The sequence below is a fragment of the Poritiphilus flavus genome, from assembly GCF_009901585.1.
GTDB lineage: Bacteria > Bacteroidota > Bacteroidia > Flavobacteriales > Flavobacteriaceae > Poritiphilus > Poritiphilus flavus.
The window spans coordinates 115344-346029 of sequence record NZ_WXYO01000002.1; the positions used below are offsets into that span (position 1 = coordinate 115344).

The following is a 230686-nucleotide window of genomic DNA, read 5'->3' on the forward strand; positions in this document are numbered from 1 at the left end:
ATTAATTTCCTTTGAAAAATGGACCAGTCAACGATGTTGAATTCTAGCAAATACGAGAGATTTATCCTATTATTCGCGATTTACATTTTAAGCCATGCTTGTAGCAAGGATAACACGCCCGCGCAGATAAGTGACCCCGACCCAATTGATCCCGACTTGGAATTGGTACAGCTACCTATAGTGGTTCATGTAATTCACAATGGAGAGGAAATTGGGGCCGGGCCTAATCTTTCAACCGAACGCATCCTAAGGCAAATAGCAATTATAAATGAGGACTTTCGTCGTAAAGAAGGTACCAAAGGGTACAATGAGCATCCGGATGGTGCGGACTCAAGGGTGGAATTTGTGCTTGCCAAAAAAAATCCGGATTCGGAGTCTTTTAATGGAATTAATAGGATAGATGCTTCTACAATAGATGTAGAAGATCTGGGTTATAGTCCCAATCATTATTCGCAATACGCGTATTGGGATCCCAACCAATATATAAACGTTTGGACTACCCCTTTACCGGCCGAAACATCCTGTGTGGTCCTTGGATTGGCTACCGGGCCACTTACCGATCTTCCGGGGACTGAATTACTTGCCATTCCGCAGGAAGGAGATGCAGAAGGCATTTTAATCAACTGGTCACATTTTGGTGAATCAGTAATAAATTGTCATGCGCGATACGGGCGAACCCTAACCCATGAGATGGGCCACTATTTGGGACTCTTACATCCCTGGGGTGGAAACGACTGTGAATCCAATGACTTCTGTGATGATACCCCTCCAGTGGACAAAGCGGTTTTTGGACGAACTGCCTTTGAGGGCTGTTCGGGAGAATCTATTATGATAGCTAACTATATGAACTATAGCGATGATGAGGTAATGAATATTTTTACGAAGGATCAGGTTGATAGAATTCGTTACGTCCTCAAAAACCACCCCGGCAGGAACAATTTGATAACTAGTCCGGCGCTGCAGTAAAATGAAACCTGAGAACTTAATTATTCTGACTTGCCCGGATTGGGAAAGCGTACCAATTTCACTTTTGTTGTTAGCAGATCCTGATGAGAAAAGGCTTGAAGCCTATATAAAAACGGGAAGTTGTTATATTGCCAAAATAGAGGACACCATAATTGGAGTATTGGTGTTAAAAGAAATCAATCCAACTACTCTGGAAATTAAGAACATTGCCATAGATGAACCTTTTCAGGGCTACGGCTTTGGTAGTCATCTACTGAATTTTGCATCGGAAGTTGCCAGAGATCAGGGGTATAAGTCGCTGATAATCGCAACGGGGAATTCCAGCATAGGACAGCTAAAACTATATCAGCGAATCGGTTTTGAAATATTTGATATCGAGATGAACTACTTTACTCTCGAATACCAAGCGCCGATTTATGAAAACGGAATTCAGTGCAAGCACAAGATTTTTCTACGGAAAGATTTGAACAACAACTAAAGTAAGCTCCTATACGATCTGCCCCCTTATCATTTTTTTGACTGCAGTCTTTTTCTGAATTCCGTCGGGTTCATATTGAATTTACGTTTGAAAGCAATTGAAAAATTATTAGAATGCTTGTAGCCTACTTTTTCGGCAATAGAGGCGATAGACTCCTCAGGGTCTGTTAATAGGCGGGAGGCATTGGAAAGTCTTATATCAGTCAGAAAATGAATAACCGGCGTCTCAAAAAGCTCTGAGAAAGCGGTTTTGATCTTGTACTGGTTTATTCCAAAAGACCTTGCTAAAGAGCTGATAGTTATCTCTTCAGGATAATTGGTTTCAAGGAAATCACGAATCTGGTATATCTTAAAGAGATCTTCTACGCGTAATTCCTCTAACTTTGAATTTACTGTGGCTCTTTCACCGGTTACAAACGTTTGTATGGCCAGTAACTCTTTTTTATACTCGCCAAACCAAACAAGGTGATCATTCCCGCTGCTTAGTATTAATTGAGAGTTCGGAATTTTATCATGTATATATTGGCTATGTTGAGATTCTATTAATCTATCCCCTTCTCTATGGATAATTAAAGTAGGAGCTTGAACCTTTCTTAATATAGAAGTCACATCTATTTCAATGTTCATCTCATACAACTTTCTGGCAGTGGTTGGGCTTGCACTGCGGCGCAGAAATTGAGACCATTGTTTTTGAACACCTTTCTTGTGTTGTACACTTGGAGCGAAGTATTTAAGCCCTACAGGTTCTCCCCAATGCTCAAATATATAATCTATAGATTTTAAATGTTGCCTCTTTGTTAAGCCGTATGGATAGCTATCGGACTTTAACCACTTTGCAAAGCTACCAATTAAGATGAGTTTGGAGACCATACCAGGGTGTTGCACAGCAAAGCGTAACGCCAGGGCACCTCCTTCGGAAAGGCCTATAAAATTTGCCTTTTTGACACCTATCTGCGACAAAATAATTTCAAGATCGTTTGCACGTTCTTGAATGCCAGGGGGTTCATTCTCATTAATGTTATCAGACAGGCCCGTTCCTCTTTTATCAAAAATGACCAGTTTAGAAAAGGATGCAATATACCTTAACCATGCTGCTGCCTCAGGAATATCCCAAACCGCTTCAATGTTAGAAATCCATCCGGGGATCAATATCAAAAAATCACCTTTGTCGCCAATAATTTGATATGCGAGATTACCCTCTTTTGATCGGGCATATAAAGTGTTGGGAATATTCATTAATGGCAAGTTAAAGAAAGACAACCTTCTTTGCGCATAGATTAAAATACTTTTAAGATATCCTGTCTCCATGCTTATGCCGGTACATTTGGGCAAAAAACATGTGCTCAAATAACAATTTCTCATTGAGACTTATCAATTCAAGAATATTCCGTGCATTAAACGGATATATGCATTATAAATACAAGAATAGAAAAACAGCGCTTTTTTCGGATCTGCCGGAACGCTTACTTGAAATTGGCCCTGGTGCAGGGGCTAACATGCGCTACTATAAACCGGGCACTGAGGTAATAGCTGTTGAACCGAACCCACATATGCATAGATCATTAATTGATCAATCTGAAAGATACGGACTGCAACTTCGAATCGTCAAGGGTTCTGCTGAGGTTCTAAACCTTATGGACAATAGCATTGACGCTGTTGTCAGCACCTTAACACTGTGCACTATACCAGACGAAAGGCAGGCGCTTTCCGAGATTAAACGTGTATTGAAACCTGGAGGTAAGTTCTACTTTTTAGAGCACGTTGCAGCCAATAAAGGATCCCTGTTAAGAAGAATTCAAATAGTGATCCACCGTCCCTGGAAGTGGTTTTTTGATGGCTGCCATACACATAAGAACTTAAGGAGACGGATTTGCGAGACTGGCTTTTCAAATGTTCAAATAGAAAATTTTAAGCTTTATTCTCCCTTTATTCCAATCACTCCACAGATTTCTGGTATTGCACGCAAATAGATCTGAGGAAACAAACTGGTATGATATCGCAATTCAAAAATTCACATAATGTATTATATAAAAACTATAATCTTCCTGATGCTAAGCTTATTTTGGTATAGTTCTTTCGCTCAAAGAAACAATTGCTCCATAATAGATCAAGAAGAATGTTTCATCTACCCGGACCAGTTCAAGCCCGGCTTCGGGGAAGCTCCCGAGAGCCTAATTAAAGCAGACCGTAAATGGTCAGTATTGTCCAACCGTATTTCATTTATCAGTCAAAATGGAGTCAAACTCAATTATTTAGAAATTGAAGATAAAATGATTGCACCGGAAATCTTGTTATTATATAAGAATCATGGAGGTGGTCTGTCATTTAAGCAAGTTGTAAGTGAAATGCAGAGACTGAACAAAGAAACCAAAATAATAGCTGTAAATCTTGATGAAACCAATTCAAAGGAATCTCAGATTGAAGCTAAAACCCAAGTAAGTACAGCATCAACAATCGAGTTGGTCAAGGCAATTGTTGAGTTAATCTTACATAAAAACATTGTGAACTGCCTTATAGTGCCCTATGCTGATGCCAAAGTGGTTGCTGCTGAAATTGAGCGTCGGCGCAAGACAGGTGGGAAAGAATGGTTTATGAATACCGATTCTTACCTTCACTAGGCCAACTTAAGCTATGTGATCTAAAAGTTAATCGAAACCAAGATTTAAATGCATAAAACCAAAACCCTGTATGAGAATACAGGGTTTACGCTTTAAGTGACCTCCACAGGCTTGCCTGCCATAGCCTTAGCGACGACAGGATTGTTACCTTACCCTTCAAACCCAATTGCTATTGCAATGGGAAAGCTGTAAACTGCTGATTTTTTGCAGTGAGAAGCTTTAAATTATGTTTAGGGAGGGGAGTAGAACTCCCCGATTTTCTGCTTTAAGTGACCTCCACAGGCTTGCCTGCCATAGCCTTGGCGACGGCAGGATTGTTACCTTACCCTTCAAACCCAATTGCTATTGCAATGGGAAAGCTGTAAACTGCTGGTTTTTTGCAGTGAGAAGCTTTAAATTATGTTTAGGGAGGGGAGTAGAACTCCCCAATTTTTCTGCTTGATGTGACCTCCACAGGCTTGCCTGCCATAGCCTTGGCGACGGCAGGATTACTCGCCGAACCTACCTTGAGTGGTGGTCGAAAGGCTCGTGATCCTTTGAACCCACTCTTGTAAATGCAATCAGCGGCCATATTTACAAAACCTTGGTTTGAGAATATCATTACTGGGACATTAGGGTATTAGGGATTGCAAACGACCGAACTAGCTGATCTGCGTCTTTAATGCGGCACAGTGTGAGTGGGTCCTTTCCCTGCTGGTATATCTTGGTCGATCTTGGTTGGATGCCCATTTTCTCTACACCTGTGAAGGCAAACAAGAACAGTCCAATCATCTGCATCTACGAAAATGTCAAATCTATCCCGACCTTATTTACTTTTGCATTCCAGCGGCTTGATACCATTTTGAATTGGCCTCGACGTCTTCCACAGCAATGATTGGATAGGTTTTGGTCATACTAAATTGTTTTATGATTTAGTCGGTAATCAGCTGTTCTATTTTAATAAAGCCAGCTCTTGCCGCATCTGCGTGTACTTGCATTGCTTTTTCGTCGTAAAGATTTTCGTGCGTGTATGTTAGTTCAGTTTTTCCATTGACTTCCTTAAACTCGACCGTTAGGATTGTCTCGTTCGCCCAGTTTTCGATCTTCTCATTCTTGGCCCATTGGAACGTCCCAACGAGTTTATATGGTGGATCAACCTCGGTATACATTCCTGAGAGTGGATACTTGATTCCATCATCACCGAGCATCGTGAGTCGATAGGTGCCACCTTTAGAAACATTCAATTCATGAATTTCTGCACCGTCTTTGCTGGATCCAAACCATTTTGCCATTTTTGCTGGATCGGTCCAGGTTGCATAAACCTTTTCTGGTGATGCATTAAATGTGTGTTTTAAAATAAGTGTTGTATTCATATTCCATGTATTAGTTTTGAAACATCAGGTTCAAGTGTCGGCACCTAGAAACTACACTCACATCCCTTTTAGCTTTAGTAAAACAGACCGGATTCAAAACATTTAAGAAATAAATATTTGCCTTAATATTGCTTTCTCCAGCTCATTCGAAGAGAAAAACAGAGGTGTGGTCTTGCCAAAGATCTAGTGCATAATGTGTATCTGACATATATTCCGGATACTCATTGGATGGCTCATATAACCAAGTTATGAGATCAATTCCATCATAATAGAATCAAATAATTCACTCATTGCCTGGCCGAAGGAACTCTTAATATCGAGATGAAAATTTCGTCAAATGAAACTTAACCTCCGTATTGATTTTTCTGCCGGTCCCTGCCGTCCGCTTTGAGCCGAAAACAGACTATAAATCTTAATTTAAAAAAACAATGACATTAGTCACGTAAACGGCCATTTTACAAGACATGAATTCAAAAACAAACTTTCTTTTGTATAGGTTTCCTAGCTCTGGTCTTTTTTAGTGATTTTGTTAATTAACCTTTTATCGCAGACTCTACTTGCATTTGTAATTCGGTTAACGCTGTTGACTAATAAAAAGTGACCCTGCCTATGCCGGCAGGCTCTACAGATTTCCTTACTTTGTTCGGTTTTCCTTCGAACTCCTTCCTAAAAATAAAATCCCTGCTTGGAATTTGGAGTTTGTGATTTGAATTTCAAGGATTATATGCGGTGATCCTAAATAAGTTCCGTAGTCTAAATGCAAAGCTGCAAATCGCGGATTTACCTGCTTTCAGGGAGCTTTTCATTCTTAAGTGACCTCCACAGGCTTGCCTGCCATAGCCTTGGCGACGGCAGGATTGTTACTTTACCCTTCAAACCCAATTGCTATTGCAATGGGAAAGCTGTAAACTGCTGGTTTTTTGGAGTGAGAAGCTTTAAATTATATTTAGGGAGGGGAGTAAAACTCCCCGATTTTCTGCTTGATGTGACCTCCACAGAATTATTCCATGATCCTGAATAAAATCGCTGCTGCAAATAGAAAGTCCAATTACTTGCGTAATTATTTTTCATTTTACTCCGAACCTCTGAAGCATAGCTCCAGGTTCTTCGTAAAACAAAAAATCCACCACGGTGGTGATGGACTTTCTGCTTGATGTGACCTCCACAGGATTACCTCTCTTCGTTTGGTTTTCCTTTGTGTTCCATGTTGAGAATCAAAAAATCAATGCTTCGCATTGCAAAATCCTCTCTTACAAAACAAAAAAGCGAGCTTTATGTTTTGCTCGCTTCGGTTTGTTGAATCATTTTTTGATTCATCTGTGACCTCCACAGGATTCAAACCTGTAACCTCTTGAGCCGTAATCAAGTGCTCTATTCAGTTGAGCTAGGAGGCCTTTGTTATTAATGTTCTTAACGTACCCTTTTATGCCTTTGCTAAGGGAGGGCAAATATATTTCTTTTTGTACTTAAGGCAAAATAACCACGCACCAAATATTGGTAGCCATGCCATAGCCGAAGTGAATGCCTCGAACTAATTTCCGAGGGATTTGGTCGTTACGTAATAGCGCCAGCCGATGATGGCCAACTGAAATTTTGAGGCCTTAGACAAATCCAAACCCCGCTTTGAATAGGAGGGCAAAAAGAGCCTGTTGGCCCTGGCTAAAAAAGTAAATAAAGCCTTTTTCATCGGTCTGCTTATGTGGTAAAGGTAAGCAATGTCCCGGAATAGGCATTTCCCTAACCAAAGCGATACCTTCCCTCAATGCTCTTGTACTCTGGCTAACCACCCATTTCAGATACGGCCAATTCGCCCTAGTTTAAGATCAAATTCAAAAGATATGTCATTATGAAAACAAAACTTCATTTACTTCTTATTCCGGCTGTGATCTTACTTGGAGGAGCCCTGCGCTTCTTCCCGGGTTCTCCGGAAAAGGCAAGAACAATAAAGCCTGAAAAAGGTTGTGTCTTCATGACCGTTATGGGGGAGCAGTCTTCCCTGGGCTTTGAACGCTACAAATCTGATGAAAATATGGAACTGTCAGTCAGAGATGGACTTCAATGGTTGTCAAAAGCCCAGCTTCCCAACGGTGGTTACGGGGCAGGCAGCCACAGCGCCCAGCATATTAGGGACCCCCACGCGGTAAAAGCAGATCCAGCAACAACCGCCATGGTGGGTATGGCTTTCCTGAGAAGTGGTACTACACTTCAAAAAGGGATACACGCCAACCACCTGAAAAAAGCATTGAATTACCTGCTCGAAACCATAGAAAGCGCCGAGGCTGGATACCCCTATATCACCAAAGTCAGAAATACCCAGATACAGACAAAACTAGGTGAGAATATAGACGCGGTGCTGGCTTCTCAATTCCTTTCCAGTATTTTGGACAGAGATCTGGAAGGTATTGATAGAAAACGAGTTTCGCGATGTTTAGACATTTGTATCTCCAGGATCGAAGCAGGGACTGATGAGTCCGGTAAACAGAGAGGCGCAGGCTGGGCAGGAGTATTGCAAAGTGGCCTTGCCAGTAGTGCCCTGGAAGCCGCGCAGGCTGTCGGAGCTACGGTAGACGAGGTAATTGTAGAGCGGTCTAAATCCTATCAGAAAAGCAATTATGATGAGAAAAACACCTCGGTTAAAACAACAGACGGCGCCGGGATAGTACTATATGCCGTAAGCGGAAGTGTAAGGGCTAGCGCCAAAGAAGCAAGAAAGGTCAAAAGTGATATGAAAAAAGCCCGTAAAGAAGGTAGAATTCCAACTGCGGCGGAAGTTAGCGTAGAGGTTCTGGAAGATATTGGCTATTCCAAAGAGGACGCTATGAAATACAATACCTCTTACGAAATTTACGAGTCTGCCAAGCTTATGGCCCAGGATGAAAAGGTTATGGACGGATTTGGAAACAATGGCGGAGAAGAATTCCTGAGCTATCTTCAAACAGGCGAGTCCTTGCTCGTTAGCAAAGACGAAAGCTGGAAGAAATGGTATGACGACATGAGCGGAAGGATTCTGAAGATCCAGAATTCAGACGGTAGCTGGAGCGGGCATCATTGTATCACTAGTCCCGTTTTCTGTACAGCCACCAGCCTCATGTTACTTACGGTTGAGGAAGACATTGATTTTTTACAGAAGATAGGAGAAGAAGGTTAGTTGGCAGTCCTCCTTCGCTAAAGCTTCGGAGGATGAAATCAGTTGGCAGTAAACAGTTATAACTTTTAACACTTAAAACCTTTTAAACTTCAACTTAAACAGTCATCAAATTAAGCGCCCACCTCTATTAGGTGGGCGCTTTACTGATGGTCCATTAGCATCAATAGTATTGGTAGTAGGGCATGGCTGTTTGATTATTTGGATTTGGTTTTAGTCTCCATCATCTTTTTGGCCAGTTCAGCTCCTATCAGGGACTGCAGCAGATTGCCGTCATTAGAGCTGGTTTTTCCGCCTTCTATATAGATGTCTGGCAATTTAAGCTCCTTGAGTTCCCTGGCTACACCGACCGAGGTTTTATATTCCCATTCAGCGCGCTCCTGGGGTGTAAGACCAGCAGTTACCAATTTGGCATTCTGATAAGCTTCCGCATCCGCTGCAACCTTTTTGCTCTGAGCCTTGAACTTCTCCACCTCAAACTGCTTCTTCTCCTTTACCAGGTTAAATTCAGCAACTTTGGCTTCGGTCTCAGCCGCGATGGTTTTTTGGATCTGCTCCTTTTCCAGTCGGGCACGCTCGGCGGCTTTTTCAGCCTCACCACGAGCCTTTTCTTTCTGAGCGCGATAAAACTCTCTTTCGGCCTGCTGCTTTTCAAGTTGAGTTTGTGCAACTTCCTCTTTTTGCAACTGTAGCCGCTTGTCAAAAGTCTCTTCCCAATCAATTTCGGTAACCACTGCCTGAACTACGGTTAGTCCGTACGCTCTAAGGGAATTTCCCTCTTCGCGAATTGGCATGCCGTTCTCCCTTTTGATACGGAAGCGCTTCTGCTTGGTTTCTTTGTTGATCACGGTGCGGACAGTGGCGCTATCGCCAATGATATCCTTGCGCTCGTTCTCAACATACTCCTCGAGTACGTACATTCCGTTTTCGAGCTGATCTTTAAAATACCTGTCAAAATCTGAGGCCTGGCCAGAGATATAATCCTGGGCGTCCATAAGTTTACAGGTGTTCTTTATAGACTGATCAATGTTGGGAATGATACGTGAACGAATCATATTTTGCTCTGTTTTGTTTCGATCTGCCACGGAAAGAAATTGTGCTTCGTCTTCCGTATTGATGCTGATCACTACAGAAGTAGCGATTCTGGCTTTTACAGCGTCACTGAATGCCCAGTACTTGGCTGCATCCACGTTGGCGTATTCGCTCTGCTCTCCCAACTCGCCATCCCTGCCGGGTATGACATACTTAATGGGTAGTTCAAATTGAATGGGTATAAGCCTTCCCCACATCTTGGTGTTGATCCCCTGCCGGAAAACAGCTTTCTGGCCACCCCAGGGGTACTGGACCGCATAAGCGGTTCCGGGCTCTGCATAAAATAGTAGTCCGGTAAAAATACTCATTAGGATACCTAAGAGGATGATCTGAAGGCTCCTTCTCTGGTTAAACCAATTGAGCAGACTAATATTCTTAAATATAGGTTTGGCGATAAGGGTGATTACGCCAATAATTATGATAAATATTCCTAAGAAAGTTAACATAGTGAAAAGTTTAGAGGTTAGAAGATAGGATAATGATAAGCAGACTCACGAGGAGTTTGGCTAAAGTGATCATAGTGGGTGGAATTAGCGGTTAATAATTAGTTGTTGATACTTGTGATGCATAATCGATTATCCAATCAATATATATCAGAAAGAACCATATTTGCTAACGAATTTGAAAGAATTAATGGATTTGAATATAGATATGTAAGCAAATAAATGATCAGACTTACAATATTTAGAAGTGGGTCTTGGACAAAGTTTTAATTAATAAGTAGAAAACTATCCCATAGCTCGGAAGTATAAGAATTGAAGGGGCTTTTTTGGGCGAATTTGATTTTGCAAGGCGAATTTTTTCTAAAAAATAACGGTTTTCGGTCATTTCATCTTTGAAAAATAAAAAAACCGATAGTATTACCATCGGTTTTCCAAACTACTTAAATACTCCTTCAGATGCGCTTGGAGATCTTCAAGATCACGATTTGGTTGTGATTTCCACAACACCGTATTTTGCCCTTTCACCGTATTTTTTGAGGGCCCCTTCTCCCTTACTCACATCTATGGACTCGATGTCGTCCGGTGAAAGGGATTTGAAGGTCTTTTCATCGACTTCCTCCCCGTCCAGAATGTATAGCGGAGGGTTACCACCGGTATGATCCGAAAAGAAAAAATTAGGCCCATCTGAACTGATGACCTCTACGTCGTGCTCATCGTCCGAGTCTCTCAATATCATTACATTACTGGAGGAGTTCCTTCCAATGCGTTCTACCTTGATTTTACTGTTATGAAATTCTCCGTCCTCTTTGAGCTTTTCATACTCCTCTCGGCTGACTTCCTCTCCGTCTATTAAAATGCGTTCCTCTCCGTCTTCTTCCAGGATCTCTATAACCTTTCCATCATGCTTCCCACTATGGACCCAAACGGATTGACCTCCCCTTTGGTGAAGCATCTCTGGATGTGAGGGCTCGCCCCCCATGGAGAATACCTGATTCTCCGGATCGTAGTAAATGGTAATAGGATCTATAGGCTCTCCGTCATTATCGTATTTGGACGAAGCGGAAAACTGCTTTCCTTCTTTTTCTATCCCACCCATATGAATGGATATATTGGTGATTTCACGGTCGTTATTCCGAATGACATCGTATGAGAAGTCCACACCTTTTTTGGCAAGGTCCTTCTTCATTTTCTGAAGTTCATTTTCGGAAGTCTTCTTGTCTATAGTGATCTCTATGATCTTTTGCCCGGTCAGGGTCATGGCAAAAGGCTGCTGTAGCTGCCCGTCCGGAACATAGATCTCTGCCGTGTTGAAACTAAACAAAAAGATGGCTAAAGCCGGTAAGACCAGCATGGCCCTCAGAACCCTGGTTTTACTTGATCTGGATCTTTGTAACATAACTATTCGTTTTTTGATTAATGAATTGAAAAAATGGTTCGTAATAGCCGTGCAAAAGGGGTTTCCGGATACCTTTAGCATGGTGTATTGATAGGCTTTAACGGAAGATTCTTCCTTAATGGCGCTGGCATCTGCCAGGAACTCCAGGTTTTGCTGTATGGTCTTCCTATACAACCAGCTTACCGGGTTTAACCAGAATACTACGGTCAGTAAATTTGCCAACAAAACATCCACCGTATGCACCTGTTTACAATGTACTTTTTCATGCCTTAGGATGGCTTGCAGTTCCGTGGCTTTGTAGCTGGATGGATTGTATACGATATAATTAAAAAATGAAAAAGGCGCCAGGGTTTGTTCTGTTTCTACAAACACATATTTGCCCTCTCTGCGTTTTGGGTTGATACCGAGGATACGCCTGAGTGAAAATAGCTGCACCCCCAGCCTGATCAGCAGGATCAGCACTCCGCTTAAGTATATCAATGCAAGTGGTAACCACCAATTGAATGCCGCTGATTCTTCAATTGCAATTCCCTGAGAAAAGCTGTCTTCTGTAACCGTAACAGGAAGCGGTGCTACCTCTACATATCGGACCAGCGTGATCAATGGAAACAGTATGGAAAACAATATTCCGGCCACTAAAAAGTGCCTGTTCAGGGAGAAGAAGGTCTCGTTTCTTAGGAGTAACTGATAGATCCCATAGAATAAAAGCAGTATAAACGACGACTTTAGAAAATAGATAAAAAAGGCTTCCATTACTTGGTTTTTTCGATGAGATCTATGATTTCCTTTAATTCTTTTACCGAGATCTTTTCTTCCTTGGCAAAATGTGAGACCAGATTCTTGAAAGAATTGTCATAATAGTCCGCTATAGTAGCGTTGATGTAGCGCTTGCGGTAAGCCTCTTTAGAAACCAGCGGGTAGTACCGGTGAGTGTTTCCAAAGGCCTCGTAAGACACATACTTTTTGTCTTCCAGGTTACGAACAATGGTGGACAGCGTATTGTAGTGCGGCTTGTCTTTCTTAAATTCCGCCCGGATCTCCTTAACAAAGGCCTTTTTAAGCCTCCAAAGGATCTTCATCACTTCTTCTTCCTTATTGGTTAACTTTTGCATATTCCTGCTGTTTTCTATTGAGGTTGTATTTTGTTTATCACGATGCCAGCTATCTCACTGGCTATGCTCTCACTAATATCCCCGGATTTGTTGGACGAAACGATTATGGTGATCTCTTCGCTCAGGTATCTCCAGAAATCGGCAAAGAAAATGCCGTTCCCACCATTGTGGGCCACAAGATAAGTATCCCGGGGAGTAGGGAAGAGGGCCCATCCATAGCCGTAGTAAGACCTTCCTTCAGGGTCTTCCTTAATATGCCTGTAGTAGTACTTCTCTTTGGCCTCCTGGGATAGCACAGTATCCCCCAGTAATGCCAAATGCCATTTATAAAGATCCTCTACGGTAGATAAGATACCGCCATTTCCCTTTAGATGTAAATAGGGACCATCCTTGGCCCATTTCTTTTCCGTAGGCTTACCCCAGCGGTTTTTTCCACGATAGCCTACAGCGATATCCGCGGTGTTCCATTCTCCCAGCAAATAGCCCGTATGATGCATATCTGCGGGTAAGAAAAGAAATTCTCTAAGAAAGGCCTCATAGCTCATCCCGCTTACCTTTTCGATGATAATAGCCAATAGACTATATCCGACGTTGGAGTAATGGTAGGTTTTCCCAACGCGTTTGGCATTGACACTTTTAAACGCTTTTGAAATAAACTCATTTTCGGAAATGGAGTTGTAATCACCGCCAATGGCCCCGGGCATCCCGGCAGAATGGGTGAGGAGATGGTGCAGGCTAATTTCCTGCAGTTTCGCCGGTACCCCATCCAGGTATGCGGATATCTTATCTTGGGTGGATAGTTTTCCCTGCATTTCCAGCTTCAGTATGGCAGCCGCCGTAAATTGCTTGGTAACCGAACCGATATCGAAGACCGTTTCCGGATCGTTCTGCAACTTATTGTCAAAATCGGCATACCCATATCCTCCCGACCAGATCTTCCGGCCGTTCAGTCCTAACAATACCGTTCCTGAAAAGCCTTCGCTTTCAGCATCGCTCATAAAAGTTTCAATCTCTTTAGTTAGCTCTTTTTCCTTGGGATCCTGACAGAATAGATGCTGGCAACTCAAAACCGAAAAGAGTATGAAAACGAATAACTTTTGCATATTGATTTTTGAATTAACAATCCAAACATATTACTAATTTTTTAGTTGAACAACTATTTTTATAGTTATTTAACTAAATTTTTAGGAATGGTAAATTGGGCCTCTAAGCTTAATGCTTTGAAAATTGAAATCTTAGGTTATATTTACCAAAACTCTATGCATGCTGGACCTGCTTTTTATTCTATTGGGACTCTTCCTATTAATACTCGGCGGGCATTGGCTGCTAAAATCTGCTGTCGCTTTTTCTTTGCGTCTAAGCATCCCAAAAATTGTGATAGGAATGACGGTGGTATCCTTTGCCACTTCTGCTCCGGAACTTATTGTGAGCATTAAAGCCGCCCTGGATGGATTTCCGGACTTGGCCTTGGGCAATGTGGTAGGGTCTAACATAGCGAATTTGGGTTTGGTATTGGCAGTTACCATCATTCTGGGGAGTATAGAAGTCAGGCGCAGTTTCTATACCACGGATTGGCCGGTGATGATGTTGGCCTCATTGCTCTTTTTCGGATTTATTTTCTTCGATGGTTTACTTGAACAGTATGAAGGAGCGATCATGTTCATCTTTTTGTTCATTTTCCTGGTGTACCTGCTGAGATTTCAGAAGCAGGCCGTAGTGGACGAACTCCCGGAAGACGATGTGCTCATGCCCTTGTACAAATCCGTACTTTTTCTGGGACTTGGAGGTACCGCGCTTTGGGGAGGTTCGGAATTGCTTATTTCAGGTGCCGTAGGAATGGCCAGCAGCTTAGGTGTTAGTGAACGGGTCATAGGAATAACCGTAGTCTCCGTGGGTACCAGTATTCCGGAATTGGCTGCTTCGGTCTTTGCCATATTAAAGAAGGAAAAAGCGATCTCTGTTGGGAACCTGATCGGATCAAATATCTTTAACCTGCTGGCTGTTTTAGGTATTACCTCCATGATCGCACCAATAACCGTCATGGACGAAACCTTATTGACCAATGATATTTTCTGGATGCTGGGGATCTCCTTCCTGATCCTTCCCCTGGTGTTTTTCCCAAAAGGACTGCGATTGGGTTGGCGGGATGGTCTGGTTCTTATTGCCGTCTACACCCTCTTTATCTTCCTTACACTAAATTGAAAAAATAAGTATTCCTGGTTTATCCTGGAAGTTTGATCTTCGATCCAAAGACCTGTACTGTTTGTAGTTTTAATTGCGAGTAGTTATCAGTTCTATACGGCTTGATGCAATAAAAAAACCCGTGAGCCATCTCACGAGTTTTTCCTTATTTATCTATTCAACAATTAATTTGCAGCGGCAGTTACTTCTGCACCTTTCACAGTCTTAACGATCCTACCTGCAATTTTGTATGGGTCTCCGTTAGAAGCAGGTCTTCTGTCTTCTAACCAACCTTTCCAACCTCTTTCTACAGTGGCAATAGGGATCCTGATGGAAGCTCCTCTATCCGATACACCGTAGCTGAAATCGTTGATTGATGCGGTTTCGTGCAATCCTGTCAGACGTTGGTCATTGAACTCGCCGTAAACTGCGATGTGCTCCTTGGCCACTGGTCTGAAGGCCTCACAGATCTGCTCATAAACTTCTTTAGAACCGGCGTTACGCAGGGTTGAGTTAGAGAAGTTGGCATGCATACCAGATCCGTTCCAGTCACCTTTAATTGGTTTCGGGTGATACTCTATATAGTAACCGTATTGCTCAGTAAGACGATCTAACAGATAACGCGCAACCCAAACCTGGTCACCAGCGGTTTTTGCTCCTTTGGCAAAGATCTGAAACTCCCACTGTCCACTGGCCACTTCCTGGTTGATCCCCTCAAAGTTGATCCCAGCTTCCAGACAAAGGTCTGCGTGTTCCTCCACAAAATCCCTTCCGTGAGTGTTTTTCCCCCCAACAGAGCAGTAGTAAAGCCCTTGAGGTCCTGGATACCCGCCAACAGGAAATCCTAGTGGCAATTGGGTGTCTTTATCCATGATAAAGTACTCCTGCTCAAAACCAAACCAAAAATCGTTGTCGTCATCGTCAATTCTCGCCCTGTGATTGCTCTCATGTGGCGTTCCGTCCGCATTGAGAACTTCTGTCATTACCAGATAACCGTTTTTTCTGGCCGGGTCTGGAAAAATTGCAACAGGTTTTAGTAAACAGTCCGAAGAATTACCCTCAGCCTGCAAGGTAGAACTTCCGTCAAATGACCAAATCGGACAGTCTTCAAGTTTTCCACTAAAGTTATCCTCAATTTTCGTTTTGCTTCTCATATTTTGGGTAGGTGTATACCCATCTAACCATATGTACTCTAATTTAGATTTACTCATAATACCAAAGGATTAGTTTAATTTAAATGACCGTCAAAAATATACCTTTTCTTAGTACCTCCACAATAAAATTAGGGGTAAATATCAAAAATTTGGATATAATTATTAACACCCCCTTTTTTCTAAGGGTATTTTATAAAAAATGTATTATTTAAGGCCAATTCTTTTAAATGTTTAATTTTGCGATTCAACCGAAACCAAAAAAAGAAACATGTCCATACCGAGATTCGAAGCCATTACGGAAAGCAACAGCAGGAAACCACTTACAACAGAGGAAAAAGGGAGGCGTTCCGAATATTTTGGAACCCATGTTTTCAACGAGGAACGCATGTTGCAGTACCTTACCAGGGATGCCTATAACAGCGTTAAAGACGCTATCTTTTCCGGTTCTAAAATAGACCGTAAGATCGCGGACCAGGTTGCAGAAGCAATGAAGGTTTGGGCCATTTCCATGGGGGCAACCCATTATACCCACTGGTTTCAACCTTTAACAGGGGCAACAGCGGAAAAACACGATGCCTTCCTGGATCTGAAACAAGACGGGAGAGCGGTGGAGAAATTCGGCGGAAGTCAGTTGGTACAGCAGGAACCGGATGCTTCAAGTTTCCCGAGCGGAGGTATTCGCAACACCTTTGAAGCCAGGGGTTACACCGCCTGGGACCCCACCTCGCCAGCGTTCATTTACGGCAGTACCCTTTGTATTCCCACCATATTTGTTTCCTATACCGGGGAGGCCCTGGATAATAAGGCGCCCTTGCTTAGGGCCCTTCACGCCGTAGATGAAGCGGCTACCGGTGTGGCCAGGTATTTTGACAAGAATGTCACCAAGGTTAATGCGACCCTGGGTTGGGAGCAGGAGTACTTCCTTCTCGATAAAGCCCTGGCTGCTTCAAGACCGGATCTGGTGCTTGCAGGCAGGACCTTGGTAGGCCATTACGCCGCCAAAGGGCAGCAATTAGACGATCATTACTTTGGGGTAATACCTGTCAGGGCCATCAATTTTATGCGAGACCTGGAGATGGAATGCAATAAACTGGGCATTCCAGTCAAAACCAGGCATAATGAGGTAGCACCAAACCAGTTTGAGCTGGCCCCCGTATTCGAGGAAGCCAACCTTGCTGTAGACCATAACCTGTTGCTTATGGATGTCATGGAAAAAGTGGCGGATAAGCACGATCTGAAAGTCTTATTTCACGAAAAGCCTTTCGCTGGTATCAATGGCTCCGGGAAGCACAACAACTGGTCTTTGGCGACTGATACCGGGGTAAACCTCCTCAGCCCGGGGACCACACCGATGAAAAACCTGCAGTTCCTGACCTTTTTTGTCAATACCATCAAAGCCGTAGACACTTACGAAGAGCTTTTACGGTCTTCCATAGCTTCTGCCAGCAATGACCATCGCCTGGGTGCTAACGAAGCCCCGCCAGCCATTATTTCCATCTTTATCGGCAAGCAACTCAGTGATGTACTGGATGAACTGGAGGGTGTCTCTCAGGGAAAGCTGTCCCCGGAAGAAAAAACTGAACTCAAACTCAACGTAGTAGGTAAGATCCCGGAAATACTATTGGACAATACAGATAGAAACCGGACCTCACCTTTCGCCTTTACCGGAAATAAGTTTGAGATCCGCGGTGTAGGGGCCAAGACCAATTGTGCCAAACCTATGACCATCCTCAATGCCATCGTGGCCTGGCAACTTAACGCCTTCAAGAAGGAGGTAGACAGTCTTATCGACAAAAAGAAACTAAAAAAAGACGAGGCCATATTCAATGTTTTGAGGGAGTACATCAAGTCTTCCAAGCGCATTCGTTTTGATGGTGATGGTTACAGCCAGGAATGGGAGCTGGAGGCGAAAAGGCGCAAACTCAGCAACAATAAGAACACACCGGAGGCCCTGCAGGTTATGACTTCCAGCGAAGCTTTGGCGCTTTTTAAGTCAATGGAAGTGATGAGCGAAATTGAAGTCCGGGCCAGACAGGAAGTGGAACAGGAAACCTATATACTACAAACTCAAATAGAGGGTAGGGTCTTTAACGAGTTGGTTTATAATTATATTATTCCGGCTTCACTGAGTTATCAGAATGAACTCATTACAAATGTATTAGGGTTGAAGGAAATCTATGGGGCTGCCCATAAAAAGCTGTCGGACGGTCAGCATGCCATAATTGAGCAGATCGCGGAGCATGTGGCCACTATTAAAAAGAAAACAGACCAAATGACCGAGGCAAGAAAAAGGGCCAATAAGCTAAAGGATATACCAAAAAAGGCCCAGGCATACTGTAATAGCGTAAGGCCTTATTTTGATGAGATCCGTTATCACAGTGATAAACTGGAGCAGTTGGTTGCCAATAGTTCATGGCCTTTGGCAAAGTACCGGGAATTGCTGTTTATCAAATAGAGCGGTTAGCAAAGCCTCATGAAAGTATAAAGCGTACATTATGTGCGCTTTTTTTTATTATTCGGCTATTTTTGTCACAAATTTAGAATTATGGGTTCGTCTGCTGATGAAAGGTATTCGCAAAGAGGTGTCTCCGCATCCAAGGAGGATGTTCACAATGCCATAAAAAACATTGATAAAGGGTTGTTTCCCAAGGCCTTTTGCAAAATTGTCCCGGATTATCTTACCGGAGACCAAGACTACTGCCTTGTGATGCATGCGGATGGAGCCGGAACCAAGTCTTCCCTGGCCTATATGTACTGGAAAGAAACCGGAGACCTCTCGGTCTGGAAAGGGATTGCCCAGGATGCGCTGGTGATGAATATAGACGATCTTATCTGTGTCGGGGCGGTAGAGGATATCATGTTGTCTTCAACCATCGGTAGAAATAAAAATCGCATTCCCGGAGAAGTGATCGCTGCCCTGATCAACGGAACAGAGGAACTGATTGATGAGCTGCGGCAATACGGGGTAAACATCCATTCTACCGGTGGAGAAACCGCAGATGTAGGGGATCTTGTGCGAACTATTATCGTGGATTCCACGGTAACCGCAAGAATGAAAAGAAATAAGGTCATTGACAACGCGAATATCCGGGCAGGTGATGTCATTGTGGGGCTTGCTTCATACGGACAGGCCTCCTATGAAAAGGAATATAACGGTGGTATGGGCAGTAATGGACTTACATCGGCCCGTCACGACGTCTTTTCGGGATATCTGGCCGATAAGTACCCGGAAAGTTTCGATCCTGAGGTACCTGAAGAGCTCGTTTATTCAGGCAATACAAAGTTAACGGACCCGGTAGCGGGAAGTCCCCTGGATGCAGGTAAGTTGGTACTTTCTCCAACGAGGACTTACGCGCCTATCATCAAAAAGATACTCGAGGACCACGATTCCGAAAATATCCATGGGATGGTACATTGCAGTGGAGGAGCGCAGACCAAAATCCTCCATTTTGTCGAAGACCTGCATATTGTTAAGGACAACCTATTCGATCTCCCACCGCTTTTCAGGCTTATACAAGAGCAATCTGGTACGGATTGGCGCGAAATGTACCAGGTTTTCAACTGTGGGCACCGCATGGAACTTTATGTAGATGAGCGAATGGCGGACGAGATAATGCGCATATCTCAGGATTTTGGCGTCGATGCCCGCATTATAGGGCGTGTGGAGGAAAGTTCCGCCAAAAAACTCACAATAAGCAGCCAATATGGCACCTTTGTATATTAAGGTATACGAATCCGTCGTTTAAGGCGTTTTGAATATAATAAAACCCCCGGCTTTCCTATAAGGGAATGGCTTACTGGTTTTATCCCCAATTCCGGTATATTTCGCGGAGTTCGAAAGGGTTTTGCGAAGAAACCATTGATCTTAAAATTTGTGTTATGGAAAGAAAAGAGTTTTTGAGAAGCCTGGGAGCAGGTGCGGCCTTTGCACTTACCTTCCCATGTATTCACGGTTGTTCCAGCGATGGCGAAGACCTGGACATGAAACCGGTACCCACAGGAGTGGATTTCACCATAGATCTTGACTCCGCCGAGGGTGAGGGTCTCCAAAATAACGGTGATTTCATACTTAAGAATGATGTGGTAGTGGTTAAGAACCTTGAAGGTAATTTTGTTGCTGCCAGTCAGATTTGCAGTCATCAACAAACAGACCAGGTGCGTTTCCTGGAAGAAGACGGTGGAATTTTTCGCTGCTTTACCCATGGTTCAGAGTTCGATCAGAACGGCACCCCATTGAACAATATCACAAGCAATCCGCTTAAAATCTTCAATACGGAATTAAACGGTTCCATACTACGGGTTTTTGAATAGGCCTGTGAAAAGCAAAATCAAACCAAACAACAAACCCCGGCCGGTCCAATCTCTGTGCAGAACAGACTGGTTAACCTTTAAACCACAAAAACGACCTAAGGAGCATTTAAATAGCAACACGTGAGAATCTGGGCAGCCCTATTTTTTAGCCTCTTTGTTTTGGCCGCCCTACGGTCTCAGGAGAGTATTGACGTAACCGTAAAACGCTCTCTGCGTTTAATGGGCAGTACTTTTGAGATCACAGTAGTTGCTGCCAACGAGGAAATAGGCTATATCAATATAGAAGAAGCTATTGCCGAGGTTGAGCGTATTGAAGCCCTGATATCTTCATGGAAGGAGGATTCCGAGACTTCCAGGATCAACCGCAATGCCGGAATAAGGCCTGTAAAGGTTAGTCTGGAATTGTATAAATTGATAGAGCGTGCCGTACAGATCTCTGAGATCACTGACGGTGCTTTTGATATAACCTATGCCGCCCTGGATGAGATCTGGAAGTTTGACGGCTCCATGCAATATCCGCCAACTGCCGGTGAGATCGGTGAAGTCCTGGATAAAGTGGATTATAATAAAGTTGTACTAAACAGTACCGAGCGCACCGTTTTTCTCAAGGAGAAAGGTATGAAGATAGGGTTTGGAGCGATCGGAAAAGGATATGCTTCCGATAAGGTAAAGGAATTAATGGTTTCCAAACAGGTGAAAGCTGGTATGATAAACGCTGGAGGAGATATCACCGCCTGGGGAACAAAAGCCACGGGAGAACGCTGGCTCATCGGGATTGTCAATCCGCAAAGCCGTACCAAGATATTTTCCTGGCTTCCGTTGGTGGAATCTTCCGTAGCCATAACGGGAAGCGAAAATGCATTTGTAAGCTTTAACGGCAAAAAATACACACATATCATTGACCCCAAGAACGGCTATCCCTCCATAGGGATCAGCAAAGTGACAGTTTTAGGAAAGAGTGCCGAACTGTGCGACGCCTTGGCCACAGCGGTTTTTGTAATGGGTAAGGAAAGAGGGCTTGCACTTATCAACCAACTTGGTGGTACAGAGGCTATCATTGTGGATAACCTGGATATCGTACATCAAAGCCAGGGTATTATGCTGGATAAGTAAGTCCCTTGGTTGGGTCTAGCATCCAGGTTCAATCTGAGTGATTTCCAGGATTCTCGGCCACCAAAAAAGTTGTAAATTCGCAGTTTAAGGGCAGACAGATTATGATAGACAAATTAAATGTGGTAAAACAGCGTTTTGATGAGGTTTCGGACCTTATCATACAACCTGATATTATCGCTGACCAAAAGAAGTATATACAGCTGAACAGGGAATACAAGGACCTTAAGATTCTTATGGATAAGCGAGATTCCTATGTTGAGCTCATGAATAATATCTCAGAAGCCGAAGAGATCATTTCGGATGGTAGCGATACCGAAATGCTGGAAATGGCCCGAATGCAGTTGGATGAGGCCAAAGAGGCCTTACCCGCGCTGGAGGAAGAGATCAAATTGCTCCTGATCCCCAAAGATCCGGAAGACGCCAAGAACGTTGTTATGGAGATCCGGGCTGGTACAGGTGGAGATGAAGCCAGTATTTTTGCGGGTGACCTGTATAGAATGTATGCCAAATACTGTGAGTCTAAGGGATGGAGGACTAACGTGATCGACCTGAGTGAAGGAACCAGCGGAGGATATAAGGAGATCCACTTCGAAGTAACAGGAGAGGATGTGTATGGCACGCTGAAATTCGAAGCAGGAGTACATAGGGTACAAAGGGTACCACAAACCGAGACCCAGGGAAGAGTGCATACCAGTGCCGCAACGGTAATGGTGTTGCCAGAGGCAGAGGAATTTGACGTGCAGATAGACCCAAAGGATGTACGTATTGACTTTTTCTGCTCTTCAGGGCCGGGAGGTCAATCTGTGAACACCACCTATTCCGCGGTGAGGCTGACCCATATCCCTACAGGAATTGTGGCCCAGTGTCAGGATGAGAAATCCCAGCACAAGAACAAGGATAAAGCGTTTAAGGTTTTGAGATCCCGGCTTTACGATATGGAACTTGCCAAAAAGCAGGAAGAAGATGCGGCGAAAAGGAACTCTCAGGTAAGTAGTGGCGACCGATCAGCAAAGATCAGAACCTACAACTATCCACAAGGCAGGGTTACAGATCATCGAATAGGCCTTACGCTGTATGATCTGCAAAACATAATCAACGGGGATATTCAGAAGATCATTGACGAGTTAATGCTGGTAGAGAACACTGAGAAGCTTAAAGAAGCTTCAGAAATATTCTGATATAGCGTTAAAAGAACGCCCTAAATAAACTCGTAAACATCTGAAAGATCCGACAAAATAAACATATCCTCAAATACTGAAAATTTGAGCGTTCTATATGACCACCGAAGAACTCGTTAACCAAATTCAACTTAAAAAGTCTTTCCTCTGCATCGGACTGGATACCGATTTAGATAAAATACCTCCTCATTTGTTGGAGGGTGAAGATCCGATATTCGAATTCAACAAAGCTATTATAGATGCGACACAGCATCTATGCGTGGCGTATAAGCTAAATATTGCCTTCTATGAAGCTTATGGATTAAAGGGTTGGCAAGCTCTGGAAAAGACTATGCAATACCTGAATAGCAACTTCCCGGAAATCTTTACGATCGCGGACGCCAAAAGGGGGGATATTGGCAATACCTCTACACGTTATGCCAGGGCTTTCTTTGAGGAATTGGATTTTGACTCCATTACCGTGGCCCCGTATATGGGCAGGGATTCTATAGAACCATTTCTGGCCTTTGAATCCAGGCATACTATTCTGCTGGCGCTGACCTCAAACCCGGGTGCTTTCGATTTCCAAACCAAACAGGCAGAAGGCCGGGAATTATACAAAAGTGTACTGGAGATTTCTCAGACCTATAAGAATGCACACAATCTGATGTACGTTGTTGGGGCAACTAAGGCCGAATACTTAAAGGAAATTAGGGAACTGGTGCCCGATAGCTTTTTGCTGGTACCAGGAGTAGGTGCTCAGGGGGGAAGTCTGGACGAAGTATGCCGTTACGGGCTAAACAAAAATATAGGTTTATTGGTAAACTCTTCCAGAGGCATAATATATGCCTCTAATGGGGTGGATTTCGCCTCGGCAGCTGCCGAAAAGGCCGCAGAACTGCAAGGCCAGATGGCACTACAGTTTTAATGTTTGAATTAATATTTGAGGGGAGAGTATACTATACCAGGTTTTCCAATACTTTCTGGATCTTCTTAGCTTTTTGCTCGAAGAATTCTTTCAACTTGGTATCGGCGTAAGTGATGTCCGCAGCTTTCTGCATGAAGATCTGATATTGGTACTCCAATACGGTTACCGCATGACTTCCACTGGTGATTGGGGTTATTGCTCCAACTCTGCAATACTGATTTTCCATAGTCATTTTCTTTGTTCTTACAAATATACGGCCTAAAGCAGCTTTTGGATGTCTGTCAGGATGGGCATACAACTAAAAATCAGGCGATTTATCTATTTTTTAACGAAATCCTTCCTTAGAGAGCCCGTTTGTTGCATATTCTTAACAGATTCCGGCTATTCTTTGAGCCATTATTTCAGTTTGATCTTCCTGCCCCCAATTGATTTTCGTACTTTAGGATAAGACTAAATTTTGATATGATGAGAACACTCTTTACCAGCATTTTTCTGCTTGCCAGCGTTAATTTGATGCTTGCTCAGCAGGAGAATTGCGGATGTTGTACCGAAGATCATACGGCATTTGATTTCTGGGTTGGCAGTTGGACCGTCACGAATGCGGATGGTACAGCCGCCGGGCAAAACACTATAGAAAAAATTGAGAATGGCTGTGTATTAAAAGAAAGCTGGAAAAGTGCCAAAGGCCAGTTCACCGGAAGCAGCATGAACTTCTTCAATAAACAGTCCGGTTCCTGGGAGCAACTCTGGATTGATAACCAAGGCTCACATCTTAAGCTCAAAGGAAACCGGAAGGGCAATCAAATGATCCTTAGCTCTGATGAATTTACCCATACCGATGGAAAAACCTATGTAAACCGCATTACCTGGACCATGAACGAAGACGGAACGGTCCGTCAGCTTTGGGAGGTATTGCATCAGGGAGAAGTGGCCAATGTGGCCTTTGACGGCCTTTATAAAAGAGCCAAATAGATTATTACAGACTTCAAGAAAAAACCATGATGGGACCCCATCATGGTTCTTTAAAAATTCAGGACTAACTAAACAAGGCCTGCTCTCAAATGGAGAACAGGCCTGATGCAATGCATTAGTTTATACAGGGAGCCGGATTAGGCCCAAATGGACCCCTGACATCCCCGTCCGGTGTTTGTACCGTATACACATGTTCCTCTTCAAAGGCACCGCTGGTATAGGCAATAACCAAACTGGTTGTGCCCTCTGGGACTTCGATGATGTGCGTGGCTGCGTCACCTTGCCCGGCGGTTATGGTATAATCAGTACCCACCCCGTCTATTTCGAAGGTCAGGAAGGCTCCATCCCAACCATCTCCATATAGATCTTCCATTTCTACGATCCAGGTACCCGGGACGGTCGCGTCGGAGATCGGAGAGCATTTTATAAGTACAATGAAATTAAATGCCTGTCGTTGTTCCGGTTGCCCGGTAATACTTGCGGTAAAATTGTCAAAGGTGAATACAGAACCGTCCGTACCCGTTGCTGTTCCCAGGAATCGAATAAAGTCTCCACCTAAAATATCATCCGTAGAGATCCCCAGTGCGGCAGCAACGTCTGTATAGGGTATAGAGATCTCACTTGGAAAACTGGTTATAGTGGTAAGCGAGACCGTATCACTTGCCACTCCACCGGATTCACGGCTAACACTTAGTTCCCAGGAAGCTACGTTGTTGTTCAGCGCACTTACGGTGGCATTCAGGGAGCTGCTCGCAATATCTCCCTGAGCCACTATAGGCTCTTCAACAATGATCCGTACATACGGTGCTTTCGTCTCATCACCCCCTAACAGATTCAGTGGTTTTTTGTCTTCGTCATCGCAGCTCATAAAGGCAATGGCCCCGATAAGCAGTACGATAATGGATTTTATTGTGATTTTCATTTTTCTTAAATTTTTATATGGTTGAATCAATCTACAAAACCTTCCGGATTGGTATCCCAGAATACCGGTGTAACCGGACCTGGTTTTTGGGTGATGTTCGTATTGTTGTCCGAAGCCACCTGGGGATACCAGTGTGAGCGTATAAAGGTACCCGGATCTGACAAGAAAAATGCAGGTGTCAGATTATCTGGTTGACCGGTTCTTCTATAAGTATTGTAGGCCTCGATTCCGTTGCCCCATAAGGCGATCATGTATTGTTCTACAATAATACGCAGTTTGTCGGTATCTGAACCTGCGTCATAAGCGCTGAGTATATCGTCTACATGATCGTCTATATCCGTCTGTGTAGGGATTAAGCTACTGCCAGCGGCCAGAGTTGCCCCAAAAGCCATTACTGTACCGATAGATTCCCTTACCCCGTTTTCCAGGTAGGTTCTGGCATTTCCTGTTGTCCCTAAGGTCAAAGCGGCTTCAGCAAGCATGAAATTGGTATAGGAAGACATCAAAATTGGTGAGATCCCTGCTCCGATCAGGCCTTCGTTAACTGCGGAGGAACCTGATACATTCCTAAAAGAATCGTCATCAAAAGGACCACCTACCGGATATACCCCAAATTGGGTCCTGAAGGCATCGTCTGGAGGGATACCGTCATTGTCCAGGAAGTTCCTGCCCCAAAGACCGTCAAAGCCATTGATATTTGGTACCAGGCAATAGGGCTCATCAGCGGCCCACCATGAAGGTCTTGAAATTTCGGTAACACATTCTTTGGTCACCACATCCGCACCGGAGTAGTCCCCTACCTGACGGTAGAAATAATAGCGGGTACGCGGATCGGCATCGCCGTATTGGTTAACCAGCAAATTCATATAATAGTTGCACATATAGAAATCCGCATCCGGCCCGGCACCGTCAAAATTCTGTGCAAAATACGGGTGTCTGCTGTCTGGTGCCGCGAGGCTGGTAGCCCACTGAAACTTCAGATCATCGCCTGAATCCAGGATGAGCTGGTTGCCGGCGATCAACTCGTTGATCACTGTTGTGGATTTAGCAGCACCGAATCCTTCTTCATTAGCAAGCCGGGATTGCAAATACAGCTTTAATCTCAGTGTATTGGCTGCTTTTACCCATTTACTTTTATCTCCGCCGTAATACAGATCATTTGTGGGCAGGGCGAATTCCTGTCTGCCCAGGTTGGAGATAGCGTCGAGCAATAGAAGATCCAAAGCAGCATATATGGAAGCGCCGGAATCTACTACCGGATTCAGTATGCCTTCTCCACCGCTTACCGCTTCTGTATAAGGTACGTCCCCAAAAAAGTCGACCATGGTCATCATTACATAGGCCTCCAGGATCTGGCCAATGGCGATATGGGTATAGAATTCGCCTTCCAGCGCAAGCGGATTCATGGTGCGGATGTCTATAAGGGCGCGGGCATAAACATTGTCCCACAACCTGTCATAGTCTACCGGGTCATTAATCTCCCTGTAGGTAGGGCCGTTAGCCCCGTTAAGCATCCGTACGGGTTCCATACCAAACTGGCTCAGACCGTATTCTTCCTGATCTTCTTCTCCGGAATGAATTTCAGCCACCTGAATTTGTATCTGGTTCAGGAAGAAATCAACGCTTGCCTGTTCAGGGCTTAATTCATTCGGACTGGGTACTACCCCCAAATCTGTGGTATCGCAGCCCAGCAAGCAGAAGGTAGCCGTGGTGATAAGCGCAATACTTAATTTATTATATATTTTTTTCATAATACTTTTATTTTTTCCTGACAATTAGAAAGAAGCTCTTATGGTTAATCCGTACCTTCTTGTGGAAGGACCTGTTATAAAGTCAATACCCTGTCCGTTACCTACACCGGTACTTGAAGCATTGGTGTCATAGCGAAGATTTTTCTCAAAATTGATCGCCTTATACCATAGGTTGAATCCGGATAGTGTGAAAGACAGGCTTCCAAAGGGTGTGTTTTCCAGCATCTGCCTGGATAAGGAGTATCCTAAGGAAGCTTCCTGTACCCTTATAGTGGTACCATCAAAAACACTTAGTTCATTGATATCTCCTCCGAAGAAGGTATTAAACCCGAACTCGGTAGAGCTAATTGCTATATTATTAGGTGTTCCATCCTGAAGAACCCCCGGAAGAACGTATTGCGCTTCCCGGTCTATTGGGTCGTCAGCGTCTACGGTTCCTCTACCGATCAGTGCCGCGGATGTAACTGAATAGATATCTCCGCCGTGTCGGTACTGAATATTTGCTGACAAGCTGAAACCTTTATAGGTAAATGTCGGGATTATGGCAGTGGTCCAGTCCGGGTTAGGATCACCTATCTCGGAAATGTTGTTATCCACCAGGTAAAGGCCGTTATTCCCAACTATTCTGTTGCCATTTGCGTCCTTGAGGAAAGTAGTACCCAGGAAAACACCGAAAGGCCTGCCTTCAACGGCGTAGTTGGCTGCTTCTCCGGCGATGGCATCGGTCAATAAAATATTGTTGGTTCCTTCTGCCAGATCGGTTACTGTAGTTTCAATGGTGGTAAAGTTACCCGCGAGGTTAAAACCAAATTTATCCTCTCCACCTCTTAGTACAACAAGATCGTAATCAACCTCTACTCCCTGAGATTTGATCTCTCCAATATTTACAAAAGTACTCAGGAAACCTGTTGAGCTGTCCAACGTCCGGTCTGTGATAAGGTCAGTAGTAGTCTTGTCAAACAAACTGACATTCAGGTTCAGACGGTTGAACAACCTGGTATCGATCCCTATTTCCAGTTCTTCAACCCGCTCGGGCTTCAGATCCTGGTTTCCGAGGGCATCGTTAACCGTATTCCCGGAAATTACCGTTCCGTTTAGGTCTACCAGTGTTCTCGCACCAAGGGTAAGAACATCCCGGGTGTTAAATGGAGTTGGGAACCCTGCAGAAGATCCGTAACCGAATCGCAGTTTCATATAATTGAGCACATCACCCTGCATGTTTTCAAAAGCGGAAGTAGGGACAAACGAAACACTCGCTCCCGGATAGAATAGAGAGTTGTTTTCCCTTTCCAATGTAGAAGACCAGTCATTCCTTCCTACAACATTCAGGTAAAGGAAATCTTTATAACCAAGTGTTGCGTCCAGGTAGACACCTACCAGATTTTCTTCGAAATCCTGATTCATAGCGGTTCCGGAAAATGAATTTGTGGACGAAGGTGTTGTAAAGTTGAAATGCTCCAACACACCAAATACCAATTGTCCCTGACTTTCCAAACCGTCTTGCTGGAAGATATCCCGCCTACTGTTAAGACCCAGAGTGACGTTTAAATTGAGGTCTTCATTGATGTCCTTATTAGCGGTGAGGATCACATCGTGGTTCCAGATAGTGTTCCGAACGGCGGAAGTTCTCAATATCCCGAGTACAGGACCATCAACCCCACCGCGATTCTGTCCGTAGGAGTTCAATTCTGTATAGGTGTCAAGACCCAATCTATAGGTCAGTCCCAGCCAATCGTTCATCTGATAGGTTGCGGACATATTCCCCAGGAATCGATCCGTATCCTGGGTAGTCTTGGAATTGGCCACGGTCCAGTAAGGATTCTGAATATCGTTTCCGGAACGATAGTATACACTTCTACCGTCGGCAGCCTGGAATGGAAGGTTGGTAAGATCAACACTTCTCGGGGTATACAAAAGATCCCCGAAGATGGCTCCACCGAGGAAGGCGGCTCCACTTCCCGTACTCACGGCGTTTGGGGGAGATTTATATCCGGTTCGTATAAAATTAAATACTCCTGAAACGGTAAAGTTGTTCGACAGCTGAGCGCTTCCTCCCAAACTAAAGTTGTTTCGGAGTACTTCATTACCCGGGGTTACCCCAATGTCGTTGGTACGTCCGTAATTCGCATTAAAATTTATCTTTTCAGAACCTCCTCTGACATTCAGCGAGGTACTGCTTACAAATCCTGTTCTGAAAAACTCCTCAACCCCATTGTATGGTTGATAGGGGTAGGGGTCGTCCAGCAGGTCTTCAAAACCCGCGATCAGGGTTGGGTCTGCAATAAAGTTATGAGGGTGTCTCAACAGCGCTACACCACCGGGACCATCAGAGAGGAATTGTGCTGCATTTGCGATACCATCGTCATCAGTTCTGTCGAAACGAGGCCCCCAGTTACTGAAGAAATACCCAAAGCCCTGGTGAAAACCACCTCCGTAATTATTTTGATACCGCGGAACAATTGCTTTGGAAGCAAAGATGGATTGTGTTACCGAGATCTCATTCTTTGAAGCGGTTTCTCCGGAAACCGAATTTTTTGTGGTAATGAGGATTACCCCGTTTCTTCCTCGGTTACCGTATAGCACCGTCGCACTTAACCCCTTAAGTACACTGACACTCTCTATGGTGTTCGGGTCAATATCGAGAAACCTGCTCGATTCCGTGTTCCCGTCCAGAAAGTCCGTTTGTGTATTAGTGCCGGAGTCGAATGGAACCCCGTCTACAATAAATAAGGGTTGGTTAGACTGTGTGGCCGAGGAATAACCCCTGATGATGATGTTGGTACCTGAACCTGAAAGTCCGTTGTTAGAGGTTATGTTTACCCCTGCAACCTTTCCATTAAGGACCCTGGCGATATCAGCTTCTGGCCTGGACTCTACCAGTTCAGATTCCACGGTGGTTACTGCGTAACCCAGCGACCTTTTTTCCCGAACGATACCCTGGGCCGTCACTACGACCTCTTCGAGCGCCTGGGTGTCTTCCTCCATTTGGACGTTCATGGTGTTGGAACTGCCTACGAGCAATTCCACGGTTTGTTGTCCTAGATAAGAAAAGACCAGTGTCTGGCCCTCGCTCACCTGGATGAGGTAGTTACCGTCAAAATCAGATTGTACACCGGTAGTTGTTCCTTTAATAACAATGTTTACTCCTGGTAAGGGAACGCCAAAGCTGTCTGTAATGGTTCCCGAGACCGTTTTTTCTTGTGCATATGCCCAGGAGGTCCCCAATAGGAATAGCATAAGCAACCGAATCCATGTTTTTCTCATGTTTTATAATGTTTAAGTTAGCGTGCAAAAATGCGGCTCAGGGTGTTGGCTGATTAATTCAAAAACCGCTATGGCTAAAGAATTCGATTGTGAGGTAAGTGTTTAGGAGCTGCATTATTGACATTAGCTAGTTTTCATGCCTAATGTAAGTTGGTGTATGAGTAAATGGGGAAATACTGATAAACGTTTACTTATCCGATGAATGCTTACGGATGTTTTACCTTTTCTAACATTTTGTAGCCCTTCTGTGATATTGTTATTGGCGAAAAGCGGGTTTTTTGGTTGTTTTTCGCCGGTTTTACCGATTTAACAGGAAAAGTGCCATAGATTGTACCTAATCTGGCTTTAAATGGAAATAGATAATTCTGATACTGAAGTCCTGCTGATGAAGAGGAAATGTAAATTGCAGCCCTGAATAATTTTGATAGCTAATTCAAATAATTACAGTCTAAAAAATGAGACAGAAGTTTTTTTAGAAGTAAGTGATCAGGGCTGCTTTACATTTAACAGGTTGTTTATTCAAAGAAAGGATGTCTGCTCCTAATTACAGGAAAGACTTATAAACGTTTACTATTCCGATGAATGTTTACGCCTGTTTTACTGAGAATAACGCCAGATTTCATTATAAGTTATAATAATAACTTAAAATAGTGACCATATCATTTTTCTCATTCAACTTTAGACCTTCCTTTTTTATCTTTTTATCAATGGTTTTACCTTTATCGCCGAATGTCTTAATAAGTGTTTTCTTCTTTTTAGGCAATAAGACCAGTTTTTGTCCCTCAGAATCTTGCTCAATGAGGTAAAAGCTGTTTTTATTTTTTACGAATTTGGCAGGTATTGGCTGATCGTAACTGCTTTTCGCCGGTTTGGCCTCAACGTAACGTATATTTTCTTTCATATAGAGCATGAACTTATCATTGGAAAAGACCTTTTCGAGAAAGACTTTTTCCTGTTTGCCATTTTCAGTTTCTACAGGATGGATCTCGAAAATACGCTCGGAGCCGTCCCTTAGTTTTACACTATAAGCTTTAGACATGGTAAGTCCCAGAATATTTTCTCCCTGTTTGACTTCAATAACGTTTTCCACGGCATTAAAGCGCACCATCTTAGTTTCCTTGATATTGTTGATTTGGGCGGGCAGAAAATCTTCATACAAATATGGACTTCCTTCAGTTTCATCGTATTTGATGGTATTGGTACCAACAAAGAATAACAGTTCATTAAAGGAGTCATTACGCGGCCGGTTTATTTGAGCATTAAGACAGGGGGCCAGAGCAAGAGCAAAAACAACAGTTATCAGTACGGAATTTTTCATAGTTCTTTTAAGCAAAAAACCACCAGGTTCAGGGAAACTCTGGTGGTTTTATTATTTATTTAATGGTCTGAAAAAGTATTCTAGAAGTTCCCTGGGTTCTGAGTAATGTTAGGATTGTTGGTAAATTCATCTTCAACAATCGGGAAGATTACCTTGTCAGCTCCAGGGGCAGATTCCGGTCCACCGCCTGGTCTCAGGTTTTGGTTATTTCTGAGCAGGTCCATTCTTCGATGTCCTTCAAAGCAGAATTCCTTTCTTCTTTCCAATAGGATAGCATCCAAATCAACGGCACCCAATGCTGGAAGTCCGGCTCTTGCACGAATGGCATTTACATCGTTTAGCGGGGTGTCACCTATAGAAGTACCTCCTCTTAAATTAGCCTCCGCTCTGGTCAGATACATTTCCGCCATACGCAGTATCATACCGTCTGAGGCGTTATTAACAACATCTGGATACTTGGTGGTAAAAAAGGTGTTGTTACCCCCCGCGTCCGTTGCCGCCTGTGAAAGCTCATCAAATCTTCTGTCACCAGGTTCAGCCGCGAAAGTATCGATAAGGTCCTGGCTAAAGGGTGCATCACCTCTTCCACCTGGTGCCGGGTTATAGAAATTTACATAGACTTCATCACTGATCGTTGGCTCCTGAGGTCCGTCCGTCGGAGTGTTTAAAGCAACAAATAAGTTCTCCGGAGAACTGGGATTGCTGTCGTAAAAATCGTAATTAGGAGTAAGGGAGAAAACTCCCGATGAAATCACCTGATCTGCGAGATCCGCTGCCTGGCTCCACTGTTCGCGATATAGATATAATCTGGACAAAAGTGCTCTTGCCGCCCCTGCGGTAGCACGACCATCAGTTCCGAAGGGCGCTATATTAGTGGGGTTTTCAGGCAAACTTGCAATAGCGTCCAAAAGATCCTGCTCTATCAAGCCGTGTACTTCATTTACTGTAGAGCGTTCCAATTGGAAATCAGACAGCTCACTTTCTGCAAGGAAAGGCTGTAGTTGAAGGGGCACTCCTAAGTTGGAACCCTGAGCGAACTGGTACGGCTGTGCGAACAGATTTACCAATTGAAAATAGGTCAATGCCCGGAGGAATTTAGCTTCTCCTATAAACTTCGCTTTTTCGGTAGCCGAAAGATCCGGAAGATCTACATCCGGAAGGTTTTGAACAATATTGTTTGCTGCTCCAATAAGCTCGTATCCATCCAGCCAGATGTTATCGATAGAGGTATTGGTAGCCAAAGTCTCATATTGATCTACTTCCTGAAGTGAAGGGAAACTCCCTACGAAATTTACATTGTCCGACATGAAATCAGACATCAGTTGGGCCATCCCGTTAAGGTCACCACTCTGATTTTTACTATAGATACCTACCACAGCTCCATTGATAGAACCTCTGGTATTGAACACCGTAGCAGCTTCAACACTGTCTTCCGGAACAACATCCAGTCGGTCTTCACATGAAAAAGTGATGAGTAGTCCGAATAATATTGCGATTAATTTTATTGTCTTCATTGCTTAATTTTTTTTGAATTAAAACTGTATTCTGGCTCCTAATGAATAGGTTTTTGCCTGAGGTGCGGTGAAGAAAGACTCACCCTGGAATAGTGGATCGATATCATCCGTTACTTCCGGGTCAATTCCTTCCATTTCACTTCGCTTAATAGTAAAGAGGTTGGTGGCAGTTCCGTAGAAACGGACACCTGAAAATATACCTCCTAGTCGATCAAGCACCTTCTGTGGCAAACTGTAGCCTAAAGTTACGTTTTTAAGTCGCAGATAAGAAGCATCCAATTGTTGTTGTGTAGAACGCTGGTTAAACAGATTAAAGGTAGAACTTGTCGGACTGGGTAGGAAAGCATTGTCTCCAGGTTGTCTCCAGTAGTTCAGGTTCTGCCTTCTGATATTTACAATACCCCCGATAGCGTCATTACCGTCCGCAAATCGCAAACCATCGATAACCACATCGTTTCCGTAAGAGTAGTTCATCAGCACAGAAAGGTCAAAATCCCCCCATCGGATGGTATTCGTGATACCACCGGAAAAATCAGGTAGCGGGCTTCCTGTTACCACCCTGTCCGCAGACCCCGGATTGGTTGTAATATTACCGTTTACATCCAGCCATTCTGCATCTCCCGTTTGCGGGTTAACGCCTACATATCGGATCAGGAAGAAGTTATTCAACGATTCTCCTTCGATTGCCCTCTGTATAGGACCATCAATAATCCTTCTGCCTTGCGCATCTGTAGCAGCATCTTCATTGAGTTTAAGAACCTCATTATCTATGGTAGTAAGGTTGAAATTTAAACGCCAGTTGAAGTTTTCTGTCTGCGCGATCACACCGCTAAGGTCAAACTCCCATCCTGAGTTTTCCATCTCACCGATATTCCGACTAATGGTTGCAAATCCGGTTTGTGGAGGAAGCACCTGGTTAAGTAGCAGGTCGCTGGTCGTTTTCTTAAAGTAAGAAACATTGAAATTCAGTCTTCCACTAAACATGGTAGACTTGAATCCGATATCCAAAGTCTCACTTTCCTCCCATTTCAGGTCCGGATTGGCAGGTTGCCCTGGAATAATCCCGGACTGACCGGTGTAATCCGCAATCGCTCCAGCACTGTAAAGTGCCAAAGATGGGAAGGTCCCTAAACGGTCATTACCTACAGTACCGATACTTGCTCTCAAAGACAAATAATCAAAGAAGTTAAGGTCTTTGATGAATGTTTCCTCGGAAAGGATCCAACCTGCAGCTGCAGACCAGAAATAACCGAATCTATTATTTGCCCCGAATCGAGAAGAACCGTCACGTCTTATAGATCCTTCTACTAGGTACTTTCCTTTATAGTCATAGGAGACCCTGCTAAAAAGACCAAAAAGCCTTGATGGGAAACGATCTCCGTTTAATACTGTTGGTGTAGAACCGGAACCAAGATTTCTAAGGTCGTCTGTAAGGAAACCTGTAGAGAATACATTCAGACGGGTTCTCATGGTCTCTTCGTAGTTAAGACCTAATAATACGTTTAAATTATGATCATCTCCAAAGGTGTTCGTATAATTTAGCGTTTGGTTGGTCAACCATCGCTCTTCACGTACACTTACCTGCTGACCAAGTCCACCAGGACTGTTGAATTCCGCTTCTCTAGTAGTTTCTTCAGTGTCCAGACGGTCCATACCGAATTCCGAACGCCAGGTAAGGCCAGGTAGCGGAGTAACTTCTGTAAAGGCGTTTCCGATGACCCTGAATGTTTTTAACTCCCTGTCGTCTAATGCTACACGGGCGAAGATATTAGGGATAAAGGAACCGGATTGTACAAAGTTGCCCTCGTCGTCAAAAGCCCTTACTACCGGACTTTGCAGGAAAGCAGTTGTAAACGGCGCATCGATCTCATTCTCAATAAAAACCCTTGCCAGTCTGTTATTGGTAACCCCAAGGTTCATGCCGGCCTTTAACCAATCTGTCACATCTGTGTCAATATTAATCCGAGCGGCAGCTCGCTGCTGGTCGTTACCTATGATAAATCCTTCCCGGTCCGAATAGTCAAGTCCGAAGAAGAATGAGCTTTTTTCTCCACCTCCTCGTACTCCGAGATTGTAGTTCTGAGAAATTCCTGTACGCTGTACTCCTCCAAGCCAGTCAGTACCAGGATCTCCGATGGATCCAAGTCCCAGGTCTTCCGGAGAAACCGGGGTTCCCTGTTGCAGCGTAGCTACTTCGGATTTGAATTGTCTGAATTCATCGGCCGTCAGTATTTCCGGTACATCGGTAGATTCTGAAAACTGAGTGTTTACATCCAGGGTAACGGTAGTTTTGGAATTTCTTCTACCTTTTTTAGTGGTGATCAGAATAACCCCGTTTGCACCCCTTGACCCGTAAATAGAAGTTGCCCCTGCATCCTTAAGTACAGTAAGCGACTCTATATCATTAGGGTTTACATAAGAGAGGGGGTTGATATCTGTATTACCACCCCTGTTTAATGTATTTCCTTCAGTATCTGTGATAGGAACCCCGTCGATCACGATAAGGGGCTGACTACCGGAGTTAATGGAGTTTACACCTCGCACCCTGATCACAGCCGCAGAACCGATAACCCCAGAGGCATTTACGATCTGGGTACCGGCGGATTGTCCCTGAAGCAGCTGATCCGCAGATACTACCTGCAGATTCTCTATGGCTTCTTCCTTAACAATACCTACGTTCTGGATGATCTTTCGTTCTTCCTGGTTACCATAACCGATGACTACTACTTCTTCCAGTGCCTGAGCGTCCTCCTCCATTTGTACATTTAAGGTGCTGGAAGCTCCCACAGTCCGTTCCGTGGTACGTTGACCTAAATAGGAAAAGACCAATACATCGCCCTCGCTCGCGCTAATGGCATAATTCCCGTCAAAATCCGATTGAGTCCCGGTTGTCGTACCCTTGATCACAATGTTGACCCCGGGTAGGGGAATGTTGTTTTGGTCTGTGACCAGACCTGTAATTGTTTTTTCTTGTGCAAAAGAAAGTGTCATCCCCATGAGGAATAACAAGCACAGCCAGTTACATTTTTTTTTCATACGAATTAAAGTTTGAGTTATAATGTAAGTGGCAGCCCTGAAAGGTATTGATGACTAATTCAAATAAATACCCAAAAAAATGAGACCAAAGTAGTGTCTTTAAGGATACTTTTTCAGAGCTGCATTATTTACATTAGCTAGTTATGGCGTCAAAGTAACGGGCTGTACCAGAAATTGGAGGAAAGTCTTATAAACGTTTACTTAGCCGATGAAAGTTTACGCTTCTTTTACGTTTTACGACCTGACGTAGATCTTTTGGTACTCACTGGGAGTCAGTTGAGTATCTTTTTTGAAGGCTTTATTAAAAGTTACTTTATTGTTGTAACCGACTTCATAAGCAATATCTATGATATTTAAATTCTTCTTGCGATCACTATCCAGGATTTTCTTGGCTTCTTCAATCCTGTACTTGTTGATAAGTTCATGGAAACTCATCTCAAAGTGTTCGTTGATCACCTGTGAAGCGTTGTGTCTTGTAGTGTTTAATCTGGAGGCCAATAATTCCAAGCTGATATCGCTCTCTTTGTAGATCTTTTCCATTTCGAAAAGGGCTATGAGCTGATCCTTCAGTTCTATGGATAAACTGCTGGTGAGGCCGGACTTTTTGTACTTAAAGAATAGAGGATTCTTATAGGCGAAGGTTCCGCTGAAAACATTTGGTTGCACATTGGCGGAATAGCCGATATACAAAACCATAAGTGCCATACTGATTACCTGCATGTGGTAGAAGAATCCCGAATTGATATGATTGGTTATTAAAGTTCCGTATACGGCATAGGTAATAATGTAGAATACATGAATAAAATAGATATTGCGCTGCCAGATCCTGTTCTCCGTCGGTAACTCCTGTTCCTGCTTGCTCTTCAAATAGAGCTTGCGGATAAAGAACGCGTAAATGCCTAAAGACAGTAGCTTTAGGGAGACAAGGATGACCAGGTAGGAGGAGTCTCCAGGATTGTAACCGGCAATGGTACGTTCCAGCATCAACTGTAGTTTATCGTCTGCCGGCAAGGCGTAAATAGGCAGTATATAAAAAAGGAACAACACTGTGGGCAACAGATGTAGTAGGTCTATTTTCTTGAATTTATGCTGCTGCGTGATTCGCTTAAAATAAAAGTATAGCAGTGGGCCATACAGAAATATAAATACCGTCGACATCAAATAAGAATGTGGGAACTCATACTGATAATTCGTGATCAGCAGGCAGATATGAAAAATGAAGAAGGAGTGAATGAAAACAAACAGGCTGATCAGTATCCGGGCTACGAAGTCGATCTTTCGGTTAAAGTTGATCACCACGGCAATGTAAAAGCCGACAAACGCAACGTATAAATACACTAAGGCCCAGCCGTTTATCTTTGGGGTATATTTCCTGATCACCTCTTTGAATTCAGGGGCCTTTTGAATTGTGGTAAAGCCTTCACTATAGAGGAAACTCGTGTTGAATTCCTTTAAAAAGTAGCGTTCTATATGATCTGCCGCCTCGCTTGCTTTTCCCAGGCTTGCAGCGCTAAGCGCCATGTTTCTGTAGATCTTGGCACTGTCTCCTGATGCGCCTGGAAGTGCGGCTTTGAGGGATGGTACGGGTTTTTTGTTTACAACAGGGGGTTGAATAAGATCGGCCTCAGCCAGGCTTTGAATATTATTTTGAAAACTTTCGCCAAAATAATCTGCATTTCCTATCGGGGCTATAGGATAACCATATCCGACATAGAAAAGAAACAATAAAACAAGGCGAACCCGTCCCATTTAGTGATTGATGAATTAGCGTTTGCATGAAATTAGTTAATATATGTGCCCAGAAATCTTAAATTTCTCTTAAAAAAGGTAAGCCCCGATAATAATTTACCTTTTAGAAGTGGCCGGAATCCCCTTGTAACCAGCTAAATAGGATAATTATCAATAATATGGAAGAATACAGAGAATATGTTAACAAAAAACCCCGACCGGCAGGTCGGGGTTTAAAACTAACTAACTCAAAAAATACTAACTCAAATAATTCGGTATTGAAACTGTAAAGCCTTTTCCAGTCGGGAAAAAATTTTAACAGTTATATTTTAAACGGGGAAATCCCAGGTATATTGTGGTGATTATTAGGAATTTTCGCCCTTTAATCCTGCAAGGCAAAAACCCTTTGAAGTAAGGTGGTCGTCCTTGAAGAAACCTGATCGCGAATCGCTTTTTCCTCTACCGCTATCATCGTAAAAACCCCCTTGAGCGCTTCGGTGGTTACATAGTCTGTAAGATCTGGATTTACAGGTTTTACCAGAGGGATTGTGTTGTACCTGGTAATCAGTTTGCTCCAGACCTGATCCGCACCAACTTTCTTAAATGAGCTCTGGATCACCGGATTGAACCTGGCATAGAGCGGGTCCCTGGTTTTACCGGATAGATACTGTGTAGCCGCGTCCTGAGTACCCAGTAATATATTCCTGGCATCATTGAACGTAATACCCTTTACTGCATCCACAAAAATGGGCGTGGCTTCTCCTACGGCTTTTTCTGCTGCCCGATTGAGCAGCAGCAGCCCTTCGTCCGCAAGTTTACCGAGTCCGATATCCCTAAGAGTCTTATCCACTTTCTGAAGTTCCTCGGGTAAGAGGATCTTCACCAACTGGTTTTTATAGAAGCCATCAACTGCGGTGAGTTTGCTCACCTGCTTGTCAATACCCATCTGCAGCGCCTCCCTGAGGCCGTTAGCAATTTCGGCATTTGTAATCGGGGCACCTCCGCCGGGAAGCTGATTTACAACCTGTTGTAATTCGCCACAGGCCGTGGCGGTCAATACCAATAGAATGAGGAATAGCTTTTTCATAGACATAGAACGTCTGTATATGAGGAATTGTTTTGTGAAGGACTTAATTCTTAGTATAGCCGGAGTAGAACTAGGAAAAAATGACCGTTTTATTGTTGTATACCATGGTCTTGCGATCAATATGTAAGTGCACTGCTCTGGCCAGCACTATCTTTTCCAGGTCCCTTCCCTTGGCAATGAAGTCCTTAACAGTATGCGCGTGTGAAACCGGTGTAACATCCTGTTCAATGATAGGGCCGGCATCTAACTCCTCCGTAACGTAATGGCTGGTAGCGCCTATGATCTTGACACCACGCTCAAAAGCCGCATGATAAGGTTTTGCTCCTGCAAAAGCGGGAAGAAAAGAGTGGTGAATATTAATTATTCTATACGGGAACTCACTGATGATCTTTGAGGTCACGATCTGCATATAACGAGCTAGCACGATGAAGTCAATCTTATATTCCTTCAGCAATTCCAGCTGCCGGTCTTCCGCCTTAGCTTTGGTATCACGGGTCACGGGAATATGGTAAAAAGGAATGTCAAATTGCTTTGCAATATATTCCAGATCCAGATGGTTGCTCAAAATAAAAGGGATCTCAACCACCTTTTCTCCGGAACTGAACCTGCTTAGAAGATCGTAAAGGCAGTGATCGTACCTGGAAACAAACAAGGCCATTCTGGGTCTTAAGTGATCCAGATTCAGATTCCATTCCATATTGTAAGGCCCGGCCAGCTGCTCAGAAAAGCTCTTCTCAAAATCCCAAGGCAGCGACTGCCCTTCGAATTCGCACTCCAACCGCATAAAAAATACACCAACTTCTTTGTCAACATGTTGGTCCAGGTAGGTGATATTCCCGCCCTGGGCATGGATAAAGCCGGTAACCGCGCTGATAATACCTGCCTGATCCGGACAGTGAATGAGTATGGTTGCTTTCAAAATCGTACTTTTAGGGTGTAAAATTATAGCATAAAGAATCTACGGTAGTCAAAGGCAAATATTTTTATAAAATTCTGATAATAAGGTTATTTTTTTTGCATTTTCCGTAAATTGCACCCTCTAAATTGACCATTTATTGTTAATGAAGCAAGAAAAGCCGTATAAGCCAAAAAATAAGATTAGAATTGTTACCGCAGCCTCCTTGTTCGACGGGCACGATGCCGCAATAAACATCATGCGACGGATTATACAGGCTACCGGAGTGGAGGTCATCCACCTGGGACACGACAGAAGCGTCGCTGAGGTAGTAGATTGCGCGATCCAGGAAGATGTCAATGCCATTGCCATGACCTCTTACCAGGGTGGGCATAATGAATATTTCAAATATATGTACGACCTGCTCCAGGAACGAGGGGCCGGGCATATCAAGATCTTTGGAGGTGGCGGAGGGGTGATACTTCCCAAAGAGATAGAAGCACTAATGAAGTATGGTATCACCCGAATCTATTCCCCGGATGACGGCAGGAAGATGGGACTTCAGGGTATGATAAACGACCTGGTGATCCAAAGTGATACCGAGGTGCCGGAACTCTGTCTGCCAAAAGCGAAGAAGTTGAAGCAATGTCTGGAAGAAAAACAAGCGGGTGTGCTGGCTCGTTTGATCAGCCTGGCTGAGAACAGACCGGAAGAATTCGAAAAACACTTCAATTCCCTCGAAAATAGTCCAAAAGAACCTCCTGTACTGGGTATTACCGGCACAGGTGGAGCTGGTAAGTCGAGCCTTGTAGACGAGTTAGTGCGCCGATTTTTGATGGATTTTCCCGATAAGCATATCGGGATTATTTCTGTTGACCCGTCCAAGCGGAAAACCGGCGGGGCTTTGCTGGGAGACCGGATACGGATGAATGCCATTAATAACGAGCGGGTTTATATGCGCTCACTGGCCACTAGGCAATCCAACCTGGCCCTTTCTAAATATGTGAGTGAAGCCGTCAGGGTTCTAAAAGCCGCTGCCTTCGACCTTATTATTCTGGAGACCTCAGGTATAGGCCAATCGGATACGGAGATCATAGAACACAGCGACGTTTCTCTATACGTTATGACCCCGGAGTTCGGTGCGGCCACACAACTGGAAAAAATAGACATGCTTGATTTTGCCGACCTGGTGGCGATAAACAAGTTTGATAAGCGCGGAGCATTGGACGCCCTCAGGGATGTCCGCAAGCAATACGTACGCAATCATGGACTATGGGAAGAGGAAGACGAATCTCTGCCCGTATATGGTACTATAGCCTCGCAGTTCAACGACCCGGGCATGAATCTTTTGTATACCCGGCTTATGGAAAAGCTGGATGCAAAAACCAATGCCGGACTGCAAAGTAAATTGGAATTGAGCGATGAAATGTCGGAAAAAAGGTATGTGATCCCACCTGCAAGAACGCGCTACCTTTCCGAAATATCCGAAAACAACCGAGCCTATGACGACAAATCAAAACAGCAAAGTCTGGTAGCACAGCGTCTATACGGCATCTACCAAACGGTTATGTCTGTTAGCCATATCGGGAATGAGCGGGATGATAATGAGAGCCCTTCCTTTTTGGACGCCAACGGACTTCAACAGAAGAAGATCATAGCTGCGGCCCCGAAGGATATCAATACCGCATTGTTAGGGGAGCTTTTCAAGGAATTCGAAAGGATCAAGCTGGACCTTGACCCATACAACTGGGAAACCATCTTAAACTGGAGCGAACAGCAAAACCGCTATGCTCAGGATCAGTTTGATTTCAAGGTCCGTGGCAAGAACATTAAGATGGACACCACTACCGAGTCATTGTCCCATTCGCGAATACCAAAGGTTGCCTTGCCAAAATACAGGGCATGGGGAGACTTGCTTTTATGGAGTCTTCAGGAAAATGTGCCCGGCTCTTTTCCATTTACTTCAGGTTTATACCCATTTAAGCGAACCGGGGAAGATCCTACGCGTATGTTTGCAGGAGAAGGAGGACCGGAACGGACGAATAGAAGGTTTCATTACGTAAGCCTGGATATGCCCGCCAAAAGATTGTCCACGGCATTTGACTCGGTTACCCTTTACGGGAACGATCCCGGGCACAGGCCGGATATCTACGGAAAGATCGGGAATGCCGGGGTCTCTATCTGTTGCCTGGATGATGCAAAAAAGCTGTATTCCGGTTTTGATCTCAGCAACCCAATGACCTCGGTGAGTATGACCATCAATGGGCCGGCCCCTATGCTATTGGGCTTCTTCCTAAACGCCGCTATCGATCAGAACTGCGAAAAATATATTAGGGAAAACGGCCTTGAGCAGGAGGTTGAGGCCAAAATAGAGAAGCTTTTCAAAGAAAAAAAGGCCAAAAGGCCTGTTTACCACGGAGAGCTTCCTGAAGGAAATGATGGTTTGGGACTGATGTTACTCGGGTTGACCGGAGATATGGTGCTCCCGGCTAAGACTTACGAGGAAATAAAGGCACAAACCCTAAGGCAGGTAAGGGGTACTGTTCAGGCAGATATCCTTAAGGAAGACCAGGCTCAGAATACCTGTATTTTCTCAACGGAATTCGCTCTGAGATTGATGGGCGATGTTCAGGAGTATTTTATAGACCAGAGCGTCAGGAACTTTTATTCGGTTTCCATCTCTGGTTATCATATCGCTGAAGCCGGAGCGAATCCCATAACGCAATTGGCCTTTACGCTATCCAACGGATTTACCTATGTAGAGTATTTCCTGAGCCGGGGGATGGACATTGACAAATTCGGTCCTAACTTGTCCTTTTTCTTTTCTAATGGCGTGGATCCGGAGTACGCGGTAATCGGGAGGGTTGCCAGAAGGATTTGGTCTAAGGCCCTGAAAGAGAAATACGGAGCTTCCGCCAGGGCGCAGATGCTAAAATACCATATCCAGACCTCGGGTAGAAGTTTGCACGCTCAGGAAATTGATTTTAACGACATAAGAACCACACTTCAGGCCTTATACGCTATTTACGATAATTGTAATTCCCTGCACACCAACGCTTACGACGAAGCGATCACTACACCTACCGAAGAATCTGTGCGCAGGGCCATGGCTATTCAGCTGATCATCAACAAGGAGTTGGGCCTGGCAAAGAACGAAAATCCGCTTCAGGGGTCCTTTATCATTGAAGAATTAACGGACCTGGTAGAAGAAGCAGTATTGCTCGAATTCGACAGAATCACTGAAAGAGGTGGGGTTCTAGGAGCCATGGAGACCATGTATCAGCGATCCAAGATCCAGGAAGAAAGTTTGCACTACGAAACTTTGAAGCATACCGGAGCATATCCAATTATCGGGGTAAATACTTTTTTGAGTTCCAAAGGCTCGCCTACCGTCTTACCCGCTGAGGTCATCCGTGCCACGGAAGACGAGAAAAAACAACAAATACAAACCCTGGAGAGCCTGCATCTGAGAAATAAGGATGAAGCCAAAGATCAACTTGCTTTGCTTCAGGAAACCGCTATAGCGCATAAAAATCTGTTTGAACAGCTCATGGAAGCCACAAAAGTTTGCTCTTTGGGGCAAATCACCAAAGCGCTTTTCGAAGTTGGTGGGCAGTATCGCAGGAATATGTAGGGTCAGGAGCTGATCCTTTACAAAAAATCGTTAAACCCCCAATGGAGCTTATCGTTACCATTGCCAAGGGATTTTCTCCAGGCCTTGAAGGACTTTCTGAAGGTGCGGATCTCTTCTCTTAGCAGGCTGAGGTATTCTTTCTCTTTTACCCCCTGTTTTTCTAATCCCGTACAATACGAATTGATATTCCGTATCATTACATTGATGAAATTCGCACTTTTTATCCTTACGGTATGGGATTTAGAAGTTTCAGCCTTGGCAATCTGTTGGGATATCAGAATGGTGTCTGTTAAGAGACTATCCGCTATATGGTCCTTCAAACTATTTGATTGATAGAGCTTTAGTAAGTTTTGATTGTAACTTACATAGGACGCGATCTCCCGGCTCATGACGCAGAGATCGAGTGCTTTTCGGTAAACAGGTATCGTTCTTAAATTATCGTAGGGCATTTTCTTTCTTAGCAAATTCGTCTTATAAAATTACGACCAAATCCAAAAATGGCACTTTTTAATCGATAGCTTTTTTGTAGATTTACTTTAAAAACACAAATTATTGGTGGATAAAACATCGAATTTAAAGATAGATGAGCTCAATTGGGCCATTTTGCAATTATTACAGGAAAATTCCAGGGAATCTTTTGCCAGTATAGGGCGTAAAGTGGGCCTGACCCCTCCGGCAGTGGCTGAGCGTGTTAAGAAAATGGAGGACCTCGGGATATTGACCGGCTATGCGGCCAATGTTTCCTATAACAAATCCGGCTACCAGTTGAAAGCTATCATTACGCTAAAGGCGTTCATGGGTAAATTGAAGCCTTTCCTCGAGATGGTAAAATCCCTTTCCGAAGTTACCAATTGCTATCGTATCACCGGAGAAGTAAACATAGTGATGGAGGTAGTGCTCAAAGACCAGGCGCACCTGGAAACCTTTATTGACAAACTGATCCAATACGGGGAAACTACCACTCATATCATTCTGTCAGAAGTCGTGTCTAATGGCCCCATACGTCCGGTATGATAGGCTTAGGCAGGGGCCAGACCCATCAGAAAGATCATTTTAGCTATATTTAAAGATATAAGTCAGCCGCAATGTTCGCGACCCTTGAAGATACCGTAACAGCAATCGTATGCCTGATCACTGCAGTAGTCATACATCGGATCTATGTCAAGGAAAAAAAGGCCAGAGTGCAACCCCAGGACGTAAAGGGTATTATGTGGTTTGGCCTGGCAATTTTTATTTGGGGTCTGGGAGCCCTGATCGAATTGTTTGCTGTTCTGGCTATGGGTTGGCCCCCAAACCATAAACTTCTGATATTTCTCGGGGTGTTGGTTTCCCTTTTAAATTCCATGTTCATTTTATTATCCCTTCCATCCATTGAGCATTCTTCGGACCGGAATATTGTTATCCGAATTGTGGAGCGTTTTTCGGAAAGGGAATTCTATTTTATTTTTGGAGGGATCATGCTGATGCTTGCATTTGTATTCCTCGCCACTTCATTTGGTGTAAGTGGTATGAGTAACTCCCTGATATGGCTCATAGACATCCCTATCTCCCTGGTGGTAGCTTTTGCGCTGCTTAACGAGTTGAACAAGGCCTTTGCTAACCGCAAAATGAAATTCATGTATCTGCCAAGCTTCGGACTTTTTGTGCTTATCGTTATTGCCGTAACACACCGTATTATCCCGGAGGAATTGATACCGCAAGCGATTCCAATGTCTTCCTGGGCACTGCTTGGAACGGTAACGGCCATTTCCTTTAAGTTTTTGTTCATTCTGCTGTTTTCCATTTTGTTGTACAGCTGGAAATTCCTCTCGGAGAAAGAAGCCCAGCAAAGTGTGCTAAGCAGGATATCAAAGCGGAACGAAACCCTGGAGCTTAGTAACAGCAAGCTTCAACTTGCCAACGACAGCCATTTGGATACCATTTCCAGGCTCAAGGAAGAGGTCACGGAATTACGCGCTGCCACCCAGGCAAATTTGTCGGATAGACAAAAGGAAGTGCTTGCGAACCTGGGCGTCTGTGGAGAAGCCAAGTCGTATACGGAGATAGCGCAAGCCATGCATATCAGTCTTGACGGCTTTCAGGCGCACATCCATCAGATCAAAAAAGTGCTTCATATCCAGGGGACTGAAGGCAAAACCCGGCTTATTCAGTATGCCAGAGACAATGATCTGCTACGTTTTGCTACTATTGAGAATGAGAAATAAAGTGCATTGTTTGACATTGACAACAGCTGCAAAGATTCATTCAAAGTCCTCGTTATTTCAATAGTCTTAGCCTGTACTTACGTATGTGTTTAAACATTACTCCCTGAAATTTTGAACACTGTTTAACCTTTTAGTCCAACGGATAAAAGCCCAAATTCGCTCCAATTCAAATTTTTAGCGATGCGAAAGAAGAGCGTACTGTGGGCATATCTCTTATTACCCGTAACAACCAATGCTCAGCAAGGCCTTGATGAGCAGATCAACCAGAATTTTCAGAAGGCAACCGGATGGTTTGTCGATGCCGTTTTTGCGGAGATACCAATAACGGACTCGGTAGGTTTGCCCTGGGTGCTTATCGTCCTTATTTTTGGCGCAAGTTTTTTTACGGCCTACTTCCGTGGAATAAATTTTACTGGTTTCGCAACTTCTGTGCGAATTATTCGCGGTAATTATGACGGACTGGAAACTGAGGACAAAACAGTGGATGATTCGGCAAAACCCCAGGCTGAAGAACAAGGTGAGGTGAGTCATTTTCAGGCGCTTACTGCCGCGCTTTCCGCAACCGTAGGCCTTGGAAATATTGCTGGGGTAGCTATTGCCCTGTCTGTGGGCGGTCCCGGGGCTACATTTTGGATGATACTGGTAGGTTTTCTGGGAATGGCCTCCAAATTTGTAGAGTGCACTCTTGGGGTGAAATACCGGGAAATTGATGAGAACGGAAAGGTCTATGGCGGTCCCATGTATTATCTCAGGAAAGGACTTCAGGACAAAGGACTGGGAAGATTGGGTAAGATCCTCGCAGTGGTTTTTTCGATCATGTGCATAGGCGGGTCCTTTGGAGGAGGAAATATGTTTCAGGTAAATCAGGCCTTTCAATTATTCCAATACGTAACAGGTGGTGAAGCGAGTTTTGTGCAGGGATACGGTTGGGTCTTTGGTTTGTTGATGGCAATTTTGGTTGCTATTGTGATCATAGGAGGAATAAAGAAGATCGCCAAGGTTACCGACAAGATCGTGCCGGCCATGGTAGTCCTTTACGTGGTTGCTGTATTAAGTGTTATCGGTATTAATTACAGCGCGATCCCAGACGCCTTCTCGGCCATATTTAAGGGAGCTTTCACCGGAGAAGGTGTGGCCGGTGGTTTTATCGGGGTGTTGATACAGGGTTTTAGAAGAGCTGCTTTTTCCAACGAGGCCGGGATCGGTTCTGCCTCTATTGCCCACTCTGCGGTCCGGACAAGATTTGCTGCCAGTGAAGGACTGGTCGCCCTTTTGGAGCCTTTTATAGATACGGTCGTGGTCTGTACAATGACTGCCCTGGCTCTGATTATAACAGGACAGGTAGTTATAGGTGTGGAACTTTCAGACTCTCAAGGGGTAGTACTTACCGCTAATGCCCTGGAAAGCGCGGTTTCCTGGTTTCCTTTCCTCCTTTCATTTGCTGTGATCCTCTTTGCTTTTTCCTCCATGATCTCATGGTCTTATTACGGCTATCAGGCATGGTCTTACCTCTTTGGAAGAAGTAAAAATGCCGAGTATATTTACAAAACTGTATTTTGTCTTTTTGTGATCGTTGGTGCGGCTGCAGGTCTTGAAGCTGTAACTGATTTTTCGGACGCTATGATCTTTTCCATGTTAGTGCCGAATATGATCGGTCTGTTCATATTAGTACCCCAGGTTAGACAAGAATTGAACCGCTATTACAAGGCCATCAAAAGGGTAGCATAAAAGGGTTTTATTTTTGGGGTTCAGAGATTTAATTAGTTATTTTATCTCGTGGACATGGATAAACTTAACGAGTATTTTCAGATAGCCCTGGACAAGGTCGTTTTCTTCCTGCCCAAAATAATTGCCGCGGCTCTCATCCTCTGGATCGGATTCAAGATCGTAAAGAAACTGGTGAACTGGGTAGGGAAATTGCTGCAGAAAGCCGGTTTTTCGGAATCGCTCAGACCTTTTTTAACCTCTACCGTCAGTGTACTTTTAAAAGGTACCGTCTTATTCATTATCGCCACAATTATAGGTGCAGACCTCACCGGCCTGATTGCCATCCTGGCAGCGGCTGGGTTCGCGATAGGAATGGCGTTGCAGGGTAGTCTTGGGAATTTTGCTTCAGGAATACTTATACTGACTCTAAAGCCCTACAAGGTTGGTGACTGGATACAGTTGGAGGATAAGTTCGGTAGGGTACAGGAGATAGGGATCTTCAGCACTGATGTGCTTACTCCGGGTAATAAGATCCTGATCATTCCTAATTCCATGGTCACGGATTCAGTGGTAACCAATTATTCTGAAAAAGGCATGATCCGGTTGGAACTGACGGTTACCATGCCTTATGAAGAGAGTTTTCCGAAGGTTAGGGAGATTATACTTGAAGCGCTTTCAGATATCCCCAGGATCCTTAGGGATCCTGCTCCGGAAATTGGCATTTTGAATTTTGAGTCCCACAACATAGAACTTATTGTACGTCCGTTTGTAATTCCGGACGACTTTTGGGAAGTTACCTTTGCCGCTAACAAAGCGATAAAGAATGCTTTCAATCAATACCAGGTTAAAGTTGCGTATTCCGAGGGGGTGGAGATGGGCCTTATCGGAGAGTAATGCAAGGTGTTTATTTTGGCCGGATTTTTGATGTATCGAATGCTATGAAGAAACTTTTACCCTTCTTTTTCCTCTTGAGTGCCGCAATTGGCGGGGATTTGAGTGCCCAGCAACTCACCCTAAAAAAAGGGGTCATTATGAACGCTATACCGGTAAATGATTCAATTCCAGAGAGTTATTCATTATATCTTCCCACAAGTTTTGACAATACCGGGCGTTGGCCAATAGTGTTCGTTTTTGAGATGGAGGGTAAGTCCAAACAGGCGCTTCATATGTTTACGGAGGCTGCTGAGGAACACGGTTATATTCTGGCCAGTTCTAACAGTGTTAGTGATAGTTTATCACTTTCCAAAAACGTATTGATCGCCAGCCGTATGTTCGGGGCTGTATCCAAGATCTTGCCCATTAACAATCGGCGGGCCTATACTGCCGGCTTCTCCTTCGGAGCAAAATTCGCTTCGGCCATACCTACTTTTGTCAAGCAGATTGAAGGGGTTATTTCCGTTGGTTCCCCTGTTCCGAATACGGAACTATTAAGTAACAAAAGACCCTTTCATTTTGTAGGGATAGTCGGTAAAGAAGATTTTAATTACAGCACCATGAGGAATGCCGCCAAGGTGCTGAACCGGCTCAAATTCCCGAATCAGTTGCTCACTTTTGAAGGAGGACATGAGTGGCCTCCTAAAGGTCATATCTCAAGAGCCATGGAGATCCTTAAGCTCGCAGCCATGGCAAAAGGCAACACTGAAAAAGATGATCAACAGGTATTGCAAAGTTACCAGAAGCGCTATCAGACATATACGCGACTCCGTTCGGCACAAAAAATGCTTCAGGCACACGACCTGATTCAGGAGATGGTATCTGTCTACAGACCTTTTTACGAACTGGATTCCCTGGCGGCAATTAGAAAAGCAATTCGAAGGGATAAGGTATACCGGAGTCAAAAACGAAATGAAAACAACATTCTGTTTCGTGAAGGTCTTATCAAGGAAGACTACCTCTATTATCTGGAAGAGGATTTGCTGACCTATAATTTCAATAATTTGGGATGGTGGAATTACCAAATGGGGAAGCTGGCCCAGTACAAGAAGAGCAATAATTCCGAAGAAAAGATGATGGGTGAAAGGCTTTCAGGTTTTATAAATGCCCTGATTGAAGATAATATCGATTTGCTCAATGAAGAAAAATTGAAAGATGAAGAAGGGCTTCTTTTTCTATGGATGTTAAAGACGATTACCGCTCCAAAAGAATACGAACACTACCTGAGTATTATTTCTTTAAGTTCTAAGTACGAAGATTACGGAACATCAATTTTCTACCTGGAAGAGCTGCTTAAAAATGGGTACAAGGACAAGGCGGCCCTTTACGAATTAGAACATACGGCCCTATTCCGGATTAGCCCGGAATTCAATGAGATTGTCAATAAATACCTTAAAGACGCCCGCTACGATGTCATTGAGGAATGAGATGGGGAACAGCATCTAAATCCCAGTCTATGACCAGGCCTTTGGCCAAAGATCTCGCAATCTCTTTTCCGTACAAAAATTCACATAGATAAAGCGCTGCATCAAAACTTCTGGCTCCACCTGCTGAGGTGATGTATTTCCCATCATGCACGAAAAGCACGCTGTCTGCGACTTTGAGATTGGGAAACATGGTCTTATACGCCTCTATATCGCTGGGGAAGGTGGTGGAAACCACACTGTCCAGCAGTCCGGCCTTGGCCAACACAAAGGAGCCGTCACAATGAGAAGTAACAAATTTTGCAGTTTGCCCGACCTGCTTTACAAAATTGAGCATTACCTCGTCTTCCAGATCCGAATCAAGATGGTGTTCCGCGCTGGGAACTACCAGAATATCAATAGGTGGCAGGCTATCCCGGGTATAGTCAAAATCTGGTAAGATCCGCACTCCTTCAAAGGAGATTACAGCATCCCTGGAGTTGGCTACCGTAAATGTATTCATGGCTTTTATTCCCTCACGGTATTGGGTGTGCTGGAATATGTCAAAAGGGGCTGTGAATTCCGTGTTATAGGTTCCATCCATAATGAGGAATGCCACATTATAACGGTTGGATTCCAGTTTTGGACTATAGGCTTCTTCCCGGGCCGGGGAGTTCGTTTTTTCCCTGCTTTCCGAACAGGAGAGCAGCACTACGGCAAAGGCAAGTGGGAATATGTATTTCATTTTCTTCGGATCAGCTTTTTAAGTGCTAAAAGTAGTAAAATCCCCAATAGCCCAACTAATGCAGCTGCATACCAGGTAATTTCATATCCGTATTGGGATATAGACAGCATGCCTGAATTATGGGCAAAGACATGTGATATGGAAAATGCTATACTGTACAACGCCATATACTCCCCCTGATTGCCACGTTTGGCACGGTCCATCGCAAAGGCGTTGGAAAATGGAAATATTATCATTTCTCCAAGGGTCATGAGCAACATTCCTATAACTACTATGCCGCCCCAGGACGAAAGGTTAAGAACAAAGAAACTCATTAAAACCAGGAATAAACCGGCTATAATATTCCCGATTTTAGACCATGGCCTGCTTTCCATGAATTTGATCAGCGGCATCTCAAAAGTGAAGATCAAAAGCCCGTTCATACCAAGGAGTAAGCCTATCTCGTATTCACTAAGTAATCGCTCTTCTTTGTAGTAAAGTGGCATAGTCGAAAAATACTGAACAAAAATAAATCCATAGAGGACCATAGACCCGATAAAGAGCCCATATGGTAAATCCCTGTAGGCGGATTTTGGAGCGCTATTTTTAACCTGATCAAGGACCTTGGCTTTCCTGGGATTCAGAAGGGACCACAACAATATTCCCGCTGCGATACAGGTTCCCCCATCCACCCAAAATAAACCTCCGTATCCTAAAGTGGCAATGATAAGACCACCTACTGCGGGCCCGGCGGAAAACCCCAGATTTATGGCCAGGCGTATGAGTGTTACAGAACGGGTCTTGTTCTCCGGTTTACTATAGGCACTTAATGCGACCAGGGAAGCGGGCCGGAAGGCATCTGCAACGATCATCAGTATAAAGATACCTCCACTCAATACCCAAAAATCCGACAGGAACTGTATGCTGATAAATAGTATGCCGGTAAGGACAAGACTTATCAGCATTACCCTGTAGTAACCAAAGAGATCCGTCAGTTTTCCACCCAGCCAGGAGCCAACCAGGGAACCCAGCCCAAAGGAGGTCATGATTATGCCCACATTTTCCAGGCTCAACCCGAGATCATTGGTCAGGTAAAGTGAGAGGAAGGGAATAACCATGGTGCCGGCACGGTTGATCAGCGTTATTAATGCCAACCACCATACTTCACTGGATAAGCCTTTAAAGGAATTTATATAGTTTAAATAGAGCGTTTTCACCGTATAAAACCCATTAAAAAAGCCCTGACGGAATCGCCAGGGCTTATATTATTAATAATCACGTTCGATTTTCAACATAGACAGCTCCTGACCCTAGTTCCTGGATCTGTATAGACAGTCTTAAAAATCGAAAGTGCTTGCATTTTTCTAAAATGAAGCTCAAAGCTACATAAAAAAATGCTATGTTGTATTTTTACCTTCAAAACTAAATTCTGTGAAGCGCGCAATACTCACTTTTACGCTTTTGACACTGGTCTTTTTGGTCTCCTGTAATCAAGGCAAGAAATACCATGATCAGGCAGCCAAGATGGAGGTGGTGAATGGCTCTGAAATGGTGCAGGAGATATTGGATTTTCAGCGGAATCTGGATGCGGAATTCAAAGACCCGGATAGCTCCCCATTGGCAGACCGTCATCGGAAGGATTTCGAAGGACTGGATTTTTTTAAACCGGATACCAGCTATAGGGTAGTGGCCTCGCTGAAAAGAACGCCGGATGCCGTTCCCTTTTTGATGCCCACAAATACAGACAGGAAGTCGGAGGAGGTGGTTTATGGAATTGCACTTTTTTACCTCAAAGGAGAATGGCATGAGTTAGAGATCTATCAAACCAGGGAACTTATGCAGGAAGAAGGTTACGAAGACTATCTTTTCTTACCCTTTCTGGACCTGACCAACGGAAAAGAGACTTATGCCGGTGGGCGTTATCTCGATCTGAGAATTCCGCAGGGTGATAGCCTCATCATTGATTTCAACAGGGCTTATAATCCCTATTGTGCCTACAATCCGAAATATTCCTGTCCTATAGTCCCGCGGGTGAACGCCTTGAATATTCCGGTAACTGCGGGGGTAAAGGCTTTTCCGGAAACGGCCAAAAAGTAAAGCCCCGATCCTTGGACCGGGGCCTCAGCCTGAGTGAACTAAACAAAACCAAACTAATCGATTCTTTTCTAAAACCCGTAGACTGCTGCGAGTACAAATGATGCCAGGCTTCCGTTGACTTCGAGATCGTTATTCACGAAAACATCTTCAGAAGAGCTGTCCAGACGAATTTCCGGAATGATGGTCAGATCTCCTACCTTGGCGTTTCCGGTAAGCGTCACTGTAAATACACTACCATCGCCATCGGCATCTGATCCAATACCTGCAATATCACCAAAGAACTCGCTGGTGGCAAAGTACTCACCTCTAAGTCCGATTGTAAAGGTCTCGGAAGTTTTTAACTGAGGATATAAGGCGGCTCCGTAAAAACCGGCTCCATCGGTGTCCTGATAAGTCGCGTTGATTCCGAGGAAGAAATCATCTGACACATCAAAACCTCCAGTATAGTCTATTTGAAAGAGGGACTTAACATCAGTATCTACAAGGGCTCCCGTACCGTCTAGCACTTCATTGAATCCCTGCTTACCGAAAAGAACATTGATATACTGACCGGAATACCCTAGTTGCGCTCCAAAAGAAAGCTCACCGAATGGGTTGATATCCGTAAAATCTGTGGGGTTCAATACCGCAAGCATGGCAGACCAGTCATTTCCAAGATCAAAGTCGGCCTTAAGACCAGCATGAGAGAATGGTCCGTAAGAGAACATATAGGATGTACTGTAGTTAAAGTTTGCCGTAGGGGAGATCACCTCATAACCCAGGAAGGTATTGAAGTTACCAAAGGTAAGTGTGGTACTTTCGCTGACATTCCAATAGACGTAAAGCTGGTTTACGATGTTGGGTGATCCGAAAGGCGAACCAAATACTGCATCTTCTCCTCGTGGACCAAAAACAAGGTCGGCAACAAAACCTACCTTATCACCTTCGTAACCCGCGATCAGATTTACCATACCCAACGCGAATCCAGGGTCGTTAGCAAAAGAGGATCCCGGAGCGGTGGCAGGGATAACCCCTATCTGGTCTCCAGCCGTGTCAAGTACAGGCACCTCCTTATTCAGGCCATTGAAGTTAGCGCGGTAGTAGGCATCAACGGATCCGCTGAAGCTAAATTTTGACCCTTCTTCCTCTTCATCGTCCTGTGCAAAAGAGGCTGTTCCGACAAGCATGATGGCCAAAAGAATAATATTTTTTATGTAATTTGTGTGAATGATCGTTTTCATATCTTAATGATTTGTATCCTGCATAAAACCAGGATGTTAACTAGTTAATTGAGCTTTAGTTATAAGTAATATGGAAATGGTTTTGAACGGAGCGTTTGGCAGAACGCTCCGTTCTTTTTCTTTTTAATGCTGGTTCATTCTGAAGTCGGCATATGCATCCATACCGTGTTCGTGAAGATCCAATCCTTCCAGTTCTTCCTCTTTAGATACCCGTATTCCCACGGTTTTCTTAAGTGCGAAGATTATCAGGAATGCTGTCAGCGAACAGAAGGTCGCGGCGGCTCCAACTCCGGCCAATTGGTAAAGGAATTGATCCATTCCTGCCATGGAACCGAAGATCCCTACCGCGAGTGTACCCCAGATACCGCATATAAGGTGAACTGTAACCGCACCTACGGGATCGTCTAGTTTCAATCTGTCTATGAGTGCAACACCCAGTACGATAATCGCTCCAGCGATCAGCCCGATAACAACTGATTCGGTAGGTGACATCAGGTCTGCTCCTGCAGTGATGCCTACCAGTCCGCCCAGAATTCCGTTAAGGAACATGGTAAGATCGTAGTTTTTGTATAGTAGGGTAGAAAGGATAAATGATCCTACACCTCCCGCGGCGGCTGCAAGACAGGTTGTTACGAGTACCAGTGAGGTAGTGGCCGGGTCTGCCGAAAGTACAGAACCTCCGTTAAAACCGAACCAGCCTAGCCAAAGGATTAGTACCCCGGCTGTTGCCATTGGGATGCTGTGACCTGGAATAGCCTTAGGTTTTCCATCCTCCCCGAACTTGCCAATACGGGCACCGAGCAGGTATATAGCGATAAGGGCTCCCCATCCTCCAACAGAGTGAACCAGGGTAGAACCTGCAAAATCGTAGAATCCTCCGTCTTCTCCACCAAGGGTAGAAAGGAATCCACCTCCCCATTGCCATGACCCAACTATAGGGTATACAAGGCCTACATATAGGATAGTGAATATCATAAAAGGTCCTATTTTGATACGTTCGGCAACCGCACCGGAAACGATGGTAGCGGCTGTGGCGGCGAACATCCCCTGGAACAGGAAATCTGTCCACCAGGTGTAACCACCATCGGCATAATCCGGAGTCATCCCGTTTTCAGGAGCTCCAATACCAAATCCTGCAAAGTCGAGAATACCTGAAGAACCTTCCTCAAATCCGGGATACATCAGGTTAAAACCACCAATGTAGTACATTAATAGTCCGACAGTGATAATGAAAATATTCTTAAATAATATGTTAATTGTATTTTTCTGTCTGGTTAATCCGATTTCTAAAAATGCAAAACCCATGTGCATAAAAAACACCAGGGCGGTGCAAACCATCATCCAAACATTATTAGCTGTAAATAATCCTGCGTCCATTTCTTATAAGTATTAGTTAGTTAGTTTTTAGTTGATTCCGGCATGGCCGTCTTCTCCTGTTCTTATTCGATAGGCATTCATGACGTCCGACACAAACACCTTTCCATCCCCTACGTTACCGGTACGAGCCGATTCCATAATGGTACTTAAGGTTTTGTCTAGAAATTCATCGGAAATCACGATCACCAAATAACGCCTTTGGATGTCTGATGTACTGTAGGAAATGCCTCGATAAACATGTCCTTGCTTCTCGTTGCCAACTCCAGTTACATCCCAGTAACTGAAGAAGTTTACCTCAATCTGATGCAGTGCCTTTTTGACCTCATCAAATTTCGATTTTCGAATAATTGCCTCGATTTTTTTCATTTGTAAAGTTTATTGTTGACGGGCCAAATATATATCTAAAAAAATTACCCCCATCAAAAAGTGGGGGTATTGGTCTAATTTTTGTTTTTATTTCAAAATGACCCCCATAATTTTATGGGTATTTCTTTTTCAAATTGAAAAAATTGCATTATTAATGATGAATAGTCAAAAAAGGGCAGTCAATCTTAAAAGATTGTACGTATTTCACTACATTCTCCGCTGATTTGTTTAAAAATGTGATAAAATTTAGAAGATTATTGAAAATTAAATAAAAAGGGAGGTAAATGTGATAATCAAAACAATCTGGCCAGCCAAAGGCCTAATGCAATGGCCAAAATCCCTGTTAGAATACTGCTAATGAGATAGATACTGAAGTGTAGTAATTCTCCCGAACTTAATAGGGAATGCTTCTCAAATGCAAAGGTTGAAAAGGTGGTAAATCCGCCGCAAAAGCCTGCTGTTAGTAAGAGAACCTGACTTTCACTGAGCAGATTCCCCTTTGCGGAAAGACCGAGGATGACGCCAATAATCAAACTACCTATAATGTTCACCATAAAGGTGCCCAGGTAAAAATGTTCAAAGTGATCGTTAAAACTTCTTGAGATGAGAAAGCGGAGACAGCTACCGAGGCCTCCACCTAAAAAAACAAGCAACAACTGTTGTTTCATACCCTAAAGGTATAAAACTAAATCGCTTTTTTGTATTTGGAGGAAATGAAATCCAAAGGAAGGATTTTTGCCGGAGTCTGTCCGGGAACACCCTTTTTCAGATCTGCAACTTTTTTGTCTCTGCTACCCAGGATACTGGAGATCAGTAGGGCGGCATTTATGAGGACAAGAACAGCAAAAATCGCAAAAAAGGTTACCATTTATCGGATTTGATTAACATTACAACGCAAAATTAAGCCTTTTGGTATATTATACGAATAATTCGGAAAGAATGTTGTGAATATCTTAATTTTTGTGGTATGCATACTTTTCCTACCTATTTATTGAGCATATGCTTAATCAGAAATAGTATGATTACAAATACCGTAAAGCCCAGCCCTACCCATCCGAAACCTTTGTAATTCTTTTTGTGGATGGTCTTGTCTTTTCTGTAGGTAACGATTAGGACAACAGTGAAAGCAAGGATAAAAAAGAGTGCAAAAATGAGTTGCCCGGTGCTGAACATATTGTGTATTTTTGGCAAAATTAAACCAAAAAGACTTAAACATGAAGAGAAAGATCAGAGCGGTTCAACAATTTCACACCGCCTTCGGACTAGGAGTGGCGGATACACCTATTGCTAACCTCGGAAAGACCAAAAACAGGCTGCGCTTTGATCTTATGGACGAAGAGAACAAGGAGTATTTTGAGGCGGCCCAAAACGGCGACCTGGTAGAAGTGGCGGACGCTCTTGGGGATATGCTTTACATCCTATGCGGAACCATACTGGAACACGGTATGCAGTATAAGATAGAAGAGGTTTTTGAAGAGATCCAGCGCAGTAATATGAGTAAGCTGGGTGCCGATGGGAAGCCCATTTACCGCGAAGACGGAAAAGTGCTAAAGGGCCCGGATTATTTCAAACCGGATATTAAAGGAGTTCTGGATAAATAAAAAAAGGAGGGTGTAAAAGCCCTCCTTCTTATTTATATGAATTTTGGATCACAATACGCTGTACCGCCAGCCAAATTTGTCTTCGGCCCGGTTGTACTGAATATCGGTGATCATTTTCTTCAGTTTATGTGCGTAGCTATCCTCCAATTCCGGAAGCTCGTAATCTTTCCCCTTATAACCGAATGATGCTATCGGAGAGATCACTGCCGCCGTGCCAGCACCAAAGAGTTCTTTTAAACTTCCCTCCTTTGCCGCCTCGACAAGCTCATGCACGGAGATCTTCCGGACTTCTGTCGGAATCCCAAGATCTTCTGCCAGAGTTAGTATGCTTTTCCTTGTCACGCCATCCAAAATACGGTCGCTAACAGGGCTGGTGATAAGTGTGTCGCCAATGCGCACAAATACATTCATCGCACCGGCTTCCTCTATATATTCGTGGCTTACATCATCAGTCCAAATTACTTGTTGGTAGCCCTTGTCTACTGCCAACTGAGTTGGGTAAAACTGTCCGGCGTAGTTACCACCGGCTTTGGCGTAACCTACTCCGCCATTTGCGGCACGGGAATATTTCTCCTCGATGAGGACACTAACTTTACCAGAAAAATATGCACCCGAAGGAGCACAGGCAATGATAAAGGTGTAGGAGTCTGCTGGAGAGGCATGGAAACCTGTTCCGGAGGCAAACATAAATGGCCTGACGTATAGCGAACTTCCTGCGGCCTGAGGAATCCATTTCTCATCCAGTTGAAGTAGCGTTCTCAACCCATCCATAAAAACTTCCTCCGGCAACTCCGGCATAGCCAGACGTTTGGCAGAGATATTCAATCGTTTTTGATTTTCCTGTGGTCTAAAAAGCCAAACACCTCCCTCGCTGTCCTTGTAAGCCTTCATACCTTCAAATATGGCCTGGCCGTAGTGAAAAACTTTGGCTGACGGCTCCAGGCTCAGAGGCTGGTAAGGAACAATTTTTGGCGATTGCCATGCTCCATCGACGTATTCGCAGATCAACATATGGTCTGCAAATACACTGCCAAAAGAGAGATTGTCAAAGTCAATCTCGCTAAGCCTTGAAGTTTTTACCTTTTCAATCGAAAGGTTTTTAACCGATGTCTCCATGAAAATTGCGTTTTACAAGAATAAAATTAATCATTTATACAGAGTTCGCCCTTCTTTTTTAGGGCAAAATTTCTGAGTTTTGCAGATGTCTCACAAATATTATTAATAATGAAAGGTTTTAACATTTTACTTGTGGTTTTGGTATTGTTTAGCGCCTGTAAGCAGCAGGAGAAGTCGGCTAAGAATGTGGATGAAATGCAAAAAAACACGGCATACGAATCCTATGGAGAAAAATTATCTACTTCGGGAATTGAAAAACCTGAAAAAGTTTTGGCTTCTTATAGGGCCCTTGGAGCATCAGATACTTTAAAGACCAAATTTTCTGCAAGGGTAAAAGAGGTTTGCCAGGTAAAGGGCTGCTGGATGAAATTGGAGTTACCCGATGGAGCAGAGACCATGGTGAAATTTAAGGACTACGGTTTTTTTGTACCCACGGACATAGTCGGTAAAGAGGTAGTTGTAAATGGCAACGCATTTCTGGAAGTGGTAAGTGTGGACGATCAAAAACACTACGCTCAGGATGCAGGCAAATCCGAGAAAGAAATTGCTGCCATTACCGAAGAGATCAGAAACTACGGCTTTGAAGCGGATGGGGTACTGCTAAAGCAATAGACTTGAAACGGAAAGTGATCAAAACGGCGGATGGTTCAACGACCATTCAGATCGAGGAATGGGGTGAACAGTATCATTCACTTCACGGAGCGCTTCAGGAAGCATATCACGTGTTCATTTCTCATGGATTGGATCAGATCCGCAAGCGGGAAATAAGCATACTGGAGGTAGGTTTTGGGACCGGTTTAAACGCCCTGATATCGCTAATTGAGGCCCGAAAAAAGGGTATTGCCATAAGATATACCGGAGTGGAAAAATTCCCGGTAGCTCCGGAGGAGATCAGCCAACTGAATTACCTTGAAATGCTCGGTGCAGAGAAAGATGCAAAATCCTTTGAACGCATGCACAAGGCTACATGGGAAGAAGCCAATCCAATAGAAAGCGGTTTTGTTCTGGAGAAGCAACAAAAGGATTTCAGGGAGATCGAGGATATAGATATGTACGAGCTTGTTTATTTTGACGCTTTCGGAGCAAGAGTACAGCCAGAGCTTTGGACTGAAGCGATTTTTGTCAAAATGTTTAAGGCGCTAAAAGCGGAAGGTATTCTGGTTACTTATGCTGCGAAAGGTAGTGTAAGGAGGGCTATGGAATCCGCCGGATTCAGGGTTGAAAGACTACCTGGACCTCCGGGTAAACGCGAAATGCTAAGGGCTATAAAACCATAGGTAATAGTCACATCTTTAGTTGCTTAAAAGTTAAACAGTTGTGTTAAAGCTTAACTAAACCCTTAGTTAGCCCTGCATAAAACCGGTACATTTGCAAAAAGGGGAGTATGAAGATCTTGATCACAGGAGCCACTGGTTTGGTTGGGACAGAACTAACAAGGTTGTGCGAGCAACAGGGTATTGAGGTAAACTACCTGACTACCAGTAAACAGAAGCTCATAAAGCGGGAGGGCTATAACGGTTACTTATGGAATCCGGATAAGGGTGAGATAGATCTCGAGGCTTTTAAGGGAGTTGAATCAATAATAAATCTGGCCGGGGCCACGGTTTCCAAAAGATGGACCCCTTCATACAAGAAAAAAATACGCTCCAGCCGCTTAGACACCCTAAACACTTTACGTACAGGACTTAGCCAGGCGGATACTTCCGGAATTACTTCCCTGGTTTCTGCCTCAGCCATAGGCATATACAAAAATTCGCTTACCAATTTCTACACTGAAGATTCCACAGAAATCTCGGACGACTTTCTGGGCGATGTGGTTCAGGACTGGGAGAAAGCGGTGGATCAGATAGATGGACTGGGCTTTAAAACGGCTAAAGTAAGGATAGGTCTCGTTTTGTCTATGGAAGGAGGTGCTCTTTCGGAAATGGTCAGGCCCATAAATTACTATGCCGGAGCTGCATTTGGCAGCGGTCAGCAATGGCAATCATGGATCCACATTCAGGATTTGGCCCGATTGCTGTTCTTTGTGGCGACCGAGGGGCTTGAGGGAACATTTAATGCTGTAGCTCCCAACCCGGTTACCAATACCAAGCTCACCAGGGAGATTGCCAGAGTCCTCAGAAAGCCATTGATCCTTCCCAATATACCTCGCTTTGCAATGCGACTGTTGCTCGGAGAAATGTCTGAGTTGCTCTTTGCAAGTCAACGTGTGAGCAGTAAGAAAATAGAACAATCCGGTTTTGTTTTTGAGTACCCGAACATTGGGAGGGCCCTGGAAAAGCTTTTGGCAAAGGGTACTGAAGAGGATTCCCGAAAGGGTCAGTTCACCGAAGAATACGTCTGATTTTTACTGATCTTAGCTTCGCAAACACGCATTCGCCGCCGGCGGATGTTTTTTTTGTGACATTTTGACATTTTTAAAGAATTGGCAGTACTTTTGCCATCCCATTTTCGGGTATTTTAAATATATACTACATGAGTAAGAAAAATAAGGCGGAAGAGCTGGAAGACGTAATATCAGAAGAAACGGCAAACGAGGGTCAGGACCAGATGATCGAGGAAGAACAAAGTGCTGAGGAAGTATCTAAACCTTCGGAAACCGAGTTGCTTCAGGAAGCCCTTGCGCAGGAAAAAGATAAATTCCTAAGACTTTTTGCTGAATTCGAGAATTATAAAAAGCGCACCTCCAGGGAGCGGATGGATCTGTTTAAGACGGCAGGTCAGGAAATTATGGTTTCCCTTCTTCCGGTAATGGACGATTTTGATCGCGCTCTAAAAGAGATCGCAAAATCCGAGGATAAGGAATTGTTCAAAGGAGTAGAACTCATCAGCAATAAATTCAGAGAGACGCTCAAAGCCAAAGGTCTGGAGGAGATCGTCATAAAACAGGGAGATGTTTTCGATGCTGAGGTGCACGATGCTATCACACAGATTCCGGCACCAAATAAAAAGCTGAAAGGAAAGATCATAGACGTTGTTGAGAAAGGTTTTACCCTAGGGGATAAAATAATCCGACACCCTAAAGTGGTTGTCGGAACTTAAATAGAATTGATGAAGCAGGATTATTACGAAATATTGGGGGTCGACAAGAATGCGAGCGCTGCTGAGATAAAGAAAGCCTATCGCAAAAAGGCTATTGAATATCATCCTGATAAAAATCCGGGAGATGCCAAGGCAGAGGAAATGTTCAAAAGCGCTGCCGAAGCATATGAAGTGTTAAGTGATCCTGATAAGAAGGCCCGATATGACCAGTTCGGCCATGCCGCATTTGAAGGCGGTGGTGGTTTTGGCGGAGGTATGAATATGGAGGATATCTTCAGTCAGTTCGGAGACATCTTTGGAAGTGCCTTTGGGGGCGGCTTTGGTGGATTTGGCGGTTTCGGCGGTGGTGGACAGCGCAGGATCAAGGGCAGTAATATGAGGATTCGCGTAAAGCTCTCGCTGGAAGAAGTAGCCCATGGAGTTGAGAAAAAGGTCAAGGTGAGACGTAAAGTGCAGGCGGCCGGAGTAACCTACAAGACTTGTACTACCTGTAACGGTACAGGACAGGTTACAAAGATCACCAACACCATTCTTGGCCGGATGCAGACCGCGACAACCTGTTCAACCTGTAAAGGCTCAGGCCAGATCATAGACAAAAGGCCTTCCGATGCAGACGCTCAGGGCCTGAAAGTGGTTGAGGAGACCGTCTCTATTAAGATTCCTGCTGGTGTGGAAGAAGGAATGCAACTAAAAGTATCCGGAAAAGGTAATGAAGCCCCGGGTAATGGTATTCCGGGAGACCTACTTGTCGCCATAGAGACCAAGGAACATCCAACCTTAAAACGCGAAGGAGACAATTTACATTACGATCTGTATATCAGCATTTCTGACGCCGTTCTTGGTACTTCAAAAGAAATAGATACCGTTAGCGGAAAAGTTCGAATTAAACTTGAACCGGGCATTCAATCCGGTAAGATCTTACGTCTTAGAGGAAAGGGAATCAACAGTATTAATGGGTATGGAAGCGGTGATCTGCTGGTCCACGTAAATGTCTGGACTCCCAAGGAGCTTAATAAAGAACAACGGGAATTCTTCGAAAAGATGCAGCAGGACGATAATTTTGAACCAAAACCTGAAAAGACTGATAAATCTTTCTTCGAAAAAGTTAAGGATATGTTCTCTTAACGATTTTAAGTTTTGGTTTTAAATAAAAAACGTATATTTGATTTAATATTGGGCGACCAATATTAATTTTCTTTTTCATAGCAATTTTTTTCCCATCCTTATTCCTTTAAGGATGGGTTTTGTTTTTATAGGAAGCGATACAAAAAAAACCTTATCATTCCGGTCTTTCTAAGCATTTCTATATCTTTGGCAAAATTGCTTACATGGACAGTATTCTGGTCGCGGAGTCGGTCTCCAAACAGTTTGGCGATCACGTGGCACTAAATAAGGTATCCCTGCAAATCCCCCAAAACAGCATATACGGCCTTCTTGGCCCCAATGGAGCAGGTAAAACCACACTTTTAAGGATAATTAACCAGATAACCTACCCGGATGCGGGAGAGGTCTATTTTGAAGGGGAGGCTCTAAAACCGCATCATATAGCATTGATCGGTTACCTGCCCGAAGAAAGAGGCCTGTATAAGAGCATGAAAGTAGGAGAACAGGCACTTTATCTTGCACAGTTAAAGGGTCTCGACAAGGCTGAGGCCAAAAAACGCCTGAAATACTGGTTTGAAAAGCTGGAGATTGGCGATTGGTGGAACAAGAAGATCCAGGAACTTTCCAAGGGAATGGCGCAGAAAATTCAGTTTATCGTAACTGTTTTGCACGAACCCAAATTGTTGATCTTTGATGAGCCCTTTAGCGGTTTTGACCCTATCAACGCCAATATCATAAAGGATGAGATACTGGAGTTAAAATCCCAGGGCACTGCGATAATCTTCTCCACGCATCGCATGGAATCCGTTGAGGAACTGTGCGAATATATCGCTCTGATCCACAATTCTGAAAAAATATTGGACGGAAAGCTTTCTGAGATCAAAAAAGCCTATAAAAACAATTTGTTCAAGGTAGGGGTGGAAACCCCTGCGGAATCACCTTTATTGGGGGAACTAAAGGATAAATTTGAAATTTCGTCTACAGCATACCATCCGGATGAGGGGCTGTTGGATTTTTCGGTAAAGCTGCAAGCGGGAGAAGCCAAAGGTTTTCTTGCTTTTTTGTCTGAAAAGGCAGATATCGCAAGCTTTGTGGAAATGGTGCCAACAGCAAATGATATCTTCATTCAAACCGTTCAAAACCGGGATATTCATGAGTAAATTATTGCTGATCATCAAAAGAGAGTACCTGGCCAAGGTAAGGAACAAGTCCTTTGTCATCATGACCTTTCTCAGCCCCATACTTATGGTGGGTATGATCGTACTGATCGCATATCTCACCAAAGTAAATGACAGTGAAAAGCGAATTATCGCGGTGCTCAATGAAAGCGATTATTTTTCAACGGATTTCACCACTACGGAAAGCACCTCCTTCATCTACTTTAAGGGGCTCGACCTGGAATCTGCCAAAGATTCAGTTTTGAATACAGGCTACTACGGTTTGCTGTTTATTCCGGATAGAGGAGACCTGGAAATCGTGGCGGAGGACTCCTATTTTTATACCAAAGAGGCCCCTGCAACAACGGTATTGGACAGGTTGGAAGACATCTTCCAGGACCGGCTCCGGCAGCGAAGGCTTAAAGATCTTGGCGTTTCGGCTGCGGAGTACGCACAAATGCGGGATAAATTCGAAATTAACACCGCTACCTTCGCAGGAGAGCAGAATTTAAAAGGCATAAACGAGATCAAAGCTATTATTGGCGGAGGATTTGGCTATCTGATCATGATGTTCATTATCATTTATGGAGGTTTTGTGATGCGTAGCGTTATCGAAGAGAAGACCAGCCGTATCATTGAGGTCATAATTTCCTCGGTAAAGCCCTTTCAGCTTATGCTTGGTAAGATCATTGGAACATCCCTTGCCGGGATCACTCAGTTTGCTATTTGGATAGTTTCAGCTTCTCTTTTGCTCATGGTGGTTCTCTTACTTTTCGATATAGACCCCTCTGGTTTGAGCAGGAACCCCGGCTTATCAGCAAATACTGTTAATGCTATGACTGCGGTACCTTCGGAGATGGACACCATGCAACTGTATGCGGCCGAAATATACCAGTTTCCATGGGCTCTCCTCATTTTCTCATTTATTTTGTATTTCATTTTAGGCTATCTGATCTATAGCTCCATCTACGCTGCAATAGGGGCTGCAGTGGATAATGAAACGGATACCCAACAATTTATTTTTCCTATCATATTGCCCCTTATGCTTGCAATTTATGTGGGCTTCTTTTCGGTGTTCAGCAATCCCCATGGGCCTATTGCCGTCGGGTTTTCACTTTTCCCGCTTACATCACCCATAGTTATGTTGATGAGGCTTCCGGGAGGGATAGGAGAAGGAGGCGTACCACTTTGGCAGTTGCTCTGTTCCATTGCGCTTCTGATCATTACATTTATTGGCATAGTCTGGCTGGCCGCCAAGATCTACAGAGTGGGAATTCTGATGTACGGTAAAAAGCCTACCTACAAAGAACTGTTTAAATGGTTGAGATACTGAGATGGAGAAGATTCAGAATATGCTTTCCGGATTTAAGGAGTTCCTCCAGTATAAAATATACGATAGTGAGGCTATTCACATCACCGTAGGCACCCTGCTTACCATCATATTGGCCATAATTGTGGTCACTTTTGCCTTAAAGCTGATCAATCGTCTGATCACGGCGAAACTTCCTGAGGAGGACAGGAACAAATTCGAGAGCATTTTTGGCTTCCTCAAATACCTTTTCTACATCCTGGTGGTGATCACTATTCTTCATTCATCAGGAGTAAATCTAACGGTGCTGCTAACAGCTTCCGCCGCTTTATTTGTAGGGCTTGGTTTTGCTTTGCAATACCTTTTTCAGGATATTATTTCAGGTATTCTGATCATTCTCGATCAATCCTTGCACGTAGGGGATATTATTGAGGTTGAAGGAAAGGTTGGCCGGGTATTTGAGATTAGACTCCGGACTACCAGGGCCCTTACCCGTGATGATAAGGTTATTGTGATTCCCAATCATAAATTCTTAACGGATAGCATTTATAACTATACCCAAAATCATAAAACTACCAGGGAGGACGTTAGGGTAGGAGTGGCCTATGGAAGCGATGTGGAACTGGTAACCCGGGTGTTACTGGAATGTGTAGAGTCTAAAAAGGAAGTTTTAAGAAATCCGAAACCTTTTGTGCTGTTTGAGGACTTTGGGGATTCCGCACTGCTTTTTTCGGTCAACTTTTACATTAATGACAGTTTTACCGATCCAAAAATTAAAAGTGACCTACGTTATCTTATAGATGCGAAATTCAGGGCAAACAATATTACGATTCCGTTTCCGCAAAGGGATGTACACCTGTTCACACGCGATTTGGAAAAGCGCGGCAGCCAGCTTCCCAAAACTCAAACCGACAATAGCTAATATGATAAAGCACATTGGGATTTGGTGTTGCTTTTTGTGCTTTTCAGGGGTTGCTCTTGCTCAGAGTACGGACATCATTCGCTTAGAGTATACCCAGATTCCAGAGAACAGCAATGGTATCAAGACGACCAGATACAGAGTATTGGGAAATTTTCCGATCGCGCTGGGTCCCGAGAAATACGTGATCACCGGGTTAGAGTATAATTTTCTGGATATTGATGTAAGTCGGACCTTCCCTTTTGATTTTAGTGAACTGGAGCAATTGCATATTATAGATTTTAATTTGGGATACATCACCCGATGGAATGAGAATTGGCGTTTTATAGGAATTGTAACGCCCCGCCTGGCTTCTAACTTTGTAAACGGTATTGAAAGCAATGATTTCCTACTGAATGCTACCGCCGTTTTCCTCAAAACTAAAAATGACACGGACAAACCCTTCAGGCTTTTCGCCGGAATAACTTTCAACAGCGCTTCGGGTTTACCAATCCCACTTCCTCTGATAAGCTACCGAAGACGTTTTCACCGGAATTGGTCTTTTAATATCGGGGTGCCGAGGATGAACCTCGAATATCACCTTAATGATCAGCATAGTTTTGAAATAGGAGCCCTTCTGGATGGGTATTTTGTAAATGCCCAAAACGATATTTTGCTACCCGATGGAGCTATTGGTGCAAATATTTCGCTTTCGGCGGTACTGGGAAATATAGGGTATCGATACCGGGTTACGGAAGAGATCTCCTTTTACGGCTTCTTTGGTCATACTATCATACAAAGCGGCTTACTTCGGGACGACAAAAGAAAGAACGTTTTTGTACTGAATGAAGATCAAAATATATATTTTAGGGTGGGATTTAGAGTAGGAATATTTTAACAAAAAAGACATGTCAAAAATTCTGGTAATTGAAGATGAAGCGGCGATTCGAAGGGTCTTGGTAAAGATCCTTAGCGAGGAAAGTGATGCCTACAAGGTGGAGGAGGCCGAAGATGGTGTAAAAGGTTTGGATTTGATCAAAAAGAACGACTATGATCTCGCTCTGTGCGACATAAAAATGCCAAAGATGGATGGTGTTGAGGTATTGGAAGCAGCCAGGAAACTCAAACCGGAAATCCCTTTTATCATGATCTCAGGTCACGGGGATCTGGATACCGCGGTAAACACTATGAGGCTTGGTGCTTTCGATTATATTTCAAAACCACCGGACCTTAACCGTCTTCTTACCACTGTACGCAACGCCCTGGACAGAAAAGAACTGGTCGTTGAGAATAAGATCCTCAAAAAGAAAGTAAGCAAGAATTACGAAATGGTCGGGGAAAGCAAAGCTATCCAGGCCATTAAGGATATGATTGACAAGGTGGCTCCTACGGATGCAAGGGTACTGATCACAGGCTCTAACGGTACCGGGAAGGAACTGGTTGCACATTGGATCCATCAGAAGAGTGAACGCAGCGGAGCCCCTTTTATTGAGGTGAATTGCGCAGCTATCCCGTCAGAACTCATAGAGAGTGAGTTATTTGGTCATGTTAAGGGAGCCTTTACCTCTGCGGTAAGAGACCGTGCAGGTAAGTTCGAAGCCGCAAATAAAGGAACTATTTTTCTGGATGAGATTGGAGATATGAGCCTATCAGCTCAGGCCAAAGTGCTTAGGGCTCTTCAGGAAAACAAGATATCCCGCGTGGGGACGGATAAGGACATTAAAGTGGATGTTCGGGTAGTAGCGGCTACCAATAAGGATCTGCAGAAGGAGATAGCCGATGGAAAATTTCGGGAAGATCTATATCACCGTCTGGCGGTTATACTGATTCAGGTCCCTGCCTTGAACGACCGGCGTGAAGATATTCCATTGCTAATTGAACACTTTGCGAAGAAAATCGCCTCTGAACAGGGGGCCGCGCCTAAGGAATTCTCCAAAAAAGCCATTGAAATGCTAAAAGGCTATGACTGGACCGGTAATATCCGCGAACTTAGGAATGTTGTGGAAAGACTGATTATTCTCGGGGGCGAAGAAGTTGGTGAGGAAGACGTAAAACTATTTGCCAGTAAATAGGAAAACTAAGGGTTAAAGTACGAAGTAAGCGGTAAAAACCAGGAACGGAGAAGAACTCCTTATTTACAGGCTTCCAACTTTACCAATGCAGCTTCCGCGATTTCCTTGGTACGGAGGTTGTAGTATTTTTTGGCTTCGCTTAGGTCTTGCTTGAGTAATTGTAACTCACAGTGTTTATAAATTCGGTTTGTAAAGACATAGGCCTCTTTGCAGTCTACTGAATTTACTACGTTTTCCAATGATGCTTCAAAGTTTTTCAAAGACTCATCTATTTTGTCCTCCAGCTTTTTACCGTTTAATTCCACAAAAGCATTTTTCTTCTTTTCGGATTCCACTGTGTTCATGGCAAGTAGTTGCGAATCATAAGGGCTATCGTGCAATTCGTCATGCTCTTCCAGGGCTTCCAAACTGGTCAGGGCATTATCCAGAGCTCGGGTTAACAGTAATTTGGTGCCATTTAACGAAGAGACCCTGGTGGCCTTTTTTAGGTTATCCAGGCTTTCGTAAATACTATTTATCATTTGTTTGCAACCACATTCCTCAAATTGCTTTTTAGACTTTTCAATGGCGTTCAAAGCCTTGTATGCGTAGAATCGGGAAGTATTGATATCCTTGGCTTCAAGGGCCTTTTCAGTCTGTGATCGAACATAGCCAATATTGGAACCGGCGTAATCACAGGCTTTATTAAAACTGAAGGAAGAAAGTGTTAAAAACACCGTAGCGTACCATATGTAGTACCTTCTTTTCATAGCATAAGGCATTGATTCAGTAAAATTTAGGCTTAGTAAAGATAGGAGGAGATGAGCCCGTTTCCCTATTTTTTTCGATTAACTGTAAGTCGACACCGTTCTTATAGACCAACGGTAAGGTTTAGAGGACAAACCGTGGTATTTTTTACACACACGGCTGTGGAACCCCGACAAAATGCTTTATATTCATCCTATGAATAAAATACAGAGTGGTAATTATTTAGCCTCATCCAGTGTAAAACTTTCAGAAACAGATACTTATGAAGATTTTGGTCGATCCGAAAAGGAGTTGAAAACCGAGTTGGAAGAGGTACGTGTAAAACTCGGGAAATTTCAGGATACACTATATGCACATGGGAAATACGCCGTGTTGATATGCATTCAGGGAATGGATACAGCAGGAAAAGACAGCCTGATCCGGGAGGTTTTCAAGGATTTTAACGCCAGGGGAGTGGTAGTACACAGTTTTAAGGTTCCTACGGAGCTTGAACTAAAGCACGATTATATCTGGAGACATTATATCGCATTACCGGCTAAAGGAAAATTTGGGGTTTTTAACCGGACGCATTATGAAAATGTACTGGTGACCCGCGTTCACCCTGAGTATATCCTGAGTGAAGATATCCCTGGGATACATCGTGTGGAAGACATAAATCACGAATTCTGGGAAAAACGCTTTGAACAGATCAACAATTTTGAAAGGCATATCGCCGATAACGGTACGCTGGTGTTTAAGTTTTTTCTACATCTTTCAAAAGAAGAACAGCGGCAACGCCTGCTTCGCAGATTACGCCTAAAGGAGAAGCATTGGAAGTTCTCACCTGGCGATCTAAAAGAAAGAAAATTGTGGGACAAGTATCAAAAATGTTATGAAGAGGCTATTCGGAAGACTTCCAAGCCGCATGCCCCCTGGTATGTTATCCCGGCAGATAGTAAAAGGGCTGCAAGATTGATCGTTGCTTCGATTTTGCTGCAGGAATTAAAAAAATATAAAGATATAAAGGAGCCGGAATTAGAAGATGAGGTAAAAGCCAATTTAGACCTATACAAGGCTGCTTTGGAAAGTGAAAAAGAATGAAAAAGATATTAGTGATTTTTTTCCTGAGCACTGCGGTGCTATTTGCTCAGACAGAAGATGAAAAAGCCATCAGGTCTTTTTACGATGCGGCCCTTACTCAGGGAAAAGCCTATGATTGGCTAAATCATTTATCCAACCAGATCGGCGGGCGACTTTCAGGTTCTGTCCAGGCGGAACAGGCTGTTAGGTATACCCGCATACAGTTAGATTCACTGGGTTTGGACCGTGTATGGCTACAATCCGTAATGGTACCGAAATGGGTTAGGGGCACCCCTGAATTCGCTTATATAGAAACCAGGCCGGGGATTACCAGTAACGTTCCTATCACAGCACTTGGAGGCTCTGTATCTACCCCAGTTGGCGGTATTAAAGCCAAGGTAATAGAAGTACAGGGCATAGAGGATCTGGCTGTCAAGGGAAGAGATCAGATCGAAGGCAAGATCGTATTTTACAATCGCCCAATGGATCCTACGCTGATCAGTACCTTCCAATCCTATTCAGGTTGTGTGGACCAGCGCTACTCTGGGGCCGCAGAGGCGGCAAAATTTGGTGCTGTGGGTGTTATTGTCCGATCGATGAATCTGCGGCTGGATGATTATCCGCACACTGGTTCCATGAGCTATGGAGAAACCCCGGTTAACGAGCGAATCCCTGCGGCGGCCATAAGTACCAATGGTGCGGAACTGCTGAGTACCACCCTGAAGTTAAATCCCGAGATAAACTTTTATTTTAAGCAAAACTGCAAGCAGTTAGATGATGTAGAGTCGTTCAATGTCGTCGGCGAGATCCGTGGCAGTACCTATCCGGGTGAGATCATTCTTGTAGGCGGGCATTTGGATTCCTGGGACCTTGGAGATGGCTCACACGACGATGGAGCAGGTTGTGTGCAAAGTATGGAGGTGCTAAGGTTGTTTAAGGTTACTGGGTATAAGCCGAAAAGAACCATAAGGGTTGTGCTCTTTATGAATGAGGAAAATGGCCTAAGGGGTGGGAATGCCTATGCTGATGCGGCCAAACGTAAAAGGGAGCAACACGTTTTTGCGCTGGAAAGCGATGCCGGAGGTTTTACCCCACGTGGTTTTTCATTTGATTGTGATCAGGCCAATTTTCAGCAGGTACAATCCTGGAAACCCCTTTTTGAACCTTATTTGATCCACCAGTTTATCCAGGGCGGTAGCGGAGCGGATATCGGACCTTTAAAAACGGATGAGCTGGTCCTGGCTGGATTACGGCCGGACTCCCAGCGGTATTTTGATCATCACCATGCGGAGAACGATACCTTTGAGCATGTAAACAAGCGCGAATTGGAGTTAGGTGCAGCAACCATGACCAGCCTGGTATACCTTTTTGATAAGTACGGTACGGTTAAACCTGAAAAGATCAAGGGGAGATAGTTTGCAGTTTGCAGTGAATAGTAAACAGTGAACAGTGAACAGTTTGCTATCTAATGGTCTAATCGTCTAATCCGTCCAAACGTCCAATTATCCAGCCATCGAACTCTCTTAATCTAATTAGCCACATTTCCAAATGAATACTTGGTCTCTCCGCTTTGAAAATGCAGTGCCTAGGATTAACTTGAGTTTGGGGTGGGGTTGGAAGCCCCGTGAGAATTGGCGAGCCAATTTTCAGTATGCAGTTAGCAGTCCTCCTTCGCAAAGGCTATCGAGGATGAGATCGGTGAACAGTAAACAGTGTTCTTATTAAAAAACATTTAACTGGCATGAACATCACAACGTACACGAACCTGATCCATCCAACCGTCTAACCATCTAGCAATCCACCCATCCAACCGTCCAAGAATCCAACTATCTAACCGTCTAACCACTCAGCCATCCACCAATCTAATTGTCTAACAGTCCAACAGTCTAGCCATCTAACCATCTAACCGTCCAACCATCTAATCGTCTAGCCATCCAACCATCCAACCGTCTAGCCATCCAACCATCCAACCCTCTAATCCATCCAACCTCCCAACAGTCCGAAATCTCGGTTCGTCAAGTAAATTTCGCTACCTTTGGCGCTCATTTAAAAAGAGAACTATGCAAGACGGGATTTACGCCAAATTCAATACCTCAAAAGGCGAAATTTTAGTAAAACTTACTCACGATAAAACGCCGGGAACTGTTGGTAACTTTGTCGGACTGGCAGAAGGCAAATTAGGTAATACCGCCAAACCGGAAGGTACTCCTTATTACAACGGACTTACCTTCCATAGGGTAATACCAGATTTTATGATCCAGGGTGGATGTCCTCAAGGAACAGGTACCGGAGATCCGGGATACAAATTTGATGACGAATTTCATCAGGAGCTTACCCATTCAGGCCCGGGAGTGCTTTCTATGGCTAACGCCGGACCAGGTACTAACGGAAGCCAGTTCTTTATTACCCATGTGGCTACTCCATGGTTAGACAATAAACATACAGTATTCGGGCACGTGGAACACGGTCAGGAAGTAGTCGATGCCATTGCCCAGGGAGACCTGATTGAGTCCCTGGAAATTGTACGCCAGGGTAATGAGGCAACCAATTGGGACGCTGTTGAAGCTTTCAGGACCTTTGAGAAGGTAAAAGAGGAACGGGAGGCCGAACAGAAAAAAAAGGCCGAGGCAGAATTGGAAAAACTTTCTGCTGGTTTCGAAAAGACTGAAAGTGGTCTAAGATTTAAGATCCTGAAACAAGGCAATGGTGAAAAGGCCGCCAAAGGCAATATGGTCTCCGTGCATTACGAAGGTAGCCTTGCTAATGGACAGGTTTTTGATTCTTCCTATAGCCGAAATCAACCTATTGATTTTCAGTTAGGTGTCGGACAAGTGATTCCGGGTTGGGACGAAGGGATTGGTCTGTTGTCTGTAGGAGATAAGGCCCGATTTGTTATTCCTTCATACCTGGCATATGGTGCGGCAGGAGCAGGCGGAGGTATTATTCCACCGAACGCCACGCTTATTTTTGAAGTAGAACTGATGGGAGTAAAGTAGGCTTATTTTGCCTGGCTTAGCAGCCATTCGATATAACGGATTACTTTTTGCTATTCCTTAAGGAAGGGATCAGTAGCAGCAGGTTTATGGCGATAATGCCCAGAACAATTCCAAGGAAAAGCGACATAATTTTAAAACTTTGGCTGGAGTCTGAGACTACCAGGCGGGTTCTGTTCTAATAACAACTCGAACCTTACAAACCCTACCCAAAGAACCTGAATTTCTTAGATCAGGATTTATTGGTCTTTTTTCCGCTCAAAAACAACAATAGGATATTTACAAATAGCAGTAAGAAAAGAATGACCAAAAAAGTAATCATAGCTGTGGTTGTTAAGCCGGGGAATTTGTCGAATGTTTAACCTTTAGACGGGAAAGTTCTAAATGGTTGCGCCAAAGTTAAACAAAATTTCAGCTGGTTTTATAATAAAATTCTTACACATTTTTTTAGAGAATGAAGACTGTTAATTCAGGCTGTGTAAGATTCAAAACTTGTCGAGAAACTTTTGCTAATGTTTAGTCCTCAACGGTTTTCGGGAAGGCAGGGAAACAAACAAGTTGAAAATAGATTGCTCCAGGCAAGTCCTAAAAAAAGCCTCCCGAAAAGGAGGCTTTTACTTTTCTAGACCGTAGGATCCGGTGTCAAGCGGAGATAGGGTTTGATCTCTTCAACTCCTTTACTGAAAATTTCTTTTGCCTCATCAGTTGGAATAGAAGGGCTAACCACTACATCCTGCCCGTGTTCCCAATTTGCCGGTGTGGCCACTTTGTGATAGGCCGTAAGTTGCAATGAATCGATCACCCTCAACAGTTCGTGGAAATTACGTCCTGTAGATGCCGGATATGTAATGATTAACTTCACTGTCTTATCCGGTGCAATAATATACACGGACCGGACCGTAAGCGTATCATCGGCGTTAGGGTGGATCATGTCGTAAAGATCGGATACCTTGCGATCTTCATCTGCTATTATGGGAAAGTTTACCGTGGTGTGCTGTGTTTCATTGATGTCCTTAATCCACTCATTGTGGGATTCTTTACCATCCACACTTAGCGCCACCATTTTCACATTGCGCTTGTCAAATTCCGCTTTGAATTTTGCCGCGGTTCCCAATTCTGTAGTACAGACCGGGGTAAAGTCCGCAGGATGTGAAAACAGTATTCCCCATCCGTCTCCAAGATATTCGTAGAAGTTAAATTGTCCTTCTGAACTGTCTGCTGTAAAGTCGGGGGCCATGTCGCCTAATCTAATTGTTGCCATTTTATTTGCTTTAAGGTTGTATTATCAAATACCGTAAAATTAGGCGGAATACTGGGGAAATTACACCTGGGTCTGGTTAAAAATGTATTAAAGTTTTAGAAATGAAGCACATTTCAAATTCGGCGATTAATTCAGACATAGGTATCCCAATATTTCTAAATCTTGCACTACTTTTATAACATGACAGAGAAAGAACTACAAGAACTTCGATATCCCATCGGATATTTTAGTCGCCCTGATATTATAACCGATGAGATCCTGGCTGAATGGATCGCTCAACTGGAGTCTTATCCGGACAGATTACAGTCCTTGGTCAGTGCACTTTCGGAGGAGCAATTAGCCTGTCCGTATAGGCCGGATGGCTGGACAGTGCGTCAGGTAATACATCATGTGGCAGACAGCCACCACAATAGCTATGTACGCTTTAAATGGGGCCTTACCGAAGACCGCCCGACGATCAAAGCCTACGAGGAGAAGCATTGGGCTGAACTCTTTGATACCAAAACAGGGCCCATAGCATTGTCTTTGGCTCACCTAAGGGCGGTACATGCTAAACTGGTCTTTCTTTTGAAAGGCCTTAGCAGGGAACAACTCAGGCGGACATTCATTCACCCTGACGATGGCAGCGAAACTTCCCTTGAAGAGAATATTGGGAGATATGTGTGGCATGGAAATCATCACTTTGCCCATATCAGGAACCTGCTGGAAAGGAAAGGATGGCTCAACGAACCCTAGGGTTTTTCGCCTCCTTCCGGGCCGTAGAAAAACACCCAGGTTACAAAGTCATCACTAAAGTTTTCAAATCGGTGGACTACCCCTGCCGGAACGAATAGAAAATCACCTGGAGCAAAAGCAGTCCTTTCGGTGTCCATTAAAAACTCCCCAGTTCCTGAAATTACAACGTAAATTTCGTCCCGGGTATGGGGTTGCTGCAGATCAACCTTCTCTGGTTTATATACCTCAACGTAAAGGGAACCATGTTTGAAGATCTCCTGGAACAATTTACCGCTGTCTGCGAGTCTTGACAGCGCTTCTGCTTTACTAACTTTCATATCAGCTTTCCCGCCACTTAATGTTACAGCCAATACTGGGTTTTTGCTCCTGGCTAATGTCCTGACCGCTCAAAAGCGCGTCCAGGGCATTTCTCAGATCTGAACCACTTACCGGGATACCGTTTCCTGGCCTGGAGTCGTCTAGCTGTCCGCGATATACCAGCCTGTGTTGAGTATCGAACAGGTAAAAGTCGGGTGTGCAGGCGGCAGCATAGGCTCTGGCCACTTCCTGGGTTTCATCGAACAAATATGGGAAAGTGTAACCCTCTTCTTTAGCGGTCTCCTTCATTAAGTGTGGTGCATCCTGCGGATAATTAACAATGTCGTTGCTGGAAATGGCTATAAAACCAATACCTTTCTCCTGGTAGTCTTTGGCAAGGGACACCACACCGGCATTCACATGTTTGACAAACGGGCAGTGATTGCAAATAAACATTACAACCGTACCTTGTTCCCCACTGAGCTCGGAAAGGCCAAGGGATTTATCCGATACGGTATCCAGGAGTTCAAAATTGGGAGCCTGAGTCCCTAAGGGTATCATATTACTGGGTGTTCTGGCCATTTTTTCTACTTCATTTGGTTATCCTAAAGTTAACATGAAAATTGGTACGACCCTATATTTTAACGCAAAGCGCTAGGGTGACTGTTATCCTGCGAAATCAGATCTACTGCACTTACATAATCGGACCAAAGAATATGGCATTCATCAGTAATTTGTTCGTGCCGTACCAGAAGGCCCTGAAGTTGGTGTTGTCTGTAAACAAAATAACCCTGCCTTTGCCCGATCGCACTGCTTTGAATGGTACGCTACCTTTAATCAATTCCAGGTTTTCCTCAGATATGTAACCGCTTAAAAGCGGGTTTGAGGTATACTGAATGGGATTGTTATAGCTCTGCTTGTCCGCTTCAAGATAGATGTTGGTGTTTCGGAAGAGCGGGAGTTTATCGTTCTTGTAACCAAAATTGATAGGGTGAGACCTGTCCAGCTTTGCCTCGAAAATGGCCCCTCCTGTAACCTGAGCTCCTTTGAAGTCAGCTTTTTCTTCAAAGGAAACATCCTTTGCCACAATACTGTCCTTTTTAAACTCAGGTTTCATCAATTCATTGTTTTTAAACCATTTGGCAGCGCTTCGGTACCCGATAAGCGTACCACCAGACTTAACCCATGGCTTTAGCTTTTTGGCTACTGCACTGTCCAGGTTTAGGCTTCCCCAGGAACCCGGGACAATAATATCGGTATACTTGCTGATATCCGCCGAATCGAAATAGCCCACGTCTAACTTGGTGATCTTCATGTCGTAGCGTGTATCGAACAAATGCCACATCTCTCCGGCATCATAAGAACGTATTCCCTCGCCCACCAATACGGCTACTTTTTGCTTCTTTATCGGATCGAATTGATTGCTACCCAGATCTATCCCCTGTGTCAGGCCCGTAGACACGCCATTTATTTGCAGATTGCATTCTGCCGCCACACCGCTGAGGAATTTGTGTAATTCGTCAGCCTGGAGCGCCTGACCCTGCACTGGGATCATTATGGTACCATAGTCATATCTTGTACCATTCAAACTAAATGGCGACTTTGCCACCTTGGCTCTTAAACCCTTATTAAGGATCTTGTTGAGAGCCTTAGGGCTGTAGTATTCGTGCCATTCAAACAAATAGGCATACTGGCTTTTTCCGTTTACCGACCCCTCTAAAGGCTTGAGTTCAGTCACTTCAGGTCCTGCATTTGAAAGGGAAGTAGTCTCGGTATAATCCAGGTTAAATGCCAACGGAAAGGTCCAGGCAGACACATCGTAAAACAAGCTGTCAGTAAAGGAGGTCCTTTTTTCGAAGATAGCTTTGATCAGTCTGTGGTTTTTCTGGTTCATAGGCACTACATAGCTCTTTTCTTTGACGAAGGAATTGCCGTTGAGCGATGCATCATTGGCCAACTCGTTGAATTTAATCTGATGCCTTTTAAGGATTTCGGCCAGGTGCCAGGCTTTGGCCCCGTCTTTACTATCTCCGAATATCACGGCTTTGGTTCTGCTGCGCTGTGCCTCATCCCTCGCGGATTTGAAAAAGTCTCGTTGATAGGACAATATCTTTGTACGCATGTTCTTCGCCGCTTCTATGGTGGATAAGGCCGTGGTAAACTGATTGCGAATCGTAAATGGAAAAGTAAGTATTCCGTTTTCGCTTTCTTGTATATGACCCCTTGAACTCCCCTGTTCGAACAAAATTCCTATACCACCGTTAACATCCGGAAAAGTGGAGCCCTTACCGTAGTAATAATCGTCAAAATTCTCTTCTGTGTAATATAGTGAACCCAATTCGTCCAGGGCTTTGGCGTGATATGTGCCGATCTCTGCCGTTAGCTCCTGGTTGATTTTAGGGGTGAGCGGGTGAACCCTTGAAGGCACTCCGGGCTGAAAGAAGAAGGTGGAATTGGTTCCCATCTCGTGGTGGTCCGTCAGTATGTTTGGCAGCCACTTATGAAAAGTCTTAATTCTTACCCGGCTTTCAGGAAGTTGTACCGGAAGCCAGTCCCTGTTCATATCAAACCAGTAGTGGTTTGTGCGCCCACCTGGCCATACTTCGTGATATTCACGCTCGTTCTTGTCCGGATTCAGTTGAATGCTCTTGTGAACATTCGCCCAATAGGCGAAACGCTGTAGGCCATCCGGGTTGAAGGAAGGATCGAGTAGTATGATCATTTTGTCCAAAAGGGATTCTATTTCCGCACCCTGAGCGGCTGCCAGATAATAGGCATAAGCCAATGTGGCATTAGATCCGCTGGGTTCATTGCCGTGAATGGAAAAACCCTGGTACACCACTATGGGCATATTTTCCACATCTAAGGTGGAACCTTCCGTTTCTGTAAGCGTAAGGTGTTCTTTGCGAATTTGCTCTAGATTGTTGAGGTTCTCCGGAGTGCTGATGGTAAGCAGCAATAATGGTCTGCCTTCAAAAGTAGTACCACGTGTTTCTATTTGAATGCGATCACTTGCCGCGGCAAGAGTTTGCATGTAAAACCAAAGCTTATCATGGGTTACATGCCATTCGCCTACCTCGTGGCCAATAACATCCGCTGGTTTTGGGATTTTTTCGTTATACGTTACGTCCTGGGGGAGGTAATAGTTAAGATCTGGTACGTTTTGTGCGATCCCGGTTTGCATTATGGCGTAGAATACCAACACACACAATTGTTTCATAAGCCTTGTTTTAGATTTTGAATTAGTCTGCCGTTAAAGGTAACTAATAGCAAGGCATAGGACAAGTTCTTGCGGTTTAAAACCTGAAGTCAAGTAGGTGTTAAAAATACCGCATAAAAAAACCCCGGAACTCCGGGGCTATTTACTTTTATATATGACTTTTAGATATCGTCAAAACTGACATCCGTAAAGCTTTCGGAAGACTTTACTTCTCCATTACTGCTGGTATCTTCTTTTTTAAAGTCTTTTTGATGCCTTTCGGAAATCACTTCCAATCCTTTTTCATCAATGATGTAATCCATCATTTCCTCCAGGGTTTCACGGAACGATTGAAAATCCTCTTTGTAGAGGTAGATTTTGTGTTTCTTGTAGTGAAAAGAACCGTCATCATGGGTGAATTTCTTGCTTTCGGTGATCGTAAGGTAATAATCCCCTGCTTTTGTACTCCTAACGTCGAAGAAATAAGTTCTTCTTCCTGCTCTCATCACCTTTGAGAAAATCTCTTCCTGATCTATGGTATCTTTATCGCTCATGGCCTTAGTTCTAGTTAGTATATTTTCTTAAATGCCATCAAAAATGTGAAAAAAAAGCTAATTCAGCAACATTTTTCTAGTTTTCTTTCTCCGATAGCTGGTTGATATAAAGGTCTTTGTAGTATCCTTCCTGCGCCACTAATTGGTTGTGTGTTCCCTGCTGCAGAATTTTACCTCCCTCTAATACGATGATCTTATCCGCATTTTTTGCAGAGGATACCCTATGGCTTACGATAAGGGTGGTCCTGTTCTCGGAAGCCCTTTTGAGGTTGTTGAGGATCTCCTCTTCTGTTTCTGTGTCCACCGCAGAAAGACAATCATCAAAAAGATAGATCTGAGGGTCTTTTAGCAATGCCCTTGCAATGGAGACCCTTTGTTTCTGTCCTCCACTAAGGGTTATACCCCGTTCACCCAGTATGGTGTCATAACCATTTGTGAACCCTACGATATTGTCATGTACCACGGACATTCGGGCCACTTCTTCGATCTCTTCCTCTGTGGCCTCCTCTTTTCCGAATTTAATGTTATTTCGAATGGTATCTGAAAACAGAAATGCATCCTGAGGCACTGCACCTATCATGGATCTCAGGCTTTCCAGGTTGATCTCCTTGATAGGCACATCGTCAATAAGGATAGTTCCGGAAGAGGTGTCATACAGACGGGCGATCAGCTCCAGGATCGTAGATTTTCCTGAACCGGTTTTTCCCAGAATGGCAACAGTTTCTCCTTGTTCAACCGTAAAGGAAATACCATGAAGGGCCGTAATCTCCGTATCTTCATAAGTAAAAGTTACGTCCCTGAACTCAATTTTGCCGGAAATCTGAGTTTTCTGGGCCACTTCACTTTTGATGGACGGCTCTTCTTTAAGAAATTCGTTTATCCGCTTCTGTGAGGCCTCCGCCCTTTGTACTATGGAGGTAAGCCAACCCACGATGGCTACCGGCCAGGTAAGCATATTGACATAAAGAATAAACTCGGCAATAGTACCCACAGATTCGATCTGACCATCCAGATACTGCTTTCCACCTACATAGATCACAAAAATATTGCTGATACCTATCAGTAGTATCATCAAAGGAAAGAACCATGCATTGACCTTGGCAAGGTCCATGCTTTTGTCCTTACCTTCCAGAGCCAGTGCTCTAACCTCAGAATTTATCTGTGGTTCAAGGGTATAAGCCTTAATGACTGAAACCCCAGAAAAGGATTCCTGCGCAAAGGTAGAAAGGGTAGACAGGTATTCCTGCACCTTTGTACTCCTTTTGTGTATGATACGGCTGATCTGATAGATCAAAATAGACAGTACAGGAAGGGGTAATAAGGAATAAAAAGCGATGGTTGGCGCTTTTATAAACATCAGCGGGATCAGACAAACAAAAAGGGTCAATGTCTGCATACCGTACATTATCGCGGGCCCTGCATACAGCCTGACCTGGCTCACATCTTCGCTTATTCTGTTCATCAGGTCTCCCGTACGGTTCTTCTTGTAGAAATTGAGGCTAAGTAACTGATAATGGTCAAAAACCTCGTTCTTTAGATCATATTCTATATATCGAGACACGTTTATGATCGTTTGCCGCATTAGAAAGGTAAAGAAACCGGAAAGCAAGGCCGCACCTACGATGATCAGTATGTATTCTAAAAGTAGATCCCTGGCGGCAGACTCTTCGAGTTGATTACTGACATAATTCTCAACGACTTCAATAGAATTCTTTACGTATGAAGGCATTACCAGCTGAAATACCCTGGCGATGATAGTAATAATGATCCCCAGAAGTAGTTTTAACCAGTATTTTTTGAAGTATTTGTTGAGATGTCTGAGTTCCTTCATTCGGTTGGCAGGCTAAGGGTGTGGTTTTATTATAACGGCCCAAAGATAGCGGATTGGTAGATATCTAAATGTTATAAAACTTATAAGATAAAGTGCGAACCAATACGGCCTGTTTTCAAAATAGATTGCTATTTTTGCTCCGTTGCTGTTTATCAATCAAAAATAAGGTTCTTTATACATGCTAACAAGACGGCATATTAGGGTAAAAGTAATGCAATGCATATACGCCCTGACCCAATCCAAAGGTGATTCTCTTGAAAAACAGGAGAAGTTCTTGAAAGCGAGCATTGAAAACACCTACTCCTTATATCTTTTGAACCTGGCATTGTTTCGGGAACTCTTCCTGCTAGCGGAAAAGCACGTCTTGCACGCATCCAAAAAATACGTAGCAAATACCTCGGATCAATATCCCGATCAACAAAAATTTGTAAACAATCGATTGCTGTCTCAGATCGCTAACAACGAGCGCCTGCAAAAAGAGTTGGAAAAGCGAAAATTAAAGCACTGGTATCTTCATGAGGAGTATGTAAAGATTATCTATAAGGAGGTTATTGCGAGTGAGTTTTACCGGCGCTATATGGAAAAGGAGGGAAGCGCTTATGAAGAAGACCGGGCTTTGCTCATTGAATTGTTTCGGGAGGTGATCGCCCCTAACGAAAAGATCTATGAATATTTTGAAGATGACAAGCTCACCTGGGTAGACGATATTCCGCTAGTGAATACTTTCATTCTAAAACGCCTAAAAAAGGCGGGCCCTGGTCAACCAGAGGCCTTCTTTCTTCCGAAATTACTCAAGGATATTGACGATCTTGATTTTGCAAAAAAACTACTTTCAAAAACCCTGTTGAAAGATGCGGAGCTCATGCAGGAAATCGAGGGCAAAACGCCGAATTGGGATAAGGACAGGATCGCGGATATCGACGCCATATTGTTGAAAATGGCCATATGTGAATTGCTCAATTTCTCATCCATTCCTGAAAGAGTCACTATTAATGAATATCTAGAGATTGCAAAAGAGTATTCTACTCCCAAAAGCAGCATCTTTATTAACGGGATTTTAGACAAATTGGTGAAGGAATATAAAACCAAAGGAAAACTTAAAAAAAGCGGACGCGGATTGTTGTAAACAAATATTCCTTAATTTTGCTCGGAAACACAGGCCTGAAAGATAAAAATTTCAACCTTCTGCCTTTCTCAGGAAACGGACATAAAAGTGGCTAAAGCGGCCGCCAATCTTCTGAAAAGGGATAAATTAAGTTTAAATAAAAACAAAAAAATGAAAAGGACCGTAATCACTTTGAGTTTAGTTTCTGTACTAGCATTTATGTCTTGTAAGGAAAACGCTTCCAGCAAGATCAATGCTTCAAATGTGGAGGTAGCGGCGCAGCGCGATGAAGCAGCCAAAAACCTTCCTGTAATGACCTTCGATAAATCGGAACACGATTTCGGCACAATTGAGCAGGGAACTCCGCAAGAGACTACTTTCAGTTTTACAAATACCGGTAATGCACCTCTGATTATTACAAATGCGACAAGTTCATGTGGCTGTACAGTTCCTCAATATCCTAAGAATACGCCAATTGCTCCCGGAGAAACCGGAGAACTACTGGTGAAATTCAATGGTTCCGGTCAGAATCAGGTAACCAAAACCGTAACCGTATCGGCCAATACAGAAAAAGGCTCAGAACTATTGCGCATCAAAGCTTTCGTAACTCCAAAGAATGCAGCCTCTACTGCTGCTGTTGGACCCGTAAAGCAGTAATTTTATAAAGCACATAAATGGGTGATATAGGATCATTACTTCCAATGCTGCTGATATTTGCGGTAGCGTACTTCTTTATGATACGACCGCAGATCAAGCGTCAGAAAGACGAGAAAAAATTTGCACAGGCATTGAAGAAAGGGGATAAGATTATTACAAAAAGTGGATTACACGGAAAGGTGGTGGATCTGAATGACAAGGATTTTTCCTGCATCATTGAAACCATGGCCGGAAGGCTTAAGTTCGACCGTTCTGCTATTTCCATGGAAATGAGCAAAAAGCTCAATGCACCTAAGGAAAAATAACTCCTTCCCTCAAAAAATAAAACACTGGCATATTGCCGGTGTTTTTTTTACCCTCATGTTCGCCAAAGCCGCTTATTTAGTATCTTCATGCAACTAAATATCATTTGTCATGAATTCGAACAGACGCCACTTTCTAAAACAAGGCTCCCTGGCATTTTTGGGTAGCGGAGCTGCATTTTTATTCCCGTTAGAACTTCTTGCAAGCATTCGGAAATCAGTAAGTCCCAATGATAAGATAGGCGTTGGACTAATAGGCTGCAAAGGGATGGGCTTTTCAAATCTTAGCTCCATGCTAAAGATCAGTGAAATTGAACTTGTGGCGCTTTGCGATGTTGATGAGAATGTCCTGGAACAGCGCATTGCCGAACTTGAGAAGGCAGGCATTAAAAAACCCAAAAAATACAAGGACTACCGGAAACTTTTAGAAAATAAGAATATCGATGTCGTGATCATTGGGACACCGGACCATTGGCACTGCCTTCAGCTTACAGATGCCATTGACGCTGGGAAAGACGTCTATTGTGAAAAGCCTATTGCCAATTCCATTGAGGAGTGCAACCTGATGCTGAATGCCGTAAATGCCAGCGATAGAATAGTACAAATAGGACAGTGGCAAAGGAGTCAGCCTCACTTTGTGGATGCCATAAACTATGTGCATTCCGGGAAACTGGGAGAGATCCGCTTGTCTAAGGCCTGGGCCTACCAGGGTTGGATGAAACCCGTTAATCCCCAACCAGATTCACCAGCTCCGGAAGGGGTAGATTATGACATGTGGCTTGGACCTGCACCGAAGCGGGCTTTTAATGCCAATAGATTCCATTTCAATTTCAGATGGTTCTGGGATTATGCCGGCGGATTGATGACGGATTGGGGTGTGCACCTGATAGATTATGCGCTATATGGTATGAAAGCGGGAACCCCTCGTTCCGTGATGGCCCTGGGTGGAAAATTTGCTTATCCGAATGATGCCTCTGAAACTCCTGACACCCTTCAGACCGTTTTTGAATTTGACGGTTTTTCCATACTCTGGGAACACGCGACAGGAATTGACGGTGGCAATTATGGAAGAAATCACGGTATCGCCTTTATTGGTAACAACGGGACGCTGGTCCTGGATCGAGGTGGATGGGAAGTTATCCCGGAAAACGAATTCCAGGGTTGGGGAAAGGACGGAATACCAAAACTGGAACGGCTGCCCCTACAGCAAAATCAGGGAAGTGGCCTGGACCTGCATACGGTGAACTTTATAGAAGCCGTGAAAAGCAGGGATAGTTCGTCCCTAAATGCTCCTTTAAAAGTCGGTTATGACGCGGCCCTGGTTTCACACATGGGTAATGTGGCCTATAAAACAGGAAAGAGATTGTACTGGGATGCTGAACAGGGCCAGTTTACAGACAATGAGGCCAATGAAATAACCAAAGCGGCCTATCACAACGGATGGAAATTGCCGGGATAGTTCAGATCAGCTACTTCTGTATTTGTCATTAAGTGAAATACCCTGGGCTATCATAGGAAGGATCTTTTCCAGTCTGGATTGTTTGGTCTTTTCCTGTTTGGCCTCACTGATGTATTCACAAAACTCCCGCTGTTTGTAGGGCGTGAGTTTACCGAACCTCACCTTAAGTTCGTTGTCTTTGTCCAGAGCGTTAGATAGCGCTTCCGGTACGACGGTTTCCTTTTTGGGTCCCGGGCTAAGTGCAATACCCTTCCGTTGGTTGTCCAGAGCCTCCTGCATATAGGCCAAAACTCCGGCTTTATCAATCTCGTTCTCCGACAGGAACTTCCAATGCCTCATGGCTTTGGTTTTACCTTCCTGTGCATTTTCCAGGACACCTTTAGGGTCACTTAGAAATACGCCGTTAAAGAACCACACCCCAAAATGACTCTTGAAGGCACAGATTCCTAATACATTTTTGCCATCGTAGGTATAAACAGGGAAATTCCATTTATAGCTCTCCTCCAGTTCTGTTTTTAGGGCCAGTTCTCTCAATACCGCGATTCCCTTTTTATATTGGTGTTCCCTGGCGTAAAAGGCTTCGATCTTTTCAGTTGCGCTCATGAGGTTGTAATTTTTTGTTCCTTGTAATTTCGCAAATTTTTACAATAACATCAACAGCCTTCATCATACTTTGCACTGGCAGGTACTCGTACTTACCGTGAAAATTATGACCTCCTGCAAAAATATTCGGGCAGGGAAGGCCCATATAGCTGAGTTGGGAGCCGTCCGTACCCCCTCTTATGGGTTTTATGATAGGAGTGACACCTACTGATTCCATGGCTTCTTTGGCGATCTCTACGATATGAAAAACCGGGGTGATCTTCTCTTTCATATTGAAATATTGATCTTTAACTTCAATGGAAAAACAAGCTTCGTTTTCAAGGTTCAGAGAAGCCACCAGCTCTTTTAGAAGGGCTTTTCTTTTTTCAAAGCTTTCAAGGTCGTGGTCGCGGATAATCATCTCTAACTCTGCCTGCTCTATACTTCCGCTCAGTTTGTGAATGTGAAAGAAGCCTTCTCTTCCTTCAGTATGCTCAGGAACCTCTTTTTCTGGCAATTGTGCGATAAGTCTATTGATCAGGCTTATGGCATTCACCATCTTTCCCTTGGCGTAACCTGGATGCACACTTTTGCCTGAAGCGGTTATATGGGCGCTCGCCGCATTAAAGTTCTCGTATTCCAGTTCTCCGATCTGACTGCCGTCTACGGTATAGGCCCAATCCGCTCCAAATTTTTCTACATCGAAATGATGAGCTCCCCTCCCGATTTCCTCATCAGGAGTAAAACCCACCCGGATCTTCCCGTGCTTGATCTCGGGGTTACGGATCAGGAATTCCATGGCGGTGATGATCTCAGTGATCCCTGCCTTGTCATCTGCACCTAGTAGGGTTGTACCATCGGTTACGATCAGGGTTTGACCTTTGTATTGGCTAAGTTCTTCAAAATAAGATGGGGAAAGCAGTATGGAATCTTTTTCATGGAGCACGATATCTTTTCCGTCATACTCCGGTATTACCCTCGGTTTTACATCTTTTCCGCTGAAGTCCGGAGAAGTATCATAATGGGAGATAAATCCGATCACAGGTATTGCCTCTTCACAATTTGAAGCTAATGTGGCCATAATATAACCTTTGTTATCAAGGCTAACCTCTTCCATGCCAATGGATTCCAGGTCTTTGGCCAGTTTACGGGCTATGTCCCACTGCTTTTTGGTGCTCGGTGTGGTCTCTGATTCCGGATCGCTTTGTGAGTCAATGGTAACGTAGCTTATAAAACGGTCAATTATATGCTGCATCCTTATAATTTTTGGCCAAAAATACAGTTTAAATATGTATTATTGCGCCTGTGCTTATTAGTTGTATGATATCGTGAAAAACACTTTCTATATTTCGATTTTACTTGTACTCTTTTGCGGCTATATCTCCCATGCCCAACGTTTTGAAGACTGCACACTAGGCCTCGGGGGAAAGGATGCTCAGACCATAGTGGAGGTATTCCAATTGAATGAAGAACAACAATCCAAAATGAATGCATGGTCCGCGGAACTTCAGACCCAACAGAAATTGATTGAAGATCAGATCCAGGAACTGTTTGACAAGCATCCACAAAGCACTACGGAAGAATTGAATACCCTGGCGGTAAAGTATAAGAAGTTAAAAGACCAGATAGTTACTATCTCAAAATCTTTTGACCAAAAACTACTGGCAACTTTCAATGAAAGGCAGTATGAAAGATACGTCGCGCTTTGCCGGGCGGCCTATCGCCAACCCATGACTATTCCTCAGAAAGTAAGAGATTCGGTAAATCCAGAATAATATCGGGCTTTCCATATATCGAATACCTGCAGCAAAGCGCTTGCTAGTCGGGGGAAGTTCGTATTTTTGGGGAAATTTTGTCAAAAGCATGTACAAAGCCCTAATCAGACCCTTATTTTTCCTACTTGATGCTGAAAAAGTACACCATCTTTCTTTCAAATTGATCAAAACCTTCTCCCGATTGGGATTCTCCGGACTCTTTAGGTCCATTTTTCAAATTGAGGATCCGGGACTTGAACGAGAAGTCTTTGGTTTGAAATTCAAAAACCCTGTAGGTCTAGCTGCAGGTTTTGACAAGGACGCTAAATTGTTTAACGAATTAGCCGACTTTGGTTTTGGGTTTGTTGAAATTGGAACGCTCACTCCGAAACCGCAGGCAGGAAACCCTAAAAAAAGGTTATTCCGACTTAAGGCGGATAAGGCGATCATCAATCGAATGGGTTTTAACAATGAAGGGGTTTTTGACGCCGCAGAACGATTGAAAAAGGAACATAGGGTATTGATAGGCGGAAACATAGGCAAAAACAAAACCACTCCGAATGACCAGGCCATTAAGGATTATCTGATTTGCCTGGATGCGCTCTTTGAGGATGTAGATTACTTCGTAGTGAACGTAAGTTCACCGAATACGCCTGGTCTACGCGAACTTCAGGACAAAGAACCTTTGACCGCATTATTGAACGCTCTTAAAAGGGAGAATACCAAATTGGCTGAAAAATTAGACGCCAAGGAAAAACCGATCTTACTTAAAATAGCCCCGGATCTGAGTGAAGACCAGCTGTTGGATATCATCAAAATTGTGGATCGAACAGGGATTGATGGTATAATTGCTACTAACACTACTATAGGTAGAGAAGATCTAAAATCCGATTTTATACTTCAGGAAGAAAAAGGTGGTCTCAGTGGCAAACCTTTGACGAAAAAAAGTACGGAGGTGATCCGTTTTTTGGCTGAAAAGAGCGGAAAATCTTTCCCTATTATCGGTGTAGGAGGAATTCATTCAGCTGAAGACGCCTTGGAAAAGCTTGAGGCGGGTGCGGATCTTGTGCAGCTGTGGACAGGCTTTGTTTATGAAGGGCCGGGATTGGTCAAAAAGATCAATAAGGCCATTTTAGAACGAAATTGAGGCCCTGGATTCAGTTGGCAGTCCTCCTTCGCTAAAGCTACGGAGGATGAAATCAGTGGGCAGTAAGCAGTGAACAGTAAAAGTCTAGCTTCATTAAGGTCCTGGAAAATTAACTTTGCGGTTTTCCACCTGTAAAATTCAAAACATACAACTTAAAACCCATTTACTTAAACTTGAAGAAGTGAACAGTCCTCCTTCGCCAAAGCTTTGGAGGATGAATGCAGTTGGCAGTTAATTTCACAATTCCTCAATTTTACAATTTTACAATTTTACAATTTCACATTCCCTCATTTTCAAATCTTCAAATTGACAAACCATCAAATCAACAAATCGCCTTTTCTGCTTTTACATTGCAGTGTCCGGGATTAATTTAAAATTGGGGTGGGGTTTGGAACCCCGGTTTCAGTGGGCAGTTGGCATTAAGCAGTGAACAGTAAGTAGTAAACACTAAACAGTGAACAGAATACAGTTTTCCTTTTGTATGTTCAACCCTCAACACCTAACACTCAACACTTAAAACTTCATCTTAAACTTAATCTTGTACTTCAACTTACACTTATATTTTTGCGTAAACTTCACTGCCTTAGAATCCACCCGAATAACTGCCATATCCCCAATTTCCCCTGACCCGAATCTGGTATCCATTATCAAATAAATAATGCTAATTTTGAAGAGCAACCAAAACCTGAAATGTCCGAAAAGGTACAGATCATAGAATGCCCGAGAGATGCCATGCAAGGCATTAAAACTTTTATCCCTACAGCGGAAAAAGTAAAATACATCCAATCCCTTTTAGGTTGTGGATTTCACACCATCGATTTTGGAAGTTTTGTCTCCCCCAAAGCCATACCGCAAATGGTGGATACCGCCGAGGTTCTTTCCCAGTTGGATCTATCGCGGACCAATAGTAAACTCCTGGCTATAGTCGCCAATGTGCGCGGAGCCCAGGACGCCAGTAAACATCCGGAGATCGACTACCTGGGTTATCCCTTCTCTATATCCGAGAACTTCCAAATGAGGAATACCCATAAGACCATTGACCAATCCATAGAGGTACTAAGGAGTATTTTGGAAATTGCAGAAAATACCGGAAAAGAAGTCGTTACATACATTTCCATGGGCTTTGGAAATCCATACGGTGATCCCTGGAGTGTTGAGATTGTAGGGGAATGGACCGAACGCCTGGCCGAAATGGGATCAAGAATACTTTCCCTTTCCGATACGGTCGGCACTTCCACCCCGGAAGTGATTACTTATTTGTTTTCGAATCTTATTCCTAAATATCCGGAAATACAGTTTGGTGCTCATCTGCATACTACCCCAACGAAATGGCACGAAAAGGTGGCCGCCGCATACGAGGCGGGTTGCCGTAGATTTGACGGAGCAATTCAAGGGTTTGGAGGTTGCCCTATGGCCAAGGACGAACTTACCGGTAATATGCCCACGGAGAAAATGCTTTCCTATTTTACTGCGGTCAAAGCGGATACACAGGTAAATTGGATGGCTTTCGAGGCTGCGCACAATAAAGCGACAGAGCTTTTTTCAGTCTATCACTAAGCCCGGCCCGATCAAAAGGCATTAATAGCAATCCATTTTGATCTTCCCGCGATTGAGGAATTGACTCAATGGGACATTTAACCGCTTTTTTGAAATGGTTTCCAAAACCCGAACCACCTCCTTTTGCATGGCAACTGAACCACATATCATTATTACACCCCCGTTTTCCAGGGATTTGGCGATCAGATCTGCTTCACGGCATACCAGGTCCTGTACGTAATGCTTTTCCAAACCAGACTGGGAATAAGCCTCAAAAACAAAACTGAGCTGCCCCCTATGTCTGGCGCTATGGATATAGTCTTTGTAGATCTCCAAAGAGGTTTCGTTTCTTCCACCCCAGAACAGATGAGTTTTTGTTGCACCCAAACCGTTATTGATCATCCCCAGAAAGGGTGCAATACCCGTACCATTGGAAATAAGTATTACCTCCGGGGTTTTGGAAGGAAAATGAAATTCCGTATTTGGCTTAATCCAGGCGCTGATCTCCTGCCCTTGCTCCAGTCCACTTAGATACCGGGAACAATAGCCATTAGAATGCTTTTTAATACTCAATAAGATTTCGTCATCAGTTTTTGCTATTGAATAAAAGCGATCTACCTCATTGCCTCCTGGTTTTATCGCAATAAGATCCCCTGAACTGAAGCTGAGATTGCTTGTTGGTTTTAGTTTCAGGAGGAATGTATCGTCCGGGTTAACTTCGGTCCTCTCAACTACTACAAATTCTGTTGTCTTTTTGGTTGAAGCAGGTGACCCGGGATTTTTTAATCGGAGCTGAAGGCCCAGCGCCTTAGCCCATTTATCCGACCAGTCCTTAAATGCTTCAAAAGACTGGTTGTTGATCTTATAGAGTGGTAAGGCCTGCTTCAGTTTAGGGTGTTTTCCAAGAAGCTGATCGACCTCGATTGCGAACTGGCAATAGTTGGGATAAGCGAGAGAACCCAGGCCTACCACGGAGAAAGACATTGGATTGGCTATAGTGGTAGCTTGGAACTTTTCCACGAATTTCTGTGCATTTGACGGAGCATCTCCATGGCCGTAGGTTGCCGTTAGTACAATGAGGTGCTTCACTCTGTCGAAATTCTCATAGTCGTTCAGTTCAGAGAGATATACGCTTTTTCCTAAGGCGATAAGTGCCTTTTGAAGCACTTTTGCCATATTGAAAGTACTGCCGGTTTCTGAACCTACCAGGACCACATATTCACATTTCCCGGGATCTGCTGCCTCAGTTTTCAGCCTGACAGTATGCTTTCTTCTTCTCAGGGTCATGGCGAATCCTGAGATCATAAAAAAGACAATGGCAATACAACTCGCCAGTAATACAGCGGACCAAAGAACACTGCCACGGCCGGTATGCCAGGCCAGGCTTAGACGTGAGGCTAGCATGATAAGTGGATATTCGACCTCACTAATGACGGTGCCCTTGTACTGATGTACCAGAATTTCTCTGTCCTTAAGTTCTAACTGGTAGTAGTCCTCCTCATTATCAGAGAATGGGAACAAAATTGTCCTCACCTCCTTTAATCGTATTTGCTTTAAAACCGAAGGGCCGGAAGCGACAGCTGAATTGCCTTTGGTAGTAGGCGCTAAAACGGTCTGATGCGAAATCTCAGCTTCGGGTAACAAACCAAACTTTTCAAGGGAAAGGTAAACCCCTGTGCCCGCTATTATAATTACGGGAACCAAAAAGATCCGACCTAACACTACATGATAGTATTGACCAGACGTATCCTTGTTGACCCTGGTGAACCATCGTTTTAAACCTCCCTGCCTTCTGGCAACCAGAATAATACCTGTGATCGCGATTAATAGAAGCAGGAAAGAGACCAGGCCCACAAAAAAACGCCCCGGGCTTTTAAGAAAAAGAGAGCGGTGAAGATTTGTGGCAAAACGGAAAATGGCCTTCTTTTCCTGAGGTTCCCCGATTTTTTCTGCCGTGAGCGGATTGATGTAGATGGTTGAACTCTCTCCATCCTGGCCGATTACGGAAGCCTGGACAAAGTTATCCGAATCCACCTTTAATTCAAGCACTTCCAGGTATTTTCCATCAAGCATTTCCAGAGTTTCAGCGACGGAAATGCGTTCCATATCTTCAGCCTTATAAGGCTGAATCGCATGGTAAATAGGCTCGAAAGCCAGAATGATACCGGTTATGGAAGCGATCCCCAAAAAAATGGAAGAAGATATAGCCAAAACAAGATGGCTATACCTCCAAATAGAAATTACCATAAAAGTTTAAGACTATTTTTGAGGCATTATCCGAACATAGCGGATAAATCCTTTTCCTTCTACTTTGCTGTTGATAGTTGATGAGGTAAGTTCAAACTCTATATCGTCTTCGTAGTATTCCTGATCCTCCACAGCCGTTTCAAATCGAATACTATAACCGGCATCGATCTTATCATCTTCAATTTTCAAAACGTTAATCGCGCGTTCTCCACCGCCAATGGTAGCGCCGGTTATGGCGTCTATATCGGGCCTTTTCTTACCATAGAATTCCCACCACGCGGGAATGTCATGATACCATTCATCATCTTCACCCCTCACATAAAGTGTTTTTTCGTAATTACCTTCCGGGTCCATAAGAGAGATCACAACATAGGCCTTTTCTCCGGAGTAATTAACCATTTGTATCATGCACTTATAGGAACTACTGGCGGCCTCCCTGGCCTTAAATCCTACCAGCAGCAGTAGAGGAATACTGAAAATTACAATAGCTCTCAATCTTCTTTTCATCATGGTGTTTCAAGAAAGTTTATGGTGACATTATTTTTTTGGAGCAACTCGTTTTCCATTGCAAGGTCATATGCAGATTCTTCAAAATCCGTTTTGATAGACTTGTCTGCTCCGTCTTCAATGAGAAATTTTAAAATGGCATCATTATGGGCATTCATCGCCGCCAGATGTAAGGGGGTATTTCCATCCTTATTTCTCGCATTGATATCCTGACCATAAGAACTGATATACTTCAGCGCATCCAGGTTGTTTTGCGCAACCGCTATATGGTATAAGGTGTTACCGTTTTCCTGAACTTGAGCAAAATTAAAGCCTTTTGCCTTCAAAGCGGCCAATTTATCCTGCATTAACTTCGGTCTCTCCGCTTTATATACATCTTTAAGGAGATAATACCCCAGGTTGTTACCCTCCTTATCTCTGACCTGAACATCGGCCCCATTTTCAAGCAGGAAATTTACAACTTCCAGCTTGTTGCTCTGAATGGCATGGGTTAAAGCAGAGGCTCCTTGTTTATTAGTGTGGTTGATATCTTCAGTACCTGCTGCAAGATAACGGACAACCTCCAGACTGTTTCTCCTGGCTGCATTGAGTAAGGCAGTGTTGCCGTCTTCGTCAGACTGATTGAGGTCTACCCCTTTTGAGACAAAATATTCAAATACTGGAAGCTCCTCATTTTGAAAGGCTATGCCGTGAAGTGGAGTTATTCCTTCGTCCGAAACCACGTTTGGGTTTATCCCGAGTTTTTCCAGGTATTGGTAAACTTCTAAACCATTGGTATATCCCCGGGTACCCCTACTGGCAAATATAAAGGCATTCTCACCACTCTTACTCAGTTTATTATGAGGAACCCCATGGTCAATCAGTTTGTTGAGCAGGTCTGTATTTCCGCGTTTTGCCGCATAGTGGAAAATACCATTCCCATTGCTGTCCTCACTCTTCAGGTCAATTCCTTTTTCTACAAAGTAGTCAACAAGGGCATAGTCCTGGACAAAAGGTGCTACCAGCAACAGGGCATTGGCTCCATCCCGGTTTTTCTCCTCAGTGACCCTGGCACCGTGCTTAATGACAAAATCGTACAGCTCAGGGTTGATCTGACCGGTATTAGCGGCAAAATTAAGCAGGGTGTAGCCATGACTATCCACAATATCCGTTTTGGCACCATTGTCCACCAGATACTGCATCATTTCCAGGTTGCCTTTATATGCAGCCCAAAAAATGTAGGTCCGCCCGTCATGCGTTAATTTGTTTACACCATTTCCATCCTGGGAAAGCAGGAATTTGATCGTCTCATTGTCCACTTTTTCAATAAGTGCCCAGGAGACCGGGTCAAAGGCGTTTGAATTAAGTTCGGAAATATCAGCACCTTCGGAGATCCGCTGCTCTATTTCCGCAATAGACGGATTAGCTGTCCAATAAGCCCTTTCCAGGAATGGGTTTTCTCTTTGTGCGGATAAAAAGCTGGTTATAAAAATTGTCAGGGCGAAGACTATACCCGAATGCATTTTTTTCATTGCAGATCCTTTACAAATGAATCGATTACGGAACTTATGTCGTTCTCATCAGTGAGATCTTCTTCAAAAAGATGTTTGAAAAGCACCTTGTTATCCACTTTGTTTTCAAGGGCAAGATTGGTCTTACGGGAGTAAACCTCGTCCCATTTGGCACGTACAGATGCCCACTTTTCCTGGTTCTTTTGCCACCATTCCGCAGCGGCTTTACATTGGCTGTCTGGCACTCTAACATAGGTGTTGTACCCTTTTTCTTCAGCCAGGACAATGTCTTCCTTACCTTTTTCCCGAACGATTTTATAGTTATCCTGGTCGTGAACCCATCCGTTGGAGGTTATTTCATGTCGATTTCCCCGGCTGGTAACATTGTAATCACTTCGGGTGGTATACTCCCTTCTTGGAAGGGGGGCGTCTGTACGGTTTTCCCAATAGCTTTTGCCGTCTACGTGTACCCAGGTTCCGGAACCTTCATATCGGGGGCTGTCATCCACCTGAAAGACCTTTTGTGTCCACTGTCCCTTCACCGCTTCGTCCGGCTTGGACTGATAGGTCCAGTTATTGTCATGATCGTACATATAGAAATCGGTGTTCTCGTATAACCAGTCCTGACGCCAGTGTTTTACGATATAAGTTTCATCTGGTTTACCTACTTGTAAGAGGTGTTGTATAGATACGGTATTGTCATCTTCCCGAACCAGTTGTGCCCATTCCAGGCCTTTGTCTTTTTTGGTCTTGGATGGTTTGTAGGTGGAGTCTTGGACATGCTGAAAAGTCTCAGTGAAATTGAAAGTTACTTCGAAGCAACCGCACATCTCTTTAATGGCCTTCAGGTCTTTCTTTTTGTTGGATTTCTGGGCGATAATCTGGCCACCTGCCAGCATTAATAGCATAACGAAAGCAATGGATTTCTTCATGTTAGAATCATTAAAAGTTAAAAGTGAATAATTCGTCGCAAAAATATTAATTTTATTTAGATTGATTAAAAATAAGAAATATATTTGCCTCAAATTTATTAAGAATGAGTCTAAATAAAAATAAAAGGCTACTTATTTTTTATTTTTTTTTAAGTGCCCTGGTTTTTGCACAAACTGAAGAGACAGATAGCATTATCAGGCAGGATTTAGACGAAGTCGTGGTCACGGCAACGAGAACAGTAAGACAATTGTCCTCTCTCCCTTTGCCAGTTACACTCATTTCCAAAAAACAACTTCAGGAAACCGGTGTAACCCGCCTAAATGAGATCCTTAACGAACAGACAGGTATCATTATGACCCCTGATGTCACCATTGGTGGGGGAGAAGGGGTACAGATCCAGGGAATAGCCTCGGATTATGTGCTCGTACTTATAGATGGAGTTCCGGTAGTGGGCCGAAGCTCCGGTAATCTCGATCTAAGCAGGCTTGCCATTGGCAACATCAAACAGGTAGAGATCGTTAAAGGGCCTTCTTCCAGCCTTTTCGGTTCCGAAGCGCTGGGAGGAGTGATCAATATCATCACAGAAAAGCCCACTTCCGACAAAATAAGGGGGCAGGCTTCCCACCGTGTAGCTTCTTTCAATAACCAAAACTCCAATGTTAGTATACAACAAAGGATAGAGAAGGTGGGTTTTTCGTTTTTCGCGGACCGCCTGAGTACCGATGGATACGACCTGGCTCCATCCCAGGACGGCCAAACGGTTAATCCGTTTTACAATTACACCTTCAGTGGCAGACTCTTTTTTGACATTGCGGAAAACCTGAATCTTTTCGCGTCAGGACGCTATTTTTCCCAGGAATTCGAGGTTTCTCCCAGTACCAGTGAAGAGGAGGATCTCAATGCCCTTCTTCGAATAGACCATACGGCATCCCGGAAAACAAATTTGCAATACGAATTCTATTACACCAATTACAGAACAGACGAACAGACTTTAGATCCTATTAATAACGATCTATTACTGGATAACAACTTCGATCAGAAGTTATTCAGGCCTGAAATACGATTTAATCACAGCTTCAAACCTAATAACACCCTTACCCTGGGGGTTGGTTACAATTTTGAAAGCCTGAATCGATCTCTTTTTGCCGAACAGGTCAGTTTTGACTCACAATATGTCTTTACCCAGTATGATTTTCGTCCTTTTGACAATCTTAATGTCATTGCCGGAGCCCGTTTTGATAATCACAGCGAATACAATTCGCAATTAAGCCCCAAGATCTCCGCCAAATACGATTTGGGAAAATACTTTTCCATTAAAGGCTCTGTAGGCAGTGGGTTCAAAGCCCCGGATTTCAGGCAGCTATATCTGGATTTTACCAATGTGTCCGCCGGAGGGTATTCCGTATTAGGAAAAGAAGTAGAGGCTCAGGGAATACGGCGTTTACAGGACAACAACGAAATAGCCAGTTTGGCTGTTGATCCTTCAGACCTGGGTGATCAACTGGATGCTGAGAGTTCCATTGGTTACAATCTCGGATTGTCCTTTAAAAAGGGAGAATTTTCAACTGAACTCAATCTCTTTAGAAACGATTTCAAAAACCTTATTGATACACAAATTCTGGCGGCCAAAACCAATGGGCAGAATGTTTTTGGGTATATCAACAGGGAAAGGGTTTATACTCAAGGTCTTGAAATTGATACCCGATATCAGCTATGGGAACATCTGAGGATCTCTCTTGGTTACCAGCTTCTTTACGCTTATGACAAAGACAAGGAGGAGGCCATTGATAACGGAGAAGTGTTTGGCCGAGACCCTGAAACCCTGGAGACCTTTCGTCTATCCAGGTTGGATTATTTCGGCCTGGTTAACCGGTCCAGGCATATGTTCAACTTCAAAGTCTTCTATGAGGTGCCGAAATGGAATGCCAATGCCAATCTTCGGGTCAATTACCGGAGTAGATTTGGGCTTACGGACCGGAACGGTAATGGTTTGCTGGACGATCTGGACGATTCCTTTGTCTCCGGCTATGCCCTGGTGAATCTGACACTCAACAAAACATTCTTTGATCGATACAGCCTGCAGCTTGGAGCCATTAACCTCCTTGATTTTAAAGGTGAAAATCCGCTCGCTTTGTCGGGCACCGAGGTTTTGGTAAACCCCGGAATTCAATTGTTTACAAGACTCAATATTCAATTTTAAATTATCAGCGTATTATGAAAAACAGTTTAAAACTATTTAGCCTTCTTTTTGTGTTATTCACTTTGGTAGCATGCAGTAATGACGATGAAGAGACCCCAACCGAATTCACAGTTACGGCTGTAAACCCGGTTTCTGGTGCCGTGGGTACTGAAATTACTATAACAGGAACCGGATTTCCTTCTGAGGCCAGTCAGATTGATCTTAGCTTCAACGGTGTTGCCGCTTCCATTTCCTCTCTTAGCAGCACTCAGATTGTTACCGCTGTACCAGCTGGAGCAGGAAGCGGTGAGATCAGTATTTCTGCCAACGGATTTACCAGGGCGGCCCCATCTTCCTTTACGGTATTGTCCAACCTGGTTTCCGAAACCTTCACTAATTTATTTGCCCCTCAGACAGGAGGTTTCGGAGAACCGGCAGGCGGACCCTTTACCAAATTCAGTTTTGCAGACGGAGATGTGACCGAGAGCGAGACAGATTGGGATATCGCTTTCAGGTCTACAACAATCGCGGTTAATGGAGGTCAGGTAACAGGGACAAATGATGAACCGGCAAGAAATGGAAATGCAGCAGCAGCCATAGAAAATGGCACTTTTGACGATATTACTTCGGCTTCGGGGCTAACTTTTGTACAGGATGCAGACGGCGCATTCGGTATTCCGACTGGTAGTGACAGCGGATGGTACAACTACAACTTCATGACCAATATTGTTGCTCCAATTCCGGGCAAGATCCTGGTTTTTAGAACAGCGGATGGAAAATATGCCAAAGTGGAGATCCTGAGCTATTACGAGGACGCTCCGGCTAATCCTGATCCTGATACGAACGCTGCCAGATACTTTACATTTAAGTACGTCTATAATCCTAACGAGGGAGAAACCTCCCTTGCAGAATAGTAAAAAATTATTTGAATAATCTAATTTCCTGGACTCAACTCAGTGATAGTTTGATTTAGTAAAAAGGTCGGAGGATACATTCAGTTTTAGGTTCACTGTATCTCCGGCCTTTTTATTTCTCGCCATTTCTGAACAGAATATATTCCGTTCCGGATCCTTTCAAAAGTTTTACTTGGCCCGTTGAAACCTAATGATCCCATTTAAGGGAACTTCTGTTGGATGTAACATGGACAGGGTTTTTATTTGCTCCAACCCGTTTATGGTAATCCTTAAGTGCACCCCGGGGTGTTTTTGGATTTTCCAATCACTCAGGAGGAAGAATTTGCCAAGTAGCAAGCCCTTCATTACTAATGGCAAATGCAATCGAAGCGGCGTATCAATATTCCGGATAATCTATAGCGGAAGTAAAAAGGCTGAAACAATTGAAAACGCAATTGATCAGCCTTAGCTTATTGTATGGTGTACTAAACCTCAGTCAGGCTTAGAAATTTGCTCTAATAACGCAATTCGATACCGCCGTAAATCCCAAATGGATGCCCTGGCCTTAGCCCTGCCGGTACTCTGGCCACGGCATAGGTCTCATCAAACATATTAATGATATTGGTAGTAAGGCTGATATTCTTATTGAAATGGTATTTTCCGGCAAGATCAAAAATAAAGTTAGAATCCACCAACTCGTTCTCCGGAATGCTTCCACTGCCTGCCTCAGTCCGGAACTCTCCGTTAAATCTTCCACTTAGATGAATTTCGTAATCGTCATGTTCCAGAGAAAGAGAACCATTAAATTGGTGTTTTGCAATGTATGGAAGCTCGTCGCCCGCATTTACCTCGCCCCATAGGTCGTCTTCGCTACCGAAACTATTTTGAAATTCCGTATCAGTCAGGGTATATCCCAGGGTCAAAGGCAAGATCAGCTTGCTGCTATTAGGAAGCAGATTGTAGTTTAGAAGTACCTCCAGTCCTTGTACGCGTACTTCCCCCGCGTTAAACTGCTCCAAAGAACCCGTTCCGCCTGTGGCTGCGAGATCACTTCCCAGGAGGTTGCTGTAGTCGTTATAAAAACCTACGATCTCTCCCGAAAAGTTTCCAAATGAGAAACGGCTTCCGACCTCGTAATTTATGCTCTCTTCAGGTTCCTGACCTTCCTGGTTGCTGGGTGGAGAAAAACCCTTATGTACACCTCCGAAAACTGAAAGTTTTTCAAAATTGTAATTAAGGCCGATACCGGGAATAAAAACATCCACCTTATTCTCTCTTTCAGCTATATTGGTCCCAACCCGATCTGGATCTTCGGTCCCGTAATTCATTCTGCCCAGGGTGATATTTTCATATCGCAATCCGGGGGTCACTGTTAATTCCTTGTATTTTAGCTTATATAGGGCAAAGGCGGCAAATGCTCTTGCATCGCTTATCCTGTTGGCATTGGTGCCAGGTACCCCGGCTGAAGTAAGCCGCATCTGACCGTCGTTTGATATGGCGTAACCATCAACCCATTGAAATCTGTCCTCCTCATCGTAATGATATCGAAGTCCCAATTCAAAATCATGGAAAAAGGTTTTATCCGTCCAGTGCAGGTCTAATTTAGTTTGAACTCCGGTAGATAGGTAGTCCCTATTATTTGCTTTTACACCCAGGGCATCGTCTGGGCTGTCTACCGTGCCTCTGATCACATCCAGGTAAGGGGCAAAGTCCACCGGACTGGCCAACAACCCAGAAATTCCTTCTCGTTCACCATTTAAGGTTACATAGTCCAGTTTGTACCAATTTCTGCTAAAGTCATTTCTGTAAGCTGTTGAAGTGATTCTAAAATAGTCACTGAACTTCAGTGTATGCGTAAGCATAATTTGGGTGTGTTCCGTTGTCATACGGTCTACCTGGGAAGAAGCATAACGCTCAAATGGACTACGGTTGAAATCGTCTTGAGTTAAACCTAAATAAGTCTCATCAGAGTCTTCATCCGAATATTGAAATTTTAATTCCAATTCCTGCCCGACTTTTGCGGTTGGATTGGTCTTGACCAAAAATTTTGCGACCAGGTCGTTCTTGTCAAAACCGGTATCCCCGCCGGAAGTAAGGTTTTTAAAGCCGTTGGAGTTGTAGTTGAGATATTCAACGGCGTATCCAAAGTTTTTCTGACTATCCCCAAGCTGGGCGTGTACCCTTCCGCTCTGAAAACTGCCGTAACTGGAATTAACAAAGGCGCTGAAATCGTCCGGCACTTCTGTGGAGATCATATTAATAGCACCTCCTGTGGTGAAAGGCCCGTATTGCACCTGGCTGCTACCCTTTAGGATCTCAACGGCCTCCATCCTGGCGATGGTTGGGAAATAGTAGGCGGCAGGTGCGCTGTAAGGTGCAGGAGCGATCAGAACTCCGTCTTCCATAACGCTTATCTTGGCACTACGCTCAGGGGAGGTTCCTCTTAAACTAATATTTGGCCTCAACCCAAAACCGTCTTCTTCGTAAACATTTACTCCTGGCACACTTCTGAGGGTACGGTTGATATCCGTATAATTGAATTTCTTGATCTCCTTTGGGGAAATATAATACGCGGAACCTGTCCTGTTTTTCGCTTCGAATTTACTACCGAAGATGACCTTTGCTGAAAGGACCACCTCGTTGAGCTTAACCGTCGCCGGGGCGGGAAGTGTATCGTTCTGTTGACTATAACTAAAAGTGAAGGAAAGTGCCAGAATGGCGGCCAGGGAAATTCTCATAGCTTATTTAGACTAAATTCAAATAAAGGATGTTTCGCGAGGCCAAAAGTACAATTCGATTGCGAGTTTTCAAACTTTATTTAGAATAAATAAAAATAATTTTGAGTTGCCTTTTGGTTACCAAATGGTTAGGATTGAGCCCATAGAAGTCCTTTGGGATCAAAAATGAGAAAAGCGTGCGCTTACTGGCCCAAAAAGTAGTATATTTGCACGCAATTAATCCTTAATTGCAATGGAAGCCCATCGTAAAAAAATCCTCGGAGAAGGTCTCACATATGACGACGTACTCCTGGTGCCGGCCTATTCCGAAGTACTTCCCAGAGAGGTCAACATCCAAACGAAATTTACTCGAAACATCACTATCAACGTCCCGATAATTTCGGCTGCTATGGATACCGTTACTGAATCTAGTATGGCGATCGCCATGGCCAGGGAAGGAGGTATTGGTGTACTGCACAAAAATATGTCCATAGAGCAACAGGCGATCAAAGTGCGCCGCGTAAAGCGTGCTGAAAGCGGGATGATCATGGACCCGGTTACCCTACCCGAAGAGGCCCTGGTAAGAGATGCCAAGGCCAGTATGGCAGAACACAGTATAGGAGGTATTCCTATTGTGGATGATGAACGGAAACTTGTGGGTATAGTAACTAACCGTGACCTGCGTTTTGAAAAGAACAATAGCAGGCCCATATCCGAAGTCATGACGGCTACCAATCTGGTCACCGTTGGGGAAGGGACCTCACTGGCAGAAGCCGAAGACATTCTCCAGGAGAACAAAATTGAGAAACTTCCCGTAGTAAATGGTCAGAATAAATTGATAGGTCTGATCACCTTTAGAGATATTACCAAACTTACCCAAAAACCCATCGCGAACAAGGATCAATTCGGAAGGCTTAGGGTTGCCGGGGCTGTTGGTGTGACACCGGATAGCCTGGAAAGGGTGGGAGCACTGGTTAATGCGGGTGTGGATGCGATCGTTATCGATACGGCACATGGACATACCAAAGGGGTGGTTGCCATTTTAAAAGAAGTGAAAAACCAATTCCCGGATCTGGATGTGGTAGTTGGTAATATTGCTACTGCTGATGCTGCCAAATACCTGGTTGAAGCCGGAGCGGATGCCGTAAAAGTAGGTATCGGCCCGGGTTCTATTTGTACAACCCGTGTAGTGGCCGGAGTAGGTCTTCCTCAATTCTCAGCGGTTCTGGAAGTAGCAGATGCCATTAAAGGTTCCGGTGTACCCGTGATAGCTGATGGGGGAATAAGGTATACGGGAGATATTCCCAAGGCCATTGCAGCTGGTGCGGACAGCGTGATGCTGGGCTCACTTTTGGCCGGGACCAAAGAATCTCCCGGAGAGACAATTATTTATGAGGGTCGGAAATTCAAATCCTATCGGGGAATGGGTTCCGTAGAGGCTATGAAAGAAGGTAGCAAGGATCGTTATTTCCAGGATGTGGAGGACGACATCAAAAAACTGGTGCCTGAAGGAATTGTTGGCCGTGTCCCCTATAAAGGAGACCTTTTTGAAAGTATTCATCAATTTATCGGAGGGTTGAGAGCCGGAATGGGGTATTGCGGCGCCAAAGATATTGCCAGTTTAAAGGAATCCGGCCGCTTTGTAAAGATCACCGCTAGTGGAATCAATGAAAGCCATCCACACGATGTGACCATTACCAAGGAATCTCCCAATTACAGTCGTTAATTTGCCGACTATTTAGCGGGAACTTGAAGATTACTGCCGGGTAAGCTGTTTATCTTTTGCTCCAACACTAAAGGTTTCATTTGAATTTTAAGATGACGGTTCAAGTCAATAAGGAAATCAATTTAGTTCCGGTCACACTCGCTTCGCAGCATAAGTTATTCAGGCTTATGTCTGTTATCTATCCGCCTGTGTATGCACATCTCTGGCCGGATGGTGGCAACTATTACCTGAACAAGCTATATTCCATTGAAAACCTTAAATCCGAATTGAAGGATCCGGACTCCAGATATTATTTTGTGGAATACAATGAAGAGACCATCGGAATTCTGAAAGTAGTCCTCAATTGTAGTATACCAGGTGGAGATAACCGGCCCATGGTAAAACTTCATCGGATCTATCTCTCCCCGGAAATCCAGGGAAAAGGACTTGGCAAACAACTGCTGAATTGGATAGAAGAAAAGTTCTGCAAAGATCCACGTACCCCTTTATGGCTTGAGGTTATGGACAGTCAGGAAAAAGCCATTAGGTTTTACGAGAATTGCGGTTTTATAAAGGCAGGGACCTTTAGTTTTGATGACCTTATGATGAAAGCCGTCTATAGAGGGATGTTCAGAATGATCAAGGAGGTCTGAAGCTACGGTTCCAGCTCCTAATCCGACCAAAAAAAAGCGGCCTGAAAACAGGCCGCCTTCTTTTCTTATATATCTGTTTCGATATCGTTGTATCAATCCAGGTCAAAACGATCCAGGTTCATCACCTTGGTCCACGCGGCTACAAAGTGCTTAACGAACCTTTCGGCGGAATCAGAAGATCCGTATACTTCGGCCAGGGCCCTCAGTTCTGAGTTGGAACCGAAAATAAGATCTGCTCGGGTACCGGTCCACTTGAGCGCACCTGTAATCCTATCCGTACCTTCAAAAACTTCTTCGGCCTCTGATGTCGCTTTCCAGGTGGTCCCCAGATCCAGGAGGTTCACGAAGAAATCGTTCGTAAGTGTCTCCGGATTATCCGTAAATACACCGTGGGACGATCCATCAAAATTAGCCCCTAAAACTCTTAAACCTCCAAGGAGGACGGTCATCTCGGGTGCAGTCAAAGACATCAACTGGGCACGATCTACCAGTAGTTCCTCAGCAGTGATCTTATCATTTACATTGAGATAGTTCCTGAAACCATCTGCTACTGGCCTTAGCGCTTCGAAAGATTCTGCATCGGTTTGTTCCTGGCTAGTATCCGCCCTTCCTGCTGTGAACGGCACGTCTATACTATGACCTGCCTTTTTTGCAGCTTCCTCTATTGCAGCACTTCCGCCAAGAACGATAAGGTCTGCGATCGAAACGGCCTTTCCATTGGAGCTTCCGTTGAACTCTGTTTGAATTCCCTCCAGCGTCTCCAATACTTTAGCAAGTTGTGCCGGATTGTTCACTTCCCAATCTTTTTGAGGAGCCAGGCGTATCCTTGCTCCGTTAGCACCTCCGCGTTTATCGGAATCCCTGTAGGTAGAAGCAGAAGCCCAGGCAGTAGAAACTAACGCTGATATCGAAAGTCCTGAAGCTAATATTCTGTCTTTGAGTGTAGCAATATCAGCATCATCAATAACTTCGTGGGTAACTGCCGGGATGGGGTCTTGCCAGATCAATTCCTCTTCTGGTACTTCAGGACCGAGGTAACGGGCAATAGGCCCCATATCACGATGCGTCAGTTTAAACCATGCTCGCGCAAAAGCATCGGCAAATTCATCAGGGTTCTCGTAAAAATGCCTTGAGATCTTTTCATATGCAGGGTCCATCCTTAAGGAAAGGTCCGTGGTCAACATAAAAGGGGCGTGTTTTTTCGCCGGGTCATGGGCATCTGGCACAAGACCAGCTCCCGCACCATCTTTAGGTTGCCACTGATAAGCTCCTGCAGGACTCTTGGTAAGTTCCCATTCGTAGCCGAAGAGGTTTTCAAAGAAATTGTTACTCCATTTCGTTGGAGTAGTGGTCCAGGCACCTTCTAAACCACTGGTTATGGTATCCGAACCTACTCCTGAGCCAAAGCTGTTTTTCCAACCCAGACTTTGTTCTTCTATAGAGGCTCCGGCAGGCTCACGACCTACAAATTCAGCATCGCTGGCAGCTCCGTGAGTTTTACCAAAAGTATGTCCACCGGCAATAAGGGCCACGGTTTCATAATCGTTCATCGCCATACGCCCGAATGTCTCGCGAATGTCCCGGGCAGCGGCTACGGGATCAGGATTTCCATTCGGACCTTCCGGGTTTACATAGATCAACCCCATTTGTACAGCCCCCAGTGGATTCTCCAATTCACGATCTCCCTCATATCTTTTGTCTCCTAACCATTCGGTTTCGGAACCCCAGTAAACATCTTCTTCCGGTTCCCATACATCTTCACGACCTCCGGCAAATCCAAAGGTTTCCAGACCCATAGATTCCAGGGCGCAGTTACCTGCTAGTATCATCAGGTCTGCCCATGAGAGTTTCTTTCCGTATTTCTTCTTAATTGGCCACAGTAAAAGTCGCGCTTTGTCAAGGTTGGCATTGTCTGGCCAGCTATTCAGGGGAGCGAATCGCTGAGTACCTGATCCGGCACCTCCGCGGCCATCAGCTATGCGGTAAGTTCCGGCACTATGCCATGCCATACGAATGAAGAATGGTCCGTAATGTCCGTAGTCTGCAGGCCACCACTCCTGGGAATCTGTCATCAGATCATAAAGGTCCTGCTTTACCGCGTTGAGATCCAGTTTTTTGAACTCCTCAGCATAATTGAAGTCATCATCCATAGGATTAGACAGTGCTGAATGCTGTCTCAGGATGTTTAATTTAAGCTGATTGGGCCACCAATCGCGATTTGAGGTTCCACCCCCGGCTCCCTGCTTCAGCGCCCCATGCAAAAAAGGACACTTGCCTTCTCCATTTAGGGCATAACCTGCGCCATTGGATGAGCTGCTGGTATGTTTAGTGTTTTCCATTGCGAATAGATTAATATGATTACTGTTTTACTTTCAATAAATTTACGATAACCCCTGTTTATATCGATGATCTGAATCATATATAAACTTTATTTTATTATTTGGGATACCTATATGCCCACGGTTTACGGGATCGGTCGACTGATGACCCTTGAAATAAAGTGTATTTTTCTATTCGAAAAGAAAAAACGGCACAATCAAAATCCCAAAAACAGAGCGAGACAACATCGGGACTTGAGTTCAACTTCTGATTATTTTCCTACTTTTAAAAGAGGAATATCATCCCAGATTTCATTTACGCAATGATCCACCGACAGTTTTTGAGTTTTAAAATTACCTGGGTGAGTACCAGGGATCTTTTGCTGAAATGGATTCCTTATGCCTTGGTTTTGCTACTGTCCGCCTGTGGTACAAAACGCGACTCCTCTACGCTGACAATCGCGGCCGCGGCTAATACGCAGTTTGCCATGGAAGAGATAGCAGCCCTGTATTCAGAAAAGACCGGAACGCAGCACGTTTTAGTATTTAGTTCCTCCGGTAAGCTAACGGCACAAATCATGGAGGGTGCCCCCTATGACGTTTTTGTATCGGCAGACATGAAATACCCCACGGAGCTTTTCAATAGTGGCTTAACTCAAGGTTCTCCCAGGGTATACGCTTATGGCAAACTGGTACTATGGTCTATTCAGGAAAGCGTTCATCCTTCTTTAGCCATTTTAAAGGACAGCACGGTGGAACACATCGCCCTGGCCAATCCTAAAACAGCCCCTTATGGCAGGGCGGCGGACGAAGTCCTGAAGTTTTACGATCTGTATCCCACTACCTCCGCAAAACTGGTTTTTGGTGAGAGTATATCCCAAACCAATCAATTCATTACGTCCGGGGCTGCTGAAATCGGCTTTACAGCGATGTCTGTTGTTTTATCTCCAAAAATGAAGGGTAAGGGCAGTTGGCAGGCATTGGACGAGAATTCCTATAAGCCTATCGGGCAAGGAGTAGTCGCCCTGCAATCTAAAGGAGAGACCACAGAAGGTGCCAACGAATTTATTACCTTTCTCTTTTCTAAAGAAGCCAGAGGAATACTGGAAAAATACGGATATACTTTTGATGAATAAGTTGGAGGGACATATTACGGAAGTAGAAACTAACGGAAGTTTGTCCCTGGTTTCGGCCTCAGTAAGCGGAGGAAGGATATTTAAGGCTATCGTTATTGAAAATCCGGAAACGGCGACTTATCTGAAACATGGTATTAAAATTGGGCTGCTATTCAAGGAGACTGAAGTAATACTCTCCACTACTGAAAATGCCGGAGTCAGCCTTCAAAATAAAATACCAGGTACCATACAAAATATAGAAACCGGCAAGTTGTTGAGTCGGATCGAATTAGAAACCCAGGCAGGGACCATTGTTGCTTTAATATCCAGCAGCGCGGTGCAGGAATTGGGACTTAAAGAAGGGGTAGAGGTGGTAGCCATGGTAAAACTGAATGAAATAATGTTGTCCGAAACATGAACTGGGATCCTTTAATACTGACCTTTAAACTGGCATTCGTGACTACAGTCATCCTGTTTGTTTTGTCGATTCCACTTGCCAATTGGTTGGCACATTCCCGGTCCCGGATCAAACCCCTTATTGAAACCCTGGTCAGTATGCCTCTTGTATTGCCACCTACCGTTTTGGGGTTTTATTTTTTGGTGGCTTTCAGTCCGGGCAATGCCTTCGGGAGCTGGTTAAATGATTGGCTTGGACTTCGGCTGGTGTTTTCGTTTCCCGGCCTTGTAATTGCCTCTGTTCTGTATAGTTTACCCTTTATGGTTCACCCCATACAATCCGGTTTGTCTGGAATCCCGGCCTCGATCAGAGAGGCTTCATACGTCATGGGTAGATCGCGTTTGGACACACTTCTTCGCGTACTGCTTCCCAATATTAAACCTTCAATTCTCACTGGTATTGTTCTTGCCTTTGCCCATACCGTTGGCGAATTCGGAGTGGTCTTGATGATTGGCGGAAGCATACCCGGGGAAACGAGAGTGGCCTCTATAGCCATTTATGATGAAGTGGAAGCCCTGAACTATGCTTCTGCAAACTTCTATTCTGCCGTACTGTTTATAATTACTTTTTGCGTGTTGCTACTGGTGTACCTGGTCAATGGAGGATATCTAAAACGGTTTTGGAGATGATCTCAATGCAAGTAGAAAAGAAGCTTCACGCGGCTGATGGCGAAATGACACTCAAGCTTGACCTTCAGATCAGTGAAGGGCATTTGGTCACTATTTACGGTGAGTCAGGAGCAGGTAAGACCACCACCTTGCGAATACTGTCTGGACTTTTAAAGCCGGACAAGGGACTAATTGAGGTAGATGGTAAGGTCTGGTATAATTCGGAGAGAGGGATCTGCCTAAGGCCTCAGCAGCGCAACATAGGTTTTGTTTTCCAGGACTATGCCTTGTTTCCTCATATGAGCGTACTTCAAAACCTTCAGTTCGCTTCAAAATCAAAGGCGGATAAAGCCGCTATGGACAGGCTGGTGGAACTCATGGAATTGGGAGCACTGCAGCATAGAAAACCGCAAAGCTTATCCGGTGGACAGCAACAAAGGGCAGCTCTTGCAAGGGCTCTTGTGCAAAAACCTAAAATACTCTTGCTCGATGAACCCCTTTCTGCTCTTGACTATAAGATCCGAATGAAACTGCAGGATCATTTACTTGAAGCGCACCAGGAGTTTGGACTTACCACTTTGTTGATCAGTCATGACATCAGTGAAATAAGCAAACTCTCAGATCAGGTAGTTGTGCTAAAAAAGGGGGAAATCACAAAACAGGGAACAGCTGCAGAGGTATTTGTTGACGAGAAGATCAGTGGGAAATTCAAATTTACCGGGGAAGTGCTAAATATTCAGCAGCAGGATGTAGTCTTTATTGTTACGGTTCGCATACAGAACCAGGTTGTAAAGGTCATAGCCCAGCAGACAGAAATACAGGGTATAAAAACAGGAGACCGGGTGATGGTAGCCTCCAAAGCCTTCAATCCTGTGATCTACAAAATGGACCCCTGATCTTTGCCGGATAGTTATTATGGCTTTCTTTTTTGTGGAGCAAAGGAAATTTGTGTAATTTTAGTTTTTGCGACAAGTAGCCCGAGAGCTAGTATTTTACAAATATGACATTTGTGTAATGCTGTTTCTCGGGCTTTTTGATGGTTTCTTTTTTAATTTTAAAACAATTTGATCGGTATGGAAAAGCACTTTGAACTGACGGATCAGGAATTTGAAAGACAATTCGAATCCTGCGAACTGGACCCGGCCATATTTAGTCATGAGGCCCATTTGCGATTGGCATGGATACATCTGTACAATTACGGTATTGACAAGTCTTTGGAGCGCATTCAGATTCAACTCTTGCGGTTTGCTTCTTCGGCTGGCGATCCTGGAAAATACAATAAGACTCTGACTATCGCGGCAATTAAAGCTGTGCATCACTTCATGTTGAGATCAAAGTCTGCATCCTTTATGGAATTTATATTGGAATTCCCCAGACTCAAGTACAATTTCAGGGAGCTGATGGACGCGCATTACGGATTTGATATTTTCAATTCGGAAAAGGCAAGGACCCAATATTTAGAACCTGATTTACTACCTTTTGACTAGTAAATCAAATCCAAAAATTGATAATTATTAAAAAGGTCAGAACATGGATCAGAAATTTAGAATTATTGTAGTTGGAATTGGAGGGGTTGGAGGATATTTTGGAGGATTGCTTGCAAGAGAATTCGAACATAGTGATTCGGTTGAGGTAGTCTTTGTAGCCCGGGGGGAACACCTAAAAAAGATTCAGGAAGATGGCCTAAAGGTAATTCAGGGGAATAAAGAATTCATCGCCAGGCCAAAGGTCGCGGTTGAGAGTGTTACCCAGATCGGGCCGGCGGACTTTATCCTCATCTGCACCAAAACCTTTGACCTGGAGCAGACCCTGCAAGGTCTGGCTCCGGTTATAGGACCAAAAACGGTGCTACTACCACTGCTGAACGGGGTTGATGCCGCTGAACGTATCCAAAACAGTTATCCCGATTCCGAAGTTTGGAAAGGCCTGGTTTATATCATTTCACGTCTCAGGGAACCAGGAGTAGTAGAGAATTCCGGGAACATCCAGCAATTGTATTTTGGCTCAGACGGTCACTCAGATCCGCGTCTGGAAACCTTTAGTCAGATCCTAAAACAGGCGGGGATAGAATCAACTCTGAGTAGCAATATTGATACTGTTCTTTGGGAGAAGTACCTTTTCATTTCGTCCATGGCTACCGCTTCTACTTATTTTGACAGCACTATTGGAAAGGTAATTAAGGAGGAACAAGATTCCCTTCAGGCTTTGATACAGGAGGTAAAGCAGTTGGGAGAGGCAAAGGGGGTCGCTTTGGATCCTGAAATAGAGACCAGGGTTTTAAGCAAGCTTAAAACATTACCTTATGAGGCTACTTCGTCCATGCATAGTGATTTTCAGGCAGGAAGATCCAGGACAGAGTTAGAAGCACTCACTGGCTATGTTGTTCACGAGGCCCAAAGACTTGGCATGGAAGTGCCCAGGTACCACAGCTTTTACACGGACCTAAAAGGTAGGTCCGAGGGCTGATCGAATCATTGATCTGTGGCATATCCTAATTAAGAAACTTTAATCCCTAAACCAAAGTGTGGACTTCCTCAGTTCAACTTTTTATTCAGCTTGGACCGCCTTAACTTCGCAGAAGTGAAACAGAACTAAAACAATTCCCATGAAAAGAATAGCACTCCTTATGTTTTTTTGCGCCACCGTTTTTATTGGAAATGCGCAGACCAAGAATTTTATTGATAAACCTTATCTGGAAACCTCGGCCTTATACACTGCAACGGTAGTCCCGGACAAAATTTTTCTCTCTATTTTAATTACAGAAGCTGATACCAAGGGAAAAACCTCTGTGGAGGAACTGGAAAACAAAATGGCGGCCAAACTACAGTCGCTGGGTATCGATATTAAAAAACAGTTGACCCTGGAAGATCTGGCCAGCAACTTTCAAAAGTACTTTTTGCGCAAAAAGGATGTCTTAAAAAACAAATCTTATACGCTTCTGGTGTACGATGCCGAAACAGCCGGAAAAGTCATCCTTGGATTGGAATCTATCGATATTTCCAACGTACAGCTGGCAAAGACGGAATATTCTAAATTGGAGGAACTCAAGATAGAGCTCAGGGAAAAGGCTGTGGCCAAAGCAAAAACCCAGGCCGAGGCATTGCTGAAACCCCTGGATCAGAAGGCGGGAAAAGCATTGTACATCAGCGATATGAATACCAACCTCAGGGGTGTTTTCAATACTCGTGCACGGGGTATCAACATGGCTTATGACAAGGCAATGCAGGAAAGTGATTTTCAACCCCTGGATATTGATTTCGAAAAGATCACCGTGGAGAGTAGTGTTACCGTCTATTTTGAAATCCTCTGAGTAAAGAACCAGGTGAATTTTTGGACTGCGTAGCGCGAATAAGTGGACTACGGCCAATTTTGGTTATTTTTAGGTAAGGGTATTAACAAAATCAAGTTATGAAGTCGGACCAGATTTTGGCTGCGATCAGCGCCGGGAGAACGGATTTTATATTCAAACTGTTCGAACTTCCTGAGTGGAAAGATCTGCTTCATCAGGGACCGGTAAGACTACTGCAATGGTTGGTTTACTATGACGATTTGAGTGCCATCCGTGCAGTTATAAATAAAGGAGGAGACTTAAGCAGTATTGATCTAAATGAGGAATTGGGGAATGCGGCCTTCTTTGGGCATTGGAAGATCTGCGATTTCCTTATAGGACAGGGAGCTGATGTGAATGCCAAGGTTGACAAAACAGCCGAAACACCCTTACACAATGCTACAGCCAAGGCCGGAAGGCCTTTTTACTACTATACAGTCAAATTACTGGTAGAAAATGGGGCTGACGTTAATGTCAAAACGATAAGCGGTATAGAGACCGGGGCGTTTATGCGCGATGTGCGAACAGCAGGTGAAACCCCGCTTCACCGGGCAGCAGCTTATGCGGATGAAAGAACTATTGCATATCTATTGGATCATGGCGCAGATAAGCAGGCCCGGGATGCCTATGGGGACTCTCCTTTGAGCTGGGCAAGTCGACATTTGAGGCCGGGATCCATTCTATCACTTCTGGCATTCGGAGAGCACAGGATTGGAGAAGGCCATGTGGAGAAAAATACCAGCGATCACGGGCAGGGATGGGGGAATGCCATGGATTGGAATCTTTTTGGCGACTATCTACCCGAGAACACAAGCCAGTAATTGGGGTCGAAACTTCACTGTTTGACGCATTTTTTGGTCCTTTTTCGGAATTATCACATAAAAGATTTTGGTAGCTATTTGTTATTATATCGTATATTAGCAATAAACGATATAATATGTTCACTGAAGATCTCAAACTGGTAGGTAAGGCCCTGGAAAATTTCTACAAGGAATCAGTAAATGGGGATGAGCCTGTTCTCAAACAGCAGCAAATGTGCCACATAATGCGGGAGTTGGAATTTGACAAATACCTGGGTAAAGGTGGACTGAACGGGCCGGATCTGGAGCAATTTCTCGAAAAATACCTGAGGCTTAATACCAGGTTGCACCATCCGAGATATCTGGGGCATCAGTGTGCCGCCCCACATTATTCCGCTGCTCTTGGAACGTTTATTAATGCATTTACCAACAATGTGACTTCCATTTATGAAATGGGTCCGGCTTCTGTAAGCATGGAGTATTACCTGATCAACTGGATGCTCCGTAAGATAGGTTGGACCCCGGCTCCCTTGTGCTCAGATGAAATGAACAAGTATGGTCATGGAGGTGGTGTGCTGGTTAACGGAGGTTCACTGGCTAACCTTACCGCCCTGATCCTTGCCCGATCCAAATGTGCTCCTGAAACCTGGACCGAGGGAAGCCCTTCGGAATTGTGCATATTACTGCCTTCGGAAAGTCATTATTCCATTAGCAGGGCTGTCGGTATATTGGGTATGGGTTCCAAGGCAATTTACGCTTTGGAAGTAGATTCGGAAGGTGCTGTGATCCCTGATCGACTTCCGGAAACCTACGGGCGGATAATAGAAGACGGTAAGCGCCCTATGGCCCTGGTTGCCAATGCCTGTAGTACCCCTGCGGGGATTTACGACCCCATCGATGAAATAGCGGATTTTTGTGAGCAACACCATCTATGGTTGCATATTGATGGTGCGCATGGAGCCAGCGCCCTGCTTTCAGATAAATTCAGATATCGCCTCGATGGGGTTGGGCGTGCAGATTCCCTGGTATGGGATGCCCATAAGCTATTGCAGGCCCCTTCTTTGTGTGCCGCACTTTTGGTGAAGGATCACAGAAACCTGGACGGCGGCCTTTTCGTAGGGGAAAATGCCAGCTATTTGTTTCACGAAAAAGAACAACCGGGTTTTGACTTTATCAACAGAATGCTTGAGACTACAAAATCCGGCCTGGGAGAGAAGCTGTTTTTTGTTTTGGCCGCGATAGGAGAGGAAGGAATGGCCAGTTTTATCGATCGTCAATACGATTTAACTCTGGCGGCATATGATTATATTCAGCAACAGCCAGACTTCGCCTGTCCGGTAAGGCCTCAGAGTAATATCCTCTGCTTTGAATACCTGGATAAGGAAGCCTCTCAAATAGAGATCAGAAAAGAACTTATCGCCAAGGGAGATTTTTATCTTACAACCACGATATTCAAAGGAAAAAGATACCTGAGGCTTGTATTCATGAGTCCTGAAACCACCATATTGGTTGTAAAGGATTTGATCGATTCCATTCGGACGCTTTGCGAAAAGACGGAAATCTAGCTATTCCATAGGTTTGAGCTCTCCACCCTCCACGGCGAGATAGTGAGCATTGGGAGCAGGTTCGTAATACACATCCTGCTCTCCGGAGACCCACTGAACTTTCAGAGAGTCAATCTTTGTGGAATTACCCAGGCCGAAATGTAATTCATAGTCATTCTGACTTCCATAGCCCGTCACCGGAAGCATCCATCGGTATTGGACCTTCTGGTCTGCAAATAGGCTTAGTTTTGCGCCGATACCATAAGAATTGCCCTTGGCTCCGCCAAGCCTTATCATGATCCAGTTCTTGCCCTGGGTAGTGTTTTCGTAAAATCGGTTTACCTGGTCTCCACTTCCCCAATTGGCTACAAAAATATCGAGGTCTCCATCCCGGTCAAAATCGGCATGAGCTGCTCCCGCAGAGGTATCTGCATGTTTTTTCAAATGCCCGGAAAAATCCTGGACAAATTGACCATTTCCCTGGTTCAGGTAGAAGAAATTGTACATATCTGGCCTATAGGTGCCATTGGCTACGTAAAGGTCCAGGTCCCCGTCATTGTCATAATCCCCCCAGCTGTGCCCTTTAGACGCTCCGCCGGTTTGCTGGGAGACCGGCCCTTCGAGAATAGGAGAGAGGTTGCCGTTGCCATCATTGCGATATAGAAAGTTCTTCTTGTCGAAATTAGCGAGAAACAGGTCCAGGTCCCCATCATCGTCATAATCCGCCCAGGAAACCCCATAAGAATAACCTATGTCTTCAACCACATGCCCCTCAGATACCTTTTTGAATTCCCAATTGCCAAGGTTGATGTAGTAGTCATTGGTAGTTTGGGCATTAGCCACATAGAATTCCGGTAATCCATCGCCAGTGGCGTCTCCGCAGCCACAGGCACGACCCCTTCCTCTGCCGCTGCTCAGTGGGTTATCTTCCATCTTTACGAATACTCCTTCACCATCATTTCTAAAGGCCAGATTGCTACCGCTTCCCGAAGCCACTATGAATACATCCAGGTCTCCATCTCCTTCTATATCCACCCAGCAGGCCATGGAAGCACTAATACCCTCATCGGTTAGCGGACTGTCTGTTATCCTTTTAAATCCCAATCCATCTATATTTTTGAAAAGAAAGTTCCCTTCGCTCCCACGACTTACCACATAAAGGTCCAGATCACCATCACCGTCATAGTCTACCCAGTTCACTCCCTGGGAATTCCCACCGTGTTTAACGACCTCAGATATTACCTTCACATCTCCGTTGTCATCAGTCATTTTCTTGAAGCTACCGTCACCATTGTTTCGGTAAATGGCATTCCACTGCCCGTTGGAATTGGCAACATAGAGATCCGGGTCTCCATCCCCGTCATAATCTCCCCAGGCCACACCCCTGGAAAGTCCGCCGTCGGTAGCGATACGGCCCGCTGTCACAGAAGTGAAAACAGAACCGCTCCGGTCGTGATCCTCAGTTTTTGGACTAACAGTTTCCTGGCATTCGGAAATCAAAACAACAAAAAGAATGGGGAGGCTAAATAAGGTAGTTTTCCAAGTCATATTTAAATCGTTTATTAGCTATATACGAATTTAATTGATAATATGATGCAGAAGTATTTACAGTTTGTTAATTTTAAGCAGTCCGAAATTTTGGTTGTCTATGCGAGGAAGGAATCTAAATGTTGGTAAGTCGTGTCTGGGTGCTATTACCCTTTCAATCTACTCTTGCTGTTGTCTTATCTTCATTACCGCATGCGGTTCTAAAAGCTCTAAAAACTCCCAATCTGATTCGGGAACGTCTATGCCCGATCACTACAATATCCTGCCAAACCAGGGACTGGAAAGGCCAGAGAGTATTGTTTATGACGAATTAAAGGACGTTTTCTATGTGTCAAACGGGAAGGATTATGCTCCAGGGGATCAGGGTTTTATTTCCAAAATATCCGGAAGTGGGGAACTGATCAGCCTGAAATGGGTCAGTGGACTTAACAGGCCTACCGGAATGGCTATTCATAAGGATCAGCTGTATGTTGCGGATGTCAATTCTTTGAAGATCATCGATACCGAGACAGCCGAGGTCATTGATCAATTGCAGGAACCTCTACCTAATTCCGGAATCAATGATGTAAGTATCAGCCCGCAGGGCGAAGTATACCTCAGTGCTTCGGCAGTACATGCTGTTTTTAAAGTAAGCCAGGATCAACTAGAGGTTTGGCTTACCGATGCGGAACTGCTTAAATGGGCTAATGGAATATCCGCAGGAGAACAAAGCCTCCTTGTTGGCGGCTTCCACTTAACCACAATTGATAAGACTTCCAGGGAAATCACCCAACTGGAAACTCGACCGGCCATTGAGGACATTGATGGTCTTTGGCCGGACGGCAAGGGAGGTTATTTTATCAGCACTGTTGGTTCAAGCGCTTTATGGCAAATGGATGCCTCACTTCAGGCTATTGAGCTTTTGAGCTCAGATTCCCTTTACTTCGGGGACCTGGAATATGTACCTTCCAAGTCGGCGATCTATGTGCCAAGAGGTAATTCGGAAAGCAATAGCTATTGCATCTCCGTGGTTAAAATTCAATGAAATTGCTACTTCCATTCGGCTTTGGCGGCCGCAAGATCCGTTGTGAATTTCGGGTTTTTAAGCATTGCTGTTAACATTTTATGAGCCAGGACCCTTGCGGCTTCTTCATCACTGGGGTAGTGGATCCCCATAATTTCACGGGATTCTCCAACTTCGTAGGCCAGGTCTAAAAAGGCCTTTCGCCTGGAAGGGACAAGTTCACTCCAGGTAAATGCATGGATATAAGCCCATAGTGTATGCCCGCTTGCAAAAGAAGGAGAAGAAATTCTTGCCAGGGGTTTTAGTTCCGGTTCCAGATGATAGGGCCTGGCCCTCAACAAATGGTACTTTAACGTAAATTCCATAATTCGCATATCCCGGGTCACCCCCTCAAGCAGTTTGGCGGTTTTGGGATAGTTATCCGCATTACAGCTTTCACCAAAAACAGCGCGTCCTTCATAGAAAAGATTGTTTAAATTCTCCTGATGACGAGGATGGTCTGACAACAGATTGACATGAGGCCAATACCCAATAGGAGCAAGCACATTCGTGGAACGACTCTCCTGCTCAGGGCCGCGTTTCTCCTGCCACTCCAGCAAGAAATCCAGTTCTGCCCTGGTCTGATCCGAACTATTAGCCGGAAATTTCACCGATAGTTTTAGTTCTTCAAGCTGTTCAGGAGTCAGGTATTCCGGGGATACCATGGTATAGATAAGCGTTCCGCTGCTGTAGTCCGAAGGAGGAAAAGCAATGGCATCCAGGTCGGCACGCTGTGGGTTGGGTTCCGCACTGAGGTTTTGTAAGGTCTTGTAATGTCCTTGAACGGGTTCAAGAGGATGTAATTCCTGCGCTATAGCTGAAAGGTGTAATAACAGCAGGCTCGTCAAAAAGGTTTTGGCTATCATAGAAATCATATTTATTTAAAATCGTTTATTAGCGATATACGAATTTAATAAAAAGGAAGTACGATTTTGGTTTTTAACATCAAATTAGCATTATTCCGGAGCTTGTGTCTATAATTGGACGAAGGTCCCAAATCTCTTCAGTAGCTCTTTGTTGAGGTAGTAATAGGTGAATTTGTCCTTACTTTCCGTAATGAAAAGGCCTGCATCCTTCAATATTTTTACATGTTGCGAAATAGTGGACTGTGAATAATCAAAGAGCTCTACGAGGTCCTTATTGCAGGTCACATTGTCTACACCCTTACCGCTGTTTTTGGTACCGAGATAACGGACCAAAGCAACTCTTAAAGGGTGGGCAAGGGCATTGGCAATTTCTGCCATCTCAATATCTGTTTCATTGATGTATTTACTGGATATGGCAGCGCGGATTCTCATAGAATTTCTGTTTAATACAAATATACGATATTCATAAAGGCCGGATTGGAATAACCGAAGATGTACTTAAATTACTAACTTCAAACTGGCCAAATAACTATTACTAACTTAAACCAGGAGACGGACATGATCAGAACTGTTGTCAGGGCGGATGCTGATGATATAGCTGCCATCTACAATCATTATATTAAAAACGACATAGCCACTTTTGAAGAAGAGCCCGTGACAGCTGCGGATATTGAAAGGCGGATATCCGCGGTGGTTCCTGAACTCCCCTGGCTGGTTTACGAGGATTCCGGCTCTATCATGGGCTATGCATATGCGTCTAAATGGAACCCTAGGTCTGCCTACCGTTATTCGGTAGAAAGTACGGTTTACCTCAAAGCGGATGTCAAAGGAAAAGGTATAGGTTCACAATTGTACAGTGCCCTTCTGCAAAAGCTTAAAGCTCAGAACATCCGTATGGTAATTGGAGGGATCTCTTTGCCAAACGCTGCCAGCCAGCGTTTGCACGAAAAATTTGGATATGAAAAAGTAGCGCACTTTAAGGAAGTGGGGTATAAATTCGGGCGATGGATCGATGTTGGTTATTGGCAATTAAGCATCCATGAATCCGGCTAAACTTCGCCAATTGCAATAGGGTAGGGGATTTTCATCCCCACGGCATTCGGCGCACAACGAACCAAAAGTTATTTGCTGTCCTCGCTATAGGTTTTCCAGTCCTTTTCCTTGTAGATGTCATCCCCAAAATACCTGGCGATGTTCAGGAAGGGTTTAGGTTTTTGATACCCTGGAACAGGCGATAACATATTCAAATCCTCATCCAGGAAAACTACTGTAGGATAGCTCATCCTACCTTGTAACAGAGCGGCTGCGATTTCGTGATATCCTCTTCGGCCAGAAGGCACATAGTTATAGGTCTTACCTTTAAACTCGATGGGATCTTTTCCTTCACCATCCAGTTTCACCATATAGAAGTTGCTGTTCATATACTTGGCTACCTCCGGATTCTGAAAGGTATCTTTATCCATTTTTTTGCACCACCCGCACCAGTCGGTATAGACATCGATAAAGACTTTCTTCGGATTCTTGTCATTTTGGGCCAGGGCCGCAGCCTCTTCCAGACTGAGCCACTGAACCTCCTGAGCCATACTTTGAAAGCCCGTAAGAGACAATGAAAGTATCAGCAATAAGGTTAAAAAAGATTGGGTTTGTGTTTTCATACCGTCTGTTTTAGGTATTAGTCCAATAACTATACCAAAAATAACGAAAATTCTACATCTTTATTTCACCGCTTCTTTGGCCTTCTTTGGCTCAAAGAGCTCCTTGGCGTCGACCTGATTGCGGATAAGGTCGTCAAATGTCTCTCTTTCCCTTATTAGAATGGCTTTTCCATTATGCCAGAGCACTTCCGGAGGCCGAAACCTTGAGTTGTAATTGCTGGCCATAGTAAAGCAATAAGCCCCGGCATTGTGAAAGCAGAGTATATCCCCCTCGGATATTTCGCTGATCCTTCGGTTATTCCCAAAAGTATCTGTTTCACAAATGTATCCGACCACAGAATAATAGCGTTCCCTACCCTTGGGGTTAGAAATATTGACAATTTGATGGGAAGCGCCATAAAGCATGGGTCTGATAAGGTGGTTGAAACCTGAATCGACACTTGCGAAAACAGTGGAAGTTGTTTGTTTTACCACATTCACTTTAGCCAGGAAATAGCCGGCTTCGCTCACCAGGAATTTGCCTGGTTCAAACGCTAGCGTCAGCTCCCGCCCGTATTCTTTACAGAACTCGTTAAACCGGCCGCTGAGCTTTTGCCCCAATTCCTCGATGTTGGTCTGAATATCGCCTTCCTTATAGGGAACCTTAAATCCACTACCAAAATCAATGAATTCCAGGGATTTGAAATGCTTTGCTGTCTCAAAGAGGATCTCCGAGGCATAAAGGAATACATCGATATCCAGAATATCACTTCCGGTATGCATATGAATTCCGTTAATATTCATACCGGTAAGTTCTACAATCCTTAAAAGGTGGGGTATCTGATGAATGCTAATGCCAAATTTGGAATCGATGTGCCCGACGGAGATGTTGGAATTTCCACCGGCCATGACATGCGGGTTGATCCTGATACAAACAGGAATATCAGCATGTTTGCTACCGAATTGTTCCAAAATGGAGAGATTGTCAATATTGATTCGAACTCCAAGCGCTGCCGCTTCTTCAATCTCTTCCAGGGAAACCCCGTTTGGCGTAAATATGATGTCTTCCGGCTTAAAACCGGCCAACAGGCCGAGCTTTACCTCCTGTATAGATACGGTGTCCAGTCCACTACCCAGGCTGTTCATCAACCGGAGTATGCTGAGATTGGAAAGCGCCTTGGCGGCGTAATTCAGTTTTAAATTCTTTACACTTTTAAAGGCATTTGTAAGCCGGTTGAATTGGGAAATGATCTTTTCCGAATCGTAGACGTATACCGGGTCTCCAAATTTCTTTGCAATGTTTAAAAGATCTGTAGATCGCATAATCAGTACATTTCAAACAAAACTAGTTTTCTTCCTATTAATGCGCAAAATAATGTGCAATTATATAAAAATACAACAAATAGTTATATTTATAACAATGGAATATTAAACTACCCTTGCTCTAATCTTTTTGCCTTTGTATTTTTAAGCAAAATTAACCTATGAAGTTACCTTTCTTTCCTCTGCAATCCGTTTTCTTTCCCGGAGAGAAAGTCCCTCTTCACATATTTGAAGAGCGTTATAAGCAATTGATCAACGACTGTAAATCTGAGGCGATCACTTTTGGTATCCCCGTCTACATCAATGATAGCATAGCCTATGGTACAGAGGTGCAGTTGGTGGAGGTAGTCAACACCTATCAGGGAGGGGCCATGGATGTGGTCTGCGTGGCCAGGCAGGTATTTAAAGTACTTACTTTTGACAATGAAATGGAAGGTAAGCTATATGCCGGTGGTATTGTACAGTTTTTAGACAATGTCAACGACGGTGACAAGGCAGCCAAAAGAGAGGTTTTGCTAAAGCTCGAGGAACTTTACAATCTTATGGATGTGCCTTTTTCTCCAATTCCGATTGATCTTTTTAACAGCTACATCCTTGCGCATAAAATGGGACTTTCTTTTGAGCAGGAGTACCAATTGTTGCAACTGGCCAGGGAAAGCGAGCGACTTGGTTTTATCCGATCTCATTTAATTGGAACCATACAGGTTTTGAATGAGGTGAATCGAACCAAGGCCATAATTGACCAGAACGGGCATTTCCGGAACTTTGATCCTTTGGACTTCAAGGATTTCAAGATTTAGCTTTATTTGTTTTGATCATCTTTCGCTGGTAATATATTCATCTTTTTTATCTCAGTTCCTTTGTGATTTCAGCTTCAAAACTCATTTTCATTGAGAAACCAGTCTAATTTTGGGGTTCTAAACCCCACCCCAAAAATAAGTTAGGCGTTTACACTGCAACTAAAAAGCATAGGAAACAAAGTGCAGGTATAAGTTCAAGTTTATATGTTTTAAATGTTGAGTGTTGAGTGTTGAGTGTTGAGTGTTGAGTGCTGAGTGTTGAGTGTTGAGTGCTGAGTGTTAAGTTAAGGGAACTGCTTACTGCCTACTGCAAAATGCCTACTGATCCAGGGGCCAAGGCCCCCTCCCCACAACCAATTTACCCATAGCCACTGCAATTCGCAATCAGCCGGTATTTCCAGAAATTTTTTTTGGGGTCCGAACCCCACCCCATTCTTAATTTAGGTTTTCTTACTGCAACAAACCGGCATTTTGATGGGATATTCCAGCTTTGATCATACTCGCTGAGTTGCGGCACAAAGCCCCATTTGTATTCATTTGAAATCCCTTAATCCTAAAATCCATCCCCGAATATTGATCAACATATCCCGCCCAAACTTCTCAGGACTCTTTACCATAAATTCATTAGGGTAAATGAAGCCCGTTTCCTATTTTTGCTTCCGAACTTTAGAAAGTCAGACCTATGAACCTTCATGAATATCAGGGAAAAGAAATTTTAGCAAGTTTCGGAGTAAGAGTACAAAGGGGTATAGTGGCCCATAATGCCAAGGAAGCCGTAGATGCTGCCAAACAGTTGACCCAGGAAACGGGTACTTCGTGGCATGTGATCAAGGCCCAGATCCACGCAGGTGGACGCGGAAAAGGTGGAGGTGTAAAACTTGCTAAGAACCTTCAGGAAGTCGAATCCATTGCCGGTTCCATCATAGGAATGAACCTGATAACGCCGCAGACCTCCGCTACAGGAAAAAAGGTGCATCAGGTTTTGGTCGCCGAAGATGTCTATTACCCCGGAGATAGCGAACCCAATGAGTTTTATATGTCAGTACTTCTCAACCGTAGCACCGGTAGAAATATGATCATGTATTCCACAGAAGGAGGGATGGATATTGAACAGGTAGCGGAAGAAACTCCGCACCTTATTTTTACCGAGGAGATCGACCCGTCTACCGGCCTATTGCCTTTTCAGGCACGGAAGGTAGCCTTTAACCTTGGACTTTCAGGAGCGGCCTTTAAGGAAATGACCCGTTTTGTAAGTGCGCTTTACAAAGCTTATGTGGAAAGTGATGCCAATCTGTTTGAGATCAACCCGGTACTCAAGACTTCAGATGATAAGGTCATGGCGGTAGATGCCAAAGTATCTATCGACGATAACGCTCTTTTCAGAAGAAAACAATACGCTGAAATGAGAGACCTGAGGGAAGAGAGTCCTATTGAAGTTGAAGCTCGGGCCGTAGGCCTTAATTACGTAGACCTTGACGGTAACGTAGGTTGTATGGTCAATGGCGCCGGACTGGCTATGGCTACCATGGACCTTATCAAAATGGCAGGTGGAGAGCCAGCCAATTTCCTCGATGTTGGCGGTACCGCAGATGCAAAACGCGTTGAAGAGGCATTTAGGATCATCCTTAAAGATCCCGCCGTTAAGGCAATACTCATTAATATTTTCGGAGGCATAGTGCGCTGTGACCGGGTAGCTCAAGGTGTTGTGGATGCCTATAAAAACATGGGTGACGCGATCAAAGTTCCAATCATAGTAAGATTACAGGGTACTAACGCCGAACTGGCCAAAGAGATCATAGACAATTCCGGCTTAGCAGTTCACTCAGCTGTGCAGTTCCAGGAGGCTGCAGACAAGGTCAAGGAAGTACTTGCTTAAACACGGATCACTAACATAACACTAAAGGGACGATCTTTTGATTTCGGTCCCTTTTTTTGTACGCCATAATTGCCCGAACGCCAAATTTTGCGGAATTATCATAAAATTGACTCAATGTCAAGTTAATTTCTAGTTAAACGTAGCATTTATATGTAACACATATTCTTACCAGGCGTCTTTCATGCATATTCATCAATTCATTAACAATTAAACAAACAATGTCATGAGAAAACTTAGTGTAGTTATGGTAGCTGCAATGCTACTGACTGCCGGAAGCATTTTTGCCAGTGATCCGGAAAAGCCCAAATCAGAAAAAGGGTTGTCTTACCAGGTGTGGAAATTATTAAAGGACAATCGCATAGAGGTTGCTGAGGACGAAGACCTTCAGGCGGAGATCCTTATCACCATTAATGAGGATAACGAAATTGTTGTTATCAAAGTCGATTCGGAAGACCAAAAACTCGATCGATTTGTTAAGGCAAGGTTAAACTACAAAAAGGTAGATTTTACCCCCCTGGAAAAGGGTAAGCGTTACATTATCCCGCTTAGGATAACCGCATAACAAATAAGTGAAAAAATGGGTAATGTTTGCTATACGTTACCCATTTTAAATAAGCGTTAAACCTAAGCTAAAATCTTGCCCAGCATTACCAGCCCCAGTAATTTTACCACGTAAAACAGACGCACATAAATTTATGTTAAAAGGAAATCCCATTGTAACATTAATAAAAATAGATCGTCTATTATATCAAATCATCAATTCATCATCACAATCATTAAACAAACAACGTCATGAGAAAATTCAGTGTATTACTAATCACAGTTATGCTTCTTTCCGCTGTTAGCATGAATGCCAACATCGTGAAACCTAAACCCAAGAATCCAACAAAATCACTATCAGCACAGATCGAAAATCTTCTGGATGATAACAATTTTATCGTAGAAAACAACGAGTTGACCGCTAAAGTGAAGTTCACCCTAAACGAAGAAAAGGAAATAGTCGTACTTACTGTAGAAACAGACAATGACCAGTTGGAATCTTTTGTTAAAAGCAGGTTGAACTACCAAAAAGTAAATTTGGAGGATTACCGAGAGGGGAAGATATACCGCGTCCCAGTGCGCATCGTTGAATAATACAGCTTGTTACAATGGGAGAGGTCCTGAACCTGGTTTTTCCGGGCTTCAGGATCTTTTTTTATGCCAATCTCCAGCTATTTTTTCTGTGGACCCCCGGGAAGGGATAAGCCCTTGGATTTAAAGGCCGCAGTCAATACATCGCCTGGGGACTTTGGTTCGTCTTTAGTTCCTCTGAGATAGATCACCAGGCCGTTTAGAAAATTTCTCAATACCTGATCTCCACATGGCCGGTATTTAGGATGTCCTTCGCTACGACAGAAGGCCCCAATCTCACTTTTCGAGATCCTAAAGTCCACCAGTTTTAAAATCTCCACAATTTCGTCGTCCCTGAGCATTAGCGCCACACGAAGCTTTTTAAGCACATCGTTATTCGTCATTTTATTCGATTTTCAGCAAGTTATTGGAAATTCGTCAAGATGTTAACAATCAGCGTATTATTTCCCTATTTTTATACGAAACGCTTTTTTTTATAGTTATTATAAAGCAACTGGCCCTAAACCTACAATATAAATGAGTACCTACGAAGAGAAGTTGAGTATTTTGGCAGAAATGATCGCCTTTGCAAAGGCTGATCATGCTATCAAAGATTCAGAATACGACTTTCTGCTGGGCGTAGCTACCCAATTAGGTGTAGATAAGGCCACTTTTGATTCCCTTTTCAAGACGGAGGTCGAAAAGATTATGCCCAAAACACAGGCTGAGCGCATCGTTCAATTTCATCGCCTGGTACTTCTAATGAATGTCGATCAGGAACAACATCAGATCGAAGTGAGTGAATTGCACAATATTGGGCTCCGCATGGGGCTTCCGCCTTCGGCCATTGAACAGGTACTCACCATAATGCACAAGTATCCCAATAAGATCGTACCTCCGGAAGTACTTATCAGTATTTTTAAGGCACACTACAACTAATTCTCACGAATATAATCCCGCGGAAAAGGGCAATCCTGGCCCGATTTAAGTCCCGAGCTGTAGTATCATTCTTCAAACAGGACATTTTGACATCAAAACAACCTCTAAATACGCCAAAAAGGCAGTCTTTTGGTGTTGGTATAGCCTTTGCCTTAGATAAAGCAAATGTCAAAGTTTAGTTTAATTAAAATATTGAGATATGAGCTTAGTTAGAAGAAATAGTTTGTTTTTTCCTTCTTTAATGAACGAGTTTCTTAAACCAGATTGGTTTGGTGGGATAGAAACAGATGTAAACACACTTCCCGCGGTTAACATCAAAGCCAACGAAAAGGAATTTGAATTGGAGCTTGCGGTTCCCGGAATGAAAAAAGATGATTTTAATATCGAGGTAGACGAAAATGTACTTACCGTTTCTGCTGAAAAGGAGTCCAGGGATGAAGTTTCAAAAGAGAACTATAGTAGAAAAGAATTCGCCTATACCAGTTTCAAGAGATCTTTTTCACTTCCGGAAACAATTGATGAAGACAAGATAAAAGCTTCTTACGAAGATGGTATACTGAAGTTTGTCCTTCCTAAAAAAGAAGAGGCACTTCCAAAACCCAAAAGGTTGATATCAATAGGAAAATAAAAAATTGATTTATGTCAGGCCTTCCTAACAGGCCTGCATAATGGTTGGTTTGTTTAGTTGGTTAGTTAGGGAGCGCTCTCGTTCTGGCAGTCGTCAGTCGGGGGCGCTTTTTTATGAGATTTTGTCCAGATTACAGATTTAGACTAGTCTAAAAATATAAGTTATAATATTATTATTCAGATAAATATAAGACTTTACTTACACTTTTAAATGATATAAATGAAAACTTGAGATATTTTGTCTAAACCAGTGGGGAACGGCACTACTCCTGTGCCTGAAGCGTCTTGATTTCGTCCCTTAATTTGGCCGCTTGCATAAAGTCAAGATCTTTGGCCGCTTTCTCCATCGCCTTTCGTTTATCCCTGATCAATTGCTCTTTCTGATCCTTGGTCAGGTATTCCAAATCAGGTTCTGCTGCGCGCATTTCCTCTTTTTCAAAATGGAAGGTAGAAACCGAATTTTTTGCCAGGGCATTATCCAAACTTTTATTCAAGGCTTTGGGTACAATATTGTGTTCAAGATTATATGCGATCTGTTTTTCTCTCCTGTAGTTTGTTTCGTCTATGGTTTTTTGCATACTCTCTGTTATGGTATCCGCATACATAATAGCTTTTCCATTGAGATGCCTTGCGGCACGACCAACGGTTTGGGTTAGCGATCTGTTGCTTCTCAGGAAACCTTCTTTGTCCGCGTCTACGATGGCCACCAGGGACACTTCCGGGAGGTCCAGGCCTTCCCTTAAAAGGTTAACCCCAATAAGTACATCAAATATGCCCTTTCTCAAGTCCTGCATGATCTCAACTCGCTCAAGGGTATCCACATCGCTGTGAATATAACGGCAGCGGATGGATATTCTGGCCAGATATTTGGCCAATTCTTCGGCCATTCTTTTGGTCAGGGTGGTCACAAGGGTACGTTCATCCTTTTCAACCCTTTGTTGGATCTCTTCTACCAAATCGTCAATCTGGTTGGCACTTGGACGGACTTCGATCTCAGGATCCAAAAGCCCGGTAGGCCTGATAACCTGTTCTACATATACACCCTGGCTATGTTCCATTTCGTAGTCCGCCGGTGTGGCGCTTACATGGATAACCTGGTTCTGCAGGGCTTCAAACTCTTCAAATTTTAAAGGTCGGTTGTCCATAGCCGCTGGCAATCGGAAGCCGTATTCCACCAAGTTTTCTTTTCTGGACCGGTCTCCGCCATACATGGCATGTACTTGTGGGATGGTCACATGGCTTTCATCGACTATCATCAAATAATCATCCGGAAAATAGTCAAGGAGGCAGAACGGCCGTGTTCCGGCTTCCCGACCGTCCAAATAACGAGAGTAATTCTCAATTCCTGAACAATAGCCCAGTTCCCGGATCATTTCAAGGTCGAAGTTCGTACGCTCTTCCAGTCGCTTGGCTTCCAGGGGCTTTCCAATTTCCTTAAAATAAGCCACCTGGTTTACCAGATCTTCCTGGATCTGGTGAATCGCATTTTGAAGGATGTCCTGAGAGGTCACGAATATGTTGGCCGGATAGATATTCAGGTTTTCATAGACCTCGATCAGCTTATTCTTATAAGGGTCAAAAGCTTCGATCTCCTCTATTTCATCCCCAAAAAAATGTATACGGAAAGCGTGATCCGCATAGCCTGGGAAAACATCAATAACATCGCCCTTTACCCTGAAGTTCCCATTGCGGAAGTCCGCCGTAGTCCTGGAGTACAGCCCCTGTACCAGTTGATGCATAAATTTGGTCCTGGAGATCTGCTGATCCTTTTGAATATGGATTACATTTTTCTGGAATTCTATCGGATTTCCAATACCGTAGAGACAGGAAACCGAGGCCACCACCAAAACATCCCGCCTACCTGAAAGCAGGGAAGAAGTGGTGCTGAGCCTTAGCTTTTCAATATCCTCATTTATAGAGAGGTCTTTTTCAATATACAATCCGCTGGTGGGAATATATGCCTCTGGCTGGTAATAATCGTAATAGGATACAAAGTACTCTACGGCATTATCAGGGAAAAACTGTTTGAACTCCGAATATAACTGGGCAGCCAGTGTTTTGTTATGGGCCAGTACCAGGGTAGGGCGCTGAACGCTTTCTACCACATTGGCCACGGTAAAGGTTTTGCCTGAACCAGTAACACCCAGTAGTGTCTGGTATTTTTCTCCGGAACGGATTCCCTCTGATAATTGTTGGATCGCCTCCGGCTGATCTCCCGTTGGCTTGAATGTGGAAACCACTTTGAATTTCATACCCTAAAATTAAGAAATCAAAGAGTAAAAAATCGCGATCGTGAAAGGATTTTACTATCTCTTTAGTACAAAATAGCCCTGGATCTTTTGATTGTCCGAAACCATGGCCACAAACCAGTAATTGTTAGAAGGTAGTGGCTGACCGTTGAATGTTCCATCCCATCCTTTGGTATTTGGCATTATTTGGGCAAGGAATACGCCGTAGCGGTCAAAAACATGAATGTAATCAGGTCTTGTTTGCACATTATCCGGAGAGGGCACAAACTGCCAGTAATCGTTTATGCCGTCCCCATTAGGGGTAAAAAATCTCGGAAAGTCATCTGCGGAAAGTTCTTTAGGAACGTTTCTTTCGGCCCGGCCGCAACCGTTGATATCCCGAACAAATACCTTATTCTCACCATCCGGCAGGTTACTGAAAACCGGACTTAACTGATAAGGGCCTGAAGGGTCGTTTAAGGCGTATTCGTAACTTCCCTGACCCGTGGTTTGTATGGTTATTTGTTTCCTGCCATCAATTCTGTCAATGAGAATTTCTGATATTACGGGGCGTTCGGAGGCCACCACCAGGAATTGTTTTGTCTCAGAACATTCAACGTCTCCGGCCGCCTGGCTTACAATATTGAAGGCCTCATAGCGGTATCGGCCAACGTTTGAAAGCGAAACCTCAGCTCTGTCCGATATCAAGGTCTCACTGCCGTCCGGATGGATCCTGTACCATCTGAACCCATCGGCTTCATCCGGCGTATCTATAAGGGTGGACGACTGATTGATACAGATGCTCACCCGGTCCGGAAACTTCAGCATTGGTCTTGGAAATACCAGTTCTCCTACGTCCGGATCAAAAAAGGCCTGGCAACTGGTATCTTCAACCCCTGTAGTGAACATTTCCAAAGGACAGGATGTGGGTTCACCATTCTCATTGTAAGGAATTATCTTGACATAAATATCAGTATCAATAGGAAGATCCCCTGTAGGATTGAAGATAAGCACATTCCCTACGTCGAAATTCTCGATAATATCAAAAGAATCCTGGGAAGTCCCTATAGAAATTCGATACCCAGTGGCTTTGGGAGCGTAATTCCAGGTAATGTCGCTACTGGCATTCACCACAGTTTCACCGTCTGCCGGACTGTCCAATGTGGTACATAGCGGTGGAACGGTAACATCCTCTGTCCAAAAGGACTCCACCGGACAAACCTTCAGGGGTTGATCTGCAATAAAGAGGCTGATAGTGACAAAAATTTGAGTATTCTCTGGTAGCCCTACTTCAGGGGTATAGGAATTCGTGAGGCCCGCGGAACGTTGGTTAAGGATCTCGGTTCCTCCCGGTGTGGTACCAAGAGAGATGAGATATCCGATTATTCCGTCAACCACCGGCCAGGTTATTGTGGCATCTACGGGAACGCCTATAGAACCATCCGCTGGAAAGGTCAGCCTGGGGCATTCCTGGGAGCTGACGTAAATGCCCATCAGAAAGCAAAGAATTAAAAGCAATCTTTTTTTCATGACGTTCAGGTTGACCACATTTCCTGGCCCACCTTATCGTTTTAGGGCAAAATGCCCGGTTATCTCATTATCTGAGGCATCTCTGGCCTTAAACCAATAGTCTGCAGAAGGGAGTTCAGTTCCGTTAAACGTTCCATCCCACCCCTGGGATAATGGATCCATTTGAGTAATCAGGCGGCCGAAACGATCGAAAATAAAAATATCGGCCACGTTAACTTCTCCGGCTACAGGCGGAACGAACTGCCAGAAATCGTTGATGCCATCTCCGTTAGGGGTAAAGAACTTTGGAAATCCTTCCAGAGTAAGATCCTGAGTGATTTCATAATCCACGGTGCCACAGCCATTCCTGTCCCGAATGTAAATGATATGGGTTCCGGGGCTAATGCCTTCAAAAACGTTGTCTATCTGGTAGGGCCCTTCCGGGTTGTCTATGGCAAATTCATAATCTCCTATACCATCCACTTCCACCTGTATTCGCAAACCGTTTCCAACTTCTCTTATATCCACGTTACGAACCGTCGCAAGTTCAGAGGAAACCACATTAAAGGTTTTGGTGGTGGCGCATTCCACAACACCCGTGGCCTGAGGTATTTCGTTATAAGCTTCGTATATGTATTCCCCGTTCTCCGAAATAGAAACTTCTGCGGTACTCGAGATCAGTATTTCGTTGCCAAACTCATCCACCTTATACCACCGGAAACCATCGGCCACGTCCGGAGAGGTTATTACCAAAGGGGTGGTATTTTCACAGAATGAAACCGTATCCGGAAATTCTATTTCCGGGTTTAGGGTAACCAATTCACCGGTGTCCCGGTCTATAAAAGGGCCGCACCCCAGAATAGTAGTAAATGATTCCTGCTGGCAGCCGATAGCCTCTCCGGCATCGTTAAAAGGGACAATAGTGATAAAGAAAGTTTTGTTGGGATCAAAGTTTATTACGAAGGTTGAATTTGTGAGAAATTCGTTATTATCCAATATCTCGGCTGTAAATGGTGATTCCCCGATGGTAAGTCTATAGCCATCGGCCCCGGGTACTGCTGTCCATTCCAAAAAAGGTGTAAGAGGTACGTTGATAGCGCCATCTGCCGGACTTATCAAAGAGGTACAACCAGGTAAGACTGCAATATCCCCGGTTGTGAAGCTTTCTTCCTGGCAAGGCGCAGGGGAACCATTATCATTTACGGGAACAACCGTGACATAGATCTGGGTGTTTGGCGGGAAGTCCGCTGGCGGTTGATAAGACAGCACATTGCCAACAGATTGGTCATTCAGAATATCATTCCCTCCCGGAGTTGTACCTATATTCAATCGGTAGTCCGTGGCGGTTGGCGCGTAATTCCAAACGATGTTGGTGCCTACATTGACGTCTGTCGCATTGTTAAGTGGGTTCCGAAGCGAAGTGCATAAAGGTGCCGTGGTTATATCTTCTGTTCTGAAAGTTTCAGTGTTACAGGTTATATCGGGTCTGTCGAAGAAAAAAAGCGTAATGGTCACATAAATCTGTGTATTTTCCGGGAGACCTAACGGAGGGGTATAGGTAGTGGCACTCCCAACAGGCCTTTCGTTCAGTATTTCTGTCCCCCCTGGTGTGGTCCCAATGGACAAAATATAACCATTGATCCCTTCAACAGCACTCCAGCTAATATCTGCGTTGACCGGCACATTGGTGGCACCATCTACCGGTGAAGTGAGGTCAGGGCAACTTTGGCCATGCAAGATCAGGCCCACAAGGAGAAGTACTCCTAAAACCAGATTTTGTATGTGACCTTTGCTTTTCATTATTCCTTATTATCTTTTAAGTGCAAAATGACCCTTTACTTCCCTTCCGTCCCTCAGGGAAATGCGGAACCAATAATCCGCTGCGGGAAGGGTCAAAGATGCGTTTCTTCCATTCCATCCTTCCCCATCAGGGCTGATCTGGGTAACCAGTGCGCCGTAGCGGTCGTATATAGTGATGAGGGTATTCTGCTGAAATAGCTCATCCGCGCCCGAGATCTGCCAAAAATCATTGACACCGTCCCCATTAGGTGTAAAAAACTTGGGATACCCTAAAACGCTAATATCTTTGGTGGTGATGCCACAACCGTTCTGATCACGAACATATAAGGTGTACAAACCGGGTTCAACCCGCTCAAAACTACTGGTAGATTGATAGCTTATCCCGTCCAAAGAGAACTCGTAAATGCCCAAACCGTCCGCAATTATGTCCACCGTATTGTTATCCGAGAAATCGCGAATTTCAATTTCTGTAATGCTTGCTTTATTAGAAGCCTCTACATAAAACGGGATCAGTTTTTCGCAAACCGTTCCGGTATCGCCACTACCATAAGATTTTCCAACGGATAAGATATAATCCCCGGGTGCGCTGATCTCAGCAAAAGCTGTTTCCGAAAGGCTGTTAATGGAAGTGCTATTAGCGGCGAACCAGCGATAGGTATCAAAACCCTCCGGTGCTACCAGGCGGATTGGGCTACCATCCGTGCAAACCAGATATTCCCGCTCAATATCTGCCTCGGGTATGGGGCTAACCAGCAGGGAAATGGTTTCTATGCCTACGCATTGACCATCTTTTTCCAAACTGGCATAAACCGTCCCGGCAGTAGCGGAATGGCTACTACCCAATTCATTTTCTCCAGTGGCAATATCCTCGAAACTTTCAAAAAATCTCACGGAGGTCTCGGGGTACTGCAAGGACAACTGTTGTAGGTCAAAAACTCCCGAAAGTATATCGTCACTGGAATCGGTATCGCAGGAATATACCGGCCCAAAGGAACTGGGAGCAACACTTACGGGGTAAATACTTAAGTCGATTTCTCCAAAGCTTTCACAGCCCAGAACATTTGTCGCCTTGTAGTATACGACCTGATTAAGTGGTACACTGTTTCTGTAGGTTTCCGGTGATGGGATAGGAATGTTGTTATTCCTGTCTGCCAGGCTTTCGTAAAAGGTGAATTCAGTGTCTGTATAACTGTTGGCTGCTTCCAGATTGATCTCAGTTATTCCATCCATCGTATCAGAAACATCAAAATCGCAGGCCTCCAGTGGTATAATTTCTGGGGGGATCGGCAGTACTTTTACAAATGCCTGCCCCCGAACCGGACATTCATCCGGATTCGCAGAAGTAACCGTTACTACATAATGGCCAGAGTCTTCATCAGTTACTTCCGGCAATATATACTCGTTTGCGGTTGTAGGCTCAAAAGCAACCCCATCTTTGGTCCAGAGATAAGTTGCACCAGGAAGGTCTATGGCCTCAAGGCCCAGTGGATCTCCATAGCAAAGTTCAATGAATTCGTCATCAGAATCAGAACCCTGTTGAACCAGGCTTTCACTCTGAAAAAAGGACTGTATAAAGGGCGGTAACCCCTGGTTGGCATCACCAATCAATTTAATGGCCGCGTGTTCGTAATTCGCCGCTGGTCCGATCTCATCCGGATTGTGAATTACCCCTAGAAATGGAGTTCCTACAAGATAACTACGGGCAATTGTCCTGTATATCTTTCCGTTAACACCTAATTGCAACGCACCCCGATATATCGGTTGCTTGTCCAGTACTACCATGGATTGCGGGATATCTTCTCCGTCCAGGTCGTACTGCAACAAAGAAGAACTGTGCCCGGTAGTGGCTAACGGATCATTCCTGTTTGTGGAATGAACGTATAAAAAACGGTTGTTCGGAGAGAATTCCAGGCCGTATGGGTATATATTTTCGTCCAGAATTGGGATGCGCTGTGGATTGGAAAGCTGGCCGGTTTCCGCATCAAAATCATACAAATGTAAACCGTCAAAGGCGTTAGCACTCGCAAGTCTGGTTCCGTCTGATGAAAGTTTTAGGTATCCCCTTGGATCAGTCACCGGAAATCCTGGAAAACTAGATTTTACGGAAAGCATATTAACCCCATCCTGGTTGATCTCAAAGGCGTGATAGGTATTGAAGGTATCGCCATTTCCGGTAGAAGAGGCAAAGGCCAGCAACCAGATTGAGCGTTCGTTGCAATCTTTGATCACCGCCGTTACCTTTTCCGAGCAATCGTTAAGAAGTCTTATGTTCTTTTGGACGATATCTCCCAGGCCATCTGCCAGACTCATATCCACAATGGAAAAATTCAACCCAAAGTCCGGATCCCCCTCACCAATGGAGGTGTCTACAGTGAATATATAGAAGATATCAGGATCGTCAGGTTTAGGAACAATAAGCGCAGATTGCGTGCTGGAAGGGTCCCCATAAAGCCCTGCACCGTTAGGCATTGTTCGATGTTCACGGTTGTACACCCGTATCCCATCCGTATAGAACAAAAGGTTCCCAAAAGTGTCAGAAATAGAAGCGCAACCCTCCAGTGTATTCAGGCTGCTTTGTTCCAAAGGAGTAACACTGCCATCGCCATTGAATTTTAATCCTGCACGGTTCCCAAAAAGCCAATTGGATGTTTCGCCCTGGGCGAACATAAGAACAGGACAGAGCAAGCCCATTAGAAAAATTGAGGCAATCTTTTTCATAGTGTTCCGTGAAACACTACAAGATACTACAAATCTCTCTTTTTAAGTAATGCGTACGATGAATAGATAAAAATAGCAGTCCAAGCAAGCACTATGACCAGTTCATACCAATGTACCTCGTAACTTTTGGTTACTTCCTCCCCGACGGTCTGAACGGCATTTTTGATGACAGAAAGTCGGGTAATCGGCTCTTCTATGGTATTCCACATGGACCCGAATGGGAAAAACTGGTATATACTGTCCGCGAGCTCCTTGGTTTTATTCGCGGCTATATAAACGTATGGGATAAATTCCGCTCCGATAAACCATATAAAGAGGAATCCCAGGGCAAAAGCCGATCGCTTTATCAGCATTCCCGCAAAAAAACAGAAGGAGAAAAACCCCAGTAATTTGACGAAGTAGGCGAGAAGGTACTCCAAATCCGAAAAGATAATAGAGACTTCATCATAAGAGGAATGCATTAATCCTAATATCATGGATATCAAGAAGATGAATACAGTGGAAATCAGGGAAAAGGCAACGATCGTCAGGAACTTAGAAAGTATAAACTCCTTTTTGCTCAGGCCGTCGATAAGGTTTTGCTTTATGGTTTTGTTACTGTATTCATTGGCGATCATGGACACAATGACTATGGCCAGAAATAGCTTGAGAAAAGCCGCCATAAAAGTATTGAAATGCCATATATAAGGAAAATTAAACAGGCCAATATCCGCCACATTGAACTTTAGCGGGCCGTAATCAATCTTTAAGCTGGACACAAATGCGATAAAGGTCATTAACCCGAAATATGCAAGGATCAGGAACCGACTCGATTTGTTGTTCCACAGCTTTATAAATTCTATGTGAAGTAAACGTATCATATTAGGCTTTGGCTGTTTGGTTGGGCTGGTTTTTGGTAAGGCTCAGGAATTGTTCTTCAAGGCTTTCCCTGCGTTTTACTAGATGCGATAGTACGAGTCCTTTTTCGAAAAGCTGGCTGTTTAAGGCTTTGGCGTCCATCTCTTCCTTTAAAAAGGCAGTAATAAGCCCGTTTTCCTGCTTTATTTGGCCGAAACCGCTATGTTTTTCAAGGAAATTCAGGAGTGCTTCGTTGTTATCGGCTTTTAATTCAAAGAAACCGTAGCTGGCCAGCATTCCATCTACCCTTCCGGAGTAGAGCTTTTCACCTTTTCTAAGGATCACCACATGGCTGCAAACCTTTTCTACCTCGTCCAGCAAATGAGAGGCCAGCAAAATGGTAGTCCCCTGTGAAGCTATCTTTTTAATGATCTGTCTGATTTGGTGTATACCTTGCGGATCCAGCCCGTTGGTGGGCTCGTCCAGGATAAGGATCTCAGGATCGTTAAGTAGGGCAGAGGCTATAGCCAATCGTTGTTTCATACCCAGGGAATAGGTTCTGAACTTGCTGTCTTTTCGCTCCCACAGCCCGACAAGTTCCAGCTTTTCCCGGATCTTTTCTGGCCCCACTTCCTTGATCTTGCATACCAGTTTTAGGTTCTGCTCGGCAGACATATACGGATAGAAGTTTGGCCTTTCAATGATTGCCCCTACTTTTTTAAGGGCATCGTGGGTTGAGGTGGTTCCATCGAACCAGGTAAATCCGCCATGGGTGGCGTTCACAACATTCAGTACGACTCCCAAAGTAGTGGATTTACCACTGCCATTAGGGCCTAAGATCCCATAAACATTGCCTTTCTCAATAGAAAATGTCAGATCCTTAACGGCTGTAAGATAGCCGAATTTCTTAGTGAGATTATTTACGCTGAGAATTGTTTCCAAGTGTCGGTTGTTTTTTGGTAGTGTTTCGTATAGTTGACGAAGAAATCGTTATTTTGTTACAAGGATTGGTAAATTTAAGCAAGGAAGTATGTCTGAAGAAAGATTGATGTCTAAAAAGAAGCCGGCCTATCCGGTCAGTGCTGATTTGGATTCTTACCTTGACGAGTACAATCGCAAGATAGAGATCCCGATTTTTTATGAGGACCTGCTGAGATTTGCCGGATCTGTAGTGGTCTACGACACTGCGGGAGAGGATACGCTTTGGGTGAGGGTATACTATTCCGATTCGGAGCGGCAAGAGATTGACCTTAGCCTGAAACAGGTGTATTCCATATTGCATTCTGATGGTAGTGATCGCATATTTCAATATTTGAACATAGATGCGGTAGACTACTGCACATTTGGGAACTCCAAACCTTTTCGTATTAAGGTACGTAACATACTGAACGATAATTTTACCTATTTCTATGTAAAAAGAACGGATGCCTCCCGAATATACGGGCTGGAACTGGAACATATGCTTTCTCCCTACAACCTGAACTTTCTGGTATATAAGGATACCTTGATCGAAGAGCATATCGCCGGGATACCCGGTGATGTTTTTATCAAGGAAATGCTGCCACATTGCAGTGAATCCGAGAAGGCGCAGCTGGCCAAGGAGTTTGTAAAGTTCAATGAACGTTGCATGATTAGGCTTCTGGGAGATATGAGGTCTTACAACTATGTTATTGTACCGGTACACGATTTTGATCATGTGGTCTATCGCATTCGCGCTATCGATTTTGACCAGCAGTGTTTTGAAGGCAAACTGAAGGTATACAGGCCACAATTCTTCAAGGAGAATTATCATATGGTAGAGTTGGTCCGGGGTAAATTACAGCGTAATTCGGTAGATCAGTACAAAATAGAGGAGCGGTCTATTGTTGCCAAACGGATCATCAGCTCCGGTACGCGGATCAATCGCCTTGTTATGATTTGTAAAAAGGATAATATTTCACTACCTGAACATATAGCCATGCTGGGTAAGCAGATCTACGAGCTTACCCTGGATGCCAATTTTAAGAGAAGTGAGACCATGGGTGAACTTCTTGCCCTGGCCCTTGATTTTGTAAAGCGGAATTACCAGGATGTCAGTATGAAACAGATCATTGAAAAACGTATTGATCTGGATTGAGTGGCTGAAGCTGTAAAATTGAGGAATTGAGGAATTGAGGAATTGAGGAATTGGATCGTTAGACGGTTAGATTTTTGGACTATTAGACTATTGGAAGGTTGGATTATTAGACAGATGGATGGTTGGACGGTTAGATGGTTAGACGGCTGGACGGTTAGATGTTTGGATGGTTAGATGTTCACTTGAATTGTTTCGTTCGTACACTTAGAATCTAATATCGTACATCACATATCGTACATCGTATATTCGCCTTACGCTTTGCGCTATAAGCTGTACGCCCACCATCAACTCTTTGCCCTTCGTAGCCTTGGCGAAGAAGGGATCAACCATCAACGATACCGGAGAGAACTGTTCACTCCCCATAGCTATCGGGACTGTTCACTGATTACTGATTACTGATTACTGTTTACTGCCAACTGCCAACTGCCAACTGAAACCGGGGTTCCTAACCCCACCCCAATATCAAGTTAACGTATACCACTGCATTTTGAAAGCAGAAAGACGATTAGGCAATTTGATGATTTGATGATTTGGGGATTTGCTAATGTGGAAAGGCAAAATTGTAAAGTTGAGGAATTGAGGAATTGAGGAATTGTGAATTTCTTCGCTAAACGCTAAACGCTAACTGTCCACTGCAAACCACCAAATGGCAACTGAATTAAGTAGTTCTCGACTTCGCTCGAACAGACAGAATACTGACTACTGTTCACTGATTACTGTTTACTGCCCACTGCCTACTGAAAACCTACCCCTTCTGTTCTTTGTTGAAATAAACCAGGTAATAGTACATCTGACGTTCTTCGTCCCAGCCTTTTTCCACAAACTTCTCTGCAGACTCCGGGTTAATGAAGTCCATTTTGATCTGGATGTTCGTGTCCAATTGGATCACATTCTTGATCTTTTTCCGGGTATCTGAAACAGCCTTGTTTGCGATGTCAAAATTTGAGACATCCTCAATACTGTATTTTGGTCCCTTTTCAACCTTGTAGTGCTTGAACTCCGGGATAAGTTCAGGATTTTCCATCACCTCATTGAGAAAAGCGGTTTCTTCAAAGGCATCATTCTTGGCAAAGTGATTGACTGCACGATTCATAAACAGCACTTCCTGCTGCTTATCTTCGGCTGGCAAAACCACGTCCTTGGCAAAATTCTGGCAGAATTTCAGATAGTTCTTGGTATAAAAGTTTTCATCCGTAAGCGGAACAACTCCCAGGAATTGCTCCAGCCAATATTTGGTGTCATAGCGGTTACTATCCACGGAAAGTACCTTATAGCCATCCTCTTTGCCGGTATTGAAGATGAGGCAACCTTTGTCCAGTTTGTTGATATTAACACCTTGTTGGACTAGGATATCCAGGCTTTCCTGCTCTTCTCTGAATTGCAGGAAATCATACTTTAATTCACTTTTGAATATTCCTATCGCATCGGTTTTTTCGGAATCAATGATTACATCGGTAAGGTGTGCAACGTATAATTCCCCGCTTTTGATATGTGGGTGCATCGATTGTTCATACAGGTGGGTTCCCAACTTTTTGGAAATGAGATGCAGCCTGGAGGGGTCCTCAAAAACTTCGGCAACCTGCCTATAAACTTCATTGAACTCCAGATCTGCTTCGTGGTCCAGACGAAAATAGTTTTCCTCTTTTTCACGAAAGGGGCGCAAAAAGTACTCTTTTAGCAAACCGGCTGTTTCATCATCCGGGGAATATGGCTGTTGGGACAGGAAAAGGGCTTCCCCTTTACTCTTGTTGCCCACCCTGTGTATTGAGATACTTTCAATTTGAGTGGCATATAGGTTGATCATGGAAATCTGCTGATTTTTGAATTATTACAGTTGCTAATTAAGGGTTGATGAACGATTGAACATTCGAATTTACCATACTGCCGGAATCTAATTCCAGTTCTCATCAAAGTCCAGGTCGTCATAGTTATCCAGGGTGTCATTGAAGTCGAAAGACGGATCCGATTCAAACTTTTTCTCCGGTGGTGCATCGGGGAGTTCGCCGAAACTGAAGAGAATATTCGGATACGATCTTCCATCCTCTTTTTTAACAATATCCGCCAACTCCACAAAAAAGGTCCACATACTCAGAAAATCATAGACGTAGATCAGTTTGGGACTGGCCTCCGTAAGTACATCCTCCAAAAAAGTTTCGTTCATCAGGCGCACATCACCGCTGTCACTCATATCGAACAAGGCGATCTCCTCATCCTGGTTCCAACGGTCATCGCAGGTATAAAAGGAAGCCATTTCATTTCCTAGAAACCCGAACGCCTGGGTTATGGCATTGTGAAAATCCTCAAGGGTATCTCCGGAACTAATTTCTATATCCCTGAAAATATCCTCTTGAGCATCCAGTATGATCCTGATCTTATAAACCATCAACACCTTTTTTAAGTGCAAAGGCAAAGTTACAAAGTTTTCAGACTTTTATTTGCTTTTCGGGTTTCCAGTACCAAATATATCTGCACTCCAAATAGTAAAGAAGCCAGTATGAGATGAAGCGGCTGTGTACCGAAAGGAAAGTCCATATAATTCATGGCCACCCCGGTGATCACTTCAACCAGTATCAATACCAAGACCCAGTTGATAGGGGATAAGCCAAGCTTAAGTTTGTATATCCTGAAGGCTATGTAGGTATTCAGCAGCACGACCAATATCGAAAAGGACCGATGGATATAAAATTGAATTTGCGGTTCTGCAAGCCAAAGTTGTTTGGCCTGCTCACCGACAAGGTCTATTTGCTCATCTACGAATTGCCTTACCTGGGTTCCCAGTACCACCTGAATCAGGGTAAATCCAAGTGCCAGCCATAGTAAATTAGCCGTTAGCTTGTCGAATTTCACAATTTCCGGACGTTTTCCGGTTTCATGAATGAGATAGATCAAAAAAGCCACAATTATCAGGGCCATGACCATGTGCATGGTAATCTTAACAGGTTCGAGTACGGAGTAAACTACGGTTGCACCAAGCCAGGCTTGAAATCCCATACCAAATACCACCAACCAGGAAAGCAAGGTGATTTTTTTTACGGATTTCCAGTAGCGGAAAGAAAACAAGGCCAGTGCCAAGGTCGCCAGGCCTGCTAGCGCTCCTAAAAGTCGGTTTATGTATTCTATCCAGGTGTGGGCCGCGTTGAAAGCGGCATAATCATGTCTGGTATACTCCTCCCAATTACCGTCAGAATAAGAATCCGTGGTTGTGAAATCTTCAACGGCCACCCATAAAGCCTCATTTTTGATGATTACCTGACCCTTTTTGTATGATTTTTGGGCCCGCCATTCCAGTTCCCCGGAAGTTGTGGGCGGGATGTAATATCCAAAGCATTTTGGCCAATCCGGACAGCCCATTCCACTACCCGTCATTCGTACTACAGCGCCAGCGGCTATTACCAGATAAACAAGGATCAACGAAATTTTGGCCAGACGGTGATAAGTCAACTTCATTTGCGATTCTCAAGCAATTGCAAAATTACTACTCTTTCGTGAAATGAAATACCAAAATCTAACTGTTCTTTACAGTCAGACCCATTTCCCGGCCTTTGGACAGTAGAAGTTTTTTAGCGGCCTCATAGTCGTTAGGAATGTCGCCTTCCAGAATAGCTTCTTTAATTGCTTCTTTCAGGATACCGATCTCTCGCGAGGGTTTTAGATCAAAGGTGGCCATGATCTCTTCTCCACTGATCGGAGGTTGGAAATTCCTTATGTGATCGCGCTCTTCCACCTCAATGATCTTTTGGCGGACAAGCTGAAAGTTGTTTTTATAGCGCCTTTGTTTTTTGGGGTTTTTGGTTGTGATATCCGCCTCACACAGCGTCATCAGGTCATCTACGTGGTCTCCGGCATCAAATACGAGGCGACGGATCGCTGAGTCTGTTACGTAGTCTTCTGAAAGGATCACGGGACGAGAACTCATCGCCACCATTTTTTGTACGAACTTCATTTTGTCGTTCAGTGGCATATGTAGCCTTTTAAAAAGCTTGTACACCATTTTGGCGCCTACAAATTCATGAGCATGGAAGGTCCATCCTATCTTTTTGTCATACCGCTTGGTTGGTGCCTTTCCAATATCGTGCAGCAAGGCGGCCCACCTTAGCCAGATATTATCCGTCGTCTTCGCGATATTATCCACTACCTCCAGCGTATGCCAAAAATTGTCCTTGTGTTTTTGACCTTCCACTTCCTCAATGCCCTCCAGAGCCACGAGTTCCGGTAAAATATACTGTAATAGCTCTGTCTTATGTAACAATGCAAATCCCCTGGAAGGTTTTTCACTGCCCAGGATCTTGTGCAATTCTTCTACAATACGTTCCTTGGAGATTATCTTTATTCGTTCACGGTAGGCGGTAATGGCTTTCAGAGACTCAAGATCAATCGTAAAGTCCAATTGGGTCGAAAATCTGATAGCTCTAAGCATCCTCAAAGGATCATCGGAATAAGTGATCCCGGGCTCCAGAGGAGTCTTTATGATCTTGTTCTTTAAGTCAGAGATCCCATTGAAAGGATCCAACAGATCTCCAAAATCCGAACCGTTTAGAGAAAAGGCAAGGGCGTTGATGGTAAAATCCCTGCGTTTCTGATCATCCTCCAGGGATCCGTCTTCTACTATAGGTTTTCTGCTGTTCCTTTGATAGCTCTCCTTGCGTGCGCCCACAAATTCGATTTCCAGCCCTTTGTGCCTTATCATGGCGGTCCCGAAATTCTTGAAGACTGAGATCTTGGGTTTTCCCGGTAAATGTTCAGCAAGTTTTTTGGCCAATTGAATCCCACTTCCTACGGTCACTATATCAATATCCTTTGGAGTACCCCTTTTTAACAGGTAGTCCCGGACAAAGCCGCCAATGACATAGGATTCCAAAGACAATGCTTCTGAAGCTTCTCTTATCTCATTAAAAATTGGATCCTGCAGCGCTTCCTTGTAGTTTGTTCGGCTCATTTTATTCCCTGATCACCTTCACTGTACCGTCATTGCTGAGCTTGATAATGGAGGACGGTTTGCTTTTGGTCAAATTGCGCTCCAAATTTACGACATAGTCCACACCTTTTAAAATCGGACCGCTGATCTCGGAAAATGACTTTGGAGTGGGCTGTCCTGCGAGATTTGCCGATGTGGATACAATAGGTTTTTTAAAAGCGGAGATCAGGTATTGGCAGAATTTGTCACTGGCAATGCGGATTGCCAGGGTATTATCTTCCGCAATGAGGTTAGAAGCTACACCTTTAGGTTGGTCATAAACAATGGTCGTGGGCTTAGACGAAAGGTCTATAATATCATATGCTGCTTCCGGTACCTTTTCCACATGCCGTTCCAGCATAGCGTCGTTGGAAACCAGGCAGATCAGGGCTTTGGAATCCGGCCTTTGCTTTAGCTCATATATCTTTTTTACCGCTTCTGCGTTAGACGCATCACAACCTATGCCCCATACAGTGTCCGTAGGATAGAGGATTAGGCCTCCACCGGAAAGAATTTCAAGGCAATTTTTTAATTCTGTTTGGAAGTTCCCCTCCATTATTTCTTGTATTTCAACTTTTCGCGTTGTACTTCTTCGATATCCAGAATATCCTTTTGCTTATAATTCAGGGCTTTATGGGTTGCCCTCAGATCCCGGCATAACTTGCGAAGCCCCATGGGTTCCAGAGAAGCCGCGTGGTCTGTCCCTTTCCATGTCCGGTCCAGGGTAAAGTGACGTTCAATGATATGAGCCCCAAGGGTGTAGGCGGCAACATCAACAGCAATCCCCAGGTGATGGCCGGAAAAACCAATGCTCTTTACCCGGTTTTGGTATTTTTCTTTGAGTTTCAGGATATCAAGCAAACAGATATCTTCAAATGGAACGGGGTAACCCGAAGTACAATTGTATACCACAAGATCCTGGTTGCGACCCCTTTCTTCGAAAAAGTCGACCAGGGAATCAATTTCATCCTTAGTGGTCATTCCTGTAGAGATATGGAGTTCTCCCTGGTAGTTATCGCACAACCAACCCAGCATTTCGAAATTGTTGTTACAGGCAGACGGGATTTTTATAAAATCCGGCTGAATACTCGAAATCTCTTTGGCAGAGGTAGTTTCCCAAACCGAAGTAGAATAGGTAATACCTACCTCTTCGCAATACGCCTTAAGTTCCCGGTGTTGGTCTACATCAAATTCAAGGAATTCCCTATGCGCCCCGTAGGTGTTGCCATAGGCGTTGATAGGATTTGGGTGAGGTGCGTTGTATTGTTCCTCAGTAAGCAATTCACGGTTATGCCTTTTCTGGAACTTTACAGCATTGGCGTTACCAAATATCTTAGCCATATTGATCAGCTCTTTGGCAATTTTCATATCGCCTTTATGATTGCAACCAATCTCAGCAATTATATAGGGTTCTTTATAGGTCATTAAATCTAAGGTTATAGTTCATAATAAATTCGGTCGCTTCTCTAATAGCACCCTGGGCCGAGCTGCTCTTTAGTACCAGATCCGCATGGTAAGACACCATCCTGGTGGCATTAGCCGGGCTAATGGACCATCCTACCCTGAGCATATTGGCAAGATCATTTACATCATCTCCCATATACGCAATCTCTCCCGGGCTGAGCTTATGTTCCTTGCAGAAGTTCTCCAAAAAAGCATACTTGTCTTTTACGCCAAGAAATACGTGTTCTATCTTAAGTTTTTTCATTCTGCTCGCAACGACCTGGGAGTTTTCTGAGGTCATAACGATGACCTGTACTCCATGCTGGCGTATAATCTCCAGACCCATCCCATCACGAATATCAAAGACCTTAGAAAGTTCTCCATCGGCGCTGTAAGTTACCTGACCATCTGTGAATACCCCGTCTACATCCAGAACCAAATGGGTGATCCGCTCTAGTTTTTTACTCGATTTAAAACTGGAGATGATAAGTTGTTCTACCAGCTGCCAATCCGTTTCCGAATCAATTTCAACCAGGGTGTTCTCCGGCATTTCGATAGTGCCGATCTTGCCGCTTAAACGGTTTTTTGAGCTTGTAAGAGCTGATTTTGTCGTACAATACACCGCCCCGTTTTCCATAAGAAGCCCCTCGAAATCTTGTCGCCTGGGCCTGTTTTTATAGTCGTAATTCAGGCTTTTACCGTCTTCAGACCAGATAAATCGATGCGTTCGTACAACACTTAGCACTGCATCGAGGTCCTTGTTCTGCAGCATGTCCAGGGCAGCGTTTATATCGGATCTACGGGTTAAGGGTGAGGTCGCCTGGAGCATGCAAAAGACATCAAAATCCACCCTGGAAGTTTCACAGAATTCCAGAATGGCGTCTTCAGTTGAAGCAGTATCCGAGGCGTTCTCGGCAGATCGCTTTATGCAGGAAACTTTGGATGACCAGGAGTAGTTTGCATTGACATAGGCCATGATATCCTCATCGTCCGTAAAAATAAAAACCTGGTCCAGATCGGAGAACAAGGCTTCGGACAGAACCCAACTGAATAGCGGACGCCCCAGCAACTTTTTCTTATTCTTACCGGGTATCCCCTTGGAGTTCTTTCGAAGGGGTATAAAACCTATAGCTTTAGACATACTTTCTTTTTATTGATTCAACGCTAAGGTTCCTCAACCATATTTTTAATGAGATCGCGCGTCGCTTTGACCGTAAATTTATCCAAATATTCCTTACCCAGAAAATGGCGTTTCTTCACGATCTCCAGATTAGATAGGGCCGTGGAAAAGAGCGTATATCCGCTTTCAAAGAAGAATCCTTCTCTAAGCCCGAGAATTTCAATAGGAAATAGTGCTGGTAACACGGTTATTTGCCTAAAGTGCTCTTTGTAATCGGTTAATTCTCTGGGATGGGTCTTTAGGATGATGTTCATTTCCTTTGGAATACCTTCTATAACGGAGCGGTATATGCCAATTTTGGTCGCTTCATCTTTTACCACCTTGTCTTCCGATATGGGCTGAGTCAGGACCAGGGCGTTTTTGTCTCCTTCTATTTTAAAATCGCTTTCCGGGATAAAGATCTCGAATAGCTCCTGCTTGATCTGTGCATCGAGCTTGGCGACTTCTTTCTTAATATTTAGCTCAATGGCCTTATTTCTTATGCCTGGAGGTAATCTGTCGGGGAATTGGGCATAAATGGTTTCTACCTGCTTGTCAAAACCTCCTCCTATGGGGGTTTTGGTGACGTACGATTTGACGAATTGCTCGAACGAGGTATGCCGCTGGCTGTAGGTTCTTGCTCCATCCTCTATCATATTTATGGGTTTTCCCGCAAATTCATACAAAAAATAGCTTTTACTGGAGTCTGTATCACAGAGATAGAGATCTGACTGATCAATGAAGTTTTTTTCCTGCAACAAAGCCGGATGCCTGGCTTCCAGATAGGGGATAAGCGTTTTTTTTCTCCTCAGGGAATAGTTGAATTTTCCCAGTGCCGCAACATGGTCCCGCCGCTCTGAAATTATATACACGGCGCGAAAATACTTCCGGGTTAGTCGAGGAATAAGCAGTTCTATCATGGGAGTACTCTCTACCAGGAAGAGTATATTTTCACCAACATTTTTAGGGGCGTAACCACTGGCTCTAATGATGTGAAGGAGCGAAAGGTAGATGTGATAAATGGTTGAACCTACATAGGTACGTCGCATATAAAAATCCGGAATTTTATTGGAGATGGTATGCAAAAAACTACATTTGCAAAAGTAGCAAAATTAGAAAACTTTAATGAGCAGCTTAAGTGTTGTCGTTAGCACATATAATAAACCGGAGTGGTTGGAGAAGGTACTCTGGGGCTTTCAGTGTCAGACCTATAAGGATTTTGAGCTGATAGTCGCGGACGATGGTTCCGGACCCGAGACCAGGGATCTCATTAATGCCATGAAGGAAAAGGTGTCTTATGACCTTATACATGTATGGCAGGAGGATGATGGCTTTCAGAAATGCAGGATCCTTAACAAAGCGATCGTTGCGAGCAATACCGATTATATTGTTATGACCGATGGGGATTGCATTCCCCGTGAGGATTTCGTTCAGGTACATTATATCAACAAAGAACCCGGATATTTTATTTCCGGTGGCTATTATATGTTGCCGATGAACATTTCCAACATAATTACGCTTGAGGATATTGAAAAGCAAAACTGTTTCAATATTCAGTGGCTGAAAGAGAAAGGCATCCCCAAAACCTTTAAGAACACTAAGCTTACCGCCAGAGGTTTTATTTCCACCTTTTTCAACACCTTCACGCCCACCAATGCCAGCTGGAATGGCCACAATTCTTCCGGTTGGAAAAAGGATATATTAAACGTTAATGGTTTTGACGAACGCATGCAATACGGGGGCGAAGACAGGGAATTCGGAGAGCGCCTAATCAATTTTGGGGTGAAATCCAAGCAATTGCGGTACAGCGCCGTATGTGTTCACCTGGATCACGAACGCGGATATAAAACACCTGAGGCTATTGCTAAAAATATGGTGATCAGAAAAGAGGTAAGGCAGAAAAAGAGCGTATGGACCTATTATGGCATTACTAAGTAGTAAGCCAGCTCGTTTTTCTTTTCCAGTTTTTTGAGTTCACGGTAGCGCTCTAAATCGCTAAGGGCGTTGAGATAACAGATGGTTACACCCTTTTTACCGTCCAGAATACCTAACCTTAAAATATAGTGATTGAAAAACTTCCAAAACGGTTTAAAGACCAGGGAGGCGAAATTGAACCTTCTTTCCCTATAAAAATCTTCTTTGGCCTTTAGCCTGCCGTATTTGAGCATTTTTTTCTTGTAATCCTCAAAGCTTTTATAGCAGAAATGCGTTAGTTTTTCCTTTAAGATACCGGATTTTCCATCTACTACCAGAGTTTCATGAACTATCTTCTTGTCGGAGAACTGGGCTTTGCTCTTACGGAATAAGCGGTAATTTTTGTCTGTTTGCCATCCGCTGAAATGAAGTGGCTCATTCTGAAACATAAATTTTCTGTAGAACCAGTAGGCCACGCAGTCGGTTTTGCTGTTTACAGTGGCTAAAATTTCCTCTCTTAATTTATGCGATACTACTTCGTCCGCATCCAGGAAAAGCACCCAATCATAGGTAGCCTGTTTCAGGGCGAAAGATTTTTGAAGTGTAAAATTCGAAAAAGGATGTTGGATAACTTTAACCTTTGGATGGATCTGAAGGTATTCATAGGTTCCGTCCGTGCTGTAGGAATCTACAACGATAATTTCGTCGGCAAAAGAGACAGATTCAATACATTTTTCAATATAACCTATTTCGTTATAGGTAATAATGAGCGCCGATATTTTTTCCTTAGGGTTGCTCATAAACTGGTTATAAGTAGGGCGGTTCGGTTAACTTCAACAAAGTTATAACTAAAAAAAATTCAAAAAAGTATATGCAACTATATTTTTCTTACAAAGTTATACAGCCACGTCATATTCCCTCAGAGCGTTGTTCAGAGAGGTCTTCTTGTCCGTACTCTCTTTTCTTGTACCAATAATCAGGGCACAAGGCACTTGAAACTCACCTGCCGGAAACTCTTTTGAGTAACTACCTGGTATAACAACTGAACGTGCAGGAACCCTACCTTTGTATTCCATTGGGGTATCGGAAGTCACGTCTATGATCTTGGTAGAAGCCGTTAAAACAACGTTGGCTCCAAGAACTGCTTCCCTTTCTACCCGAACACCTTCAACAACTATGCAGCGGCTTCCAATAAAGGCATTGTCTTCTATGATCACAGGGGCAGCTTGAAGGGGTTCCAGTACGCCGCCAATTCCTACTCCTCCACTGAGATGCACATGTTTCCCGATCTGGGCGCAACTGCCTACCGTGGCCCAGGTATCTACCATGGTACCTTCGTCTACATAGGCTCCTATATTCACATAACTAGGCATAAGGATGGTCCCCGGCGAAATATACGCCCCATGGCGGGCAACCGCGTGAGGTACCACACGTATACCCTTGGTTTTATAATCTCTTTTTAAGGGTATTTTGTCGTGATACTCAAATATGCCTACTTCATGAGTTTCCATTTTTTGGATAGGAAAGTACATGACCACAGCCTTTTTGACCCATTCGTTGATTTGCCACTCATCGCCGGCAGGTTCCGCGCAGCGAAGTGTTCCTTCATCTATCAGATCGATTACTTTTCTGATGTCTTCCTGTACGGTTTTCTCTTTCAGCAAATCGCGATTTTCCCATGCCTTTTCAATGGTTTCTCTTAATTGGGTCATGCCGTTTTCTTAAATTATCGACAAATATAAGCCGAAGCATTGTAATTCAGTTGTCGAAACCTCAGTTATAACAATTTATCCGTTATTTTTGCAAAAATTTTTGAATTTGGCAAGAATCCTGGCTCTGGATTATGGAAGTAAAAGAACCGGTATAGCGGTTACAGATGAGTTACAGCTGATAGCTTCAGGTCTGACTACCGTGCCGACCTCAGATCTCATGGAATTTCTAACGGATTATCTCGCTGAAGAGAAAGTGGAGAAACTCGTCGTGGGTGAACCCAAACAAATGGATAATTCGGTTTCGGAATCTGAGGAAATGATCCTGGGTTTTATAGAAAAATGGACAAAAACCTTTCCGGCAGTACCGGTGGAGCGCCAGGATGAAAGATTTACGTCTAAATTAGCCGTTGCCAGCATGGTAGAACAAGGCATCAAAAAGAAACGTCGCAGGGAGAAGGACCTGGTTGATGAAATAAGTGCCGTACTGATTTTACAGGCATACTTAAACAGAATAAAGAAATGACATTACCTATAGTTGCTTATGGTGATCCGGTTTTGAGAAAGGTCGGAAAAGACATTCCCAAAGATTACCCGAAATTGAAGGAATTAATTGCCAATATGTGGGAGACCATGTATAAGGCCAGCGGCGTGGGTCTGGCTGCGCCCCAGGTAGGACTTCCCATCCGTCTTTTTTTGGTCGACACATCCCCTTTTGCGGATGATGAAGACTTAACGCCTGAGGAACAAGAGCTTTTAAAAAACTTTAAAAGGGTTTTTATAAATGCCAAAATGGGAGAGGAGACCGGGGATAACTGGACTTTCAATGAAGGCTGTTTAAGCATTCCGGATATCCGTGAGGACGTCAGCCGAAAAGATACCATCACCATTACTTACCAGGACGAGAAGTTTAACACCTTTACCGAAACCTATGATGGACTGCTTGCCAGAGTGATACAGCACGAGTATGATCATATTGAAGGGATCTTGTTCACCGATAAGCTTTCTTCTTTAAAAAAGAGATTGCTCAAAGGAAAGCTCTCCAATATTTCCAAAGGAAAGATCAATGTTGATTACAGAATGCGCTTTCCGGCCTTGAAAAAAGGACGTTAAACAGAATTATAATTCTTTAGAAAAGTTTCATCTTTGCCCTGAATACGATTAAGAAATGAGTTTAGAAAAAATACTATCAATAGGCGGTAAGCCTGGACTTTTTAAATTGTTAACACAAACCAGAACAGGTTTTGTCGCGGAGTCTTTACTCAACGGAAAAAAAATAACCGTCGGCATCAATAACAACGTAAGTGTCCTTTCGGAGATCGCCATATATACCCTGGATGAAGAACTACCGCTTAGGGAGGTCTTTCAAAAAATAAAAGAGAAGGAAAAAGGGAGTAAAACTTCCGTTGGGCATAAGGAAGACAAACTCAAACTTGAGGAATACTTTTTTGAAATACTTCCGAATTACGATGAAGACCGGGTGTATCCAAGCGATATCAAGAAAGTGATCCAGTGGTACAATATTCTACATGACCAGGGCATAACTGAATTTCAGGAAAGTTCAGATGAAGAAGCCTCCGACGAGGAAGAATAGACTTCATTTTGGCAATACTGGAGAACCTGGCCTTTGGTTAGGTTTTTTTTATGATTTCGGAGCATATTTATTGGCTATATTTAGCAAATTTAACTTAAACTAAGCCAACTATGAACCGATCCGCAATCGCCTTTATCCTGATTATTTTCACACCCTTTTTAGTAAGCTCTCAAGCAGAAGAGAAGGCTAAAGACAGCACAAAAAAGGCTACTAAGGAATTACCTCTTGAACCGGAACGTTCCATTGCCTTTAACACGGATACTGGTACCTGGATCTCCCTGGATGTAAGCCCGGACGGACAGACCATAGTCTTTGATCTTATGGGGGATATCTATTCTCTGCCGATCAGTGGGGGTAAGGCTACTCCAATCACCACAGGAATGGCCTATGATGTACATCCCCGGTACAGCCCGGACGGTAAATCGCTGGTCTTTATTTCGGATAAAAGCGGATCGGATAATATATGGACTATAGATCTGGAAACCAAAGAGGATAAACAGATCAGCAAGAACAAAAAACACAATTTCTTCTCCGCGGATTGGACTCCGGACGGCGATTTCATCGTTGGCGTAAAAGGAAGGCGAAACATCAAGCCACAGATCTACCACAAGGACGGTGGTTCCGGGAGTCAACTGGTCAAAGAACCGAAAGATATCAAGTTAATTGATCCAGCCTTCAGCCCTGATGGCAAATTATTGTATTTCTCTCAGCGCAGGCGGGCGTGGAATTACAATGCCCAATTACCTCAGTATCAGTTGGGGACTTACGACATGGAAGATGGGGATATGGCGGTTATCAGTTCCAGGTATGGCTCAGCATTTACGCCCACTCCTTCTCCTGATGGTAACTGGCTGGTTTACGGCACTCGATTTGAGGATGAAACCGGATTGATACTAAGAAATCTGAAAACCGGTAAGGAACGATGGCTGGCGTATCCTGTACAAAGGGATGAACAGGAATCCATTGCTCCTCTGGGAGTGCTTCCTGGCATGTCTTTTACTCCGGATAGTAAGAACCTGGTAACCTCCTACGGCGGAAAGATCTATTCAATTTCCCTTGAGACAGGCGCGGCCACGGAGATCCCATTCAATGCGGATGTCAATCTTGACCTCGGTCCCCGATTGAAATTCGACTATCCCATAGAAGATACCGAAGAAGCCCTGGTGACCCAAATCAGGGATGCGGTACCTTCCCCGGATGGTAACAAACTGGCTTTTACCGCCCTAAACAGGCTGTATGTTATGGATTTACCCAATGGGACCCCAAGTAGATTAACTAATAATGATTTTACCGAGGCTCAGCCGGCCTGGTCGCCTGACGGTAATTTTCTTGTCTACACTACCTGGAAAAAAGGCGGAGGGCATTTGTATAAGGTGAACCTTGAGGGCAGGCGAAGAACGGTGCAGCTTACCAGGGAACCGGGGTTGTACACTAGTCCTTCATGGTCTTATAAAAGTAATCGTATAGCATTTCACAGGGCGACCGCCCAGGTGTACGACGATGCTATTGGGCCTTTCACAAGACGTGCGCAGGAAGACCTGGTCTGGATTTCCTCCAATGGCGGGGCCACCAATTTCATCGATAAAACCAAAGGAAGAAGCAATCCACACTTCACCAAAATTGACGACCGTATCTATTTGAGCAACGGCAGAAAGGGTTTGTTGTCCATTCGCTGGGACGGAACGGACCAGAAAGAACACCTGATTTTGAAGGGTATTGAAACCTATGGTTCGCAGGATATATTTGGGAAAGACCATTCCCATGACCATTCGCATTCATTGCTGCCATCCGCAGACAGCGGACAGGAACCTAACGACAAATCTTCCAGGCCTTCGGAGATCAGGATCTCACCAGACGGAAAGACCGCTCTGGCTCAAATCAATAATGATATGTTTACCGTAAGGATCCCCCGTTATGGAAAAACTCCTACGATTTCGGTTGCAAGTCCGGATAAGGCTTCTTTTCCGGCGATGAAACTTACCATCATGGGAGGCGAATTTCCAGCATGGTCTTCAGACAGTAAAAAGGTACACTGGTCTTTGGGAGCAAGTCATTTTCGATATGATCTTGAGGAGGGACGAAAGTTCAAGGATAGCCTGGCAGAGGCCAAGAAGAAGGAAAAAGAATTAAAGGAAACTGAAAAGAAATCCGATTCCACCAAAACGGATAAGAAGGAAGACAAAGACAAAAAAGATCCAAAATTCGAGGCGGATGAATTTAAGATCAAGGTAACCTTTAAGAAGGATACCCCCAAAGGTACCTTACTGTTGAAAGGTGGCCGGATCATCAGTATGAAAGGGGACGAAATTATTGAGAATGGGGATTTGCTTATAGAAAACAACAGGATCAAGGCCATAGGACCAAGTGGCAGCTTTAGTGTCCCTGAGAACACTACAACCATAGATGTTTCGGGTAAAACTCTGGCACCTGGCTTTATAGATACTCACGCCCATATGTGGCCCAACTGGGGGATTCACAAGAACCAGATTTGGATGTATTCCGCTAACCTTGCCTATGGGGTGACTACCACTAGAGACCCGCAGACCGCCACTACTGATGTGCTTACATATGCCGACATGGTCGATGCAGGGATATTGCACGGGCCAAGGGTTTATAGTACAGGCCCGGGTGTCGGGTTCTGGAGGTATAAGATCAATAGTCTCGACCACGCGAGGGAAGTGCTGAAACAATACAGTGAGTACTACAACACCAAAAGTATAAAGATGTACCTGGTAGGAAACAGGCAGCAAAGGCAATGGATCATCATGGCTGCGAAAGAGTTAAAGCTGATGCCCACAACAGAAGGCGGACTGGATTACAAACTCAACATGACCCAATTACTGGACGGATATCCCGGACATGAGCACGCCCTTCCGATTTACCCGATCTATAAAGATGTGGTAAAGAGTATAGCCGACTCAAAAATGACAGTTACACCAACGCTTTTAGTGGCTTACGGGGGTCCATGGGCTGAGAATTATTATTATTCCCGCGAGGATGTTTGGGGAGATAAAAAGATACAGTACTTCACTCCTTATGAAGAATTAGCAAGCAAATCCAGAAGACGGCCGGGATGGTTCATGGACGAAGAACACGTTTTCAAAAAACATGCGGTCTTTATGAAAGATTTGGTTGAAGCAGGAGGGTTGGCCGGAGTTGGCAGTCATGGACAGCTTCAGGGATTGGGTTATCATTGGGAGTTGTGGTCTGTTGCGAGTGCGGATATGACCAATCACGATGCTCTGAAAGTAGCTACCATCCACGGGGCGGAAGCTCTGGGCCTTGAAAAGGACCTGGGATCGCTGGAAGTAGGAAAACTGGCCGATATTGTTATCATGGGGCAAAACCCTTTGGATAACCTCCGAAACACAAATACGTTGACGCATGTGGTCAAGAACGGACGGGTTTATAATGCGGATAATTTGGATGAGGTTTGGCCTGAGGAGCAAAAGGCGGATACTTTTTATTGGCAAACCCAGAGGCCTGAAGGATTACCGGGGGTTAAAAAGTGAGCAGTTGGCAGCCCTCCTTCGCTAAAGCTTCGAAGGATGAGATCAGTGAGCAGTTGACAGTTTGAAATGTCAGGTCGAGCGCAGTCGAGACCTAGTTAGGACAGTTGGCAGTTTCCAGTTGGCAGTTTCCAGTTGGCAGTTTCCAGTTTCCAGTTGGCATTATTGTCAGTTCGAGCGTCCACCCGCCCGCCCGCTCCGGTACGGATGGGGCCAAGACGTTCGGACGGGCAGTCGAGAACTATGTAAGACCGCAAGCTCTATACATCGCTCAATCGCCAAATCTACGGAGGACAATTTCAGTTGGCAGATGACAGTGGGCAGTTGACAGTTTGAAATGTCAGGTCGAGCGGAGTCGAGACCTCGTTAGGGCAGTGGGCAGTGAACAGTCCTCCTTCGCTAAAGTTACTGAGGATGAATTCAGTGGGCAGTCAATTTTACAGTTCCTCAATTTCACATTTCCACATTTCCACATTTTCAAATTAATAACCCTCTTTCTGCTTTTAAAATGCAGTGGCGGCGACTAACTTGATGTTGGGGTGGGGTTAGGAACCCCGGTTTCAGTAGGCAGTCCGCAGTTCGCAGTTGGCAGTCTACCTTTACTATGTTTCGGAAGGTAAATGGGCGGAGCTCAAGGCAAGATATGCGAAGTTAGAAGTAGGATTGATGAAGAAGAAATTACAGTTCATGTTTCTGACAAATCATCTAAACGAATAAACAAATCAACGAATCAGCGATTGGCAGCCCTCCTTCGCCAAAGCTTCGGCGGATAAATCCAGTGAACAGTAAACAGTCCCGATAGCTATCGGGAGTGAGCAGTTCTCTCCGGTATCGTTGATGGTTGATCCCTTCTTCGCCAAGGCTACGAAGGGCAAAGAGTTGATGGTCTGCGTACAGCGTATAGCGCAAAGCGTAAGACGAATATACGATGTACGATATGGGATATTAGATATACGATATTCGTTCTTAAACGTATTTTGCAAATAATTCAAGAATTCGTCTAAACATCCAACCATCTTACTATCTAGCAATCTAACCGTCCAACTGTCTAACCATCTAACCATCCAGCCGTCTAACCATCTAACTATCCAACCTTCTAACTATCCATCAGTCCAACCATCTAACAGTCCAACCATCTAATCGTCCAACAGTCCAATTCCTCGATTCCTCAATTTCACGCTTTTACGATTCTTCAAATTTTCAAACCTCCCCATTAAACTTAAACTTGTACTTAAGCTTACGCTTGAAATATGATCAGTCCTTTAATTCCTTGATAATCCTGGATAAACTTTCACTTTCAACCCCCAGGCTATTAAGCATTTCGTAGTACTTTAATGCCTCCTTGAAGTCCCCCGTCAAAAGATTAAGATCCGCTTTAAGCGATACCAGTTCAATGGATCCCGGGTAGTGTTTTTCATACTGGCTAAGGATAAACCGGGCATAGTCCCATTCTTTAGTGACCATTTGCTCCCTGGCGAAGCGTTGATACTGGGATTCCGGTACTTTCAACTCATATCCAAACCTTTCGGATAATTTCTTATAGTGCTCCTCAACCAGGAAGATCTCATCCAATTCCGGGAACTGTTCCAGATTGAACCCTTCATAGATAAATTTAAGACCGTGGATAAAACCTTCTATGGTAATACTTTCATGACTGCTATCCTCCAGTTTTTCGAACTTAAATCTAAGTCCTGATTCCTGGTCCTGAAGTATATGAGCGTATTTTTTAGTACTGATTGCGGTATATCCTCCTTCGTTACCCACAGCCACATAAATGGATTCAGGAATGGGAGCGTTTTGTTCGTAATAAGCATCTGCTTTCTTCACTTGTTGCTCACCGTTTCTGCCCAGGCTGGGGCTTAGCGCGATATATGCCTGAAACCGCTCAGGTTCCTCCATAGTAGTGTACACTGTAAATAATCCACCGAAAGAATGTCCGGCAAGAATGCTATAAGGATGCGTGCGGTAGTTTTGCTTCACCCAGGGTTGCAGTTCCTGCGTTAAAAAATCCAGGAACTTTTTTCCACCTCCAAAGCGGGCGGGATTGTCGTTCTTCCCTGCTGGTGTAAGATCCCGATTCCTGTTGTTGTTTACGACCCCAATCAACAGTATTCCAGGGATCTCCCCGGCGGCCGTCAGTTTATCCAGGAGCGCTGCAACGTATTTGAAATTCCATTCCGCGTCCAGCAGATACATGACATGATACGTAACCTGTCCTTCGGCATAACCGTCAGGCGTGAAAACGGCAATTTTCCTTTCCTCATTCAGGATCTCAGATTCGATCGTATATAATTTCCCCGCCTTGATAATAGCCTCCTGTGCGAAAGCAGTCAGCTGGGCGGAAGCGAAAATTAAAATGAGAATTATTCTTAGTAAATGCAGTTTTCCGAATAAGTACATGAGAATCGGTATGTGGCTACATTTACTAAGATAGTAAAGATCAATCTTTCATGATCTCCTTATAGGTGTATTTACTCTCTTTCCAGTCAATTCTTGGGGAGGGATAATACTTTACATTCATCCTATCCAGGAAAGGCGCCTGGTTCGCAAGTCTCACTTTGTAGTTTTCCCAGTCGCGGTTTTCCTCTGTGCTCCAGCTTAATTCGGAATAACCAATAACCCTGGGGAAAGCAAGGTATTCCAATTCCTCTATATTGCTGATGGTCTCAGACCACAATGGAGCCTCAACACCCAGGATCTGTTCCCTTGGAATACCCTTCGCATAACTTTCCGGGGTCCATATGTATGCCGTATCAACCGGGATATACGCAGCCCAATGCAGTCCGAACTTCGAGAGTGTATCGTATTGCATATCCAGGTAGGCCTTTTTAGCGGGTGAAAGGATCACCTGCATTCCTTTTTCAATGGCCTTTTCAGCATTTTCTTCGCTGGCCCAGAATTGAGAAATGGAAGTGCTGTCAATATCTGCGGTAGCCACCTCGTCCCAACCAATCATTCGCTTGCCGTATTTCTGAACGATCTTTTCCACCCTGTTTACGAAATAGATATAATCATTCTTTTTGGTTACATGGCTTTCATCCCCACCGATATGAAAATAGGGCCCTGGACTTATTTCTGTTATTTCACGCACCACGTCGTCTATAAAAGCATAGACGGTATCCTTACGGGTGTCGAATGTGCTAAAACCAACTTTGGTGCCTTCATAAAGTTTAGGGGTCTTTCCATTCCCGTTCAGGAAGGGGTAGGAAACCGATGCCGCATTGGTATGCCCGGGCATGTCAACCTCCGGAACGATAGTCATATAATGGTCCGCAGCATATGCTACAATTTCCTTGTAGTCTTCCTGGGTAAAAAAGCCTCCAGCCTCACCGCCAACCTCAGTACTTCCGCCGACTTCGGTGAGTTTAGGCCAGGATTTGATCTCTATACGCCAACCCTGATCATCCGTAAGATGCAGGTGGAGGTGATTGATCTTGTAATAGGCCAGCAGATCGATGTATTTTTTTACATCAGCTACACTGAAAAAATGCCTTGCTACATCCAGCATAGACCCTCGATATTCAAAATTGGGCTTATCGGTAATTTTCCCTGAGGGGACCGGCCAGATGGGTCTCTCAGCGAGGGTATCATTGCTAACCTCAGGTATGATCTGCCTGAGAGTTTGAATGCCTCGGAAAGCTGCTTCCGCAGTCGGAGCATTGATAATGATGGAATCATTTGTGATATTGAGCTCATAGGCCTCCGTGGCTTCGGCATCGGGTCCCTCAGCCTGGTTGATGTAAATCACCCCATTTACTTCCCCTGGATCAGCCGCGTTCACTGGTATCACAAGTCCTGTCTTCCCTTTGATCTTTTCGGAAAGAAAGCTACCCACTTTCTCAAATCCTGTCTGCTCGGCAGAGGTATAGATTGCGGTGAACTGGTCCAGGCCAAAGGCTGAGTTAGTCGGTACTACCTCTAAAGGCATAGGGATCATATCTGCCGAGGCCAGGTCAGTAGGAGGGAAGTTGATTTGCTCCTTTACTTTGGTCTGACAACCGATCAGCATTGCAGATCCTACAAAAACTACTAGAGCGTGTACGAGCACATTATTTTTCATGTTAGATATTTATGAGTTGATTAGTTGATATAATTCCGAATAACTTCGTACCAGAGTTTGTAACCCGCGGCATTCATGTGAAGACCATCTTCTATAAAGATATCATCTCGAACTTTTCTGCCCTTCAGCATAATATCCCAGACGTTCGCAAATTCCAGATAACTGTGTTTTTCGCTCAATCTCCTGAATTTTCGGTTTAATTTTTTATAGCCTCTTTTCAGGTGCCACCTGGCCAGACTGGGTTTCGCTGCAATCAATACTATCCGGGTAGAAGGATCCTTTTCCCTTATTTCCTCAATAATCGCCTCGGTATCCGCCAGTATTCTTTTAGGTCGTTTTCGTGCAGAAATGTCATTGTCTCCCTCGTAAATAAATACCTTCTTAGGATTGTATCTCAGAATTAGCTCCTCAGTAAAACCCAAAAGGTCTGAAGCCTGGGAGCCACCAAAGCCCGAATTTACGATCTGATATTCCGGAAAGATCTCCGGCAGGTTCTCCCAAAAGCGAATACTTGAACTTCCGGCGAATACTACCGTCTCTCTGGAACTGTCCCAAAGGGTATCGTATTTTTTTTGTAAAGCTTCAACCTCTTCCTGAAAACGAAGCGGGTCCTGGCCGTAACCGAATAAGCATATAAAAAGGGTCAGTACCAAAAATAGGCGCATCTGCTTTGATATTGAGATACCAAGATACTTCTAATTTGCTAAATGTTCAATTATTTTAGGTTCATCCAGTACATTATCCTGGCTGCGGTTCATAGCACCATATACTATTCCCAAAACACTCAATGGAAATGGAATTGAAAAATTAAATTTAAATATCGGCTGTCTTACTTAGCAGCTTCCGCCAATCCTTCGGATACGGCCCAGTCGTGAAAACGGGCAATCCACTGATCTGATGGTAATCCCTGTGGCTTCATACCAAAACCATGCCCACCTTTCGAATACATATGCAGACCCACGGATTTCCCTGCTTTTAACCAGGAATCGTACAAGGCGGTGCTATCTGCGGCGAGTCCAAGCGGATCATCAGTGGCGCAAATGACGAGCATAGGAGGAGCGTCTTTTGGTGCTTCGTACGGCCCAACCACAGTCATCCAGGGGTACACGGGTACCAAAAAGTCGGGTCTGTTTTCCTCCGAATAGTTCATACAGACACCCATGGTAACGGCACCACCGGCTGAGAATCCCATGAACCCGATTTTGTTCTTGTCCAGCCCTAGTGCATCAGCTTGAGATCTGACATAGGAAATGGCAGCAAGCCCGTCTCCAATGGCCAAAGGTAGGACAGGAGTTACCCGGACACCAATTTCCTGGGGGTTGTTAGCACCTAAATCCGTAATCTCCTTTACCCCATCCTCCCCGGTAGGGACTAGGCGATACTTCAGTACAAAGGCAGTGATACCTTTTGAATTCAACCATTTGGCTACATCAGTTCCTTCACTCTCTATACTTAGGGCGAACAGACCTCCACCAGGTGCTACAATAACTGAAGTTCCGTTGGCCTTACCGGCTTCAGGTTTGAATATCTGTAATGTAGGAACTGATACATTGGTCACAACCGGGTTTTGCCAGAGTTGAGAAAAATATGCCTTTTCTCCTCCTTCCCAACTCAACCCCTCCGGTTTTTGGTGGGGAAGCTCAATGGTTTCCTGAGCATATCCAAAATAACAGATTCCCAGGCATAACAATGCGGTAATTATTTTTTTCATTTTGACGTGATTATAAGGTTATTGATGATTCCAGTTTTCGGGATCTTCCGAATCGCCGGGAGACAGACCTAAAATATCACCTTTTAGGTTAACTCCCAAACCCAAAACAGTCCGGTTGACATAGTTAAAATAGCTTACAAGCTGGTTGATTTCCAGGATCTCACCATCATCAAATCCTGATTCGTGAAGCAATTTTATGTCTTTAGAACTTAATTGATCAGGGTTTAAAGTAAGTAGCCTTGCGTAGTTAAGCCCTGCAATTTGCTTCGGACTAAAATGGTCTTCTAATTTTTCACTGTTTAAAGCGCCCAGATAGTCCTTTTGTTCCCCGGATCTTTCCAACAGTCGCTTCAAACCCTGGCTGTGGTGTTGCACACAGTAATCGCATTGGTTCAATCGGCTTACGTAAACTCCAAGGGACTCCAAATACCATTTGGGTAGGGAATTTGCGCTGTGATGCAAGACGCTTTTGTATAGGGTCATATGCCCTATCAGCGTATGTGGTCGCAGACTGTGGATCTTAAGTACATTGTCAATGCTGTCCTGGGGCCCCAAAACCCTTTTGTAAACACGCTTCAATTCGGGGTCGGCCTGCTTGTAGCTGATAGTTTTTATCCAACTCATTAACTGAATTTACGGGCTTCAATCAGCTTTAATCCTCAATCTCAACCAGGGTCTGGTATACCATCTGTCGCAGTTTATTGCCGTAGAAACCGCTATAAGGCTGCACCTGAGTCATCATTATGGCGATTAGGTCTTCATGAGGGTCAATGAAAAAGTAGGTACAGTAGGCTCCGGACCAATAGTAGGTTCCCACGGAACCAGGTCTTTTACTTTCTGCCACATCGGTCATCACACCAAAACCAAGACCAAATCCCTGCCCAGGATCCTGGAAAAGGTCTCCAACCTGGTTCATGGTCATGGCCTGAAGGGTCTTAGGACTCAAAAACTGCACACCATTAGCTTTCCCACCGTTGAGCAGCATTTGACAGAATTTCATATAATCGGCTGCCGTTGAAAAAAGGCCATGCGTTCCTCCGAAAACCGTGTTGCCCTCAACCGGAAGTTGCTGCTCTGACCGCACGAGTTTGCCCGCTTCATTCATATTGTGAACAGGTACCCAGCGGTTTTGCTTTTCAGAAGCGATATTATACCCTGTGTCCTTCATATCTAGTGGCTCGAAGATCCTTTGCTCAAGAAATTCGGCAACTGTCATTCCTGAAAAATGCTCAATAAGCAAGGCTAGTACATCAGGAGAGGCACTATAATTCCACTGTTCTCCGGGATGGCCAATCATAGGAAGGCCTACAAGAGTGTTTACACGACTTTCAACTGAAGTCTGAGGTTCAAAATACAGTGCTTTCACCGTTTCCTGGTCTAACTTACTGCCTCCAAGGCCATGAGAAAATCCGGCTGTATGTGTTAATAGCTGATGTATGGTTACCTCAGACTTTGCCGGTAAACTCCCGGCCTCAATGCCCTTTTCGGGATCTTTGCTCACCTTTAGGTCCTTAAACTGAGGCAAATATTTTGAAACCGGATCTGTAAGGAAGAAATGCCCTTCCTCATAAAGCATCATAAAGGCAACACTCACAATAGGTTTGGTCATGGACATGATATGGAAGATATTGTCCTGCTGCATGGGCGCCTTAGACTGTAAGTCGCTCATTCCGAATACCGACTGGTGAACTATCTCTCCATTTCTACTGATCATTGAAACAGCTCCGGGGATCTTACCAGCTTCAATTTCTGATTTCAGATAATTCGCATATCGATCCAGTCTTTCCGTAGATACACCTGCTGGATCTGATTTATCTGTTTCCTTCATTTGAGATCTCAGCGGTGAGATCAGCATGAGGCTTAAGGAAAAATAAATGAGTAAGGTTTTGTTTGATTCCATTATTTAGTTTTTAAAGAGGATATTCTGATGTGTTTAATTTAGCTTTCGGTGTTTACCTTGCGCAGCCCGGTATGATCGACACCCTTAGAACGTTCCAACGCTATCATTGCCTCGGGTCTGTAGTTGGTAATCAGCGCGCGCCTGTGTAAGGATGTGGTATTGCCCCTGCTGTAGTGCAGTGTTTTACCCTGGTGGATAACACAGGAACCGGGCTCCAATTCAATGCAATCTCCATCTGCTTCGCTTCCGTCGCATTTAAGGGCACCTTTGTTGCCGGTCTGAACATGCGGCTTGATAGCTCCCAAATGAGACCCGGGAACATACCACATACAGCCGTTTTCCTTTGTGGCCTTGTCGATGGCGATCCAACAGCTAACAGCTCGCTTGTCCGGCAGATCGATCCAATAAGCAGCATCCTGATGCCAGGGGGTAGGGGCGTTCGTATGAGGAGCTTTGTTGATCAGCATATCAAAATCAAGGGCCATATCTTCTCCTAACAGTAACCTGGCTACTTCCAGGGTTCGTTGGTGCGCTGGTTTGGCCAGAAGTTCGGGATGCAGCCTTCCCGGAACCATGATCTGAGTGATCTTTTCAACTGCTTGTACCTCACTACCAGACAGATCCGAACGGAAGTCTCCTGAGTCTATTTCGTTATTGAGAAAGGCGTCGTATACTTTTTGGTAATATTTTATTTCTTCAGGGGATAGCAGGTTTTCCAGAACCAGGTAACCTTTCTCTTCAAAGAACCTCTTTTTTTCTTCGGAAATGGAGATCATCGTAAGCTGCTTTTCAAGTCTTCCTAATGTATTGAATTTCGGATAGCTTTCCTATTTTGCGCAGATCATTTTTTATGTTGATCAAATTCCGCCATCAAGCTGTTAAACTTCACTTAGTTTAAGAATTGTTATTTTCACACTATACCAGTTAACAACAGATTAAATAAACTCATCAATGCGACTCAAAATTTTCATTATCGGAATTTTACTGATTTTTGGTACCATCTTTTGCTATCAATGCAAAAACGCCGGTCCGGCCAGCATTACTTTATTCGGAGAAAACAGTGATACCTGGTTTGAGCGAGGCGATGCCAGTTGGGCATTTGACAATGGAGATCTTGTAGGAACATCTGAGGGTGGAAATGGTTTTGTGATGAGTCGGGCATCGTACAGGGATTTTGTACTGGAATTGGAGTTCAATCCGGACAGCAGTGTTAATTCCGGAGTTTTTGTTCGATGTAAGAACGAGGAGATATCCAACACGGACTGTTATGAAATGAATATCTGGGATGAGCATCCGGATCAGGATTCCAGAACCGGTTCAGTGGTTACAAGGATGAAACCCATGGCCCATGTGAATACGCTGAATAAATGGAACACTTATAAAGTGGAATGCTCAGGAAATGTTCAAAAAGTCTGGGTGAATGGGGTTCTGACGGCTGAGATGGAAAACAATGACCTGATCGACGGGTATATCGCGTTGCAGGCTGCGGAAACTGGTAGTATCCGGTTCAGGAATGTTACGCTCAGTCCTCTTTCATCAAAATAGTGCAGGAAGCTATCGTACTCCGCGAACGTTCATTTTCAGGCTGTACAAAGAATTCATGGCGGTAATGAAAAGCGTATCCTGATTCTCTCCTCCGAAGGTTACATTGGCAGTCCACTTCTGCGGTACCGGAATATGCAGTAATTCTGCGCCCTTTTTGTCAAAGACGTGTACACCGTCTCCTGTTAGATAAACATTGCCCTGATGATCGAGGGTCATACCATCAGAACCCATTTCAGTTAGCAGGGTTTTGTTCAGAAGCTTACCATTTTCGCCTATGTCATAGGAATAGGTCTTTTTGTCTCCAATATCCGCTATGTATATTTTTTTTCCGTCCGGGGTGCCAATTATCCCGTTGGGTTGTACAAAATCGTCCGCCACGATTTTAACAGATCCCATATCCGGGGACAGGTAGTAAACCCGTTCGTTTTCTATTTCTTTTTGAGTTCGTTCCCAATAGGGTCTTTGATAGTAAGGATCCGTAAAGTAAATCCCCCCCATGGGGTCTACCCAAAGATCATTGGGTCCGTTGAAATTCTTTCCCTCAAACTCGTCTATGAGTACAGTAACATTTTTTTCGCTATCGATACGCCATATGGCAAATTTCTCATCTGCACAGGCCAGCAGGTTCCCGTCATGGTCAAAATACAATCCATTTGCCCTGCCTGAAGGTTTCATAAAGACGCTGACTTTTTGGTGTTCCGCGGACCATTTCAGGATCTGATCATTCGGTTGGTCCGTAAAAAATACGTTTCCGTCCTTATCTACGGCCGGGCCTTCGGTAAACTTATAATCTGCCGCAACCAGTGTTAATTCGGCATCTTTGGCGATGAGGGCATTTTGCTGGGAATTGGCCCATGCCATGATCATGAGGACGCTAACGAAAAGTATCTGTTTAAGATGATTATTTTTCATATCTGGAAGTACAAGTTTAAGATCAAGTTCAAAGTTTTAATTTGTAAGTGTTAAGTTTTGAATTTATTACGGAGGGATTAGTGTAATCTGCCTATTTATCCGCCGAAGCTTCAGCCAAGGTAGACTGTCCACTGCTCTCATCCTCCGTAGCCTTGGCGAAGGAGGACTGCCCACTGCTCTCATCCTCCGTAGCCTTGGCGAAGGAGGACTGCCCACCGCCAGCTGCCAACTTATATCCCGGTCCTCGAACTACTCTTCCAGGGAAAGCCCCGGTATGTTCGCCTTCCTTGATAACCTGTTTGCCATTGACAAATACATGTCGCATACCCACGGCATATTGATGTGGTTCTTTAAAAGTGGCCTTATCCTGGATCTTTGCTGGATCAAAAATAACGACATCGGCGTAGTATCCCTCTCTGAGGGCCCCTCTTCTCTCAATTTTGAGGTTCGTAGCCGGAAGGGTAGTAAGTTTGTAGATTGCTTCTTCCAGGGAGATCACTTTTTCGTCCCTAACAAAATGACCCAATAATCTTGCAAAAGAACCGTAAGCCCTGGGATGCGTACTCTGTTCCAGGAAAACCCCTTCATTGGAATAGGATCCGGCATCTGAGCAAATGGCCATATATGGAAGTGCCAATTTCTTTTTGACATTTTCTTCGGACATGGAAAAATAGACTACCTGGATACGACTGTCGTCTTCCAGAATAAGATCAACTACTGTTTCATCGGCAGCTTTTCCCCGTTCTTTGGCCACGTCAGCAAGGGTTTTACCAATATGCTTACGCATATCCTTATTCTTAAAGCCCACAAAAAGTATCTTTTCCGGAGGTACGTGAAAATCCATTTCCGCGATCATTTGTTTTCTGCGCTGAGGTTGTTTAATGAGCTCAATGGTCTTGCTGTGTCCTCCTTCCTTTGCCCAACCCGGAAGTAGCACATTGAGTCCGGTAGAGCTGGCATTGTACATATACATATCTGTAGTGATGGGTAGACCTGATTTTCTCGCTTTTTCCACTAATTCAATGGCCTGATCCAGAAGCTCCCAGTTTTCTGTACCTGAGGCTTTAAAATGATAGATCTCGGAACGAATTTTGGCCTCATCAGCTATGCTGATAAGTTCTGATACGGCATCCAGTAAGCCGCCTTCTTCGTCCCGGATATGAGAAATGTACATCCCGTCGTATTCAGCCACCACTTTGGCCAGTTCAATGATCTCAGCTGTCTCTGCGTGACCGCTGGGGACATATATCAGCGAGGTAGACAAGCCTACCGCCCCTTCTTCCATTGCCTGACGGGTTAGTGATTTCATTTTCTGCAACTCCTCTTCGGTTGGCGGCCGCTTCTCATAACCCATAACGTATTCCCGCAGGGTACCATTTCCTACGAAGGACGCAATATTTGTGGAGACGCCTTTCTGTTCGAGGAAATCGAGATACTCACCTAGTGTGGTCCAGTTAATATCGTAAGTAATATGTTGCTGCCCATCTTTCATTCCCTTTTTCATTTCGTCATTTAAGGGCCCCATGGAACGTCCTTCACCCATAATTTCCAGAGTTACCCCCTGTCGTATATCACCTTGTGACCGCCCATCTTCAATCAGCGAAACGTTGGCCCAACTTAACATATTGATAAATCCCGGGGCAACGGTGAGACCTGAAGCATCGATCTCTATGGCGCCTTTGGCCTCATTGAGATTGCCCAGGGCAACTATGCTATCTCCTCTTATTGCGAGATCTCCTACATAAGACTTTCCACCGGAACCATCTGCAATATTCCCGTTCTTTATAAGCACGTCATAGGTAGTAACGGAGTCACAACCCAAACAGAACAAAAGAAGTAGAGACAAGAAGGAAACTGATCGCTTCATAGGCTTATTTTTTGTTAAGTGTTATTCAAATAGTTTAATCATTCCAAGAAGACCGACCCCGATAATGCTCAGAATACTGATCCAGAGAATAATATCGTACAAAAATCCCGGATTATCACCATCTGCTTTCCTGAAATACCTAAAGTGGATCACAGCGAATACCACCAGGAACAACAGCAAAGAGCCGACGATGCCACCAGTGATTACCATGAGCACTGGTAGTTTTATGAAGACGAACAGTCCGGCCCACAAAAGTGGAATTGTCCAGGCCAAAACCGCAATGGTGCGTCTTCGTACCCTGACATCTTTGAAGTTGATCCATCCTACCGTACCGAAAATATCTGAAAGTTGCCTGGTCCAGGCAGCCAAGGCTGCAAATAGGGTTGAGAATAAGGTGATAAATGCACCTATAAGAAAGGCTATTTTCGCATGTGGTCCAAGGGATTCAGTATAGAGAACCGAAAGGGTTTCGATCATGCCGTAACCCTCCGGAATACTGCCTTGTGAATGTAGGACTGCAGCGCCAAGCAAATAGAATGCGGCCGTAACCGTAGTATATATACACATGGCTATTACCGCATCTAGGATCATAACCCTGGTCCATCCTTTGGCGCGGTTATTCCACTCCTCTGATCGATCATTTTTTCCAGTGTAGGCTGCATAACCCTTTTCCAGACACCAATAGTTGTAATGAATGATCTCATCACCACCTACTCCCGTAATCCCGAATGCACCAAAGGCTACCGCCAGGGCTTCCCTCGGCAGGGTAAAAGTAAGACCTGAAAGCACTTCTTCCAGGCTAATCTGGTAAGCTGTGTAGTTAAGAAAATACAAGGAGGTAAAGGTAAGCAGTGTAAAGAGCCCTATCATTGTCAAAGAAAACCTTTCTATAAAGTGGTAGTAACCGCGATAGACCATCAGCGCTACAACCACGGCGATCAGGAAGGCCAGAGCTGCAATGCTTATCCCTGGAACCAAAATATGCAGGATTATGGCAACCCCACCCACGATGCCTCCGACCTGCAAGAGTTTTACGAACATAACCAGTAATACGGCCCATACACTCCACCTGGCCTTACCGATACGCGGACCCGGGAGCTTGTCAAAAGCCTGCATGGCAGTTTCTCCGGTGCGGATAGTGTGCTTGCCAAATTGAACCTGGACTGCCACCTTTACCAGGCAACTTACAACGATCACCCAAAAAGTAATAAAACCGGCTTCTGCACCCAGGGTGGTCGTGGCTATCAGTTCACCAGATCCTACTATTGAGGCGGATAGAATAAAACTGGGACCTAAGAAACGGAGACGTTCCCAGAAACTTGTTGGAGGAGATTTGATTTTGGCTGGTGTCAGCGCATACGGATCACTAGGGTCGGACATCTGGTCAGGTTGCTATGATGCACTAGAATTATTCTAAAATACAGTAAAATTGAAGGCTTTCCAAAACTTCATCTTCGTACTTTTGCTCAAAATTCGTTTCTATGAATCCAAGGGAATCTCAATTACAAGCTTTAGACCGTCTTTTAACCATAATGGATGAACTACGCGCTCAGTGCCCATGGGATAAAAAGCAAACCATGCAAAGTTTGAGGTATTTGACCATAGAAGAGACCTATGAACTGGGAGATGCCATCTTGGATAATGATCTGCCGGAAGTGAAAAAAGAACTTGGGGATCTGTTGTTGCATATTTTTTTCTATTCCAAGATCGCTTCAGAAACTAATGATTTTGATATTGCTGATGTGGCGCATGCCATCAGTGAAAAACTGATTCACCGGCACCCTCATATCTATGGGGATATCAAGGCTGATGATGCGGAAACCGTTCAAAGGAATTGGGAGAATATCAAACTTAAAGAAGGCAAGAAGAGTGTCTTGGAAGGTGTTCCTAATAGCCTGCCGGCACTGGTAAAGGCCAATCGAATACAGGAAAAAGTAGCCGGTGTTGGATTTGATTGGGAACAGCCTGAGCAAGTTTGGGAAAAAGTCCAGGAAGAACTCTCAGAGTTTCAGGATGAGGTGAAATCAGGAGATCAGCAGAAGCTGGAGGCGGAGTTTGGGGACGTTCTTTTTTCAATGATCAACTATGCCAGGTTCCTGGGGATAAATCCCGAAAATGCCCTTGAAAAAACCAATAAAAAGTTCATCAAACGCTTTCAGTATCTGGAGTCGAAAGCCCAGGAAAACGGTAAGACATTAAAAGATATGTCCCTGGCGGAAATGGACGTCTACTGGGAAGAAGCGAAATAGTTGCCAGTTGCCAGTTGGCAGTAGGCAGTAATCAGTGAGCAGTGGACAGTAAACAGTAATCAGTGAACAGTAATCAGTGAACGGATCTTCCACAATCCATCATCCAACTGTCTAACCATCTAAGGATCTAACCGTCTATCGGTCCTAATATCCAATCTTCAAATTTGCACATTCTCAAATTATCAAATTGATTAGGCTCTTTCTGCTTTTAAATTGCAGTACTAACGATTAACTTAAAGTTGGGGAGGGGTTTAGAACCCCGGTTTCAGTAAGCAGTTGGCAGTTGGCAGTCCTCCTTCGCCAAGGCTACGGAGGATGAGATCAGTAATCAGTGAACAGTAATCAGTAATCAGTGAGCAGTAATCAGTAAACAGTAATCAGTAATCAGTGAACTGATCTTCCACAATCCATCATCCAACTGTCTAACCATCTAAGGATCTAACCGTCTATCGGTCCTAATATCCAATCTTCAAATTTGCACATTCTCAAATTATCAAATTGATTAGGCTCTTTCTGCTTTTAAATTGCAGTACTAACGATTAACTTAAAGTTGGGGAGGGGTTTAGAACCCCGGTTTCAGTAAGCAGTTGGCAGTTGGCAGTCCTCCTTCGCTAAAGCTACGGAGGATGAGATCAGTAATCAGTGAACAGTAATCAGTGAACAGTAAACAGTGAACAGTGAACAGTCCTCCTTCGCTAAAAGCTTCGGCGGATAAATCCAGTGAACAATGAACTGTGCTTGGGACAACTATCAATCGTCTAACAATCCAACTGTCTAAACATCTAGCCCTCCAATAAGTCCAACCGCCTAACTAATCCCACTGTCTGGCAAGTCTAGCACGTCTAACCGTCCCACCATCTAACAAGTCCATCCGTCCAACACGTTCAGCTGTCCACCCATCTAACCGTCTAACTGGTCCAACCATCTAACAAGTCCCATCATCCACCCATCTACCCGTCTAACCGTCCCACCATCTAACAAGTCCCTCCATCCACCCATCTAACCGTCTAACTGGTCCAACCGTCCAACCGTCCATCCAACAGTCTAACCGTCTAACAAGTCCAACACATCTGGACATCCACCCATCTACCCGTCTAACAAGACCCACCGTCCAACAAGTCCAACACATCCACCCATCTACCCGTCTAACAAGACCCACCGTCCAACAAGTCCAACACATCCACCCATCCACCTATCTAACCGTCTAACTGGTCCAACCGTCGAACCATCCGACAGTCTAACCATCCACCCATCTAACCGTCTAACTAGTCCAACCATCCAACCGTCCATCCACCCATCTAACTAGTCCAATCGTCTAAAAATCCAACTGTCCAGTCCTCTAACCCTCCACTCTCCATTTTCTACCTAAATCTTTATTAAAGTTAGTTACAGAAGAATTGGAAACAAGCTATATTTGCTCGTCCAAAAACAACCCGCCTTGTTCCAGCAATACACTAAAGAGTTTCGATACAATATAACCCTGGCAGTTCCTGTGATCATGGGAATGTTAGGGCATACCTTCGTGGCTTTTGCAGATAACATCATGGTTGGTCAGCTCGGGACAGCAGAGCTCGCGGCAGTTTCCCTGGGAAATAGCTTTATTTTCATCGCCATGTCCCTGGGGATAGGGTTCTCCACTGCAATTACTCCGCTGGTTGCGGAAGCCGATGGGGCCGGGAACAAATCGGATGGCAAAAAAGCCCTGAAACACGGACTCGTCCTGTGTACAATTCTGGGAGTATCACTTTTCGGGATAATCCTACTTTCCAAACCGCTCATGTATTACATGGATCAACCCCCGGAAGTGGTTACCCTTGCATTACCTTATCTGGACCTTGTGGCCTTTTCCCTGGTACCGCTGATCATGTTCCAGGCCTTTAAGCAATTCTCCGAAGGGCTTTCCCAGACCAGGTACCCCATGTATGCTACCATCCTGGCCAATGTGGTCAATATTATACTCAATTACTTACTCATTTTCGGAGCTTTTGGGTTCCCGAAAATGGGGATTATTGGTGCGGCTGTCGGAACACTGGCCTCGAGATTGATCATGCTGGGCTTTCTGTGGGGCTTATTGAGAAAAAAGGACAAATTCAGGTTTTATGTAAGCGGATTTAACTTTAAGCTTATTGAAAAAAAGGTCATGAATAAGATCATCAACCTTGGTTTTCCATCCGCCCTCCAAATGTTTTTTGAAGTTGCTATTTTTACCGCGGCTATATGGCTAAGTGGAGTCCTGGGAAAGAATCCACAAGCGGCGAATCAAATCGCCTTGAATCTCAGTAGCATGACCTTTATGTTCGGAATGGGCCTGGGAGTAGCGGCTATGATAAGGGTAGGCAATCAAAAAGGTATTGGAAACTTCACCGAGTTGCGGAGGATTGCCCAATCGATCTTCTTTCTTACCCTGCTTCTGGAGATCCTGTTTGCAGCTCTTTTCCTGCTGGGCAGGCATTGGTTCCCGACGCTATACCTCGATGTGGACGATGTGGCGAACCAGGCGGACAATATGGAAGTGATACTTTTGGCGGCACAGCTATTGCTGGTATCCGCTTTTTTTCAGATCTCAGACGGCTTACAGGTGGTTATACTGGGAGCTCTCAGGGGGCTTCAGGATGTGAAGATCCCCACCTTTATCACTTTCATCGCGTACTGGCTTATCGGTTTCCCCATAAGTTATTACCTTGGCCTGCATACCGAACTGAAGAGTACCGGGATATGGATCGGATTACTATCCGGCCTGACGGCATCTGCGATTATGTTGTATCTTCGGTTCGACTTAATGACTAAAAGGTTAATAAGGTCTTAGATCAAATGAGTAATTCACCACTACCAAAGTTTTTATTAGGCGATAATACGGATTTTCCAACCGCAATATTTATAGTACATACGGATTATCCCAGGTTTATAATCAACCTGGAAAATGATGAGGTAGAGTGGCTGGAAGAGTTCACTCAGGAAGATGAAAAAGAACTTTCTGCTGAAGCCGAACGCTTAATTGAAGAGGCCACCGCTTTCTACGACAGGGAGATATCCCGATACGACAACTGAAATGTTGGAGGAACTTATACAACTTGACCGCGAAGCGTTTTTGTATCTCAACAGCCTGGGAACGGAAACCTGGGATGGATTTTGGTTGTTTATTACCAAAACCTGGAGCGCGTTTCCGCTTTATCTGCTTTTACTTATACTAAGTTATCTGAGATTGGGCCTTAGAAGGACGCTTTTCCTGTTGGTCGCTATTGCCCTGCTGATCACGGTGACTGATCAGCTTTCTAACTTCTTTAAGTACGGTCTTCAAAGGCTCAGACCGTGTTATGACCCTGAAATAGGAGACCTGACCCGGCTCGTGAAAGCCTCCTGCGGGGGTAAATACAGCTATTTTTCCGCCCATGCGGCGAACTCTTTTGCAGTAGCAGGTTTCTTTGCCCGCTTATTGAAATCCAAATGGGGTAGTTTTGGGGCTTTTTTGCTACTGTGGGCGGCATTTGTGGCCTACAGTAGAATTTATCTGGGGGTGCATTTTCCGCTTGATGTGATAAGCGGTGCCGCCGTAGGTCTGATTATGAGCTGGTTGTTCTACAGGTTGTATATATTTGCAATGCACAAATATCAAGTATGATCGGAAATACGAGATATTGGTTTTTACTTCTGCTCATAAGCCTGGTTTATATTGCCGGAACCCTGGTTACTCTTTTCGAGAATGATTCTGCTCAATTCGCTGTAATGGCCATGCGAATGGTTCAGGAGAACGATTTTCTAAATCTGTTCAAAGGCCCCGAGGAGTACCTGGATAAACCTCATCTGCATTACTGGCTTGCTGCACTGTCTTTCAAGATCTTTGGAATACATGCCTGGGCTTACCGAATTCCGGCTATTCTGATCACATTTTTGGGGGCCTACAGTTGTTACGGATTAGGAAAGCTGCTGTACAATACGGATGTTGGAAAGCTCTCCGCACTGATCTTTATGACCGCGCAGACCATTGTCCTGGCCGTGATCGATGTGCGCACGGACGCCGTACTGACCGGTTTTACTATTTTCGCGATATGGCAATTGGCAGATTACCTGGAAACGGCCAGGATAAGATCTGCTTTGTTAGGTGCTGCGGGCGCCGCCTTGGCCTTTTCCACAAAAGGACAGATAGCCCTTGTGGTCATCGGACTGCCGCTTATCTGTCACCTGATCTATACCAGATCCTGGAAACGGCTGTTTAACTGGCGTGTATTACTGGCCCTTGTGGTTTTCGGACTCGTCATTACCCCTATGCTCTATGCCTATTACCATCAATTTGACCTGCATCCGGAGAAGGTGATCCGGGGAAAATCCAACCGTAGTGGAATTCTCTTCATTTTCTGGGAACAGAGTTTTGAACGTATGAGCGGGCAGGGGGTAGGCAAAAACAGCAGCGATTACTTCTTCTTTTTTCATACGTTTTTATGGGTATTCCTGCCTTGGACCGTCATAGGGCTAACTGCCTATTGGTGCCGATTGAAGACCTTTATAAAGCTTCGCTTTCAAAGTCATCCTAAATACGAGCTCCTTACCTTCGGAGGGATAACACTTATTTTTATCATTATCAGTTTTGCCCAGTTTAAACTTCCGCATTACCTGAATATCGTCATACCACTGTTCGCGGTATTGTCCGCCTCTTACTTGTTTAGTCTGTATCGCTTTACCAAGAAGAAAATGACCAAATTCTTATTGGGAGTCCAGTATTTTATATTAAGTCTGGTGTTCATCGCGTCCATGCTGATCTGCTTTTACGTTTTCAAGTTTGAACGTTGGTATTCCTATGTTTTCTTATTTGCCGGTTTTGTAATAATCATCTATTTCTGCCTGAAAAGGGAGGCTTACTACCTTAGGATCATAACTTTGTCCGTATATAGCTCCCTATTGCTGAATGCCGTACTCAACACACATTTCTATCCCGCTTTGCTGGAATATCAGGGTGGCTCGGCCATGGCTGAAATAGTAGCCCAAAAAGAAGTGCCGGTTGATAAAATCTATAAATTGTCCCCTATGCATACCTGGTCATTGGATTTCTATAACAGGGAGCCTGTCAAAATCGTTCCCCCGGACGGGATCTTAGGAATGAAGGATATCTGGGTCTACGCCACCGACGGACAATTGGAACAGCTTAGGAACTCTGGTTTTGATTGGGACCGCCAATACAGTGTTGATCAGTTTCGCATTACCCGACTTCAACTAAAATTTCTGGATCCATCTACCCGGAAAAAGGTCATCAACAAAATGCACCTTGTACATATTTATTAGGATGCGGAGGTTTCCTGTACTACGAGTTCCGGTTTTTTAAGATGGTACCGTATACCTGTAAAGGAGACTATAGCGGTCATCAGGAAAAAGATCATACTCACGGCAACAGAAGTGTTTTCTTCCAGTCCAAACCAAAGAGCGCCGTAGAGAAAAACAAGTTCCCGGCTACCTATTCCGCCAATGGTAAGGGGTAATACGGAAACAATCGAAGAGATGAGGAAAAGGAACAAGTAGGCTACCGTTCCGCTTTCAACTCCAAGGCTTTTAAGAATAAAAATAACGCTGATCATTTGTGCCAGTTGCACTAAGGAAGAGTAGGCCGCAGATCGCCAGAACACCTCAAAAACATAGGAGAATTTACTTTTGTTCAATCCCCGGAATACGACTATAGCAGCCAGAATGGCAACAGCAAGCAAGGACTTATAAGGGGCTATGGCTTCCCATTCTAAAAAGAACGCCAGGATACAGCTGTAAATAAAAATGAGGAGAAGGCCGCTTAAGCGATCCAGCAATAGCACAGCGATCACCCGTTTGGTTGATATATTAAAGGTTTTCCTGATGAGATAGCCTTTATAAGCATCTCCTCCGATCCCCCCGGGAAGAAACAGATTATAGAACATTCCCAGCAGGTATAATTTCAGGTTGCTGGTTTGACTGAGGAAGATGCTCAATGCATGGAAATAGAGGTTCAGTCGAAAAGAAGCCAACACCTTGGAGAACGCCAGTAACAAAAAGGCTATGAAAAGATAAACCGGATTGGCGCCTTTGAGGATCTGCAGCGTGCTGCGGAAATCGATCTTGGTAAATATAAAATAGATCAAGGCCGCGCTAAGTGCTATCTTAAGGAAAGTGATTCCTCTTTTACGCCACTGTGCCTCCAACGGATACTTTTTTTATTCGATATGGACGTTTGCTCTGGGATTCGTAATAGGTCCGAATCAGTAACTCCATCACTATCCCTATAGTAAATAGTTGGATCCCCGCCAAAATGAACATCATTCCGAACATAAGAAGCGGTCTGGTACCGATATCCTCGCCAAATCCCAGTTTTACGATCAACAAATATATATTGATCAGTATACCCAGGAGAATTAGTAGAAACCCGAAAATTCCGAATAGATGTATGGGCCTCTGAAAATATTTTCTGATAAACAATAGCAGCATCATGTCGGCCACTACTTTAAACACCCGCTCCAATCCGTACTTGGAGACCCCCCCGTGTCTGGCATGATGTTTAACAGGAACCTGCTTGATCTGTGCACCTTCCAGGTGGGCGAGAAGCGTAATAAAGCGGTGCATCTCCCCGTATAGGTTTAGTTCCTTGGCAATGTCTTTGGTAAAGACCTTTAGAGCACAGCCGTTGTCTTTGATATTGAGTTTAGTGACCCGGCGAACCAGGAAGTTTGCGATCTTTGAAGGGATTTTCTTGATCAGGGAATCTTTGCGCTTTTGCCGTATGCCGGTTACCACGTCAAACTCATCGTTTACGGCAAATTCAAGCATTTTTGGGATATCACTGGGGTCGTTCTGAAGATCCCCATCCATAGTAATTATGAATTCCCCCTCAGCATAGTCGATCCCAGCAGCCAGGGCCAGGCTCTGCCCGTAGTTTTTCTTTAGCTCGAGAAGATGCACCCTGGGGTCTTCCATGGCCTTGGCCACTTTTCGGGTCCCGTCGGTGGAAAAATCATCTACATAAACAATCTGGTAGTTGTACCCCGCAAGGCTTTCGTGAATCTTTTCAGTGAGTAAAGCCACATTTTCTTCCTCATTGTATAGCGGTACGACAATGGATAACAGAGCATCTGTGATCGGATTCATGGAAGCGGTTTAATTCGCTGACAAATTTAGACTTTTTTCTGATAGCGTTCCAGAAGCTGATCTGCTGCTTTAAACGGGCTGATTTTATTTTCTGCCACCTCTATTAGCAGCCTGTCCAATTCCTTTTTGATCCCGGGATTCTCATAAAAATCTGTAAGCAGCCGGTCTTCTAATGTGTTCAATAGCCACTTTTTGTTCTGTTCCTGTCGTGTCTTTTCAAGAAAACCATCTTCCCGAACCAGGGTAAAGAAGGAATCGATCATTTCCCAAATCTCCTGTATGCCGGTGTTTTCCAGGGAAGAACAGGTGAGTACTTTTGGGATCCAGCCGCTGGGTTTAGGAGGGAAAAGGTGCAGGGCACGGTTGAATTCCGTCTGTGCCCTTTTAGCTCTTTTGAGATTCTCTCCGTCCGCCTTGTTGATCGCTATTCCATCTGCCATTTCCATGATCCCTCTTTTGATCCCCTGTAGCTCATCCCCTGCGCCGGCCAGTTTTAGAAGTAAAAAAAAGTCCACCATACTGTGTACGGCTGTTTCACTTTGTCCTACCCCGACCGTCTCAACCAAAATACAATTGTAACCTGCTGCTTCGCAGAGGAATATACTTTCCCTTGTTTTTCTGGCCACCCCACCCAGGGAAGTGCCGGAAGGGGAGGGGCGAATAAAAGCGTTCGGGTCCCGGACCAGCTCTTCCATTCGGGTCTTATCTCCGAGGATACTACCCTTGCTAAGACTGCTTGTCGGGTCAATGGTTAGTACAGCTACTTTTTTTCCCAGGGAAGTGAGAAGCTTTCCAAAAGTTTCGATAAAGGTACTTTTTCCAACACCGGGTACTCCGGTAATGCCTATGCGGATACTCTCCTTTCCGGAATTCAGACTGTTGTCCAGAATATAATTAGCTTTCTTTTGATGTTGCTTTTTGGTGCTCTCAACAAGTGTCAGGGCCCGGGCCAGGGCTGTTTTATCCCCCCGAATAATTCCCTGGAGGAGTTCCTCAGCAGTTGGTACTTGCTTTCGCTGCTTTTGTACCCTGGAGGCACTTTTAGAATCGATGTTCCTGGAGGTGCTCAAATCTAAGGGTTAATAGGCACGCTTACTTTTGTGGTATCCCAAAAGAGACTTAGATAGAGTTGGCTGTCTTCTTCAAAGGCAATAGTGAAGCTTTCTTCCGCTGTGGTCAGGGACGATACGGGCACCTCTACCTGCACCACATCAGACCCCGGCTCTCTGGTAGTTTCACGCCCTCCGCTACTTATGCTTACTCCCCAATCCGGTATGTCTTCATTGAATATGATCAGCCATTGTTCGCGATTCGGCTTTGTCCACAAGGAATAAGTGCCGGCTGGTAAAGGTTTATCTATTATTTTAATTTCCGTAGTGGTTGTAAAGGTTGTGGGTTCGTTAGCGCCGGTTCTCCAAACCACATCATAGGGCACCAGTTCTCCGAAAATTACACGACCCTTCTTAAAAGGACTGCTGTATGTAACGCTGAGGTCCAGATTATTTTTGTTGTAAACCGCGGTTTTTTCAGGGCTGTGTTTTTTGGTTTGCTGTCTGAGGTAGGGCATGCCCACGAAGAAGAACAGCAACCCCAATACTACCAAAACCCCAACTATCCACTTCAAGATCTTCATCCTTGTTCGTTTTTTAATGGTATGCTTCTAAATTACTAAATCAAATTCAAAAATGGCAGAGTTCCTATAGCTTTGTCCCGGTAGTAAAACGCTATTCGGAAAATCCGGAAAGTTGGGAGCATCCGGAAAATTTTGGGTCTCAAAACAGATTCCCGCAAAGGAAAGCGGTGTGAAAACAACCACCCCTGGCTGATTGCTGCTTACCCTCATCCTGATACCAGACCGATCTGAATATAGTTCGGCCAGCGGAGACGTCTCCGGATTGCTTATAAAAGGCGTGTCCATACGTACAGGGCCAATTAATTTGCCTTTGCGAAAATCCATATCTGTTTCATCTACGGCCAATACCCTTCCGGTGGGTAGGAGGTTCTCCCTGGTTTCCAGGAAATGGCTGCAATTGAGTTGCAACCGATGTTCATCTATTCTTTCCGCCTGGTGCAGCCTGAAATACGAATGGTTGGTCATGTTCAGGACTGTGGCCTTGTCCGCAGTGGCTTCATGGATAATGTGTATTGATGAACCCTCCAGTTTATAGGTAACCGAAGCCTTGATCTCCCCGGGATACCCGCCTTCCATATGAGGACTTTTCAGTTTAAGACGTACCGCATGATCTCCCTCTTGGCCTACATCTTCAAAAGACCAGTATTTTTTGCCAAAACAGGACGAGCCACTATGTAAGTGAACACCATCTTCATTTTCAAGGGGATAGAAGGTGTCATTGAGATTGAATCCTCCTGAGATCCTTCCCGCATATCTACCAATACAGGCCCCGAGATAATACGTATCTTCTAAATAGTGTTTCGGATCCTCAAATCCCACAACCACATTGGTATAGTTTCCCTGCCTGTCTTTTACCCATAGCTCCTGGATAATCGCCCCAAAGTCGAGCACCTTAAGACTGAGGAATTCGTTTTTAATTGTAACTTGGTTCAAGCGGTTAGGTCTAAAGTTTTCTTAAAATTAAGCTTTTTTGCAACACCGATTTTTTTTAGCCGTCCTTATGGGTAACAACAACTGAAACCGGACTTGGAAGCTAACCTAATGTTTCAAATTGATCTCGTTGAACGATGCAAAGCGAACGATCGCAAAGCGCAGCTTAAACTGTACAGGCAATATTGCGAAGGTATGTTTTGTGTTGCAATGCGTTTTTTGAAAGACCCGGACGATGCGGAAGACGTTCTGCAGGAGTCTTTTATAAAGGCATTTCAAAAAATAGATCAGTTTAAGGGCGAGGTTACTTTCGGAGCGTGGTTAAAGCGAATTGTGATCAACAAAAGCCTTGATTTTATTAAGGCTAAGAAGGTACGGCATGTGCAGCTTAATGAAAATCTATTGCATATTGCTGAGGACGAAGATTGGTCGGTATCTGATGAAATATCGGTGGCGGAGGTTAGCGAGGCGATGAGCGGGCTTCCGGAAAAGTACCGATATGTAGTGCAGCTCTACCTGGTGGAAGGTTACGACCACGGTGAGATTTCACAGATCCTGGACCTGACAGAGACTACCTGCAGGACCAGGCTGCTTCGAGGCAAGGGCCAACTTAAAGAACTTTTAAAAGCGAAAAGATATGGCACAGGATCTTAGAGAACTGTTCAAAAAGGAAAAGGACAAAAAATTTCCAATGAAAAGTGGACATGAGGAACGTTTTCTGGAACGATTGGATTCCGCTTTACCACAAAAAAAGAAAGCTTCTTACTTCTTTTTAAAGGTAGCTGCCTCCTTCATTGTGCTCATCAGCCTGGGAGTATTTACCTACTATCAGACGATTTTCGACAAGGATATTCCGGAGACCGTGGTAGACCGGAATGAGGTTCAAAAATCAACCGAAAAACCGGAATTGTCTCTTGGCGATCTGTCACCGGACCTGCGAAAAGTGGAGAATTACTATGTAGCCAACATCAATTTGGAGCTTTCGCAACTACAGATTTCCGAAGATAACAAAGCAGTTGTTGATGGTTTTATGGAAAGGCTGGCTGCTTTGAACGAGGAATACCAGGTATTAAATAAGGAGTTGAATGACATTGGTCCGAACGATCAAACAATTACAGCCCTGGTCCGAAATCTTCAATTACGCCTTCAGTTGTTGCTCAAGTTAAAGGAAAAATTGAACGAATTAAAATCATCAAAAAATGAAGAGTTTACAACAAATATTTAGAATCAGCACCGCCCTGCTCTTGTTGCTCTCGGTTGGAGTATACGGGCAGAAGCAAACCAAGACCTATAAAGAGTCCTTTAAAGTGGGGAAGGATGCCGTGATCGACATCAACACTAGTTATGCGGACATTGAATTCGAAACCTGGGACAAAGATGAGGTAGTAGTAGAGGCCACGGTAGAACTGGACGGGGCCACTGATGAAGAAGCGGCGGACTATTTTGAAGAAGCCGCTGTAGAGATCAAAGGCAATAGCCGGGAGATTGAGATCAGCACCAACAGCGGGCGTTCCTGGGCTTATAGAACAAATTTTGACAGGGTTGACCTGGACAATTTTGTCATTGAGATCCCGGAACTGCCAGAGCTCGAACCGCTTTTTTTGGATTTGGAGATCCCGGAACTGCCTGAGCTTATGGAAATGCCCCCCATACCGTTTACCAATTTTGACTACAACGCCTATAAAGAGGAAGGTGAGGAGTATATGCAAAAATGGCAAAAAGAGTTTTCTGAGCAATTTGACGAGGATTACAGGGATCGAATGGAGCAGTGGGCGGAACGTATTAAAGAAAGAGCAGAAGTCTTGCAACAGCGCCGGGAAGAAAGGGAAGAACGGCGTCAGGAATTGCTCGAACAGCGGAATGAGTTACGTGAAAGAGCGCGAGAAGAGCGTGAGCGCGTAAGAGAAGAGCGCGACCGAGTTCGTGAAGAGCGTGACAGAATTCGAGATGAAGAACGTCGCCTAAGAAAAAATATCATTATTTCTCAGGATTATGACGATGACGGACCCAATGTGTTCTATCGGTGGTCTGACGGCGCCGAAAGAAAATACAAGGTAAAGAAGAAGATCAAAATAAGGATGCCTAAGTCGGCCCGACTAAAAATGAATGTGCGACATGGGGAGGTGAAGTTAGCCGAAAATACCAGGAATATCGATGCGACCTTGTCTTATACAAGGTTGCTCGCTTCCTCTATCGGAGGTGATAAAACCAGTATCATTGCTTCCCATTCGCCCGTCTCCGTGCGGCGGTGGGATTATGGAAAACTTAAAACGGATTTTTCAGATGACGTCAAACTGGATCAGGTCAGGGACCTGGTACTGTATTCAAATTCCTCGGATGTCCGGATTGAGGAACTACTGAGTTCTGCACAGATCAGGAATAATCTTGGTGTACTTCAGATCAATTCCATAGCGGATAGTTTTAAGGATATGGATATCTCCATTCAATACGGGGAGTTATTTTGCGAATTGCCTTCCGGAGCTTATAGGATCTATGTAGATGGCACCTCTTCAAAACTGTCAAGCCCGGCATACCTGGTGTTGGATCGTACCAAAAAACTGAATAACACTGTGCACCGAGGCTATCACCTAAATAAAAATACTCCCAGGTCAATCAATATTCGTTCGGAGTATAGTGATGTGGTTCTGGAGGATTAGTTATTCTTTCAAAATCAGTGTCCCAAATATGTCTGCGTTTATCCACCCCTGATTTTTGTCTTCTCCCGGCACAAAAACAGACCCAATGAAATTCTCTCTTTCCTTACTTCCGTCATTGTCGCAATAGGCCAGGGCGAAACCTATCTTTTTTCCCTCAATTAGCCTTTTCGGGGTTTGCTTGCTACCTTCTATATAGGAGTCGTCATGCAATTTCAAGGCGATTTCCCAGATGCTGACATCGTCTTCGGTGTGCCTTGCGGATTGGATATGATCGTTGTACAGATGTGGATCGCGGTCAGGAGCAAGATCCACCACATTACCGTCCAGCGCGATGTGATAGGCAAAGGCGTTATGGCTGTACTGATGTAATCCTCCCGAATTGTCTTCATCCACAAATACTTCTACGCAATCGTCGTCCCACCAGAGTTTGAGAGGATCTTTATGCCTGTCGTAAAGGATATCATCAGTTACCTCCATTAGGATGTACAAGGCTTCCGGTCCCCAGCAAAGCTTATACCTGCCGTTGAAATCCTCAAAAGTATAGGCTTCTCCAAGCCAGTTTTGGTCCAAAGGATGCCAGATGGCCCGCTCCCAACAGTTTTCAGTTACCTTACCATCAAGGGTAGGGGCAATCGCCGTTTTCTGGACCTCGATAATATGATGATCCTCTTTTTTCTTTAGTTCATTACAGGATAAACAGGCCATTATAAGGCCGCATAGCAACGCATTTCTCATCTGTTCCGGTTTTGGATCCTATGGCCAGATGTCATGCACCATGATATGTATAGGTGGATCAGGTTTTCAGTTCATGGGGCATTTCACGGTTCATAGTTTGGGGTTATTCAAAAGATTAACAGTTTCGGTTCATTTTTGGATTTAGGGGTTTAGATATTCAGGTCCTGTTTCCAGGAAACTATGGTTTCATTATACATGGCTTCCAGTCCCATCTGAACGCAGACGGCCGCTTTGGCGCCGGTAACAATGTCCGATGTAGGTGGGACATTGTTCACAATACTGTCCCGGAAATCCATCAATGCCTGTGCACTGGGATCCGCATGTTCTACTTCTATGGGGATGCCTTTTCCTTGTTCCCATTTTACGGTAGCTCCCGCAACGCCATCAACATTTCCAAGCTCTTTCTTGTAGCTGCCTTCCGGATAGAACCAGGCCTTGGAAAAGCCCAATACCAGTGAGCCTTTATCGCCCATCACCCGAACACGATAGCCGTCCATGGCATTACTGGTAAGGCTGGTGAATTTAGCCCTTACGCCATTGGGATAGGTATAGATCAGGTGGACATTGTCAAAAGTTTCCCTACCGTCTTTCCAATAATCTATCCCGCCGGATCCCATCACTTTTTTAGGGGTCGCATCCATTACCCAGTTTGAGAAGTCCAATTGATGTGAGCAGAGTTCCGCTACTAACCCACCGGAATACTCCCGATACATTCTCCAGTTGATGGCCCGCTCAAGTTCCGGGCTGGGTACAGGTCTTCTCCAGTTTCCGTTTCTATTCCAGGTACAATCTATGGCAGTTATTTTTCCGATCTTACCTGAGGAGATCAGATCTATTGCATGTGTATAGAGGCGTGAACTGTGATATTGGTGACCGGTTTGGACTATTTTTTTGGATCCTTTGGCCTTTGTGACCAGGTTTTGGATCCCGTCATAACCCTTGGCAAGGGTTTTTTCACAATAGAGGTGCTTGCCGGCATCCAATACGTCTATCGCGATCTCCGAATGGGTGCTAAAAGGAGTTGCTACAAGGACCGCGTCTATGCTTTTGTCCTCGAGTAATTTTCGGTAGTCTTTATAAGCTTTGGCCTTACCCTCAGTTTTGGCGATGGCCGCTTCCAGGCGGAAAGGTATGATATCACAGCAGGCCACTACTTCCAGCCCGTTTATTTTGTTAATATGAGGGATAAGCCCACTGCCTCTATCGCCGGTACCAATTATCCCGATCCGGATGGAATCGTTAGGGGATAAGCCTGGCATCATCCTGGCCATAACGGAAGTGCTCCCTCCCAGAGCAGCGGAGGCCAGAGTGCTCTTGATCATGAAATTCCTCCTGTCCATAGTTAAATTTACTTATAATTTTGGTTCCCAACCAGGCTGATACTCCCTTTTCCAGTTTTTCATGAACATTTTGTTGTTGAGTACTTTCCCCGTGCCGGGGTCTACAATCAGGGTTTCTCCGGCATCCTGGGCCATATTTCCAAGATGACACAACATGGTGGAAATGGCGGCGTCCGCAATTGGGGCATTCTGTGGAACATCTTGTCGGATCGCTTCAAAGAAATTATTAATATGATTTACATCCAGGCCACCTTCGCCCCGGGTATTGGTAGTCTGACTTTGCGCCTCTTCTTTTACCTCTTTGATCAACTCACCATTCAGCCCAAACAACTTGTAATCGTTCCTGCTTAGCATTATGGCTCCCTTGCTGCCGTATATTGTGGCTCCACGGCCCGGACGCTTTGGTTTCATCAATCCGCGACTGTGTCCGGTCCAAGTGAGGAACTTCCCTCCGCTAAATTCATAGGTGAGTTGCTGGTTATCCACAAACTCCCAGTCATCATCATAGGTATATAGACCACCGAAGGAAGTTACCCTTTCAGGCAGGTCTACTCCCAGAGCCCATCTGCAGATGTCTATTTCGTGTGTGCCGTTATTGTGTACCTCGCCGGTACCCCATGCCCTAAACCAATGCCAGTTATAAGGATGAACATTATCCCGATATGCCTCACGCGGTGCAGGTCCCTGCCACAGTTCCCAGTCTAAACTGGGTGGAACATCAATTTTCTTGCCTTTCCCTATAGACTGCCTGTTTGCAGAATAATAGGCCTCTCCTTTAAAGACCTCGCCAATAATACCCTCTCTTATTTCCTTTATGGCCAGTATGGAAGTAGCCGCTGAACGTTGCTGGTTACCCATTTGCACTTTTTTCCCATATTTCTTCTGAGCTGCTACCAGTAGTTCGTTCTCATGAGGGTTGTGGCTACAGGGTTTTTCAACATAGACGTGTTTTCCAGCCTGAAGTGCCATTATGGCCATTGGGGCGTGCCAATGCTCGGGAGTCGCTATAAAGACCGCATCAACATCTTTGTCTTCCAGGATCTTTCTAAAGTCTTTCTCCACTTTAGGTACATATCCGATCTGTTCCTGGCACCAGCTGTTATGCTCGGCAATGATGTTGTCATCCACATCACAATTGTAGAGGATTTTGGCATTTGGATCACTGTGAATGGCTTTCACATGTGCCTTGGCCCGACTTCGCACTCCAATGACTGCAGTGTTAATATGATCATTTGCCCCTAAAACAGAAGCATAATTAATTTGGGGTAGCATAAAACTTCCCAGCGTCAGCCCGGCACTGCCAGCAGCGGTTTTCTTTATAAATGTCCTTCGAGTACTCATTTATTGGTCTTTTGGTATCTATTTTATTTTGATATTTCTAAAGCTCACTTCGTCTCCGTGGTCCTGCAATAGTATATGTCCTTTGTCTGCTTCACCAAAGTTGGGCCAGGTCACGTATTTGCTCTCTGAGACCAATTTGCGATAGGCTGGACTCTTTCTTTCGTATTCAAGGACCTTCATACCGTTTAACCAATGTTCCACCTTGTTTTCTTTGGAAATTATATGGGCGTGATTCCAGGAACCTATAGGGTTTACGGGCTTATCCGTATTGGCCTGTATAAGGTCGTAAAGAGACGCCAGCGTCCTGCTGCCTTCGTGATTCCCCAGTTTGGCGTCCGGATGTCTGGCATCGTCAAGGATCTGGTATTCCAGGCCGATGGAAGATCCTGGTCCTTTATTCAGATCTGTATCTACATAGTATTTGATACCACTGTTGGCTCCTTCGGTGATCATGAAGTCTACCTTCAACTCAAAATCACCATAAGTATCCACGGTAACAATATCTCCTCCTGCGGCTGATTCTGCTCCCCCAGAGGCCAAAACCGTTAATACCCCATTCTCAATTTTCCATCCTTGCTCCGGAAAGTCGTCCAGCCGTGCTCCTCTCCAACCCTCAGTGCTTTGTCCGTCCCAGAGTAATTTCCAACCGTTTTTTTCTTCATCAAGGGTGAGTTGGTTTTTGGTGGTTATGGGCTTTAGTGGTGAAGTACGGCTGTACTTTTCCAGGCTGTCCGTAAGAATCCTGATGTTTCGCCACATAACCTCAGTGCCCGCTTCCCGGTCCTTTGGAATACTGTGTACCTGCAGTCCAATAAAACCGCTGTAGGTATAATCGTCTATCAGATAGGAAGCAGGGACATCGTTGATCCAGGTTTTGATGCTATCGCCAATGGCCTCAATTCGGTAATGGTTCCATTCCCCCTGACGAAAGGCTTTTTGTGCTTCGGGATTATCCCCCAGCGGGTTTAGCCACCCCCTTCGCGCTTCCTCATAGATCCCCGCACTCCAGGCCCTGTCCGAGGGGTCTATCTCAACCTGGTATCCGTGAACCCTTCCATCTCTGTACCAGGGAAGACTATTGCTGCGTATCTGAATCCCTGAATTCATCGTGGAATCTACTTTGTATTCCAGTTCAAGGATAAAATCGGAGTACAGTACGTCTGTAGTCAAAAAGGTATTCGGGGTGTCGTGAACAGTAGTGCCTACAATTGCCCCATCGCGAATGGAATAGCTTGCATTTCCTCCTTTAACACTCCAGCCGTTAAGATTTTGTTCATTGAATAAAGGGACCCATGGCGTTGGATCCTCAGGCGCATTATTACACCCAAAAACCAGGCAGGCAACGGCAAACAAAGCCAAGCCGCTTGGTTTTAAAAAAGTAATCGTTTTCATTTTTAGGATTTCGGTTGCTGTGACCTTAAAGATAGGTGGTAAGAGGCACAAATAAAAAAGCGACTTGAAAAAAGTCGCTTTACAATATCAATTAATATGTTGGCCTTAATGAGCCCCTTCTTTCAGATAATCCTGAAAGTTCTTTTTAAACCTGTTCAGGCGGGGTATGGAAACATTTCGGATGTACGAATTATTCGGGTTTCTCTTCTCATAGTCCTGATGATAGTCCTCTGCCTTGTAAAACTTCGTAAAGGCCGTAACTTCGGTGACTATGGGCCTGTCATAAACATTGCTGTCTTCAAGAGCGGTCTTGTATGCCTCGATGATCTTTTTTTCGTTCGCGTCCTTATAGAAGGCTATGGATCGGTATTGTGTTCCGCGGTCCGGACCCTGCCTGTTAAGACTTGTAGGATCGTGTGAACCAAAGAACACCTGTACCAACTCGAAAAAAGAAATTACTTTGGGATCGTAATACACTTCTACCGCTTCCGCATGAGAGGTCTTTCCGTAACCCACCTGCTCATAGGTTGGGTTCTCTTCGGTTCCTCCGGAATAGCCGGAGACCACTTCTTTAACTCCTTTAACACTCTCAAAGATCGCCTCCACACACCAAAAGCAGCCGCTGGCAAAATATGCGGTTTCGTATTCCTGCAATTCTTCAGAGGAGAGCTTGACCATCTCAGCAGTTTCCTGCATGGCTTTTTGCTGAGGCTTGCTCTTCGTTTGGCAGGAAGCAGAAAAGGTTGCTGCCAGAACCAAAAGCGCCATTTGTACTGGTTTCATCATTTTTTTTGTGCATTAGTTGCCCTAAAGTAGGAACAACTTACATCAAAAAAGGTTAAAAAGTGTTAAGCTTTCTCCGACTGTCAGGGGAGGATCATACCGTCTCCCAGCACCTCAATGGCCGAGATTTTCGGTTGATCTACACTGGCAGTAAAGACAATGTTCAGGACCTCGTCCTCAACTTTAACGGTAAAAGTCTTGATAACCGCGGTTGCCAGGCCTACTTCTCCGGTAATATCGTAGTCATTTAGAACCACAACACCTTCTATATCCACATCAAAAATACGGGAACCTACACCACCTGAAGGATCTCCGGGATCCGGAGCTCCCCAGAAGATCTCGGCGAAGTACAAGTTTACGTTGTAATCCCCATTGCTGATAGGGATTTCGTAGGAGAATCCACCAGAAGAGGTTCCTGTAATACGCTCTGTAACGTAGAGGGTATCCTGTTCCGTGCTCATAATGTCTCCAACATTCTCGTTGTAGAAGGTATCTGAAGGTTCTGTAAAATAAATGTCCTGTTCAAAGACCATACCGTCCACTTCCACCATTTCACCACCGGCATTAATACGGATAACCGGATTATCACTGATAATAGGATCGTCATCAGTAGGCGTATCATCGGTTGGAGTGTCATCTGTAGGTGTATCGTCTGTAGGTGTATCATCCGCCATTCCTACGGGCTCAATATTGTCGTCGCTGCCACCACAGCTAAAGGTTGAGAGGCATAATGAAGATGCCAATAAAAAGACTATTAAAAAAGAGGGGATCTTAGCTTTCATTGTCACAAGATTTAGTGTAAAAAAGTGTTCTTTTTACAGATTTTTTGGGCAAAATATTGAAATCATCAGGGTTAGGCAACAAAATTCCCAATTAATCGACAAACTGGCCCTTTTTCCGAGCAAATCAGAATCTTAAAATTTAACAGCCCTTATAAAACTATAACTATTTGATAATCAATGCAAGAATTTGTTTTTCATATTAATTAACTAAGAAATTGGCAGTTTTCTTTAACATTTTTCCGCCTTTGCCCTAGATTTGGATTATGAGTTTATTCGTACAAATTCTTACCGTATTGGACACGGAAACCAGACCGGTTTTCGAAGATGTCCCCCTAGAGACCTACACTCCAATTGACCTTTCTGCTGACAATAGTGAATTGGATGGAATACAGATCTCCGACCCGGAGATATGTCAGCGTTATATAGATGAAGTTTTGGAACGTTCGGCCTCCAAAGTAGCCTATGGCGGTTACCTTGAAACCAGGAACCTATACAGGCAGAGCCCCAATTTTGATCTGGATTCCGCCCCGGATCGCGACGTTCACCTTGGTATGGATTTTTGGGCCCCTGAAGGGACCTTAGTAAGAACACCCTTGGGGGGGAAGGTGCACAGTTTTGGTAATAATACGACCAAGGGAGACTACGGACCTACCATTATTCTTATGCATGAATTACAGGGTTTTGTCTTTTATACCCTCTACGGGCATTTGTCCGTGGAATCGCTGGACGGGATCTTTGAAGGTAAACCGTATCATGAAGGCAGTATTCTGGGTAGCCTGGGGGCGACCGAGATCAATGTAAATTATGCTCCGCACCTTCATTTTCAGATCATTTTGAATATTGGGGAGTATGTTGGTGATTACCCGGGGGTTTGCAGTGCGGCGAACCTGGAATGGTATAAGGCCAATTGTCCTGATCCTAACCTGGTCTTGAATTTCTGAGTAGATCTCCGCGAAATGCACATTATTTCGTTTAAGTGAAATTGGTCTTTGATCCGTTCACCGAAGGTTTTGTGCTTTTTGTCCGAGTTTTTGTCAGATACCGAAAAATAAGGGTTTTTCAGCGATTTGGAAGCCGGTGAGATACGGCTGACTGCGTTTTTATATAATAAAAACGCAGTCATGAAAACGCTGATAACTTTAATTTTTGTTCTCTTTATCGGAATCGCCGCTCAGGCCCAAAACAACACTCCGGAAGTAAAGGTTGAGGTTATCGAGATGAGTATTGTTACTGAAACGGTTGTAGAAGCAACTAAAGAAGTTAAAGACACTCAGGTAGCTCGTTTGTAGAGGCGTAAGAATAGCCGTGTAAAGAAGGCCCTTTCTTTCAGTACGAAGAGAAGCAGAGCTAAAATGGCCTAATCATAAAGACGGTATTTAAGCTTAAATAGCACTAGATATAGTATTCAGAACGACTATAAGCCGGGTAACATAGCAAATATCAATACTTTTGCATGTTAAAATGATGTTAAAATAAACAGACAAGTCTGTTTATTATGAAAAGCCGTGATATCTTTACGCTGTGAAAAAGCCAGGAGTAAAAGATCGTATTATAGAAACCGCATCGAGATTGTTCTATCTGAACGGTTACAATCAGACCGGTATCAACCAGATCATTGACGAAGCCGGAGTAGCCAAGGCGAGCATGTACCAGCATTTTCGATCCAAGGAAGAAATAGCCGTGTCCTACCTCGAAAGAAGACACAGGCTCTGGACCGATTCCCTGATGAAAAGGATCTCAGCTGTAGACGCCCCCCAAGACAAGATCATGGCCACTTTTGACTATCTGGAGCAGTGGCTTAAGGAAGTGGATTACAGGGGCTGTGGTTGGCAAAACATTATTACGGATCTTCCAGTGGATCAAACCAGGATCAGGGAGCAGGCGGTGTTTCACAAAAATGAAGTAAAAGAAGTGATAATCGATATATTACAGCAGGCATATACAACGGAAAAGGCTACTGTACTTGGCAAGCAGCTCATGGTCCTCATGGAGGGAGCCATCATACTATCTCAAATACAGAAAAACCCATGGCCCATTCAAAGTGCAAAAGAAGCCGGGGCCAGCCTGCTTGAAATTTAAAAAATTTTAATACCAATGAACAGACTTGTCTGTATGCAATAAAGAATTATGACAAACATCGTACCCCCTTTCAACAAAGAATCGGCCGCTGCCAAGGTGCAGGCGGCAGAAAATGCATGGAACAGCCGGGATCCTGAAAAGGTCTCTCTGGCCTATACTCCAAACTCACAATGGCGTAACCGCGATCAGTTTTTTGAAGGCAGACATGAGATCGTCAGGTTTTTGACCGATAAATGGAAAACTGAAAGTCACTACAAGCTGCGAAAGCATCTTTGGTCCTTTACGGATAAACGGATTTCAGTTCGGTTTGAGTACGAATGGCAACATTCGCAATCCGGACAGTGGTACCGAACACATGGTAATGAGCATTGGGAATTTAATGAGGATGGCCTGATGGCCGTAAGGGACATGAGCGCTAATGACATCCATATTGAGGAAGAAGAAAGGAAATTTAAATCATAAACCTAAAAAAACTAAAACTATGCATGCTTCCTTAAAATATCCCAGCGATGTCGTTTTTACGCCAACTGTCAAGGCCTTTCAGGAACAAAAAGGTTCAAGAAAGAGTTATGCCCGTAAAGAAGAGGGAGGAGGATGGCCTACAGAGATCGATACTTCCCTAAGGCAATTCCTGGCACAAATGGACTCCTTTTATCTGGGAACTGCTAACGCCAGCGGACAACCTTACATTCAGCACCGGGGAGGACCCAAGGGTTTTCTCAAGGTATTGGACGATAAACGCCTGGCATTCGCGGATTTTGGTGGGAATCGACAGTATATCACCCTTGGGAATCTCAAAGAGAACAATAAAGCTACCATATTTCTGATGGACTACCCCAACCGGACCAGGATCAAACTTTGGGGTATGGCAGAAGTTGTCGAAAACGATGATGAGCTACTTGAATCCCTTTCGGATGCTTCATATCGCGCCAGGGTGGAACGAGCTATCGTTTTTACGGTGACAGCCTGGGATGTTAATTGTCCGCAACATATAACACCCAGGTATACCCGGGAAGCCATAGAAGCGGTTACTGCTCCCCTAAAGAAAAAGATAGCGGAACTGGAAGCGCTCATTGAGTCACATGGTTTAACTTCGCAGCAAAGCAATTCAGACTTATGAAACTTAATCAGGTAACAGTACCGGTACTGGAGTTGAAAAAAGCGATTGACTTTTACAAGATCCTGGGACTAAAGCTCATTGTTGAAGCGCAACCACATTATGCCAGGTTTGAATGCCCTGAGGGAGACTCTACCTTTTCTTTGCACCAGGTTCCTAACTTGCCCACAGGAGAAGGCGTACTGCTTTATTTTGAATCTGATCGACTGGATGCCTGGGTTGAGGAATTGGTTCAACATGGGATTTCTTTTGAACACCTTCCACAGGACCAACCCTGGTTGTGGCGCGAAGCACGACTAAAAGACCCGGATGGCAATACTCTTATTCTTTACCACGCAGGCGAAAACAGGAAAAATCCACCCTGGAGGATCAACTAGTTAGGGTACGCAGAATCCATCGGTCCGGACGGTTAGTAAAATCAACTTAACACCACGGTTATTTTGAATTTACCTATCCCATCAGAAATAATCATTTGATAATATAAATCTGGCATTGAAACGCAATGTAATGCGCTAATTTTCGACTAACCATATGCCTAAAAACAACACTTATGAAAAGAATAGCAATTAATGGAATGGGCCGCATCGGGAGAGCCGCCCTGAAGATCATTATGGACACTCCTGAGCTGGAAATAGTCGCTGTAAACGATATAGTTTCCATAGAGAATAGTGCTTATTTACTTAAGTACGATACGGTTTATGGCATTTACGAACGGGAGGTAGACCATACCACGGACCATCTGATCGTGGATGGTAAAGAGATTAAATATACTTCCATACGGAACCCGGAAGAATTGCCCTGGAAGGAACTGATGGTTGATGTAGTAATTGAAAGTACGGGATTGTTTACCAAGGGTGAGGATGCCGAAATGCATCTAAAGGCGGGAGCCTCAACTGTGGCGATCTCAGCACCTACCAAAAGCGCCGACACCCCTACGGTTGTACACGGAGTGAATACCCAGGACGGCAATGTTGCGATATTTTCCTGCGCGAGTTGTACCACCAACAATATTAGCCCGGTTGTCGAGATCCTGGGCCGAAGGATTGGGATCAAAAAGGCCATCATGACTACCGTACATGCTTATACGGCTTCACAAAGTATGGTCGATGGCCCTTCTAAAAAGAATTTCAGAATGGGTAGGGCAGGGGCTGCGAATCTTGTACCCACCACTACCGGAGCGGCAATAGCAACCACCAAAGCCCTACCGCAGTATGCCGGGAAATTTGATGGTGTAGCTATCAGGACTCCCATCCCTGTGGGTTCCATTTCGGACATGACCTTTGTTACGGAGAAGCCGGTTACCGTTGAAGAGATCAACAGCATTTTTGAAGAAGAGGCCCAAACAGATCGTTATGCGCAGATCCTGGCTACTACTGATGAGCCTCTTGTTTCTTCTGATATCGTAAAGAGCCCTTATGCATCCACCGTAGACCTGGGTATGACCCGTGTGGTGGATGGTGATCTATTGAAGGTAATGACCTGGTACGACAATGAATGGGGTTTCACTAATCAGATGATCCGGCAGATCCTAGAGGACTAGAATTACTCTACCGATATTTTTTTGAGCCTTCTTCGAAGCCGTAAAGCCCAGATGAAAGGTATTAGGGCAATGAGCAATCCTATTGCCAGGCCCTTAAAGGTGAACTGCATTGTTTGCGGGGTATCTATATCGTGCCTGTGATTCCAGATTTCCACCATCTTGCCGTCTTTCATACGCATGACGTTGATTATGGGTAGTGGTTTGTCCACCTCAATGAAAAGTTTACCAAATAGGCCGTCTCCTTCGAAGGCGGATTGCCAGCGTGTGGCTACCAGGTCTCCTTCAGCGATCTGGTAGTCAATGCTACCGCTAAGAACCCCTTTCTCCCAAAAGAAATCCGCGATCTCCTTTTGTTCTACAGCAGGCTCTACGGATCCTTTTCTGTCTCCTATGTCATGTGCGACGTAGGTATCAGCGACATAATCGGCATATTTGTCCGTATTGTTAGAGAACCAGAGGTCGCGGTAAAAATTCCGTGCGATTTCTTTGTTCTTTTCCAATTGTAGGTTTGCAGAGTCCGTTGGTGTTTGAGCTGTTACCAGGCTTGCGGAACAGAAGAGCAGGGCATTTAATAGCATTGTTTTCATAACTTAAGGTTTTATACCTCCAAGTTAGGGTAAGTATTACATGAACAATTAATGCTTTCGGTCGGACGAATATTGAAGAAAGACGAAATCAGGTTTTGGCGGAAGGTAACTGTCCGAAGAACTTTTTATAGGCTGTCGTGAAGTTTGAGGGGTGTGCGTATCCCAATTCATGGCTTAATTCCGATGGGGTACGGCCTTTGATCTGAATTTCTTCGCGGGCGAATTCCATACGGACCCGGTTCCTGTATTCCATTGGAGGTTTTCCGAAAACCTGTTTGAAGAGCGTTTTGAACTTGGTACCACCCATATTCGCCATAGCAGCGAGTTTCTTGAGATTTGGGATATCCGATGCCAATGGGTCCCGAAGCATTTTGGCAGCTTTAAAAAGCGATTGCACATCTTCCGGATGTATCTTTTCAAGCTTCTCAGTATGTTCGTGTTGCTTTAGTTTCCTAAAATAGTTTTGCAGGAACTTCAGGATCAGGGCGTGGCAAGCCAATCTGTCGTTCATTGCTTGCAATGCCTTAAACAAAAGGCTTTCCAGATCGGCATCCAGGTCTTCATAGCTCAGGGGTTTATCAAAATCAATTACTGATCCGGCATTTTCAAAGTAGCACTCCAAAAAGCGACGACTAAAACGAATAGTGGTCACTTCGGAATTCACATCTTGAGGGATCAGCGTAAAGATTTCCAGGTTAGGGCCATACAGCAGCGTTCCTATGGGCAGGTATTTCTGGAAGTGGATAAGTCTTTCACCCACTTTTTTTTCCTGTTTCACCATAGACAAATTAATATGGATGATGAACCAATCTGTGGTAGCGGGATTCACCGAGGTCATCTCAATAGGCTCTTTAAAGCGTGTTGATCCAAAGTGATAAAACTCCAATTCACCGGGGAAGTCCAAAACCTTCATATGGCCTCCTTCACCTAAGGATGGATTCATAGGGTAAACATCACCCTTAAGTTCCAGCTTAAATCCGGCGATAAACTGGTCCTTTAGATTTTTTGATATGTCCAGCCTGATACGCATATGCAGGAAGATACGAATTCAGTTTGTACCGTTAAAATGCACATTCTTCCGCTTAACCGTCTGGGGGGTCTGATCTGTTCACCGAGGGTTTTGTGCACTTTAACCGAGTTTTCGCCAGATACCGAAAAATAAGGGTTTTTCAGCGATTTGCAAACTGGTGAGATAGCTGTCAGGGCGTTTTTATAATAGATAAACGCAAGACATGAAAACGCTAATAACTTTAATCTTTGTTCTCTTCATCGGAATGGTTGCCCAGGCCCAGAACAACACTGCTGAAGCAAAGGTTGAGGTTATAGAAATGAGTATTGTTACTGAAACTGTTGAAGAAGAAACTAAGGAAGCCAAAGAAACTCAGGTAGCTCGGTTGTACAAGCGTAAAAACAGTAGAGTGAAGAAGGCGCTTTCTTTCAGTACTAAAAGAACAAGAGCTAAATTGGCCTAATCAGGTCGGTTACATACAGAACTACAGATTGCAACCCGACGAAGGCAGGAGGTGAACCCCGATGATCCCCTGCCTTTTTTTATTGTCCGATGTGGGAATGATTGTTGGATGGTTGGATGATTGGACGGTTAGACGATTAGACTGTTGGATGATTGGAAGGTTAGATTGTTGGATGGTTAGGCTGTTAGACGATTGGATAGTTAGCCCAAGCATTATTCACTGTTCACTGATTACTGTTCACTGTTTACTGTTTACTCATCACAGGGGTTCCAAACCCCTCCCCAATTTTAAGATAATCGTTGGTACTGCAATTTAAAAGCAGAAAGAGGACATGTTTATTTGAGAATGTAGCAATTTGAAAATTTGAAGATTGATGGTTAGATCGTTAGAGGTTTGGACTTTTGGACGATTAGATTGATGGACAGTTAGAGGGTTGGACGGTTAGACGGTTAGACAGTTGGACGGTTGGATGGTTAGATTGTTAGACAGTTAGACAGTTAGACAGTTAGACAGTTAGACGGTTGGATGGTTGGACGGTTAGATTGTTAGACAGTTAGACGGGTTGGATTATTAGACGACTGGACGATTTCTTGAACTATTAGCTGAATGCCCTTGAGAGCTAATATCGTACATCTGATATCGTATATCGTACATCTAATATCGTATATCGTACATCGTATATCCATCATACGCTGTACGCGGACCATCAACTCTTTGCCCTTCGTAGCCTTGGCGAAGAAGGGATCAACCATCAACTATCCCTCAATCATCCTGCTCCTGACTAAACATCTCCTCCCATAGTCGGTTTTCATCACTAAGCAACATTTCAACACGGCTCACGAAATCCTGGAAAGGATGCTCAGACCGTTGGTAATTTGCAGCCTTGGTAACGTAAAGGAATTTTTCGCGTAAAAGCGATTCTGAAGTCAGTCGATAGGAAGTCCATTTGTCCTTGAACAGATATAAAGTATTAATACCGGTAAGTATGGTTACCAGTACCCCCAGTATTCCGGTTAGAATAGACATGAAATCCAGTGTACGTTCGATAAATCCCACCAAAAAGGGAATAGAGGTTGAGAAGATCACGATCAGTACCTGGGTACTGAGGTAAAGTAGCTTGTTTCTTTTAGACTTTTTGTTGTACCAGGAGACCTGGTCATCAACGCGTTCTTTAAGGTAGTTGTCTTCAGTCATTTTATCGGCGGTTTTTGGATGATTATAAAGATAGGATATTGAAAGGTTTCTCTTTCCTTCCATTTTTGGTCTAAAAAGTTGGTTTTGCGTGTTTTTTTTGAGCCATTTTTGACCAAAAAGGTCATTTAAAGGTCCAAAAAGGCCCTCTAATGAACGATGTCTGATAAGCCGTACTATAGTACGTAATAATCAAGTGAATTTGTTAGATATGATCTTTTGTAAGGCCCCATTGTTATTGACCTGAAGCCATGTTGCCCCAAAGAGTTAAACATTCCTTAAAAGTGTAACGTTTTAACACTTTTTCCGTCTAAGTAGGTGTAGTTAATTGAGGCGGAAGGACTGCTTCTTAACTGGAAGTAACAAGTTAAAGATATACATCATGAAAAATACAAAAAAACACAACAAGGAATCCAGAACTATAGTAGATCGTCCCCTGAACAGGCACGATATTTGGAACAATAGTCGGAGACACACAATCTTGCGTTTGATTCGCTTCGCGTAAGCACTTGAATTTTAAGTTAGTTAGTTAGAAAAAGAGGGCATCAGCCCTCTTTTTTTGTTCCTTTTACTGTCATTTAAACATAAGTAAGCCTTTAGATCACTGCTACATTGGAATAAACTCAAAAGACGCCTGGTTTTCGGCTCCGTTGAGAAGTGCTTGTAGATTATGACAAAACCGGATTTTTGGAAAATAAAAAAAGGCAGGAAAGCGGACAACCAGATACTCCTGCCTTTTTATTGATCAAAAGCATTGCAATGCTAAATTACTTCCTTTAATGATACCAGGGTATCCCCATTAGTGGGGATTTTTGTAATGCCCATATAAGGGTTTCAAGATCTTAGGTTTAGATCTTAGCTTCGCTCCGGCCCTAACTCCAGAAAAGATTCCAGTTGTTCCCATTCCAATAGCTGTTCCGAATCAAATCCAGGATTTGACCTGGCAGAGGTATCCGGGAAATAAAGGAATCTTACATCAGGATGATTATCAAAGAACCTACTGAAGATCTCCTGACTTATCTTGTTTCCACCGCTAAAGTCCGCTACCCGGATCTGCTCAAGCAGTAAGGGATCTCCTGATTGGATGAATCCGATGACTTTCTTATCGTTCCTGAAAGCAAATTCTATCTCTTTTGCGGACCAAACTGAGGACAACAGATTTCCGGTAATAAGCACCCCAAAAGCCGGGCTCTCCGCAATGGCCCGGATCACGCCTTGATTGATGTGCTGGTGGCGGAGTATACGTGTCTCAGCTATCCAGGGGTGTATATGACTCTGCATTAAATGTTTAGACAGGGAAATAACAAGCTCTGAATCTCTAAAGCTATGAGACAAAAACAGATCCGGAGACTCGGATACTTCAAGATCTTCAATGTCCAGCGGCTCATCTAATCTGTATATGCTCTCAACTACCTTATCCCCAATCCGCTCTACGCTTCCCCATAACACATTGAGGTTGACATATGAGGGAAGTGTTGAAAAACGTATAGGGAAAGATTCATTTTCCTGATGTGATTGTAAGAGCAGGTCGTCCAGTTCCAGAGGGCTTATCTCTTGCAGGCCGATCTTTCTGACCAGGGTCCCGGATGTGGCCCACTCGAAATTCTCCTCCCTGTTCAGGTAGTCCAGAACGTCTGAAAGTAGTTTTTCTCTTTTAGCGGGGTCCATAAATTAGCTGATTTCACCAGGTTGAATGTAGACCGGAAGTGATTAACCCTCTTTTTTGCCAAACCCCTTCGCGATCACTATTAGTCCAATTGTAGCCAATACCGCACCTATAATACAAAGGGACAGGTATATAGATTTGTGTCCGTCCATGCTTAGGATTACCAGTCCAGCCATAGTGGCTAACATTCCAAAGCTTGAGATCAACAAGCCTTGAGTAGTCGCAGAATTTCTTTTAGGTTGGTTCATCAGGTCTCAATTTAAGGGTAATATTTGGATTTAGCCATACGGGATGGCTTTGTCATCGATTCATTTAAAGAGACTGGGGGGAATAAAAAGGCAGGGTTTCTGAAGAAGCCCCACCTTTTTGCAATTTACTCTTACGATGAGGTGTAAAACTAGTGGTTTTAGGCATGTTTGTAAATCCCCATTAGTGGGGATTTTTTCATTTTTGCCTTATCCGTACCATAAGTTAAACCAACTCATTTTCAGGTTTTCGCGGAATTGCTTCCAGGGCAGATAGGCCAAAGGCCGCTGCAGCAGCTGAAAACACTGAATAATCAAGCGCTCCCTTCAAACCCGTACTAAAGGTCATGGCCAGCCCGAAAAGCAGTAGCAGGGCACCGCTGATCCTGGCAACCCAAACCGTCTTAAAACCGCTTAACAGTAAAACGGCAAGCACAAGCTCGGCTGCTGTAGCGACTGCGGCCAGCGCAGGTATCAAACCATCTGGAACAAGTGGGTTGATCAGTGCGGTATAGGCCGTAAAATTAGCCCAGTTGCCCCATGCCGATATGTCTTCCGGCCAGAGGCCAAAACGGTCTGCAACGGCAGAAAGGAAACCTGCCGCCAGTGCCAGCTTGAGAAAATAATTTATGATCCTTGTCTTCATACTATTTTTCTTAAGCCGGAATCTTATAGTGTCCGGGTTCAAACTTAAATGCTTTCATCAACCGGTTCCAGGTATTTATCTGGGTGATGGCCAGGCTAAGGTAGGCAACCTCAGTTAGCGAAAAGTGCTGCCTGATCGCAGAAAATACGGATTCAGATAAAGCTTTATTGCTCAAAAGTGTTAGTTTCTCGGCGTAGGCCAGGACAGCTCTTTCTTTTTCGCTAAACTGCGGGCTTTCTTCCCAGGCGGGCAGCAAGGAGATCCGCAGATCGGATTCACCACTGTGCTTGAGTTCCTTATAATGCATATCCAGGCAATAGGCACAAGCGTTCAACTGGGATACCCGCATCTTCACCAATTCCAGTAGTCTTTTATCAATTCCGGATCGGGAAAGCAGGCCTTCCAAAGCCCTTAAGTGTTCAAATATTTCCTGAGGAATATCCTCATATCCTATACGTTCCATTCTCATTTTATTAATGGGTTAATAAGGGCCAAAATTAGAATTGGGCTAAGGGAAAATGCTTAATATTTCTTAAGAAATACGTTTGTCATTCTTTCTGAGTGCACTGAGGTACTCCGGGGTCATTCCCAGGTAGGAAGCCAGCATGTACTGGGGAATCCTTTGGATAAAGGCCAGATTGACGGAAACGAAATGTTCATAGAGTTCTTCGCTGCTCATACTAAACATATATTCCAGCCTTCTTTGCCCGGCGATATAGGTTCGTTCCATGATAATCCTAAAAAGCCGTTCCAAAGTGGGGATCTGCTGGTAAATTTCCTCCAGATCGCTCTCTTTTAACACCAGCAGCTCTGTAGGTTCAATGGCTTGCAGGTTAAAATGGGTTTGAGTTTTGTTAAGCAAGCTATCGTAGTCTGTAAGCCACCAGTTTTCAAGGCCGAAATGAATGATCTGCTCATGCCCCTTTGGGTCGATGTAGAACAAACGCATACAGCCTTTAGTTATAAAATAACGGGAGTTGCAAATCATTCCCTGCTCAAAGGCATATTCCTTCCGCTTTAGTTTTGCAGGAATCAGATAAGATTGGAACAAAGCATCCTCATCCGGACTCAGGCTAACATATCTCCGAAGGTAATTTGTAAGTGCGGCATTCATAGTTTTTCCGAACCGTTGGTATTCTTAAAAGTATTCATAAGTATTCGGGTTGATGGGAATTTCTGATTACAATTGCCATCGCTGTCTCAACATATTTTCGAGAAGGTCGGCGAATTCCCAACCTATTTTCCTGGCAGCGAGGGCAGAAAGACTGTCCTGATCCTGCCGATGAGGTCTGGAAGCTCCCGTCATATTGGGCTTTACGTTAAGGTCAAAAAGCCAGTAGTCTCCCTTGGCATCAGCGCGGCAGTCTATTCGAATTGGAGCCCGTGCACTTACCAGGGATGCGGCAACTTCACATTGGTGGCTGGCCTTAACAACCCGCTCTTCCTGTAATTCTTCATCTGACAAAACGGCGCTGTTCAGGGTTACGGCTACGGTTCCATTGTATGGGGCAACACCCTGATGGTGGTTGAAACGCTTGACAGCCGGAAGGCTCCAGGCGGCCTTAAATTCCCGTAATTCCCCATTTATAAAGTAGCTGCCAGCCGGCATCACCGTGAAGGTGATCTCCTGCCCGGAAAGATAGGGTTCAAGATATAAAGTATTGCCATAGCTTCCTTCTTCCAGCATCCGTTTAAGTTCCATTTCCAGCTTATGTGGCTTTTCTACCACAACCACACCCTGGCTTCCGCGTCCACGAATGGGTTTCAGTACGGCAGGCAGTGGTAACGGATAGCTTTTTTCCAAAAGGTTTTTCTTGTTCATTAATACCGTCTCCGGTACCGGGAGTCCATGTTCCCGCAATAGATCGTTGGTCAATAATTTATCGTCATACAAATCTGTCATCCCCGGTGTCTGACCCACAAATTGGAGGTTCTTACCGAAAAAATCCGTTATCGGGTGAGTATCGAATAATATGGTGTTCAGCCAGATTATTCGGGCGCCATTTTCTATGGCCTGTTTGATGCCAGCCGTAGTATCCGGGAATACCCAATCCCTGTCTTTTGTAATGCCAGGGTTTTTTTCGGGAGTGATCACAGGATAACCCCGCTCTCGAAGCGCATAAAGAATATCTGCCCCACTATCTGCATAACCGGTGGGCTTCATGGGTTTTTGTATCCCATCTTTTGGAGGAGGTGGTTTAGCCTGATGTATGACTGCAATACCGCCTTCAAGAGTATTTTTAAGCTTATCCATCTGCCCTAAAAGCTTCGTTCTTCACCTTAAAGGTACAAAGCAGCCGGTTTCTGACCCGATAAACTACCTTTTAAATCGGTAAAGTGGATCTGGACCCATTTCCGTTTATCGAGGCTTTTTTGCACTTTATCCAGCTTTTTGTCAATAACCGAAAAATAGTGTCTCTCAGCGAGTTATGAGGCCCTTATGGCCAATGTCAGAGTTATTTTTATGTCACCCAATCTAATGACATGAAAGCAGTTTTAACCCTTATATCAATTGTTGTTTTTGGCGCCCTCGCCATAGCACAAAACGTTCCTACAGATGCTAAAGTGGCACTTCCTGAAATGGCTGTTGTTCTGGTTAGCAGCGCTGGCGATACTGTTCTTGTTAAAAAGGATACGAAAGCTGGTACGCAGCAAATCGCGCGTTTGTACAAGCGTAAGAACTCAAGGGTAAAAAAGGCTTTGAAATTCACAACTAAAAAAGATAGACCCAAACTAGCTTAAAATCTTACGAATCAAGAACCGCCCTAAACCCAGTATTCTTAACTACGAACATCTAAACCCAGATCCTATGCTACTTTTAATTTTACTTCCGGTTGCTTTAATTTTAACTCATGTGGTTTTATTTCCTAAGACCAAAGGAGTTCTGAGACCTATAAAAGTGCCAGTAAGGCATAAATAAGACAACAAGCTTATTAAAATCATTCTGGCGGTATCAAAGGATATCAGCCAAATGAATTACGAGCAAGGACTAACTCAAGTTCAAATGGTAGACCCTGAATCTACAGGAATTTAATCTTTGAGGCCAGGCTGTAGTATGTTGTAGTTCTCCCTCAGCTTGGCTTCGTCTACCATGTCCTTTACTTCGGAGAGTAGTGCCTTGGCATCGTAAATGATACCATCTTTTACGGTATACTTTACACCTCCTACCCGAACAACTTCGTTGTCTTCGGTTAGTTTTATGGCCCCTGTACCATAGAGCACTTTTAGGTTTTCCAGAGGGTTCTCCTCAACGATTACAAAATCAGCGAGTTTACCTACGGCTACGGTTCCTATCTGACTATCCATACCCAGGGCTTCGGCACCGTTCAAGGTGGCCGACCGAATGATCTCCAGCGGGTGAAAGCCCGCCTCACGCAACAGCTCAAATTCACGGATAAAGGCAAAACCATAGAGCTGAAAAATAAATCCTGAATCCGAACCTGCGGCTACTCTTCCTCCCCTGTTTTTGTATTCATTCAGGAAGGTCATCCACAGTTTGTAGTTCTCTCTCCAGGCAACTTCCTGTTCCGTTCCCCAGTAGTGCCAGTAAGACCCATGAGAGATCTTACTCGGCTGGTAAAATTCCCATAGGGAAGGCAAGGTGTAATCCTCGTGCCATTCCGCCCTTCTGGCTCGATGCAGATCTCTGCTGGCTTCGTAAATGTTCAGGGTGGGAACCAGCGTAAAATCAAGGGATATCAATTCGTCCATCACCTTATTCCAATGCTCGGAATACGGCTTGGCCGCTTGTTTCCAAAGTTTCCCGGCCTCCTCAAAACGGTGCTGTTCGTTATTGTAGTTATAGTTCAGGGGGTAGTCCTGCACTGTACGGTCTTCAAAGAGGGCTTCCGGTAATCCATACCAGTGTTCCATACTGGTCAGGCCGGCTCGTGCTGAGTGCAGCACATTCCAACGAGCTACAGCCAATTGAGCGTGATGGCAGGCTGAACGCAGTCCGAGTTTCTTGTTCTCATCCAGTGCCGCGGTCATGATCTCCGGTGCTGCTCCGAAGAATTTAATGCCGTCCGCACCCTTTTTGGCGTTGTTCCTTACCCATTCACGCGCCATCTCCGGGGTACTGATGGGCTTCTCACTACCCTGTCCAAAACCGGTATAGGCCTGGATACGGGGAGCAACTATTTCATTTTTGGCACTTTTTCGTTTGAGATCCATAGCAAAATCCACTCCGCGTCCACTGGGTTCACGTACTGTGGTCACCCCATGCGCCATCCACAGCCGAAACACATAATCTGGTTCCGCGCCCTGGGCAATTCCTCCTATATGACCGTGCATGTCCACAAAGCCGGGAAGTAGGTACATGCCACTGGCATCGAGTTCACGCCCACCTGGCTTCAGCTGGGGCCGTTTGCTCTGATCTATCGCTACCCCGGGATACCCTACTACCTGAATCTTTTGAATGCGGTTGTTTTCCACTACGATATCTATAGGTCCCTGAGGAGGAGCCCCGTTCCCGTTGATCAGGGTTACGCCCCGAATGATCAATTGCGAAAATGGACCGTCACCGTCTACAGATTGGGCTATAAGGCCTTGAGTGACAATGATCAACGCGAAGAAATGTAGTAGTTTTTTCATATGTTGAATGGTTTAATGACAGACTAGGTGTACGTTTAGTTTATAAGTACAAGAATAAGTACAAGTTTAAGTTTATTGCTATGCGCTATACGCTATACGCTATACGCTGTACCCCGTACGCCTACTGCACACTGCCAACTGATATTATCCTCCGTAGCTTTAGCGAAGGAGGGCTGCACACCGCACACTGCAAACTGCCCACTGATATTATCCTCCGTAGCTTTAGCGAAGGAGGACTGCTCACTCCCGATAGCTATCGGGACTATTTACCCCTCGACTGCTCCTTAATTAGTTCTCGACTGCGCTCGAACTGACAAGAAAGAGCTTCTGCTAACTGCCTACCGCCAACTGCTAACTGAATTCATCCTCCGAAGCTTTAGCGAAGGAGGACTGATCACTCCGGCACCCTTATCTTATCACCAAGGAAGAGCGCATTTAGGAACAAGCGATTTGTGCCATACCACGAACCTCTGAAATTGGGGTTGTCCGCAAACAGAACTACTCTCCCTCCTCCCAGTTTACTAACAACCAGCGAGGCCGCAGGCTTTAAAAACGTCTCTGTATTCTTTTCTGTTATAAAACCGTCTATATGAGGGTCCTTGGCGTATTTGGCAACGGTTGCATAGGCGTTCTTACTGGGAGAGATCCATACGGAGTTGTTCTTATATACCGGAATAGAATTGTCCCTGTACCCAAAGCCCAACGGATGTGTTCGATCAATATCCACCTTAACGATTATTCCACCTACTTCTTCCTTACCCAAATGTTCTTCTGCCTCTACATAAGGTAAACGCTTAACAGTTTTGGTAGAGTCTTTTTCCGAACTTATCAGTTCTTCCTTGACCATTTTTTTCTTTATCACCCACTCGCTGGCGGAGCCTATGGTGATAAGGGTATTTCCCTTTTCGACCCAATCCGTGATCTTTTTTCGCTGTTTTTCATCCAACTCATACCTACCGGAGACCATCACCAGAGAGGTATACTTGTACAGATTGGCCCGGTCGAAATTTCGCATCGGGATCTTCGTGATCGGCATTCGGACGCGGGTATCCAGCAAATGCCATACTTCACCTGCCTCGTAAGATCTTGTACCATGCCCTATCAGCATGGCAGCTTTGGGTTTTTTCAGCGCCCTGATATATCTGCTACCAAGATCTACTCCGGAACTGCTATAGCCTGTGCTGACCCCGTAGATCGGAATCTGAAATTGTTGCTGCGCCTTTTGAAGCAGCTTAAAGACGGTTTCCGGGGACTTTTTCTGAAGAGGTACGGGCAACACCAATGCTCCGTAGTTCAGGGTCTTCGGGCCATTGTTTGAGTTAACCGTGAATGGCTTAAAGGATGTGGAAAGGGTCAACCCGTTGGATTGTAAGAAATGCAAGGCCGCCGGGGCATTGTAATCATCCCAATCTAATACATAAGCATAGTCCGACCGTTGGATCGCCGCCGGTTTTACCAGGCCATCAGTGCTGTTTATCTTCTGGCCGGTATTCAAACTGGTAACCGTGCGGTACTTCATATTGTAAAAGTTCGCGACGGACCATCCCGAAGCATCGTAATAGACACTATCCCTATACTTACTGTAAGTCTCGAACATGGTTTGTACCATTCGATACTGCGGTTGTCTGGTAGGTACTACATATCCATCTCCGGATTCGTAAACGTCAATTTTATGCAGTAAGAGTTTATCGATAAACGCCTTTGTCCGGTTGGGATCGTACTTATCTTCAAAACGGTACCCCCGTATCCGGCTATTTCCGGCCCTGGAGAGGGCACTTTTGAAAAAATCCTGCTGATACTTTCGGAGAAAAGCCTTGTTCTCAACGGCAGCCTTTACCGTAGTCATACTGGAGGTGTATTGATTCCGTATAGTAAAGGGAAAGTTGATCTCTCCAAAGGCTGTTTTTTGTTTGTGCCCCCTGGAACTGGCTTGTTCAAAGAGCAACCCCAGCCCTCCCTGAAGATCGGGATAAGAGGAGCCATAGCCCGGGTAAGTGCCATCGAAAACCTCTTTGGTAAAATAAAACGAACCTATACTGTCCAGGGCCTTGGCGAAATACTCCCCGAAAATATTATTGAGGTCCTCGTAATTTTCCTTTGGCATAATAGGGTTGAGCGATCCGTTAGCCTTCATAGGCTCAAAGAAATAAGTGCTTTGGGTTCCCATTTCGTGGAAATCGGTAACCACATTCGGATACCATTCGTGATACCAGGCCAGTTTCCCCCGACTTTCCGGGTGAATACCCAAAAGCCAGTCGCGATTGAGATCGAACCAATAATGATTGGTACGGCCGCCGGGCCAGTATTCATTGTGTTCCGCATCCTGCGGATCCGAGACCAGCGGATTGCCCTGGTACATATTGGCCCATTGTGTATGCCTGTCCCTGCCATCAGGATTGATGGTTGGGTCTACAAATATGACCGCTTTGTCAAGGTAATTCAGGATTTCCGGGTTGTTGGACGCTACCAGGGTATAAGCGGAGAGCATGGCCGCCTCCGAACTGGATGGTTCATTCCCATGAACGTTATAACCCAGGTTAATGAAGACAGGGACCTCGTCATAATTGGTCGGATTCTGTTCCGGATCGGTAAAGGCAAGGTGCTGTTCTTTGATCTGTTCCAACTGGTTCAGGTTAGACGGGCTGCTGACGGTAAGCATGACCAGATAGCGTCCTTCATGGGTTCTGCCGTAGCTGCTGATTGTCGCGCGGTCTGAAAGTTCAGCCAGTGTTTCCATATAGGAGACAATGCGATCATGGCGGGTATGATGGTCTCCAATGGCGTATCCCAGGAATTCCTGAGGGCTGGGAATATCAGAATTAAAGGGTTGAAATTTTTTATAGAAGTAGTCCTGGGCTTGCGATGTCCATACGAAAATAAACAGCAGGCCACACAGTTTCTTGAACATGTGCTAGTTTTTACGAATTAGTCGTCTAAATATAGCACAAAAAGCAGAAAGGATTCCTCAGCAAGCCGATTAGTTTGATGAGTCTCAGGCTACCGAGTCAAATTGATGTCGCTGCTCGATTTCCCGGAACTTTACGATGTAATTGGTGCCTTTTTTAGAACGGTCCCTTACAATGCTACCTTTGAGCTGACGTGCAAGATTGTGTATAAGTTTCAAACCGAGAGATTTGGTATTTTTAAAGTTGACCGTTTCTGAAAAACCAACCCCATTATCACCTATGTTCAACACGTATCCCTGCTCTTCTTCCTTTTTGAGTGCGATGGAGATCTCACCTTCCGCATCATCCTTTATCCCGTATTTAAGCGCATTAGTGATAGCTTCATTGATAAGCAACCCCAACGGAATTGCCGTATCTATTCCAAGTTTTATATCCGGAATATCTATGTTTAGTTTGACATTGTTTTCCGCTCCTTTCACGGATTTCACCAGAAATTCGCTAAGTTCCTCCACATAGGCCTTGTATTCAATCTTTGCCAGATCTTTATGCATGTACAGCATTTCGTGAACCATAGCCATGGAAATAACCCGGTTCTGACTACTTTTTAGCAGCGCCCTCACATGCTCATCCGAAATACTCCTGGACTGTAAACTAAGCAGGCTGGATACAGTCTGTAAATTGTTCTTTACCCGGTGGTGAACCTCCCTGAGCAGGGTCTCCTTTTCCCTTATGCGCTCTTCAATTTCCCCTTTGGACTTATACAACTTGTGGTGGGCTTCCAATAGGGTTTTACCAAATACCCCTCCCAAAAGATAAACAGAGAACAGCACGCTGAAAAAGGCGAAAAGATCCCTGGACTTTTCCGGGACCACATTGGTCACAAAAGAAAAATCAGTAACACTTTGGGAGTAGATCAAAACAATGATCAGAATATTGAGGTTCAGGTAGATTTGCCCGTAAACCCTTGTGGTCACATATCCGGCAAAGACGATCAAGGCCAGTACAAAAATAAAAGGACTCGATATTCCGCCGCTGTACAGTGTAATAATAGTTGCCCCGGTGAGGGTCATTATGGAAACGATGTTGTAGGTGATGGTAAGGTTCTTATGAAAATAATAGGCAAAGGTATTGATGAGGTTCAGGATACCGAAAACCAGGAAAATTGTGGGGATCACCTCTGTTATATCGAGCAGTACGGTACACAGCAAATAAAATATCAGGCAAAATACGGAAGAATAGTAATTGACCTTGAGCGTTAGCCTTACCTTGTCACGTAATCGCTCCTGGCCTTTGACATTTGTTTCCATCTTGGATTGTGTTTGATTACCCTAGCGTAAGAATTCTATACAAGGTATGACCGTTTTATCGCTTCGAAAAACAGATTCCAGCAGTTCATACAATAGTATCACCCTGTAAAGCTACTCATGTTTTAGGACATAATCAAAAGGCTAAAACAGAATTCCAGGCCCGTTTTCTTGGCAGTTTCAAAGGTCTTAGGTATCGAAAACCTATCTGATAAGAACTTCGGTCAGCGAACTTCCCGAGGTTTGAGATCAGTAAGCGAAGCGATTTTTATCGGTTTCCCCTCCTGTATGCTTTTACGAGCGGCTATTCCGATAAGAATTGACATGGCACCATCCCGGCTTCCGGCCATTCTGCCGTAGGGATCCGGATCTTCAGGATTTTTGAAGATCTTGTCGTGCAAACGTTTGTCACCGCCACCGTGCCCGCTTTTTTCCATGGGCACATTAACCGTCTCAAATTCGTTCCATACTTTGTGGACAATTATGGGCTCGGAATCTATTTCTTCCTGGCCGGATTGATCCATTTCGCGTCTGTGAAGCTCTTCCTGATCTACCTTAAGGTTTTCATAATAGGGAATATCCAGCCAGGCCTCGATCCTGCCCTCAGTACCGTTAAAAGCCGCTCTCCAGCCCTCGTACGGTGAATAGGTGGTCAGAGAATAGTTCAGTTGTACGTTGTTCTGGTATTTCACCTGGGCGGACATTTTGTCGTAAATATCAATCTCTTCCCTGAAAAGGCAGTTATCCCTGATATAACCGTCGTGTTGTTCGTGATCTGTATACAAGCTTGAAAGGAATTCGTTTTTGGTAATATCCCAATAGAACTTGCAGTTTTCCGTATGCGCGCAATTTCTGCAATTCTCTCCGCGGAAGGGGCCGTTTTTGCCGTAGAATTCCAAATCGCCATAGGCAAATACCTCGGAGGGTTCTGAATTGATCCACCAGTTTAGCAGGTCAAAATGATGGGTTGACTTGTGTACCCACAGAGAACCACTGCTAGCCATTTGTCCGTGCCAGCGTCTGAAATAGCTCGCTCCGTGATAGGTGTTGAGATACCAGTGAAAATCAACAGAAGTGAGCTTTCCGATGGCGTTCTGACTCAACAATTCCTTGATCTTTGTGCTATAAGGGCTCCAGCGATAGTTGAAACCGACGATAAGGTTTTTCCCGGAGCGTCTTTCTGCATCCAGAACTGCCTGGCATTTCTCTTCATCCGTGGTCATGGGTTTTTCAGTCAGCACGTCACAACCATGATCCAAGGCTTTAATTATAAATTCATGGTGGTTGGAGTCTTTGGTAGTCACAATGACCAGTTCCGGGCTGGTTTTTCGCAACATTTCGTCAAAATCCTCAAAAGTAGGGCAGGAGGCACCAATATAATTTTTACCGTGGGCGAGGCGCCCGGGATTATGATCTGAAAGCCCCACGAATTCCAGGATGTCAGAATAATTATCTACGAGGCGTTTCCCCCAAAAAGTAATACCCCTGATACCCGTACCCACGAGGGCTACCTTGAGTTTGTTCTTATGAGATAGACCAAAATAGCTGATCGGCATAGCCGTACCGGCAGCCAGCATACTGACAGAGGTCAGGAATTTACGACGAGAATTGCTCATAGGGAAAGGGCAGTTTGATAGCCTTCCCCATAAAGGTATTGAATTTTGATATTTTTCTGAAGTACTTCTGCCTAATCCGGAAGCAGAAATTACAGAGATGGCTTCACAGTTCTATTTTGCGCAAAAAGACATTTATTCGTCCACCAGGACCCATTCACCACGATCGATCAGAGGTTCCGCCTGTTTGAACTTTACGGTTTTGCTTTCCCCGGACATCACATTTTTTATAACCACTCTCTCATTACGCCCGATTTTGGGTTTCTCCCGGGTGATGGTCTCGGTAACCTGCGGCCGACTGCGCTGGGTCTGACCCGCAGCGCGGTTCTGTGCTGCCAATTCATCGCTATTCGGGATCTCCTCCTTGGAAGTCTTAAGTTTTTCCTTCGGTCTGCGGACTGTTCTAGCTTCCTGAATATCATTGGTATTGCCGGAGGGTAGCTCTCCTTTGTACAGGAAGGATACCACCTCCTTATTTACCTTGTCAATCATGCTTTTGAAAAGCTCAAAGGCTTCAAATTTGTAGATGAGCAAGGGGTCTTTCTGTTCGTGAACCGCAAGCTGAACGGATTGTTTCAGCTCATCCATTTTACGGAGATGGGTCTTCCACGCGTCGTCAATGATCGCCAAAGTGATATTTTTCTCAAAATCCGTTACCAACTGCTTTCCGTCACTTTCGTAAGCATCCTTCAGATTAGTAACTACATTCAGGGATTTGATTCCATCTGTAAATGGCACTACTATGCGTTCAAAAGAATTGGAACTGTCTTCATAAACCTTCTTGATCACAGGGAAAGCAATTGCCGCGCTGCGCTGCATTTTTTCCTGGTAATGATCGTAGGCCTCTCTGTAAATCTTATTGGCGATCTCCTGGAAGCTGAGCTTGGTGAACTCCTCTTCGGAAATTGGCGAGGTAATAGAGAAATATTTTATGAGTTCAAACTCAAAATTCTTGTAATCGTTAGCCACTTTATTGGTATCTGCGATCACCTCACAGGTGTCGTAGATCATATTGGCGATATCTACTTTCAGTCGCTCTCCCTGCAAGGCATGCCTTCTTCGCTTGTAGACCACTTCCCGCTGGGCGTTCATAACATCGTCGTATTCCAGAAGTCGCTTTCGGATACCAAAATTGTTCTCCTCTACTTTTTTCTGTGCTCTTTCAATGGATTTGGTCATCATGGAGTGTTGAATCACCTCTCCCTCTTCAAGGCCCATACGGTCCATCATTTTCGCCACCCTGTCAGACCCGAATAAACGCATCAGGTTATCTTCCAGGGATACGTAGAATTGTGAACTTCCGGGATCTCCTTGTCGTCCGGATCGTCCTCTCAACTGGCGGTCTACCCTTCTGGAATCGTGTCTTTCAGTACCCACAATTGCCAATCCACCGGCGTCCTTAACCTGATCGCTAAGCTTGATGTCCGTACCCCTACCAGCCATGTTTGTGGCAATGGTTACCACACCCGCGTTACCGGCTTCTGCCACGATATCCGCTTCTTTTTTATGCAATTTCGCATTGAGGACATTATGCGAGATCTTCCGGATATTCAACATCCTGGAAAGAAGTTCTGAGATCTCTACCGAGGTTGTCCCGATGAGGACAGGTCTGCCCTGACCGGAAAGCTGGGTTACTTCCTCGATAATGGCGTTGTATTTTTCTCTTTTGGTTTTGTATATCAGGTCGTTTCGATCATCCCTGGCGATGGGCCTGTTGGTAGGGATCTCCATCACATCCAGTTTATAGATCTCCCAGAACTCACCGGCCTCAGTGATCGCTGTACCTGTCATACCCGCCAGTTTCTTGTACATCCTGAAGTAATTCTGAAGGGTAATGGTAGCAAAGGTCTGGGTCATCGCTTCGATCTTCACATTTTCCTTGGCTTCGATAGCCTGGTGAAGCCCGTCCGAATAACGCCGTCCATCCATAATACGGCCCGTCTGCTCATCAACGATCATTACCTTGTTCTCTATCACTACATATTCAACATCCTTTTCAAACAAGGTATAGGCCTTCAAAAGCTGACTCATCGTATGGATGCGTTCGCTTTTAACCGCGAAGTCTTTGAACAACTCCTCTTTTTCGGCCGCTTCATCTTCTATCTCCAGGTTTTTATTCTCAATTTTTGCGATCTCACTTCCTATATCCGGCATCACAAAGAAATCCTTTTCCTGATCTCCTGAGATATAGTCGATACCTTTATCGGTGAGCTCAATCTGATTGTTCTTCTCATCGATAACAAAGAGCAATTCCGCATCAACCTTCGGCATTTCCCTGTTGTTATCCTGCATATAGAAATTTTCAGTTTTCTGAAGCAGTTGCTTGATGCCTTCTTCACTGAGGAATTTGATCAAGGCTTTGTTCTTGGGTAAGCCCCTGTGAACTCGAAGCAGCAGGAAACCACCTTCTTTACTGTCGCCTTCGGAAATTAGTTTCTTGGCTTCGGCAAGCACTCCGGTCAGATACTGCCTTTGTTTTTGAACAATATCACTTACCTTCGGCCGCAGTTCGTTAAACTCGTGCCTGTCTCCTTCGGGTACCGGCCCGGATATGATAAGTGGGGTACGCGCATCATCGATCAGTACGGAGTCTACCTCATCCACTATGGCGTAATGATGCGGCCTCTGAACCAGGTCGCCTGGTGTATGTGCCATATTGTCCCTCAGGTAGTCAAAGCCAAATTCGTTATTGGTGCCATAGGTAATATCCGCGTTGTAAGCGGCTCGTCTGCCATCCGAGTTAGGCTGGTGCTTGTCAATGCAGTCCACTGAAAGTCCGTGGAATTCAAAAATCGGTGCCATCCAGGCGCTGTCCCTTTTGGCGAGGTAGTCGTTCACCGTAACCAGGTGGGCTCCCTTGCCGGCCAGGGCGTTCAGGTATAGTGGTAAAGTGGCCACCAGTGTTTTACCTTCCCCTGTTTGCATCTCAGCGATCTTTCCCTGGTGTAATGCGATACCTCCAATAAGCTGAACATCATAATGTACCATATCCCAGGTAACCGCTTTTCCGGCGGCGTCCCAGGAATTCTTCCATACGGCCTTATCAGACTCCAGACTTACATAATCTTTAGAACCTGATAGCAGCCTGTCGAACTCAGAGGCGATAACCGTTATGGTTTCATTGGCAGCAAATCGCCTGGCGGTTTCTTTTACCACGGCAAAGGCTTCCGGTAGAATATCGTTGAGTGTTTTTTCGGTAATCGCATATGCTTCATCCTCCAGGGAATCGATCCTGGCGTAGATCTCCTCGTTTTTGTCGATATCCTGAGAAACTGAAACTTCTTCTTTTAAATTTTCGATCTGATCGTGGATCTCGCTGCAGTCGTCTGTGATCCTTTGTTTGAATTCTGCGGTTTTGGCGCGGAGCTCATCGTGACTCAAACCTTCCATTGCAGATTCAAAAGATCTGATCTGGTCTACGTACGGCTGTAACTCCTTAACATCCTTCTTCGCTTTATCACCTACAAAGGCCTTAATGACCGAATTTAAAAAACTCATGCTTGTATATTGTTAATCTTGCACTTCCGAAACTTGTCGGGGGCAAGTGTGATTTGTCTTTTCTGTGGTATTCCTGAACTTCATTGCACTTGCCAGAGCAAAAGGTATTCCAGATTAGGTTTTTTCAGGGATTCCTACCCTCAACTGCCAAAATTACATAAAAAAAAAGCCTCGAATGAGACTTTTTTGTTGTAATTCCGTTAAACCTATTAATATTCATCCTCATTCCAGAGGTAATCTTCTTCCGTAGGATAATCAGGCCATATTTCCTCTATGGACTCGTAGATCTCACCGCCTTCTTCCTCCATGGACTGCAGATTTTCCACTACCTCCAAAGGCGCGCCGGTCCGGATGGCGTAATCGATCAATTCGTCTTTAGTAGCTGGCCAAGGGGCGTCACTCAAATAGGAAGCCAATTCTAATGTCCAATACATGGTTATGGTTTGATTTTAAAATTTTTGCAAAAATAATTTTTAAACCCAAATTGCCAAGAAAATTCGGTGTTATTTCACCTATTTTATCAATAATTTTCGGTTTTGCTAATTTGATAACGGAGAAATGATCAAATTATTAGTCCATTTTCTTCGGGACCCACTTTATTTCATCCGCCTGTAGGTCGCTGGACAACTTTCGTGCCAATACAAAAAGGTAGTCAGAAAGACGGTTGAGGTATGACAATACCATCTCGTCAAAAGGCTCATTTTCGTGGAGTAGGGTTGCCAATCGCTCTGCTCTGCGACAAACCGTTCTCGCAATATGACAGTATGACACTGTTGTGTGTCCTCCCGGTAGTATAAAATGTGTCATGGGAGGAAGGCTATCGTTCATTTGGTCAATTTGCAGTTCCAGGAAACGAATATCTTCCTCACTAATCCTCGGGATATTCAGCCGTTGCTTCCCGCTTTTGAGGACAGCTTTTTCCGGATCAGTCGCCAAAATAGCTCCTACCGTAAATAATTTGTCCTGAACCGTCTGGATCACTTCGCGAAATACCTGATCCATCTCCTGGTCCCTTACCAGGCCAAGCCAGGAGTTTAACTCATCTACTGTTCCATAACTTTCAATGCGCATATGGTGTTTGGGTACCCTGGTACCCCCAAATAAGGCCGTAGTTCCCTTGTCACCGGTTTTGGTGTATATTTTCATTCGCTGCTGATTGGGTGTTACTAATTTGTAATCGGTTAATGCTTGAGATTAATTCCACTTGCCTTTTGCTACAACACTTTTATTCTCGGAGTCCGGGTGCAGGAGCATTGACTGTTGATTAACTCGGATTTTCCGATTGGTCCTTTCTCTTGTCCTTGCGCTCATATCCTTCCATAAACTTGCGTCCCTTCCGGCGTTTGGCATTGCGCTTATTAAATACGGAAATGGCTACATAAACAATGGCAAGTGCACCAAGAATGTAATAGATATTGTCGTACATAAGAAAAGCAACTGTATGAATACTAAAATTACGGGATTATATCCGAATCCTAAAATGTTGTTTAACCTGCTCCCTTCGTACGAACATAAGTCCGCAATAAAAAAGGTCTATGCTCACAGTAATCTCCGGAAGCGAACAATGTTGATGCCACAGATCCAACGACAGCCTGGTTTGATGGATATTATCTATAAACAGGACAGAATCATTGGTAAGAAGCCCAGGCTCGGATATATAAGTCCTGAGTTCTTCTGTCTCCGAAATGTCCAAATAGACCAGATCGAAAGGTTGAGTGTTCAAGTCTGAATTAGGGAAATACTCGGTCACCAATGAAATAAGTTTGTGTTCCCCCGCAGGGAAATGAAGCTTAACCGCCTTAAAATAGTCTATGCACTTCAGCAATACTTTCTGGCTTTTGCTCAATTTTTTAAATGAGTGTTTGGCATAAAGTCCTTCGGTAAGCAATCGATAAACAAAAGGTGAGTGAATACCGTGTTGGTTCGTGGCGCCAAGATAGAATTTGAAATAAGAGAATATACCGGACATTCGCGCGTAACTTTAGCCCTCTAAGATCGCCGAGAGTTCAAACCAACGGGCTGTCTTGGTCTCAATAAGGTCTATGAGTTGTTTGAGTTCTATGGACAATTCATCTATTTCAGCACCGCTCAAACTAGAACCTGAAAACCTGCCCTCCAGCTCTTTTTTCTTGTTTTCAAGTTCGGAGATCTCCCGTTCTAATTTGCCGTATTCCTTTTGTTCCAGATAGGACAGTTTCCGTTGTTCATCCCGGTCTTTCCAGCTTTTTTTCTGGTTTTTATCGGCGGGGACCTCCTTAAGCGCATCTTTGCTTTCCCGGGCAGAACTGTCTTCATAAGCCCGAAAATCTGAATAGTTTCCGGGAAAATCTTCAATCTGTCCATTACCGCGGAACACAAAAAGATGATCCACAACTTTGTCCATAAAATAACGATCATGTGAGACCACCAGTAAGCAACCGGGGAAATCCAAAAGGAAGTTTTCAAGCACGTTAAGGGTAACGATATCCAGATCGTTAGTGGGTTCATCAAGGATCAGGAAATTTGGGTTCTGGATCAGTACGGTACACAGATATAATCGCTTCCTCTCACCACCACTGAGTTTTTCCACGAAATCGTACTGTTTCTTTCGGTCAAATAAGAAACGTTCCAGTAACTGCTGGGCCGAGATCTGCTTTCCCTTTTTCAGCGGAATGTAGTCCCCGAATTCCCGGACCACGTCAATCACTTTCTGAGCGTTTTTTACCGGAATACCTTTTTGGGTATAATAGCCGAATTTGATGGTATCGCCCACCACTACTTTTCCGCTATCTGGTTTTTCTATGCCGGTAAGAATGTTTAGAAAAGTAGATTTTCCAGTACCATTCTTGCCAATGATCCCGAGTCGTTCACCCTTTGTGAAATTATAATCCAGTTTATCCAGTATTATAAGATCTGAAAACGCCTTGGAAACATTGTGCAGTTCCAGGATCTTACTTCCCAGTCGCTCCATATTGATCTCCAATTGCACTTCGTGAGCCTCCCTGCGTTTATGAGCCTGTTCCTTTATGGTTTTAAAATCAGCTATACGGGATTTCGATTTTGTAGTTCTCGCTTTAGGTTGCCTGCGCATCCAGTCCAGTTCTTTCTTGTAGAGTATTTTGGATTTGTGAAGTTCCACGGCTTCCCGGTCCAGGCGGGCATCCCTTTTCTCGAGGTAATAGGAGTAATTCCCGCGATAGGCATAAAGTTTGCCGGCATCCAGTTCCAGTATATCCGTGCATACCCTTTCCAGGAAATAGCGGTCATGGGTTACCATAAAGAGGGTGATCTTTTCCTTTTTAAAGTAAGCTTCCAGCCATTCTATCATTTCCAGGTCAAGATGGTTGGTCGGTTCGTCCAATACAAGGAGATCCGGCCTGTTTATCAAGGCATTGGCCAAAGCCAGTCTTTTTTTCTGGCCGCCAGATAACACCTTTACCTTTGCCTTAAGGTCTGACAGCTTTAGTTTAAAGAGTATTTGTTTGTACTGTGTCTCAAAATCCCAGGCATTAAATCTGTCCATGGCTTCGAATGCCTTCTGATATGCCTGTTCGTCTTCCGGATTTGCCAATGCTTCCTCGTATTGGTCAATTACTTTTAGTACTTCATTGTCCGAGGTAAAGATGATCTCCTCTACGCTGAGTCCTGGATCCAGAACTGGTTCCTGTTCCAAAAATGAAATACGTATCCCTTTGCGGGAGTTCACCTCTCCGCTGTCCGGGAGGTCCTTTCCTGAGATAATATTCAGGATGGAGGTTTTTCCTGAACCGTTTTTGGCCACAAGCCCGATCTTCTGGTCTTTGTTGATCCCAAAAGAGATATCCGAAAAAAGCCGGAGTTCCCCATAGGATTTGCTGATATGCTCAACAGTAAGAAGGTTCATGGAATTATGCGGACTTGTTAAAATGATGATACAAAAACAGATACCGAATGGCAAGAGTAAGCAATATCAGGCTAACCAGGGGAGCAAATCGCTGTACCCCCGAAATCCAGAAAACCACAGTTAAGCCCAGGAATATCAGCAGTACGGACAGATACTTTTTCAGCCATATGCTCGGTTTTCCGTTTCGGAATAAATAAAAACAGGCGACACAATTCAAGGGAAAAGCCCAAAATACGTTGAAATTGTATGCCGTTGAGGAGTGATCTGTAAGAAACCACAGAAAAAGCATTAGCAAACCTGCTATACCGGTAACGAAAAAGATGAAAAAGTCCAGCCAGCGGCTTCTGGCGTGATTTTTAAGATCTATATGCGTAATAGTTGCCGTGAATAGCATGAATATCAGCAACCAAAATAGTGGACTTGTGGTAAAATAATATCCACCATTGGTATTTTCAATATCCAGGATCACCCGCTCGCGTTCTACCAGTCGGGCGCCCGTAAGGGTGGTATTCTGCAGTTGTCTGTAAACGAATTCAGGTAGGAATGTATGCTCCAGAGTGGTAGCTTTCCGGTCTATTACAGCTCCCAGGGCGAGATCGATCCCCAAACTCGACCAGGAATTGGCCTTTAAATGCTGCTGGATCAATTGCCTGAATGTAGCCGAATCCTCGAGGTATTTACTGTCGTACACCAGCTTGTCCCCCAGGGCCATTTTCAATACGGCAGGGATCTTAGTGGCGCAGTTGTCGAAAAGGAAATCGTATTTATAGTATTTGTTTTCAGGTTTGGCATTCTCTTCAAGGAAATTGAATAGCTCCATCTTTTCTGCCGCCTTCAGTTGAAGAATTTGCTCTTTTACCCAGCGGTTCTCTAACTGGTAGGTGTAAAGAAAATTTGTAAAATCTGTCTTGCTTAGGGAATACAGCAGTTTGCCCCTGGCGAACTTCATGTAAAAATTGGGCGTATTAAAATTGAAAGTACCGTAGTTGTAGACCCAGTCCAGTTCGCGGGCAGGATCCTGAACTCTAATAGCAGTATGTCCAAAAGCGGCGTATAACTCCTCTCCGGTTCCACAGGTTAACACACTGATCTGGGCGTTAGGGGATAATTGGAAGGATTGTGCGTAAGTGTGGACAGAAGCCCACAATAGGATCAGGAAAAAGGCAATTTTCCTCAGCATTTTAACCAGTGCATGGGATTAATGATAACTCTGCTTGCAAATATCAGAATAAAATGTGGTTCCCCAGAACCTGAACGAAAATTATATTATTTTTACTAAAAGCAGCTATAATGAGGCAACACATTCCCAACTTTTTTACTTTGTTGAATGCCTTTAGCGGATGCATCGCAGTGATCTTTGCCGTCCGCAATGAACTTGATTATGCCGCCTTGTTTGTATTTATCGGGATCTTTTTTGATTTTTTCGATGGCCTGGCCGCCCGCGCCCTGGGGGTACAGTCAGATCTGGGAGTGCAGTTAGACTCCCTGGCAGACTTGATCACCAGTGGCCTGGTACCGGGAATTGTGATGTTCCAATTGCTGGCAATGTCTCAAACAGGTGGGTGGAATGCGACTTCTCCCATCCTGGATGAAGGCTGGTCCGGTGTAGGGCCTGCATTTTTGCCATTTGCCGGATTCCTCATTACACTTTCGTCCGCCTTCCGTTTGGCTCGATTCAATATCGATGAAGATCAGCTTAGTTCGTTTATCGGACTTCCAACCCCTGCCAATGCCTTACTCATATTATCGTTACCCTTAGTCCTGTTGTTTCACGGAAATGATTACCTGAACAGCATTATACTCAACCCGTGGTTCCTCATATTTGTGACCTTGTTGAGTACTTATTTACTCAATTCCAAAATACGCTTATTCGCGCTTAAATTTGGGAATTGGAGTTTTAAAGATAATGCCCTGCGTTATATCTTTGTAATAGTCAGCCTGGCACTGATACTTACATTGAAGTTTCTCGCGATTCCATTCATTGTTTTGTTTTACCTGCTGAGTTCTTTGTTTTCCAACATCTTATCCGTTAAACCATGAAAAAAAATTGCCTCCGGTCCTATGTGCTCATCCTACTAATAACTATAACTGTCAATTTCGTAAATGCCCAACAAAGTGGGGAAGAAGAAGGAGTTGGACAGGCGGTAAGTGAATATTTTAAACTACCCAGGGAATCTATCTTCCTGCACTTGAACAAGAGCAAGTATGTGGTCGGTGAGGATCTATGGTTCAAGGGTTATGTTTACAACAGGCAAACAGACCTTCCATTTGTTGAAACTGCTAATGTACATGTTGGTTTGTACGACAGTATTGGCAAGCAACTCACCAAAAAGCTCTTCAGGGCCGATGACGGCTACCTAAAGGGCTCCATCGCAATCGATTCAACTTATACCGGGGGCACTTACTACATAAAGGCAACCACTTCCTGGATGAAAAATTTCTCAGAGGACGATTCCTATGTTCAGCCTATTCAGGTCCTGGACAGCTCATATGAGATACCCGTGAAGACCGCTTTAAGAGAGGAGTCCGAGGTCCATTTCTTGCCCGAAGGAGGGCATCTGGTAGATGGCGTATCCACGGTAGTGGGCGTTAAGGCAATAGATTCCAGAGGTTTGGGAATTCCCATAGTTAAGGGGATAATTGAGGATGACATGGGAGAGCAGGTGATCCAGTTTACAAGCTCGCATTTAGGTATCGGTAAATTCATATTTGTCCCGAATAAAAAAATATCCTACAAGGCAAGGGTTAAATTTGCGGATGGACAGGAAAAAGAATTCTCATTGCCTGAGATCAAGGACCAGGGCCTGGTTTTGAGACTCACCAATGGCCCGGGACAGTCTAAAGTGGTATTCTCAGTGGCGACCAACGAGGCTACCAGATCCTTGCTGTCCGGACAAACTTTTTTCGCTCTTATACATTCAGACGGGATAGTCCAGCGAATGGAATTTGATTTTAAGGATAAAGTGTCTCGGGTATTTTCACTGGACAGAGATTTGCTGCCAAAGGGCATTAATACCATAACAGTATTCAACGGAAGGTCTGAGCCTGTAGCAGAACGCCTTTTTTACAATCAGGCTGAGACTACGGCAGGCAAAATGAAAATTGAGCTGCTCAGCACGGAACCGGATTCATTGAAATTCCGACTTAAAATTCCGGTGAATGTTGAAGAAAAGGCAAATCTGAGTATTTCGGTTTTGCCAAGATCTACCTTCTCCTATGATCATCAGGCCAATATTCTAAGTACATTTTACCTGCAACCTTATATAAAGGGAGTTATTGAAGATCCATCGTACTATTTTAGCGAGATAACTTCAAAAAAACTACATGAACTGGATGCTTTGTTGCTAACTCAGGGCTGGAGCCGCTACTCCTGGAATGATATGCTTTGGAATCCACCAAAGCAGACAGAAATTTTCGAAAAGGGAGTACATATGAGGTTGGCCATACCCGAGCAGTCGAAAGATGCTGCAAGCCGCATTCTGGTGCATCGTACTCGCAATCACGAAGAGCAGACCTTTGATGTTCCCGAAGAAAAGGACGAACTGGTGATCTCCAACATTTTTGCGGAACGTGGTGAAAGTATATACCTCTCAGCAGTTGGTAAGAAAGGCAAGTTGCAAAAACCCGGGGTATATGCCTCAATATTAGATAGGAGTGTTGAGGATAAACTCACAGTTTTCCCGTCCTATCCCAGCAGGGCATTAGAAGAGGTAAAAATAGCAACTGACGTCAAAAGCGATGAACTTATCTCGGAGGAAAAAGTGATTGTTTTGGATGAGGTGACCGTGGAAGAAGAGCGTTTGGTCAACGATCCTAAGACCAATGTAAATATTCCTGCTTTCCTCAGGAGTAGGGTGGTGTCTATAGACCAGAACAAGGCTATTTCATTTCCTATGGTCCTGGATATTATCCGCACCAGATACAGAGTAGTCCCATGGCCAGAGGGTGTATCTATTACTTCTTATCGCGACGGCAGGTCTCCTATTATCTATCTTGATGGAGTTCAGATATTCGACAATAACTGGATCAAGAATATGCCAACAACCCAGCTAGAAAGCTACTATTTTGACCGATTGGCGTCAAGGGAAGGGGTTAGAGCCGCAAGGGGAGAGGTGATCTATCTCTATACGAGAAGAGGTGAAGAACTCAGTCTGGGACGTGGCAAAGCCGTTCCTAATAACGCCTTTGAATTTGTTGTGGACAAAGGATTTGAACCGGATAAAGCATACTACAATCCAAAGTATTCCAGCTATTATGACGATGCTTTTGAGTATTTTGGAGTGATCCATTGGTTACCGGACCTGGAGACAAACGAGAAAGGAGAGGTGACTTTCAGCATCCCAAATCGGGGAATAAAGAACATCAGTTTGTTTATTGAGGGCATGGGAGATAAAGGTACGCTATGGTCTGCTACTCAAGATCCGGATACCTCTTTTAAAGGGCTTGAGCGGCGCTAAAAACCATATTTACTTAATCTCTGGTATAGGGCTAAGGTATCCAACTTAAGGACTCCACATAGGCGGTGGCGGCATCTGCATCCATTTCCAATACCGTAAGGCTGTCTAATTGTGCCCTTACACTATACTGATACAAAACACCGTCCTTTACGGTAGACAAATGGTTTGTCTGATTTTGATCCGTGTAGTCGTTCACAGGAATAAGGGCAACCGCTGCTGAGGTTATAAAAGAGGCCATAAAGAAAAATGCAGCAAATTTCAGCGATTTCATGGTGTATGGTATTAATGAAATTCCTTAAAAAGTACAGGAGGGAAGCAAATAGCTAAGGTCGCTGATTGCCTGTAGCTCGAAACCGGATGCAAATTAGGACAAGCTATTCAGTAAATAATTTGTGGATGTATAAACGGTAGGAGAAATTGTACAAACTGCGGTCCTTAGGAGTTTCCAGAGCATACCAAGGGCTATTTGTTGCTAGAAATCCAGTTTCTTTTTACGGAGTTCAAAATTCTGACCCAGATATACCTTTCTAACCATTTCGTCTTCGGCAAGCACTTCCGGGATCCCTGATTTTAGTATACCTCCTTCAAACATCAGATAGGAACGTTCTGTTATTGCAAGGGTTTCCTGAACGTTGTGATCTGTGATCAGAATGCCGATGTTCTTATTTTTAAGTTGGGCAACGATACGCTGAATATCTTCAACGGCTACCGGGTCTACTCCGGCAAAGGGTTCATCGAGCAAAATAAATTTCGGATCAGTAGCCAGGGCCCGGGCGATCTCTGTACGCCTTCGTTCTCCACCCGAAAGCAGGTCCCCGCGGTTCTTCCTTATATGCCCCAGGCCGAACTCTTCTATAAGCGACTCCATTTTCATATGCTGCTCCTTCTTACTGAGTTTGGTCAGTTGGAGTACACTTAGGATATTTTTTTCTATGCTTAACTTTCTAAAAACGGAAGCTTCTTGCGCCAGATAGCCAATACCGTTCTGTGCCCTCTTGTACATGGGGAATTTGGTGATCTCCATATCGTCCAGGAAGATCTTTCCTCCATTGGGTTTTATAAGCCCTACGATCATGTAAAAAGAGGTGGTCTTACCGGCGCCATTAGGACCTAGCAGCCCTACGATCTCTCCCTGGTTTACCTCTAAGGAGATCCCTTTAACAACCTTCCTTCCGCGGTAGGCCTTCATGATATTTTCTGCGCGCAGTTTCATCCTAAATTGCCGTCAAAACTAAACTAATAATAGTTGTGGCGAAAAGAATTTTTATTTTTTTAACCTTCTGATCCTTCCAGGTATTCCCAGTATTCGTAGGCCCTTCTCAGGTGTGGTACAACAATGGTTCCGCCTACCAGCGTGGCAATTCCAAGGGTTTCCAGAACCTCTTCTTTGCTGGCTCCGTTCTTATAAGAACCTTCCAGGTGGTATTTTACACAATCATCACAGCGCAAAACTGCCGAAGCTACCAGACCCAAAAGTTCTTTGGTCTTTACATCCAGTGCTCCCTCTTTATAAGCATTGGTGTCCAGGTTGAAAATGCGTTTGATCAACTTATTGTCGTTTGCGAGCAGTCTTTCGTTCATCCTGGACCGATAGGTATTGAATTCCTCAACTGGGTCGGACATATTTCTTTTCTTTTTTCGCCTGTCTTTTCAGGACGATTTTGGAGATATAAATACTGATTTGATATAATACCAATACGGGTACAGCCACAATGATCTGGCTGGCTACATCTGGCGGGGTGATCACTGCAGACAAAATTAGAACGATCACCAGTGCAATCTTTCGATACTTTTTTAGTATCTCCGGGGTCACCAAACCTACCTTGGTCAGGAAGAAGATCAATATGGGCAGTTCAAACAATATCCCGCAGGCAATCACCGAAGCTCTTACTGTAGCAATAAAGGAACTGATATCTATTTCATTCAAAACTTCCTTGCTCACCTGGTACGTACCGAGGAAGTTGATGGACAAAGGAGCAACCACGTAGTATCCGAAGAGCACGCCCATAAAGAATAAAAAGGAGGCGATGAGGATAAAACCGCGGGAGTTCTTGCGTTCCTTTTCGTATAAGCCCGGGCTGATAAACTTCCATAATTCGTACAACACATAGGGGAAACCTACAATGAATCCCGCCCAAATGGAAGTCCAGATATGAGCAGAAAACTGCCCGGCCATGGTGCGGTTCTGTATGGTAAATGGCAGGGAATCCGCACAGAAGGCGGAATCCAGACCGATGGAATTGGCGATCTTACAAAACAGCCTGTAGGTTGGGAAATCCATTTTTTTTGGCCCAAAGATGATGGTATCAAATATGAAGTCCTTCATCAGGAAGGCGACACATCCCAAAATGACTACAGCGAAGGTAGAACGTATCAGATGCCATCGCAATTCTTCCAGGTGGTCCAAAAAGGACATTTCATTCGGATCTTTAGCCGCTTTTGTCGTCTTTGCCATTACAGAATACCCTCGTTGATTAGGTTATGCAAATGAACCACTCCTTTATATTTTCCGTCGTCCACGGCAAGCAGTTGCGAAATACCATTGTCCTGCATGTCTTCCAGCGCTTTTATGGCCAATACATCTGTCCCTATGGTTTTGGGATTCGAGGTCATGATATCTCTGGCTGTGAGGCCATTGATATTGTCGTATTTGTTAAGCATGCGGCGTATGTCCCCGTCTGTTACTATCCCTTTTAAATTTCCGCCTTCCATCACAGCAGTAACACCCAACATTTTCTCGGAGATCTCGACAATCACCTGTTTTACATCGGTATCTATGGAAACTTCGGGTTTCTGGTTTGTAGCAACGATATCCGACACACGCAGGTACAGTTTTTTACCCAGCGTACCCCCCGGATGGTATTTGGCAAAATCCCTGCTGCTAAAACCGCGTAGTTCCAGCAGGCAAATGGCCAGGGCATCACCCACAACAAGCTGTGCCGTTGTGCTGGTCGTAGGGGCCAGGTTATTAGGGCATGCTTCTTTGGACACAAAGGTATTCAAGATAAAATCCGCCTGTTCGCCAAGATAGGAATCGCGGGCACCGGTCATACCGATAAGGGTATTATCTCCCTGTTTGATCAAAGGAACGAGCATTTTAATTTCGGGGGTATTGCCACTCTTAGAGATGCATATCACCACGTCGTCTTTTTGAATGGTACCCAAATCCCCGTGAATTGCATCGGCCGCGTGCATAAATATGGCTGGTGTTCCTGTGGAATTTAGAGTAGCTACAATTTTGGAGGCGATTATAGCGCTTTTCCCGATCCCTGAAATAACTACCCTTCCCCCGGAATTCCGGATGCATTCAACGGCCTCTGCAAATTGCTCATCCAGGAGTGTGGCCAGGTTGTGGATTGCATCGCCTTCAGATATTATTGTTTTCTTTGCCAGCGCCAATATGGCTTTGCTTTCACTCAATTTACGACAAGGATTATCAGGTTCTTACTGCCAGAAAATGTACGTTTTATGCGTTCAATTTCTAAAAGAATGTATTATATTTAAGAAAACAAAATTACACAAACTTATTCAATAGGGGATTCTTAAATATCGACAATATACTTTGTTCTATCGACCCGAAAAAAATCACCAAATTTTAATAGCTTTAATAGATCAAGTTCGGTTTAAGATCCCAGGGGCTGGGTTAAATGTTAAAACGGAATAGTTTTGAATGAGATGGATTTGCAGGTTGCGCTTAAGCAATATTTTGGTTTCTCTCAATTTAAGGGCTTACAGGAAGGCGTTATTAAAAACGTAATTGCAGGTAAAAATACTTTTGTGATCATGCCAACCGGTGGTGGTAAATCACTTTGCTATCAATTACCTGCCCTGATCAAAGAGGGTACCGCTATTGTGGTATCTCCGCTAATCGCCCTGATGAAAAATCAGGTGGATGCGATAAGAGGAGTATCTGCAAATAATGGGATCGCCCATGTGTTAAATTCCTCACTTACCAAAACAGAAGTAAAGCAGGTTAAACAGGACATTAGTTCCGGCGTCACCAAATTGCTCTACGTCGCTCCGGAATCCCTGACCAAGGAAGAATATGTGGAATTCCTGCAATCGGTTACCCTGTCATTTGTCGCAGTAGACGAAGCACATTGTATATCGGAATGGGGGCATGATTTCCGTCCGGAATACCGGAACCTCAGGGCTATTATCAATCGTCTGGGGGAGAACATCCCTATCATTGGCCTTACGGCAACGGCTACGCCTAAGGTGCAGGAAGATATCATAAAGAACCTCGCGATCACGGACGCCGAGATCTTTAAAGCATCTTTCAACAGACCCAATTTATTTTATGAAGTCCGCCCAAAAACGAAGAATGTAGACGCGGATATCATCCGGTTTGTTAAAAAGAATGCGGGAAAATCCGGGATCATCTATTGTCTGAGCCGAAAAAGGGTTGAGGAACTCGCGCAGGTACTTCAGGTAAACGGCATTAGCGCGGTACCCTACCACGCCGGTTTTGACGCCAAAACACGCTCCAAATACCAGGATATGTTCCTGATGGAAGAAGTAGATGTGGTAGTGGCCACCATAGCCTTCGGAATGGGCATAGACAAACCCGATGTCCGCTATGTAATCCATCACGATATTCCCAAAAGTATTGAAAGTTATTACCAGGAAACCGGTCGTGCGGGTCGCGATGGAGGAGAAGGACATTGTCTGGCCTTCTATTCCTATAAGGATATAGAAAAACTGGAAAAGTTCATGTCCGGCAAACCCGTGGCGGAACAGGAAATCGGGAACGCCCTGCTACAGGAGATCGTAGCCTATGCGGAAACTTCCATGTCCAGAAGAAAGTTCATACTGCATTATTTCGGAGAAGAGTTTGATGAGGTGAATGGAGAAGGGGCGGATATGGACGACAATGCCCGGAACCCCAAAGAAAAAGAGGAGGCAAGGGATAGCGTAATAAAACTCATTAAGGTAGTACAAGGAACCAATGAAAAGTTTAAGGCCAAAGAGATAGTCAAAACGCTTACAGGTTCCAAGAACGCTCTGATCGCATCCCATAAAACCGATGAAAAGTCGTTTTTTGGTATAGGTGAAGACAAGGACAAGGGCTATTGGATGGCTTTGATAAGACAAGTACTTGTTGCAGGCCTGCTCAAAAAGGAAATAGAGCAGTACGGAATTCTTCATGTGACTGAAGCGGGTAAGAAATTCCTGGAGAAACCGACCTCATTTATGATGACCAAAGATCACTCCTACGAAGAAAAGAAGGAAGATACGGTCATAAGCGCTCATAGGACCAATGAAAGCGCCTCTGATGCCAAATTGCTGAAGCTGTTGAAAGATCTCAGGAAAAAGGAAGCGCAGAAACTGGACGTTCCTCCTTTTGTGGTTTTCCAGGATCCTTCCTTGAGTGATATGGCTTTAAAGTACCCGGTGAATATGGAGGAACTTGTGAATATTCACGGCGTAGGGGAGGGTAAGGCCAAAAAATATGGCAAACCTTTCATAGAACTTATTGGAACTTATGTGGATGAAAATGACATTGTCCGGCCGGATGATCTTGTGGTTAAAAGTACAGGAGCAAATTCCGGGCTAAAACTCTACATCATCCAGAATATTGACCGCAAATTACCTCTGGACGATATAGCTTCTGCAAAGGGCCTGGAGCTTCCTGAATTGGTTAAGGCCATGGAGCAGATTGTCTTTAGCGGTACCAGGTTAAATCTGGGGTATTGGATTGACGAGATCCTGGATGAAGACCAACAGGAAGAGATCCACGATTATTTCCTTGAAGCCGAAACAGACAATATTGAGCAGGCGCTAAAAGAATTCGACGGGGAATACGAAGACGAAGAACTCCGGCTTTATCGGCTGAAATTCATGAGTGAAGTGGCAAACTAACCCTCAAAACTATTTCCCGGTATTCAATAAGAGGCTGTTTGAATAGCTTGTATGAGCATTGGTCACATCGAGCGTCCGCCCGGCTGTCACATTCGGACCGGCAATCGAGATGTCTTTGATATTCGAAACTATAAATAGTTCTCGACTGCCTGCCCGACTAAGTCATTCAGGCGGGCGCTCGAACTGACAATGTGATCTTTTCAAACAGCCTCTTTTATTAATAAAGCTTAATAACTTCCATTAAACTCCCCGGTAGTGATCAGGGCTACGATCATTCCGAAATACAATATACAGATCACAAGGCCGATAAGGGCAAATGCGAGGCCGATATACGCCAGTATTCTTCCTGTTTTTACATTCTCGTAACCGGTGTATTGCCCGGGATTCTCCTGGTATAGCCTTTCCGCCTTTTTTGCACTGTTCAGACTTATGATGCTGAAAATAGCGGCGAAAGGTCCACAACAGATCAGTGAGCCAACAAGGGCAATAATTCCCATGGTCAGGGCATTACTTGCACCTGGTAAAGGTTCTTGGTTCATAATTTAAAGTATATCTAGAGATTATTCTTCAATTCCCCATTGCTCCATGAGTTCACGGGATTGCTCCATATAAGCATCCCAGCCGCCCATTTGCTGAATTTGGAAAACGGTCCAGAGGAACCAAAGTATCCCAATTACCAAACCGATTATTGCTATGACCTTTGCGGTTTTCAACTGGCTGAAATTAGAATACAATTCTGGATTTTCTTTATACCTGTTTTCATCTTTCCTTACCAGAAAGAAGGCGATCCCAGCCATAATAGCGCCCGGAATACCTCCAAAGCAACAGCATATAAATGAAATTATCGCCAGAACTATCGCGATGGTCACGTTTGGTAATTTCTGTTGTTCCATAATTTAGTGTTTAGTTAGATTAATTTTAAGATAAAGTTGGCCAGTATCATAAAGACTGAGGTTATCATGAGGAATACGCTGATCTTGTTCGCGTACCTGATCTTTAGAAAGTGATCCGTAGCCAAAAAACCCAGAAGCAACACAATTGGATAGATTGCGGGGTACATCTTAAAAGCTTCCACAAACTCACCCTTCATCAAAAATACCACTGCCCTTTGCATGCCGCAACCCGGACAATCCACACCCAAAATTTGCTTGCTAAAGCAGGGTAGCATATACTCTTCCCTAATTAAGATGAAAAGTGCTGATATGGTTTTCATTTGGCTGGATTAACTTACCGAAAAATACTATTATTTTTGACTAATGAAAACAAAACAAACCATTTATTTTCTGTTGATAATCGGTGGTGCACTTATCATGGCAACGGGAAATCGTTTGATGCGAAAGGAATACGCGCTAAGCCTTGGGATTGTTCTGTTGATGTTCGGGATCTATAAATCCTCTCAGTCCTGGGGTAAATCCGGCGACAATAAAAATACGGAAGAATGAAGCAGTTTGCCGTTGGAGATAGGGTAGAAACCATTGATGATATGGTCAGCGGCCGGGTAGTGGACATAAGTCCGGAGATCGTACTTATTGAGACAGACGAAGGTTTTCAAATGCAGTTCCCTCCCAATGCCCTGATGAAAACAAGTGATGCTCCGCCTCTTGAAGTGACCAATTATGAAGCCGCCCTGGCCAAAAAGGAGAAACAGCAACCTAAAAAATCCAGCCCGAAAGTCAAGCGAAAAGAGCGCAATGCCCCTAAAATGGAGGTGGATCTGCACATACATCAATTAACCAATTCAACCAAAGGAATGAGTAATTTTGACATGCTTAACCTACAGTTGGATACTGCCAAAAACAGGCTGGAATTCGCCATCCGGAATCGCATTCAAAAAGTGGTTTTTGTTCATGGAGTAGGAGAGGGAGTGCTTAAAGAGGAGCTAAATTACCTTTTTGGCCGATATGACAACCTTACCTATTACGATGCAGACTACAAAAAATACGGTCTGGGCGCTACCGAGGTGTATATTTATCAGAATCCTTAATTGCTCAACTGGGTGGTAATAGTGCCGAAGTTGTTAATGCTCAAATCGGTTATCCTTTCCCCATTGTCGTTTACCAGAGAAATACCGCTGAGTTCAATGGTGTGTTCGTAGATCGTGGTGTCCGTAGCGCTCTGGACGGTTGTAACAAATACCTCCCCTCCCTGGGCGGCGATCTCCTCTATAACTGTTGGGGTGGTCGGAGGGATATCGTCACAAAAATAACCGGTGGTCACATTGTCCGAAAAAATGCGGTAACTCAGTTGAGACTGACTCGGTACGCTGCTGGAAATAGCCCCTTCTGAAGCCTCATTCTGAAGGATCCCGTTTTGTAGTTCCAGTATGAGCGCTTCCGAAGTATTGATCTTAAATAAAATGGAGGTGTTGATATCAGCGGCGGACTCGCAGAATTGCACACTTGCACTGTCAAAATCTATGGTTTCTATTTGAAGGTCTCCGTCATTACAGGCAAAAAGGGTAAGAAACCCAACTAGTCCGAGTATTCTTCTCATGCCTCAAAGTTAACGGAAACTCCAGGGAATTTCCTAAAGGATTATGGGGAATTTTGGAAGAAATTAACTTAAATTGATTTATTTTTGGCCGATGACTAAAACGATAGAGTACCTATGCAAAAAGTGTATCTGGATAATGCCGCTACCACCCCTGTAAGGGAGGAAGTCATTGTTAGAATGCAGGAAGCCCTGGCGGGCTGTTTTGGTAACCCTTCGTCTACTCACGGATTTGGAAGGACTGCAAAAACGGCTATTGAACAAGCAAGGAAGAACATCGCCAAATACCTGAACGCCCATCCCTCCGAGATCATTTTTACCTCCGGAGGTACCGAAGCAGATAATATGATCATTAGATCAGCCGTAAGGGATTTGGGCATACGCACCATAATCACATCTAAAATAGAACATCACGCGGTTTTACATACGGCCGAAGAGATGGTAAAGGAATACGGCATAAGCCTGCACTTTGTCGATCTGGATCCCATGGGCAATCCGCAGATGGATCACCTGGAGCAGTTATTGGATTCGGATCAGACTAAAAAGCTGGTGAGTTTAATGCACATCAATAACGAGATAGGCAATGCTATTGATATTGAGGCTATTTCGCATCTGTGTAAGGCCAAGGATGCCTATTTTCATTCAGATACGGTCCAATCCATTGGGCATTATCCCTGGGACGTCGCCCAGACCCCGATTGATTTTATGACAGCTGCCGCCCATAAATTCCACGGCCCCAAGGGGATTGGTTTTGCCTACATCCGAAAGAATTCGGGCCTCAAACCTCTGATTTTTGGCGGTTCACAGGAGCGGGGATATCGGGCAGGGACTGAACCCTTTCACAATATAGTGGGCCTTGAAGAAGCCTTTCTAAAAGCCTATGACAATTTGGAGGAGGAAAGAGCTTATGTCAGCGGCTTGAAAAAGTATTTTATCGAAAAACTGGAGGCTTCTTTGCCAGAAGCCAAATTCAACGGGCTTTCAGGAGATATGGACCAGAGTACCTATACATTGGTGAATGTGTGCCTGCCTTTCCCGGAAGATAAGGCCCTCATGTTGTTGTTTCATCTGGACTTAAAGGGAATTGCCTGCTCTAAAGGAAGTGCCTGCCAATCCGGAAGTAATGGGAGCTCACATGTCCTAAAAGAGATCCTTTCTGAAGAAGATATGAAGAAGCCTTCACTGCGCTTTTCCTTCTCGAAGTTCAATACCAGGGAGGAGATTGATTATGTGGTGGGTGTCTTAAGCGATTTCTCCAGGAACTAAGACTAAGAGCGCTTGGAGTTTTTCTGACGTTCTTTATCGTACGGGAACCTTCGGGTCGCTTTTTTCATCATTTTATCGATCATATCATCCGTGTTCTTACCGGATTTCTTATTGATCTCCTTCTCGTATTTCCAGAGGAGCTTTCCAGTTTTCCCGTCACTGATCTTAATACCGATCCTGCCGTAATTCGCATCTCCTAAAATGTAGTCCAAAAAGCTAAATTCCGCGGGGATACCACGAGAAAGAAGAATATTTACATCGAGGTTCCCACTGATGATCCCATCTACGCCAAGGATCTTGCTTAATTCCTTGATGGTATAGGTATCAATATTGGTATACGTGATCTCATTTTGGGCCAGGATGGCATTGGTGTTCTTAATGTTCTGAAATTCCACGGAGAACTTTTTCCTTTTCTTCCCCCGACCAAAATAGGTTTCCAAAGCGTCCTGAACCGCATGTCCTTCTTTTTCCTCAAGTCTTTTCCGCTCATCGTTGGAGACCTTTTCTTCCAGTTCCAGGTTGGTGAAAAATGGAATGATCGCGAGTATGGCATGATCCTGGCTCAATTGATCGAACCTGGCACTCTCATAGATGTTCTTTTGCGCGTTCGAGAACGCGAATGCGAACAAAAAGATAAATGGCAATACTTTTTTCATTTCTTGGGCAACTATAATCTCACCTGTATTTTTAAGTTCAATACTCTGCTGGTCATAAAGTTAGGAATGGCAAATTGTTGCTTACTGTCTACGTCCCGCACCCAGGTATTGGTTATGGAGTTTTGGTTGTTGAACATATTAAAGATCTCAAATCCTGCATTGAGTTCTTTAAAACCATGTAACCAATGTCCTTTGGGATATTTCTTGTTTGCACCTACAAAAATATGGGAAATTCCTAAATCTGCCCTCCTGTAATCTCTTAATCTATTCTGAAAAATATAGGGGTCGGCATAGCTGGGCGAGCCACCAGGGACTCCTGTGCTGTATTGAAGGTTCAGGTACATCCTCAGATTTGGGATGGTTGGGATGTAATCCTGAAAGAGGATCCCCAGTTTAAGGCGCTGATCTGTTGGCCGGGAGATATACCCTCTATCCTCAATATTCTCTTCGGTTCTTAGGAATCCCAGGCTGATCCAGGACTCCGTACCTGGCACAAAGGCCCCGTTAAGCCTTAGATCAAAGCCATATGCGAATGCCTTGGCGTTGTTGTCTGCCCGGTATCTGATCCGCACGTCCTCCAGGGTGTAGGCATTCACATTTGAAAGCTTCTTATAGTACCCCTCGCTCACAAGTTTAAAAGGCCTGTTCCAAAGCTCAAAACTATATTCATTGCCCAGTACAAAATGTATGGATCTCTGGGCCTTTACCCCGGGCTGGACCGTACCAGTAGCATCCCTCAACTCCCGGTAGAAAGGCGGTTGTTGGTACCAGCCGGCGGCAAATCGGAACAGCATGTCTTTTTTCCAATCGGGTTTAATGGCAAATTGCCCCCTGGGGCTGAAAATGCTATGAGAGGTTCTGGTAATACCTTCTCCATTTACCGTCCAATGCTGTGCCCTGATCCCCAGGTTGTAATACAGATCAGCGCGTTGCCATTCCAGCTGCTTGCTAAACTGCAGGTAGGCGGAGTATCTGTTGGTCCGGACAAAATTCCGGGCGCTAAGTCCTTCAAAAGGAACTATTGGAGCATCGAAGGCTTCCTCAGGCTGATTGTTGACAAATTCAGAACGGGGAGGTCTGATAGAAAATCCGGCGGAATCGATAAATTCAGATTCTCTGATTTGATCTCGTATATCCTCGTATGTGTATTTTACTCCCCATTTCCAAACACTGCCATTCCTGGCTTGTTGTCCCTTGTGGGCGATATTCAGAATAAGCGCGTCGAGATCATTCCGGGCCCGGTTGAATTGCGATCCAACCCCACGGGAGGAAGTGACTTCCCCGAGGTTCTCACTTCCCAGATTGGTCTCGATTTCAGCCAGCTCATACTGGGCTATGATATCAGAATATTCTTCTTCCCTGGTGTGATAAAGGGAAGAGATCAGCTTAAGATTCAGTTCGTCATTGACAAAATAATCCGCCTTTAGGGCACCCATAGTGGTGGTATAGGTGTTTTTCTCCTGACCCTCGTAAAATACAAGCAGGGCCTGCGGGTCTGTTATGGTCCCGAAGTTCGTTTGCCTGGTAAGCGGCCTGTTCCTGTAGTTGTTGATGGAAAAGTTACCTAAAAAGTTCAGATGCACCTTGCTGGAAAATCGATAGGTCAGATAACTTTGAAGATCGGCAAAAGCAGGGTTGAAGTTCGTAGTGGTTTGTTGACTGTTTACAAAAAGGCTGTTGTCCCGGTATCTTACCCCACTCAAACTACTGAAATTCTTGCTTTTGGAAATGGTCTCCAGGGTGGCACCGGCCCCCAGAAGGCTACCTTCAGCCTGCAACTCGAATCGGGTGGGGGTTTTGTAGGTGATATCGAGGACGGAGGATAGCTTATCCCCATACTGCGACTGGAAACCTCCGGAAGAAAACTTAAGCCCCTGGACCATACTGCTGTTGACAAAACTCAGGCCTTCCTGCTGACCGGAACGCACCAGGAAGGGTCTATATACTTCAATATCGTTAATGTAGACCAGGTTTTCATCGTAATTTCCGCCCCTTACCGCATATTGGGTACTCAGTTCATTATTGGAGAACACCCCGGGAAGCAGTTTTAATACATTCTCAACCCCGGCATTTGCCCCTGGTATCTTTTGCACGATTTCTGGCGTCAAGGTAACAATGCCTTCTACAGACCTTTCCCCAGTAGGGGTAACCACCACGCCGTCCACCTGAATAGCATCCGTTTTCATAACCGGATTAAAGGCGTAGGTTTCGTTAGTGGTCAGAATGAGTTTTTCTAAAACCACATCCTTATGTCCCAAATGCGTAAAAGTGACGGTAATCTCGGAATCCGCCCGGACCTCGAGAAGATAGAAGCCATCGGCATCGGAAAAGGTACCCGAATTCTCTGAAGTGATGTTCACATTAGGGAGTGGATTGTTATCTTCATCCAGTACGATCCCGGTAATCGATGCGGTTTGTGCCTGGACCAGTAAAACAGGCCAAATTAATAGCAGAATTAATAAAGGGTTAAAACACTTCAAAAGCCTATTTTCTGTAGAAACTGCTGGTAAAGGTAGTGGAATTCCCTACATTATCTTTAACGACAACTTTTAAGGTACATTGTTTTTTGTCCAGAATGATGTCGTCAAAATTATAGGTGATTGTTCTTGTTTTGGGCTCGTATTCCATCAGTATCCACTCCCCGTTTACCGTAGCAGCGTAAGAGTCTATGCCACTCAGATCATCTGAAATATGCAGGCTCAGGTAACGGTAATTATTCAACCATTGTTTTTCCTTGAAGTTCTTGGCGTAGACTTTTGGCGGAATGGTATCCTTTGCAAGTGTGTAGGTTCCCAGGTTTCTGGTTCTGGTAGTAAAGACCTCTCCCCGTTTGAAAGTTGT

At 44.3% G+C, this 230686-nt stretch carries 211 protein-coding genes, 1 tRNA gene and 1 pseudogene (1 of these 213 running past the window's edge); 93 read left to right on the forward strand and 120 right to left on the reverse strand.

From position 1 onward, the window contains the following. Window positions 1–33 precede the first annotated feature (33 nt). Together GTQ38_RS03995 and GTQ38_RS04000 are read left to right on the forward strand one after the other, a co-directional pair. The gene (locus tag GTQ38_RS03995) at window positions 34–966 is read left to right on the forward strand and encodes a M43 family zinc metalloprotease (protein ID WP_161434195.1); all 933 of its coding nucleotides are present in this window, start codon (window positions 34–36) and stop codon (window positions 964–966) included. Between the two features lies 1 nt (window position 967). Beyond that, entirely contained in the window at window positions 968–1444 is a 477-nt protein-coding gene (locus GTQ38_RS04000) for a GNAT family N-acetyltransferase (RefSeq protein ID WP_161434196.1), read from the forward strand. 29 nt (window positions 1445–1473) lie between these two features. On the opposite strand, the gene GTQ38_RS04005 is transcribed toward GTQ38_RS04000, so the two are convergent. Further along, the gene (locus tag GTQ38_RS04005; RefSeq protein WP_161434197.1) at window positions 1474–2751 is read right to left on the reverse strand and encodes an alpha/beta fold hydrolase; all 1278 of its coding nucleotides are present in this window, start codon (window positions 2749–2751) and stop codon (window positions 1474–1476) included. Window positions 2752–2849: 98 nt separating this feature from the next. Here GTQ38_RS04005 and GTQ38_RS04010 point away from each other — a divergent pair, with 98 nt between their 5' ends. Continuing rightward, entirely contained in the window at window positions 2850–3413 is a 564-nt protein-coding gene (locus GTQ38_RS04010; protein ID WP_161434198.1) for a class I SAM-dependent methyltransferase, read from the forward strand. A gap of 48 nt (window positions 3414–3461) precedes the next feature. Beyond that, window positions 3462–4061, forward strand: coding sequence for a hypothetical protein (locus GTQ38_RS04015; protein ID WP_161434199.1), 600 nt, complete (start codon window positions 3462–3464; stop codon window positions 4059–4061). A gap of 911 nt (window positions 4062–4972) precedes the next feature. Here GTQ38_RS04015 and GTQ38_RS04020 read toward each other — a convergent pair. From GTQ38_RS04020 to GTQ38_RS20920, 3 genes are all read right to left on the reverse strand, one after another. Next, window positions 4973–5413: an SRPBCC family protein gene (locus tag GTQ38_RS04020; protein ID WP_161434200.1), complete on the reverse strand. Its 441-nt coding sequence runs from the start codon at window positions 5411–5413 to the stop codon at window positions 4973–4975. Between the two features lie 1320 nt (window positions 5414–6733). Beyond that, window positions 6734–6807, reverse strand: a tRNA-Arg gene (locus GTQ38_RS04025). A gap of 137 nt (window positions 6808–6944) precedes the next feature. Continuing rightward, window positions 6945–7100: an SsrA-binding protein gene (locus GTQ38_RS20920; RefSeq protein ID WP_238857791.1), complete on the reverse strand. Its 156-nt coding sequence runs from the start codon at window positions 7098–7100 to the stop codon at window positions 6945–6947. A 159-nt stretch (window positions 7101–7259) separates the two neighbouring features. Here GTQ38_RS20920 and GTQ38_RS04030 point away from each other — a divergent pair, with 159 nt between their 5' ends. Next, complete coding sequence (locus GTQ38_RS04030) at window positions 7260–8561, forward strand: prenyltransferase/squalene oxidase repeat-containing protein (RefSeq protein ID WP_161434201.1); 1302 nt, start codon at window positions 7260–7262, stop codon at window positions 8559–8561. A gap of 194 nt (window positions 8562–8755) precedes the next feature. Here the strand turns inward: GTQ38_RS04030 and GTQ38_RS04035 are convergent, their stop codons facing one another. The 4 genes from GTQ38_RS04035 to GTQ38_RS04050 all read right to left on the reverse strand — a co-directional run bounded on the left by GTQ38_RS04035 (window position 8756) and on the right by GTQ38_RS04050 (window position 13704). Then, complete coding sequence (locus tag GTQ38_RS04035; RefSeq protein WP_161434202.1) at window positions 8756–10096, reverse strand: cell envelope integrity protein TolA; 1341 nt, start codon at window positions 10094–10096, stop codon at window positions 8756–8758. A gap of 475 nt (window positions 10097–10571) precedes the next feature. Further along, on the reverse strand, window positions 10572–12242 hold the full coding sequence (locus GTQ38_RS04040; RefSeq protein ID WP_161434203.1) for a M56 family metallopeptidase: 1671 nt from the start codon (window positions 12240–12242) through the stop codon (window positions 10572–10574). Continuing rightward, the gene (locus GTQ38_RS04045; protein ID WP_161434204.1) at window positions 12242–12601 is read right to left on the reverse strand and encodes a BlaI/MecI/CopY family transcriptional regulator; all 360 of its coding nucleotides are present in this window, start codon (window positions 12599–12601) and stop codon (window positions 12242–12244) included. The genes GTQ38_RS04040 and GTQ38_RS04045 overlap by 1 nt, the downstream gene beginning before the upstream one ends. A 14-nt stretch (window positions 12602–12615) precedes the next feature. Beyond that, window positions 12616–13704 carry a serine hydrolase domain-containing protein gene (locus GTQ38_RS04050; protein WP_161434205.1) on the reverse strand — a complete coding sequence of 363 codons (1089 nt, stop codon included), beginning with the start codon at window positions 13702–13704 and terminating at the stop codon, window positions 12616–12618. A gap of 160 nt (window positions 13705–13864) precedes the next feature. Here GTQ38_RS04050 and GTQ38_RS04055 point away from each other — a divergent pair, with 160 nt between their 5' ends. Continuing rightward, window positions 13865–14803, forward strand: coding sequence for a calcium/sodium antiporter (locus GTQ38_RS04055; protein ID WP_161434206.1), 939 nt, complete (start codon window positions 13865–13867; stop codon window positions 14801–14803). 164 nt (window positions 14804–14967) lie between these two features. Here GTQ38_RS04055 and GTQ38_RS04060 read toward each other — a convergent pair whose 3' ends face one another. Beyond that, window positions 14968–15993 (reverse strand): glutamine synthetase beta-grasp domain-containing protein, encoded by a 1026-nt coding sequence (locus GTQ38_RS04060; protein WP_161434207.1) that lies wholly within the window; start codon window positions 15991–15993, stop codon window positions 14968–14970. Between the two features lie 211 nt (window positions 15994–16204). On the opposite strand from GTQ38_RS04060, the gene GTQ38_RS04065 reads away from it, so the two are divergent. The 6 genes from GTQ38_RS04065 (at window position 16205) to pyrF (ending at window position 23445) form a co-directional block, all read left to right on the forward strand. Further along, the gene (locus GTQ38_RS04065) at window positions 16205–18391 is read left to right on the forward strand and encodes a glutamine synthetase III family protein (RefSeq protein ID WP_161434208.1); all 2187 of its coding nucleotides are present in this window, start codon (window positions 16205–16207) and stop codon (window positions 18389–18391) included. 90 nt (window positions 18392–18481) lie between these two features. Beyond that, complete coding sequence (locus GTQ38_RS04070) at window positions 18482–19660, forward strand: AIR synthase related protein (RefSeq protein ID WP_161434209.1); 1179 nt, start codon at window positions 18482–18484, stop codon at window positions 19658–19660. A 155-nt stretch (window positions 19661–19815) separates the two neighbouring features. Continuing rightward, entirely contained in the window at window positions 19816–20247 is a 432-nt protein-coding gene (locus tag GTQ38_RS04075; RefSeq protein WP_161434210.1) for a QcrA and Rieske domain-containing protein, read from the forward strand. 120 nt (window positions 20248–20367) lie between these two features. Then, entirely contained in the window at window positions 20368–21360 is a 993-nt protein-coding gene (locus tag GTQ38_RS04080; RefSeq protein ID WP_317169037.1) for an FAD:protein FMN transferase, read from the forward strand. 101 nt (window positions 21361–21461) lie between these two features. Beyond that, on the forward strand, window positions 21462–22538 hold the full coding sequence (prfA, locus tag GTQ38_RS04085) for a peptide chain release factor 1 (RefSeq protein ID WP_161434211.1): 1077 nt from the start codon (window positions 21462–21464) through the stop codon (window positions 22536–22538). Window positions 22539–22635: 97 nt separating this feature from the next. Next, a complete protein-coding gene (gene pyrF / locus GTQ38_RS04090) occupies window positions 22636–23445 on the forward strand; it encodes an orotidine-5'-phosphate decarboxylase (protein ID WP_161434212.1) in 810 nt (269 codons plus the stop codon). 31 nt (window positions 23446–23476) lie between these two features. Here the strand turns inward: pyrF and GTQ38_RS04095 are convergent, their stop codons facing one another. Next, a complete protein-coding gene (locus tag GTQ38_RS04095; protein WP_161434213.1) occupies window positions 23477–23671 on the reverse strand; it encodes a hypothetical protein in 195 nt (64 codons plus the stop codon). 236 nt (window positions 23672–23907) lie between these two features. Here GTQ38_RS04095 and GTQ38_RS04100 point away from each other — a divergent pair, with 236 nt between their 5' ends. Further along, window positions 23908–24417, forward strand: a complete 510-nt coding sequence (locus tag GTQ38_RS04100) for a hypothetical protein (RefSeq protein ID WP_317169038.1) — start codon at window positions 23908–23910, stop codon at window positions 24415–24417. Between the two features lie 115 nt (window positions 24418–24532). Here GTQ38_RS04100 and GTQ38_RS04105 read toward each other — a convergent pair whose 3' ends face one another. From GTQ38_RS04105 to purU, 9 genes are all read right to left on the reverse strand, one after another. Then, entirely contained in the window at window positions 24533–25339 is an 807-nt protein-coding gene (locus GTQ38_RS04105) for a hypothetical protein (RefSeq protein WP_161434214.1), read from the reverse strand. Between the two features lie 26 nt (window positions 25340–25365). After that, the gene (locus tag GTQ38_RS04110; protein WP_161434215.1) at window positions 25366–27090 is read right to left on the reverse strand and encodes a SusD/RagB family nutrient-binding outer membrane lipoprotein; all 1725 of its coding nucleotides are present in this window, start codon (window positions 27088–27090) and stop codon (window positions 25366–25368) included. A gap of 24 nt (window positions 27091–27114) precedes the next feature. Beyond that, complete coding sequence (locus tag GTQ38_RS04115; protein ID WP_161434216.1) at window positions 27115–30354, reverse strand: SusC/RagA family TonB-linked outer membrane protein; 3240 nt, start codon at window positions 30352–30354, stop codon at window positions 27115–27117. A gap of 622 nt (window positions 30355–30976) precedes the next feature. Further along, on the reverse strand, window positions 30977–31672 hold the full coding sequence (locus tag GTQ38_RS04120; RefSeq protein ID WP_161434217.1) for a hypothetical protein: 696 nt from the start codon (window positions 31670–31672) through the stop codon (window positions 30977–30979). Window positions 31673–31752: 80 nt separating this feature from the next. Continuing rightward, a complete protein-coding gene (locus tag GTQ38_RS04125; RefSeq protein WP_161434218.1) occupies window positions 31753–33186 on the reverse strand; it encodes a RagB/SusD family nutrient uptake outer membrane protein in 1434 nt (477 codons plus the stop codon). Window positions 33187–33204: 18 nt separating this feature from the next. Continuing rightward, window positions 33205–36222: a SusC/RagA family TonB-linked outer membrane protein gene (locus tag GTQ38_RS04130; protein ID WP_161434219.1), complete on the reverse strand. Its 3018-nt coding sequence runs from the start codon at window positions 36220–36222 to the stop codon at window positions 33205–33207. Between the two features lie 234 nt (window positions 36223–36456). After that, the gene (locus GTQ38_RS04135; protein ID WP_161434220.1) at window positions 36457–37971 is read right to left on the reverse strand and encodes a helix-turn-helix domain-containing protein; all 1515 of its coding nucleotides are present in this window, start codon (window positions 37969–37971) and stop codon (window positions 36457–36459) included. A gap of 361 nt (window positions 37972–38332) precedes the next feature. After that, window positions 38333–39037 (reverse strand): DUF4197 domain-containing protein, encoded by a 705-nt coding sequence (locus GTQ38_RS04140; RefSeq protein WP_161434221.1) that lies wholly within the window; start codon window positions 39035–39037, stop codon window positions 38333–38335. Between the two features lie 70 nt (window positions 39038–39107). After that, on the reverse strand, window positions 39108–39956 hold the full coding sequence (purU, locus tag GTQ38_RS04145; protein WP_161434222.1) for a formyltetrahydrofolate deformylase: 849 nt from the start codon (window positions 39954–39956) through the stop codon (window positions 39108–39110). Between the two features lie 142 nt (window positions 39957–40098). Here purU and GTQ38_RS04150 point away from each other — a divergent pair, with 142 nt between their 5' ends. Continuing rightward, window positions 40099–43566 (forward strand): methylmalonyl-CoA mutase family protein, encoded by a 3468-nt coding sequence (locus GTQ38_RS04150; protein WP_161434223.1) that lies wholly within the window; start codon window positions 40099–40101, stop codon window positions 43564–43566. Between the two features lie 17 nt (window positions 43567–43583). Here GTQ38_RS04150 and GTQ38_RS04155 read toward each other — a convergent pair whose 3' ends face one another. Next, window positions 43584–44030, reverse strand: coding sequence for a hypothetical protein (locus GTQ38_RS04155; protein WP_317169039.1), 447 nt, complete (start codon window positions 44028–44030; stop codon window positions 43584–43586). 91 nt (window positions 44031–44121) lie between these two features. Here GTQ38_RS04155 and GTQ38_RS04160 point away from each other — a divergent pair, with 91 nt between their 5' ends. From GTQ38_RS04160 to GTQ38_RS04180, 5 genes are all read left to right on the forward strand, one after another. Beyond that, on the forward strand, window positions 44122–44580 hold the full coding sequence (locus GTQ38_RS04160; protein ID WP_161434224.1) for an Lrp/AsnC family transcriptional regulator: 459 nt from the start codon (window positions 44122–44124) through the stop codon (window positions 44578–44580). Between the two features lie 71 nt (window positions 44581–44651). Further along, the gene (locus GTQ38_RS04165) at window positions 44652–45770 is read left to right on the forward strand and encodes a helix-turn-helix domain-containing protein (protein WP_161434225.1); all 1119 of its coding nucleotides are present in this window, start codon (window positions 44652–44654) and stop codon (window positions 45768–45770) included. Window positions 45771–45950: 180 nt separating this feature from the next. Beyond that, the gene (locus tag GTQ38_RS04170) at window positions 45951–47498 is read left to right on the forward strand and encodes an alanine/glycine:cation symporter family protein (protein ID WP_161434226.1); all 1548 of its coding nucleotides are present in this window, start codon (window positions 45951–45953) and stop codon (window positions 47496–47498) included. Window positions 47499–47552: 54 nt separating this feature from the next. Further along, complete coding sequence (locus GTQ38_RS04175) at window positions 47553–48371, forward strand: mechanosensitive ion channel family protein (protein ID WP_161434227.1); 819 nt, start codon at window positions 47553–47555, stop codon at window positions 48369–48371. A 44-nt stretch (window positions 48372–48415) separates the two neighbouring features. Further along, window positions 48416–49837 carry an alpha/beta hydrolase gene (locus GTQ38_RS04180; RefSeq protein WP_161434228.1) on the forward strand — a complete coding sequence of 474 codons (1422 nt, stop codon included), beginning with the start codon at window positions 48416–48418 and terminating at the stop codon, window positions 49835–49837. Here the strand turns inward: GTQ38_RS04180 and GTQ38_RS04185 are convergent. Further along, the gene (locus GTQ38_RS04185; protein ID WP_161434229.1) at window positions 49824–50558 is read right to left on the reverse strand and encodes a DJ-1/PfpI family protein; all 735 of its coding nucleotides are present in this window, start codon (window positions 50556–50558) and stop codon (window positions 49824–49826) included. The genes GTQ38_RS04180 and GTQ38_RS04185 overlap by 14 nt on opposite strands. Beyond that, window positions 50555–51754, reverse strand: coding sequence for an MFS transporter (locus GTQ38_RS04190; protein ID WP_161434230.1), 1200 nt, complete (start codon window positions 51752–51754; stop codon window positions 50555–50557). The genes GTQ38_RS04185 and GTQ38_RS04190 overlap by 4 nt, the downstream gene beginning before the upstream one ends. A 214-nt stretch (window positions 51755–51968) precedes the next feature. Between GTQ38_RS04190 and GTQ38_RS04195 the strand changes: the two genes are divergently transcribed. Then, window positions 51969–52634 (forward strand): DUF1684 domain-containing protein, encoded by a 666-nt coding sequence (locus GTQ38_RS04195; RefSeq protein WP_394350958.1) that lies wholly within the window; start codon window positions 51969–51971, stop codon window positions 52632–52634. A 68-nt stretch (window positions 52635–52702) separates the two neighbouring features. Here GTQ38_RS04195 and GTQ38_RS04200 read toward each other — a convergent pair whose 3' ends face one another. From GTQ38_RS04200 to GTQ38_RS04225, 6 genes are all read right to left on the reverse strand, one after another. Then, complete coding sequence (locus GTQ38_RS04200) at window positions 52703–53854, reverse strand: outer membrane beta-barrel protein (RefSeq protein WP_161434231.1); 1152 nt, start codon at window positions 53852–53854, stop codon at window positions 52703–52705. A gap of 123 nt (window positions 53855–53977) precedes the next feature. Further along, window positions 53978–55231, reverse strand: a complete 1254-nt coding sequence (locus tag GTQ38_RS04205; RefSeq protein WP_161434232.1) for an ammonium transporter — start codon at window positions 55229–55231, stop codon at window positions 53978–53980. A 27-nt stretch (window positions 55232–55258) separates the two neighbouring features. Continuing rightward, window positions 55259–55597, reverse strand: coding sequence for a P-II family nitrogen regulator (locus GTQ38_RS04210; protein WP_161434233.1), 339 nt, complete (start codon window positions 55595–55597; stop codon window positions 55259–55261). 293 nt (window positions 55598–55890) lie between these two features. Continuing rightward, window positions 55891–56265, reverse strand: coding sequence for a fluoride efflux transporter CrcB (crcB, locus tag GTQ38_RS04215; protein ID WP_161434234.1), 375 nt, complete (start codon window positions 56263–56265; stop codon window positions 55891–55893). Window positions 56266–56282: 17 nt separating this feature from the next. Next, on the reverse strand, window positions 56283–56465 hold the full coding sequence (locus GTQ38_RS04220) for a hypothetical protein (RefSeq protein WP_161434235.1): 183 nt from the start codon (window positions 56463–56465) through the stop codon (window positions 56283–56285). Window positions 56466–56581: 116 nt separating this feature from the next. Then, on the reverse strand, window positions 56582–56770 hold the full coding sequence (locus GTQ38_RS04225) for a hypothetical protein (protein ID WP_161434236.1): 189 nt from the start codon (window positions 56768–56770) through the stop codon (window positions 56582–56584). 41 nt (window positions 56771–56811) lie between these two features. On the opposite strand from GTQ38_RS04225, the gene GTQ38_RS04230 reads away from it, so the two are divergent. Further along, window positions 56812–57198, forward strand: coding sequence for a pyrophosphohydrolase domain-containing protein (locus GTQ38_RS04230; RefSeq protein WP_161434237.1), 387 nt, complete (start codon window positions 56812–56814; stop codon window positions 57196–57198). Window positions 57199–57246: 48 nt separating this feature from the next. On the opposite strand, the gene GTQ38_RS04235 is transcribed toward GTQ38_RS04230, so the two are convergent. Next, window positions 57247–58314 (reverse strand): branched-chain amino acid aminotransferase, encoded by a 1068-nt coding sequence (locus tag GTQ38_RS04235; RefSeq protein ID WP_161434238.1) that lies wholly within the window; start codon window positions 58312–58314, stop codon window positions 57247–57249. A gap of 108 nt (window positions 58315–58422) precedes the next feature. Here GTQ38_RS04235 and GTQ38_RS04240 point away from each other — a divergent pair, with 108 nt between their 5' ends. The 10 genes from GTQ38_RS04240 (at window position 58423) to GTQ38_RS04285 (ending at window position 67896) form a co-directional block, all read left to right on the forward strand. Beyond that, entirely contained in the window at window positions 58423–58926 is a 504-nt protein-coding gene (locus tag GTQ38_RS04240) for a DUF4920 domain-containing protein (RefSeq protein WP_161434239.1), read from the forward strand. 2 nt (window positions 58927–58928) lie between these two features. After that, the gene (mnmD, locus tag GTQ38_RS04245; RefSeq protein ID WP_161434240.1) at window positions 58929–59591 is read left to right on the forward strand and encodes a tRNA (5-methylaminomethyl-2-thiouridine)(34)-methyltransferase MnmD; all 663 of its coding nucleotides are present in this window, start codon (window positions 58929–58931) and stop codon (window positions 59589–59591) included. 107 nt (window positions 59592–59698) lie between these two features. Further along, entirely contained in the window at window positions 59699–60658 is a 960-nt protein-coding gene (locus tag GTQ38_RS04250) for a TIGR01777 family oxidoreductase (RefSeq protein WP_161434241.1), read from the forward strand. Window positions 60659–60789: 131 nt separating this feature from the next. Next, window positions 60790–61356, forward strand: a complete 567-nt coding sequence (locus GTQ38_RS04255; protein WP_161434242.1) for a nucleotide exchange factor GrpE — start codon at window positions 60790–60792, stop codon at window positions 61354–61356. Window positions 61357–61365: 9 nt separating this feature from the next. Beyond that, window positions 61366–62481, forward strand: coding sequence for a molecular chaperone DnaJ (gene dnaJ / locus GTQ38_RS04260; RefSeq protein ID WP_161434243.1), 1116 nt, complete (start codon window positions 61366–61368; stop codon window positions 62479–62481). 203 nt (window positions 62482–62684) lie between these two features. Then, window positions 62685–63620 (forward strand): ABC transporter ATP-binding protein, encoded by a 936-nt coding sequence (locus GTQ38_RS04265; RefSeq protein ID WP_161434244.1) that lies wholly within the window; start codon window positions 62685–62687, stop codon window positions 63618–63620. Next, window positions 63613–64950, forward strand: a complete 1338-nt coding sequence (locus GTQ38_RS04270; protein WP_161434245.1) for an ABC transporter permease — start codon at window positions 63613–63615, stop codon at window positions 64948–64950. Before GTQ38_RS04265 ends, GTQ38_RS04270 begins: the two co-directional genes overlap by 8 nt. Window position 64951: 1 nt before the next feature. Beyond that, the gene (locus GTQ38_RS04275) at window positions 64952–65848 is read left to right on the forward strand and encodes a mechanosensitive ion channel family protein (protein WP_161434246.1); all 897 of its coding nucleotides are present in this window, start codon (window positions 64952–64954) and stop codon (window positions 65846–65848) included. A 1-nt stretch (window position 65849) separates the two neighbouring features. Then, window positions 65850–66722: a DUF6268 family outer membrane beta-barrel protein gene (locus tag GTQ38_RS04280; RefSeq protein ID WP_161434247.1), complete on the forward strand. Its 873-nt coding sequence runs from the start codon at window positions 65850–65852 to the stop codon at window positions 66720–66722. A gap of 10 nt (window positions 66723–66732) precedes the next feature. Then, on the forward strand, window positions 66733–67896 hold the full coding sequence (locus tag GTQ38_RS04285; RefSeq protein WP_161434248.1) for a sigma-54-dependent transcriptional regulator: 1164 nt from the start codon (window positions 66733–66735) through the stop codon (window positions 67894–67896). Window positions 67897–67955: 59 nt separating this feature from the next. Here the strand turns inward: GTQ38_RS04285 and GTQ38_RS04290 are convergent, their stop codons facing one another. Beyond that, window positions 67956–68645 (reverse strand): hypothetical protein, encoded by a 690-nt coding sequence (locus GTQ38_RS04290; RefSeq protein WP_161434249.1) that lies wholly within the window; start codon window positions 68643–68645, stop codon window positions 67956–67958. Window positions 68646–68838: 193 nt separating this feature from the next. On the opposite strand from GTQ38_RS04290, the gene GTQ38_RS04295 reads away from it, so the two are divergent. From GTQ38_RS04295 to GTQ38_RS04305, 3 genes are all read left to right on the forward strand, one after another. Then, window positions 68839–69723, forward strand: coding sequence for a PPK2 family polyphosphate kinase (locus GTQ38_RS04295; RefSeq protein WP_161434250.1), 885 nt, complete (start codon window positions 68839–68841; stop codon window positions 69721–69723). Then, window positions 69720–71117: a M20/M25/M40 family metallo-hydrolase gene (locus tag GTQ38_RS04300; protein WP_161434251.1), complete on the forward strand. Its 1398-nt coding sequence runs from the start codon at window positions 69720–69722 to the stop codon at window positions 71115–71117. Before GTQ38_RS04295 ends, GTQ38_RS04300 begins: the two co-directional genes overlap by 4 nt. Before the next feature lie 645 nt (window positions 71118–71762). Beyond that, the gene (locus GTQ38_RS04305) at window positions 71763–72698 is read left to right on the forward strand and encodes a peptidylprolyl isomerase (protein ID WP_161434252.1); all 936 of its coding nucleotides are present in this window, start codon (window positions 71763–71765) and stop codon (window positions 72696–72698) included. Between the two features lie 619 nt (window positions 72699–73317). Here GTQ38_RS04305 and GTQ38_RS04310 read toward each other — a convergent pair. Continuing rightward, a complete protein-coding gene (locus tag GTQ38_RS04310; protein ID WP_161434253.1) occupies window positions 73318–73956 on the reverse strand; it encodes a peroxiredoxin in 639 nt (212 codons plus the stop codon). A gap of 180 nt (window positions 73957–74136) precedes the next feature. On the opposite strand from GTQ38_RS04310, the gene GTQ38_RS04315 reads away from it, so the two are divergent. Beyond that, window positions 74137–74691, forward strand: a complete 555-nt coding sequence (locus tag GTQ38_RS04315) for a YfiT family bacillithiol transferase (protein ID WP_161434254.1) — start codon at window positions 74137–74139, stop codon at window positions 74689–74691. Here the strand turns inward: GTQ38_RS04315 and GTQ38_RS04320 are convergent. The 5 genes from GTQ38_RS04320 to GTQ38_RS04340 form a co-directional block, all read right to left on the reverse strand. Further along, window positions 74688–75008 (reverse strand): cupin domain-containing protein, encoded by a 321-nt coding sequence (locus GTQ38_RS04320; RefSeq protein WP_161434255.1) that lies wholly within the window; start codon window positions 75006–75008, stop codon window positions 74688–74690. The genes GTQ38_RS04315 and GTQ38_RS04320 overlap by 4 nt on opposite strands. A gap of 1 nt (window position 75009) precedes the next feature. Next, the gene (locus tag GTQ38_RS04325; protein ID WP_161434256.1) at window positions 75010–75570 is read right to left on the reverse strand and encodes a thioredoxin family protein; all 561 of its coding nucleotides are present in this window, start codon (window positions 75568–75570) and stop codon (window positions 75010–75012) included. Between the two features lie 112 nt (window positions 75571–75682). Next, entirely contained in the window at window positions 75683–78208 is a 2526-nt protein-coding gene (locus GTQ38_RS04330) for a M14 family metallopeptidase (RefSeq protein WP_161434257.1), read from the reverse strand. A gap of 161 nt (window positions 78209–78369) precedes the next feature. Further along, window positions 78370–78741 (reverse strand): PUR family DNA/RNA-binding protein, encoded by a 372-nt coding sequence (locus GTQ38_RS04335; RefSeq protein ID WP_161434258.1) that lies wholly within the window; start codon window positions 78739–78741, stop codon window positions 78370–78372. Between the two features lie 76 nt (window positions 78742–78817). Beyond that, window positions 78818–80572 (reverse strand): ABC transporter ATP-binding protein, encoded by a 1755-nt coding sequence (locus GTQ38_RS04340; protein ID WP_161434259.1) that lies wholly within the window; start codon window positions 80570–80572, stop codon window positions 78818–78820. A gap of 178 nt (window positions 80573–80750) precedes the next feature. On the opposite strand from GTQ38_RS04340, the gene nusB reads away from it, so the two are divergent. From nusB to GTQ38_RS04360, 4 genes are all read left to right on the forward strand, one after another. Then, entirely contained in the window at window positions 80751–81698 is a 948-nt protein-coding gene (gene nusB, locus GTQ38_RS04345; RefSeq protein ID WP_161434260.1) for a transcription antitermination factor NusB, read from the forward strand. Between the two features lie 150 nt (window positions 81699–81848). Further along, window positions 81849–82334, forward strand: a complete 486-nt coding sequence (locus GTQ38_RS04350; RefSeq protein WP_161434261.1) for a DUF1573 domain-containing protein — start codon at window positions 81849–81851, stop codon at window positions 82332–82334. 17 nt (window positions 82335–82351) lie between these two features. Next, window positions 82352–82639 carry a preprotein translocase subunit YajC gene (yajC, locus tag GTQ38_RS04355; protein WP_161434262.1) on the forward strand — a complete coding sequence of 96 codons (288 nt, stop codon included), beginning with the start codon at window positions 82352–82354 and terminating at the stop codon, window positions 82637–82639. A 109-nt stretch (window positions 82640–82748) separates the two neighbouring features. Continuing rightward, on the forward strand, window positions 82749–84095 hold the full coding sequence (locus GTQ38_RS04360) for a Gfo/Idh/MocA family protein (protein ID WP_161434263.1): 1347 nt from the start codon (window positions 82749–82751) through the stop codon (window positions 84093–84095). Window positions 84096–84101: 6 nt separating this feature from the next. Here GTQ38_RS04360 and GTQ38_RS04365 read toward each other — a convergent pair whose 3' ends face one another. Then, window positions 84102–84698, reverse strand: coding sequence for a YdeI/OmpD-associated family protein (locus tag GTQ38_RS04365; RefSeq protein WP_161434264.1), 597 nt, complete (start codon window positions 84696–84698; stop codon window positions 84102–84104). Beyond that, entirely contained in the window at window positions 84685–85932 is a 1248-nt protein-coding gene (pepT, locus tag GTQ38_RS04370) for a peptidase T (protein ID WP_161434265.1), read from the reverse strand. The genes GTQ38_RS04365 and pepT overlap by 14 nt, the downstream gene beginning before the upstream one ends. A gap of 73 nt (window positions 85933–86005) precedes the next feature. Here pepT and GTQ38_RS04375 point away from each other — a divergent pair, with 73 nt between their 5' ends. The 3 genes from GTQ38_RS04375 (at window position 86006) to GTQ38_RS04385 (ending at window position 89135) form a co-directional block, all read left to right on the forward strand. Beyond that, complete coding sequence (locus GTQ38_RS04375; protein WP_161434266.1) at window positions 86006–86452, forward strand: hypothetical protein; 447 nt, start codon at window positions 86006–86008, stop codon at window positions 86450–86452. Window positions 86453–86540: 88 nt separating this feature from the next. After that, window positions 86541–87578, forward strand: coding sequence for a quinone-dependent dihydroorotate dehydrogenase (locus GTQ38_RS04380; RefSeq protein WP_161434267.1), 1038 nt, complete (start codon window positions 86541–86543; stop codon window positions 87576–87578). Window positions 87579–88268: 690 nt separating this feature from the next. Then, the gene (locus GTQ38_RS04385; protein WP_161434268.1) at window positions 88269–89135 is read left to right on the forward strand and encodes a hydroxymethylglutaryl-CoA lyase; all 867 of its coding nucleotides are present in this window, start codon (window positions 88269–88271) and stop codon (window positions 89133–89135) included. Window positions 89136–89156: 21 nt separating this feature from the next. Here GTQ38_RS04385 and GTQ38_RS04390 read toward each other — a convergent pair whose 3' ends face one another. The 4 genes from GTQ38_RS04390 to GTQ38_RS04405 are packed head-to-tail and all read right to left on the reverse strand — an operon-like array spanning window position 89157 to window position 94290. Then, window positions 89157–91361, reverse strand: coding sequence for a PepSY domain-containing protein (locus GTQ38_RS04390; RefSeq protein WP_161434269.1), 2205 nt, complete (start codon window positions 91359–91361; stop codon window positions 89157–89159). A 12-nt stretch (window positions 91362–91373) separates the two neighbouring features. After that, window positions 91374–91871 (reverse strand): DUF2271 domain-containing protein, encoded by a 498-nt coding sequence (locus tag GTQ38_RS04395; RefSeq protein WP_161434270.1) that lies wholly within the window; start codon window positions 91869–91871, stop codon window positions 91374–91376. Then, window positions 91868–93379 carry an ankyrin repeat domain-containing protein gene (locus GTQ38_RS04400; protein WP_238857792.1) on the reverse strand — a complete coding sequence of 504 codons (1512 nt, stop codon included), beginning with the start codon at window positions 93377–93379 and terminating at the stop codon, window positions 91868–91870. The genes GTQ38_RS04395 and GTQ38_RS04400 overlap by 4 nt, the downstream gene beginning before the upstream one ends. Beyond that, complete coding sequence (locus GTQ38_RS04405; RefSeq protein ID WP_238857793.1) at window positions 93376–94290, reverse strand: DUF6607 family protein; 915 nt, start codon at window positions 94288–94290, stop codon at window positions 93376–93378. The genes GTQ38_RS04400 and GTQ38_RS04405 overlap by 4 nt, the downstream gene beginning before the upstream one ends. 104 nt (window positions 94291–94394) lie before the next feature. Between GTQ38_RS04405 and GTQ38_RS04410 the strand changes: the two genes are divergently transcribed. Both GTQ38_RS04410 and GTQ38_RS04415 read left to right on the forward strand, forming a co-directional pair. After that, on the forward strand, window positions 94395–96491 hold the full coding sequence (locus GTQ38_RS04410; protein WP_161434271.1) for a TonB-dependent receptor plug domain-containing protein: 2097 nt from the start codon (window positions 94395–94397) through the stop codon (window positions 96489–96491). Window positions 96492–96505: 14 nt separating this feature from the next. After that, window positions 96506–97384: an IPT/TIG domain-containing protein gene (locus tag GTQ38_RS04415; protein WP_238857794.1), complete on the forward strand. Its 879-nt coding sequence runs from the start codon at window positions 96506–96508 to the stop codon at window positions 97382–97384. A gap of 494 nt (window positions 97385–97878) precedes the next feature. Here the strand turns inward: GTQ38_RS04415 and GTQ38_RS04420 are convergent, their stop codons facing one another. After that, window positions 97879–100101, reverse strand: a complete 2223-nt coding sequence (locus GTQ38_RS04420; protein ID WP_161434272.1) for a TonB-dependent receptor family protein — start codon at window positions 100099–100101, stop codon at window positions 97879–97881. 232 nt (window positions 100102–100333) lie between these two features. Between GTQ38_RS04420 and guaB the strand changes: the two genes are divergently transcribed. Beyond that, window positions 100334–101806, forward strand: coding sequence for an IMP dehydrogenase (gene guaB / locus GTQ38_RS04425; protein WP_161434273.1), 1473 nt, complete (start codon window positions 100334–100336; stop codon window positions 101804–101806). A 167-nt stretch (window positions 101807–101973) separates the two neighbouring features. Beyond that, on the forward strand, window positions 101974–102438 hold the full coding sequence (locus GTQ38_RS04430; protein WP_161434274.1) for a GNAT family N-acetyltransferase: 465 nt from the start codon (window positions 101974–101976) through the stop codon (window positions 102436–102438). A 92-nt stretch (window positions 102439–102530) separates the two neighbouring features. On the opposite strand, the gene katG is transcribed toward GTQ38_RS04430, so the two are convergent. Beyond that, the gene (gene katG / locus GTQ38_RS04435) at window positions 102531–104777 is read right to left on the reverse strand and encodes a catalase/peroxidase HPI (protein ID WP_161434275.1); all 2247 of its coding nucleotides are present in this window, start codon (window positions 104775–104777) and stop codon (window positions 102531–102533) included. Window positions 104778–105118: 341 nt separating this feature from the next. Here katG and modA point away from each other — a divergent pair, with 341 nt between their 5' ends. The 9 genes from modA to GTQ38_RS04480 all read left to right on the forward strand — a co-directional run bounded on the left by modA (window position 105119) and on the right by GTQ38_RS04480 (window position 112629). Next, a complete protein-coding gene (gene modA, locus GTQ38_RS04440; protein ID WP_317169040.1) occupies window positions 105119–105892 on the forward strand; it encodes a molybdate ABC transporter substrate-binding protein in 774 nt (257 codons plus the stop codon). Beyond that, window positions 105885–106289, forward strand: a complete 405-nt coding sequence (locus GTQ38_RS04445) for a TOBE domain-containing protein (protein ID WP_161434277.1) — start codon at window positions 105885–105887, stop codon at window positions 106287–106289. The genes modA and GTQ38_RS04445 overlap by 8 nt, the downstream gene beginning before the upstream one ends. After that, complete coding sequence (gene modB, locus GTQ38_RS04450; protein WP_161434278.1) at window positions 106286–106957, forward strand: molybdate ABC transporter permease subunit; 672 nt, start codon at window positions 106286–106288, stop codon at window positions 106955–106957. Before GTQ38_RS04445 ends, modB begins: the two co-directional genes overlap by 4 nt. After that, entirely contained in the window at window positions 106954–107832 is an 879-nt protein-coding gene (locus GTQ38_RS04455; RefSeq protein WP_161434279.1) for an ABC transporter ATP-binding protein, read from the forward strand. Before modB ends, GTQ38_RS04455 begins: the two co-directional genes overlap by 4 nt. Before the next feature lie 177 nt (window positions 107833–108009). Further along, window positions 108010–108423, forward strand: a complete 414-nt coding sequence (locus GTQ38_RS04460) for a hypothetical protein (protein WP_161434280.1) — start codon at window positions 108010–108012, stop codon at window positions 108421–108423. Between the two features lie 43 nt (window positions 108424–108466). Continuing rightward, window positions 108467–109402, forward strand: coding sequence for a ketopantoate reductase family protein (locus GTQ38_RS04465; RefSeq protein WP_161434281.1), 936 nt, complete (start codon window positions 108467–108469; stop codon window positions 109400–109402). Between the two features lie 139 nt (window positions 109403–109541). Then, a complete protein-coding gene (locus tag GTQ38_RS04470) occupies window positions 109542–110246 on the forward strand; it encodes an SIMPL domain-containing protein (protein ID WP_161434282.1) in 705 nt (234 codons plus the stop codon). Window positions 110247–110344: 98 nt separating this feature from the next. Continuing rightward, the gene (locus tag GTQ38_RS04475; RefSeq protein WP_161434283.1) at window positions 110345–111085 is read left to right on the forward strand and encodes an ankyrin repeat domain-containing protein; all 741 of its coding nucleotides are present in this window, start codon (window positions 110345–110347) and stop codon (window positions 111083–111085) included. Window positions 111086–111201: 116 nt separating this feature from the next. After that, window positions 111202–112629, forward strand: a complete 1428-nt coding sequence (locus tag GTQ38_RS04480; RefSeq protein WP_161434284.1) for a pyridoxal phosphate-dependent decarboxylase family protein — start codon at window positions 111202–111204, stop codon at window positions 112627–112629. Here the strand turns inward: GTQ38_RS04480 and GTQ38_RS04485 are convergent, their stop codons facing one another. Then, complete coding sequence (locus tag GTQ38_RS04485; RefSeq protein WP_161434285.1) at window positions 112630–114156, reverse strand: CRTAC1 family protein; 1527 nt, start codon at window positions 114154–114156, stop codon at window positions 112630–112632. It lies immediately after the preceding gene. A gap of 100 nt (window positions 114157–114256) precedes the next feature. On the opposite strand from GTQ38_RS04485, the gene GTQ38_RS04490 reads away from it, so the two are divergent. Beyond that, window positions 114257–115180 (forward strand): SMP-30/gluconolactonase/LRE family protein, encoded by a 924-nt coding sequence (locus GTQ38_RS04490; protein ID WP_161434286.1) that lies wholly within the window; start codon window positions 114257–114259, stop codon window positions 115178–115180. A 5-nt stretch (window positions 115181–115185) separates the two neighbouring features. Here GTQ38_RS04490 and GTQ38_RS04495 read toward each other — a convergent pair whose 3' ends face one another. Next, window positions 115186–116064: a phosphatase PAP2 family protein gene (locus tag GTQ38_RS04495; protein WP_161434287.1), complete on the reverse strand. Its 879-nt coding sequence runs from the start codon at window positions 116062–116064 to the stop codon at window positions 115186–115188. A 108-nt stretch (window positions 116065–116172) separates the two neighbouring features. Then, entirely contained in the window at window positions 116173–116496 is a 324-nt protein-coding gene (locus GTQ38_RS04500) for an ArsR/SmtB family transcription factor (protein WP_161434288.1), read from the reverse strand. 126 nt (window positions 116497–116622) lie between these two features. Between GTQ38_RS04500 and GTQ38_RS04505 the strand changes: the two genes are divergently transcribed. Then, window positions 116623–117117 (forward strand): arsinothricin resistance N-acetyltransferase ArsN1 family B, encoded by a 495-nt coding sequence (locus tag GTQ38_RS04505; RefSeq protein ID WP_161434289.1) that lies wholly within the window; start codon window positions 116623–116625, stop codon window positions 117115–117117. 68 nt (window positions 117118–117185) lie between these two features. Here GTQ38_RS04505 and GTQ38_RS04510 read toward each other — a convergent pair whose 3' ends face one another. Together GTQ38_RS04510 and lysA are read right to left on the reverse strand one after the other, a co-directional pair. After that, window positions 117186–117647, reverse strand: coding sequence for a thioredoxin family protein (locus tag GTQ38_RS04510; RefSeq protein ID WP_394350960.1), 462 nt, complete (start codon window positions 117645–117647; stop codon window positions 117186–117188). A gap of 132 nt (window positions 117648–117779) precedes the next feature. After that, window positions 117780–119021 carry a diaminopimelate decarboxylase gene (lysA, locus tag GTQ38_RS04515; RefSeq protein ID WP_161434291.1) on the reverse strand — a complete coding sequence of 414 codons (1242 nt, stop codon included), beginning with the start codon at window positions 119019–119021 and terminating at the stop codon, window positions 117780–117782. A gap of 161 nt (window positions 119022–119182) precedes the next feature. On the opposite strand from lysA, the gene GTQ38_RS04520 reads away from it, so the two are divergent. The 4 genes from GTQ38_RS04520 to GTQ38_RS04535 all read left to right on the forward strand — a co-directional run bounded on the left by GTQ38_RS04520 (window position 119183) and on the right by GTQ38_RS04535 (window position 122831). Continuing rightward, window positions 119183–119821: an LON peptidase substrate-binding domain-containing protein gene (locus tag GTQ38_RS04520; RefSeq protein WP_161434292.1), complete on the forward strand. Its 639-nt coding sequence runs from the start codon at window positions 119183–119185 to the stop codon at window positions 119819–119821. Window positions 119822–120503: 682 nt separating this feature from the next. After that, window positions 120504–121697: an ADP-forming succinate--CoA ligase subunit beta gene (gene sucC / locus GTQ38_RS04525; RefSeq protein ID WP_161434293.1), complete on the forward strand. Its 1194-nt coding sequence runs from the start codon at window positions 120504–120506 to the stop codon at window positions 121695–121697. A gap of 223 nt (window positions 121698–121920) precedes the next feature. Then, window positions 121921–122259, forward strand: a complete 339-nt coding sequence (locus GTQ38_RS04530; RefSeq protein WP_161434294.1) for a hypothetical protein — start codon at window positions 121921–121923, stop codon at window positions 122257–122259. Window positions 122260–122489: 230 nt separating this feature from the next. After that, complete coding sequence (locus tag GTQ38_RS04535) at window positions 122490–122831, forward strand: hypothetical protein (protein WP_161434295.1); 342 nt, start codon at window positions 122490–122492, stop codon at window positions 122829–122831. A 134-nt stretch (window positions 122832–122965) separates the two neighbouring features. Here GTQ38_RS04535 and GTQ38_RS04540 read toward each other — a convergent pair. Further along, window positions 122966–123211 (reverse strand): annotated as a pseudogene (locus tag GTQ38_RS04540) (DUF1456 family protein); the annotation flags it as partial. A gap of 133 nt (window positions 123212–123344) precedes the next feature. On the opposite strand from GTQ38_RS04540, the gene GTQ38_RS04545 reads away from it, so the two are divergent. Together GTQ38_RS04545 and GTQ38_RS04550 are read left to right on the forward strand one after the other, a co-directional pair. Beyond that, window positions 123345–123746, forward strand: a complete 402-nt coding sequence (locus GTQ38_RS04545) for a tellurite resistance TerB family protein (protein WP_161434297.1) — start codon at window positions 123345–123347, stop codon at window positions 123744–123746. Between the two features lie 199 nt (window positions 123747–123945). After that, window positions 123946–124374: an Hsp20/alpha crystallin family protein gene (locus tag GTQ38_RS04550; RefSeq protein ID WP_161434298.1), complete on the forward strand. Its 429-nt coding sequence runs from the start codon at window positions 123946–123948 to the stop codon at window positions 124372–124374. A gap of 262 nt (window positions 124375–124636) precedes the next feature. On the opposite strand, the gene uvrB is transcribed toward GTQ38_RS04550, so the two are convergent. The 6 genes from uvrB to GTQ38_RS04580 are packed head-to-tail and all read right to left on the reverse strand — an operon-like array spanning window position 124637 to window position 134407. Then, entirely contained in the window at window positions 124637–126625 is a 1989-nt protein-coding gene (uvrB, locus tag GTQ38_RS04555) for an excinuclease ABC subunit UvrB (RefSeq protein ID WP_161434299.1), read from the reverse strand. A 54-nt stretch (window positions 126626–126679) separates the two neighbouring features. Then, on the reverse strand, window positions 126680–128131 hold the full coding sequence (locus tag GTQ38_RS04560; protein ID WP_161434300.1) for a T9SS type B sorting domain-containing protein: 1452 nt from the start codon (window positions 128129–128131) through the stop codon (window positions 126680–126682). 33 nt (window positions 128132–128164) lie between these two features. Further along, window positions 128165–129910 (reverse strand): T9SS type B sorting domain-containing protein, encoded by a 1746-nt coding sequence (locus GTQ38_RS04565; protein WP_161434301.1) that lies wholly within the window; start codon window positions 129908–129910, stop codon window positions 128165–128167. A 9-nt stretch (window positions 129911–129919) separates the two neighbouring features. Then, a complete protein-coding gene (locus tag GTQ38_RS04570; protein ID WP_161434302.1) occupies window positions 129920–132628 on the reverse strand; it encodes a T9SS type B sorting domain-containing protein in 2709 nt (902 codons plus the stop codon). 26 nt (window positions 132629–132654) lie between these two features. Next, window positions 132655–133488, reverse strand: a complete 834-nt coding sequence (locus GTQ38_RS04575; protein WP_161434303.1) for an ABC transporter permease — start codon at window positions 133486–133488, stop codon at window positions 132655–132657. 1 nt (window position 133489) lies between these two features. Then, window positions 133490–134407, reverse strand: a complete 918-nt coding sequence (locus GTQ38_RS04580) for an ABC transporter ATP-binding protein (RefSeq protein WP_161434304.1) — start codon at window positions 134405–134407, stop codon at window positions 133490–133492. A gap of 88 nt (window positions 134408–134495) precedes the next feature. On the opposite strand from GTQ38_RS04580, the gene GTQ38_RS04585 reads away from it, so the two are divergent. Further along, the gene (locus GTQ38_RS04585) at window positions 134496–135581 is read left to right on the forward strand and encodes a hypothetical protein (protein ID WP_161434305.1); all 1086 of its coding nucleotides are present in this window, start codon (window positions 134496–134498) and stop codon (window positions 135579–135581) included. 204 nt (window positions 135582–135785) lie between these two features. Here GTQ38_RS04585 and GTQ38_RS04590 read toward each other — a convergent pair whose 3' ends face one another. From GTQ38_RS04590 to GTQ38_RS04630, 9 genes are all read right to left on the reverse strand, one after another. Further along, window positions 135786–135944 (reverse strand): hypothetical protein, encoded by a 159-nt coding sequence (locus GTQ38_RS04590; RefSeq protein WP_161434306.1) that lies wholly within the window; start codon window positions 135942–135944, stop codon window positions 135786–135788. A 382-nt stretch (window positions 135945–136326) separates the two neighbouring features. Beyond that, the gene (locus GTQ38_RS04595; protein ID WP_161434307.1) at window positions 136327–137385 is read right to left on the reverse strand and encodes a nucleoid-associated protein; all 1059 of its coding nucleotides are present in this window, start codon (window positions 137383–137385) and stop codon (window positions 136327–136329) included. A gap of 87 nt (window positions 137386–137472) precedes the next feature. Beyond that, entirely contained in the window at window positions 137473–137964 is a 492-nt protein-coding gene (locus tag GTQ38_RS04600) for a plasmid pRiA4b ORF-3 family protein (protein WP_161434308.1), read from the reverse strand. Window positions 137965–137993: 29 nt separating this feature from the next. Next, a complete protein-coding gene (locus GTQ38_RS04605) occupies window positions 137994–139028 on the reverse strand; it encodes a COX15/CtaA family protein (protein ID WP_161434309.1) in 1035 nt (344 codons plus the stop codon). 58 nt (window positions 139029–139086) lie between these two features. After that, window positions 139087–140517: a CCA tRNA nucleotidyltransferase gene (locus tag GTQ38_RS04610; RefSeq protein ID WP_161434310.1), complete on the reverse strand. Its 1431-nt coding sequence runs from the start codon at window positions 140515–140517 to the stop codon at window positions 139087–139089. Between the two features lies 1 nt (window position 140518). Continuing rightward, window positions 140519–141091, reverse strand: coding sequence for an L-threonylcarbamoyladenylate synthase (locus GTQ38_RS04615; RefSeq protein ID WP_161434311.1), 573 nt, complete (start codon window positions 141089–141091; stop codon window positions 140519–140521). Beyond that, on the reverse strand, window positions 141091–141960 hold the full coding sequence (locus GTQ38_RS04620) for an N-acetylneuraminate synthase family protein (RefSeq protein ID WP_161434312.1): 870 nt from the start codon (window positions 141958–141960) through the stop codon (window positions 141091–141093). Before GTQ38_RS04620 ends, GTQ38_RS04615 begins: the two co-directional genes overlap by 1 nt. Further along, window positions 141950–143119, reverse strand: a complete 1170-nt coding sequence (locus GTQ38_RS04625) for an acylneuraminate cytidylyltransferase (protein ID WP_161434313.1) — start codon at window positions 143117–143119, stop codon at window positions 141950–141952. The genes GTQ38_RS04620 and GTQ38_RS04625 overlap by 11 nt, the downstream gene beginning before the upstream one ends. A 23-nt stretch (window positions 143120–143142) precedes the next feature. Next, window positions 143143–144186, reverse strand: coding sequence for a glycosyltransferase family 52 (locus GTQ38_RS04630; RefSeq protein ID WP_161434314.1), 1044 nt, complete (start codon window positions 144184–144186; stop codon window positions 143143–143145). Window positions 144187–144262: 76 nt separating this feature from the next. Between GTQ38_RS04630 and GTQ38_RS04635 the strand changes: the two genes are divergently transcribed. Continuing rightward, entirely contained in the window at window positions 144263–145075 is an 813-nt protein-coding gene (locus GTQ38_RS04635) for a glycosyltransferase family 2 protein (protein ID WP_161434315.1), read from the forward strand. On the opposite strand, the gene GTQ38_RS04640 is transcribed toward GTQ38_RS04635, so the two are convergent. Together GTQ38_RS04640 and GTQ38_RS04645 are read right to left on the reverse strand one after the other, a co-directional pair. After that, window positions 145057–145851, reverse strand: coding sequence for a glycosyltransferase family 2 protein (locus GTQ38_RS04640; RefSeq protein WP_161434316.1), 795 nt, complete (start codon window positions 145849–145851; stop codon window positions 145057–145059). The two genes, GTQ38_RS04635 and GTQ38_RS04640, sit on opposite strands and share 19 nt — an antisense overlap. A 96-nt stretch (window positions 145852–145947) precedes the next feature. Further along, the gene (locus GTQ38_RS04645) at window positions 145948–146763 is read right to left on the reverse strand and encodes a 2,3,4,5-tetrahydropyridine-2,6-dicarboxylate N-succinyltransferase (protein WP_161434317.1); all 816 of its coding nucleotides are present in this window, start codon (window positions 146761–146763) and stop codon (window positions 145948–145950) included. 106 nt (window positions 146764–146869) lie between these two features. Between GTQ38_RS04645 and ruvX the strand changes: the two genes are divergently transcribed. The 4 genes from ruvX to GTQ38_RS04665 all read left to right on the forward strand — a co-directional run bounded on the left by ruvX (window position 146870) and on the right by GTQ38_RS04665 (window position 151866). After that, window positions 146870–147286, forward strand: a complete 417-nt coding sequence (gene ruvX, locus GTQ38_RS04650; protein ID WP_161434318.1) for a Holliday junction resolvase RuvX — start codon at window positions 146870–146872, stop codon at window positions 147284–147286. Next, window positions 147283–147873, forward strand: a complete 591-nt coding sequence (def, locus tag GTQ38_RS04655) for a peptide deformylase (protein WP_161434319.1) — start codon at window positions 147283–147285, stop codon at window positions 147871–147873. Before ruvX ends, def begins: the two co-directional genes overlap by 4 nt. A 55-nt stretch (window positions 147874–147928) precedes the next feature. Continuing rightward, complete coding sequence (locus tag GTQ38_RS04660; protein ID WP_161434320.1) at window positions 147929–148354, forward strand: DUF5606 family protein; 426 nt, start codon at window positions 147929–147931, stop codon at window positions 148352–148354. A 110-nt stretch (window positions 148355–148464) separates the two neighbouring features. After that, window positions 148465–151866, forward strand: coding sequence for an amidohydrolase family protein (locus GTQ38_RS04665; protein WP_161434321.1), 3402 nt, complete (start codon window positions 148465–148467; stop codon window positions 151864–151866). 1251 nt (window positions 151867–153117) lie between these two features. On the opposite strand, the gene GTQ38_RS04670 is transcribed toward GTQ38_RS04665, so the two are convergent. The 7 genes from GTQ38_RS04670 to GTQ38_RS04700 form a co-directional block, all read right to left on the reverse strand. After that, complete coding sequence (locus GTQ38_RS04670) at window positions 153118–154263, reverse strand: alpha/beta hydrolase (protein WP_161434322.1); 1146 nt, start codon at window positions 154261–154263, stop codon at window positions 153118–153120. A 40-nt stretch (window positions 154264–154303) separates the two neighbouring features. Beyond that, window positions 154304–155923 (reverse strand): family 20 glycosylhydrolase, encoded by a 1620-nt coding sequence (locus GTQ38_RS04675; protein WP_161434323.1) that lies wholly within the window; start codon window positions 155921–155923, stop codon window positions 154304–154306. A 20-nt stretch (window positions 155924–155943) separates the two neighbouring features. Beyond that, window positions 155944–156588, reverse strand: a complete 645-nt coding sequence (locus GTQ38_RS04680) for a GDSL-type esterase/lipase family protein (protein WP_161434324.1) — start codon at window positions 156586–156588, stop codon at window positions 155944–155946. Between the two features lie 164 nt (window positions 156589–156752). Beyond that, the gene (locus tag GTQ38_RS04685) at window positions 156753–157634 is read right to left on the reverse strand and encodes an alpha/beta hydrolase (protein WP_161434325.1); all 882 of its coding nucleotides are present in this window, start codon (window positions 157632–157634) and stop codon (window positions 156753–156755) included. An 18-nt stretch (window positions 157635–157652) separates the two neighbouring features. Next, a complete protein-coding gene (locus GTQ38_RS04690) occupies window positions 157653–158258 on the reverse strand; it encodes a carboxymuconolactone decarboxylase family protein (RefSeq protein ID WP_161434326.1) in 606 nt (201 codons plus the stop codon). A gap of 28 nt (window positions 158259–158286) precedes the next feature. Continuing rightward, window positions 158287–159534, reverse strand: coding sequence for a serine hydrolase domain-containing protein (locus GTQ38_RS04695; protein ID WP_161434327.1), 1248 nt, complete (start codon window positions 159532–159534; stop codon window positions 158287–158289). Window positions 159535–159572: 38 nt separating this feature from the next. Then, window positions 159573–160310, reverse strand: a complete 738-nt coding sequence (locus GTQ38_RS04700) for a phytanoyl-CoA dioxygenase family protein (RefSeq protein ID WP_161434328.1) — start codon at window positions 160308–160310, stop codon at window positions 159573–159575. A gap of 175 nt (window positions 160311–160485) precedes the next feature. On the opposite strand from GTQ38_RS04700, the gene GTQ38_RS04705 reads away from it, so the two are divergent. Next, the gene (locus GTQ38_RS04705; protein WP_161434329.1) at window positions 160486–161079 is read left to right on the forward strand and encodes a 3-keto-disaccharide hydrolase; all 594 of its coding nucleotides are present in this window, start codon (window positions 160486–160488) and stop codon (window positions 161077–161079) included. Between the two features lie 9 nt (window positions 161080–161088). On the opposite strand, the gene GTQ38_RS04710 is transcribed toward GTQ38_RS04705, so the two are convergent. From GTQ38_RS04710 to GTQ38_RS04720, 3 genes are all read right to left on the reverse strand, one after another. Beyond that, window positions 161089–161991 carry an SMP-30/gluconolactonase/LRE family protein gene (locus tag GTQ38_RS04710; protein WP_161434330.1) on the reverse strand — a complete coding sequence of 301 codons (903 nt, stop codon included), beginning with the start codon at window positions 161989–161991 and terminating at the stop codon, window positions 161089–161091. Window positions 161992–162082: 91 nt separating this feature from the next. After that, window positions 162083–163858, reverse strand: a complete 1776-nt coding sequence (locus GTQ38_RS04715) for an N-acyl-D-amino-acid deacylase family protein (protein WP_161434331.1) — start codon at window positions 163856–163858, stop codon at window positions 162083–162085. A gap of 21 nt (window positions 163859–163879) precedes the next feature. Then, a complete protein-coding gene (locus GTQ38_RS04720; RefSeq protein WP_161434332.1) occupies window positions 163880–165238 on the reverse strand; it encodes an Nramp family divalent metal transporter in 1359 nt (452 codons plus the stop codon). A gap of 101 nt (window positions 165239–165339) precedes the next feature. On the opposite strand from GTQ38_RS04720, the gene mazG reads away from it, so the two are divergent. From mazG to GTQ38_RS04745, 5 genes are all read left to right on the forward strand, one after another. After that, complete coding sequence (mazG, locus tag GTQ38_RS04725; RefSeq protein WP_161434333.1) at window positions 165340–166107, forward strand: nucleoside triphosphate pyrophosphohydrolase; 768 nt, start codon at window positions 165340–165342, stop codon at window positions 166105–166107. 1498 nt (window positions 166108–167605) lie between these two features. After that, window positions 167606–168913: an MATE family efflux transporter gene (locus GTQ38_RS04730; RefSeq protein WP_238857829.1), complete on the forward strand. Its 1308-nt coding sequence runs from the start codon at window positions 167606–167608 to the stop codon at window positions 168911–168913. 5 nt (window positions 168914–168918) lie between these two features. Further along, on the forward strand, window positions 168919–169155 hold the full coding sequence (locus tag GTQ38_RS04735) for a hypothetical protein (RefSeq protein ID WP_161434334.1): 237 nt from the start codon (window positions 168919–168921) through the stop codon (window positions 169153–169155). 1 nt (window position 169156) lies between these two features. Beyond that, window positions 169157–169726, forward strand: coding sequence for a phosphatase PAP2 family protein (locus GTQ38_RS04740; protein WP_161434335.1), 570 nt, complete (start codon window positions 169157–169159; stop codon window positions 169724–169726). Continuing rightward, on the forward strand, window positions 169723–171381 hold the full coding sequence (locus GTQ38_RS04745; RefSeq protein WP_161434336.1) for an ArnT family glycosyltransferase: 1659 nt from the start codon (window positions 169723–169725) through the stop codon (window positions 171379–171381). The genes GTQ38_RS04740 and GTQ38_RS04745 overlap by 4 nt, the downstream gene beginning before the upstream one ends. Here the strand turns inward: GTQ38_RS04745 and GTQ38_RS04750 are convergent. The 5 genes from GTQ38_RS04750 to GTQ38_RS04770 are packed head-to-tail and all read right to left on the reverse strand — an operon-like array spanning window position 171378 to window position 175768. Beyond that, window positions 171378–172262: a lysylphosphatidylglycerol synthase transmembrane domain-containing protein gene (locus GTQ38_RS04750; RefSeq protein ID WP_161434337.1), complete on the reverse strand. Its 885-nt coding sequence runs from the start codon at window positions 172260–172262 to the stop codon at window positions 171378–171380. The genes GTQ38_RS04745 and GTQ38_RS04750 overlap by 4 nt on opposite strands. Then, entirely contained in the window at window positions 172243–173202 is a 960-nt protein-coding gene (locus GTQ38_RS04755; protein ID WP_161434338.1) for a glycosyltransferase family 2 protein, read from the reverse strand. Before GTQ38_RS04755 ends, GTQ38_RS04750 begins: the two co-directional genes overlap by 20 nt. Before the next feature lie 26 nt (window positions 173203–173228). Continuing rightward, a complete protein-coding gene (meaB, locus tag GTQ38_RS04760) occupies window positions 173229–174272 on the reverse strand; it encodes a methylmalonyl Co-A mutase-associated GTPase MeaB (protein ID WP_161434339.1) in 1044 nt (347 codons plus the stop codon). Between the two features lie 2 nt (window positions 174273–174274). Continuing rightward, window positions 174275–174835, reverse strand: a complete 561-nt coding sequence (locus GTQ38_RS04765; protein WP_161434340.1) for a DUF2911 domain-containing protein — start codon at window positions 174833–174835, stop codon at window positions 174275–174277. A 27-nt stretch (window positions 174836–174862) separates the two neighbouring features. Next, the gene (locus GTQ38_RS04770) at window positions 174863–175768 is read right to left on the reverse strand and encodes an aldose epimerase family protein (protein ID WP_161434341.1); all 906 of its coding nucleotides are present in this window, start codon (window positions 175766–175768) and stop codon (window positions 174863–174865) included. A 108-nt stretch (window positions 175769–175876) separates the two neighbouring features. Between GTQ38_RS04770 and GTQ38_RS04775 the strand changes: the two genes are divergently transcribed. Genes GTQ38_RS04775 through GTQ38_RS04785 form a run of 3 tightly spaced genes read left to right on the forward strand, consistent with a single transcriptional unit; the run spans window position 175877 to window position 178422 of the window. After that, window positions 175877–176419, forward strand: a complete 543-nt coding sequence (locus GTQ38_RS04775; RefSeq protein ID WP_161434342.1) for an RNA polymerase sigma factor — start codon at window positions 175877–175879, stop codon at window positions 176417–176419. Then, complete coding sequence (locus GTQ38_RS04780; protein WP_161434343.1) at window positions 176403–176990, forward strand: hypothetical protein; 588 nt, start codon at window positions 176403–176405, stop codon at window positions 176988–176990. The genes GTQ38_RS04775 and GTQ38_RS04780 overlap by 17 nt, the downstream gene beginning before the upstream one ends. Next, a complete protein-coding gene (locus GTQ38_RS04785) occupies window positions 176965–178422 on the forward strand; it encodes a DUF4097 family beta strand repeat-containing protein (RefSeq protein ID WP_161434344.1) in 1458 nt (485 codons plus the stop codon). The genes GTQ38_RS04780 and GTQ38_RS04785 overlap by 26 nt, the downstream gene beginning before the upstream one ends. Here the strand turns inward: GTQ38_RS04785 and GTQ38_RS04790 are convergent, their stop codons facing one another. The 6 genes from GTQ38_RS04790 to GTQ38_RS04815 all read right to left on the reverse strand — a co-directional run bounded on the left by GTQ38_RS04790 (window position 178423) and on the right by GTQ38_RS04815 (window position 184795). Beyond that, complete coding sequence (locus tag GTQ38_RS04790) at window positions 178423–179157, reverse strand: CBM9 family sugar-binding protein (RefSeq protein ID WP_238857795.1); 735 nt, start codon at window positions 179155–179157, stop codon at window positions 178423–178425. A gap of 149 nt (window positions 179158–179306) precedes the next feature. Continuing rightward, window positions 179307–180497 carry a Gfo/Idh/MocA family protein gene (locus GTQ38_RS04795; RefSeq protein ID WP_161434345.1) on the reverse strand — a complete coding sequence of 397 codons (1191 nt, stop codon included), beginning with the start codon at window positions 180495–180497 and terminating at the stop codon, window positions 179307–179309. Window positions 180498–180509: 12 nt separating this feature from the next. Continuing rightward, window positions 180510–181838, reverse strand: coding sequence for a Gfo/Idh/MocA family protein (locus GTQ38_RS04800; protein WP_161434346.1), 1329 nt, complete (start codon window positions 181836–181838; stop codon window positions 180510–180512). Window positions 181839–181856: 18 nt separating this feature from the next. Continuing rightward, complete coding sequence (locus tag GTQ38_RS04805; RefSeq protein ID WP_161434347.1) at window positions 181857–183230, reverse strand: 3-keto-disaccharide hydrolase; 1374 nt, start codon at window positions 183228–183230, stop codon at window positions 181857–181859. A 105-nt stretch (window positions 183231–183335) separates the two neighbouring features. Continuing rightward, complete coding sequence (gene msrA, locus GTQ38_RS04810; RefSeq protein WP_161434757.1) at window positions 183336–184013, reverse strand: peptide-methionine (S)-S-oxide reductase MsrA; 678 nt, start codon at window positions 184011–184013, stop codon at window positions 183336–183338. Between the two features lie 83 nt (window positions 184014–184096). Continuing rightward, window positions 184097–184795: a malectin gene (locus GTQ38_RS04815; RefSeq protein ID WP_161434348.1), complete on the reverse strand. Its 699-nt coding sequence runs from the start codon at window positions 184793–184795 to the stop codon at window positions 184097–184099. A gap of 263 nt (window positions 184796–185058) precedes the next feature. Between GTQ38_RS04815 and GTQ38_RS04820 the strand changes: the two genes are divergently transcribed. From GTQ38_RS04820 to GTQ38_RS04850, 7 genes are all read left to right on the forward strand, one after another. Further along, window positions 185059–185736 (forward strand): peptidoglycan DD-metalloendopeptidase family protein, encoded by a 678-nt coding sequence (locus tag GTQ38_RS04820; RefSeq protein ID WP_161434349.1) that lies wholly within the window; start codon window positions 185059–185061, stop codon window positions 185734–185736. A gap of 180 nt (window positions 185737–185916) precedes the next feature. After that, window positions 185917–186084: a hypothetical protein gene (locus GTQ38_RS04825; protein WP_238857796.1), complete on the forward strand. Its 168-nt coding sequence runs from the start codon at window positions 185917–185919 to the stop codon at window positions 186082–186084. A gap of 232 nt (window positions 186085–186316) precedes the next feature. After that, window positions 186317–186874 (forward strand): TetR/AcrR family transcriptional regulator, encoded by a 558-nt coding sequence (locus GTQ38_RS04830; protein WP_161434350.1) that lies wholly within the window; start codon window positions 186317–186319, stop codon window positions 186872–186874. 48 nt (window positions 186875–186922) lie between these two features. Further along, the gene (locus tag GTQ38_RS04835) at window positions 186923–187336 is read left to right on the forward strand and encodes a nuclear transport factor 2 family protein (protein ID WP_161434351.1); all 414 of its coding nucleotides are present in this window, start codon (window positions 186923–186925) and stop codon (window positions 187334–187336) included. Window positions 187337–187355: 19 nt separating this feature from the next. Continuing rightward, window positions 187356–187994 (forward strand): pyridoxamine 5'-phosphate oxidase family protein, encoded by a 639-nt coding sequence (locus GTQ38_RS04840; protein WP_161434352.1) that lies wholly within the window; start codon window positions 187356–187358, stop codon window positions 187992–187994. After that, entirely contained in the window at window positions 187991–188368 is a 378-nt protein-coding gene (locus GTQ38_RS04845) for a VOC family protein (RefSeq protein ID WP_161434353.1), read from the forward strand. Before GTQ38_RS04840 ends, GTQ38_RS04845 begins: the two co-directional genes overlap by 4 nt. A gap of 173 nt (window positions 188369–188541) precedes the next feature. Next, window positions 188542–189531: a type I glyceraldehyde-3-phosphate dehydrogenase gene (locus GTQ38_RS04850; protein WP_161434354.1), complete on the forward strand. Its 990-nt coding sequence runs from the start codon at window positions 188542–188544 to the stop codon at window positions 189529–189531. Between the two features lie 2 nt (window positions 189532–189533). On the opposite strand, the gene GTQ38_RS04855 is transcribed toward GTQ38_RS04850, so the two are convergent. Together GTQ38_RS04855 and GTQ38_RS04860 are read right to left on the reverse strand one after the other, a co-directional pair. After that, window positions 189534–190118 (reverse strand): nuclear transport factor 2 family protein, encoded by a 585-nt coding sequence (locus GTQ38_RS04855; RefSeq protein ID WP_161434355.1) that lies wholly within the window; start codon window positions 190116–190118, stop codon window positions 189534–189536. A gap of 88 nt (window positions 190119–190206) precedes the next feature. Beyond that, window positions 190207–191148, reverse strand: a complete 942-nt coding sequence (locus tag GTQ38_RS04860; RefSeq protein ID WP_161434356.1) for a helix-turn-helix domain-containing protein — start codon at window positions 191146–191148, stop codon at window positions 190207–190209. Window positions 191149–191350: 202 nt separating this feature from the next. Between GTQ38_RS04860 and GTQ38_RS04865 the strand changes: the two genes are divergently transcribed. Then, window positions 191351–191590, forward strand: a complete 240-nt coding sequence (locus GTQ38_RS04865; protein ID WP_161434357.1) for a hypothetical protein — start codon at window positions 191351–191353, stop codon at window positions 191588–191590. A gap of 762 nt (window positions 191591–192352) precedes the next feature. Here the strand turns inward: GTQ38_RS04865 and GTQ38_RS04870 are convergent. The 7 genes from GTQ38_RS04870 to GTQ38_RS04900 form a co-directional block, all read right to left on the reverse strand. After that, the gene (locus GTQ38_RS04870; protein WP_161434358.1) at window positions 192353–192784 is read right to left on the reverse strand and encodes a DUF4231 domain-containing protein; all 432 of its coding nucleotides are present in this window, start codon (window positions 192782–192784) and stop codon (window positions 192353–192355) included. A gap of 852 nt (window positions 192785–193636) precedes the next feature. Then, window positions 193637–194449 (reverse strand): toll/interleukin-1 receptor domain-containing protein, encoded by an 813-nt coding sequence (locus GTQ38_RS04875; protein ID WP_161434359.1) that lies wholly within the window; start codon window positions 194447–194449, stop codon window positions 193637–193639. 42 nt (window positions 194450–194491) lie between these two features. After that, window positions 194492–194695 (reverse strand): hypothetical protein, encoded by a 204-nt coding sequence (locus GTQ38_RS04880; protein WP_161434360.1) that lies wholly within the window; start codon window positions 194693–194695, stop codon window positions 194492–194494. Window positions 194696–194918: 223 nt separating this feature from the next. After that, window positions 194919–195338, reverse strand: a complete 420-nt coding sequence (locus GTQ38_RS04885; protein WP_161434361.1) for a DoxX family protein — start codon at window positions 195336–195338, stop codon at window positions 194919–194921. Between the two features lie 10 nt (window positions 195339–195348). Further along, on the reverse strand, window positions 195349–195801 hold the full coding sequence (locus GTQ38_RS04890) for a carboxymuconolactone decarboxylase family protein (protein WP_161434362.1): 453 nt from the start codon (window positions 195799–195801) through the stop codon (window positions 195349–195351). A gap of 69 nt (window positions 195802–195870) precedes the next feature. Next, a complete protein-coding gene (locus tag GTQ38_RS04895; RefSeq protein ID WP_161434363.1) occupies window positions 195871–196452 on the reverse strand; it encodes a Crp/Fnr family transcriptional regulator in 582 nt (193 codons plus the stop codon). A gap of 66 nt (window positions 196453–196518) precedes the next feature. Further along, on the reverse strand, window positions 196519–197592 hold the full coding sequence (locus GTQ38_RS04900) for an ATP-grasp domain-containing protein (protein ID WP_161434364.1): 1074 nt from the start codon (window positions 197590–197592) through the stop codon (window positions 196519–196521). 230 nt (window positions 197593–197822) lie between these two features. Between GTQ38_RS04900 and GTQ38_RS04905 the strand changes: the two genes are divergently transcribed. After that, the gene (locus tag GTQ38_RS04905) at window positions 197823–198080 is read left to right on the forward strand and encodes a hypothetical protein (protein WP_161434365.1); all 258 of its coding nucleotides are present in this window, start codon (window positions 197823–197825) and stop codon (window positions 198078–198080) included. A 288-nt stretch (window positions 198081–198368) separates the two neighbouring features. Here GTQ38_RS04905 and GTQ38_RS04910 read toward each other — a convergent pair whose 3' ends face one another. The 11 genes from GTQ38_RS04910 to GTQ38_RS04955 all read right to left on the reverse strand — a co-directional run bounded on the left by GTQ38_RS04910 (window position 198369) and on the right by GTQ38_RS04955 (window position 214294). After that, window positions 198369–199931, reverse strand: coding sequence for an amidohydrolase family protein (locus tag GTQ38_RS04910; protein WP_161434366.1), 1563 nt, complete (start codon window positions 199929–199931; stop codon window positions 198369–198371). 394 nt (window positions 199932–200325) lie between these two features. Beyond that, window positions 200326–202839, reverse strand: a complete 2514-nt coding sequence (locus GTQ38_RS04915) for a M14 metallopeptidase family protein (protein WP_161434367.1) — start codon at window positions 202837–202839, stop codon at window positions 200326–200328. A gap of 84 nt (window positions 202840–202923) precedes the next feature. Beyond that, on the reverse strand, window positions 202924–204144 hold the full coding sequence (locus GTQ38_RS04920; RefSeq protein WP_161434368.1) for a sensor histidine kinase: 1221 nt from the start codon (window positions 204142–204144) through the stop codon (window positions 202924–202926). Window positions 204145–204365: 221 nt separating this feature from the next. Further along, window positions 204366–205757: a Gfo/Idh/MocA family oxidoreductase gene (locus GTQ38_RS04925; protein WP_161434369.1), complete on the reverse strand. Its 1392-nt coding sequence runs from the start codon at window positions 205755–205757 to the stop codon at window positions 204366–204368. A 132-nt stretch (window positions 205758–205889) separates the two neighbouring features. Next, window positions 205890–209252, reverse strand: coding sequence for a preprotein translocase subunit SecA (gene secA / locus GTQ38_RS04930; RefSeq protein WP_161434370.1), 3363 nt, complete (start codon window positions 209250–209252; stop codon window positions 205890–205892). 209 nt (window positions 209253–209461) lie between these two features. Continuing rightward, a complete protein-coding gene (locus tag GTQ38_RS04935; RefSeq protein WP_013551418.1) occupies window positions 209462–209686 on the reverse strand; it encodes a DUF2795 domain-containing protein in 225 nt (74 codons plus the stop codon). Between the two features lie 136 nt (window positions 209687–209822). Further along, on the reverse strand, window positions 209823–210398 hold the full coding sequence (locus tag GTQ38_RS04940; RefSeq protein ID WP_161434371.1) for a cob(I)yrinic acid a,c-diamide adenosyltransferase: 576 nt from the start codon (window positions 210396–210398) through the stop codon (window positions 209823–209825). Window positions 210399–210516: 118 nt separating this feature from the next. Beyond that, the gene (locus GTQ38_RS20925) at window positions 210517–210678 is read right to left on the reverse strand and encodes a hypothetical protein (RefSeq protein WP_238857797.1); all 162 of its coding nucleotides are present in this window, start codon (window positions 210676–210678) and stop codon (window positions 210517–210519) included. A 36-nt stretch (window positions 210679–210714) separates the two neighbouring features. After that, on the reverse strand, window positions 210715–211221 hold the full coding sequence (locus tag GTQ38_RS04945) for a hypothetical protein (protein ID WP_161434372.1): 507 nt from the start codon (window positions 211219–211221) through the stop codon (window positions 210715–210717). Between the two features lie 12 nt (window positions 211222–211233). Beyond that, complete coding sequence (locus GTQ38_RS04950) at window positions 211234–213114, reverse strand: ABC-F family ATP-binding cassette domain-containing protein (protein ID WP_161434373.1); 1881 nt, start codon at window positions 213112–213114, stop codon at window positions 211234–211236. A gap of 4 nt (window positions 213115–213118) precedes the next feature. Beyond that, the gene (locus GTQ38_RS04955) at window positions 213119–214294 is read right to left on the reverse strand and encodes a lipoprotein N-acyltransferase Lnb domain-containing protein (RefSeq protein WP_161434374.1); all 1176 of its coding nucleotides are present in this window, start codon (window positions 214292–214294) and stop codon (window positions 213119–213121) included. 110 nt (window positions 214295–214404) lie between these two features. Here GTQ38_RS04955 and GTQ38_RS04960 point away from each other — a divergent pair, with 110 nt between their 5' ends. Together GTQ38_RS04960 and GTQ38_RS04965 are read left to right on the forward strand one after the other, a co-directional pair. Then, window positions 214405–215154, forward strand: coding sequence for a CDP-alcohol phosphatidyltransferase family protein (locus GTQ38_RS04960; RefSeq protein WP_161434375.1), 750 nt, complete (start codon window positions 214405–214407; stop codon window positions 215152–215154). Beyond that, window positions 215151–217571: a hypothetical protein gene (locus GTQ38_RS04965; protein WP_161434376.1), complete on the forward strand. Its 2421-nt coding sequence runs from the start codon at window positions 215151–215153 to the stop codon at window positions 217569–217571. Before GTQ38_RS04960 ends, GTQ38_RS04965 begins: the two co-directional genes overlap by 4 nt. A gap of 31 nt (window positions 217572–217602) precedes the next feature. Here the strand turns inward: GTQ38_RS04965 and GTQ38_RS04970 are convergent, their stop codons facing one another. From GTQ38_RS04970 to GTQ38_RS04990, 5 genes are all read right to left on the reverse strand, one after another. Then, window positions 217603–217842, reverse strand: a complete 240-nt coding sequence (locus GTQ38_RS04970) for a hypothetical protein (RefSeq protein WP_161434377.1) — start codon at window positions 217840–217842, stop codon at window positions 217603–217605. 201 nt (window positions 217843–218043) lie between these two features. Next, entirely contained in the window at window positions 218044–218784 is a 741-nt protein-coding gene (gene lptB / locus GTQ38_RS04975; RefSeq protein ID WP_161434378.1) for an LPS export ABC transporter ATP-binding protein, read from the reverse strand. 59 nt (window positions 218785–218843) lie between these two features. Then, complete coding sequence (locus tag GTQ38_RS04980) at window positions 218844–219194, reverse strand: carboxymuconolactone decarboxylase family protein (RefSeq protein ID WP_161434379.1); 351 nt, start codon at window positions 219192–219194, stop codon at window positions 218844–218846. Further along, entirely contained in the window at window positions 219178–220026 is an 849-nt protein-coding gene (tatC, locus tag GTQ38_RS04985) for a twin-arginine translocase subunit TatC (protein ID WP_161434380.1), read from the reverse strand. The genes GTQ38_RS04980 and tatC overlap by 17 nt, the downstream gene beginning before the upstream one ends. Beyond that, window positions 220026–220991, reverse strand: a complete 966-nt coding sequence (locus GTQ38_RS04990; protein ID WP_161434381.1) for a KpsF/GutQ family sugar-phosphate isomerase — start codon at window positions 220989–220991, stop codon at window positions 220026–220028. Before GTQ38_RS04990 ends, tatC begins: the two co-directional genes overlap by 1 nt. Before the next feature lie 255 nt (window positions 220992–221246). Between GTQ38_RS04990 and recQ the strand changes: the two genes are divergently transcribed. Continuing rightward, on the forward strand, window positions 221247–223433 hold the full coding sequence (gene recQ / locus GTQ38_RS04995; RefSeq protein WP_238857831.1) for a DNA helicase RecQ: 2187 nt from the start codon (window positions 221247–221249) through the stop codon (window positions 223431–223433). A gap of 227 nt (window positions 223434–223660) precedes the next feature. On the opposite strand, the gene GTQ38_RS05000 is transcribed toward recQ, so the two are convergent. Genes GTQ38_RS05000 through GTQ38_RS05010 form a run of 3 tightly spaced genes read right to left on the reverse strand, consistent with a single transcriptional unit; the run spans window position 223661 to window position 224646 of the window. After that, window positions 223661–223972, reverse strand: a complete 312-nt coding sequence (locus tag GTQ38_RS05000; RefSeq protein ID WP_161434382.1) for a CCC motif membrane protein — start codon at window positions 223970–223972, stop codon at window positions 223661–223663. Window positions 223973–223993: 21 nt separating this feature from the next. Next, window positions 223994–224326 carry a CCC motif membrane protein gene (locus GTQ38_RS05005; protein ID WP_161434383.1) on the reverse strand — a complete coding sequence of 111 codons (333 nt, stop codon included), beginning with the start codon at window positions 224324–224326 and terminating at the stop codon, window positions 223994–223996. Between the two features lie 14 nt (window positions 224327–224340). Then, complete coding sequence (locus GTQ38_RS05010; protein WP_161434384.1) at window positions 224341–224646, reverse strand: DUF2752 domain-containing protein; 306 nt, start codon at window positions 224644–224646, stop codon at window positions 224341–224343. A 43-nt stretch (window positions 224647–224689) separates the two neighbouring features. Between GTQ38_RS05010 and GTQ38_RS05015 the strand changes: the two genes are divergently transcribed. Then, window positions 224690–224875 carry a hypothetical protein gene (locus GTQ38_RS05015; protein ID WP_161434385.1) on the forward strand — a complete coding sequence of 62 codons (186 nt, stop codon included), beginning with the start codon at window positions 224690–224692 and terminating at the stop codon, window positions 224873–224875. Further along, entirely contained in the window at window positions 224872–225417 is a 546-nt protein-coding gene (locus tag GTQ38_RS05020) for a Smr/MutS family protein (protein WP_161434386.1), read from the forward strand. Before GTQ38_RS05015 ends, GTQ38_RS05020 begins: the two co-directional genes overlap by 4 nt. Here the strand turns inward: GTQ38_RS05020 and GTQ38_RS05025 are convergent. Then, window positions 225414–225926, reverse strand: coding sequence for a hypothetical protein (locus GTQ38_RS05025; RefSeq protein WP_161434387.1), 513 nt, complete (start codon window positions 225924–225926; stop codon window positions 225414–225416). The genes GTQ38_RS05020 and GTQ38_RS05025 overlap by 4 nt on opposite strands. Window positions 225927–226040: 114 nt before the next feature. On the opposite strand from GTQ38_RS05025, the gene GTQ38_RS05030 reads away from it, so the two are divergent. Next, window positions 226041–227189, forward strand: a complete 1149-nt coding sequence (locus tag GTQ38_RS05030; RefSeq protein ID WP_161434388.1) for a cysteine desulfurase family protein — start codon at window positions 226041–226043, stop codon at window positions 227187–227189. A gap of 2 nt (window positions 227190–227191) precedes the next feature. On the opposite strand, the gene GTQ38_RS05035 is transcribed toward GTQ38_RS05030, so the two are convergent. The 3 genes in view from GTQ38_RS05035 to GTQ38_RS05045 are tightly spaced (at most 11 nt apart) and all read right to left on the reverse strand, a layout consistent with a single transcriptional unit that may run on beyond the window. After that, on the reverse strand, window positions 227192–227845 hold the full coding sequence (locus tag GTQ38_RS05035) for a hypothetical protein (RefSeq protein WP_161434389.1): 654 nt from the start codon (window positions 227843–227845) through the stop codon (window positions 227192–227194). Between the two features lie 11 nt (window positions 227846–227856). After that, on the reverse strand, window positions 227857–230325 hold the full coding sequence (locus tag GTQ38_RS05040) for a TonB-dependent receptor (RefSeq protein WP_161434390.1): 2469 nt from the start codon (window positions 230323–230325) through the stop codon (window positions 227857–227859). A gap of 4 nt (window positions 230326–230329) precedes the next feature. Further along, window positions 230330–230686, reverse strand: the 3' portion of a protein-coding gene (locus tag GTQ38_RS05045) for a M23 family metallopeptidase (protein ID WP_161434391.1). Its footprint extends 1335 nt past the window's final position; only the last 357 of its 1692 coding nucleotides appear in the window; its start codon lies off the right edge, out of view; its stop codon occupies window positions 230330–230332.

Coding starts and splice junctions, on each gene's coding strand:
- GTQ38_RS03995 (WP_161434195.1), top strand. CDS start 34: ATGTTGAATTCTAGCAAATACGAGAGATTTATCCTATTATTCGCGATT.
- GTQ38_RS04000 (WP_161434196.1), top strand. CDS start 968: ATGAAACCTGAGAACTTAATTATTCTGACTTGCCCGGATTGGGAAAGC.
- GTQ38_RS04005 (WP_161434197.1), bottom strand. CDS start 2,751: ATGGAGACAGGATATCTTAAAAGTATTTTAATCTATGCGCAAAGAAGG.
- GTQ38_RS04010 (WP_161434198.1), top strand. CDS start 2,850: ATGCATTATAAATACAAGAATAGAAAAACAGCGCTTTTTTCGGATCTG.
- GTQ38_RS04015 (WP_161434199.1), top strand. CDS start 3,462: ATGTATTATATAAAAACTATAATCTTCCTGATGCTAAGCTTATTTTGG.
- GTQ38_RS04020 (WP_161434200.1), bottom strand. CDS start 5,413: ATGAATACAACACTTATTTTAAAACACACATTTAATGCATCACCAGAA.
- GTQ38_RS20920 (WP_238857791.1), bottom strand. CDS start 7,100: ATGAAAAAGGCTTTATTTACTTTTTTAGCCAGGGCCAACAGGCTCTTT.
- GTQ38_RS04030 (WP_161434201.1), top strand. CDS start 7,260: ATGAAAACAAAACTTCATTTACTTCTTATTCCGGCTGTGATCTTACTT.
- GTQ38_RS04035 (WP_161434202.1), bottom strand. CDS start 10,096: ATGTTAACTTTCTTAGGAATATTTATCATAATTATTGGCGTAATCACC.
- GTQ38_RS04040 (WP_161434203.1), bottom strand. CDS start 12,242: ATGGAAGCCTTTTTTATCTATTTTCTAAAGTCGTCGTTTATACTGCTT.
- GTQ38_RS04045 (WP_161434204.1), bottom strand. CDS start 12,601: ATGCAAAAGTTAACCAATAAGGAAGAAGAAGTGATGAAGATCCTTTGG.
- GTQ38_RS04050 (WP_161434205.1), bottom strand. CDS start 13,704: ATGCAAAAGTTATTCGTTTTCATACTCTTTTCGGTTTTGAGTTGCCAG.
- GTQ38_RS04055 (WP_161434206.1), top strand. CDS start 13,865: ATGCTGGACCTGCTTTTTATTCTATTGGGACTCTTCCTATTAATACTC.
- GTQ38_RS04060 (WP_161434207.1), bottom strand. CDS start 15,993: ATGAGTAAATCTAAATTAGAGTACATATGGTTAGATGGGTATACACCT.
- GTQ38_RS04065 (WP_161434208.1), top strand. CDS start 16,205: ATGTCCATACCGAGATTCGAAGCCATTACGGAAAGCAACAGCAGGAAA.
- GTQ38_RS04070 (WP_161434209.1), top strand. CDS start 18,482: ATGGGTTCGTCTGCTGATGAAAGGTATTCGCAAAGAGGTGTCTCCGCA.
- GTQ38_RS04075 (WP_161434210.1), top strand. CDS start 19,816: ATGGAAAGAAAAGAGTTTTTGAGAAGCCTGGGAGCAGGTGCGGCCTTT.
- prfA (WP_161434211.1), top strand. CDS start 21,462: ATGATAGACAAATTAAATGTGGTAAAACAGCGTTTTGATGAGGTTTCG.
- pyrF (WP_161434212.1), top strand. CDS start 22,636: ATGACCACCGAAGAACTCGTTAACCAAATTCAACTTAAAAAGTCTTTC.
- GTQ38_RS04095 (WP_161434213.1), bottom strand. CDS start 23,671: ATGGAAAATCAGTATTGCAGAGTTGGAGCAATAACCCCAATCACCAGT.
- GTQ38_RS04100 (WP_317169038.1), top strand. CDS start 23,908: ATGATGAGAACACTCTTTACCAGCATTTTTCTGCTTGCCAGCGTTAAT.
- GTQ38_RS04105 (WP_161434214.1), bottom strand. CDS start 25,339: ATGAAAATCACAATAAAATCCATTATCGTACTGCTTATCGGGGCCATT.
- GTQ38_RS04110 (WP_161434215.1), bottom strand. CDS start 27,090: ATGAAAAAAATATATAATAAATTAAGTATTGCGCTTATCACCACGGCT.
- GTQ38_RS04115 (WP_161434216.1), bottom strand. CDS start 30,354: ATGAGAAAAACATGGATTCGGTTGCTTATGCTATTCCTATTGGGGACC.
- GTQ38_RS04120 (WP_161434217.1), bottom strand. CDS start 31,672: ATGAAAAATTCCGTACTGATAACTGTTGTTTTTGCTCTTGCTCTGGCC.
- GTQ38_RS04125 (WP_161434218.1), bottom strand. CDS start 33,186: ATGAAGACAATAAAATTAATCGCAATATTATTCGGACTACTCATCACT.
- GTQ38_RS04130 (WP_161434219.1), bottom strand. CDS start 36,222: ATGAAAAAAAAATGTAACTGGCTGTGCTTGTTATTCCTCATGGGGATG.
- GTQ38_RS04135 (WP_161434220.1), bottom strand. CDS start 37,971: ATGGGACGGGTTCGCCTTGTTTTATTGTTTCTTTTCTATGTCGGATAT.
- GTQ38_RS04140 (WP_161434221.1), bottom strand. CDS start 39,037: ATGAAAAAGCTATTCCTCATTCTATTGGTATTGACCGCCACGGCCTGT.
- GTQ38_RS04150 (WP_161434223.1), top strand. CDS start 40,099: ATGAAGCAAGAAAAGCCGTATAAGCCAAAAAATAAGATTAGAATTGTT.
- GTQ38_RS04165 (WP_161434225.1), top strand. CDS start 44,652: ATGTTCGCGACCCTTGAAGATACCGTAACAGCAATCGTATGCCTGATC.
- GTQ38_RS04170 (WP_161434226.1), top strand. CDS start 45,951: ATGCGAAAGAAGAGCGTACTGTGGGCATATCTCTTATTACCCGTAACA.
- GTQ38_RS04175 (WP_161434227.1), top strand. CDS start 47,553: ATGGATAAACTTAACGAGTATTTTCAGATAGCCCTGGACAAGGTCGTT.
- GTQ38_RS04180 (WP_161434228.1), top strand. CDS start 48,416: ATGAAGAAACTTTTACCCTTCTTTTTCCTCTTGAGTGCCGCAATTGGC.
- GTQ38_RS04185 (WP_161434229.1), bottom strand. CDS start 50,558: ATGAAATACATATTCCCACTTGCCTTTGCCGTAGTGCTGCTCTCCTGT.
- GTQ38_RS04200 (WP_161434231.1), bottom strand. CDS start 53,854: ATGAAAACGATCATTCACACAAATTACATAAAAAATATTATTCTTTTG.
- GTQ38_RS04205 (WP_161434232.1), bottom strand. CDS start 55,231: ATGGACGCAGGATTATTTACAGCTAATAATGTTTGGATGATGGTTTGC.
- GTQ38_RS04210 (WP_161434233.1), bottom strand. CDS start 55,597: ATGAAAAAAATCGAGGCAATTATTCGAAAATCGAAATTTGATGAGGTC.
- crcB (WP_161434234.1), bottom strand. CDS start 56,265: ATGAAACAACAGTTGTTGCTTGTTTTTTTAGGTGGAGGCCTCGGTAGC.
- GTQ38_RS04220 (WP_161434235.1), bottom strand. CDS start 56,465: ATGGTAACCTTTTTTGCGATTTTTGCTGTTCTTGTCCTCATAAATGCC.
- GTQ38_RS04225 (WP_161434236.1), bottom strand. CDS start 56,770: ATGTTCAGCACCGGGCAACTCATTTTTGCACTCTTTTTTATCCTTGCT.
- GTQ38_RS04230 (WP_161434237.1), top strand. CDS start 56,812: ATGAAGAGAAAGATCAGAGCGGTTCAACAATTTCACACCGCCTTCGGA.
- GTQ38_RS04235 (WP_161434238.1), bottom strand. CDS start 58,314: ATGGAGACATCGGTTAAAAACCTTTCGATTGAAAAGGTAAAAACTTCA.
- GTQ38_RS04240 (WP_161434239.1), top strand. CDS start 58,423: ATGAAAGGTTTTAACATTTTACTTGTGGTTTTGGTATTGTTTAGCGCC.
- GTQ38_RS04250 (WP_161434241.1), top strand. CDS start 59,699: ATGAAGATCTTGATCACAGGAGCCACTGGTTTGGTTGGGACAGAACTA.
- GTQ38_RS04255 (WP_161434242.1), top strand. CDS start 60,790: ATGAGTAAGAAAAATAAGGCGGAAGAGCTGGAAGACGTAATATCAGAA.
- dnaJ (WP_161434243.1), top strand. CDS start 61,366: ATGAAGCAGGATTATTACGAAATATTGGGGGTCGACAAGAATGCGAGC.
- GTQ38_RS04265 (WP_161434244.1), top strand. CDS start 62,685: ATGGACAGTATTCTGGTCGCGGAGTCGGTCTCCAAACAGTTTGGCGAT.
- GTQ38_RS04270 (WP_161434245.1), top strand. CDS start 63,613: ATGAGTAAATTATTGCTGATCATCAAAAGAGAGTACCTGGCCAAGGTA.
- GTQ38_RS04275 (WP_161434246.1), top strand. CDS start 64,952: ATGGAGAAGATTCAGAATATGCTTTCCGGATTTAAGGAGTTCCTCCAG.
- GTQ38_RS04280 (WP_161434247.1), top strand. CDS start 65,850: ATGATAAAGCACATTGGGATTTGGTGTTGCTTTTTGTGCTTTTCAGGG.
- GTQ38_RS04285 (WP_161434248.1), top strand. CDS start 66,733: ATGTCAAAAATTCTGGTAATTGAAGATGAAGCGGCGATTCGAAGGGTC.
- GTQ38_RS04290 (WP_161434249.1), bottom strand. CDS start 68,645: ATGAAAAGAAGGTACTACATATGGTACGCTACGGTGTTTTTAACACTT.
- GTQ38_RS04295 (WP_161434250.1), top strand. CDS start 68,839: ATGAATAAAATACAGAGTGGTAATTATTTAGCCTCATCCAGTGTAAAA.
- GTQ38_RS04300 (WP_161434251.1), top strand. CDS start 69,720: ATGAAAAAGATATTAGTGATTTTTTTCCTGAGCACTGCGGTGCTATTT.
- GTQ38_RS04305 (WP_161434252.1), top strand. CDS start 71,763: ATGCAAGACGGGATTTACGCCAAATTCAATACCTCAAAAGGCGAAATT.
- GTQ38_RS04310 (WP_161434253.1), bottom strand. CDS start 73,956: ATGGCAACAATTAGATTAGGCGACATGGCCCCCGACTTTACAGCAGAC.
- GTQ38_RS04315 (WP_161434254.1), top strand. CDS start 74,137: ATGACAGAGAAAGAACTACAAGAACTTCGATATCCCATCGGATATTTT.
- GTQ38_RS04320 (WP_161434255.1), bottom strand. CDS start 75,008: ATGAAAGTTAGTAAAGCAGAAGCGCTGTCAAGACTCGCAGACAGCGGT.
- GTQ38_RS04325 (WP_161434256.1), bottom strand. CDS start 75,570: ATGGCCAGAACACCCAGTAATATGATACCCTTAGGGACTCAGGCTCCC.
- GTQ38_RS04330 (WP_161434257.1), bottom strand. CDS start 78,208: ATGAAACAATTGTGTGTGTTGGTATTCTACGCCATAATGCAAACCGGG.
- GTQ38_RS04335 (WP_161434258.1), bottom strand. CDS start 78,741: ATGAGCGATAAAGATACCATAGATCAGGAAGAGATTTTCTCAAAGGTG.
- GTQ38_RS04340 (WP_161434259.1), bottom strand. CDS start 80,572: ATGAAGGAACTCAGACATCTCAACAAATACTTCAAAAAATACTGGTTA.
- nusB (WP_161434260.1), top strand. CDS start 80,751: ATGCTAACAAGACGGCATATTAGGGTAAAAGTAATGCAATGCATATAC.
- GTQ38_RS04350 (WP_161434261.1), top strand. CDS start 81,849: ATGAAAAGGACCGTAATCACTTTGAGTTTAGTTTCTGTACTAGCATTT.
- yajC (WP_161434262.1), top strand. CDS start 82,352: ATGGGTGATATAGGATCATTACTTCCAATGCTGCTGATATTTGCGGTA.
- GTQ38_RS04360 (WP_161434263.1), top strand. CDS start 82,749: ATGAATTCGAACAGACGCCACTTTCTAAAACAAGGCTCCCTGGCATTT.
- GTQ38_RS04365 (WP_161434264.1), bottom strand. CDS start 84,698: ATGAGCGCAACTGAAAAGATCGAAGCCTTTTACGCCAGGGAACACCAA.
- pepT (WP_161434265.1), bottom strand. CDS start 85,932: ATGCAGCATATAATTGACCGTTTTATAAGCTACGTTACCATTGACTCA.
- GTQ38_RS04380 (WP_161434267.1), top strand. CDS start 86,541: ATGTACAAAGCCCTAATCAGACCCTTATTTTTCCTACTTGATGCTGAA.
- GTQ38_RS04385 (WP_161434268.1), top strand. CDS start 88,269: ATGTCCGAAAAGGTACAGATCATAGAATGCCCGAGAGATGCCATGCAA.
- GTQ38_RS04390 (WP_161434269.1), bottom strand. CDS start 91,361: ATGGTAATTTCTATTTGGAGGTATAGCCATCTTGTTTTGGCTATATCT.
- GTQ38_RS04395 (WP_161434270.1), bottom strand. CDS start 91,871: ATGATGAAAAGAAGATTGAGAGCTATTGTAATTTTCAGTATTCCTCTA.
- GTQ38_RS04400 (WP_238857792.1), bottom strand. CDS start 93,379: ATGAAAAAAATGCATTCGGGTATAGTCTTCGCCCTGACAATTTTTATA.
- GTQ38_RS04405 (WP_238857793.1), bottom strand. CDS start 94,290: ATGAAGAAATCCATTGCTTTCGTTATGCTATTAATGCTGGCAGGTGGC.
- GTQ38_RS04410 (WP_161434271.1), top strand. CDS start 94,395: ATGAGTCTAAATAAAAATAAAAGGCTACTTATTTTTTATTTTTTTTTA.
- GTQ38_RS04415 (WP_238857794.1), top strand. CDS start 96,506: ATGAAAAACAGTTTAAAACTATTTAGCCTTCTTTTTGTGTTATTCACT.
- GTQ38_RS04420 (WP_161434272.1), bottom strand. CDS start 100,101: ATGAGAATTTCCCTGGCCGCCATTCTGGCACTTTCCTTCACTTTTAGT.
- guaB (WP_161434273.1), top strand. CDS start 100,334: ATGGAAGCCCATCGTAAAAAAATCCTCGGAGAAGGTCTCACATATGAC.
- GTQ38_RS04430 (WP_161434274.1), top strand. CDS start 101,974: ATGTCTGTTATCTATCCGCCTGTGTATGCACATCTCTGGCCGGATGGT.
- katG (WP_161434275.1), bottom strand. CDS start 104,777: ATGGAAAACACTAAACATACCAGCAGCTCATCCAATGGCGCAGGTTAT.
- GTQ38_RS04445 (WP_161434277.1), top strand. CDS start 105,885: ATGAATAAGTTGGAGGGACATATTACGGAAGTAGAAACTAACGGAAGT.
- modB (WP_161434278.1), top strand. CDS start 106,286: ATGAACTGGGATCCTTTAATACTGACCTTTAAACTGGCATTCGTGACT.
- GTQ38_RS04455 (WP_161434279.1), top strand. CDS start 106,954: ATGATCTCAATGCAAGTAGAAAAGAAGCTTCACGCGGCTGATGGCGAA.
- GTQ38_RS04460 (WP_161434280.1), top strand. CDS start 108,010: ATGGAAAAGCACTTTGAACTGACGGATCAGGAATTTGAAAGACAATTC.
- GTQ38_RS04465 (WP_161434281.1), top strand. CDS start 108,467: ATGGATCAGAAATTTAGAATTATTGTAGTTGGAATTGGAGGGGTTGGA.
- GTQ38_RS04470 (WP_161434282.1), top strand. CDS start 109,542: ATGAAAAGAATAGCACTCCTTATGTTTTTTTGCGCCACCGTTTTTATT.
- GTQ38_RS04475 (WP_161434283.1), top strand. CDS start 110,345: ATGAAGTCGGACCAGATTTTGGCTGCGATCAGCGCCGGGAGAACGGAT.
- GTQ38_RS04480 (WP_161434284.1), top strand. CDS start 111,202: ATGTTCACTGAAGATCTCAAACTGGTAGGTAAGGCCCTGGAAAATTTC.
- GTQ38_RS04485 (WP_161434285.1), bottom strand. CDS start 114,156: ATGACTTGGAAAACTACCTTATTTAGCCTCCCCATTCTTTTTGTTGTT.
- GTQ38_RS04490 (WP_161434286.1), top strand. CDS start 114,257: ATGCGAGGAAGGAATCTAAATGTTGGTAAGTCGTGTCTGGGTGCTATT.
- GTQ38_RS04495 (WP_161434287.1), bottom strand. CDS start 116,064: ATGATAGCCAAAACCTTTTTGACGAGCCTGCTGTTATTACACCTTTCA.
- GTQ38_RS04500 (WP_161434288.1), bottom strand. CDS start 116,496: ATGAGAATCCGCGCTGCCATATCCAGTAAATACATCAATGAAACAGAT.
- GTQ38_RS04505 (WP_161434289.1), top strand. CDS start 116,623: ATGATCAGAACTGTTGTCAGGGCGGATGCTGATGATATAGCTGCCATC.
- GTQ38_RS04510 (WP_394350960.1), bottom strand. CDS start 117,647: ATGGCTCAGGAGGTTCAGTGGCTCAGTCTGGAAGAGGCTGCGGCCCTG.
- lysA (WP_161434291.1), bottom strand. CDS start 119,021: ATGCGATCTACAGATCTTTTAAACATTGCAAAGAAATTTGGAGACCCG.
- GTQ38_RS04520 (WP_161434292.1), top strand. CDS start 119,183: ATGAAGTTACCTTTCTTTCCTCTGCAATCCGTTTTCTTTCCCGGAGAG.
- sucC (WP_161434293.1), top strand. CDS start 120,504: ATGAACCTTCATGAATATCAGGGAAAAGAAATTTTAGCAAGTTTCGGA.
- GTQ38_RS04530 (WP_161434294.1), top strand. CDS start 121,921: ATGAGAAAACTTAGTGTAGTTATGGTAGCTGCAATGCTACTGACTGCC.
- GTQ38_RS04535 (WP_161434295.1), top strand. CDS start 122,490: ATGAGAAAATTCAGTGTATTACTAATCACAGTTATGCTTCTTTCCGCT.
- GTQ38_RS04545 (WP_161434297.1), top strand. CDS start 123,345: ATGAGTACCTACGAAGAGAAGTTGAGTATTTTGGCAGAAATGATCGCC.
- GTQ38_RS04550 (WP_161434298.1), top strand. CDS start 123,946: ATGAGCTTAGTTAGAAGAAATAGTTTGTTTTTTCCTTCTTTAATGAAC.
- uvrB (WP_161434299.1), bottom strand. CDS start 126,625: ATGAAATTCAAAGTGGTTTCCACATTCAAGCCAACGGGAGATCAGCCG.
- GTQ38_RS04560 (WP_161434300.1), bottom strand. CDS start 128,131: ATGAAAAAAAGATTGCTTTTAATTCTTTGCTTTCTGATGGGCATTTAC.
- GTQ38_RS04565 (WP_161434301.1), bottom strand. CDS start 129,910: ATGAAAAGCAAAGGTCACATACAAAATCTGGTTTTAGGAGTACTTCTC.
- GTQ38_RS04570 (WP_161434302.1), bottom strand. CDS start 132,628: ATGAAAAAGATTGCCTCAATTTTTCTAATGGGCTTGCTCTGTCCTGTT.
- GTQ38_RS04575 (WP_161434303.1), bottom strand. CDS start 133,488: ATGATACGTTTACTTCACATAGAATTTATAAAGCTGTGGAACAACAAA.
- GTQ38_RS04585 (WP_161434305.1), top strand. CDS start 134,496: ATGTCTGAAGAAAGATTGATGTCTAAAAAGAAGCCGGCCTATCCGGTC.
- GTQ38_RS04590 (WP_161434306.1), bottom strand. CDS start 135,944: ATGGGGAGTGAACAGTTCTCTCCGGTATCGTTGATGGTTGATCCCTTC.
- GTQ38_RS04595 (WP_161434307.1), bottom strand. CDS start 137,385: ATGATCAACCTATATGCCACTCAAATTGAAAGTATCTCAATACACAGG.
- GTQ38_RS04600 (WP_161434308.1), bottom strand. CDS start 137,964: ATGGTTTATAAGATCAGGATCATACTGGATGCTCAAGAGGATATTTTC.
- GTQ38_RS04605 (WP_161434309.1), bottom strand. CDS start 139,028: ATGAAGTTGACTTATCACCGTCTGGCCAAAATTTCGTTGATCCTTGTT.
- GTQ38_RS04610 (WP_161434310.1), bottom strand. CDS start 140,517: ATGAGCCGAACAAACTACAAGGAAGCGCTGCAGGATCCAATTTTTAAT.
- GTQ38_RS04615 (WP_161434311.1), bottom strand. CDS start 141,091: ATGGAGGGGAACTTCCAAACAGAATTAAAAAATTGCCTTGAAATTCTT.
- GTQ38_RS04620 (WP_161434312.1), bottom strand. CDS start 141,960: ATGACCTATAAAGAACCCTATATAATTGCTGAGATTGGTTGCAATCAT.
- GTQ38_RS04625 (WP_161434313.1), bottom strand. CDS start 143,119: ATGTCTAAAGCTATAGGTTTTATACCCCTTCGAAAGAACTCCAAGGGG.
- GTQ38_RS04630 (WP_161434314.1), bottom strand. CDS start 144,186: ATGCGACGTACCTATGTAGGTTCAACCATTTATCACATCTACCTTTCG.
- GTQ38_RS04635 (WP_161434315.1), top strand. CDS start 144,263: ATGAGCAGCTTAAGTGTTGTCGTTAGCACATATAATAAACCGGAGTGG.
- GTQ38_RS04640 (WP_161434316.1), bottom strand. CDS start 145,851: ATGAGCAACCCTAAGGAAAAAATATCGGCGCTCATTATTACCTATAAC.
- GTQ38_RS04645 (WP_161434317.1), bottom strand. CDS start 146,763: ATGACCCAATTAAGAGAAACCATTGAAAAGGCATGGGAAAATCGCGAT.
- def (WP_161434319.1), top strand. CDS start 147,283: ATGACATTACCTATAGTTGCTTATGGTGATCCGGTTTTGAGAAAGGTC.
- GTQ38_RS04660 (WP_161434320.1), top strand. CDS start 147,929: ATGAGTTTAGAAAAAATACTATCAATAGGCGGTAAGCCTGGACTTTTT.
- GTQ38_RS04665 (WP_161434321.1), top strand. CDS start 148,465: ATGAACCGATCCGCAATCGCCTTTATCCTGATTATTTTCACACCCTTT.
- GTQ38_RS04670 (WP_161434322.1), bottom strand. CDS start 154,263: ATGTACTTATTCGGAAAACTGCATTTACTAAGAATAATTCTCATTTTA.
- GTQ38_RS04675 (WP_161434323.1), bottom strand. CDS start 155,923: ATGAAAAATAATGTGCTCGTACACGCTCTAGTAGTTTTTGTAGGATCT.
- GTQ38_RS04680 (WP_161434324.1), bottom strand. CDS start 156,588: ATGCGCCTATTTTTGGTACTGACCCTTTTTATATGCTTATTCGGTTAC.
- GTQ38_RS04685 (WP_161434325.1), bottom strand. CDS start 157,634: ATGAAAAAAATAATTACCGCATTGTTATGCCTGGGAATCTGTTATTTT.
- GTQ38_RS04690 (WP_161434326.1), bottom strand. CDS start 158,258: ATGAGTTGGATAAAAACTATCAGCTACAAGCAGGCCGACCCCGAATTG.
- GTQ38_RS04695 (WP_161434327.1), bottom strand. CDS start 159,534: ATGGAATCAAACAAAACCTTACTCATTTATTTTTCCTTAAGCCTCATG.
- GTQ38_RS04700 (WP_161434328.1), bottom strand. CDS start 160,310: ATGATCTCCATTTCCGAAGAAAAAAAGAGGTTCTTTGAAGAGAAAGGT.
- GTQ38_RS04705 (WP_161434329.1), top strand. CDS start 160,486: ATGCGACTCAAAATTTTCATTATCGGAATTTTACTGATTTTTGGTACC.
- GTQ38_RS04710 (WP_161434330.1), bottom strand. CDS start 161,991: ATGAAAAATAATCATCTTAAACAGATACTTTTCGTTAGCGTCCTCATG.
- GTQ38_RS04715 (WP_161434331.1), bottom strand. CDS start 163,858: ATGAAGCGATCAGTTTCCTTCTTGTCTCTACTTCTTTTGTTCTGTTTG.
- GTQ38_RS04720 (WP_161434332.1), bottom strand. CDS start 165,238: ATGTCCGACCCTAGTGATCCGTATGCGCTGACACCAGCCAAAATCAAA.
- mazG (WP_161434333.1), top strand. CDS start 165,340: ATGAATCCAAGGGAATCTCAATTACAAGCTTTAGACCGTCTTTTAACC.
- GTQ38_RS04730 (WP_238857829.1), top strand. CDS start 167,606: ATGGGAATGTTAGGGCATACCTTCGTGGCTTTTGCAGATAACATCATG.
- GTQ38_RS04735 (WP_161434334.1), top strand. CDS start 168,919: ATGAGTAATTCACCACTACCAAAGTTTTTATTAGGCGATAATACGGAT.
- GTQ38_RS04740 (WP_161434335.1), top strand. CDS start 169,157: ATGTTGGAGGAACTTATACAACTTGACCGCGAAGCGTTTTTGTATCTC.
- GTQ38_RS04745 (WP_161434336.1), top strand. CDS start 169,723: ATGATCGGAAATACGAGATATTGGTTTTTACTTCTGCTCATAAGCCTG.
- GTQ38_RS04755 (WP_161434338.1), bottom strand. CDS start 173,202: ATGAATCCGATCACAGATGCTCTGTTATCCATTGTCGTACCGCTATAC.
- GTQ38_RS04765 (WP_161434340.1), bottom strand. CDS start 174,835: ATGAAGATCTTGAAGTGGATAGTTGGGGTTTTGGTAGTATTGGGGTTG.
- GTQ38_RS04775 (WP_161434342.1), top strand. CDS start 175,877: ATGTTTCAAATTGATCTCGTTGAACGATGCAAAGCGAACGATCGCAAA.
- GTQ38_RS04780 (WP_161434343.1), top strand. CDS start 176,403: ATGGCACAGGATCTTAGAGAACTGTTCAAAAAGGAAAAGGACAAAAAA.
- GTQ38_RS04785 (WP_161434344.1), top strand. CDS start 176,965: ATGAAGAGTTTACAACAAATATTTAGAATCAGCACCGCCCTGCTCTTG.
- GTQ38_RS04790 (WP_238857795.1), bottom strand. CDS start 179,157: ATGAGAAATGCGTTGCTATGCGGCCTTATAATGGCCTGTTTATCCTGT.
- GTQ38_RS04795 (WP_161434345.1), bottom strand. CDS start 180,497: ATGGACAGGAGGAATTTCATGATCAAGAGCACTCTGGCCTCCGCTGCT.
- GTQ38_RS04800 (WP_161434346.1), bottom strand. CDS start 181,838: ATGAGTACTCGAAGGACATTTATAAAGAAAACCGCTGCTGGCAGTGCC.
- GTQ38_RS04805 (WP_161434347.1), bottom strand. CDS start 183,230: ATGAAAACGATTACTTTTTTAAAACCAAGCGGCTTGGCTTTGTTTGCC.
- msrA (WP_161434757.1), bottom strand. CDS start 184,013: ATGAAACCAGTACAAATGGCGCTTTTGGTTCTGGCAGCAACCTTTTCT.
- GTQ38_RS04815 (WP_161434348.1), bottom strand. CDS start 184,795: ATGAAAGCTAAGATCCCCTCTTTTTTAATAGTCTTTTTATTGGCATCT.
- GTQ38_RS04820 (WP_161434349.1), top strand. CDS start 185,059: ATGAGTTTATTCGTACAAATTCTTACCGTATTGGACACGGAAACCAGA.
- GTQ38_RS04825 (WP_238857796.1), top strand. CDS start 185,917: ATGAAAACGCTGATAACTTTAATTTTTGTTCTCTTTATCGGAATCGCC.
- GTQ38_RS04835 (WP_161434351.1), top strand. CDS start 186,923: ATGACAAACATCGTACCCCCTTTCAACAAAGAATCGGCCGCTGCCAAG.
- GTQ38_RS04840 (WP_161434352.1), top strand. CDS start 187,356: ATGCATGCTTCCTTAAAATATCCCAGCGATGTCGTTTTTACGCCAACT.
- GTQ38_RS04845 (WP_161434353.1), top strand. CDS start 187,991: ATGAAACTTAATCAGGTAACAGTACCGGTACTGGAGTTGAAAAAAGCG.
- GTQ38_RS04850 (WP_161434354.1), top strand. CDS start 188,542: ATGAAAAGAATAGCAATTAATGGAATGGGCCGCATCGGGAGAGCCGCC.
- GTQ38_RS04855 (WP_161434355.1), bottom strand. CDS start 190,118: ATGAAAACAATGCTATTAAATGCCCTGCTCTTCTGTTCCGCAAGCCTG.
- GTQ38_RS04860 (WP_161434356.1), bottom strand. CDS start 191,148: ATGCGTATCAGGCTGGACATATCAAAAAATCTAAAGGACCAGTTTATC.
- GTQ38_RS04865 (WP_161434357.1), top strand. CDS start 191,351: ATGAAAACGCTAATAACTTTAATCTTTGTTCTCTTCATCGGAATGGTT.
- GTQ38_RS04870 (WP_161434358.1), bottom strand. CDS start 192,784: ATGACTGAAGACAACTACCTTAAAGAACGCGTTGATGACCAGGTCTCC.
- GTQ38_RS04875 (WP_161434359.1), bottom strand. CDS start 194,449: ATGGACCCCGCTAAAAGAGAAAAACTACTTTCAGACGTTCTGGACTAC.
- GTQ38_RS04880 (WP_161434360.1), bottom strand. CDS start 194,695: ATGAACCAACCTAAAAGAAATTCTGCGACTACTCAAGGCTTGTTGATC.
- GTQ38_RS04885 (WP_161434361.1), bottom strand. CDS start 195,338: ATGAAGACAAGGATCATAAATTATTTTCTCAAGCTGGCACTGGCGGCA.
- GTQ38_RS04890 (WP_161434362.1), bottom strand. CDS start 195,801: ATGGAACGTATAGGATATGAGGATATTCCTCAGGAAATATTTGAACAC.
- GTQ38_RS04895 (WP_161434363.1), bottom strand. CDS start 196,452: ATGAATGCCGCACTTACAAATTACCTTCGGAGATATGTTAGCCTGAGT.
- GTQ38_RS04900 (WP_161434364.1), bottom strand. CDS start 197,592: ATGGATAAGCTTAAAAATACTCTTGAAGGCGGTATTGCAGTCATACAT.
- GTQ38_RS04905 (WP_161434365.1), top strand. CDS start 197,823: ATGAAAGCAGTTTTAACCCTTATATCAATTGTTGTTTTTGGCGCCCTC.
- GTQ38_RS04910 (WP_161434366.1), bottom strand. CDS start 199,931: ATGAAAAAACTACTACATTTCTTCGCGTTGATCATTGTCACTCAAGGC.
- GTQ38_RS04915 (WP_161434367.1), bottom strand. CDS start 202,839: ATGTTCAAGAAACTGTGTGGCCTGCTGTTTATTTTCGTATGGACATCG.
- GTQ38_RS04920 (WP_161434368.1), bottom strand. CDS start 204,144: ATGGAAACAAATGTCAAAGGCCAGGAGCGATTACGTGACAAGGTAAGG.
- GTQ38_RS04925 (WP_161434369.1), bottom strand. CDS start 205,757: ATGAGCAATTCTCGTCGTAAATTCCTGACCTCTGTCAGTATGCTGGCT.
- secA (WP_161434370.1), bottom strand. CDS start 209,252: ATGAGTTTTTTAAATTCGGTCATTAAGGCCTTTGTAGGTGATAAAGCG.
- GTQ38_RS04935 (WP_013551418.1), bottom strand. CDS start 209,686: ATGTATTGGACATTAGAATTGGCTTCCTATTTGAGTGACGCCCCTTGG.
- GTQ38_RS04940 (WP_161434371.1), bottom strand. CDS start 210,398: ATGAAAATATACACCAAAACCGGTGACAAGGGAACTACGGCCTTATTT.
- GTQ38_RS20925 (WP_238857797.1), bottom strand. CDS start 210,678: ATGTACGACAATATCTATTACATTCTTGGTGCACTTGCCATTGTTTAT.
- GTQ38_RS04945 (WP_161434372.1), bottom strand. CDS start 211,221: ATGTCCGGTATATTCTCTTATTTCAAATTCTATCTTGGCGCCACGAAC.
- GTQ38_RS04950 (WP_161434373.1), bottom strand. CDS start 213,114: ATGAACCTTCTTACTGTTGAGCATATCAGCAAATCCTATGGGGAACTC.
- GTQ38_RS04955 (WP_161434374.1), bottom strand. CDS start 214,294: ATGCTGAGGAAAATTGCCTTTTTCCTGATCCTATTGTGGGCTTCTGTC.
- GTQ38_RS04960 (WP_161434375.1), top strand. CDS start 214,405: ATGAGGCAACACATTCCCAACTTTTTTACTTTGTTGAATGCCTTTAGC.
- GTQ38_RS04965 (WP_161434376.1), top strand. CDS start 215,151: ATGAAAAAAAATTGCCTCCGGTCCTATGTGCTCATCCTACTAATAACT.
- GTQ38_RS04970 (WP_161434377.1), bottom strand. CDS start 217,842: ATGAAATCGCTGAAATTTGCTGCATTTTTCTTTATGGCCTCTTTTATA.
- lptB (WP_161434378.1), bottom strand. CDS start 218,784: ATGAAACTGCGCGCAGAAAATATCATGAAGGCCTACCGCGGAAGGAAG.
- GTQ38_RS04980 (WP_161434379.1), bottom strand. CDS start 219,194: ATGTCCGACCCAGTTGAGGAATTCAATACCTATCGGTCCAGGATGAAC.
- tatC (WP_161434380.1), bottom strand. CDS start 220,026: ATGGCAAAGACGACAAAAGCGGCTAAAGATCCGAATGAAATGTCCTTT.
- recQ (WP_238857831.1), top strand. CDS start 221,247: ATGGATTTGCAGGTTGCGCTTAAGCAATATTTTGGTTTCTCTCAATTT.
- GTQ38_RS05000 (WP_161434382.1), bottom strand. CDS start 223,972: ATGAACCAAGAACCTTTACCAGGTGCAAGTAATGCCCTGACCATGGGA.
- GTQ38_RS05005 (WP_161434383.1), bottom strand. CDS start 224,326: ATGGAACAACAGAAATTACCAAACGTGACCATCGCGATAGTTCTGGCG.
- GTQ38_RS05010 (WP_161434384.1), bottom strand. CDS start 224,646: ATGAAAACCATATCAGCACTTTTCATCTTAATTAGGGAAGAGTATATG.
- GTQ38_RS05015 (WP_161434385.1), top strand. CDS start 224,690: ATGAAAACAAAACAAACCATTTATTTTCTGTTGATAATCGGTGGTGCA.
- GTQ38_RS05020 (WP_161434386.1), top strand. CDS start 224,872: ATGAAGCAGTTTGCCGTTGGAGATAGGGTAGAAACCATTGATGATATG.
- GTQ38_RS05025 (WP_161434387.1), bottom strand. CDS start 225,926: ATGAGAAGAATACTCGGACTAGTTGGGTTTCTTACCCTTTTTGCCTGT.
- GTQ38_RS05030 (WP_161434388.1), top strand. CDS start 226,041: ATGCAAAAAGTGTATCTGGATAATGCCGCTACCACCCCTGTAAGGGAG.
- GTQ38_RS05035 (WP_161434389.1), bottom strand. CDS start 227,845: ATGAAAAAAGTATTGCCATTTATCTTTTTGTTCGCATTCGCGTTCTCG.